This window comes from Zhongshania aliphaticivorans (assembly GCF_902705855.1).
Classification (GTDB): Bacteria; Pseudomonadota; Gammaproteobacteria; order Pseudomonadales; family Spongiibacteraceae; genus Spongiibacter; species Spongiibacter aliphaticivorans_B.
Window position 1 is genome coordinate 345,288 of the sequence record NZ_CACSIJ010000013.1, and the last position, 163,781, is coordinate 509,068.

Sequence of the window (163,781 nt, forward strand, 5' to 3'; positions counted from 1 at the left end):
TGCGGTGGTAGCTGAAGAGGTAAGAAACCTTGCTTTACGGGCGAAGGTAGCAGCTACTAAAACTGAAAAGTTAATCGCAGAGTCAACAGAGATGGCAGAAGAAGGAAGCTCGCTGTCTAAAGATGTGAGTGTAAAGCTTGCCGATATAATCGCTGCGATTGATAAAGTGACAAGTATCGTTGCTGAGATTTCTTTGGCCAGTGATGAGCAGGCCTTGGGGATTCAGCAGGTTAATTCCGCGATGGGTGAAATGGATCGCGTAGTACAAACTTCTGCCGCTAATGCCGAGGAGTCATCTAGCGCAGCAGAACAGCTTTCTGCTCAAGCTAAAGAACTTAATGCAATGGTTGAGGAGTTTAGAATCGAGCAAGGTTTAGAACACGAACCCGTAAGTAGCCAGTATGGTGTTCGAGGTGTTGCTTAAGTTTAGGTGTTATTCATTTTAAAGCGAGTATACGCAGTTCAATATGGCGGCGTCTAAATATGATGTTTAGGCGCCGCCGAGAATCTTTTTATTTGTTTTTATAGTTTGTGATACGAAAAATTGTATGCGTCCACCTTTTTTCTCTTAATTAAGTTAGCTTAGCCTTTAGGATATAGAGTAACTCTTGCGCCTGTCTTGGACTTAAGCTGTCAGGATCAATTTTTTCTAATGCCTCAATGACGGGGTGCTCCTCAGGCGGTGCGGCAAATAAATCGGTTTGTGGTCCTGCGGTAATTATTTGCCCGTGGGCGATAGCTTGATTTTCTAATTGCTGCAATTTGGTCTTTGCAGCACTGACGACATTGGGGGGAATCCCCGCTAATTTTGCTACTTGTAAACCGTAACTGCGATTAGCAGGCCCCTCTTCTACACGATGTAAAAACACGATGTGGTCGTTGTGCTCGGTAACACCAAGATGGACGTTGGCCGCCTTGGGGTAGCTTTCTGGTAGAACGGTGAGTTCGAAGTAGTGGGTCGCGAATAGGGTGAAACCCTGTACGCGATCAGCGAGATCAATGGCGCAGGCCCAGGCTAAGGACAGGCCGTCGAAGGTGCTCGTTCCACGCCCAATTTCATCCATGAGAATGAGGCTTTTGTCGGTGGCGTTATGGAGAATGTTGGCCGTTTCGGTCATTTCTACCATGAAGGTAGAGCGGCCACCGGCAAGATCATCAGATGACCCAATCCGAGTAAATATTTGGTCAACCAAGCTTAGTTTAACCGCTTGAGCCGGTACGAAACTGCCGATATGGGCCAACAGAACAATCAGTGCGGTTTGGCGCATATAGGTCGATTTACCGCCCATATTTGGGCCGGTGATGATCAGTGTTCGACGGTCTTGTGCTAGCTTTAGGTCGTTGGCTATAAAGGGGTCGTCGAGCACGCTTTCGACAACAGGGTGGCGGCCTTGGGTAATATCGAGCATGGGCTGATCACAAAACTCTGGTTGGCACAGCTCTAGCTGTACTGCGCGTTCAGCTAAATTTGTAATCACGTCTAGCTCACAAAGCGCTTGCGATGATATTTGTAGCGTGCTGAGTTCGTCGTTTAAGGCATCTAATAGCGACTCATAGAGATACTTTTCCCGTGCTAATGCGCGGCTTTTACTACTTAGTGCTTTGTCTTCAAAGGTTTTTAATTCTGGCGTAATAAAGCGTTCGGCATTTTTTAAGGTTTGTCTGCGAATATACTCGACGGGGGCTTGTGCCGCTTGCAGCTTACTGATTTCTATATAGTAGCCGTGAACGCGATTGTATCCGACCTTCAAGGTACTTAGGCCTGTTTTTTCTCGCTCGCGGCGCTCCATAGCTAATAGGAATTCGCCGGCATCACTACTGAGGCTGCGTAGCTCGTCTAATTCACTGTCGTAGCCTTGGGCGATAACACCGCCGTCCCTAAGTACCATCGGAGGGTTTTCTGCTACTGCGCGGGCGAGTAAATCATCTAGTGCCGGAAACTCGCTAATTTCGTTTCGTAGGTTCAGCAGATAAGGTATGTCTAAAGGTTTTAGTTGGCTTTGTAATAGCGGCAACGTTGCTAATGAGCGTTGTAGGCGTGATAAATCTCTAGGTCGTGCCGAGCGCAGTGCGACTCGAGAGAGTATTCTCTCTAGATCGCCAATTTGCTTGAGTGTGTCGCGAACCGTTTCAAACTGATAATTTTCGATTAAGCCAATAATGCCGCTTTGACGTGCTTTAAGCGTAGATTGATTGCGCAGGGGGCGATGTAGCCAACGTCGTAGCAAACGGCTTCCCATTGCGGTTTGGCAGCGATCAAATACCGAGGCGAGGGTGTTCTCGGTGCCGCCACCTAGGTTTAAATCCAGCTCTAAATTCCGGCGGGTTGCGGCATCCATCGCAACGGCGTCGTCACGAGACTCATGCTTTAGCTGGCGAATATGGGGCAGGGCAGTTCGCTGGGTATCTTTTACGTACTGCAATAAACAGCCCGCAGCGCCGATGCCTAGGCTTAAGGTGTCGCAGCCAAAGCCGGCTAGATCTTGAACGCCAAAATGCTGGCATAACCCGCGAGTGGCGGCGTCTATGTCAAACTCCCAAGGTGGCACACGGCGCAAGCCGGGAAGCTTTGGCATATCCTCAATCATGAGGTCTTCGGACATCAATAATTCAGCGGGGCGTAAGCGCTGTAATTCGCCGATAAACGCGGCGTGGTTCGGCACTTCTAATACTTGAAAGCGGCCGCTACTCATATCAAGCACCGCGATGCCGATGTGCTGGCCAAGGCCACAGGCAGCAAGTAATAGGGCGTCTTTACGCTCATCTAATAAGGCTTCGTCGCTAATCGTACCTGGGGTAACAATTCTAGCAACGGCGCGCTCTACAGGGCCTTTACTTGTCGCTGGGTCACCGATTTGCTCGCAAATAGCCACCGACCAGCCACCCTTCACGAGTTTGGCTAAATAGCCCTCTACGGCGTGATAGGGTACACCGCACATCGGAATCGGATTGCCGCCAGATTTGCCTCGCGCGGTTAGGGTAATGTCTAGCAGTTCCGATGCGCGTTTGGCGTCGTCAAAGAAAAGCTCGTAAAAATCCCCCATGCGATAAAAGACAATTTCATGCGGATGCTCAGCTTTAATCTTTAAATACTGCTGCATCATTGGTGTATGGCTAGAATGGTCTGAACTGCTGGTGTTTACGTCGATTGCCATAGTGATAGGGAAGGCCTTATTTTGTAGCGTACTTAGCGATAGATAATAGCTTGCCGAGCGGCTTCTTAGCTGGATCTCGGTACTTCTATCGCGATATTGTATTTGTGTATGAGCTTAAAAGCGCAAGAATAACAAACCACGTGCAAAACCACTATTCACCGACTGCGTGAATAGGGGGCTTTAATTATTATTCGCACTACGCCAAGGTCTTTGCGCAATAAAAATAGTATGCCGACTCCCTTTGCCGACGCGGGCGCGAACAGTGTGGATTGAAACTTTAAAGCGCGCTTTTTTAAGGCGGATCGTGAACATGCTGTCGGCGCCTGCCGACCAAATAGCGAGTATGCCTTCGGGCTTAAGCGCATTAAAAATGGTTTCTAAGCCTATCTGGGAATACAGCCAGTTATTATCTGCGTGGGTAAGCCCTTCAGGGCCATTATCTACATCAAGTAAGACCGCGTCGTATTTCTCTTGTTGGGGTTCCAGTAATTCCGCAACATCGCCCAAATACACCTCGGTACGTGGGTCCTGTAAAGGGTTCTTGGCGCACTCACCCAAAGGGCCTTTGTTCCATTCAATAACATCAGGAATGAGCTCGGCTACCGTTACCTTGGCGGTGCTAGACACTGATTGCAAAGAGGCTGCCAAGGTATAGCCCATCCCCATGCCGCCGACCAGCACGTGGGCGTCAGCTTTGTCTTTTAGTGCTGTACAACCGAGCTCAGCCAGTACCTGCTCAGAATTATAGACACGACTATTCATAAGCTCCCCGCGCACGCCGGACAGCCGAATCGAGAACTCCTCGCCACGTTGCGATAATTGCAGTTCGCCGCCGTTGTTGGGTATTTGCGCAGTGCCGAGCTTTTTCCAAGGAATCATAGTGGTTCTGTCTAATCGCTATATAGTGTGGGTAATTTTGGACGCGAACTTTAGCACAGTTCTTTGCTCAGCTATTATCCTAGACTTTGAGCATAACAACTGCGCTTGCCAATTCTGCGATTTACAATAGTGAACTCGGCAGCTGCCAGTGTCGCCCTATTACGCGCCATCCTTGGTGCTACCGGCAATTGCACTGGTTCTTACCTGCCGTCGCTTCGCTAGAGGCGGTATGCTTAGGTCGTCTTAATTTATTGATGCCTTATGCGGCGGTGTTATTGGCTGTGGCGGAAAGGTAGATGACCGCTTATTTATGCTTGAATAGATGGTAGCGAAAGAAATTGCGTTCTAGCATTGACAAGCGCCTAGATAATACTGATCATATATACAGTTGTATGGCTGGGGACGAGTTAAAGCCATCGTCATTAAAATCAACCTCCACAAAGGGTAGAGAGCACATGGATCCTAATAAGCAAAAAGCACTGGAGTCAGCGCTAGGTCAGATTGAGCGTCAGTTCGGTAAGGGTTCGATCATGAAAATGGGCGATAGCTCACGGGAAGTGATGCCCTCAGTATCGACTGGGTCGCTAGGTCTCGATATCGCCCTTGGTATCGGTGGCTTACCCTATGGCCGGATTGTGGAGATCTACGGGCCAGAATCATCAGGTAAAACAACCCTGTGTTTACAGGTAATGGCAGAAGCGCAAAAGGCTGGTAAAACAGTAGCGATTGTAGATGCAGAGCACGCGCTTGATCCTCAATACGCTGAAAAACTTGGCGTCAATCTGGACGACCTACTGGTGTCGCAACCCGACACAGGTGAGCAAGCTTTAGAAATCACCGACATGCTGGTACGTTCAGGCTCGGTAGACGTTATCGTTATCGACTCGGTGGCGGCACTGGTGCCAAAAGCTGAGATTGAAGGCGATATGGGCGACTCTCATGTTGGTTTGCAGGCGCGTTTAATGTCGCAAGCCCTGCGTAAATTAACGGGCAGTATCAAACAAACCAATACACTGGTTATCTTTATTAACCAGATCCGGATGAAAATCGGCGTCATGTTCGGCAACCCAGAAACCACCTCTGGTGGTAATGCGCTTAAATTTTATGCCTCTGTTCGCTTAGATATTCGTCGCATTGGTGCGGTAAAAGAAGGCGAAGAAGTGACCGGCAACGAAACGCGGGTCAAGGTAGTAAAAAACAAAGTGGCGCCACCGTTTAAACAAGCAGAGTTTCAAATTCTGTATGGTCGCGGTATTTATCGTTTAGGTGAAGTTATCGATTTAGGTGTTAAATTGGGCTTGGTTGATAAATCAGGTGCATGGTACGCCTATAAAGGCGATAAGATTGGCCAAGGTAAGGCCAATGCGGCGAAATATTTGGCTGAGCATCCTGAAATCGGTGCAGAAATTGAAGGCAATATTCGCGAGCAGTTACTGCCGAAGCCAACGGTTAAAAAAGCAGACGGCGAAACCGTCGCTGAGACTAACGCTGAGTGAGTTGGTTAAGATTAAGCCACAAATCAGAATTCTGAAAATAGATTTTTTGCTTCGTGGCTTACTTCTTGAATCGACTTACCCTAAACCGATTAACTTATTCTAGTTGTTAGCCGGTTTAGGGTGCTTCTCATAACTATAGAAGAAGTTAATTATTGAGGTTGATTGTCTTCATCATCTTCAATGCTAAGAGAAAATGAATTTTTCTGCTCTTCTTTCTCTATTTCTGCAACATTTCCTTCTGGTATACCACGGCTGCTGTGTAGTTTAATCTGCAGGCGTAAATTGTTTTCAGAGTCAGCGTTCTTTAATGCATCTTCGAAAGATATTTTGCCAGTCTCATAAAGCTTGAATAAGGCTGAGTCAAAGGTTTGCATACCCAAATTTTCAGATTTACTCATGATCTCTTTAATCGTTTCTATTTCACCTTTATGAATTGCTTGCGCAACACTGGGTGTGCCGAGCAGTATCTCTATTGCCGCTGTTCTTTTTCCATCTATGGTGGGCACTAATCGCTGAGAAACAAAACATTTTAAATTGAGCGATAAGTCGAGTAATAATTGATTTCGACGTTCTTCAGGGAAAAAATTGATAATACGATCAAGTGCTTGGTTAGCGTTGTTGGCGTGTAATGTTGAAATACAAAGATGCCCTGTTTCCGCGAAGGCAATCGCATGCTCCATAGTCTCGCGATCTCTAATCTCACCAATAAGAATGACATCTGGTGCCTGCCGGAGCGTATTTTTAAGCGCTTGATGAAAGCTTCGAGTATCCATGCCAATCTCGCGCTGATTAATAATGCTGCGCTTATGACGGTGCAAGAACTCGATAGGGTCTTCAATAGTAATAATGTGACCACTGCTATTGGTATTGCGATGGTCTATCAGTGCGGCTAGTGAGGTAGATTTACCAGACCCCGTCGCACCTACGAATAGGACTAAGCCACGCTTAGTCATGATCACGTCTTTCAATATTGCTGGTAGACCGAGTGCATCCACATTAGGTATTTCAGTAACAATATTGCGCGCTACGATAGAAATTTCATTTCGTTGTTTGAATATATTGACACGAAACCGGCCAACACGAGGAATATGGTAGGCCAAGTTCATTTCTAATTCTTGTTCAAACTCTTCAACTTGATCGCTATCCATAATGGCATAGGCAATAGCCTTAATGTCGCCAGGTAAAAATGGCTCTTTTTGCAAAGGCTTTAGCTTGCCGTGAAATTTGGCGCAGGGTGGGGCGCCGGTACTTAAGAAGAGGTCTGATCCATCATTTTTAGCCAGTAGGGTTAAATAATCATCAAAAGTCATTTGTCCACCACCTGATTGTTATGACGTCATTGTCTTTTATTGTAGATCCATTTTACAGATGATGGCGTTCAAATGTACTTTTAATGGGTTAATCTCACCTTGTCATTCTCGCAAGTAAGCGCTGCGCCTATTTCTGCATTAGCTAAATTAACACCAAGTGTATCCAGTAATGAATTGACTACTGGATCCAGAATTGGTGAAAGCGCCGTTGTAATTATAACATCAAGGCTAGAGACTAGATTGTTGGCTAGGATACCGACTAGATTGAGTACGCCACCTAATATGTTGCCGTTAGTTGGCTCATAAAATTCAAGCTCTATTCCAGTGAGTGTGCTAGCCAAACTGGCTACAGGGTCATCGGCAGAAAATGCTTGGTATGAATTTTCAATATCTTCTTTAACGTCAGGTAAGTAAGTATCGTCGGGATTATTCTCGAATGAAGGTAAGTTTTCGGGGACATCATCTCCGAGGATAGTTGTATCTAGCTTTAGACCAATGCCGCCTCCAGCAAAAGCGTCACGATCCGCTAAGCTTTTATCCGATGTCCATCCTGCTCCCAGTCTGTAGCTGTAATTGCAAAATAGTAAAGCACAAGTTTTTCTAACGTGGATGGTGCCGATATCAATGATTGGGATGGGTTCTACTACAAGTTCATCTGAAGAAAAGACATTGCTCGAAGCATCTTCAGTATCACTACCGAACTGTCCTAATGCTACAGATACCGTGGAGGTAGAAACCTCAGCATCAAGCGTTTTGGTGCCATCAATGTCACAATCTGCGTTTTTAACTCGGGCGATACCTGAACCTGCATTAATTGCAATATCGACTCTAGGTGATTCTAATATTTTAATATCTATTTGATCTTTTGCATCGACGCAACTCACAAGACATACAATATCACCAACCAAGCCAACTAAATTGAGGGATAACAAGCTATTTACAATATTATTAACTTCAGAAATCAGAGGTGCAGACAACAGTGCTTCAAGGCTGTTCAGTACAGAGCCAACAATGGGTAAATCTAGAGATATAAATGTTCTTACCTGCGATGTTTGGGCAAATATACCGTTGCTGCCGTAAGGGTTGATTTTTGCTAAGTTCGGATTGCCAATTCCTGTTTGTGCTGGTTCGGTGATTTTTGCACGTACCGTTGCATCTATGATCCCAAGCGGGATGCCAACGTCAGCAACTATACCGCTTTTACCATTTGCCAGCTGAATGCTACCTTCGATCAACTGCATAACACCTAAATCAACATCGACAGAGGTCTCGGTGGCGTCAGTTTGTATAGCCAATATTTCACCGAGCTGAATATTCGGTATACCAAGTGGGATATCTGATGAGAGTGATTGCAATGCACTAACAGTTGCATTGCTGGCTCCATCAGCCTGTAGAACATCAGCACTTACATCAAGTATCTCAGATAGACTTACATCTGTAGTGAGAAGCGTGTCATAGGCGCCAGCTGTTACACCTATTTCTGAGGCAAGGGCATCAAAATAACTTAGTAGATTTATATTGGTATCTAATAAGCTCTGCCAGTCACCAACAGTTAAATTTAAAGTTGTACCGAGTAAGCCGCCAAGTACCGAATTAAGTATTCCTTCGTCTACCGTCGCAATACTTGAGCGTATGGATATTAGCGCGGTAGGCTCACAAGCCTTAGCTGTAGCGGATGCACTTAATTCGATTTTGTCATCTGCAGGATTTAATATTCTTCCAAAAAGGGATGTATTAATTTTATAATCAAGAATAACGGTGACGGAATAACCTGAGTTGCTTACAGTGGCTGCCAGCTCATCAAGTTTGCCATTGAAATTGCCGCGATCGCTTTTGAGTGTGTCGATAGTATCTACGCTTAGGTCGCCGAGGGCATCTTCATCGATTACTCCACGACAATAAAGCAACGCTGTCTCCAATGCCGCTAAATCAGCATTTTTCTGCAGCGACCTTTTTTCAAAATAGATCCGCCCTGTATCTGTAGTTATCGCGAGGCAGGGCAACAGTACAAGTATTATCATTATTATGGAAAAGATTGTTGCGACGCCTCGTTGCGCATGATGAGGGCGAGCGTATTTTGGTCGCTGTTTTTGCATAGTTGTTTTACTCTACAGTGAAACTATCTTCGCTAAAACGTTCAGGAATCGCGTGCGAGAAGCTTTTAACGTACCGGTTATACACTTCGGTACTTACCTTGCCGCTGAGATGTTGTTCGTGTTCACTCGCATGCTGACCGGATCGTTGTTGATCTAGCAGTTTTTGCGTCGTCGTTTTCGGGGCAGAGTTTGGTGTGTAGATAACTTCAGGTTCTGCAAGGGCCGACATAGATAGTGCGGATGCGCCAAAAACGAAGGCAAGAGTTAATTTTTTCATAGTGCAGTTCCTTTTCTAACGATGTTGTTGCCGGCAATGGTCGGTTGTTTAAAACTATTGGCTTGGCTGAGTAACTCTCTAAACTCTGAAGAGGGGATACCGTTGTTTTTGGCCATGCGAAGTGCTGTTCTGCTGTCGCCGCCTAGTATTAAGCTCATAACCATGTTGCGAATAGCAACGGGGTGGCCTGGCTGCAATTGCAACGCAGTCATAAACTCGCGCTGGGCACCTTTAAACTCTTTGTGAGCTAGCAAAATGAAACCGTAGTCATTACGAATATCTGCGTTACTCGGAGCTAAGCGACGCGCTTTGAGCATTTGTTGGTGAGCCTGCGGAATGTCGCCTCGGGTGGCTAATATTTTGGCCATGCCTGCGTGACCATAGGCTGACATACAGGTCATGCTTAAATTGCGGTAACTTGCATAAGCCTCGTCTAGCATGCCGGTATTACGTTGTGCTTCTGCGCGTAGCCTCAGTACACGGGGAAAGTGATCTGCCGCCTTTTCTAGATACGCCAGTGCTGAGTAATATTGCTTTTCGGCTACTTGTCGCTCAATTAAATCCAGCTTGACGTTATCTTCTTTGCTAATCGGCATATCGCAATTATTAGCCGAGGCTTGTTTAGAGCCAGGCATACTGGCGCAACCACTGAGTATGACTAAGGCAAAAATACATGCCGTAATAGAGACTTTATTCATTTTAATTGCTCCTTCCTTAGTTACCTAAATTACCTAGCGCGCTAGTAACTGACATAAGCGCGGGGCCAGCTACAACGATCAACAAAGCTGGGAATAAAAACACCATCATTACCAGCGACATCTTTCCTGACATTTTGTTGACTTGTTCAGCCAAGTCTAATTTGCGACGGTTTTGTAGAAGTTTGTAAAGTTCGTCTAAGGCTTTGTCGATACTGCCGCCGGTAATGGCTTGTTGGCGAACTACGATTAGATATTCTTTAAACCCTTCGGCGCTGGTGCACCCTATAAGCTCATACAGAGCTTCTTCCTGACTTTGGCCGGATTCTATTTTGTTTACCGCGAACTGTAATTCCTGTGAGCAGGTGGGTGCAAGATTGCGCAACTGGTCGCAAATGATCGCTAATGTTTTTGGAAGTGATAAGCCCACGCGCCATAGCATCCTTGTTGTTTGCACCAATATCAGGGTTTCTTGGTTTAATTTTTCTTGTCTGCTTGCGGCTATTTTCTTTAAGAAAAAATACGATAAATAGACCAGGAAAATAAAACCAAGCGTTATGGTCAGCAGTATGGTGGTAGTGGGTGTGCCATTGAAATATGTATATATACCAAGGCATATAGCAATAGTTACAATTGCAATGAGTGTAATGGTAGTGGCGTTGACTTGTTGTTCTGAGTTGAACAAGCCCGCTCGGCGCAGCAATTGTGATAAAGACGCAATATGAGTGTTTTCCTCGCGTAATTGTCGCCACATATCTTTAGAGTTGAATTCAAACTCCGCTGGCTTGCCAGACGATGCGGTTTCTACGTGGGCAAGGGCTAATAGTAGCACCGGAGCCGTACAGAGAATGACTGCGCCAATGATGTAATAGAGATGATGTGCTTCCATGTTAATTCTCCTTAGGCCCCAATGGATTTGATCATGCGCCACAGTACGACAACACCGAGGACTTGCATTGTCACAGCCAAAATAAGTGCTTGTTGGCCGCCAGCGCTATTCCACATATCTGTAAGAAAATCGGGATTGCTATAGAAGGTGTATGCCGCGATTGCCGGCGGTAAAGCGGCAAGAATAGCTGCAGTAACCCGTGTTTCGCCGGTCATAGCACTCAGCTCGCGTTTGCCAGAGTCTTGCATTCTTAAAATATCGACGATGTCATCAAGAATAGAGCGAATGCTGCCGCCGTATTGTTCGTTAATGCGCAATGCCGTTGCGAGCACATCAAATTCATTAAGCTGGTTAACCCTGGCTTCTCGCTCAAAAGCTTGATGTAGGTCATAGCCGTAGTGAACTCGGCGCACAACTCGTCTCATGACCGTACCCAATGGGCGCTCTAGAGTCTCCACTGAGTCGGCAAAAGCATTCTCGACTGACACACCTGCAGATAAGCGCCGAGTGNCCTGGTTGATGAAAGAGGGCAGTTGGCTGAGCATTTTAGCGCGGCGTTGCGCGCCAATAATTTTTATTAGTGAGTACGCCATGAATACAAGGCCTACAGCGGCTAGCGCGCCAATGTTCAGCGGTAAAAGCAATAAGCTCAACGCAATGCTAGTGACTAGAACTGCAATAGCAGCGTAGACAATAGCGGGGGGGAGTTCAACGCCATTGCTGCCGAGATAATTTTCTAAGGCGGCGGGTAGTTTGGCGCCGGCTTCGGGAATAATTTCATTCTCGGGTGTCGGTTCCTCAGACTCTCCGCTGATGATCATCAACACCACAAAGGCTAAACCGACTAAGAGCAAAGCGAGTGCAATCCATAACATAGTGATGCTTCCTTTAACTTAGACCTGCGCCAGATCTGGAGCGCGGGCGGTATTTTTTGCGCCGTCAACACGAAGAACTTTTCGGTTCGCGTCGTCGTAAGCAAAAATATCTTTGAGTGTTAATTCGTTATTGATGACGTGCAACTCCGAGATTTGTAATACACAGCGGCGGCCATCGGATTTACGGCCAATGTGAACGATTAAGTCGAGTGCGCTACCGATCATTTTTAGAATTAAATCGCCAGTGCCTTTGAAGCCCGAAATTCCGACCATCATTTCAAGGCGGGTTATTGCGTCGCGCGCTGAGTTGGCGTGCACGGTGCTCATAGAGCCGTTGTGTCCGGTGTTCATTGCTTGCAACACGTCAAGGATTTCTCCTCCGCGGCTTTCCCCGACGATGATGCGATCGGGGCGCATACGCAGCGCATTTTTAACCAACTCTCTTGCGCTTATTTCGCCGACACCTTCATTGTTTTCTGGACGGGTTTCTAGGCGAACAACGTGGCCATTGCGGAGCTGAAGTTCGGCTGCGTCTTCTATGGTTACAATGCGTTCGGTGTTGGGGATGAATTGGCTAAGTATATTTAATAAGGTAGTTTTACCTGAACCGGTTGCGCCGCTAATAAGAATATTGGTTCGATTCGCAACAGCATTAGTTAAGTATTCCAGTACGTCTTCACTGATAGAGCCTGTTGCTAATAGCTCCTGGGCGGTAAGCGGATCTTTCCGAAATTTACGAATCGACAGGCAGGGGCCATCTAGCGCCAATGGCGGCACTATCGCGTTGATACGGCTACCGTCTTCAAGGCGTCCGTCAACGATGGGGCTAGACTCATCTATACGACGCCCCAAAGGCGAAATCATACGGCGAATAACACGCAGTACATGACGGTTGTCGAGAAAGCGTATATTGGCTTTTTCAAGTACACCGGCGCGTTCGATGTAAATGCTATGGGGGCCGTTGATTAAAATATCGTTGATGGTCGGGTCGTCTAATAATCCCTGTAGCGGGCCAAACCCCACAATTTCGTTTAACAAATGTTTTTCTAATGAAATGAAGGTTTCACGGTCAATGGTTGCCTCGTAAATGCGGCAATATTGACGGATGTAGGCCGAAATGGCCTCTTCCAGTTTTCTCTGGTTGTCGTCATAAATAATCTTGTCATCTTCAATTCTGTCGATAACAAATTTGTGCATGTCTGACTTTAGTTTTTCGTAATCGTCAGTCGGTGCAACTTGCTTATTTGGTGCTTTACGTTCCATGAGTTTCATGAGCGAATACCTAATAATCAGTTAGAGAAGCCGACGCCGGCTGACGATTTTTTAGATTTAGCAGGTTTGTCGCCCTTCTGTGGATTGCCGAATAACATGCTGGTAAACGAGGGGGTGTAATCCTTATAGATATCTCCTGGTAGTTCACGTAGCTCAGTGTTCTTGGCAATAGGTTTTACCAAATGTGGCGTCACTATCATTACCAGTTCTTTGTCGTCTTGCTCAAAGCGGGTCGAACGGAACAGTGCGCCAAGAATAGGGATGTCACCAAGCCCTGGTATTTTGTCAGCGTTGTTATAGGTGTTGCGAGTAACCAAACCACTGATAATGAAGCTTTCGCCAGGTGCAAGTTGAATCGCGGTGTCGGTGCGCCTTACTCGCAGGGCGGGTACCGATACGCCGCCAGACTGCACGCCGCTGCTAAAATCTAGATCGCTCACTTCAGGTGCCACTTTCAGCATAATGCTGTTTTCGCTTAACACAGTTGGTGTTAGGCGAAGGCGAACCCCAAACTCTTTAAATTCAATTTGAACTTGGCCATCGTTGCTTGCTACTGGGTAGGGGAATTCACCACCGGCCAAAAAGCTGGCAGTCTGGCCTGATAGGCTAACGAGTGATGGCTCGGCCAAGGTATAAGCGTAACCGTTTTGCTGAAGTGCGTTTACCGCAGCATTAAAGTTTGAGCCGGCATGGCCGATCAAAATCGAAGAGCTATTACTTGAGTTCACTAGTCCGCCCATCAGCGAATCTATGCCGCCAATGATGCCAGATATATTTGGGAGTAAACCAGCTGCGCCCATGGCAAAGGCAGTGTCTCCGCCCGTGCGTGCTAGCGCCGTGCCAATTTGTCTTAGTTGCGAACGGCTATATTCAACAATTCGAATATCGGTTTGAACTTGAATGCCGCCTTGTTGAACGGTGTTATCAATCGCTTTTTCACCGGCCTCCGTGATCAGTTGATCATGCTGAGCTAGCGACTGAGTTTTGCCTTGTAGCACAACACTACTACCTGTTGCATCAATTGCCACGCCGGCGGTACTTGAGTTGGCGATATCTGGTACCACGTCAATTTTAAAGGTGGTTGGATCACCACTACCTTGCCAGAGCAATAGCTGTGTAGAACCGACTTGCTTAGCAGTGATTAAGAACTGCTTTGAGTTAAGTACTTTTAAGCTTGCTATGGCGGGGTTACCCATGGCGCTGCGCTTGACGCTATGCTGAGTCGTCAGCGCCTGCTGCTCGCCCGTGGTCATTCGTACAGTCTTATAGGGGCTTGCCTGAGCCACCGCAGCGAACGCAATAAGCAAGCTGAATATGAATCCTTTTTTCATTGTGGATACTCCGTGTTGGCCTGAAAGTTTGCTCGCGTTCATTAGTTACGTACCGTAATGGTTTCTACCGAATCGCCGCTATAAACATAGACAGATTTCGGTGCTGGTGGTGGTTTTAAGCCAGTAACGTCGCGGATAAAAGCAGTACGGTCTGTGTCGCTCATGTGTTTGTTATCGGTCGGGGCTATGCCATTGGCCGTTGTTACAACCAAGGCAGACTCTATATCTGATTCACCTATGGCGACTAAGCGGAGTTCGCCGCTTTCTTCGGCTAGGCTTAGAACAGGGATATCCTCTAGCGCTATCTCTAGAACAGCAGAACGGCTACTCTTTCCAGATTCCTTATCGTCCTTAGAAGGCTTACCTTTTTTGTCGGTCACGACGATGTTTTTGTCCTCGCGCTCAACGTCAGTCCCAAAAGCTATTAAACGGACATTTTTAAGTAGGCGACGAGACATGCTTTTGTTGTAGGTTGCTTTAGATGCTCTAGTGGAGAAAATGATGTCTACACGGTCACCGGCCTTTAAAAACCCACCGGCGCTAGATGTTTCGTTTACCTTGATAGCAAGGGCGCGGTAGCCAGCAGAAATTTGAGGCGCTAAGGTACTTTGTTTTTCAAAGTCGCTCTCTCTTAGGATCGCACCAGCGGCAACCTTGGACTCGAGTTTTTTATTGAGAACGTCGCCTGCCTTTAAAAAGCTGCCGTCAACAAGTAAAGGGTAGGGGATTAATTGCACATCTTCTGTGCGTACTATTTCTCCCTTGTTCATGCCACGGTTAACAATAATTAGTTTTTGGGCATAGGCAAAATCGGTTTGCTCTGCTGTGCTGGCTTGAGCTTGAGAAACTGCGCGACTCTTCGATGAATCTTCTTGACTTATTTTGTAGCCAATTATTCCCATGAACACGGCGCTAATAATTAGCAGTGCCGCGATAATTTTTAATGTCCTTGCTTGCATAGTCGTATCCCTAAAGGTCAATAAACTGCTGGTTTATTTATTACCGCTGTCTTTAAACTGATCTTAAGCACTGTGTCGTAGTGCTGCTATTGTGGGAGTTACGTATAGGGGCTATGAGTTGTGCAGTCACGTGTAGCGGGAGTGGGTGGGAAAGTGTTTTCGATGGGTAAAAGTGCGAGATGCATCACAGATTTTTGTTATTGATAGGTGTGGCCGCTTGCTATTGTAGATTGATTTTTATACCTATAGGCACAAAACCATATGCTTGGAATAGAACCTTGCTGCTACGTCCTGCGCTAAAAGAGCAGGCTTGCTCTGCCAACCAATTTATCATCGCTCAGGTTGAGTAGTTTAAATCCAAAAATTGAAACGGAAGTTAATGGATCTGCACGTATTTCAAGCTCGCAGATGAGATTACTTTCACAAAAACCAATATTTGTTGAGTAGTATGAAGCTGGGGAGATGAGTAGAAGGCCTGAGGCAAATTCTTTATATGTTTCAATTATTTTACATTCGGCAATTTCTTGTGGAGTCTGTCCGGTCTCACTTGGTTCGTCACAAATCTCATATTCTGAGCCAATCGCCTTGCGAAGTAATTCTTCGCTTGTATAGGTCATATTCTGAATTAAAAGAAAAGCAAGTGAATAAGCAATTACTGCGTAGCAAATAGTAAACAATACGGGGAATATGATTACAAACTCAATGGCGACGACGCCTCTTTGCCGCCGTTGAAGTGGGCGATAAAAATTGCGATTTATCATTGCTGTGCTCCATGCCGAGTGTGTAATTTAAACTTCAGAGTGTAAAGTTAAAAGCAGTAACAAATACCGCGCCTAATGCGACAGCGCTTCCTAGGGGTATACCGCGTTTAAATGACGCGCTAGGTAAATTTGTGGTGTTTGCATAGTGCGCTTTTATTAATGACATTCTAGAAGCAAGGTGTGTGAATGACATTAATAACAGCAGACTAAAAATGCCTATCGAAAAAACCGACAGTAGTTGTAGTGGTGGCCATAAAGGGGCTATTGCTAACATTAGCTTTACATCACCGCCGCCAACTATTCCCTTTATATAGCCAGGTATGGTAAGCGCTAGTCCTATGCCGATATTGATCACAATATGTTTAGCATTAACTTCAGAGGAAAAGGCGGCATAACATGCCGCCCATCCTGCGAGTATTAGCAAATATTTATTGGGAATCCTACGGCTATTCCAATCAATTATTCCAATTAGAATTAGTATAATGTAGGTCGTTAGCACTGTCATATAAGTGCTTTCTTAACCGCCACTGGGGGGGTTTATTGCGTCAATTTTGTCAGTAATATTGTTAAATGACCCTTTGAGACCACCGTCACCGGTAGCGCCGTCAGATCCAGTGCCGAGGAAATATACCGCCGCTAATACAACGACAACAAGTACTGCCGCCATTACCGCATACTCAATCGCGCTAGCGCCGCTCTCGTCTTTTTTGAAGTTGTTTAGTTTGCACATAATTTTGTTTAACATGATGTATTCTCCGTGATTAAAGTAGTAGGTCGAACATCGCAGGTTTCCCTCTCGGCCTTGGTGCTTACTTTGTTCTTTACACACTTTGAAAGAAATAAGTAGTTGCCGAAGTTGGATTAAGGGAAAGAGTAGGTTTTGCGCAATATTTGGTTTTTTTTGTGATGCGGAGCACGTTTTGGCTGAAAGCTTGATAAAAAATATTCGATTAAAAGCCATGGATTTTCTTGCTAGGCGAGAATATTCGCGTCAAGAGTTGCATCAAAAGTTAGTGCAACGATTTCCCGATAGCTCTGATATTGACCTTGTATTAGATGATCTTGTGATTGATGGCTTGCAATCTGACGCCCGTTTTGCAGATTCATTTTTCCGTTTGAGGATGAGTGCGGGTTATGGACCTAATTATATTAGGGCTGAACTACGTCAACGAGGTGTTGAGGAGCTATTGGTTGGCGACGTGTTTGCTGAACATGATATTGACTGGTGCGCAGCTGCTAAGCAGGTGTTTGATAAGAAATACGGCGGGCTAGATATGTCAGATGTTAAAATACGTGCTAAATGTATGCGCTATATGCAGTACAAGGGGTTTACCTTCGATCATCTTAAGGGCTTGGTTTGAGGTTTCATCACAAATCATTATTCTGGCTGGGCTGAATATCCACTTTACTTAAGCAAATCGATCTTGATCTGTGTCCGCTTAATTACTTTTGCTTGGACCTTAAGGATTGGTAGGGTAGTTGTACTCCCTTCTTGTTAGGTCGATTGCGGTATTTTTATAGGTATATTCTACGCTGTGCATTGAGCGCTTTTTCCGATTACTATGTCTCTAGAGTTCAGCATAACTACTGTGCTCGCTAATACAGCGTTAAAAATAAGCTTAAAATACTCATGTACTACAGTAAACTGCGTTTTTGCGCTGATTTTGCCTCGTCTTAGCGTCGTTCGTGGCGTTAAGTTGAGCTCTCGTCTCAGTACTACTTGTGTTGTTATGTTTGTGGGGAAGTTATGAAAAAATTTAGTTCTATTGTTTTGTTAAGTGCAGCCTTGGCGGGTTTCGCTAGCACACCTGTTTTTGCTCAGGATGCCGCCTTCGGTGGCGCACGTTTAGAAACACTAACAGAGCAGCTGAAGTTAACGAATGATCAGCAATTACAAATAAAGGCCTTACTCGAAAATTACGCTAAAGAAGCTGCGGTGATTCGTGATGGTCTTGTGGCTGCACAAGAAAGCATCCGTCGTGTGAATTTAGCGAGACTTGGCGATGCGGATGTTAAGCGTTTAAGCCGTGAGGCGGGGCGTTTGTCCGCTGAGCATACCGCGGCGCTGTTGAATACTCAGCGTGGCTTCTATGGCTTGTTGGATAAAGATCAAAAACAGGCTTACAACAAGATGCGTGCCGAAGCCCTAGAAGCTTCGGCTATAATGAACGGCAAATAGCGTATAGCGATTATCAGAAAAGGGTGGCCTATAAACATAGGCCACCCTTTTTTATGGCTATTAACAAAGCTTACAAGCGTTGTATTGATAGGCCTTGCTGCGCAATCCATTCACCGAGTGCCTCGGCTTTTGATTCATTACTAACAATAGCGACGCTCGCATCTGCATTTGTAAAATAGTGCTCACAGACGCGAATTAAATCTTCGGCTGATACGGCAAGTACCCGCTGCCGAAATTGGCGGCGCTCCGCGATTGTGCGACCAAATATATTGCTGTGATAGTCTTGTTTGGCTTCACCGGCAGGGGAGCCTGGTTTATCAATACTGCCTACCACACCTAAAATCGCTTCTTCTAAACCTTGGGCAGATACAGCTGTATTAAGCATCCATGTAATGGATTTGTCGAAATCATCTAGTGTTTCTTGTAAGCGTGGGTCTCGGTAAGAGTAAAAGCGGAATGCCGCAATATTTGAGTCTTGCGAGGCGCCGCCGCCGTAGGCACCGCCTTGTTCACGGATGGCGCGGTGTAAGTAGCCATTGCGTAAATAGACGGCAAATACGGTGAGTATTGGTGCATCGGGGTGGCCAGAGGGCACGGTGGGATAGGCTTTGGCGCAGAAATTAACCTGTGAATTAGCCAGCCAAAATTCCTTTTTTACGCTTCGCAGTGCCGGCAGTTCAAATGCTTTAGAGGGATCGGCGTTAAAATCCTGCCATATTGGTGCGAGCTCAGCACATAATTCTTGGAGCTGATCGTCTTCGGCAATAATAAGTAGCTCTTTGCTACTCGCCAATATTTTTTGGTGTATTCCCGCGAGATCATCGGCAAGGCTCGCCAGTGATTCTGCGTCTTCTATGCGTGTGGCGAGCTGCTTTAATAACCTGATACCACTTAAACCACCGAGTTCTTCGTTAACCTTGGCGATGGGGCTCATGCCGGCACTGGCTGCGCTCATGGCTAGGCCATGGCCATTGCCGGTGATTGCCGATTCGCGCCGCCCTTTAAGTTGGGCAATGAGTTCTTTAAGACGCTCGTGCTCGTCAAAGCGGAGGTGCTCGAGGGTATCTCGCATAAGCTTGGCTTGGTTATTGGCATTTCGTAGCAATGCTTTTGATGACAGCACTAAATAGGCTTGAATGTCTTGTTCATTGTCTATACCGCCGCGCATGGTGGTATAGGTGCTAATGCCGCCACATACCTGCGCTTGACGGGCCTGTACTTGTAAATAGCTCTGTTCACCAAGGCCTAGCTCGGTGGCGACTAGGGTGTAAATTGAAAGCAGTGAAAGCTCGTGCTCGGTGAGTTCGGGTAGGCTGACTAAAAGTTGCTGATATACCAAGCCATTGGTGCCACGACCGTATTTTGTATACGGCAGATTACCAAATTGCGCGGTGTCAAAGTGCAGCGCCGGGGTATCGAGTGGCACGTCCTGTAGGGTGACTTTAGGAAGAATGGAATCATCTTCTTCCATTGTTTGGCGCTCAGCCAAGGCTGCAGCCTGATCTATAATGTGCTGCCTTTGCTCATCGCTAAGTGCGTCTTTTAATGAACTTAGGCGATCTTTTTCTGCTTGCTCGGCACGGCTCTGGATTTGTTGGTCAGGAGCCATGACCAAAGTGACGCGATGTGGATTGTCGAGTAGGTTTTGCGCGAGTCTCTTGATGTAGTCAGGGCTTGCTGTTTTGGCTCTAATAGCTTGTAGCGCGGGATCTAAATTGAGTAATTCAATGGGTTTGCCACGATGGGTCGCACTGTCTAGTGCGGTTAAAATTAGTTGTAAGCCATAGGGGTAGCCATCGCCACCGATTTCACGTTGGCGTAATTCAAGCTGATGTAAAACTGCATCAACATCTTCAGCTGCTACGCCGTTGTCAGCGACGTTTTTCAAGGTGTCGAGTATCAAGTTTTGGACATCGTCAGTACTGCCAACGTTACTGCCTTCTACGCCGCAGGCGAAAACCATTTCACGCATGGAATCTTCAAGTCCGCACATGGGCGAGGGCGCGCTGCCTAGCGATGTTGTTTCTAGCGCGTGCATCAGAGGGCTGGCGCTATTGTCGAGGAGTACACCGGCAAGTAGCTGTGCTTCTAGCTGGGTTTCAAGTTCGGTGCTTTTACCTAATAGCCACGCGACAACAATATGGGTTTTGTTGTTTGTATCTTCTGACGCAGGTAGCGGATAGCTTTCTTGAACACGCAGTGGCGCGTGGTAGCGCTTTTCGTCGCCAACGGCAATATGGTTGTTTAGAGCTTCAAACCGGTTTAGAGCTAGCTCTTCAAAACGCGCTTGATGCTCAGCGGCAGGTATGTTGCCGAAGGTCATGAAAATGGCGTTGCTAGGGTGGTAATGGCTTTTATAGAAAGTTTGAAGCTGCTCGTAGCTTAAATCGGGAATGGCTTCTGGGTCACCGCCGCTATTGTAGTGGTAGGTAGTGCTTGGGAATAAATATTTGCACAGAGTTTGCCAAAGCTGACTGGGGACGGAGCTCATGGCCCCTTTCATTTCATTAAATACAACGCCCTTAAATTCCAATTCTGAATTGGGGTCTTTGGGGTCTTTAAATTCTAAGCGGTGTCCTTCTTGAGCAAAATCTAGTGGATGCAGACGAGAGAAAAACACCGCGTCTAAATAGACTTGTAGCAGGTTTTCAAAGTCTTTGCGGTTGCTACTGGCAAAGGGGTAGGCAGTCCAGTCTGAGCTGGTAAAGGCGTTCATAAAGCTGTTTAACGAACGCCGAATCATCATGAAGAACGGGTCGCGAACCGGGTATTTCTCGCTGCCACATAAGGCTGTGTGTTCTAGTATGTGGGCTACGCCGGTTGAGTCTTTTGGCACGGTGCGCAAGGCTACTAAAAATACGTTTTCTGGATTATCACTGGCAATATGGTAATGGCTTGCGCCGGTTTTACTGTGACGGTATTCCGCGATGCTCACACCAAGTGCGGGTACGACTTCGTTGCTAAGTAATTCAAAGCTGGGAAATGCAGTGGGGTTGACGGTTGTTTGCGCGGTGGTGTCGACTTGAGTCATGCGTAATCCATATGTTTGGCGAAGAAGTAACGTTATGCTGAGATCTCACGGTTGGTATTCTAGGGCCTGCGGGCCGTAATTGCATTATTACTATGGCCGGCTTGGCGAGGATTGAACCGGTAGTGCTGGTAAAGCGAATTTGATGCGGAAGATGCTCGGCCACAACTTGCCGGTTACTAACCAGCTATCGTCGTCGGCGTCGTAGGCGACGCCATTTAATACCGCTTCCGGCGCGAGTGGGCTTGTTTTGTTTGCAGCGGCGGCCAAGGCGCTGAGATCGAGCTTTTTTAATACCTCGCCACTTCGTCCGTCAATAATAAGTAGATTGTTGGTATGCCACTGATTTGCGATTACGTAGTCGCCTAGGCACTCCAATTCGTTCAAATTATCTATGGCTTTTCCGTTTTCCTTTACGGTGACGGTGCTAAGCAGCTTCATGCTGTCAGCAGCTAGGCGCTGCAATTGGTCGCTGCCATTGCTCATCACAAAGTGATCGGCTCGCCCTTCGACAATACTAGCGCACAGACCCCAGCCCTGACCTTGGTAGGGAAAGACGCCCAGTAATTTAAAATGTTGGGGGTCGATAATCAGTCCTCGTCCCGCTCGCCATGTCAGCATATAGAGTTTGCCGCGGTATTGGCTGATGCCTTCAGCAAAAATATTGGCGGGTAAGGCCGTGCCAGTAATGCTGTCTGTTGCTGACGGAGGGAATTTGCGAGCGATAATTTTAGAGTGGCCGTAAAGGCCGCTACTTTCATAAAGTTTGCCTTGATATAGCTCTAGGCCTTGAGTGAACAAAGCGGGTTCGTGCGGGTAGGTGTTTTGTAATTGGTAGGGCGTGTCGTCAGCGGCGGCACCACTCCCCAAGGCGAGTAGCGCGACAGCAAAAAAATGTCTTGTTAGGCTTTTGGCTAGGTGCTGCCGAGCGCGATGTATTGCATGTGTGGCACTAGCTAGCGCGTTTAAACCAGTTTCTGTCATTGCTGTTATCTTAATTAGGTGGTGATGTAAGAGTCTGCCATAAAACCCATTTCGCGCGTAGGGCCCCTGATTTTAATCTAAGGGCTGATTTCTGATGAGCCTTCGGATGAGAAAGCGCGCAGGAGATAGGCTTTCGCAGAGGTGACGGGGAAGTGGCCGAATCTCATCGCAGAGATAGCTCGCTAATAATTCGGCACACAATGGTGTTGAGGTAAGCCCCCGCGACCCATGGCCGACATTGACGTATACATTGCGATAGTTGCTCGCTGGAATGTTGATGTGGTGTCGGGCGTCTTTACCTAGGGCGGCATAGCTAGTCTTGAAATCGTCTACGATGGGGGCTGCACCTACGAGTGGTAGGTAGTCGGCGCTGCTACAGCGCAGAGACGCACGGCCACCGGTAATAGTGACGGGATGATTCAGTAATGCAGGGGATAGGGTCTCTAGTTGTGCTAGATTCCAGTCGTGATCGCGATCCTGCAAGTCGATATTGGAATCGCGCAAATTAAAGCTCGCGCCGATGCATAGGCTACCGTTTATGGCGGGGGCTAAGTAGCCGTCGTGGCAAATTACGCATTTCGGCTCAAAATTTAGCGCAGACGGTTCAATATAGCTGAGCTGACCGCGAATGGGTTTAAGCGGTAGATGCTTTGTCTGAGGGAACTGTTTCGCATCGTTGCTGTTGGCAATGATAATGGCATCGCCACTGGCGATTATGTTTCCGCTGTTATCTTTTATATGCCATGTCTCAGCGTCATCAACAAGCGAGATAGCTTCGCAGTGCGAAACAAGATGAATATCGGGATGATCTAAATCTGCGCTGCAAATACTGGGCGGAGAGAGCCAGCCCGCTTCAGGGTAGTAATAGCCGCGACCGCTAATTGGTATACCGCTTATTTCTTGAAGTTCGCTCCCTTGTTTAAATTGCAGCCAATTCTGTTCCTTGAATGTTTCCTGTAACTGATCAAATTGAGCTGCATCCTTCTCTGAGTTTGCAAGTTGTAAAACCCCGCACAGTTCTCCTTGAATACTGCCTGCGCTTAAGCGTTCGCGGTAATAGGGTAGTGAGAACAAAAAGCTATGCAGGGTAAATACATTTAACTCGCCAGGTGTGGGCGAGAGCTTGGTATATAAGACTCCCTGCGGATTGCCGGAGGCGCCGCTGGCGGGGATGTCTCGATCTATTACAGTGACCTGTAAGCCGCGTTTGACTAGGGCCGCCGCTGTGCTGCATCCCGCTAGCCCCGCGCCGACAATCACTACATGCTTAATGGGTGTTTGCACGCTGGGGCGATGCCACGGGACGGCAACACTAAGCGGCAGGGGTGCATCAAGTGCTACCTCGCCGGTGAATGTGCCTCGTAACATCTCACGTTTACGGCCATACCCCGTAACTTTCTCAACATGGAAGCCCTGTGCGCGGAGGCCACGTTTAACGAAACCTGCCGAGGTAAATGTGGCGAAACTTGCTCCGACTTTGCTTAACGCGCTCATACAGCTGAATAAGGTGTCGTGCCACATTTCAGGATTGCTGGCAGGTGAGAATCCGTCGAGGAACCACGCGTCCACCGTGGCGACGCTGCCTAGCGAGGGGGACTGTGAGCTTGGGTTTGCGCTGTTTGGGGAGTCGAGAAGCGCAGGCAGGCAATCGAGCGCGTCGCCGAATAGTAAATCTAGGCAAACTTGTGCACTATTCAACATTCTACGGTGCTGTCCAGATAACAGCGGCGGATAATTGTACTGTAGTATAGACGCTAATGAGTTTAACTCTGGCCACAAAGCGTGTGCTCTTTGTAAGTCCTGCGGGCGCAGTGGATGTTTCTCGACGGAAACATAGTGCAGCCGCCAGCTGGCTGGTGCTAGTGTTTGCCAAAGTTGCCAAGTAAGTAAAAAATTTAGTCCGGTACCGAATCCGGTTTCGACGATGGTGAATTGTCCTGCGGTGTTAGGGTCTAGCGCTTGCCAGCGTTCAGCTAGTTGATTATGAGATAAAAATACATGGCGGCTTTCGTCAATTCCGCTTTCTTGGCTGAAATAGATGTCTCCGTAAATACCAGCTCTTGGGCTGCCGTCTTCGCCCCAAACGATGTTGGCGACGTCGAGAGAGTAGGGACTGTGGTGAGAACTGTCGGCCATTATAATAGTAATGTCAGAATTAAAGAGGGATGTATTGTAGCAGTGAACATGGCGAAATCCTTGGCTAGTCGATTCGCGCGGGTGCTTTCAGGGCAATCTCGATGGCTAGTGACTTTTTTATTTTGCTTAAGTGCTAGCGTTCCCGTATACGCGCAGGCAGTTGATGCCGAAAACGCCAAGGTCACGCTTGCCTTGGCGACAGAGCCCCCTACCTTAAATAGTGCGGTTGCCACCGATACCATCGCCAGCTTTGTGCTAGCGCATATAATGGAAGGCTTACTGGTATACGGTGCGGACGGCGAATTGGCGCCGGGTGTGGCAGAGCGCTGGGAGTTAGACGCCAACGGTGCTAGTTTTTGGCTGCGAGAGTCAGCTCGCTGGAGCGACGGTAAGCCTGTTACCGCACATGACTTTGTGTTCGCATGGCAGCATGCACTTAAACCGAGTACGGCATCGCAGTATGCGTTTATTTTTTATCCTATTAAAAATGCTGAGGCGGTAAATAGCGGCAAATTGCCGGCGGCTGAACTTGGTGTTGTTGCCGTTTCAGATTATGAATTGCGGGTAGAGTTTGGGCAGCCCTGTCCGTATTTTCTGAGCCTTGCTGCATTTATGACGTTTTTGCCGATGCGTGAAGATGTGGTTGAGCATTGGGGCGGTCGCTACGCTGCAGACGGCGATAAATTAATATTTAACGGCGCGTATGTACTCGATAAATGGGTGCATGGGGCGCATTTGCGCTTACGTAAAAATAGCCATTATTGGCAGGCAGATACCGTTAAAATTAGTGAAATTGATATGCCTTATATCACCGCTGATCCGAGTGCGCAGTTTAATTTATTTCGCGATCAGCAAATTGCCATCGCACCGCTTGATACTGGATTGTTGAATGAGGCGGTCGAGCGCGGCTTTGATATTGAGTATTTTCATACCGGTTCGCTGTTTTTTCTTGAGTTCAATTTTCGAGAGGGGCGTATCACCGGCAATCACTCCTTCCGCAAGGCAGTTCAACGCTTAATCGATCCCGATTTATTGGTGAACAAAATTATCGGCTTACCGGGTATTAAGCCAGCGTACTCGCTTTTTCCTGTCACCGTTAAAGGCAACGATAAGTCTTTCAGGGAAGAGTACCCTGTGATGCGGATTGACCCAGACATTGCCGCGGCGCGTGCTCATCTGCAAGAAGCTAAGATCGAATTGGGTTTAAGCGAATGGCCGCCGTTAGTGTTGTTGGCAGGAGACAGCCCAAGAGCCTTACAAGAGGCAGAGTATTATCAGTATTTATTTAAAAAGGGTTTAGGAATAGAGCTACGTATCGACCAGCAAGTATTTAAGCAGCGACTTGAGAAAATGCGTCGAGGTGACTTCGATATTGTTGCCGCCGCATGGGGGCCAGACTACGACGATATAATGACTTTTGCAGATCTGTTCGCGTCTTGGAATGATAACAACCGTGGTCGATACGACAACCCCTTGTATGACCGCTGGATTCGATTGGCCCAAGGGAGCAATGATGCCCGAACCCGATTTAATGCCATGGCGCAGATACAGCGTTTAGTGGTTGAAGACGTGCCGATACTGCCAACCTATGAAAACGGTGCACTCTACGTGCAAAATCCGCGCTTAAAAGGAGTGCGGCGCTCCATTTTTGGTGGCGATCCGCTGTTTCGTTACGCATGGATTGAAGAATAGCGATGCTGAATTTTATTGCTAAAAGGTTGTTGTCGGGTGTGATTACCATATGGTTCATCGCCACCGCAACGTTTTTTGCGATGCACGCCGTACCGGGTGATCCACTCACCCAAGAAAAGGCAATGACGCCTGCGGTGAGGGCGCAGTTAGAGGCGCGCTATGGTTTAGATAAACCGCTGTTTGATCAATATCGTCTATTCCTAGGTAATATGTTGAAGGGCGACTTTGGTATTTCCTTCACCCAAGAAAATCGCCGTGTGAACGATATTATTCGCGAGCATTTTCCCATCTCCGCTATTTTAGGTGTCGCCGCTGTTTTAATCGCTTTGGTAGGGGGTATCACAGCGGGCTCTGTTGCCGCTTATTGTCGTAATCGCTGGCCAGATAGAATGGTGATGATTGCCGTTATTGCCGCGATTTCAGTCCCAGGTTTTGTTATTGCGGGGCTTGCGCAGCTGGTAATTGTGGCAATGAATAATGCCGCAGGTAAAACCTTATTACCTGTTGCCGGCTGGGGGAGTGTAAGTCAAATTTGGGTGCCGGCACTGGTGTTAGGTTTGGGCACGATGGCCTACCTAAGTCGTATTATGCGTGCATCGATGCTAGAGGTGCTCAGCGCCGATTTCAATATCGCCGCCAAAGCCAAAGGCGTCCACGGTTGGCGTTTGTTTTTTCACCATCAATTGCGAAACGCGGTATTGCCAGTGGTAACCGAGCTGGGGCCAACTATCGCGGCAATTACTACGGGCGGTTTCGTTGTTGAATTAATTTTTGCGATTCCGGGGCTTGGACGATATTTCGTGCAGGCAGTGCAGCAACTTGATTACACCGTCATTATGGGAACAACCGTGTTTTATGGCGCGTTCTTGGTTTTAGTGGTGGTCTTGGTTGATATTAGTTACGGCTTGATTGATCCGCGCATTCGTTTACATCGGGGTAGGTCATGAGGTTGTTTATATAATGGCAATTTCAGTATTCCGTTTTGCGCCAAAAACCTGGGGTGATGCCGACGAAGTGGAGGCGGTTGCGCCACTTCCTTTGCCGAGTATGGCTAGTCCTACGGTTATTTTGTCTGCACTCATGGTGCTGTTTTTACTGCTGTTTGTGACGGTAGGGCCGTTGTTGTGGAAGCAGAGTCCATCGCAACAATGGCTGTCGCAAATTTCAGATGGTGCGAGTAGTGCCTATTCGGTGCGTATTGTTTCTGACAATGGCGCGTGGCGTCCCTCGGCAAAGAACGATTTACCTCGTGGTTTAACGGTTCATGCTGCCAATACCGAGTATGTGCGTTTGCACTGGCCTAAGTTGGCGGGGGTTGAGCGTTATCGAATCTATCGAGGCGATGCAAATAAGCCAGGCCTAGGCTTAGCGATGGCTGATACGGGAGATAACTACTATCAAGATCGCTTACAACTGAGTCGCGAAGTATACCGCTACACTATCGCAGATGCTGAGACGGGTTTGCTTTTGTTTGCGCGGGAAGTTCGCCCTGAGCCAGCTATGTCAGCGTTTGAAGCTCAGTTGCAAGGTTTGATTCCGCTGGGCGGAAATGAAGAATGGGTTGATATTCCTGCGCACCCACTAGGCACCGATGCCTTGGGACGCGATATTTTAGCGCGACTGATGGCGGGCGGTAGAACGTCCCTGTTTGTGGGCGTGGTCGCGCCCTTACTTTATATTAGTTTTGGTTGTATTTTTGGCGCTATCGCAGGCTTGATGGGGGGCTGGGTGGATCAGCTCGCCATGCGTTTTGTCGACTTTGTGGTCGCACTGCCGTTTTTATTATTCATGATTTTATTTCGCGTCGCGTTTGGAATTGGTCCGGGAGAAAACGGCATTATGCCGCTGATCGTCGCGATGTTGATGTTAAGCTGGCCTGGAAGCGCCAGGCTTATTCGGGGGCAAGTGTTGGCATTGCGCAGTCAGCCTTTTGTCGAGGCGTCACGGATTGCGGGGGTGGGGACGAGTAAAATAATTCTGCGCCATATGCTTCCCAATGTGCTGCCAATGATTTTAGTTGCCTTTAGTTTTGCTATTCCACAAGCCATTTTCACCGAGGCATTCTTGTCGTTTATCGGTATGGGGGTTTCGCCGCCAACTACCTCTTGGGGCGCTTTGTGTAACGACGGCATTAAAACGCTGCTGTCGCACCCTCGGCAATTGCTATTGCCGGCCTTGCTGATCAGTATGTCGGTGCTTGCTTTTAATATTCTGGGCGATGCCCTGCGCGATGCCACTGATCGACGCTCGGGGGTGGTGCGCGCATGAGTTTGTTAAATCTTGAATCACTGCAGGTTAGTATTGGTTCTGTTCAAGCGGTCCGGGATGTGTCTTTGAGTTTGCAGCCAGGTGAATGCCGCGCTTTGGTGGGGGAGTCGGGTTGCGGAAAATCCGTCACCGCAATGAGCCTGTTAGGCTTGATGCCAAACGCTGCTGAAACGGCTGCGCAACATTGGCAGTTCGCGGGACGCGATATGGCACACTTAACTGAACGCGATTGGCGTAAGTTACGTGGCAATCAGATCGCCATGATTTTTCAAAATCCGATGACGGCATTAGACCCCACGCAAACTATTGGCGCGCAAATCGCAGAGCCATTGCGAATACATAAGGGCCTGTCACGGCGCGACGCTAAAAAGCGTGCAATTGCGCTGTTGGAGCGCTTGGCCATTGCCAACCCTGCTCAGCGCGCTGAGCAATACCCCTTTGAGTTTTCTGGTGGGATGCTACAGCGGGCGATGATTGCGATGGCGGTGGTGTGTGAACCTGAACTGCTTATTGCGGATGAGCCGACGACGGCCTTGGACGTGACGGTACAGGCGGAAGTGTTGTGTTTACTGCAGGAAATGCGGGAATCAAGCGGCACTGCGATGCTTTTTATTACCCATGACTTAGGTGTAGTCGCTGAAATTGCTGACTCAGTATCAGTCATGTATGCGGGACAAACGGTAGAGTCGGGCTCCTTGACTCAAGTTTTTACCACAGAGGCACATCCTTACACCCAGGCCTTAAAGCGTGCGGTACCGAGTTTAGAAAACCCTCGACCACTAGAGGCGATTGCTGGCACCCCTCCGGATTTACGTAAGCCGCCGACGGGATGTGGGTTTGCAGCCCGCTGTTCGCAGCGCATGGCCGTTTGCGAACAGGCGCCCCCGCCAATGTCAGTTGGTGATAGCCATATAGCACGATGCTGGCTTTGGCATGAGGATCACCCTCGGCGCTGGCGTGACAAAGACGGTTTTACCAATGCCTCTGTTATCGGGAGGAGTCGCCGATGACGACGCCCTTTATAGATGTGAGCCAACTGCGCTGCCATTTCAAAAGTGGTGATGATCTTTTGGCGGCAGTGGACGGCGTTAATTTACAAATTGCTGCGGGCGAAGTGCTGGGCTTGGTTGGCGAAAGTGGCTCCGGCAAATCAACTTTGGGACGGGTGATTGCCGGTTTACAGGCTAGGAGCGCCGGTACGTTGCTTGTCGATGGTAAAGAAATGCCGCATCAGTATAGCCGGCGTCAGTTTCGAGCGATGTCTACAAAAGTACAAATGGTATTTCAGGACAGTTACGCTAGTTTAAATCCGCGCATGACAATACTTGCCAGCTTGCAGGAACCATTGTGGAGCCTTGGAGTTCGAGGTAAACAGGCCCGTGACAAGGCCGCTTATTGGTTGGACAGGGTCGGTTTACCGCAGTCTGCGGGGGAGCGCTATCCCCACGAGTTGTCTGGTGGACAACGTCAGCGTATTGGTATCGCTAGAGCTTTTATCGCAGAACCCAAGCTGGTGATATGCGATGAACCGGTGTCGGCATTAGATGTGTCTGTGCAGGCACAAATTATAAATTTACTGCAGGAATTACAGCGGGAACATAATACTGCGATGCTGTTTATCGCCCATGATCTCGCTGTTGTGCGTTTTTTGGCCAGTCGTACTGCGGTAATGTACTTGGGGGAAATTGTAGAAATTGGCCCGACCGCAGCAGTTTTTGAGTCGCCTCGGCACCCTTATACGGTAAAGTTACTGGCGGCTCACTTAGATGGAAATCCTCGCGAGCGTGTGTTGCGCTCGCTTGCCGACGTGAAAGCGGTAGCCAACAAGGCACCACTTGCAAGCGATAGCGGTTGTCGCTTCGCACCGCGCTGCCAGTTGGCAACAAGGGCATGTAGCGATAGTCCGCCGTGGTTGCAGCTAAGCGTGGTAGATACTGAAGCTGCATGCCATCGTTTGGCGTATATAGACGGGGGCGGCTCGCAGGCGCAGCCATAGCTCAAAAGAATAATTTGCTTCATGTTGATGAAGTGTTTTGTAGATGAATCAGGTAACTAAATCATGAATGTCAATCTAGATGCACCGAGTGTGCTCGCTATCGCGGTTAATTTATTCAAAACCTGCCTTTTGGATGTGGGTAGAACAGAGGCAAAGCGCTATTTTAAAGAGCTCGAGGCGGGCCGCGAACTGTATTTAACAGAAATGGCAATGCCAGATAAGTCGAAGCTGCGGGTACGCTTGCAATTGATGCCCCAAGAGTTTAACGGGCATCTCAATTTCAGCGCGTTTAAGCTACAAGTACAAATGCTGTGTGCAGAAATCGCCAAGGTGATTAAAGCTGAGGCCGAACCGATTGTAATGAGTGACGATAGTGGTCGCCAATTGATGTTTAATATTCCTGCGATCAGTCATATTGATGGTGATTTTAATGCGCTGGTCTTAGGTGCGGATCTGCGACGTGCCGGTGAGTTGGTTTTACAGTTGATGTTTATTGATCCTGAGCAGTATCGTCAGAAGGAGCAAATTAGCGCTGAAGTGTAGCGGTTTAAGATGCTAGTGTTGACAGTGAGTACAAATACCGATAGCTTGCCACTTTTAGTATGCGTGGTTGGACTGCCAGTAGTTTAGGCGCGACATTAATAACAACAAGGCATGAAAAGGGGACTACTTTGTCAGCAATGGAAGAGATCGCAGCAGCAATTAGCGCTGCACGGGAAAAGGCCGGTGTACCGAGCAGTGTTGACCTGAGTCAATATGCTAACTTAGTCGATATGTTTGCCTACTGCGCTACGCAGTTTGCAGATCGCCCAGTGATGTCCTGCATGGGTAAGACCTTGACCTACCGTGAGTTGGATGTCTTGTCTGCTCAATTCGCCTGCTATTTGCAAAATCATACTAGCCTACACGCTGGCGACCGTATTGCCCTGCAAATGCCGAATACTCTTCAATACCCCGTTGCGCTATTTGGCGCAATTCGTGCGGGTATGGTTGTGGTTAACACCAACCCGCTGTATAGCGAACGCGAACTTAAGCATCAGTTAAATGACTCCGGTGCCAAAGTGTTGGTGGTGTTAGCGAATGTTGCCGAAGCGGCAGCCGCGGTGGTTGCAGATACGCCAATTGAGACCGTGATCGTCACTGAAATTGCTGATTTACATACTGGATTCAAACGGCCCTTAATTAATAAGGCTGTTAAATACGTTAAGAAAATGGTGCCTGACGTTAGTTTTAAAAATGCAGTCCCGTATCGCAAGGCCTTGGCTTTGGGTAAGAGCGGCCGCTACACGCCGGCAAACCCAGCAGCTGAAGATGTAGCTTTATTACAATACACCGGTGGTACGACCGGCGTGTCTAAGGGCGCAATGATTAGTCATCGCAATTTGATGGCTAACGTATTGCAGAGCAAGCAACTGTTTGAAAGCTACGGGCTAAAAGAAGGGACCGAAACCTTTTTGTCGCCCTTACCGCTATACCATATTTATTCCTTCATGTTGTCATTCTGCGTGATGATGCAGGGCAACCATGCGGTGCTTATTCCGAATCCGAGGGATTTGGGTAGTGTGATTAAAGAAATGAAACGCTGGCGCTGGAGCGGTATGAGTGGCATTAACACGCTATTTGTTCAGCTCTGTAATCATCCAGAATTTAGAGAATTAGATTTTTCGTCAGTCAAAGCAACATTGTCTGGCGGAATGGCGCTAACCGCCGGCGCGGCAAAAGAATGGATGGAAGTAACCGGTGCACAAGTTTACGAAGGTTACGGACTGACTGAAACCTCGCCAGTGGTTTCTATAAACCCTGGCGGTGCCAATCAGATTGGCACCATTGGTATTGCCTTACCGGGCACTGAGATTCGCATTGTTACTGAGGCTGGTGAAGATGTAGGTATTGGCGAGCGCGGTGAGCTATGCGTGCGCGGCCCGCAGGTGATGATGGGGTATTGGCAGCGGCCGGATGAAACTGAAAAAACCATTAAAAATGGCTGGCTGCACACCGGCGACGTTGCTGTTGTTCAGGACGATGGTTATATGCGGATTGTAGATCGCATGAAAGATATGATCATTGTTTCAGGCTTTAACGTCTATCCCAATGAAATTGAAGATGTACTTAGCGAGCATCCAAATATTGCAGAATGCGCAGCAATTGGGGTGCCTGATGAAAAGTCTGGTGAGGCAGTTAAAATCTTTGTTGCCGCTAAAAAAGGCGATATTGATAAAGACGAATTGAAAGCATTTTTGCGTGAACGCTTAACCGGCTATAAAATGCCGCGTTACATAGAAGTGCGTGATGAGTTACCTAAGACCAATGTCGGTAAAGTATTGCGTCGTTCACTTCGAGACGAGGAGCTTGCCAAGCTCGCCAAAGCTGAGTAAATCATCAGTTCATAGCAAAAAGGCGCCTTAAGGCGCCTTTTTTATTTATACGGTGTTTATGTCTGAAATTACGGCGGCCGCCTTAATGGCCAATATCGACGAGTGCATGTTGGGTGACCGCTTTGGCTTCGCTAGGCAGTGTCGAGCCTTGCAAAAGCAGAATTCCGCAAATACTGATACTAACAAAAAATTACTTGTCCTCGCGCAGCGTATAAACGCCTCTGCTCTCAGAGTTAAAGAACGCCGTGACAATCTACCTAAAGTACTTTATCCAGACGACTTACCGGTTGCACAAAGGCTAGACGATATCCGCAAGGCCATTGCCGATCACCAAGTGGTGGTGTTGGCCGGCGAGACCGGTTCGGGTAAAACAACTCAGATCCCCAAAATATGTTTGGAAATGGGACGTGGTGTAGCAGGTTTAATTGCTCATACTCAGCCACGACGCTTGGCAGCAAGAGCCGTGGCTCAGCGTTTGGCAGAGGAGCTCAATACTACGCTTGGCGACGGGGTTGCTTATCAAATTCGCTTTCAAGAAGTTGCATCACCCAATAGCTATATAAAATTAATGACTGACGGTATTTTATTAGCTGCGATTCAAAGTGATCGATATTTAAGCCAATACGACACCATCATTATTGACGAGGCCCACGAGCGCAGTCTGAATATCGATTTTTTGCTTGGCTATTTAAAGACGCTCTTACCCAAGCGGCCAGATTTAAAGTTAATTATTACCTCTGCCACCATCGATGTTGAACGGTTTTCGGCGCATTTTAATAATGCGCCGGTTATTGAAGTTTCTGGTCGTAGTTTTCCCGTTGAATACCGCTATCGCCCGCAAGAAGAATTAAGCCCAGATAATGATTTGGGCGAAGCGGTAGAGGCGGTGCTGCGGGAGTTGATGGCGGAAGGCGCACATCGTCATGGTGACACCTTGGTATTTTTAAGTGGTGAGCGTGATATTCGTGAATTAACTCGTCACCTAAAAAATGCAGATTTACCCGGTGCAGAAGTACTGCCTTTGTATTCTAGGCTTAGCGGTGCAGAGCAGCAGCGTATTTTTGATTTGCGTGGCCGCCGTGGCTGGCGAGTAGTTCTTGCAACTAACGTAGCAGAAACCTCCTTAACTGTGCCCGGAATTCGATATGTGATTGACGCCGGAACTGCTCGCGTTAGCCGTTACAGTGTGCGTAGTAAGGTTCAGCGCCTACCGATCGAAGCGATTTCGCAGGCCAGTGCAAACCAGCGGGCAGGGCGCTGTGGCCGCGTCGCGGCGGGTATTGCTTATCGGCTTTATAGCGAAGCTGATTACTTAGGTCGGCCGGAATACACCGAGCCAGAAATTCAGCGTACCAATCTTGCGGCTGTTATTTTGCAAATGCTGCAGTTGAAATTGGGCGATATCTCTGACTTTCCGTTTGTTGACGCACCGGATAATAAATTCGTTAACGACGGTTTTGCGCTGTTGTCGGAATTAGGCGCAGTAAGCGAGGGGCGTTTAACAAAGCTTGGTGATCAGCTCGGTCGTTTTCCAGTAGATCCCCGTATCGGCCGTTTGTTGTTGGCGGCAGCAGAAGGCTCTTGTTTACGAGAAATGCTAATTATCGCCAGCGCCTTAAGTATTCAAGACCCTCGAGAGCGGCCAGCAGATAAACGCCAAGCCTCAGATGAAAAACACCGGCGTTTTTGGCAAGAAGACTCAGACTTCGCTGCTTTCGTTGGACTGTGGGATTATGCCGAAGAGCAGCGGCAAGAATTGTCGGCAAGTCAGTGGCGCAAGCTGTGTCAACGCGAATTTTTATCGTGGACGCGGATGCGAGAATGGCGGGAAGTGCATCGGCAACTTACCTTGATGTGCCGTCAATTGAACCTGAAACAAAATAAAGAACCGGCAGATTTTAATAGTCTTCACCGTGCTTTGTTGCCGGGGTTTTTAGGCCAAATTGCAACTAAAGATGAGAATCGCGAATTCATTGGTGCCCGCAATCGTAAGCTGCATATTTTTCCGGGCTCGGCATTGTTTAAAAAACCGCCAGCGTGGATTGTTGCTGCAGAGTTGGCAGAAACGAGCCAACTTTATGCGCGCTGTGTCGCTAAGATTGATCCAGAATGGGTGTTGGGCGTTAACGATAGTCTGTTGAAACGCAATTATTATGAACCCCATTGGCAGGCGCGCAGTGGTCGCGTTATGGCCTTTGAGCAGACATCACTTTATGGCTTGATCATTCGCGATAAGAAGCGCGTTCACTACGGCCCGATAGCACCTGAAGAAAGTCGAGAGATACTCATTCGTCAAGCTTTGGTGGAGGGACGTTATCAGGGGCGTGCAGAATTTTTTCGCCATAATAAGCGTTTGATCGCAGAAATATCTGAGCTCGAAGATAAAGCACGCCGCCGTGATATTTTAGTGTCTGACGACGAGTTGTTCAGGTATTACGATGAACGTCTTCCAGTCGATATCATTACCGCTAAACATCTGGAGCATTGGTTAAAGGCAACGGCGCCACCAAAGACCTTGTTTTTAAGTCGTGGCGAATTGATGCGCCACAACGGCGGCGATGTTACGGAACAGCAATTCCCCGATTCACTGCAGTGTGCGGGTATGAGTTTGGCTCTTAGTTATCATTTTGAGCCTGGGCATCCCGCCGATGGGGTGAGTGTTTCTGTACCGCTCGGTAATTTAGTTCACTTGGCTGAGGGCCGGCTTGAGTGGTTGGTGCCTGGTTTGATCAGAGAAAAGTGTATTGCTTTGGTGAAGACCTTGCCCAAAACCCTGCGTAAGCAGCTTGTGCCGGTGCCAGACTACGTTGATCGCGCACTGCCGATGATTAGCGCTAATGATCAGGCCTTGCTACCTCAATTAGCCGACGCGCTGCGCAGATTAAGTGGCTTACAAATTGATGTTAAGGAGTGGGCCGCTAATCGCATTGATGATTATTATCTAATGAATATTAGAGTCTTAGATAATGCGGGGAAATTACTTGCTCAAGGGCGCGATTTAGCAATCTTAAAAAGCCAGCTTGCCGATCAAGTGCAACAAGGTATTTCGGAAGAGAGTAGCGGCGGATTTGCGACCAAGTTGCTGCAAGATTGGAGCTTTGGCAATTTAGAAAAAAGCTACGAGTTCAAGCGCGGCGGAGCGACGTTAACAGCGTACCCCTGTCTTCGGGATGACGGTGATAATGTAGTGTTAGAACTGGCCGAGTCGGAACAGGATGCGCAGCAAAAAAGTCTTTTTGGTGTTCTGCGGCTGCTGTTACTGCGGATGTCTCAACAGGTAAAAACGCTGAGAGCTAATTTGTTTCGCAATAACGCTGTGCAGCTTCAGTTTGCGGCAGTGGGGGAACAGAAAAAACGTTGGCTTGAAGATTGTTTACTTGCCGCTGCGCGCCATGGTTTTGCGGTTGACGTCGGACAGCTACCAGAAACGGAAGCAGATTTTGAACAGGTGTGGGAGGCAGGGCGGGCAAATTTCAATGCTGATGCAGAGAGTTACGCGGCCTTGTTGGTAGAAATACTTGGCCACTATTCAGATATTCGACGAGTGTTGAAAAAACTTAATTCATTGAGTTGGATTCACAGTATTAATGACGTAAATACCCAGCTTCAAGCCTTGTTTTTTGAAGGCTTTATCACAGAGCTTCATCGAGACGAGCTGATTCAGTATCCTCGCTATTTACGGGCTATTTTGCAACGTCTAGACAAATTAGATGGCCATTATCAGCGTGATCGTCAATGTACACTGGTATTAGAACCCTTGCAGCAGCAGTTAACAGATTTTTTGGCAAAGGCGCCAGCCTCCGTAAGGTCGCACGCTATGCTGCGGGAGTATCGCTGGCAGCTGGAGGAATTCCGTATTTCACTATTTGCACAAAATATCGGCACTCGATCACCCGTATCTGAAAAGCGCTTAAAGCAACTTTGGAAAAGCGTATATCAAGATGTAACATTTTGAGAATAGCTTGGTCTATTGTGCAAGGCCGCATATAAATGCGTGGCAGAGATCGGAAACCACGGTGTTAACGTAAACCTGTCTTCGTGTTGTTAAATTTTGGTATGCGGCTATGCTAAAACAGGGTAGGAATACCGAGTAGTGCCGAAATTATCAGGCCGGTATCTGTAAAGCGTGATTTCACGTGTTTAACTTAAATAATTCGGTGCTAAGCCGATATGGAGATTAACAAATGGCTTCTTTTACAAAAAAACCTTTAGCGGCGGCATTTGGTGCAGCAATGTTGGCGTCTGCGATTAGTCCTGCGATGGCAGATAGCAATCCGTTCGCAGCGAAGCAACTAAGCTCAGGTTATGAGCTGGCGATGGGTAGCTCTGACAAAGCAGCGAAATCTGAAGCTAAGTGCGGCGCTGATAAGGCTGGTGAGGCAAGCTGTGGTGCTGATAAAGCCAAAGCTGAACACGAAGGCAAATGTGGCGAAGCTAAATGTGGTGCTGATAAAGCCAAGGCCGAACACGAAGGCAAATGTGGTGAGGCAAAATGCGGAGCCGATAAAGCAAAAGCAGCCCACGAAGGTAAATGTGGCGAAGCAAAATGCGGAGCCGATAAAGCAACTATGGAAGGCCAGTGCGGCGGTGATAAAGCGGCAAAAGAGGCTTCATGCGGTGCAGCTAAATAATCAGTAATTTTCTGTAGCGTTAAAGATCCTCTGGGCAACGATGGCAATGTTAATGGGTGAAGACAAGGTAGCAAGTGGGCTCACGCTGGCAGGTTTAGGTTTGCGGCGGGGCCTAATGCCCGCGTTTAAAGAGCTCCAACCTGGTGATATTGATTTTGTAGAAGTTGCTCCAGAAAACTGGATAGGTATCGGTGGTCGTTATGGCCGCGCGTTCCGCGAAATCGCGGAACGCTATCCCGTGTATTTGCATGGTTTGTCTTTAAATATTGGCGGATTTTCACCATTAGATACTGATTTGTTGCGCGCTATTAAGCAGTTTATGGACGATTTTGACTGCCCCCTGTATTCAGAGCATTTAACCTACTGTGGCGATGAAGGCCAACTATATGATTTGCTACCAATACCCTTTACCGAGGAGGCTGTGCGTCACGTCGCTGATCGCGTAAAGCGCGTTCAGGATGTGTTGGGGCGACGTATCCTTTTAGAAAATGCGTCTTATTATGCTGCGCCAGCTCAGCAAATGAGCGAGAGTGATTTTATAAATGCGGTGTTGGCCGAGGCGGATTGTGAACTGTTGCTAGACGTCAATAATATTTATGTGAATAGCATTAATCACCACTACGACCCCTACGAATTTTTACACGCGCTGTCTCTTGAGCGTGCGAGCTATATTCATATAGCCGGTCACTACGACGAGGCTGAGGATTTGCGGGTTGATACTCACAGTGCTGATGTTATTGATCCCGTGTGGGCCTTGTTAGATGCAGCGTATGAACGTTGCGGCCCATTGCCAACCCTCTTAGAGCGCGACTTTAACTTCCCGCCGATGGCCGAGTTACTGCTGGAGGTGGAGCGTATTAAAAGAGCCCAACAGCCCAGTCAGCGGGCTGAGGCGTCAGCTCCTCTAAGCGTNGCGATTCGATGAGTTCATTTCAGTATGTTCAGCGCGAACTCACACAGTTTATCCGTGACCCAGAGCGCTGCGCTGGGCCGGAAGGAATTGAAGCGCGTCGTTTAGATATTTACCGCGGCTTATTTTTTAACAATATTAATAGCTTTCTGAGTAATGGCTTTCCGGTTTGTCGTAGCTTGTACAGCGAAGCGGATTGGGATGCAATGGTGAGGGATTTTATGATTCAGCACCAATGTTCAAGCCCTTACTTCTTAAAAATTGCTGAAGAGTTTCTCGATTATTTACAGGTGCAACGGAATGGGCTTGATATCGATCCGCCGTTTCTCGTTGAACTGGCACATTATGAATGGGTGGAGCTAGCCCTTGATGTTGCAGAAGAGGAGTTAAGCCTTAAGTGTGATGCGCCTAAGGATCTCTTGAACAATCATTTATCTCTGTCGCCCTTGGCGTGGTTGTTGGCATATCATTTTCCGGTGCATTTAATTAGCAGCGATAATCAACCCTCGCAGGCCGGTTCAGAGCCGACCTATATAGTGGTGTACCGCAACCGCGCAGACCGCGTTGAGTTCTTAGAAATTAATGCAGTTACTGCACGTTTATTAACTCTGTTTGACGATGAAACCCGTCAAACAGGTATTTCAGCACTTAGTATTATTGCGGATGAGCTGGAGAGCAATTTAGAATCGCTGCTCGGTTTTGGTCGCGAGCTGGTTGAGCAATTGGTTGGTCTCGATATTCTGATTATTGCCGAGTCGTAATTATCGAAATAGTGCCAAGCTTCGACGCATTGCGTATAGTAAGACTGTTATCAAGACTTGATGAGTAATAACTTCAATGGAACGAATCGCCTGCACTTGGGTTTTGCTGCTGTCGGTACTTTACAGCGCGCTAGCGTTTGCGGATGACGGTGGAGATCCTCGCGACCCTTGGGAGGGACTCAATCGAGCTATTTTCGCATTCAATGACACCGCTGATCTTTATGTGCTGCAGCCAGTTGCGCGCGGCTACAAAAAAGTCACCCCCACTTTTGTTGATCAAAGTTTAGCCAACGTCTTTAATAATATCGGTGAAGTTAAAAATATCGGTAATGATCTCTTACAGGGCGAGGGCGGTGATGCCTTTGTTAGTACTGGCCGCCTAGTTATTAACACTACAGTCGGTGTATTGGGCCTTTTTGATGTGGCTGGTGCTATTGGTTTAAAGCGTGATTCGGAAGACTTCGGTCAAACACTCGCGGTATGGGGTGTCGGTAGCGGCCCCTATATTATGCTGCCATTGCTTGGCCCCAGCACCCTGCGTGACGGTGTTGGACGCGGAGTTGACTCTTACACCGCAATTACGCGCGGTATTGACCCAGAGCGGGCACAATACGGTATGACTCTGCTAGACTTGCTACAGGTTAGGGCGTCTTTGCTGGGGTCTGAAGATTTGGTGTCTGGTGATAAATATACCTTCTTCAAAGATGTCTATTTGCAGCGTCGGGACTTTCTTATTAATGACGGCAAGCTTGAAGACGATTTTGGCGATGAAGATTTCGAATCCTTTGATTTCTGAATCCGCTTGTTTCACCCCGAGCGTAAATTCTCCGCATAAATACGGCTTGTGTGTGCTCGTAGATGCGAGTAAAAAGGCCGGATGAACGCTACCTTCCCTCAAAGTATCTTATTGGTTCAGCAGGCTGACGCTGTACATGCGGAGCTTGTGTCCTCCCTGAAAAAGCTCGGCATGTCTGTGATTGCCGTTGCCGACTGCGCGGCTGCAATGTTGGGTTTTAGAGAGGAAGATATCGATATTGTGATGGTCGATATCGATTTCCCCAATGACCGAGGTATTGACCTATTGGGGAAAATGGCCGCTGACCCACGGGAATTACCGCTAATTGGTGTATCTCGGCGTAAGAGTTTGGCGGACGTTGTAGAGGCAGTACGCCACGGTGCGACAGATTACTTAATGCTGCCGCCAGAGAATTTAGACGTTATTCGTCACGTTATAGACCGTGCAGTGGAGCGCGGTACTTTAAAACGCGAAAACTTGGCTTACCGTACTAAACTTGAAAATGCCAACCGTGATCTACTTGAAAGCCTGACCTTATTGCAGCAAGACCAGCAAGCAGGTAAGCACGTTCAGCAACTTTTACTTCCCGATACGCCGAAGCAAATTGGTGGCTATAGTTTCTGTCATTATATTTTGCCGTCCTTGTATTTAAGTGGCGACTTTGTTGATTACTTTTTGGTCGGTGACGATCACGCAGTGTTTTTTGTGGCCGATGTATCTGGGCACGGCGCAAGTTCGGCATTCGTTACGGTGTTTCTCAAAAATTTGTTTGCCCGTAAACGCAGTGATTTTTTGCACCGTGGTTCAACAGCAATTTTGTCACCCGCCAAAATGCTTGCCATTGCTAATCGTGAATTATTGGAAATGGGCATCGGTAAGCATGTCACCATGTGTGTTGGTGCATTTGATTTAAAATGTCATCAGCTATGTTATTCGGTGGCGGGTCACTTGCCTGCGCCAGTAATGGCGCTAGACGGTAAGGCGGAGTTTTTGCCAGAGCATGACATGCCGGTTGGTTTATTCGCAGATGCCGAGTACAGTGACCACATGATTAGCTTTCCGGCGGGGGCTGTGCTGACCTTGTTCTCAGATGGTATATTAGAGGTCTTGGATAGCGACGACACTCTTGAAGAAAAAGAGCAGAGAGTGCTCGATATTCTCAAAGATGGTGAGAGTTCGTCTACGGGGCTGGCGGAAACCTTTGGTCTATCAGACATAGACGAAGCGCCAGACGATATCGCAATTTTAGTCGTGTGTAGGTTATAGGCAAATGCAGCCTGGTAGGATATTGGTAGCAGGACAGGACGGCGCGTTTGTTATCAAATTAGTTGGTGACGTGCGGCTGACGCTTTGTACAACCTTAGACGAGTTTTTCGACGAGATGCTGTCCGTCGAAGGCTTCGCCAGCGTTGTCGTAGATCTTTCTGACGCCTTAAATGTCGATAGTACTACCTTAGGCTTGTTGGCTAAATTGGCCATTAAAGCCAAAGAGCGTTTTAAGTTTGTTCCCCTTATTTTGTCTACCAATCCTGATATCACCCGTGTGCTAGAAAGCATGGGCTTCGATAGGGTGTTTAGAATTCGAGAAGAACCCTTGCTTGATGATGAAGATCTTGGCGAATTGCCGGTCTTGCCCTGCAGTGAGGACGCCGTTAAGAAGCGTGTGCTGGAGGCGCATCGTACGCTAATGGGTTTGAGCGACAGCAATCACGCTAAGTTTCGTGAGTTAGTGTCGCTACTCGAAGGTCAGTGTTTTTAATTTTTCATTAATACGAATACTGTCGTAATCTATTTGGCAGCCGCTTTTTCCGTGGTCGTTAGCTTCGCGCGGATAAACTCGGTGTGGGGTAAATAGATAAGGTCAGAGATTTTTCGAATCAAGTGATCTTCGTATTTATCAATATTTCCGTCTTCAATGGCTACTTCCCATAGCGCGACAATCAATTCGTATTTTTCTAGGTTGTTACAGTTGTCGTTGATGTAGCGCGTAAAGGGGTACAGTGAGGTGCTGTCCTTATTGAGCGCTGAGGCTGTTGCCATAAAATCTTCAATGTCTGCTAGCGAAACTGAAAAGCAGCGTACAAGTAACTCACGGATTTTTTCAATTTCCGCAGGATCTTGTTGATAGTCTGATTTACTGACTTCAATGAGTAGGGCTGCAGCTGCTAATTCTAGCGACATGGTTGTGTCTTTACTGTCTTCGTCCACACCAGTAAAGAGCTGTTTTAATTTTTCAAACATCGCTTAATTCCACTCGCTAAGTAGGGTTTCGAGTTTAACTTGGTCGGCGGCAAAGGCGCGAATGCCTTCGGCAAGCTTCTCTGTGGCCATCGCGTCTTCGTTAAGCGCCCAGCGGAAGCCCGATTCTGTAATGTCCAGTTTGTCGTGGACGGCAAAATCCATATCGGCTGCTAGCCGGCGCGGCAAGGGCTGGCTGTCTTCACTTAGCTCATTGAGTAGCGCTGGGCTGATGGTTAAACGGTCGCAGCCCGCTAGGGCTTCTATTTCTCCGATATTACGGAAGCTCGCACCCATGACGATGGTTTTATAATTGTGTTGTTTGTAATAACTGTAAATCGCGATAACCGATTGCACGCCGGGGTCATCGTTGGCAGTTTCTGGTTTTGCACCGCGAGCAACATGCCAATCTAAAATACGACCAACAAAGGGTGAAATTAAGGTTGCGCCAGCCTCTGCACAGGCCGCAGCCTGAATCAGGCTGAATAGCAGTGTGAGATTGCATTCTATGCCTTCTTTTTCTAATATTGCGGCTGCTTGTATACCTTCCCAAGTCGAGGCAATTTTAATTAATAGGCGGTCCTTGGCTATACCTTTTTCTTGGTAAAGTTCTGCTATATAGCGGCCTTCAGCAATCATTGCCTCAGTATTAAATGAGAGGCGGGCATCGACCTCGGTAGACACTTTGCCGGGCACTAATTTGCAGATTTCTGCGCCAATTTCGACGGCTAGTTGAGTGGCGGTCTTTTGCAGCCACTGGGCATTTCTTGTGCTGTTTCCCTGCTTTTCAATCACTCGTTGAATGAGTGCTTGGTACTGAGGAAGCTGCGTCGCTTTCAATATCAGTGATGGATTGGTTGTCGCGTCTTGAGGGGAAAAACGACCAATCGCCTCAATGTCGCCGGTGTCGGCAACCACGTCGGTAAATTGCTTGAGTTGTTCTAACTTACTGCTCATTACTTACTGTCCTTTTTGTCATCATGGTCTGCAGAGCGTCATCGGTAAGCTGCAGTGCCTGCTCTAATACCTCAATGCCGGCATTGGGGCGATGGGCGTGTTCGCTTATATAGCGCCGGAATAAGCGGCCGCCGGGTTCTCCGTTAAACAGACCTAATATATGTCTAGTCATATGGTTGAGTCGGGTGCCTTGGGCTAGTTCCGCTTCGATATAAGGAAATAAGCCGCGAATGACGTCGCCGCGTACGGGTGTCTGCCGGTCTTGGCCGTAAAATTGTGAATCTACATCGGCAAGAATAAACGGGGTTTGATACGCGCTGCGGCCCATCATGATGCCATCCACATATGACAATTGCGAGGCGGCATCATCGATGGTTTGAATGCCGCCGTTAATGATGATTTCAAGATCGGGAAAGTCCTGCTTTAGCTGGTGCACCAAAGCGTAGTTTAAGGGCGGAATTTCACGATTTTCTTTTGGACTCAAGCCTTGTAGCCAGGCCTTGCGGGCGTGAACGATAATCGCGTCGGTACCGGCTTCTGCAATGGCGGCGACGAATTCTTGCAGCGGTCCATAACCTTCTTGCTCATCAATACCTATGCGGTGTTTTACAGTAATGGGCAGGGCGCAGGCGTCTTTCATGGCCTTAACACAGTCTGCGACCAGCGCGGGGCGCGCCATTAAACAAGCGCCAAAAAAGCCATTTTGAACCCGGTCTGATGGGCAGCCGCAATTTAAATTAACTTCGTCGTAGCCCCATTGTTCTGCAAGGCGGACTGAGTGGGCTAATGCGCTTGGGTCGCTGCCGCCGAGCTGTAGTGCAACGGGATGTTCAATATCACTAAAATTTAGGTGGCGCTCAGCATCGCCGTGAATCAGGGCGCCGGTAGTGATCATTTCGGTGTAAAGCACCGCTTCGGAGGTTAATTGCCGCCAAAATACCCTGCAATGCCTGTCTGACCAGTCGAGCATGGGGGCAACGCAGAAGCGGCGATTAAGTAATTTTTTGTGCATCTGCCGCGAAATACCTATATGGATGGGTGAATCTTGCCACGTCGGGCACGTATAATGATGGCCTGAATGGCCCGCTCACATATATTGATGCGAGGCTAAATGTCTATTGTATTCAAATGGTAATAAACACTCCATGACTGTTCGCACTCGTATCGCTCCGTCGCCCACCGGTGACCCGCATGTTGGCACGGCTTATATTGCCTTATTTAACTATTGTTTTGCGAAAAGCCACGGTGGCGAATTTTTGCTGCGTATCGAAGATACGGATCAGCAGCGTTCAACACCGGAGTCTGAGCAGGCGATTTTAGACTCACTGCGCTGGTTAGGTTTGGAGTGGGCTGAGGGGCCAGATGTTGGTGGTCCGCATGGCCCTTACCGGCAAAGTGAGCGCAGTGAGATTTATAAAACGCACTGTGAGCAGCTCATAGCGGCGGGCCATGCCTTTCGCTGTTACAGAACTGCTGAGGAATTAGACGCCCTGCGTGAAGCTCGTCGCGAGGCGGGTGGTCATACTGCGCTTAAGTATACGGATCTTAAATTGGGTGATGCTGAGCACGCACGCCGCGAAGCCGCTGGCGAGCCTTACGTCATTCGTATGCATGTACCTGAAGATGATGGTCGTTGTGAAATCGACGATATGTTACGTGGCAAAATTGAGCTGGAGTGGGGGCAGATTGATGCTCAAATTCTATTAAAGTCAGACGGTTTACCGACCTACCATTTGGCCAATGTGGTGGATGATCATTTGATGCAGATCACCCATGTGCTGCGTGGTGAGGAGTGGATTAACTCCGCACCTAAGCACAAATTGTTGTATCAGTATTTTGGTTGGGATATGCCAGTGCTCTGTCATCTTCCGCTGCTGCGTAATCCAGACAAAAGTAAGTTGAGTAAACGTAAAAACCCAACCAGCATTTGGTATTACCAGCGCATGGGCTTTATGCCAGAAGCGCTGCTTAATTACCTAGGTCGTATGGGGTGGTCGATGTCGGATGAAAGTGAGAAATTCAGCCTGCAAACGATGATTGATAATTTCGATATTACTCGGGTAAGTCTCGGTGGTCCGATATTCGATGTTGAAAAACTTCGCTGGTTGAATGGTCTGTGGCTGCGCGAAGACTGCAGTTTAGAGCAGCTTGCAGATCGTATGCAGGAGTGGGCTTTTAATCGTGACACGCTTATGAAAATGCTGCCGCATGTCCAGTCGCGCATCGAAGTGTTTAGCGATATGGCGCCACTGGCAGCGTTCTTCTTATCTGGCATGTTGCCGCTTACTCCGGCTAGTTTTGCGACTTCAAGCCTTAGTGAGGAAGAGCTTGTAACGCTGCTTCAATGTACAGCTTGGCGATTAGAGGCCTTGAATGATTGGCAGCGCGACAGTATTTTTGCTGAAGTGAAGTCTCTGGCGGATGGCCTAGGTATTAAGCTTAAAGACTTTATGCCGCCCTTATTTATTGCTATTGCTGGTACCACATCATCAATTTCTGTTGTGGATTCTATGGAGGTCTTGGGGCCAGATATGAGCAGGGCGCGAATCCGGCACGCTATTGAGGTCTTAGGTGGGGTTGGTAAAAAGCGCCTGAAAAAATTGGAGAAACAATACCAAGAGCTTGGGCAAAGCTAAAGCTGGATAGGACGCTGCTCCTTAAATAGAGCAATGATTGCCGAGTGGCGATTGCGAGAAAAATACAGTGATTTCAAGTCGATGTGTTGACAAGTTTAGGGGCTAACCGTAATATGCGCAGCCTCTGCTTTGGGGCTATAGCTCAGCTGGGAGAGCGCTTGCATGGCATGCAAGAGGTCGGCGGTTCGATCCCGCCTAGCTCCACCAAAGTTTTGAAAAACCGCTTAATTGCGGTTTTTTTTTGCCTATACTTTTAGCTATGCCCGCTGACCGCGACGAATATATCGCTAAGTGGTGGCCGTGTGGGCGGCGTGCTCTTTAGCTGCCATACTATTTGTCTGAAAAATACTAATTAATTCCTTTTGGGGAGCGATGCATCAGTGCCGAATATATCTCTTCGTCAGCGCCATAATAAAAGTCCAGAAGAACTTCGTGAGCTTATTAAGCTGATGGCGACCAAGTTAGAGGAGCGCTATCAGCTCAAAGCTCGCTGGTTGAATAACGATGCCGTTGAGGTTGCGCGGCCCGGTATTAATGGACGTATTACCCTCGGTGCGAATGAAGTCCGGGTCGAGATTAAGCTGGGTCTTATGATGAGCGCATTTAAATCGACTATTGAAAGTGAAATCTCGCGCTCTATGGCGGAGAAATTGGCGTAATAAAATCGCATAACAAATCGCGATATGATGGAATTTTTTATATAGCGCGGGGTTCTAACGGTTACAGTTAATGACTATTGGGAGTCTGAGTTAGATATGACTATTCAGTTGCGGTCTTTTCGCGTAGCACAGTATTTACCACTTAAAGCCATAGTTTTTTGTTTTTTTGCACTGCTTGCGCAGGGTAGTTGGGCGCTGTTTCCGCAGCAGGACGGCGAGGGACGGGAGCTTCCCAGTCTGGCGCCGATGCTAAAAAACGTGAATCCAGCGGTCGTGAATATCTCGACTTTTACCACCCGAACTGTCCGTCAAAACCCTCTGCTCAACGATCCCTTTTTTAGGCGCTTTTTTAATGTTCCCGAGCATCAGCTCCAGCAACCGCAGCAGCGCCGCACGCAAAGCGCCGGCTCGGGCGTTATTATTGATGCTAAAAAAGGCATTGTGCTTACCAATCACCATGTCGTAAATGGTGCGGACGAAATCACTGTAGGTATGGAGGATGGGCGCAGCTTTACCGCGACCTTGGTGGGTTCTGATCCTGATGTTGATATTGCGGTGTTAAAGATTGAAGCCAAGGATTTGCATAGCGTTAAGTTGGCTGATTCAGAAAAGTTGGAAGTTGGCGACTACGTCGTAGCAATCGGCAATCCCTTTGGTCTGGGACAAACGGTGACAACAGGTATTGTCAGTGCCTTGGGCCGTACCGGTTTGGGCATAGAAGGCTACGAAAACTTCATTCAAACAGATGCATCAATAAACCCCGGTAATTCTGGCGGTGCACTGGTGAATTTGCGCGGTGAATTGGTTGGCGTCAATACCGCTATCTTGGCGCCCTCTGGCGGCAATGTGGGAATTGGTTTTGCCATTCCAGTCAATATGGCTAAGGTCAGTATCGATCAGATTCTTGAGCATGGTGAGGTGCGCCGCGGTCAGCTTGGGGTTGTTATTCAGGATTTAACCCCAGAGCTAGCCGACGCATTTAATGTGGGTAAGCGCCAGCGCGGCGCAGTAATCGCAGAGGTACAAAAGGATTCCGCAGCGGACACGGCGGGCATAGAAGTTGGTGATGTTGTTGTTGAGCTTGATGATAAGGAAATCCTTAGCTCCGCACAGCTACGTAACTCTGTTGGTCTAAAGCGAGTTGGTGACCGTATTACTGTTACAGTGTTGCGTGATGGAAAGCGCAAGGAGTTTCGTGCGGTATTGGCGGCAGCCTCGGCTGGGACGGTAGTAGCCACCAATAGTCAGTCAGCAGATGGTTTGCTCAAAGGGGTGACACTCCGCGATGCAGACAATGGTCAGGGTGTTTTGGTGACCGAGGTGGCGCGCGACGCAGATGCGGCGGGCAAATTACTGCAGGGCGACTTGATTGTCTCGGTTAATCAGCGTCGGGTTGTTGATGTAAAGCAGTTTAGTGAGGCTCTGTCTGCCAGTAAGGGACGTTTGTTACTTCGCGTAGTGCGTGGTCAAATGGCCTTATGGATTGTATTGCAGCCATAATAAGGGCTGGTGTTTTGGTGCTTAGGAGACGGTAATGAAAAAGTTAGTGGTAGCTGGTTTGCTGGTGTTGTTAACGGCTTGTGCAGGGGTGCCGGTTTCCACCGACTATTCGCAGGATTTCGATTTCAGCAATGTGTCTAGCTATGCGTGGCTGTTACCTGCTAAGCACAGCAATCCTGAGGTTGATAATGATTTGGTGCGGGCGCGTATTGTAGATGCGGTTGATGCACAATTTACAGCGAAGGGCTTGTCGCAGGTATCTGATGCCAGCAAAGCGTCGGTACTGGTTAGCTATCAGCTTGGGCAGGAGGACAAGATTGCCATTGATAATTTTGGATCTTGGTATACCCATTTTGGCTATTATCCCTGCTATCGCTGCGGCTATAGACCGGGCTACGGCTATTTTGGCCATAGCCATTTCTACGACGATGACATTTGGGTGCGCAATTATAAAGAAAGCACATTAATGATTGACGTTATCGATCCAAAATCGAAAAAGCTGCTCTGGCGTGGTATGACCAAGCGGATCATTCCAAGTCTTAAAACACCGGAAGAGCGGCGTTTATATGTATTGGAAACGGTGTCTGCCATTTTGGCTGAGTTTCCACCTGGTTCTGCCGTGGCGCATTGATATTATTCACTATTTTCCGATGATTTCGTCGGCGAGTCGCTTGCATGTGCTAAGCCTTTCGCCGACAATAGCGCCCGCGTTGCAGTGCTGCTGTGATGTGTCTTCTGCGGTGGTCCTTCCGGTCCCCTCGCAACGATAGATAGCAAACCCCGCCAGGCCCGGAAGGGAGCAACGGTAGTTATCAACTCGTGTGCCGGGGTGTGGCTGGTTGGGCCGCCACCAAGTCTTTGTTGATTCCTTATCTGTGTTTATTTTCCGCCCTTATCATTGGTTTATGTCCTTGCTGGGCTGGTGTATCCTTGCGGCTTGCATGTTAGGAATTGTTCAATGAGCTATCAGGTGTTGGCGCGAAAATGGCGCCCAAAAACCTTCCGTGAAATGGCGGGTCAGAATCACGTTTTAAAAGCGTTAGTGAACGCTTTAGATCATGACCGTCTTCATCATGCCTATTTGTTTACTGGTACTCGCGGTGTGGGTAAAACTACTATCGCCCGTATTCTGGCCAAGTGTTTAAACTGCCAAGTTGGGGTTAGTTCTGAGCCCTGTGGGCAGTGTAATGCCTGTGTTGCAATCAATGAAGGACGTTTTGTTGACTTACTTGAGGTCGATGCAGCATCGCGCACCAAGGTAGAAGACACACGGGAAATTCTCGACAACGTTCAATACATGCCTAGCCAAGGGCGCTACAAGGTGTATCTCATTGATGAGGTGCACATGCTTAGTAGTAGCAGTTTTAACGCGCTGTTAAAAACCTTGGAAGAGCCCCCCGCGCACGTAAAATTTTTGTTGGCGACAACGGACCCCCAAAAGCTGCCGGCGACCATTTTATCTCGGTGTTTGCAGTTTAATTTAAAGAATCTAAGCCCTGAGCGCATTGTCGATTATTTGAAGACAGTGCTAGAGCAGGAGATGGTGCAGTATGACGAATCTTCGCTTTGGTTATTGGGGCGTGCAGCCGATGGGAGTATGCGTGATGCGCTTAGTCTCACCGACCAAGCTATCGCGTTTGGTTCTGGCAGATTGGGTGAGGCCGATGTGCGCCAGATGCTGGGTACCATTGATCACAACTCGGTTTATCGTTTAATAGAAGCCTTGGCGGTGAGTGATGGGGCCGCCTTGCTAGGGGTGGTTGCCGATCTCGCTGAAATGGGTGCAGACTTTGCCGGTGTTGTGAGTGAGCTGTTGGTGGTGATGCATCGCTTAGCCGTAGCGCAGACAGTACCAGAAGGTTTGGATAATAGTCTTGGTGATCGCAATAAAATCATAGAGTTGGCGTCTAAACTTGCAGCAGAAGATGTGCAATTTTATTACCAAATAGCTCTAGCTGGGCGGCGCGACATGGGCTTGGCACCAGATCCGCGAGCAGGCTTAGAAATGCTGCTGTTGCGAATGCTGGCGTTTAAACCTCAGGGCATTATCGATGCGCCGCGTCAGAGTTTGGCTCGGCCAGTAGCTGCAGTGGCGGAGGCCACCGCCTCGGTAAAAAAGCCGCAGACGCATAAGCCGGCGGCGGATACGTCGCTGGCGAATGAGCTGATATCCGATGCTAGTACGTCAACGATGGCGGCCCCAAAGCAGGTTTTACCCAAAAGTAACGACGATCAGAAAATATCTGACGACACAGAAGCTCGTACACTAGTAGATACTATTGATACGCAAGCGCTGTTGTCGCAACAAGAACTAGCGCCGCAAGCTCCTCTTGCATCTCAAGAAGAGTCTGTGACGTCGATCGCAGCTGCTCCATTGTCAGAGCCAGATTTGAGCGGCGGTGCGAGCGAGACAATCTCCCCCGCAAATGAGATATTGACCTCGCCTCAGAATGAGCCTGATGTTGAACAGCCTGCACTTGTGGCAGCTACTGCGCTAGTTTTGTCTGGGGAAAAAATTGCGTTTAGTGATTTAAACGATCGCCTTTGGCGCGAGCAATTTGATGCTTTTCAGTTGCCCGGTATGTTAGGGAGCGTGGCGAGCCACTGTCAAATTGCCACGTTGGCGGCGGACAGTTTGAGTTTTAATATTGACGAGGCCAATGCCGCGTTATTGAACGACCGCCATATTGAACGGCTTGGCGAGTTATTGTCAGAATATTTTGAAAAGTCACTGAAGGTCACTGTTAATATCGGCGCTGTAGCCTTCGAAACACCGGCTGCATACAAACAGCGGTGTTTGGACGAGCGGCTTGCTATTGCAAAGCAGGCATTGCGTACAGATTCGTATGTGGCTCGTATAATTCAAGAATTTGATGGCGTGCTGGATGAAGAATCTGTGCGTTTAGTTGATTGAAGAGAGAAAAGCATGAAACCAGATCTAAATGAATTAATGAAAAAAGCCGCTGAAATGCAGGAAAAAATGCAAAAGGCACAGGAAGAAGTCGCCAATATCGAGGTTCAGGGTGAGTCTGGTGCTGGATTGGTTAAAGTAACGATGACGGGGCGTCACGATGTGCGCCGGGTTTTCATTGACGCTAGCCTAATGTCTGAAGACAAAGAAATGTTAGAAGACCTACTGGCCGCCGCGGTAAATGATGCGGTTCGTAAGGTTGAAAAAAGTAACCAAGACAAAATGGGTGGAATGATGTCTGGGCTTGGTATGCCATCTGGCTTCAAGATGCCGTTCTGATATGAGCTACAGCCCACTGATCGACGATTTGATAGACGCCTTGCGCTGTTTGCCGGGCGTCGGTGTTAAGTCCGCACAGCGCATGACGTTTCAGTTATTAGAACGCAACCGTCCGGGAGCGGCACGTTTAGCTGCGGCCTTGAGTAAGGCTGCGGAACATGTTGGTCATTGCGCGAGTTGCCGCACTTTAACTGAAAACGAACAATGTTTTATTTGCGCGGACAAACGCCGCGACCAGAAAACTATCTGCGTAGTCGAGTCGCCGGCTGATGTTGTTGCTTTTGAGCAAAGCGGTGACTACAAAGGCTTGTACTTTGTATTAATGGGGCATTTATCACCTATTGATGGTATTGGTCCGGTAGAAATAGGCATAGACAGATTGTTGCAACGCAGCATTGAGCTGTCGATTAGCGAGCTAATTTTAGCGACCAATCCGACGGTAGAGGGCGAGGCAACGGCCTACTACATTACTGAACAAATGCGCAGCCAAGGTATCGCTGTGAGCCGTATCGCTCACGGGGTGCCTTTGGGTGGCGAACTTGAATACGTGGACAGCGGTACGCTGGCACATGCACTGAAAGGACGTCGTCCCATTGACTGATCCCGTAGAATCCCGCGTTTATATAGATACCGACGCAGCACTTGATGCCGCTTGCGAGCGCTGGGCTGCTGCACCATTTCTTGCTATTGATACCGAATTTATTCGTACCGATACCTTCTATCCCATCGCGGGTTTATTGCAGGTGGGGGCAAGTGGCGAGCTTTTTCTCATCGACCCCTTATCAATAACAGACTGGTCGGCTTTTACTGCATTGTTAAGGCGCAGTGATTTACCAAAAGTAATCCATTCCTGCAGTGAGGACTTAGAAGTCTTTCAAGTGTTGTTTCAGTGTGTGCCGAAGCCCTTGCTGGACACCCAGATTGGCGCGGCCCTAGCAGGCTTGGGAGGCGGTTTGAGCTACCAGCGATTGGTGATGGACTGTTTGGGAGTACATGTTGAAAAGGGCGAAACTCGTTCAGATTGGCTGCGTAGACCGTTAAGTGAGAGTCAATGTGTATACGCGGCCTTAGATGTGCTCTATTTACAGCGTATTTACCCTATTTTGTGTAAGCGTCTTGAAGACAAGGGCGCTTTGAGTTGGTGGCACGACGATTGTGCGGCGATTACAGCGCAGGCGGAAAGACCCACTGCGGTAAATGAATACTATCAGCGCATAAAATCGCTGTGGAAGCTCAGCGCGAGGCAGCAATATGCTTTGCAGTTACTTTGCGGCTGGCGTGAAACCGAGGCAAGGGCGAGGAATATTCCACGCGGGCGAGTGCTAAAAGATGCGGCTTGCTTTGAGATTGCAAGGCAATCACCGTCTGATAATAATCATTTAGGGCGTATTAAAGAGGTATCTCCGGGCAGTGTGCGCCGTTATGGTGACACAATATTAGAGCTTCTTGTGCAGGCCCGTGGCGCCGATGATACCTTATTGCCACCATCTGCGCCTAAGCCGCTTACGCCAAGTCAAACACAGGTTTACAAAAACATGAAAGGCGTCGCAGAGGAGCGTGCAAGCGAGCTCGATATCGCCCCAGAGGTTTTTGTTAAAAAGCGTGAATTTGAAGAAATTATCCGCACTGGGCTGCTGCCATCTACATTAAGTTCGTGGCGTAAGCCTTTGATTGGGGATAAATTAATTATGCTTTCCGAGAAAAAAATATGAAGCGTATTTGTGCTGTTTATCGAAGTTCGCGCACGGAGGGGATGTATTTGTATGTGGATCACAAAGAGGATTTGTCTCGTGTCCCTGACGATTTACTAGCGCGCTTCGGCCAACCTGCACGTTCCATGACCCTAGTGCTGCATGCTGAACGCAAGCTAGCGCGAGCTGACGTGGCTAAGGTCATGGCAGAAATTGCTGATAAGGGGTTCTATTTACAACTGCCGCCACAACCCGAGCGATTGAATCCTCGTGTTGTACCTGAGATAGATGAATAACTCTAATTATGGCTGACATAGTACGACGTCCATTTTGGGAACATAAATCCTTGACCGAGATGTCAGCTGAGGAGTGGGAGGCTGTTTGTGATGGCTGCGGAAAGTGCTGCCTTCATAAGCTAGAAAACCATGATGACGGTGAGGTTTTTTATACGGATGTCGCCTGCCGTTTATTAGATATCGAAGTGTGCCGTTGTAGTGATTACAAGGCGCGTAAGAAGCTAGTACCAGACTGCATTTCTTTACGGCTTAGCGATCCTGAAGACATGCATTGGCTACCTGCTAGCTGCGGATATCGTTTATTGGCAGAGGGGCGCGAGTTAGAGGATTGGCATCCCTTAATTTCAGGCGATGTGAATAGTGTTCACGAGGCAGGTGTATCAATCCGCGGACGCTGTATTAGTGAAAATGACGTTAAAGATATTGATTACGAAGATCGCATAATTTATTGGGTGGAGTAGGGCAGGATGATTGATCTCAGTGATTATAAGCTGGCGTGGCAGGTCTATCTTAGTGTGGGGCTGGTGGCTGGTGTGATTTGGTGCATGTTGTTACGCCGCATACCTGTGCGTGTTCTGAGATATTGGTTAATGACGGCTGGAATTGTGTTTTTGTTTCTACCTGCGCGCCATCCGGATATGTCTGAGTTGTGGGTGCCATCGGCGGGGGCTGCGGTGCTAACAATTTTAACTGACGGATTAGAAACCGCTGTACCAATGCTATTGGCGATGGGGATGGCGCAGATTGGCGCGCTAATAGTGGCGATATTATTGGCGTATATTTTTGCTAATGGCGTCGCTAACCCTAAAAAGACAATGTCTGCCGATGGCACGGCTAGTTCACGTGCCGAGCCAGATATTGGGCTTGATTAGCGTTTGTCCTATCAAGTTTGGCGGTATCTCGTGATTACTTTTAAAATGCCGCGGATTCGCTATACTTTGTGTGCTAATAGCAATAATGTCGAAAAATAAGGATACGCCTAGTCACAATGCGCAGGATTGCTTGCAGAGTAGGCTCGCGGTTTAAAAGCGGTTTTTAAGGATGCCGATGGATCTGGAATTAGTAAGTGTAGATGGTGGTGATTCGTATGTGATCACAGCGTCATCGGTACTCATCGGCCGCGATGGTGCTAATGACATCACTATTGCAAAAGATCTCTTGTCTAGGCGTCATGCTAAATTAAGCTTAATCGACGACGAATGGCTACTGGAAGACCTCAATTCCACTAATGGTACTTCTGTAAATAATCGTCAAATAACACGCCCAACCAAGGTTAAAGCCGGTGATGTTATCAAGTTTGGCGAAACCGCATATTACCTTAAAGATACCGCTGCCGATGGCCGAACTATTGTCGCGTCGCGCCTACCGCAAAAAGAGCTTTCGGCAGGTGGATCTGTCGTTATTGATGAAGAACCCGACGGCGACCTCACCTCCTTTCAACAGGCTTATCAGCTGCCCTCCGGCTGGATAAATGTGTCAAAGCAAAACCCGTCCTATTCCAAAGAGGCGGTAGATCAACTGATAAAACGCACAATTACTTCAAAGCAACTAAATCCTGATGTAGTACTCGTGTTCTATATTAATCAAGCTAGGCCGCTTGTGTATGGTATTTCTGCAAAAAAGGCTGAGGCATTTTGGACAATTGGCCGTGGTCAGGATGTAAAAATTCGTGTTGATGATCCGAGTATCTCGTCACAACATGCCAAGCTTTTGTATAGGGGCGGGGAGTGGAGTTTGGATGATTCTGGCTCTACCAATGGGCTTCGTATAGATGATGAGGCCTGCACAAAAGTTGTGTTGCAAGATCAGGGTGTTGTCACGCTTGGTCGAGTAGATATGGTGTTTCGTAAATTGCAGTAGAATAACAAATATAAAAAACGTAGCGATGTGTTGAAACCTGCAAGGGTTTAAATCAATGTTGGAATCAAATATTACGGAATAGCGTAAGCAAGGGAGGCGGTCGTGGCGAATCAGAAGAGACGTTTTGATAAGTGGTGGGTTGCTAGTTCAGCGGCGTTCACGCTAATAGTTGTATCGGCATGTTCAAACACACCTGATAACGAGGTGAGTGCCGCATCCGCAAGTACCGAGGATATTGTTGCCGGCCTGCAAATAGTGGACTGCTTACTGCCGGGGCAGCTTCGTAAACTCGGTAATATGTCTTATATGACGCCAAGGCGTCCTGTTAAAACGACCGCAGCTGATTGTCGAATTCGTGGCGGTGAATATGTTGCCTATGACCGTGCTGATTATAAAACAGCTTTGAAGGTTTGGCTGCCCTCTGCAGAGGAGGGGGACGCCGAAGCGCAATTGTCGGTGGGTGAGATTTTTGAAAAGGGTTTAGGTACCGAGCCGAACTATGAGGTGGCAATATTTTGGTATCAAAAAGCGGCGGAACAAGGCAATAAAAGCGCGCTGTTCAATCTGGCGACCTTGTATGAGCAGGGCTTGGGTGTCGAAAAAGACAAGCTAAAAGCCATAAACTATTATCGTCAGGCATGGGGTATGCCTGAAGACAGCTTAATTTATCAGGAAACCGCCCAGCGCGAGCAAGAGGTATTACGTGCTGAATTGGCGGCGCAACTCAAAGCCAAAGATCAGCAATTGGCCTTGTTAGATCGGCAGGCGGCGTCGCTTAAAAAACAACTAAGTAATAACACCGCAAAAACGAATAACGCAGCCGCAGCGCCTGCTGCAGAACTAGCGACCCTACATCAGTTGTTAAAAACCGTTCAAGATGATCGCGCAAGCGTAGAGCGCCGTCTTTCAACTATTCCCAAATTGCGTACACCAGCGTTAACACTGCCAAGCGTTGCGCCGGCAGTTGGTGGCGACGGCATTAAAGTTGACGATATGGATTTTGGGCGCTATTACGCTTTGGTCATCGGAAATAGGGATTACGCTGTTCTCGACGATTTGGCAACGCCGCTGAATGATGCAAGAGAAATCGGCGAGATTCTTGAAAATCAGTATGGTTTTCAAGTGCAGTTGCTATTGAACTCAGATCGTTTGACAGTTATGCAGGCAATCAATGAGTTGCATAGCGTGTTAACCGAAAATGATAATCTGCTAATTTATTACGCGGGCCACGGCAGCATGGTAAATGTTGGTGAACGAGACACCGGTTACTGGCTACCAATTAATGCTGATCCGCCACCTAATGATGCGTTTTGGGTGTCGAATGAGTTTGTCAGCAACCATTTAGGTCGCCTTCAAGCTAAACGTGTACTGGTCATTGCAGATTCTTGCTATGGCGGTTTATTGTCGTCTGCGCCAGGGCAGTTGTTTTTAGGGCAGGGGCGCGAATCAGATAATCCCGAATATATTAAATATAAACTTCCTCGGCGATCTCGCTTACTGATGTCATCTGGCGGTGACAAGCCAGTAATAGATGAGGGCGGCGATGGGCACTCGGTGTTCGCAAGGGAGTTGATCAATACCCTGCGCTCCAATACGAGCTTGTTATCGGCACCGGATTTATTTGCGCAAATCCGTGAACCAGTTAAGCGCCAGGCGAGCTTGAACGATTTTATTCAAGAGCCGGTATATAAAATTATTAAAGGCGCAGGTCATGAAGTGGGTGATTTTTTCTTCGTTCCAAAAACCAAGATTAATTAATGACGACATTTTTTAAATAAATTCATTGCGCAGTAAGGTATTTCGCTGGGGCAATATTTAGAGAGAGTAGAAAGCGTGGAAAAAAACATTTTGAATAAAATAGCGGTAATCGCTTTAACACTTGGTGTGTGCTTATTACTTCCGACTGCCGCCATGGCGGCAGAGGAATGCAAGCCCAAAGTGACGAACCCGGATAATGGTGAAAATCCAGGTGATGGCACGCCGCCAACCGGAGCAACTGGTGGAGCAGGCGAGTTTAGTACTGCGTCAGCCTTAAACGGAATAGCTAGGGCGTCGGAGTTTAGTGAGCAAGAAGCGCAAGAAACTCGAGGCGATTGTGGTGCGACGGTGGGAGAGTCTAGCGGGACGCAAGCACAAGAAGTCGCCATGACTATCGGCACAAAGATTATTAATCAGCGCGCCGTCCGAAACCGTAGCGGAAATACAGGCCAGCAAGTCACTGCCTTTGATTTCCGCGCCCTCGGCGGTGCAGCTAGCGCAGACAACGATGGTGATTCCCTGCGCAATGGCAGTCGAGTCTCATTATTTAGCTTTGGGGAATATTCTGAGCGTGATCGAAAAGGAACAGCGCTCAGCAGTGGCTATGAGCAGGAGCTGAGCGCGTTTACCCTAGGTTTTGATTATCGATTAGATGACGCAACTTTCTTAGGTATGACGGTTAGCGGATCTGAGGGTGAGAGCGATTTAGACAGTGGTAATGGCGGTAGCGAAGTATCGTCCACAACACTTGGTATTCATGGTGCCAAGTACTGGGGAAATAATTTTGTGGCGGGTTTTCTTGCTTACGGTTCTCTAGATATCGATGTTTCCCGCAGTACCGCAGCAGATAGTTTTAGTGCGTCGACCGATGGTGATTATTGGTACGGGGATATTGCTGTTGGTTTTGAAGAAAATTATGGCGGCCTACGCATAACACCTCAGGCAAGAGTGCTATTTTTGTCGGGCGACATTGATGCCTACCGCGAACGCTCAGGATCGGGTGCGGGTGTGATTCGCAGTGTCGACAGTCAAGATATCGATACAACCATACTGACCTTATCTGTACAGGCAGATTACCCCGTGTTGTTAAGCTGGGGGGTATTACTTCCTTCAATGCGAGCAGAGTTAATCTCAGATGGCGGCGATGGCTATAGCTCAAATGGTCAGACCCTTAACGACGCTGATAAAAGTGCCATTAGTAGTTTTGCTGATCAGGCGGATGATCCAGATTCCAGTACGGTGTCAGTATCGTGGGGAACCTCAGCGCAGTTTAGGGGAGGCTTTGCTGCTTACGTGGTGTACGAGCGTTTGTTCTTTCATGACTATTTAGATAAATATACAGCGACCGTGGGTCTACGATACGAGTTACCTTGAGAACTAATTTGAGCTACGGCAAGACTGGCGAGGACCTAGAGCCCATTTACTATATTTTGTCGTCTTGAGTGCCATGTACAGTCAATGTTCCGTTAAAAAACAGCCCAAACTCAGCAGAATACGATCTTTCTGCTATTTGGGCTGTTTGGTTTTGATGGCCTGTATTGCGGCTTGCAGTACACCCGCGCAGCGTCTTGATAAACGCGCGGAGGACTATGGTATGCAGCGCCGCGTCATTCTTGGTGATACCTTTAATCATATTGCTTATTTAAAAATATCCCGTTCAGGTAGTCATCGCTTGCATGTTTATATTGAAGGTGATGGTAGGCCTTGGCTTGGCGGTGAGTATATCTCTAAAGACCCAACTACAAAGCGTCCATTGGCATTGGATCTTGCTAGACTCGATCCTGAAAACGTACTTTATCTTGGCCGGCCCTGTTATATGGGCTTAGAGCAAGATGGTATATGCAATGAAAAATATTGGACCTCTGCGCGTTATTCAGCAGCTGTTACGGTAAGTATGTCTGCAGCGGTGAGGCAAGTAGTGGATGAATACAATATTACGGCTACTAGCTTGATTGGATACAGCGGTGGAGGCAGTTTAGCGATGTTGATGGCGTCAGATGCCTACGTTTCGATGATACCGACATTAGAATCGGTGGTAACACTCTCGGCCAATCTTGATGTGGCTGCTTGGGTGAAAATGCACGGTTATTTACCCTTGTCTGAATCACTTGATCCTATTCAGCTTGCGTACTCCAGTGCAGCAAATTTTTTACACTACAGCGGTGCTGAGGATGACAACATTCCTTCTAGTCACCTGCTTAAGTTTGTTGAGAAGCATGGCGGGCAGTATAAGATTTTCGATGATGCTGATCATAGTTGTTGTTGGGTACGGCATTGGCCCCAGTTGCTAGAGCAGGATGTGGCGCCCCTAGAGAGAGACGTGCAATGACGAAGGATGGTAAAACCCAGGTAGTGGGTGGAAGTGACTCTTCTAGTGATGAGTCTACTGAGTTAGATGAGTCTTTGTTCGATATCGATGACAGTCTTGCCTGTGGCGATGACTCTATTATTAATGATGATATTACCGAGTTATCTTCGACAAATGACGTGGAACTCGACGCAGATTTATCTGAACTTATCGTGAGTGAAGATAATGACGCGACGCGGCTTAGCGAGAATGTTGTCGACGGCGAAGAGTCTGGCTTTCATTTCGATGATGCTACAGTTGTTACTACTACGGGCAGCAGTGATGCCACTGCAATTGTTAATCCAGATAATACTGTTGTGGTATCCGCGGGAACTGGTGGCGCCGGATTCAAGGTAGGCGATTTACTAAAGGATCGGTTTAGATTAGAAAAAACACTGGGNGAAGGGGGCATGGGCGCGGTGTTTTTGGCGGTCGATCAGCGCAAAATAGAAGCCCGTCATCACGCCCCCTATGTTGCGATTAAGTTGATTAGCGGTGATTTTTCCAAAGACCCGCTTGCATATATTTCTTTGCAGCGCGAAACAGATAAGTCCCAGAAACTTGCCCATCCAAATGTTATTACAGTTTACGATTTTGACCGCGATGGTGATGTGTTCTTTATGACGATGGAGGCCTTGAAAGGGCAAACATTAGACACTGTTATTAAAGACACTTCGCGTAGTCGAGAGCAAACGGTTCGCTATATCAATGAACTCAGTCTAGGCCTTGCCTACGCTCATCAGCGTAATATTGTTCACTCAGATATAAAACCCCAAAATATTTTTGTGACTGAAGAGGGTGTTTTAAAAATACTAGATTTTGGTATTGCTCGCGCACTGTCGAATGTCGAGGGTGCAGTGCAGGATGAAGTTGATGAAGTCGTCGGCTTAACGCCAGCCTATGCAAGTTACGAAATGTTTGAGGGCGCTGCACCAGCACCAGCAGACGATGTTTATGCCCTTGGGATTATTGCTTATCAACTTTTTACTGGTGAACATCCTTTCGACCGAAAAAAAGCGACCCTAGCCAGTGATGCGGGCATGCAAGCAAAGCGTATAAAGGGCATTCCTCAGTATCAGTGGAAGGCAATATCAAAGGCTCTTAACTTTGAACGTACACGTCGCTGGCAGAATGCCGATGAGTTTTATCGGCAGTTTAGTGGTGCTGGTCGTAGGGCGAAGCATTTGGGTATTGCGTTATTATTGGTAGTACTAGGTTTCTCGGCTTATTTGAGTCTTTATACGCCTGAAGTTGGGCCAGACATTCCCTTTGAAGAATTGTCGCCAAGTGTGCAGAAAAAGCTGCTGAATAATATTAGCGAGGCAGATCAAGCGCTGAACTTCTCTGATATAAATGGCGCACTATTTTATTTGGATAGGGCGTATACCTTGCATCCGCGAAATCAGGAGGTAATGGCTAAGCTCGATACCGTTGTCAACAAGCTGCTTGATGTCGTGAACGCGGCGGATAGTGACATAGCCATTCAGCAGCTAGATGAATTATTGAAATACGAGTCCCTAACTCAGAACGCGAAATTACTTGCGCTTAAAAAATCTATACAGGCTAGAAATGAGTAGCAGGGTGGGCGAAAAAAATCGGCATTTTTCCGCCCTAGGGTCTTAGCCTTCTATTTCTGTAAACGCACCTTCAAACAGCGCTGAGCTTAAATAGCGCTCCGCTGAATCAGGCAATATGGCGACAATAGTTTTGCCGGTGTTTTCTGGTAGTGAGGCCACCCGCTCGGCAACGGCCATAGCTGCGCCACTTGAAATGCCGGCTAAAATTCCTTCCTCTTTCATCAGCCGGTGTGCCCATTGCATTGCCTCTTCGTCACTGACCGCTTCGGCGGTATCAACCATACTTAAATCAAGGTTGTCTGGAAGGAAGCCTGCACCAATACCTTGAATCTTATGAGGTGCATGTCTAGGCTCGCTGCCGTTAAGTGCACTGCGAATTAAGGTCGAAGAATTCGGCTCTACAGCGACCGTAGTGATGGCTTTGCCGCAGGTGCTTTTAATATAGCGAGATATACCAGAAAGGGTGCCGCCCGTACCGACGCCACTAATTAAAATGTCTATGCCGCCATTAGTATCGCGCCAAATTTCCGGGCCTGTGGTGCGCTCATGGATGGCTGGATTCGCCGGGTTACTAAATTGCTGGGGCATAAAGTAGCGCGCGGGATCACTTTCAACCACAGCCTCAGCGGCGGCAATAGCACCTTTCATACCCTTGCTGCCGTCGCTCAGAATTAATTTTGCACCTAGTGCTAACAATACTTTGCGGCGCTCCATGCTCATGGTATTTGGCATGGTTAAGGTAATAGGGTAGCCGCGGGCGGCAGCGACAAAAGCGAGTGCAATGCCGGTATTTCCGCTGGTGGGTTCGACAATCTCCATGCCAGCGTTCAGCTTACCGTCTTGCTCGGCCTGCCAAATCATATTTGCGCCGATTCGGCATTTCACGCTATTTGCGGGGTTGCGGCTTTCCATTTTCACGAAGATGTTGTGCTGGCTAATCCGGTTTATTTTGATTAAAGGTGTGTTGCCAATACTTAAGCTCAGATCGTCGAAGGGGGCGGACATAATGGTCTCCGTAGTGTTGATAGCTATTAATTTAGCCCGATATAGATGTAAAAGGGGCTAAATTCGTCAAATTTGTGTTTGCAGCTCTACTATAACTGGCCTGATTTGTAATTGCCTTATAATGCCAGCTTGGGTAGTCTGCTGCGCAGTCTTTTTAATCATGCTCGGTTTTAGTCAACGGGGCGATTTTGTAGTTAGGAAAAAATGATGAAATTTACCGGTACCGATTCTTACGTTTCTACAGATGATCTGAGCATGGCAGTGAATGCGGCCGTGACCTTACAGCGCCCCCTACTGATTAAAGGTGAGCCAGGTACGGGTAAAACGCTATTAGCTGAGCAGGTTGCAGCATCGTTGGGTAAGCCGCTAATTCAATGGCATATCAAGTCTACCACCAAGGCTCAGCAGGGGCTTTATGAGTACGATGCGGTGTCTCGTCTGCGTGATTCGCAGCTTGGTAATGAAAAAGTTCATGATATTGGCAATTACATCAAGCGCGGTAAGCTCTGGGAAGCCTTTGCGGCGGAAGAGCAAGTGGTATTGTTGATTGATGAGATAGATAAGGCCGACATTGAGTTTCCAAATGATTTGTTGGTTGAGCTAGATCGTATGGAATTTTTTGTATATGAAACGGGTGAAACGGTTAGAGCGATAAAGCGACCGATAATTATTATTACGAGTAATAATGAAAAAGAGCTGCCTGATGCGTTTTTACGTCGCTGCTTTTTCCACTTCATTACTTTTCCAGACCGCGCGACGATGCAAAAAATTGTTGCGGTGCATTATCCCGAGATTTCAAAGCAGCTGGTTGCTGAGGCGATGGAAATGTTTTTTGAAATTCGTCAAATTCCCGGCCTTAAGAAAAAACCCTCTACGTCTGAGCTGATAGATTGGCTTAAGCTATTAATGGCAGATGAAATTCCGGACGAAATTTTGAAAAATCGCGATGCCAGTAAGGCGATTCCGCCGCTTTACGGCGCCTTGTTAAAGAACGAGCAAGATGTGCATTTATTAGAGCGTTTGGCGTTTATGCATCGTCGTGAGAGCCGCGGCTAATATGTTAGTACAATTTTTTCTTGGACTGAGAAACGCGGGTATCCCCGTCACGATTCGCGAGCTGCTGGATTTGATTGCAGGGCTAGAATCGCGGCTAGCCTTTGTTGACGTTGATGAGTTCTATCAGCTCGCTCGGATATGCATGGTCAAAGATGAAAAATACTACGATCGTTTCGACAAAGCCTTCGGTAGTTACTTCTCGGACCTGAGTTCGCTTGACGACATTATTGAGGCGATGATTCCTGATGACTGGCTGCGAAAAGAATTTTTAAAGCAGCTAAGCGATGAGGAAAAAGCCAAGATTGAGTCTTTAGGTGGGCTAGATAAACTCATTGAAGAGTTTAAAAAGCGTCTAGAAGAGCAAAAGGGCCGCCATGCCGGTGGTAATAAGTGGATAGGCACCGGCGGTACTTCGCCCTATGGTCACAGCGGCTATAACCCCGAAGGCATTCGGATTGGTGGCGAAAGCACTAATAAAAAGGCGATAAAAGTGTGGGAGCGNCGTGATTTTAAAAACCTCGACGATAATGTGGAGTTAGGTACCCGAAATATCAAAGTTGCGCTACGTCGCTTGCGTAAGTTTGCGCGTACAGGCGCGGCGGATGAGCTTGATATTAACGATACTATCTCTTCCACCGCTAAAAATGGCGGCATGCTTGATTTGAAAATGGTGCCTGAACGCCATAATGCGGTGAAGGTGCTGTTGTTCTTTGATGTGGGTGGATCTATGGACCCGCATATTCGCGTCTGCGAGGAGTTATTCTCTGCTGCGCGGACCGAGTTCAAGCACATGGAATATTATTATTTCCACAATTATATTTATGAATCCGTGTGGGATAATAATATTCGTCGCCACTCAGAGCGTATTCAACTACTCGATATTCTGCATAAATACAGCTCCGACTATAAGGTGATTTTCGTCGGCGATGCGTCGATGTCACCCTATGAGATTGTTCAGCCCGGCGGTAGTGTCGAGCACTGGAATGAGGAGTCTGGCGAGTTGTGGATGCGACGCCTGCGCGAAACTTATGAAAAGGTAGCGTGGTTAAATCCAGTGCCACCGCAGGATTGGAATTGGACGCAATCGATAAAACTGGTCGAGCAGCAGATGGAGGGGCATATGTACCCCATGACGCTGGGCGGGCTAGAGCAGGCGATGGCCTACTTGGCTAAGTAGCGCGTTTTTAGTCGCTTGAGCTAGAGTCAGGCGACTTTCCTTTCATTGATCAACCATTCCCCAAAAATGCAATCAAGGCCGCCGTTACTGCAACGTTGAGTGATTCGACGCCATTATGCATGGGGATTTTTAGCACGACGTCGCATTGCTTTTCGATTTCCTTACTTACGCCGTCAGTTTCGTTGCCCAAGATGTAAATTTGGCTAACATTGTTTTGGGCATCAAAGACCGATTGTCTTGCATGTGACGATAGGCCGCAGAGCTGAGCGCCGTCTGCCTGCATACGGCTTAATTCTTGCGCCAAGTTGTCGCAATAGAATAGAGGCGCTCGAAATAGCGTGCCGGCACTGGCTTTAATCACTAAGGCGCTCAGTGGTGCGCCGCCACGTCTTGGTAAGATTAAGCCATCGATGCCGCTGGCAGCGACTGAGCGAATAATCATGCCCATATTTTGTGGATTGGTAATACGATCTAAAGCGATGTAGCGCCGCGCAGCACCGTTTAATGTTTCTCTATTTATGACTGAACTTGGCTGATAAGCAGTGAGCTGTAAATCGGCAGCAACCCCTTGATCCTGTTTGCCGTTCTTTGAAATTCGTGAAAGTGCCTTGCGCTCATGCATCTCAATGCTGATATTGCGTTGCTGGGCGATTTTTTTGATGTCGCGAATAATGCCGTCTTCTTTATTGCTGTCGGCAAGGTGCAATTTATAAATTTGCATTGCCGGATCTTGTAGTGCTTCCAATACTGGCTTGCGGCCATAAATGGTTAGTAGTTGATCGAAGAAGGCTTTGCGCTGTTGATAGTCAGGATTGCTCATAAGGTTTGTGTAGCCTGCATAAATAGAAAGGGCTATTTATTACACCCAGCGGTAATTGTACGCATCTGCCGCCTTGTTCGCAGCGCCTGTCTGGGTAATTTATTTCTCCATAACAATATTGAGCCGGGTTTTTGGCTAATATAAATTTGACCATTTTGATGCCTTTGCTGCGAATTGGTGCGCTAGCACTATGTTTGGGCATGAATATTGCTTTCTAAGCGTGCATTTTTGTTTTTGTTAGGTGTTTGTATAGTATCTACTTAAATTTAAATCACATGAAAACGTATGTTATTTATTTTTTTATCATAAAAAACAACTTCTTAAGTTGTTAAAAAATTATAGATTTTGCTGGAAGATAGTTTGCTGCCATCTTTTGTGCATCCTAATGACGCATGCTGCGGGTGTTTTTGCCCACAATTGGTGCGTCATTGATTTTATTGGGAGAGTTTGTAAATGAAAATCAATAGAGCAAGACAGTTTCTGCGCGGTCTTGCAGTTTTAATGATGCTTATTGCCCCGCAATGGGGATTTTCTGCGGAAATTAATGGTGCCAATACCGCTTGGATATTAACGTCTACGGCATTGGTATTATTTATGACTCTCCCAGGGCTTGCTTTGTTTTACGGCGGCCTAGTGCGAAGCAAAAACGTGCTCAGCGTATTGATGCAGTGTTTTAGTATTACCTGTTTGGCTTCACTGTTGTGGGTAGCGGTGGGTTATAGCATGGCGTTTTCGGAGGGAACCGCGTTTGTTGGTGGGCTTAGTAAAGCCTTTTTAGCAGGTGTCGGCGAGTCGAGTGTTAGCGGCGATATTCCTGAAACTGTATTTATTATGTTTCAGATGACTTTTGCCATTATTACACCGGCGCTGGTTGTTGGTGGTTTTGCGGAGCGTATTCGTTTCTCTGCGGTAATGGCGTTTTCGGCGCTGTGGTTGTTGGCAGTTTACGCTCCGGTAACCCATTGGGTTTGGGGTGGCGGCTGGTTGGCTGAAATGGGGCTGTTGGATTTTGCTGGTGGTACTGTTGTTCATATTACTGCCGGTGTCGCGGCGCTAGTTGCAGCGATAATACTTGGCAAGCGTCAGGGCTTTGGGCAAATGGCATTACCGCCGCACAATTTAACGATGACCTTTATAGGTGCCGGTATGCTGTGGGTGGGCTGGTTCGGCTTTAATGCTGGTAGCGCGCTGGCTGCTGATGGCAATGCGGGTATGGCGATGTTGGTGACACATCTTTCTGCGGCGGCGGGTTGCCTTACTTGGTCGTTTATTGAATGGGTACGTTACGGTAAGCCCAGTGCTTTGGGTGCGGTTACCGGTATGGTTGCAGGTCTCGGTACCATTACTCCCGCGTCGGGTTATGTTGGACCAGCAGGTGCTATGGTCATTGGCTTAAGCGCAGGTATTGTGTGCTTCTATTGTACTTTGTGGCTTAAGCAAGTGGTTAAGATCGATGACTCGCTAGATGTGTTTCCTGTGCACGGAGTAGGGGGCATATTAGGTACGTTCATGGCGGGTATTTTTGCGAGTAGTGAGCTGGGCGTATTCAGTGGTCAAGGTTTGGCAGAGGGCATGACAATCCTGTCTCAGCTTAAGGTTCAGTTGATTGGTATTGGCGCTACCTTTGCCTATACCGCTGTGGTGAGTTTGATACTCTTTTATGTGATAGATAAGCTCATTGGCCTGCGGGTGACTGCGGACGAAGAGGCACAGGGACTAGATATTACCTGCCACAACGAGGTCGGCTACGATCTATAAGTAGGTAATTTCTTTTGACGAGGTAGTTGTGGAATGTCGGCTCGATCTTTTGGGCTCGCACTACCTCGTTTCCCCACTCCTCTATGGGTGTTTTTGTGGTGGAAAGCTACACCACCGCGAAAAGATACTCCTCTTTTTCTACTGCTATTCATGTCTCCACTGGAGCGGAAGGCTGCGGTGGGTACATTATTTTTGGGGTTCAGCTTAGCGACATTACGCAATCGTCGTTATTTGCTTATGCCTGCGCGAAAGTAATTATTTATCGATAATAGTGTTGCAATATTTTGCTTAAGTCGACATTTTGACATCTATTTGAAATGGGCTGGAGTCGCTATGGAGCTTGAATTATATGGTACTTCCGCGTGCCATCTTTGTGAGTTGGCTGAGGCGGTGCTTGCCGAAATGCTAGTGCACGAAACCGCATGGCAAATCGAGCTAATCGATATTGCTGATGACGACGACACCTTGGCGCGCTATGCCTTAAAAATCCCCGTGCTGCGTAGTGTGGAAGATGATAGAGAGTTGCAGTGGCCCTTTGATGCCAGCAGCGTTCGTCAATTTGTGGCTGGGGGAAGCTAATGGATATAAGGGTTTCTTCTCTTTGGCGCTACCCAGTTAAGTCAATGGCGGGTGCTTCAATGCCTAGCTTGGCTGTAAATGATTGGGGGCCGAATTTAGATCGACGCTGGATGGTGATCGATAGTCAGAAGCGGTTCATCACGCAGCGGCAGTTGCCGAGTATGTGCAGATTATCTGCTTCGCTGACCGATGCAGGGATACGCATTCAGTCATTGGATGATCAGGGTCTTTTTGTTGAGGTGCCTCAACCTTCACTAGGGTCTCAATACGATGTTGTTGTGTGGTCCGACAACTGTGCTGCGGTGGATGCTGGCGACGAGGTGGCGATATGGCTTAGCGATATATTGGGTAAATCGCTGAGACTGTGTTTTATGGCCGATAATACTCACCGTCAAGTCGATACCCAATTTGCGGAGCTAGGCACTCGCGTTAGTTTTGCTGATGGTTTTCCCTTTTTACTGTGTAGTGAGGCGTCATTGGGGGTGTTAAGTAGTGTTTTGGGGAGGGGCTTGGAGGTTCAGCGTTTTAGGCCGAACATTGTCGTGACGGGGAGTGAACCCTTTGCAGAAGACGGATGGCGACGTATTCGCATTAATAATATTGAATTTGAATTGGTTAAGCCCTGCGCTCGCTGTGCGATCCCAACAGTTAATTTAGACACCGCCGCGCGCGAAGCAGATGTATTTAAAATGCTGCGGGCTGAGCGTTCTAACAATGGCGAAGTGTACTTCGGCCAAAACCTTATCCATGACGGAAGTGGCGAGCTTGCGGTGGGTCAGCGAGTTGAAATTTTAGAGTAGGCGCTGTTTTGGCTTACAAAGTCGGGATGCCTCTGTAAGCCATTAATGCTAGTTTTTCTGTGCCGTTGCAGCATTGGCGGGGCCGATAATACGTTCATGGCTAGCCAGCAAGGGTTTATCTAGTTTGAGCTTGTTGGCATAAATAACGCTAAATGCCAGCACGTTTTTGATGTACTCGCGGGTTTCACCGTAGGGTAGATTTTCAATCCAAATGTCTGCGGGAAGATCCCCTGATTGCCGTAATAGCACCCGCTCAACTCTGCTAGGGCCAGCATTGTACGCAGCTGTTGCCAATATACGGTTACCGCCGAATTGCTCTAATAATTGGCCGAGATAAAAACCACCCATCGCGATATTTTTCTCTGGTGTAACTAAGTCTTCTGCGCGCGGATTAGGCAGCCCCATTTGCCGTGCAACGGTGCGAGCTGTGCCGGGCATTAACTGCATAATACCGCGGGCACCCACGCGAGAATTGGCGCTGGGGGCAAATGCACTCTCTTGCCGCGCGATGGCGTATATCCACTTAAGATCAATTTTTTCGCGTTTGGCAATGGTTTTAAACGTGTCTTTATAGGGGGTTGGAAAGCGCAGAGTGAGATCGTCCCATTCGCCGGCGCGGATCGCTGTCATAATAGATTGGTGTGACCAGCCCCAGTTTAATGCAAGCTGTGCAGCGGCCACTTGCTCTGGCTTGCTTAGACTGCGCATGCCGTAATTCCACTCTAGACTAGCGGTTAGATGTTCTCCCAATAGATAAAGTTCTCTGGCGCGAATCACGGCGCCGTGTTGTTCTATTTCATTGATCAGCGCAGGATCAAGAGTGCGCGCAGATTCTAGTTCGTAGTCTTCGTTAAGAATATCTGCAGCTAAAAAGCTGTAGTAACCACGTTCTGCCGCAATTTTTTGCAGAATGAGCTGGGTGCCAACACTGAGCTCGCCCTTAAGTTCGATATCGGCTCGTGCCCACCAATAGCGCCAATCTGCTTTTTCGCGCATTTCTGCTGGAAGAAATTGAATGGTTTGTTGTACCGCTGTCCAGTCGCGATCTTTTAATGCTAGGCGAACCCGCCATTCGGTGAGGTAGGGGTCTTCATAATTAGGATCGTTGGCCGTTACCCAGTCGCGGGTATAGCTCGCGTCGCTGGCGATAGTTTGCCTAGCCATGCTGTCACGCAGTGTGTAATTCTGCTTAGCGGTAAAGTTAAGCCTGCGATCAAGCTGATGCCATAATGTGTTGGTACGCTCAAAGTCGCCGCGTGCCAAACGCTTTAAAGTATGGACAGCAACTTCTTGGCTGTGGCTATTTGCCGGTAGATTGATGCCAATTTGATGGAGCCTATCAGGGCGGCGCAAGAGCTCAATATATTGTTCGGTATTTTTAATCTTGCCCATTAGATAGCGGGCCATATCGGTCTGGCCTTTTTCCAGCGCTAACTCAGCACGCAGCCAATACTGATCTTCAATTTGTTTTGCATTGAGGCGAGCCATCCACTGGCTTATGGGAATGTCACACTCTTTGGGCAAGGAGTAAGGGGTTTGCCAAAGCTCTGCTATCGCGGCATCTGCCTTGTTTTGGTCACCGACTTGTCGCAAGGCGTAGGCGTAATGACAGCTTGTAGCAGTGGAGGAATTCCTTTGGTAGTAGCGAACAAATCTGGGCCAGTCGCGGCTGCGTAACAATTTGTTAAGCCATGAGATGCGAATGCGCTGCCCAACAATGGTGTCACCATATTGTTGGAGGTAAACGTCTATGGTCTGCTCAGAGACACTATTAATCTGCGCCTTAACCAACTCAAGCTCTAAATAGGGTAGCAGTGCGTAGTTATTTAGCTTTGGAACTAGCTTTTCCGCATTGATAAGTCGACCGCGGCTGATTTCGTTGATGGCTTCGCGGTATAATCGCCGGCTTTCGTCCAGGCTGGAGTCGGCAAACACATTTGTTGCCAGTGTAGTCAGTATGAAAAATTGGATAAAGAGGCGTTTCATTTCCCTGCAGCCTTGTAAAACATCGTGAATTTCCTGAAGTAGCGTACTTATCAACATTCGAGATAACCAGCGTAACGTTGGTTACACACTGGATCAAATATATGCCTTTGTTACGTGCCACACAATTACAGCACAGTATTGGACAACAAATTGTGTTGGATAACGCAGAATTGCAATTAGAAGCTGGCGATCGCGTTTGCTTATTGGGTCGTAATGGCTGTGGTAAGTCAACATTACTGCGAATTGTCGACGGAAATACCACGGTAGATTCTGGCGAAATTTGGCGGCAACCGGGCGTGAAAATTGCTCGTATGGAGCAAACCTTAGATTTCGCTTCGCCAGAAGAAACAATTTACGACGTGGTCGCAGATGGTTTGGCGGGCTTGGGTAAAACTCTGCGCCGTTACAACGAATTGATTCACGGCGAGATGGGAGATAAAGAGCTAAAGGAGCTTGAGAAACTGCAGCGGGAGATAGAAGTTAACGACGGTTGGCTCTTCCAGCAGCGGATAGAAAACATCTTATCTCGACTTGAGTTGGATGCCGATGCAACTGTGTGTAGTTTGTCAGGCGGCTGGCGTCGCCGAGTCGCTTTGGCGCGTGCACTCGTGTGCGAACCAGATATTTTATTGTTAGATGAGCCGACCAACCACTTGGATTTGGACGGTATTCTCTGGTTAGAACAGTGTGTAATGTCATTTCAGGGTAGCGTACTTTTTGTAACCCATGACCGTGCGTTAATAGAAAAACTGGCGACGCGTATTATCGAATTAGATCGCGGAATTCTCACCAATTACGATACAAATTACGTTCGCTATCTGGAGTTGCGGGAGCACGCTTTAGAGGTTGAAGCAGAGCAAAATGCACTTTTCGACAAACGTTTAGCGCAAGAAGAAGTGTGGATTCGCCAAGGTATCAAAGCCCGTAGAACCCGTAATGAAGGTCGCGTTCGCGCCTTAGAAAAGATGCGTAATGAGCGTTCGCAACGTCGTGTTATCAGCGGCTCTGCAAACCTTAATGTTAATCTGGGTGACAAAACCGGCAAAGTCGTTGCTGAGCTAAGCGATGTTCGGTTTGAAGTACCTGGTAAATTACTGGTCGACAATCTTTCATTATTAATTTGCCGTGGCGATAAGTTAGCTCTTATTGGTCCTAACGGTGCGGGTAAAACAACCTTGCTGCGTTTGATTCTTGGCGAGCTTGCTCCCCAGAGCGGTACCGTGAAAGCCGGAACTAAACTGCAAGTCGCGTACTTTGATCAGTTACGTGATCGATTAGACGAAGATAAACGCGTCGTCGACATCGTAGGGCAGGGTCGTGACGCCGTCACAATCAACGGTAAAGACCGTCATATTATGAGTTACCTTGGTGACTTTTTGTTTACACCTGAGCGTGCTCGCAGCCATTTTGGGGTTTTGTCGGGTGGTGAGCGAGCGCGGGTGCAGCTCGCGTGTTTGTTTAGTCAACCTGCCAACGTGCTGGTAATGGACGAGCCAACCAACGATTTGGATATGGAAACTCTCGAATTACTTGAGAGTTTATTGGTTGAATTTACCGGCACGGTATTACTGGTAAGCCATGACCGTTCGTTTGTTGATAGCGTCGCGAGTAGTTGCTTATTATTTGAAGGTAATGGCCAGATAAGTGAGCATGTTGGTGGTTATACCGAGGTGTCTAATTATATGGCGCGCCGAGCTAGTCAACAAAAGGCGTTGATACAAAATAAAGATACGCTGAAGGCAGAAGTCGCGGTTGCGGAGCCAAAACCGGCGCCAAAAACTCGCAAGTTGAGTTATAAAGATCAGCGTGAATTGGACGAACTACCAGCTAAGATTGAGAGCTTAGAAGCACAAATTGCTGGATTGAGTGAAACCACCGGTGATCCTGCATTTTACCAGCAGGATGCAGACAAAGTAACGCAGGTTCTCGAGCAGTTAAGTAGCGTCCAGCTTGAGCTGGACGCATGTATGGAGCGTTGGATGGAGTTGGCGGAGTAAACCGCCTATTTATCTTGCCCAACTCGTACTGCGAGCACGTCGCAGGTCGCGCCGTGCAGCACGCCGTTTGCGGTTGATCCTAATAATAGTGCGAACCCCTTGCGTCCGTGGCTGCCGACTATAATGAGATCGGCTCCTAGGTTTTCGCTGAGTTCGTGTACTTGGGTGTCCGGGCGGCCGCTTAGGAGGTGGCAACGTTCAATTGGAATTTCGGCGCGTTGTGCATATTGATGAAGTGACTCCGTTGCTTGGGTTTGCAACTGCTCTTGTACACTTGAGAAATCCATTGGAATATCGCCGCCATAGGCTAAATTTAATGGCTCGACCACGTGTACTAAATGCAGTTCTGCATTGTCGCTTGATGCCATTGCGACAGCCCGCTCTAGCACGGCGTCGGCTTCGTCAGATAGGTCGATTGCCGCAAGGATGCACTGGTACTTCGGCATAGCTTTCTCCTTTTGTGTTCGCAATTTACCCAAGTATTAAGGTATAAAGCCTGCCATCTGTCCAGTGAACTCAAGGGAGCGACGTATGAGTTGGTTAATTGCAGTAGTCGTAATCGGGTTTATGCTGGCCCCAATAATGTGGATATTACCCTCACGGCGTCAGTCTCAACAGGCTGAAATACGCGCGTTTGCTCGCACCTTAGGCTTGTCGGTAAAAGTGGTTGCCATGCCTAAGACGCGACGCGCAAAAATTCGACGTGAAGATGATGTGTTTGGTGTGTGCTATACGCGCTTTCTACACAACAAAACGCCACTAGCAGCTTGGAAATATTGGTTAATAGCGGTGCCTGACGGCGATGATGATATTACGCCGATAGATCCGGTCATGCTTGAATTGATTGAATCGCAACGGCAAATGCTACCTAAAGATGCCAGCATGCTTGAACTGACACCGCTTGGCCTCAATATTTATTGGCGTGAAAATCATGCGACAACTGATGTGGTAAAAAATATTGCGCAATGCTTCGATATTATTATTGAAGAAGGGCGTCTTGAAAACGGAGTAAATACGTCTGATGACTAAGGCGACGACTCAAAGTTTGGTGCCTGGACGCTATCGTCACTACAAAGGTGGTGAATATTATGTCTATGAGGTGGCCACTCACAGTGAGACCGAAGAATTACTTGTTGTTTATCGACCGCTATATGGCGAGTCTGCGCTTTGGCTTAGGCCCCTCGCAATGTTTTCGGAAGTTATTGAATTTGAAGGTAAAATACAGGCTAGGTTTGAGCTAATTAGCCCTGCAGATGGGTCGAGTTTGTAGTGCTATGGTAGGGGCGGCGATATTACACCGCCCTTGACCCTGACGAAATGAACACTTATATATGTCGCCTCTCGCCGCTAAGGCGTCACATGTTTACGTACTGGTAGAAGGATAATATGGGCAAATCTTTAGTTATTGTGGAATCGCCAGCTAAGGCGAAGACCATTAACAAATATCTGGGTAACGAGTACATCGTTAAATCCAGTATTGGCCATATTCGTGATTTGCCGACGAGCGGCAGCAGTAAGGCAAGCCCCGTTGATGCCAAACAACGTGCTAAAGCGGCGGCGCTAACTCGTAAAATGTCGCCAGAAGAAAAAGAAATTCATAAGAAAACCAAGGCGCGTGAGCAATTGATTGGCCGCATGGGGATAGACCCAGAAAATGACTGGAAGGCGCATTATGAAATTCTTCCGGGCAAGGAAAAAGTTGTTAATGAATTAAAAAAATTGGCGGAAAATGCAGACACCATCTACCTCGCAACGGATTTGGACCGCGAGGGAGAGGCTATCGCATGGCATTTGCGCGAATCAATCGGTGGTGACGACAGCCGCTATAAGCGAGTGGTATTTAACGAAATTACTAAGAAGGCAATTCAAGCCGCGTTTGAAAAACCGACCGAGCTAGATATCGATCGTGTTAATGCACAGCAAGCACGACGTTTTCTTGACCGCGTGGTGGGTTATATGGTCTCGCCATTATTGTGGGCGAAGATTGCACGTGGTTTATCTGCCGGACGCGTTCAGTCTGTGGCAGTGCGGCTAATAGTTGATCGCGAAAAAGAAATACGTGCATTTATACCTGATGAATATTGGCAAATTCATACCGATAATGCGTCGACATCTGGGCAATTACGACTTGAGCTAAAAAAACAGGCTGGTGAAAATTTCCGCCCTGATAATGAAACCGATGCAATGTCGGCAGCAGCGGCATTGAAACAGGCTGAATTTAAAGTCAGTGCGCGTGAAGATAAACCCACCAAAAGTCACCCAGGCGCACCGTACATCACGTCTACGCTTCAGCAGGCTGCTAGTACGCGGCTAGGCTTTGGGGTCAAAAAGACAATGATGATGGCTCAGCGCCTTTATGAGGCCGGCTACATCACCTATATGCGTACCGACTCGACCAACTTGAGCGTAGACGCGGTAGCGGCGTGCCGTGATTATATTTCTTCTAATTTTTCTAAAGCGTATTTACCGGAAGCGCCACGATCATACTCGAGCAAAGAGGGTGCACAGGAGGCGCATGAGGCGATTCGCCCGTCAGATGTCAATGTGGAGCCAACACAATTGGCTGGCATGGAGCGTGATGCGGAGCGATTGTACACCCTAATTTGGCGGCAGTTTGTGGCGTGCCAAATGGCATCAGCGGATTTTACCAGCACGTCGATTACCGTTACGGCGGGTGACTGTGAGCTGCGTACCCGTGGTCGTGTAGTGCGTTTTGATGGTTTTATGAAGGTACAGCCACCGAGCATAAGCAAAAAAGAAGACGATCAAGAGTTGCCCGATGTGAAGGTTGGTGAGTGTTTGGACTTATTAAAAGTCGAGCCGACTCAGCATTTTACCAAGCCATCACCACGTTACTCTGAGGCGGCCTTGGTAAAAGAATTAGAAAAACGTGGTATTGGACGCCCATCTACTTATGCCTCGATTATCTCAACTATTCAGGATCGTGGTTACGTTAAAGTTGAAAATCGACGCTTCTACGCGGAAAAAATGGGCGATATTGTTACGGATCGCTTGGTTGAAAGTTTTAGCAATCTTTTGGATTACAGCTTCACTGCGCGAATGGAAGAGTTGCTCGATGCGGTAGCGTCTGGTGATAAAAATTGGAAACAACTGCTAAATGAGTTTTACGTTGATTTTCGTAAAACATTAGAACTTGCGGGCGCTAGCGACGATGGCATGCGTCAGAATGCACCGACGGGCACTGACATTCCGTGTCCAAATTGCGGTCGAGATATGCAAATTAGAACCGCCAGTACCGGCGTATTTCTCGGTTGTTCAGGCTATGCATTGCCACCTAAAGAGCGTTGTAAGCAAACTATAAACCTAGTTTCTGGTGATGATTTTGTCAGTATCGACAGTGATGACGACGAAGCTGAGTCTAAGCTGTTGCGTAGTAAAAAGCGTTGCGCATTATGTAATACCGCGATGGATAGTTACGTAATAGATGCATCTCGAAAACTCCATATTTGTGGTAATAACCCTGACTGTGCCGGCCAAGAAATCGAAGAAGGCAGTTTTAAAGTTAAGGGTTACGAAGGGCCGCTGATTGAGTGTGATAAGTGCGGCTTGGATATGCAGTTAAAAACGGGTCGCTTTGGTAAGTATTTTGGTTGTACTGGGGAGGAGTGTAAGAACACCCGTAAACTTTTACGCAGTGGGGAGGCCGCGCCACCGAAAATGGATCCCGTGCCGATGCCTGAGTTGAAGTGCGAAAAAGTTGATGATCATTATATTTTACGCGATGGCGCCTCAGGCTTATTCCTTGCCGCAAGTGGTTTTCCGCGTAATCGTGAAACCCGTGCGCCGCTGGTGAAAGAAATTTTACCGCATCGTGACGAGGTTGATGAAAAATACGATTTCCTTTTTGATGCGCCAGTTAAAGACAAAGAAGGTCGCGATAGTGTGATCCGCTATAGCCGTAAGACCAAAGAGCAATATGTTCAAACCGAAGTTGATGGTAAACCGTCGGGTTGGGCGGCGTTCTATGAAAATGGAAAATGGCTAGTGCGCGAAAAAGTAGCGAAAAAGCCTAAAGCGTCAAAATAATCGAAACGATGTAGCAGCAGTAACGTGCTGGAGTGATTATGAAAGAGAGCTTTCGCGGACAGTGCAATTTACATATTTATTTTGCCGAGCAGTATCTCAATCAGCTTGGGTCAGTCGACTCTGCTGAGTGGGGCGGGCATTTTCACAGAGCTGCGTCCGAATCGTTGGCGTGGCAGCTTCTATTAGCTTATCAGTGCCATTTGGCGGACGTGCTGGAGCAGCAACCCAAATTTGGTCTGCGCGTTCCACAGGGGTTATTTAACGCACGCTCATTTGTGGAGCCTGATTTGCCGCCTGAAATAATAGAGCTGGCAGATCGGGAGCTTCATTCCCCCTGGCTCAGTTCGTTGGTTACTTATTCTTTTCTGCAAACTACTGTGGCATCTCCAACCGGCGTAGGCGTTATCGCTAGTGATGCTAATAGCGCTCGCCGTGTTAGTTTAGATTTTGCTGACTGTCTCGCCGAGCTGAAGTCGTTGATTGCCCGTCATCGTGCCACGCTGATGGAATACTGAAGTCGTTGGCATGAGGCTGCGGGGGTTTGCTACAATAGATCGACCAGACGCGCCGTGTTGGCTTTAGTCATATCAAGGATATTTTAGTGTTGTCATATTTAGAACTCGTCGAGCTAGCTAACGGCGATATAGTCTTACAGCGATCAGAAGGTGACGAAAATCCGCTGGTGACGATCAAATTCTCGAAAGAAACCCGTGAGCATATTGCTGGTTCAGCATTGGATGTTGCGCGTGCGATGGTACAGGCCGGTATTGAAGCTGCCGCCATGCCTGTAGAGGAAGACAGCTTTGAAGATGATGATATTGATGACGAAGACGATAATGAGCCCGGCGCCAAGATCGTCCATTAGCGGTATTTAGCTGTTAAGGCTGCATAAAAATCACAAGGCACTCCGCTGAACCGGCAAGTGCTGCGAGCTCTAAAGCTTCTCTCTCATCATCTCTGAGAGGCCTTTCTAGTAATACCGCGACAGTATGACTTTTGCCTCGCTCCAGCGCCCGTATCGCAATTTCACTTAGATCACGTTTGGTATTTGAAACAACCTGCAGTATTTTGCGGTCGTGTTGGTGTGCTTCTGCGTTTAATAAAGGCTTTAGGGGCCTGTCTGCCACCCAGCAAAGCCAACGTTGATCAGAATTACTGCTCAATTCGATCATCATGGCGGCAAGCATAGGGCGTGACAAATGCGCGTCGCTGCGCATGGTAATCTCGGTAACTTTTCCGCCACTTAATGACGGGGCCGGGCTGTAATGTAAGGGCATTTGTTCTAGGCAAGACATAGTATTTAGCTCCCGCGACGTAAAATACCAACACTTAAACCTTCAATCGCAAATTCTTGCTCTCTTAGGTCTACTTCAATTGGTGCGTAATCTGGGTTTTCGGCAAGCAGAGAAATGTGGAATTTACTTTTTTGTTGCTGAAAACGTTTCACTGTTACTTCATCACCAATTCTTGCAACAACAATCTGGCCATTGCGAGCAACGGTGCTGCGATGTACGGCTAATAAGTCGTCGTCAAAAATGCCAGCATTTATCATACTGTCGCCCTTAACTCTTAAAAAGTAATCAGCGCTTGGAGAAAAAATAGTAGCTGGCATGTCGCAGTAATCTTCAATGTGAGCTTCGGCGAGAATGGGGCTGCCGGCGGCTACACGACCAATAATAGGTAGGCCTAGCGATTCCGGTAAGCGAATGCCGCGAGACGCGCCGGCAATAATTTCGATAGCGCCTTTTCTCGCTAGTGCTTTAAGGTGCTCTTCTGCGGCATTGGGTGACTTAAAACCAAGCTCTCTGGCTATGTCTGCCCTTGTAGGTGGATACCCAGTTTCACCGATATGATCTTTGATCAATTGCAGGACTTCACTTTGTCTAGCGGTCAGCTTTTCCATAATTTTGGCGTCTGGTTACTTATACAGTAACTGTTATTATATACAGTATTGTTTGAATGGCAATAGCCTATTTAAATGTCCGAAATTATAGTGGTGCAGGAGCAAAAAACCTGCGTTCGCAGGTTAGGGGGGAGTGTTGCTATTAAACTGGCATGAACTTTTTAATGCGCTGAGTACCAGAAAATTAAAAGGATTAATACTCGTCAGTTATGCCGTTGACGATATCAGATTCTATTTCCGAGAGTGGATTCCAGCTTTCGGGGACCATAGTATCGTCTAGGAATCGATAGTCATCGTCGCTTAACTCAAACGCGTTTCGCCAATCTTCAGGCTCTTCGATCATTTCTAGATTAAGCTGATNCCAGCTGTCCATATCGTATTGACAGAGTTCGCCATCTATTAGCTGTGCTTCTACAGAGTCGCTGTCGTCATCTACCGCAACTACTTCAAATAATTGGCCAGACTCAATGTCTTTGTACCAATAACCAATTTGGGGTCTTATTGCTGCCATGATTTCCGCCTCGGTTGATCTACGCCTCCCAAACTAACACTTAAGAAACCGCTGTCTAGTAGGTATTTTTCGCAGTGCTGACAGATCCGAGCTGGGGTTTTACGTCGCTCTTTTATACAATTAGCTTTATATTCAGCCGCATAGATGATTTTTTTGATCTTTATTGGCAGTTTTTCTTTAGGTTTTTATGGTGCATTTATCTAAGAGCGCGGGGTTTAGAAATGAAATTGTATAGAAATAACTTGAGGAACCTCGATGCTTAAGCAGTGGTGGACAGATTTTCAGCCGGCGGAGTATCCCTGGTTGGGCGACGTATTCGTATTGGTGCTCATTTTATTAGGCTTAAATTTAGTGCTTGGCCGGTTAATTGTTCATCTGGGTAGAAAGTTTGAGAAAACCCATAATTTATGGGATGACGCATTGTTGGAGGCCGCGCGCCGGCCTGCATTGATGATGATTTGGGCGGTGGGCGGTAGTCATGTTTTAGAGGTTATCGGCGAATCCACCGAGGCAGAAGTTTTTTCTGCCTTAGATTCACTGCGCGCAGTGGGTGTGGTGTTGATATTGGGATGGTTTTTGGTGTCATTAGTGAGGCAGGTTGAGCTGCGTCTCTTGTCTGATGAATACAGCGTAAAAGACGAACCAATTGATCAAACCACGGTTATGGCACTGGGTAAGTTGGTGCGCTCAGCCATTATTATTGTGTCTGCTTTGATGGTGTTACAAAACCTTGGTTACAGTATTTCGGGGGTGCTAGCGTTTGGTGGTATTGGCGGTATTGCAGTTGGTTTTGCGGCCAAGGATTTATTAGCGAATTTTTTTGGTGGATTAATGGTGTATTTAGATCGGCCATTTTCGGTCGGTGACTGGGTGCGCTCGCCAGATAAGAATATAGAGGGTACGGTTGAGAATATCGGTTGGCGGCAAACGCGAATTCGTACCTTTGATCAGCGTCCACTCTACGTACCCAATGCGACGTTTTCCCAAATTTCAGTAGAAAACCCTTCGCGCATGTTGAATCGTCGAATTTATGAAACGATTGGTGTGCGTTATGAAGATGCAGCAGTTGTTCCGGATATTATTACCCAAGTGCGTGGGATGTTAGAGGATCACGCGGATATTGATTTAGGAAAGACCTTGATTGTTAACTTTAATCAGTACAATGCCTCGTCTTTGGATTTCTTTGTTTACACGTTTACGAAAACGACAAATTGGGTTGAGTACCACGCCATTAAACAAGATGTGTTGCTGAAAATTCTCGATATTATTCATGGTTTGGGTGCAGATGTCGCATTCCCAACGACGACGGTAAAACTCGATCCTATTTCTATCGAGACAGTGCAAGAGCGCAAAACGGAGCAGTAATTAAATGAGTAAAACCATAGCAGTAATTGGCGGTACCGGTTTATGTGATTGGCCCGGCGCTGAAGTGCTTGATGAGACGGTGGTTGAGACGCCCTATGGCGCCCCTAGCGCACATTTACAGCGCATTCGATATGAGGGTGCAGAGTTTTTGTTTTTGGCCCGGCACGGCAAAGGGCATCAAATTCCACCGCACGCTATTAATTACCGCGCAAACATTGATGCATTGAAAAAAGCGGGGGTTGGTGCGTTAGTGGCGGTGAATGCTGTTGGTGGGATTAGTGAACGATTTGTGACGGGGGTTATAGCAATTCCTAATCAGATCAATGATTACACTTGGGGGCGTGAGCACACGTTTTTTGATGGCAGTAACGGCAAGGTGGAGCACATTGATTTTAGCTACCCATACAGCCAAGACCTGCGTTCACGATTGGCAAATGCCGCAGTAGATGCAGATATCGCATTTGAAGATTATGGCGTATACGCGGTGACGCAGGGCCCGCGGTTAGAAACAGCATCAGAAATTAGTCGATTAGCGCGAGATGGCAACGACATCGTGGGTATGACGGCTATGCCCGAAGCGAGCTTGGCTCGAGAAGCGGGCATTGAATATGCGTCTATCGCGCTGGTGGTAAATCCGGGAGCCGGCCTGAGTGATAATATCATCACAATGGAAGATATTCAGACTGTGATCGACACCGGCATGCTGCAGGTAAAATCAATTTTAGCGCAGTGTATCGCGGCTTATTGAGCCGCGTTCTCTGGGCTTGCCTCGACAGCAGCTGTGCCTTCCTTTATTTTGCTGATTTTGATAATTACGCCAAATCGAGGATGGTCTATAAAGTGTAGTTCGTCACTACGCATCCGCCGCTGCTGCTCCATTACGACTATTTGATCAATTGGGTAGTCGCCGCTGTTTTCTGCTTGCGTTTTTGCTTGAGCAGCTTGTGGCGTATAGCTTGGGTTTTGCTTTAAAAATTCTGCGTATTCTGGGCTGTCGTTAGCTGGGGCGGGTTCTTCTTCGGGTTCGTTAAAGCTTAATGGTTGACGTGGAAGATAGTAATTACCGCCACGGCTACCAAAACTGCTTAACCATAAATTGGTATCTAAATGTAGATATCGTTCTACAGCCACTCGAATATAGCCCTCGAGTTCGTAATGATTGCCGTATTGTTTTCCACCTTGAATTAGAATGGCAGGGGATCTTTTTCGCGACGTTAAATCTTGCTGCCAGCTTGCTTGTAGCAGTGGTTTGTAGCGCGACGACAGGCGTAGAGATTTAAGTGTTTTCTCAAACTCTGGATCCATGTAATCGACTTTTTGCAGGGTGTTACCGCTGTTATAAATACGTGTCCAGTTGCGTGGATAGCGCAGGTGAAGATTGTCTGGCCAGTCTTCTTCGTAACGGCTTGATTGATCGTTGTTGGCGAATACGACAAGATCAATATGGAAACGATTGTCATTTTGGCTCAGTGCAACACTACTAAACGCCAGTAGTAAAACCGCAAGTAAGCCAGTAATTGGGCGACGGTAAGTGTGTCGTCGATTCGCTGTGTTCATATCGCAATGTCTCTTTGTTTCTTGTCACGGTGTGACTGCCTAAATGCTGAGGCAGACTATCTCAGTTCTAGTGAGTAGGCGCCAGTTTTGCTAATAAAGATTCAATAAATTCGAAACGTTTTAAAGGCTCTTCCATTGGCTGCTTAAATTTAAGCGCAGTAGCGCCGTCAAGTTGGTAGGTTGCAGGTGCCGACTGCACTAGCTGTACCAGATTCAGCGGGTTTATCTGGGTGTCTTCGGAAAACTCAATGCGGCCAGAGATGGCTGACGCTTCAATTTTACTTAAGCCTAAGGTAACGGCTTGCAGGCGTAGCTCACCACAGCGGAATAAGTTTTTTACTTGATTGGGGAGTAGCCCAAAGCGATCGATCATTTCAATTTGTAGTTCACGTAATCCGTCACTATTGGCGGCGCCGGCAATGCGTTTGTAGAGCATTAAGCGGCTTTGAACGTCAGGTAGGTAATCATCTGGAATAAGTGCGGGTAGACGCAAATTAACCTCGATGTGGTCGTTGTCGCTGCGTTCTAAATTAATTTTTTTGCCGGCTTTAATGGCTTGCACAGCGCGATCTAGCATGTCCATATACAAGGTGAAGCCGATGGTATGTATTTGTCCGCTTTGGCCTTCGCCTAAAAGTTCGCCTGCACCGCGAATTTCCATGTCTTGGGTTGCTAGGGTGAACCCCGCGCCGAGATCGTCTGCCTCGCTAATTGCGGTTAAGCGTTTTTCTGCGTCGCCGGTTAATTGCTTGGCAGGTGGTGTTAATAAATAGGCATAGGCTTGATGGTGAGAACGGCCGACTCGGCCTCGTAATTGGTGGAGTTGTGCTAAACCAAATTTGTCGGCGCGATCAATAATAATCGTGTTGGCATTGGGTACATCGATCCCAGTTTCAATAATGGTTGAGCACACCAATACATTGTGACGTTTGTGATAAAAGTCGCTCATGACTTGTTCGAGTTCGCGCTCTCGCATTTGGCCATGACCGATGCCTATGCGTAACTCAGGGATCATGTCTTGTAAATCCCGCGCGGTTTTTTCAATGGTTTTGACTTCGTTGTGCAAGTAATAAACCTGACCGCCGCGCAAAATCTCTCGGAGGATAGACTCTTTGATCAAGGCGGGATCTGATTCACGTACAAAGGTTTTTACCGATAATCTGCGTGCAGGTGGCGTTGCGATAATCGATAAGTCGCGAATGCCTGCCATCGACATATTTAGTGTGCGAGGAATGGGGGTGGCGGTGAGGGTAAGTACATCAACTTCAGCGCGAATATTTTTAAGCGCTTCTTTTTGGCGGACGCCAAAGCGGTGTTCTTCGTCGATGATAACCAAGCCAAGATTTTTGTAGACAATGTCGTTGCTAAGCAGCTTGTGGGTGCCGATTAATATGTCGACTTTGCCAGCTTCTAAATCTGCAATAACGGTNTTTTGTTCGGCGGCGCTGCGAAAGCGCGATAGTACTTCTATGTTGACCGGCAGTTCCGCAAAGCGGTCGCGGAATGATTCAAAGTGTTGCTGGGCGAGCAGGGTGGTGGGTACCAGTATGGCAACTTGCGTATTGTTTTGAACTGCGACAAAGGCCGCGCGCACTGCGACTTCAGTTTTACCAAAGCCAACGTCCCCGCACACCAATCTGTCCATGGGCTTGATGGATTTCAAATCAGCAATAACCGCTTCAATGGCGGTTTGTTGGTCGGGGGTTTCTTCAAAGGGAAAGGCGTTGGCAAACTCGTAATAGTCTTCGTCGCTTAGCTCAAAAGAACGGCCTTGGCGGGCTTCTCGTCGCGCATAAATATCGAGCAGTTCAGCGGCTACGTCGCGAATTTTTTCAGCAGCTTTGCGCTTGGCTTTGCTCCATTGGTCGGTACCTAAGCGATGCAGTGGTGCAAGCTCGTCATCGGCGCCGCTATAGCGGCTAATGAGCTGTAAAGAAGTTACCGGAACATATAATTTGGCGCCATCGGCATACTCAAGACTTAAAAACTCATTGGCTTGATTGTCGATGTTTAGGGTTTGCAGACCTAGGTAGCGGCCTACGCCGTGGTCGGCATGAACGACCGGTGCACCAACTCGTAGCTCAGCAAGATTTTTCACCACGTTTTCGGCGGTATTCGTCGCTTTTTTGCGCCGCCTGCTCTGTGAAACGCGCTTGCCGAAAAGTTGAGACTCGGTGATTAAAGCAAAGGGAGTTGGCAAACTGCCCGAAATCCCTTCGTCTAGCGGTGCGACTGTAATATTGATTTGGTCTTTGCCGGTGCTGAACGCGTGCCAGTCGGCGACGGGTTTAGCCTTAAGCTTGTGTCGACTCAATAGGTCGATAAGTGCTTCGCGGCGGCCAGCGGATTCCGCACAAAATAGTACGCGACGGTTGCTGCAATACACTCGCAATGCTGCGATGGGGTCGTCTTGCTTACTATCTACTGTTAGCGCGGGAGAGTTGCCAATAGCGAAGTTATGCCCGGCACCTGTTTCTGGTAGTACTGATTCAGCAATGGTGACGCGGGGGTAGTCTTTTAAGCGCGCAAAAATTTCTGGTACAGGCTGGAATACCGTTGCCGGTGGAAGTACTGGCCGCCGGATATCGCCAAGGCGTTGCTCGTAACGTTGCTGAATGTCTTGCCAGTAATGTTCTGCCGCGCCCTCTATTCCCGAGTTAGTGAGTAGCCAGCTATTACTGGGGAGGTAATCGAATAGGGTACCGGTTTTTTCAAAGAACAACGGTAAATAGTACTCAATACCTGCCGGTGCGATACCGTCGCTGACATCTTGGTAAATTGGGCATTTACGGTGATCGACGTCGAAACTCTCATGCCAATGGCGGCGGAAGAGGGCAATGCCGTCTTCATCGATGGGTAATTCTTTACCCGGTAACAGCCGGATTTGTTTGACAGAATCTATTCCACGCTGTGTTTCTGGATCGAAGCTGCGCAGGCTGTCGATTTCTTCATCGAGCAGATCAATGCGGTAGGGTAGTTCGCTGCCCATGGGGAAAACATCAATAATTGCGCCTCGGCTTGCGTATTCGCCGTGCTGATACACAGTGTCGACATGCCGATAGCCGCTTTTTTCTAATTGCTGGCGAAATGTATCGATGTCGAGGGTTTGGCCTATATCCAGCAAAAGACTGTGCTTGCTGACGTAGTCTGGAGGTGCAATGCGGTGCATTAAGGTGCTGATTGGCGCCACCAGAATGCCGCGACGCATAGTAGTTAGCTCGCTTAAAGTGCGCAGGCGTTCAGAAACTATGTCTTCGTGAGGTGAAAAATTATCGTAGGGCAAGGTTTCCCAGTCGGGGAGCAGTCTGACCGTTAGGCCGTCAGCAAAGAAGCGAATACTTTGCTCTAGTTGGTATGCTGAGGCGGTGTCTGCTGTTAGCAATAAAACCGGCGCGTCTAGCGAATTTGCTAGCTTTGCGGCCAGTAAGCCACGGCTGGCAGCTGGAATGCCACCCCAGTGGAGGGCGCCGCCCTTGGGTGGTTTTACGATGGCGGGTAATTCAATCACAGTTGAAATTCGGCTTCTTGTAAGAGATGTTCGCGCCATTGTAACCTGCAAGTGGTAGTTATTACATTGCCTCAAATGGCTTGGGCAGTTGAACTCGGAGGCAGTAATAAAGATAATACGCGCTCAAATTTCTCCCCGTAAGCAAAGGGTATCTACCGTGACTGAAAGAAGACGTGAGCGTCCTGATGATTATTTCGCCGATTGGAAAGAGCGCGAAGCATTAGCAGAGGGGATGATCCCCCTAGTTGGTAAGTTGTACCGTGCCAACAACGTTAAGACCTACATCTATGGAAAGAATCTCGTAAATCTTTCTGTTCTAGATATCATGCAAGCGCATCGTTTTGTGCGTCAGGTAGAGCAAAACGAGCTGTCAGAGTTTGAAACCTTCCCTGTTATTCAAGCATTAGCAACCCTAGATCTTGGCACCGCACATATCGATGCCGGACGTATCGCTGCTGCGTATGAAGAAATTGGTAAGCCTGCGGGGCAATCGGTAGAAGAGTTTGTTCGTGGTCAGGTAGCGGGTTTGATCGGTGGCGCTAAAGAGCCGGTACGCCCAGCGCGCGATGTTGTGCTTTATGGTTTTGGCCGTATTGGTCGTTTGGTCGCGCGCTTGTTGATCGAAAAAGCCGGCGGTGGCGAAAATCTGCGTCTTAAAGCTGTTGTTGTTCGTCATGGCGGTGCTGAGAATGATTTAGTTAAGCGCGTCAGTCTATTGCGTCGTGATTCAGTTCATGGGCCTTTTAACGGCACCATCCGTGTAGATGAAGATCGCCAGTCTTTTGTTGCTAATGGTGTTGAGGTTAAAGTTATTTATTCTAACTCGCCATCTGAAGTGGACTACACCAAATACGGTATCAACGATGCCATTCTAGTTGATAACACTGGTAAGTGGCGTGATTCAGAAGGCCTGTCAACTCACTTGGCATGCCCCGGTATTTCAAAGGTTATTTTGACTGCGCCAGGTAAAGGCGATATGAAAAATATCGTTCACGGTGTTAATAGTCACGAGATCCTGCCGACCGACACTATTATTTCTGCTGCAAGCTGCACCACTAATGCTATCGCCCCACCACTAAAAGTGCTGGACGATAAATTTGGCGTTGAGGGTGGTCATGTTGAAACGGTTCACTCTTATACTAACGACCAAAACCTGATCGACAACTATCACAAAGGTGACCGTCGTGGCCGCAGTGCGCCATTAAATATGGTTATCTCTGAAACTGGTGCAGCGAAGGCTGTGGGTAAAGTATTGCCACAGCTGCTCGGTAAATTAAGTGGTAATGCCATTCGTGTACCCACCCCAAATGTATCATTGGCAATTTTAAAGCTTAATCTAAAAACAGAAACTACCACTGAAGAGTTGAACGAGTTCATGCGTCGCGTGGCATTGCATTCGCCATTGCGTAAGCAAATCGATTACTCAAACTCCCCTGAAGTAGTGTCTAGCGATTTTGTCGGCTCACGTCATGCCTGTGTATTCGATAGTGAAGCAACTATCGTCAATGGCAAAAGCGCGGTGCTTTACTGTTGGTACGACAATGAGTTCGGCTATAGCTGCCAAGTACATAGAATTCTAGAGCAGATGGCTGGTGTGGAATACGCGGTATATCCTCAAGATTAAGAGGAGAGGTCAGTTTAAGTATGTTTTAAACTGGCCTGACCGTAATTGTTTGCGAACTTGGCCTTAATAGTAGGTCTTGCTGTAGCAAGCAGATCGGCGAGTCTTTATACTTGCCGCAGTTTTTTAATGCGTAGCTGTGAATTCAGTTTACGCATTATTTCCGGAGCGCTTTCGCGGCCGGTTTACGCAGATTTGCAATTTCGCGTTTAACCATAAGAGTGTTAGGCAACCTTATGATCAAAATTACCAAGGGCCTAGATTTGCCCATATCGGGCTTGCCCGATCAGCGTATTGAGTCAGGCTCAAAAATTCGCTCGGTCGCGGTAGTCGGCTTCGATTACAATGGTATGAAGCCAACAATGGCTGTAAAAACCGGTGATCGTGTTAAAACTGGCCAACTACTATTTACCGACAAAAAAAATGAAGGCGTGCGTTATACCTCGCCAGCAACGGGCCTTGTGTCTGCGATTAATCGCGGAGAGAAGCGTGTGTTGCAGTCGGTTGTGATCGATGTTGAAGATGATGAGTACGAGAGTTTTACTCAGTACAACGCATCAGAACTGCCCAAACTAACGGCTGAACAAGTAACTGAAAATCTTGTTGAGTCAGGTTTGTGGACATCGCTTCGCGCTCGGCCATTTAGCCGTGTTCCGGCGATTGGTAGTAGCCCTGCGGCAATATTCGTCACGGCGATTGACACCCACCCACTGGCTGCCGACCCAGCACCGATTATTTCTCGATCGGAAGAAGACTTTACCAATGGTCTTGAACTGCTGTGTCGCTTAACCAGCGGTAAAGTGCATTTATGCGTGGCACCCAATAGCAGTATCCCCAGTTTGGATAATGACCAATTGCACGTGGCGGAATTTGGCGGAGTTCATCCCGCTGGTCTGGCTGGCACCCACATTCATTTCTTGGAAGGCGCAAGCGCGACTAAGATAGTTTGGTCTGTTGGTTATCAAGATGTTATCGCCATCGGAAAGCTATTTACCACTGGCAAGCTCGATACTACGCGAGTTGTGTCGCTGGCTGGCCCGCAGGTAGAAAATCCGCGTTTGATTGAGACTCGTTTGGGCGTCAGTCTCGACGAGCTTTGCGCGGGCCAAATTGCGCCGGGCAATAACCGCGTCATTTCTGGTTCGGTATTGGGTGGGCGAACTGCGCGCGGCGCAACTGCGTTCTTAGGCCGTTACCACAACCAAGTAACAGTCTTGGCGGAAGGCAATCAGCGTGATTTTATGGGCTGGTTATCGCCTGGAGCGAATAAGCATTCATCGTTGCGAATTTATTTGTCGCAGTTTTTCAATAAACGCATTCCCTATACGACCAATACGAACGGTAGTGAACGTGCGATGGTGCCAATAGGCGTTTACGAAAAAGTAATGCCTTTAGATATTTTGCCAACCCAGTTACTGCGTTCATTAATTGTTGGGGATACTCAGGTTGCTCAAACCTTGGGTTGTTTAGAATTGGACGAGGAAGACCTCGCGCTGTGCACCTATGTTTGCCCCGGCAAATATGAGTTCGGGCCGATCCTTCGCGACAATTTAAGCCGCATAGAGAAAGAGGGTTAAATTATGGGGCTGAGAAAATTTCTCGATGATATCGAGCCGAATTTTGAGAAAGGCGGTCGTTTCGAAAAATGGTATGCGCTGTACGAAGCCGCAGATACTATTTTTTATTCGCCATCGTCGGTAACTAAAACAAACGCCCATGTTCGTGACGGCGTTGATCTTAAACGCATCATGATTACGGTATGGTTTTGTGCCTTCCCAGCCATGTTCTACGGTATGTGGAATATTGGTTTTCAGGCCAACCAAATCATGCTCGATACGGGCCTAGCTGCTGGTGAAGGCTGGCGCCATGTGATGATTTCAATGGTGGCAGGTTATGACCCGACCAGCCTTTGGGATAATTTCTGGCACGGTTTCTGGTATTTCATTCCCGTTTACGCCGTGACGTTCATCGTTGGCGGTTTCTGGGAAGTGCTGTTTGCAATGAAGCGCGGCCATGAAGTTAACGAAGGTTTCTTTGTTACTTCTATTTTGTTTGCGCTGATCTGCCCGCCAAGTATTCCATTGTGGCAAGTCGCACTGGGTATTAGCTTTGGTGTAGTTATTGGTAAAGAAGTATTTGGCGGTACTGGCAAAAATTTCTTGAACCCAGCGTTGGCTGGTCGTGCATTCTTATTCTTCGCTTACCCAGCACAAATGTCCGGTGATGCAGTTTGGACGGCGGTTGACGGCTTTACCGGCGCCACGCCTCTGTCTGTTGTCGCAAGTGATGGCTTGGCGGTATTGCAAGAGCAAATGACGTGGATGGATGCCTTTATCGGGAATATGCACGGCTCAATGGGTGAAGTGTCGACATTGGCGATTTTCATTGGTGGCGCCGTTCTGCTTTGGACAGGTATCGCGTCATGGCGCATCGTTGCCGGTGTGTTGATCGGTATGTTCGCGCTTACCACCTTATTTAACTCCCTTGATAGTAGCAGCAACTTGATGATGGCGATGCCTTGGCATTGGCATTTAGTCTTGGGCGGCTTCGCTTTCGGTATGATGTTTATGGCCACCGATCCTGTGTCGGCCTCGATGACGAATACCGGTAAGTGGGTTTATGGTGCGCTTATTGGCTCGATGGTGGTTTTGATTCGAGTTGTGAATCCAGCCTTCCCAGAAGGCATGATGTTGGCAATTTTGTTTGCTAATTTATTCGCGCCACTAATCGATCATTTTGTGGTGCAGGCGAACATTAAGCGGAGGTTGGCACGTGGCTAATAACGACAGTATCCCAAGAACGCTGCTGGTTGCCGTTACCCTGTGTATCGTCTGCGCGCTGGTAGTTGCCAGCGCGGCCGTTATGCTAAAACCGGCTCAGGTAATCAATAAAGCCTTAGACCGTAAAGCCAATATCTTGGCCGCGGCTGGGCTGTTAGTTCCCGGCGAAAGCGTCGAGGAGCAGTTTAAGCAAGTCACTACCAAAATTGTTGACTTAGAAACGGGTAAGTTCACCGATGAAATAGCTATAAAAGGTTTTGAACAAGCTAAAGTCGCCAAAGATTCAGCAACGTCAATCGCGCTGGGTGATGACGATCTCGCCAAAATTCGCCGCCGTGAAAATTTCGCCATGGTGTATTTGATCGAGAAAGATGGCAAATACGATAAGGTGATTTTGCCGGTTCGTGGCTATGGCTTGTGGTCAACGCTTTATGGCTTTCTGGCATTGGAAAATGATTTCAATACTGTTGCTGGTTTAGGTTTTTACGATCACGGTGAAACTCCTGGATTAGGTGGCGAAGTCGACAATCCAAAGTGGAAGGCGATTTGGCCTGGGAAAGAAATCTATAGTGACGGCGATGTCGCTATTGAATTGGTTAAAGGCAGTGTAGATAGCAGTACTCCGCATGCCGATAACAAAGTCGATGCCTTATCAGGTGCCACCTTAACCAGTCGCGGTGTCAGCAACTTGCTGCGCTTCTGGATGGGCGAGCTGGGCTATAAATCATTTTTAAGCAACTTGCGTTCAGGGGAGGCATAAGCCATGTCGACAATGAGAGAAGCCCTAAGCAAGCCAATTTTGCAGAATAACCCCATTGCCCTGCAGATACTCGGTATCTGCTCGGCCTTGGCGGTGACCTCCAGCCTTAAAGTAACGCTGGTAATGTGTATTTCTGTGACCTTGGTGACGGCCTGTTCAAGTTTTGCGGTATCGCTGATCCGCAAGCAGATCCCAAGCAGCATTCGAATTATTGTGCAGATGGTGATTATTGCCTCGCTGGTTATTGTGGTCGACCAGCTGTTAAAGGCCTATGCCTTCGCCATAAGCAAACAGCTCTCGGTATTTGTTGGTTTGATTATCACCAACTGTATCGTTATGGGGCGCGCCGAAGGTTACGCCATGAAGAACCCGCCATTGGCAAGTTTTGTTGATGGCATTGGTAACGGTCTGGGCTACAGCGTGGTGCTAATGAGTATCGCCGTGGTTCGTGAATTACTTGGTTCTGGTAAATTATTTGGTTATGAAATACTGCCCTTGATTACCGATGGCGGCTGGTATGTGCCCAACGGTTTGCTGCTATTGCCACCAAGCGCCTTCTTCCTGATCGGTATTTTTATCTGGGTTTTACGCTCGGCTAAGCCAGATCAGGTGGAAAAGGAAGAATTCAAAATCACCAAAAACACTCGTAGCGTTAAGGAGGCCTTTTAATGGAGCACTATATAAGCCTGTTCGTTCGCTCGGTGTTTATAGAAAATATGGCGCTGGCCTTTTTCCTAGGCATGTGTACTTTTTTGGCGATTTCCAAAAAAATTCAGGCCGCGATTGGCTTGGGTATAGCGGTAATCGTGGTAATGGCACTGACCGTTCCGGTTAACAGCCTAATTTATAACCATTTGCTCCGCGAAGGCGCGCTGGCTTGGGCCGGTTACCCTGATGTTGATCTGAGCTTCCTTGGTTTGCTGAGTTATATCGGTGTTATCGCTGCGATAGTGCAAATCATGGAAATGGTATTGGATAAATATGTACCGGCGCTCTACAACGCACTGGGCGTATTCTTGCCGTTGATCACGGTTAACTGCGCCATTATGGGTGGCTCGCTGTTCATGGTTGAACGTGATTATGGCTTTGCCGACTCTGTAGTATATGGCGCGGGCGCCGGTACTGGCTGGGCGTTAGCGATTGTTGCCTTGGCAGGTATCCGCGAAAAACTAAAGTATAGCGATGTTCCCGAGGGCCTGCGTGGTCTGGGTATTACCTTCATCACTGTTGGCTTAATGTCGTTGGGCTTTATGTCCTTCGGCGGTATTGATCTTTAACCGAGACGAACTGGAGACCTTGTAATGAATACAGTAGTTATTCTCGGTGTGGCCATGTTTACCGCGATTGTCTTATCGCTGGTATGTATCATCTTATTTGCGCGCTCGCGTTTGGTGAGCAGCGGCAATGTCACAATTGAGATCAATGGCGAGAAAACGATCACCGTTCCTGCGGGCGATAAATTACTGAATACCTTGTCTGGGCAGGGCGTATTTTTAGCCTCTGCCTGTGGTGGTGGCGGTAGTTGCGCGCAGTGTAAATGTATTGTTAATGATGGTGGCGGTTCTATGCTCGCCACCGAAGAAGCCCATTTTAGTCCTCGTGAAGCCCGTGAAGGTTGGCGCTTATCCTGCCAGACTCCAGTTAAGCAGGACATGAAAATTGAAGTGCCAGAAGATGTATTCGGCGTTAAACAGTGGGAATGTACCGTTGAGTCTAACCCCAATGTGGCGACGTTTATTAAAGAACTGACACTAAAATTACCAGAGGGTGAGAATGTAAACTTCCGTGCTGGCGGTTATGTTCAGCTAGAGTGCCCACCGCATCACGTGAAGTACTCTGACTTTGATATTCCTGCTGAATATAAAGCTGACTGGGAACGTTTTGGTTTCTTGAATGTTGAGTCTAAGGTAGAAGAGACGGTAATCCGTGCTTATTCTATGGCCAACTATCCTGAAGAGCGTGGCATTGTTAAGTTTAATATTCGCGCAGCCACGCCGCCACCAAATAACTTGGCGTTAACCCCTGGTCAGATGTCCTCTTGGGTCTTTAATCTTAAGCCTGGTGATAAAGTAAAAGTTTACGGTCCTTTCGGTGAGTTCTTCGCCAAGGATACCGATGCAGAAATGGTGTTTGTAGGTGGTGGTGCCGGTATGGCGCCCATGCGTTCACACATATTTGATCAGCTTAAGCGTCTTAGCTCAAAGCGTAAAATCACCTTTTGGTACGGTGCGCGCTCTATGCGCGAAGCCTTCTACGTAGAAGAGTACGATAAGCTAGCCGCTGAAAACGAAAACTTTGAATGGCATTTGGCATTATCAGATCCGCAGCCTGAAGATAACTGGACGGGTAAAACCGGTTTTATCCATCAAGTATTGTACGAAAATTACTTGAAGGATCATGTTGCGCCAGAAGACTGTGAGTACTATATGTGCGGGCCACCAATGATGAACTCAGCAGTTATTAAAATGCTGGAAGACCTTGGTGTTGAAGCTGACAATATCTTACTTGATGATTTCGGTGGGTAAGTTTTTGCAGCACAACATAAAAGCAGCCCTTGTGCTGCTTTTATTGTTTCTGGGTGCCTGCTCCCCCGCACCGCAGGAATTTGTGCGCCTTAGCGGCATGACAATGGGCACAACTTACCATATTACTTTGCGCCCCCCCCCAGGAGATTGGACTGAGCAATCTTTAACGGACGCTTTAGATAAACGTCTTGCAGCGTTTAATCAAATTGCTTCTACCTATATTCCCGACTCGGAACTTAGTCAGTTAAATAGAATGCCGGCCGGTGAGTGGCGTCAGCTGACGCCAATGCTTTTTGATATTGTGGTGATGGCTATCGAAGTTAGCTGGTTGAGTAATGGGGCATTTGATGTCACGGTCGGGCCATTGGTTGATCTATGGGGTTTTGGGCCAGAGAAACATGATGGTAGGCCCGACCAGAGCGCAGTCAAAAAGGCTTTAGAAGAGGTTGGTTTTGACCGTATCGAGCTCGATATGGCCGATCATAAGATTAAGAAAGGTGCGCCGCTAAGTATTGATTTATCAGCTATCGCAAAAGGGTATGGCGTAGACGCGGTTGCGCTGTGGCTGGAATCATTAGGTAGCACCGATTATTTGGTCGAGATTGGCGGTGAGATGCGCGTCGCAGGTTTGAGTCCTCGCGGAGATCAGTGGCGTATTGGCGTTGAGAGCCCTGATTTAGAGGTTGATAAAACCACATCAATCCTACTCGGGAATATCGGCGTGGCAACCTCGGGGGATTACCGTAATTACTTTGAAGAAAATGGCGTGCGTTATTCCCATACCATCGATCCTCGCACTGGTCGGCCGATTACTCATAATCTCGCCTCAGTAACGGTATTAGATCCGTCTTGCGCTTTCGCTGACGCGATGGCGACAGCTTTTTCCGTACTAGGTGGCGATAAAGCCCTCGAGCTAGCGGAACAATTAGATATTCCAGTTTACCTAATAGAGAAGACCGATAGCGGCTTTAGTAGTCGTTATAGCTCATCTTTTGCACCGTATCTGGAACAGGAGAAGTAATATGGCTACCATTTTTGCGGCAATTGTTGTGATGCTCTTTATTGTGGGCGCAATGTCTATCGGCGTACTGATGGGCCGCAAGCCCATTGCCGGTTCCTGCGGCGGTGTTGGTGCTGCTCTCAGTGATCCTGATTATGTCTGTGATTTATGCGGTAATGATCCTAAAAAATGCACTGAGGAAAACGATGCAGCAGCGGCTGCGCGGAATAAATCGAGCACCAAGTTTTACGATGCAAGCTGATTTTGCGTCCGACGNCGGACGTCAGGCGTCCGACGCTCTCTGCCATACCGCTACTCGCGCCAAGTACGCCTTCCTCGCAATCTCCATATCTTTTATAAACAAATCTAACTCATTCAGCGTTAGTGCCTGCGGGCCATCGACGAGTGCTTTCTGTGGCGCTGGATGAAAGTCTACCAAAACCATATTAGCACCGGCTAAAACCCCCTGCGCGGTAGCGTGGCAGAGTTCAAGTACGCCGTCTGGTGCCACATCTCGACTGCCCACTGAGTGGGAGGGATCAATACAAACTGGCATTCTGGTTAGGCGTTTAACCGTGGGCACTTGGGCGAAATCGACCATGTTGCGGTGGGGCGCGCCAAATTCGCTTTTCATGCCACGCAGGCAAAATATCACTTGGCTATTGCCTGCGCTGGCCAGATATTCGGCGGCGTTTAAGGATTCACTGAGGGTAATGCCAAAACCGCGTTTTAGTAGAGCAGGGTATTCGCTTTGTTTGCCGATGGCTTTTAGTAATTCGAAGTTCTGGGTGTTTCTAGTGCCAATCTGCATGATCACTCCGCAGGGGTTGCCGGCGTCGTGCAAGGCTTGATCAATTTCCTCCATGTGGCTCTCATGGGTGACTTCCATGGCGATGACTTTGATGCCGTATTTGCCGGCGAGATCGAACACCCATGGTAGGCATTCTTTGCCGTGGCCTTGGAAGGCGTAGGGATTGGTGCGGGGTTTGTATGCGCCCATACGCGTGCACTCGAGGCCGTTGGCCTTTAGCGCAATCATCATTTCTTCGACGTGCTTGGGGTTGTCGACGGCACAGAGGCCGGCAAAGATGTGCAATGAGTTCTGGTCGAAGTTTAAACCTTTATATTGGAAGCCGGTTTTGCGTTGCAAATCTTTGTGGCGCCCCAAAATGCGGTACTCCTCAGAGATTCGAATGACCTTTTCTACCGCAGGTAGCGCTTCTATTTCGTCTATGCTCAGGGCGTGGGTGCTACCGAGAAGGTAGATTTCTTGAAGAACCTGTTGCTGGCCGCTGACTTGATGGTGCTGAACGGTCACGCCTGATAATTGATGCAGATAAGCTAGGGTTTTCACATAGGCCGGATCGGTGTCTTTAATGTTGGGGTGAAGTATTAAAAGCATCTTTGCGTCCTCTTAATCGGTGTTTTATGTGACTGCATTGCAGTAGCGTAATAATTCTAAGTAACGCAGCGCAATAATTTAGTCCCTAGTGATAGTATAGGCACAGTTTTCACACTTGGATTTTTGTACTCCTCACTATGGCAGTTCCACTTTTTTTACGCATTGGTATTCGCTACTTTCATCGCGCTTCTGGCAATGACCGTTTCTTGTCGCTGGTGTCGTGGTTCTCTTTGCTGGGCATGTTGATTGGCACGATATCACTGATTGTGGTGATGTCTGTCATGAATGGCTTTGAGCGTGAATTACAGCAGCGGGTCTTGTCCGTCGTTCCTCACGGTTATATTGAAGGCCCGCATCAGCGTTTGCTTGGCTGGCAGGACTATGCCGATAAACTCAGTGATACCGATGGTGTTAAAGGCGTTGCGCCATATGTAGGCGGCAAAGCCATGTTGTCAGCTTTTAAGCGTTTGCGCGGTGTCGCGTTATATGGCATCGAGCCTGAGCAAGAGCGGTCCGTGTCAGCGGTTGCTGAGCACATGATAGCGGGGCGCTACCTTGGTGATGACGCCGGAGAATATCAGATAATTTTGGGTGATATTTTGGCTCGTCAGCTTGGCGTGAATGTAGGCGATGATGTGACAGTAATTTTGCCCAAAGTCACGGTGACGCCGTTTGGTTTGTTTCCCCGCGAAAAGCAATTTCGGGTAAGCGGTGTGTTTAGTGCTGGTGCCCAGCTTGATGCGACCAGTGCATTTATCCATATCGCAGATGCACAACGGTTGTATCAATTAGGCGACGATGTGGAGGGCCTACGTATCCAATTGGCCGATATGTTCGACGCACCGGATTTATTGCCCGCCTTAGCGGCTAAGTTGCCAGAGGGTAGTGTGGCGGTAACGTGGAGTGATAGCCAAGGTAGTCTTTTTCATGCGGTGAAAATGGAAAAGCAAATGGTGCGTTTACTCTTATTATTTATCGTACTGATTGCGGCTTTTAATATTGTCTCCATTCTTAGTATGGCGGTATCTGGCAAGCGCGGTTCTATTGCGGTGCTGAGAACAATGGGGGCGACACCTAGCACAATTATGGCCACCTTTATGGTTTACGGTATGGCCACAGGGATTATCGGCTTGGGTTTGGGTTTGCTTATTGGTGTGCCTCTAGCTATTCGGGTGGGGGATGTGGTGGCTTGGTTAGAGCAGCTAAGTGGTATGCAAATTTTTAATCCGGATGTGTATTTTATTACCCATTTGCCCTCGTATTTACAATGGTCTGATGTGGTGGTTGTGAGTGGATTCGCCTTGTTATTAAGCCTTTTGGCCACGCTATATCCCGCGTGGCAGGCATCTCGCGTACAGCCTGCCGAGGCCCTGCGCTATGAATAAAGAGTATTGTTGTTATGTCTAATGCGGTTGTTATGTCAGAAGTTGTTCCTAGCGATTCGGTGCTGGCATGTCGAAATTTGAGAAAATTTTATATTCAAGGCTCAGAGCAACTCACTATCTTGCACGATATCAATTTAGATATTGCCAGCGGTGAGCGCATCTCTATTGTTGGCCCATCAGGCGCAGGTAAAACCACCTTGCTGCATATGTTGGGCGGACTCGACGTGCCATCTCAGGGTAGCGTCTTTGTGCGGGGTAAAAACATAGCCGCGATGAGCGATCGCGATCGCAGTCGCTTGCGCAATCGAGAGTTGGGCTTTGTTTATCAATTTCACCATTTGCTGAATGAGTTTTCTGCACTTGAAAACGCTGCAATGCCAATGTTAATCGCCGGTATGAAACGAACAGAGGCGTTTGCGCGGGCGTCTAGCTTATTAGATCGGGTGGGCTTGGGGCATCGTCTAAAGCATCGTCCCGCACAGCTTTCCGGTGGAGAGCGGCAGCGGGTGGCTATTGCTCGCGCCTTGGTGAATGAACCCGCCTGTGTGTTGCTTGATGAGCCGACTGGTAATCTGGATGGCGATAATGCCGAGGCGGTACAGGCGCTATTGCTAGAGTTAAATAAAGAATTGGCGATCAGCTTGGTTATTGTTACCCACGATTTAACCTTGGCTGGGCGCATGGACCGAGTGCTCAATTTACAAGACGGTAGCTTGCGCGAGGCCATGGCCTAATGCGTTCTTTGGTGACATTTATCGGTTTTCGTTATAGCGCCGACCGTTCCGGAAATCAGCTCGTATCGTTTTTATCGCGCTTGNCGATGATTGGTTTGATTCTCGGGGTGGCCTTGTTGGTGGNGGTGTTATCCGTCATGAACGGTTTCGACCGTGAAATGCGAAATCGCATTTTGGCCTTGGTGCCGCATATCACCTTGCAGCCGTGGTCGACTCAAGAAATCGATTGGCAGCAATTGCAGAAAGATGTTGAAGCGCATTCTCGGGTGGTGGCCACGGCGCCTTTTGTACAGGGCAACGCAATGCTAATTAAAGGTGGGGCGGTAGAGCCAAGTATTTTTTATGGCGTAGATCCGGTTGCGGAAAAGCGGGTGTCACGTATTCAAGAATACGTCGATCTTGATATTTTACAGCCGGGTGCCGCGGGCGTGATTCTCGGCAAGGCCTTGGCGGATAGACTAAAGGTGGATGTCGCTGACCGCGTTACATTAGGGGTTCCCCAAGCCGAGGGTCGCCAAAATGTCCGTTTTGTGCAAATGACGGTGGCGGCTGTGGTGGCAACCGGCACAGAATTAGACCAACAACTTATGCTAATGCATATTGATCAGGCGCGCGCATTATTTACCGAGGCGCCGCCGGTGTCATTGCGGGTTTCGGTTGATGATGTTTTTGCCGCACCGCAAATTGCGTGGGAATTGGCGTCGGTTCACGGTAGAGACTATTTGTTAAAAGACTGGAGTCAGCAATTTGGCAATATGTATCACGCCATTCAAATGTCGCGGAAATTGGTGGTGATCATGTTGTTGGCGGTTGTCGCTGTGGCGGTTTTTAATGTGGTGTCGACCCTTGTCATGGTGGTGAATGATAAGCGCGCAGATATTGGTATTTTGCGCAGCCAAGGTGCTAGCCAAGGTGACATTTTGCGAATATTTTTGACCTATGGCGCCGTTATAGGTGCTGTTGGCGCGTCTGCTGGCGGTGTTATTGGCGTACTGCTAGCGTTGGGGGTGAGTGATTTAGTGGCGGGGGTAGAGAATCTGTTTGGCTTGAAATTATTGCAGAGCGACGTCTATCCAATAAATTATTTGCCCTCAGATGTGCGGATACCTGATGTTGTGATGGTGTGCGCTACCGCCTATGTGATGAGTTTATTGGCAACCATATACCCTGCTTGGCGGGCATCGCGAATGGCGCCGGCCGAGGCCTTGCGTAGTAGTTGAGTTGGAGGGTTGAAAGCGTTGTTATGAAGACAGGGGTTAGTGTTTAGCGAGACGGGATTCTTGGCGTTTTCTCCAGCGACGTACGACATGAACTCGCCAAAGAATATGAATGCTTGCCGCACCAACAAGACCTGATAGCAGGCCTGTCAGGAAACAGCCTAATACGAGAGGGCGCCACAGATAGGTGAACTCTTCGGCAAGCCACGCCCATGACAGCTCAAAATGAAATGAGTTGGGTGGGATTCCCATCGCCATCGCACCTAATTTATAGGTAAAGTAAAAGATGGCTGGCATGGTGACCGGGTTGGTAATCCACACCAGCATGACGGAGATAGGCAGGTTGGCGCGAAAAACAATTGCTGCGAGGGCCGCGAGAAGCATTTGGGTTGGGATTGGCACAAAAGCAATGAACAGCCCAAGAAAAAACGCCACGGTGACCGAGCGTCGGTTTAGGTGCCAAAGATTTGGGTCGTGCAGCAGACTGCCAAAAATACGAACCGAGGGGTGCTCGCGCATTTTTTCGGGCGTTGGAAGCCAACGTTTAAATAGTTTACGAGCCATCCGCTCAATTCTAATTTACGATTGTGACAGATAAAAACTACCGAGCCGCAGACCGGTAATATACGGGCGGCGGCCATTATGCACGGTTCTACTGGGGTACTCCAGCATGTTGTCATGGATGACGGCAGCGATAGTCGGTTTTTTTGCGATTGCCTTCGCGCCAGCGTTACCTAGCTATATTTTACTGGTCTCAATGCTGGGGCTAGCTTTCTCGTTGTATCTATCTTGGCGCTCACCGTACAGCCGTGCAATCTTGGCTTTTGTGCTGGCGTTAATCTATGCCGGATTGTACGGACACTGGCGGGTGGCTTTGTTATTGCCTACGCATTTAAGTGGTAGCGATTTCTTGGCGACCGTTGAAGTTCGTACCGCTCCTGAAGAGCGCTCAGGCTTTAGTCGCTATTATCGTTTTGATGCCAATGTCAGTGCGCTCAGCTGCACTAATGAGGTGTTGAGTAACTACTGCGACCCCTCATTGTCATTTTTAAATCATAGGTTGATCCAGTTGAATTGGTACGCTGATTCGCCGCCAGAGCTGGGTCAAGTCTTTACAGCAACTCTGCGTTTGCGGCAGCCGCACGGTTACCAGTCGCCAGGGGCCTTTGACTATGGCCGATGGATGTTTGCTAGTGGCTATTCTGCGAATGGTCATGTGCTAAATCCAGGGCAGGTGGAGTATCTTGGCCAAGAGAGTAGTTTGTCATTCAACAACTTTCGTCAGCAGCTAATTACTGGGCTTAGTGATCGGCTAGCCACCTACCAACATGGCAGTATTATGCGGGCGCTATTGTTTGCCGATCGCGACGGTATTGATCGTGAGCAGTGGCAGGTATTTTCGCGTACTGGCACCAGTCACCTTATGGCAATATCGGGTATGCATATTGGTATTGTGTTGGCGTGGGGTTTTTTATTAGGTCGCGGTGTTGGATTACTACTTCCTGGGGGCAATAGCCTATTTACCGGTGCAGGTATTGCCTTGGTATTTGCCTTTATTTATGCGGCGTTGGCGGGCTTCTCGGTGCCTACACAGCGGGCTTTAATAATGGCTGCTGTGGCTTTGTTGGCTTTTTGTTTTCGTCGCAACAATTCGATGTGGCAAGCCTATGCCACTGCCATGCTGTTGGTTTTGTCAGTAGACCCATTAGCCCCACATCGGGCGGGGTTCTCCCTGTCATTTGCTGCTGTTGGGGTGCTGTTGTTTGCGTTTCAAGGACGGCGGCACGGCCACGCTGTGTGGGGAGTATTTCAATCACAATGGGTGGTGTTGTTAGGTTTGATCCCGCTGTTGATGATGTGGGGCTACGGATTGAGTCCAGTTAGTTTCCCCGTCAATTTAATTGCGATTCCCTTAGTGACGCTACTGGTGCTTCCGCTGTTATTCTGCGGATTGATATTGATTGGCGTCGCCCCCTCCTTAGCGAATATGAGTTGGCATGCGGCTGACCTGCTAATTGATGTTTTGCTACGCGTTCTTGCATGGTCTGCGCAGCTGTTGCCACAAATTGTTATTCCTAGTTCACTCGCAGTTTTACTGTTGGCTAGTGCAGCTATCTTGTTACTGATGCTGCCTCGGGGTGTGCCAGCTAAGTATTTGGCTGCCATACCTTTATTGACGATAGTTTTTTCTCCAGCTCCTCGACCTACGCTGGGTTCTGCATGGGTCACTGTGCTGGATGTGGGGCAAGGGTTGGCTGTATTTGTGCAAACACATTCTAACGCGCTGTTATACGACGTAGGCCCAGATTTTAGTAGCGGCTTCAATACCGCTGATGCTGTTGTTATACCGGCATTGCGGAGCTTTGGTGTTGATCGGTTGGGGATGTTGATTTTAAGCCACGCAGATAAAGACCATGCAGGCGCCGCACCGGCGTTATTAAAACAAATCGACACGGATGAGTTGGTATTGGGTGAATCAGTAAGCAACATAGTAATACCGTCTTCCCTCTGTGATAGCCCCCGTAATTGGGCTTGGGATGGCGTTCAGTTTGAGTTTCTGGCGTCTGATCGTGGCGAATTTACTGGAAATAATACCTCCTGCGTATTGAAGGTAAGTGTTGGCGGAGCGTCAGTGTTGTTAACTGGCGATATTGAAACTGATATTGAGCGTCAGTTGCTGGCAGGCCGACATGATTTAAGCGCAGCGTTGCTCATTGCGCCTCATCATGGCAGCAACACCTCATCGAGCGCGGAATTTATTAGCGCCGTGTTACCTGAGTACGTGGTCTTTTCAGCGGGGACGGATAATCACTATGGGCATCCTGCGCTAAAGGTAATGCAGCGCTACGATAAAATCGGCGCCCGATGTTGGAATACAGCCTACCATGGCAGTATTCAATTCCAGATCACGGAATCGTCGGTAGTCGCGCAAAAAAACTGGGGCGGTCGGCGTTATTATTGGCAATCAGAGCGTAATTCCTCGAAATCTGGCCATGAAATCTGCAGCAATTTGCATTCCGGGCGCTGATTCGCTTCTTACCCTAGCATTCCCTACGTATAATGCACCCACATAAAAATTGAAGGGACTGAATGTGCTGGAATTGGTGAAAGCCGGCGGCTGGCTAATGCTGCCCATTATCATGTCATCTATTATTGCGCTGGCTATCTGTGTAGAGCGTTTTCTTAAACTCAATCCCGATAAAGTTGCCCCCCGCGGTTTATTGAATCAAGTTTGGGCTTGGTTGCAAAATAAGCAGCTCGATGCCGAAAAATTACGGGAATTACGGCGCGGTTCACCTCTGGCGCGAATTCTGGCGGCGGGCTTGGCCAACGCTAAACACGGCCGTGAAATCATGAAGGAGAGCATTGAAGATACCGCCTCCCACATTATTCATGATTTAGAGCGCTATCTTAATGCCCTCGGCACCATCGCGGCGGTGGCGCCTTTACTCGGCTTACTTGGCACGGTGCTAGGAATGATTCGGGTATTTACCGAAATCATGGTGCAGGGCACCGGCAATGCGGGTGTGCTAGCGGGAGGGATATCAGAGGCATTGATCACAACGGCCTCGGGGTTGTGTGTGGCCATTCCGGCCCTCGTTATGCATCGTTATTTTTTGCGCCGGATTGACGAAATTGTCGTCACAATGGAACAAGACGCTATTAAACTGATCAACGCCATGCATGGTGAAGTGCAGATTAAAGACGCTTCGGCTGGTAAATCGTCGTGAAATTTAAACGCCAACGTGTCGATGATGGCGGTGTAAATTTAACGCCATTGATAGATGTGGTCTTCCTGCTGCTCATATTTTTTATGGTATCGACCACGTTCACAAAGGAAAGTCGGCTAAATCTTGAGTTGCCCAGCGCGCAGGGTGAAGCATCGCTGCAAGAGAGTGCTGCCTTAGAGGTTGTGGTTGATGCGTTGGGGCATTACCGGGTAAATGAGCGGGCTTTGGCTCTACATACCGTTGAGGCTTTAATGAAAGCAATGGCTGACGCCGCACAAGACAATAGTGATATTCCCGTTATTATCACTGCGGATGCAAAAAGTCCGCACCAATCTGTCATCACCGCAATGGATGCAGCCGGTAGACTCGGCTTTGCAAAACTAAGTTTAACCACCCAAGATCCAGAAACTAACTCTGCCGATCAGTAATTAATTTGCATCAGGATACACCTAGCGTTATGAGTAATAATCAGTCGGATCTCGCGATATATGGACGACTACTAAAGTATGTGTTGCCGATGTGGGCAATGTTTTTATTCAGTGTGCTGGGGTTTTCGGTTTTTTCCGGCGTGCAGGTATTACTCGCAGATATGATGCAGCTTATTGTCGACTATATTGGTGGCAATATGGTTAAGGGTGATGGCGGTTTGTCCGCTAAAGTCATGTGGGCCTTGGGCGGTGACGGTTTTGTGATAAGCGATGCGCGGCTGTGGATTGTAATCATGATGGTCATCCTCGGTGTTGTACGTGGCCTTGGCTATTTTGCTGGTAATTATTTCATCGCGATTGTCTCCCACAGTTTGGTACACAATCTGCGCTGCGAGCTTTTTCAAAAAATGCTTCATATGCCAAGCTCGTATTACGACCATAATTCTAGTGGCATGATGATTTCTAAAATCACCTTCAACGTTGAGCAGGTTACTGGCGCGGCGGTAAATGCCACCAAGGTGGTGTTGCGGGAAGGTACGTTTGCTATCGGGCTTATTATCTTTTTGCTGTATGCCAACTGGAAACTCACGATGGTGTTTTTCCTCGCCTTACCTATGATTGCAGTGACCGTGTACTGGGTAGGTAAGCGCTTTCGCAAGATTAGTAAAAGCATTCAAAATGCAATGGGCGAAGTTAATCAGGTTACCAATGAATCTATTAGCGCCTACCGAGAAATTCGCCTCTATGACGGTGTGAGCTATGAGAAAAAGCGCTTCGACGACGCGAGCCGCCGCAACCGCAGCCGGAATATTAAAATGGCGTTTTACAATGCCATTAGTCCCTCGGTTATCCAGTTTCCCGTGGTTCTGGCTACTGGTGTCCTTGTTTGGATCGCCCTCGGCTTGGGTGGGGAAATGTCTCCTGGGGCTTTTGTTGCCTATTTATCAGCGGCCTTGTTTCTTCCCAAGCCGATGCGTCAACTTGCTGACGTAAGTAGCACTATTCAAAAAGGCTTGGCAGCGGCGCAGGATATTTTTGAATTTATTGATGCCGACCAAGAAAAAGATACTGGCACCTACGTCAGCGAAAAGACCAAGGGCGATATTGAAATTAAAGATCTGAGCTTTGCTTATACGGCAGGTAGCGATAAGGTCTTACGCAATGTGAGCTTACGCGTGGGAGCAGGGCAGTCATTGGCCTTGGTGGGCTTGTCGGGTTCTGGTAAGTCGACCTTGGTTAGCCTTCTCTCTCGTTTCTATGATCATAGCGAAGGCGACATCTTGATAGATGGTGTTGATGTGCGGGAATACACCCTCGAAAATCTTCGCGACAAGATGGCTTTAGTAACACAGCAAGTTACGCTATTTAACGACACGGTATTTAATAATATTGCCTACGGAAAAATGGCGGGCTCAAGCCGAGAGCAAGTGCGCGCAGCGGCGGAAGCGGCACATGCTATTGAGTTTATCGATCAGCTACCAAATGGCTTTGACACCATGATTGGCGAAGATGGCGTTATGCTGTCTGGCGGCCAGCGTCAACGTTTAGCTATTGCGCGCGCCTTTTTAAAGGATGCACCGATACTGATCTTAGATGAAGCAACGTCGGCACTCGACAACCGTGCTGAAAACCATATTCAACAGGCCATGGAAGAAGTTATGAAAGGCCGGACAACCATCGTGATAGCTCATCGGCTGTCGACTATTGAACACGCGGACAATATCGTGGTGATGGAGGCGGGGCAGGTGATGGAGCAGGGTAATCATGCCGAGTTGCTGGCGCTGAATAAACGTTATGCCCAGCTCTACAATAAGAACTTTGAGGAGCAGTAAATGCCATTAGAGCAGCGGATTAACGCTGCTTGGTACGGACGCGCGCGCTGGTTGCTGCTGTTATTGCCGCTGACGTATTTGTTCCGATGTATTGCCGCATTGCGCCGCCATTTTATTTCGCCACAGTCCTGTGGTGCGCCAGTTATTGTGGTGGGCAATATCAGTGTGGGTGGCAGTGGAAAAACACCTGCAGTATTGGCCTTGGCAGACTTCTGTCGTGATCGCGGCTACCGCGTTGGCATTGTTAGTCGCGGCTACGGCGGCCAGGCTCCGCATTATCCTTATCTTTTAGATGAAACCACCGATCCGAGTATTGGCGGTGACGAACCCTGTTTAATTGCACGTCGCAGCGGCTTGCCCGTTGCGGTGGCACCAGATCGCCTTGCGGCGGCCAAGCTCTTGGTCGAACAGCAGCAATGCAATCTCATTATTAGTGATGATGGTTTACAGCATTACCGTTTAGCGCGTGATATAGAGGTGTTACTGATTGACGGCGAGCGCGGTTTTGGCAACGGCTTCTGTTTGCCGGTTGGCCCCTTGCGCGAGCCAATTTCTAGGGCGAATAGCGTTGACCTTACGATTATCAACGGTGGCAGCGACACTCTCGCTGGGCACACTATGCTATTAGCTGGCGACACCGCGCGTAATTTGACGAATGGTGAGGCTCGCTTATTAAAAGACTGGCCAGCGGGCGAGCGCCGTATTCATGCAGTGGCAGGTATAGGTAACCCCACACGATTCTTTAATGCTTTGCGCAGCAAAGGCTTTGATGTGATTGAACACGCATTTGCAGATCATCAGGCGTTCAGTGCAGAACTCGTTACATTCGCTGATTTCCATCCGGTGATCATGACCGAGAAAGATGCGGTAAAATGCGCGCAATTCAATTTAGACAATAGCTGGATGTTACCGGTAGATGCCGACATTGATCCGGCATTTTTCGATGCGTTTTCAACATTACTTGAGCGTCTGCGCGCTTCTTGATGTAATTCAATTTTAGTTAATTCTGCTTGCGGTAATTCACAGCGCAAAGCACGACGATTGCTTCGGAGTTTGTATGTCGTATACCGTTATTATTCCCGCCCGGTTTGCCTCTAGCCGTTTGCCGGGCAAACCGCTAATGGATATTGCCGGCAAGCCTATGATTCAGCATGTGTGGGAGCGCGCGAAAGAGTCGAATGCGGCGCGGGTAGTGATTGCCACTGAGGATCAGCGGGTGTTTGACGCTTGCGAGAGTTTTGGTGCCGAAGTGGTTATGACGTTGGCAACTCATGAATCGGGTACCGACAGGCTACAAGAAGTAGTCAGCAAGCTTGGCCTGGCTGACGACGACATTGTGGTGAACGTGCAAGGGGATGAGCCGCTAATACCGCGCGAGGCCATTGCACAGGTTGCGAATAATCTCGCCCTGAACCCGCAAGCGGGAATCGCTACGCTGGGTGAGGCGATCACTGATAAAGCCACCGTCTTTAATCCCAATGCAGTAAAAGCCGTAAGTGACCTAGCGGGATTCGCCTTGTATTTTAGCCGTGCGCCGATGCCCTGGTGTAGAGACGAATGGGCTCGAGATGAATGGGCTGGCACGGAAAATAACACTGCAGATGCCTTGCCAGAACATGCAGGTTTTATGCGCCACATTGGCATATACGCGTATCGTGTTGGTTTTTTACATCAGTTTGTTACATGGCCAATGGGCTTGCTGGAGCGCGTTGAAAAGCTTGAGCAGCTACGCGCCATGGAAAACGGCGTTCGTATTCATATTGAGTCGGCCTGTGTAGATATCCCCGGCGGCGTCGATACCGAAGCAGATTTAAACGCGGTGCGCGCATTGTTGGCAGGTAAAGCCTAATGAGCACCAAAGTTCTATTCGTCTGCCTTGGCAATATTTGCCGATCACCCACGGCGCATGGCGTCTTCGAAAAACTGGTCGCAGACGCAGGACTCCAAGACAGCATACAAATTGACTCTGCAGGCACAGGTGATTGGCATATTGGCCGCGCCCCAGATGAACGTACTCTGCAGGCCGCAAGTAAGCGCGGCTATGACTTGTCGAATTTACGTGCGCGACAGGTGACAAGCGCCGATTTCCAGAATTTTGACTATGTTTTGGCCATGGATAAAAGCAATTTAAAAGACTTACGCGCCATGACGGGAGACAAGACCAATTGCCATGTATCCCTGTTTTTAGACTTCGCTGAATCGTCGTGGAAGCGCGAAGTGCCTGATCCCTATTATGGCGGTGAAGATGGTTTTGAAACCGTACTAGAACTCGCCGAAGACGGTGCCCGTGGTTTGCTGGCGACCATTCGGAGCTCTGGCCGGTGAATATGCTGCAGAATATCGACCTGCGAGCCTTTAATACCCTAGGTGTAGCGACTAAAGCCGCTTACTTTGCTGATGTGACGAGCATTGAAGAATTGCAGCGGGCACTGGAATTTTGCCGCGAGCGCAATCACCTGCCCATTGTATTGGGCGGCGGTAGTAATGTGGTTTTTACCGACGATATTGATGGTGTGCTTATTCGCATGGTACTGCGCGGCATCGATTGCACCCTAAGTGGAAATGACCGCCTTGTTCAGGTTGCCGCCGGCGAAAATTGGCATGAACTGGTTTGCTATTGTCTGGCCCAGGGTTGGTATGGCCTAGAAAATCTCATCTCGATTCCCGGTTCGGTGGGCGCAGCGCCCATTCAAAATATTGGTGCCTACGGCGTAGAGTTATCGCGAGTACTTGAGTCGGTCACTGGCTGGGATTGTGATCAACAAGTCCTGCACAGCCTAAGCGCAGCAGAATGCCAGCTACGCTATCGCGACAGTGTTTTTAAAAACGAGCTTAAAGATCGCTTTATTATCACCTCGGTGACCTTGCGACTAAGTAGTGAAGCGTGTCCGGATGTGACTTATCCCGCGCTGCGTGCTGAGCTCGCAGACCCAGATACCGCAACGCCAGAGCAAGTAGCTGAAAAAGTCGCTGCAATTCGCGCAGAGAAGTTGCCGGATTACCGCAGCGAGCCAAATTCAGGAAGCTTCTTTAAAAACCCGCTGATTTCCGCAGAAAAGGCCAATGAGTTGCTGCTTCAATATCCGGCGTTGGCGCATTGGCCAATGCCCGATGGACAGGTAAAGCTGGCCGCTGCATGGTTGGTCGATCAGGCTGGCTGGAAAGGCCGACGTGAGGGCGGGGTGGGTATTCATCCTCGTCAGGCTATCGTGTTGGTAAATTACGATGGCGTAAGCGGTAATGACATTATTCAGTTTGCTGCTCAGATTCAGGCCGATGTTATGGCAAATTATGGTGTGAGTCTGGAAATTGAACCGCGGGTTTACTGATGTTTTCCGGCATACAGCACATTCCTTTGGTCGGCGGCGGTTTAGATTATTACGCAGATTACCTCGCTGATCCGCAGTCACTTTTCGCAGAACTGCGCGATGGTATAGCGTGGCAGCAAGCCCTTGTTACGGTTTATGGCCGCGAACACATCACGCCCCGATTAGTTAATTTTGTCGGCGATGTTGGCCTAAGTTATCAATACAGCGGTGTAAGTCACGCCACGGCGCCGTGGCCAAACGCAGTTAGGGCTTTAAGAGATCAATTGCTTGTCGATACCGGTTTTGACTTTAACTGCGCGTTGCTCAATTACTACCGCGACGGCAATGACTGCATGGGCTATCACAGCGATGATGAGCCAGAATTGGGGCGGGCGCCCTGTATCGCCTCAATTAGCTTGGGTGCAGAACGGGATTTTTGCTTTAAGCCCAAAAGCGGCGCGACAAAAATGCAAAAGCTGAATCTGGCCTCGGGCTCACTTTTGGTGATGTTGCCGCCAACCCAGCAGCATTGGCAGCATGCTTTGCCGGTGCGCAAAGGTGTCGCACAGGGACGTATTAATTTGACCTTTAGAAAGCTGGTGTAAACCACTGAATATTAGGCACGATAGGCTGGTTAGGCCCACTACAGAGTGGTATTGTTTGGGCATTCGATGTGGGGTTGTACATGATCACAGTGTTAGTGGCCGATGATCACGCTATGGTGCGTGCTGGAATAGTTCGGATGTTGGAAGATGCCGATGGCATTATGGTGATAGCCCAAGCTGCCAGCGGTGAAGAGGCGATCAGTAGCTGCCGTGTACTTCAGCCTAATATTGTATTAATGGACGTTCGCATGCCCGGTATCGGTGGCTTGGAAGCTACCCGTAAATTAAAACAAATCTCTCCTGAAACCCGTGTAATAGCCCTGAGTGCATACGACCAAGAGCCTATGCCTAGTTTACTTTTGAAAGCTGGCGCCTCAGCCTACGTGACTAAGGGCGCGTCTGAGCAAGAAATGGTGCTAGCGGTGCGACAGGTGGCGAAGGGGCAGCGCTATCTCAGCCCCTGCGTTGCTCAAACTATGGCCTTGAAACAGTTGAGTGGTGAAGAGGGCTCGCCCTTCGAGTCCTTGTCTGAGCGTGAAATGCAGATTAGCTTGATGATCGCCAACTGCCATAAAGTCCAAGATATTGCTGAAAACCTGCATATCTCCGCAAAAACCGTGAATAGCTACCGCTATCGCGTATTTGAAAAGCTGGATATAAACGGTGATGTTGAGTTGACCTTGTTGGCAATGCGGCATGGTTTAATTGACGCACCAGAAGCCTAATCGGCAGTTTGTAGATGTTATGAGTAGTAAAGACAAAGAAAGTAGTTCTGTCGTGGTAGAGCCTGCGCCCGCCGAGTTCGATTCCAAAGCCTTTCTGAAGAATGTCACCGTTAAAGCCGGCGTTTACGTCATGCTTAATGCGGCGGCAGAAGTGCTTTACGTTGGTAAGGCCAAAAATTTACGCAATCGGCTGAGTAGCTATTTTCGAGCCAGTGGCCTTACCACGAAAACCGTGGCTTTGGTGTCGCGTATTCAGCAAATAGAAGTGACGGTCACGGCGAGTGAGCGCGAAGCGCTGTTGCTAGAGCAAAACCTGATCAAGCAGTACAAGCCGCCTTATAATATTCTGCTGCGCGACGATAAATCTTATCCTTATATCTATTTGAGCACCGACCATAAACACCCGCGCCTAACCATTCATCGGGGTAGTAAAAAGGGCAAGGGTATGTATTTTGGCCCTTACCCAAGCGCTGGCGCAGTGCGTGAAAGCTTGAGCTGGTTGCAGAAAATATTTCGGGTTAGGCAGTGCGAAGACAGCTACTATCGCGGCCGCAGTCGGCCGTGTCTGCAATACCAAATTGGCCGCTGTTCAGGCCCCTGCGTGGATGCTATTAGCGATGAAGAATATGCATTAGATGTTAATCATACCAAGCTGTTTTTGCAGGGAAAGAGTGCTGATGTTAGCCGAGAGTTAGCCGACGAAATGGAGCGCTGTGCGGGCGCTTTAGAATTTGAAAAAGCGGCGGAGCTTAGGGATCGCATTGGCTATTTACAGCAGGTGCAGGCGAGCCAGTGTATAGAAGGTGAAACCGGTGATATTGATATCGTCGCCGGCGTGATGGACGGTGGCTTGGCTTGTGTCCAATTACTCTGCGTGCGCGGCGGACGGGTGCTGGGTAGTCGCAGTTATTTCCCCAAAAGTCAGCTTGAAGAGCCGCTGGTATCCCAGCTAGAAGCCTTTGTTGCCCAGCACTATTTGATAGGCACCGGCGGGGTAGATATGCCGAGGGAGATCATCACCAATATTGCTCTTGATGACGCTGCCTTGCTGGCGGGCGGTTTAAGCGAGCAGGCTGGTCGGCAGGTAAGTATTAGCCATAGTGTGCGCAGTCATCGCGCGAAATGGCTGAGTTTGGCAATGACTGCAGCAGAGCAAAATTTAGCAAACCGACTCGCGTCGTCGGCAAGTACCTTAAAGCGGTTTAAGGCGTTGCAGGAGGTTTTAGAGCTAGAGAGCAAGCCTGAGCGCATGGAGTGCTTTGATATCAGTCACAGCAGCGGTGAGGCGACCGTCGCGTCGTGCGTGGTGTTCGATGGCAACGGCCCGCTGAAATCAGATTACCGCAAAATGAATATCGAAGATGTTGCCGCAGGCGATGACTATGCGGCAATGCATCAGGCACTGAGTCGTCGTTATAAACGGATCAAGGCCGGTGAGATTGTGATGCCAGATATCTTATTTATTGACGGTGGCAAAGGACAGCTAAGTCAGGCCAAGCAAGTCATGGCAGAACTGGGCATCGAAGGTTTATTTATGGTGGGTGTGGCTAAGGGGTCGGACCGTCGCGCTGGCTTGGAGGTGTTGATTCGCGGCGATAATGGCCGCGAAATTAGCCTGCCAGACAACAGCCCCGCGCTTCATCTTATTCAACATATTCGGGATGAATCCCACCGTTTCGCTATCACCGGTCATAAAGCGCGTAGAGACAAGGCGAGAAGGCAGTCCACCTTAGAATCTATTCCCGGTGTGGGGGCAAAGCGGCGTCGTGACCTGTTACGGCATTTTGGCGGCCTGCAAGGTATACGGCAGGCCAGCGTGGAAGATTTGCGACGGGTGTCGGGAATTAGCGAGAAAATCGCCCTGCAAATCCATGAAGGCCTGCGTAGTGCGTAGAAAACGAATAGAATAGGCACGACTATCGCTAATGAGACCAATATGAATATACCTAACTCCCTCACCTTGTTCCGGATTGTGCTCATACCGGTGCTTGTGGCGTTATTCTATTGGCCCGCTGCGCATACCTACTTTTTAACCGCGGCAGTATTTGCGGTAGCGGCGGGGACGGATTGGCTTGATGGCTACTTGGCCCGCAAATTGGGGCAGAGCACGCCACTTGGCGCATTTCTCGATCCTGTCGCAGACAAACTGATGGTCGCGGTTGCACTGGCTTTGCTCATTGAACGTTACGATGCGGCGTGGTTTACCATCCCGGCCGTTATTATTATTGGTCGTGAAATTGTGATCTCGGCATTGCGAGAATGGATGGCCGAGCTAGGTAAGCGCACCAGTGTGGCGGTATCGTATTTAGGCAAGGTGAAAACAACAGCGCAAATGGTCGCGATTTTTGGTTGGTTGCTGGTGTCGCCAGAAAGTGATGGCTATTTGTATAACGCCAATATTATTTGTTTGTATACCGCTGCGGTGCTTACTTTATGGTCAATGGTGATTTATCTGCATGCCGCGTGGCCAGATTTACGTGATACAGCCAGTAATTAGAAAAAAATCACGTTAAATCAGCGACTTTCCTTGACAGAAAATTATCTCTGACTAGAATAGGCGCCTTCCTGAAGCACAGCTCAACGTTGTTAATCGGGCTTGAGGGATCAAGCAAAACATCTAGATGTAATGCGACGCGGGAATAGCTCAGTTGGTAGAGCGCAACCTTGCCAAGGTTGAGGTCGGGAGTTCGAGCCTCCTTTCCCGCTCCAATATATCGTCGCAAAGCAGGCCTTCTGCATTGCATGTGCTAGCAAAGTGATTTAGGCGCGGTGGCAGAGTGGTCATGCAGTGGACTGCAACTCCAGTGCCTACGGCGAAATAGAAAGGGCCGGTTATCAACCGGCGTACACAGTGAATGTGTAGAACAAAGTGATTTAGGCGCGGTGGCAGAGTGGTCATGCAGCGGACTGCAACTCCGTGTACGCCGGTTCGATTCCGACCCGCGCCTCCATTTATTCAAGTAGTTTCTTCGTTGTATTTACCTTGTTTTATAAGCGCTATTTTCCGAAATAGTAGTGTCTCTGCGCGTCCTCTATAGTTTGCATTTTTGTGCTAGCTACGTAATTCCACTAGGTAAACCCCTTACATTGCCAATGACTGATAGCCGATATGCTTGATATGAGTATGTCTGGGCCGGTGAGTTGTTATGAATAAATTCAGAGGATATTTAATTGCAGTAGTCGATTTGGTGCTAATTGCCGTGGCATTTGGCGGCTTATTACTTTCCTGCAGTAATCACGAGTCAGAGCGTCAGGCTGCTGAACATGAGTCTGAGCTTGTTCAACGAGTAGTATACCAATCCCCGCTAGATACATTTTTGCGGCTGGACGATACGTTGTGGCAGCAGGTTTTACAAACACCGGGTTATTTTAATGACGGTAATAAAGGCTTACTGTTAGATGTTCGGTACTGGGAGGAAAAAACCGATGTCATTGTCGAAAAGATCCGTCAGGCTGGCTATACCGTAGATTATATAAACCCTGCGAATCAGCGAATATATCTATGGGCAAAAAGTGCTGAGCAATTGGTGGCACTATCTCGAATTTATGGTGTGAGTGTTATCTCGATAAGTCGTTCGGCACCGAAGATGGCCGTGGCTATAAAGGTTTTTGATGAGCTTCAAAAATAAATTATCTGTCGTTTCTTGTTCGCTGTTCGTATGTTTTTATGCGTGCTCCACAGTGGCTAGCTCAAATATTAAGCACGCCGAAAGAAAGTTAGGTGGGCTTGCCGCTAAAGTCGATAGCCATTTACAGGCAATTGCAGTTAGTTATGAAAATAGTGAGATAGATTCTCTTATTGTTAATTCCCCCGTAAACAACACCGTGCCGATGGTTACTCGGATTAGTAAGCGTTTGACTAATACTGGGATAGACGTTGAATTATTCCTAAATAACGCCGATGGCTTGCCGCAATTTTTAGCTGAGCAGGGCATTGGTTTGTCTTTTCTCTCGCAGGATGGCAAGCGAGCAACCGTTCAAATACACAGCGCCGCAGATATAACACTGCTATCAGAGAATGAGAGCATTCGAGAAATCCGCTATTTGCCGCCAACCGTGCTAAGGGTTGGAGCGGTAACCAGCCGAGCACCAAAAGCAATGCGCTCTGATCTTGCCGCTAGTGCGCTTGGCGTTGATGGCAGCGGGCAAACCATTGGAATTATTTCAGACAGTTTTGCGCAAACCTCAATTGTCCGTGACGGAAACACGGTGCCCGCACAGTTTGGTGCGGGAATATTGCAAGGGAGCCGGCAACAAGACAGTGGTGACCTTCCTGCTTTGATATCGATATTGCGCGACGATGTGCCTGATGGCACCGACGAAGGTGCGGCTATGGGGGAGTTAATTCACGATGCGGCACCGGGGGCGGCGATGATTTTTCATGCGGCTGGCCGGAGTAGGGCAGAAATGGCCGATGCAATAGACCAACTTTGCATGAATGGTCGAGCCGATATTGTGGTTGATGATATTTTGTTTCTCAATGAAAGCGCTTACCAAGATGATGTACCCGCTCTTGCGGCGAGTAATTGTGTAAGCAAAGGCATTCCTTATTTAACGGCGGCAGGTAACGATCGGGATCAGGCGTATCGCTATGTGTATAAAGATTTGATGGCGAATGTTGATGAGCCTGGTCTAAGCCGATTTCCTAGTGGTAACGATTTACACAATTGGAGTAGCGCCGGAGATGATCCATTTTTAGAACTACGTATTCCCGCCAATTCTACCGTGTACGCTGTGCTTATTTGGAATCAACCAAATAGCTCGATTAACTCGGCTAATGGTGCGCAAATTGATTTGGATTTGTATGCGACTACAGCGGAGTCCGTCGCGGCATTAAATCCATCTTCCCGTCATTTTTATGCTCGCAGCACTGATGAGCAGGGAACAACGGGAAATCCAAGGGGAGATGCCTCAGAGGTCGTCATACTGACCTCAGGGGCCTCACCAGAGACATTTTATCTTGCGGTAGAACACTTTGATGGCAATCAAGATGAGATTCCCCAACACAGCGGCGTGCCCTTGGAGTTTCGTTTGTTGCTTACCGGCGACGAGTTGGTGAGTGTGGAGTACGAGTATAACGGGCCGTCAATATGGGGGCACTCATCTGCACCAGGCATTGCGAGTGTCGCAGCGGTTCCTTGGTGGGAATCTCCCGAATATAGACCCGAAGCGTATGACACTATTGAGATAGACCCCGAACCCTTCAGCTCACGCGGTGGTGATATCACCATTCAGTTTGATAGTAATGGCCAATATGCACCGCAAATACGAACAACTCCGCACTTTGCGGCTATCGATGGCAATAACAACACCGTGTTAGGGTCCTCCATCGTGCCCTCAGAAGATGGTGAGCCAGACAACTTCCTAAATTTTTACGGCACATCAGCGGCGGCGCCAAACGCGGCGGCAGTCTTCGCATTGTTGAAAGAAGCGTATATAGGGGTTAGTCCCGCGCAGCTAATTGAATCAGTGACTAACACTGCAATCGATGTAAAAGGGGTTCGTGCTAATCAAGGTAATGACGAGGTCACCGGGAGCGGTTTAATTAATGCAGAAGCCGCAGCCAGTTATTTGGCTTTGCAGTTTGGTGAGGAGCCGATACTGACATCAGTGCCAGCATCAGCGCAAACAACCCAGTCGTCGCGTAATGGCGGTGGTGGCGCGTGTTTCATCGCGACCGCAGCTTACGGTAGTTATTTAGCCCCTGATGTTAAAATCCTGCGAGAATTCCGAGATAAGGTATTACTACCCAATGAGTGGGGGCGGGCTTTTGTTGCTGCCTATTACCGATACTCACCTCCAATCGCAGACCGTATCGCGAGCTCTCAGTCTTTGCGTGTCGTAACCCGAATTGGTCTAAGCCCATTGGTTTACGGATTGAAATATCCCTTTGTGGCAGTGCTCTTATTAGCCTCGGGCTTACTTGTTTTGGTACGTCGACGCCATTTATACAAAGCCCAACAGTATAGAGTGGCAAGTTAAACGGTAATTATCTGCTCTAAGCCGTTGATTTTTTTGAGTAGTATAAGTAGACTGCGAACGCTTTTTCAGCACTACCGCATAAACAGATCCGGTGTTTTTTGCCGCATCCTGCATATCACATTGGCCTATGCCAAACCCCTTAGCCCGGGTGGTGAAATCGGTAGACACAGGAGACTTAAAATCTCCCGACAGCAATGTCGTGCCGGTTCAAGTCCGGCCCCGGGCACCACCTTATAGTATTATTTCATAGCACTGAATTTCCAAATTCTTTCTAGGCCTTGCCGTACTTGGATTTTGATGGTCTTACTATCTTTGTTTGTACCATGCGACTTCAACTAAGCTCAGCCATTGCCTGGGTATTTCTGGGGGTATAAATTCAAGATATTCTCTTTCCGGTAACGATCCCCAAAAATACAAGTCAGCTGGTGAAAACCATCTTTGCCGGGGGGGACTATGATTTGATCACGCTCAGCCAACCTCTCTATTCGTGAATTCTTGTAAGTACTCGGCAATTGCAGCGCATTTTATGCTGTTGATGTTGAGTTATTTCGTTTTATTTGTTTTCGGTTTTAATGTCATGCTGAGGTAGGTATATAGGGCGGAACTGGCCTGTCGTAGTTTTCGTTAGAGGGCTAGCGATGAGGTCAAGGAATTTAGCCAGCTCAGTAAACCACCCAATATGTTGAGCGTAGGTCATTAAAATCCGAGCTAGTGATTAGCAGGCGATTCAGGGAGGAGGCTGAATACCATATCGGTATTCATCCCAATCCCTTCAAAGCTAAGCCGCTTGTTTTTGCGCAGTGCTAATAGCGGTGCTGCTTTTGGGTTTAAAGGGCGATTGCTTGCGGCCTTTTAGCGCGTAGCAATTTAAACCTGCCATATGAATTTTGCGCAGATAGGTTTCCCAGTTGATGGCACTGGAATCTACAGGGAATAGTTGCTGATCTGTTTTGCCCATGCGCTTGGCAAGGTCTAATAATTTGTTGTTGTGAAAGATGTAATTAGGTTCGGTATAAAACGAAAAAATGGTTGAGAGTGCCATGGCCGCATCAAGGTTGCGTTGCGCTTTGAGCCCCCGTTTAAATCCTAGCTTCATCATGGTTTGGCTTATTACGGTAAGCGCAAGACTTAGGCATAGGGTTACCGCCGAGAATAAGCGTTTATTCACGGCAATAAAGGGTTTACGTGGTCTGCGTAAAAACAGTTTGTCGTAGCTGGCGTGGTTCTCTTTTGCTTCGGCCATTAGGTGGTCGATAAACGTACCCAAGGTCAGTGGGTTTGCAGAGCCGCTACAGCACTGATAAATGTGATGATGGCCGGGGTTTTTAAATTGTTCCGCTAATGACAACAGGATGCTATTAGATACTAAGTCGGCGGGAATCACGTCGATGACGCCGCTGCGTTTACCGGGAAAGAAGGTCACTTTTTCTTTGGCGTAAGCCAGTAATATAGCGTCGGCAACTTTAACGCCTTCAATCCAACCAGGGGATGGTTCACGCAGGGTGCTTTCTACAATGGATGGCCTTAGTAAGGTTAGGGAGTAACCACGCAGAGACTTTAGTAATAGCTGTTCACCCAGCCATTTTGTAAAAGTGTAGGTGTCGTTCCAGCCACAGGCATTGGCTTCACGAATACCTAAATCAATAAGCTGCCGTTTTAATTCCTTGCCCTCAAACTTTTGCTGAACTTGGGCAATCTTGAGTTCCAGTTCTTCTATTAAGCTGCCAACTTCGAAGTAGCCCTCTTTATGACGGGGAATGTTAGCGTTAGTCGGGGCGACGATAGATTCATGTATATGACCTTGTTTAAAGCCGTTTACATAGCAGGTAGATACCTGAATTACAGGGATGTTGCCGGCTAGGTCAGACAACTCGACGATGTTACGTAAGCTATGGGTGTTGATGGCTAGGGCGCGATCTAGTTCTTCGCGAAAGTTAACGCTGGCAGCACAGTTTACAACGGCGTCGATTTTTTCGGCGAGGTCGCGAAATTCAATTCGAGGTAGGCCAAACTGCTGTTCCGTTATTTCTCCGCTGATGCAGTGAATTTTGTTGTGGCAGAAATCGTTGAAGTAGTCTGGCGCGTTTAATTTTAGAAATTCGAAAACGGAAGACGAGGCAATTTCGTTGGCAAAGCGACTTCCGGCATTGGCGTGTTTTCTGGTGCCGCGTATAAGTAGATACACACCGCCGATGTCTGGGACAGTACGCATAATTTTTTCCAGCATGACTTTGCCGACAAAACCGGTGGTGCCGGTAATAAGTATATGTTTGCCTTTGAGGAATTTTAGAGTTTGGGAAACATCTTGGCTTGTGTCCATGAACGCTGACCTCGTTAATGCGATACGGTTATTCCTAATAATCCTAACGTGATTCTTTGACCCTAGTGTGACAGTAGGCAGAGCTAATTCGTTTCATCTTTTTTAATGCATCAAGCACGCCAAGTCGGATTTGCGTCGAGGGGGCGTATAAAACGCGTATTGGGTGGCTTAGTGCGGACGGAGGTTGATAATTTAACTTGCACCAATCTCATGCGAGGTGAGTTTATTTGCATGATTACTGCGCGCAACGATGAGTGGCCTTTATACCTCGGGTTGTCTTTGCAGTTCGTTCAGTCTTGATTCAGTTTGCCGCACACATAATGCGACCATACTTTAAAAGGAGTTACGCCATGAAGATGCTTCCTGTACTTACCCTTGCTTCACTTGCTGTGTTTCCTGCGTTGGCTGAGGCCGATCATTTACGTCGTGGCAGTCATAGCTACGGTAGCGGTCCTTCGCTGTATTTGTTTGGCGGTGTAAGTAGTTCAAGTTTCGATTTTAATCGCTCTGATTATCGCTATAGCTTTGGTGATGGGTCTTTGTCGGATATTAAGTTAGACACAGAATCCAGTGGAGGTAGGCTGGGGTTCGGTTTTGATTTCAGCCGTGAGCTTAGCCTTGAGTTTGGCTATGCCTCGCTAGGATCGTTAAGCGGCAGCGCAATATCCAATGGTTCGCAGGTTTTGAGTAATGGCTTTAGTGCTGGACGAGTGGATATGGATGCTGATGTCGACGGTGTTTTTCTTGGCGTCAATGCCCATACGCCGCTAAGTGAGCCCGTGGGCTTGTTCGCGCGATTTGGGGTTTATAGCTGGGAGATGGACGGTACGCTGAAAGACAGCAGTCGCGCAGGGGAGTTTACCGTTGAAGGCACCGACCCTTATGCCGGAATTGGCTTGCGGATGGCGATTGCAGACAATGCCAGTGTTACCCTAGCCTATGACCATTATCTACTCGATGATGACGAGTCGGTAGAAATGTCTGCCAATACGCTTTCGGTAGATTTGGTGTTTCGTTTTTAACAGCTAGATCCACTAGGATGTTTTTGAGCCCCACACTCTTGTGAGCGGTGGGGCTTTTTTATGTGTGTATTTTTCTTAACGTTTATGGACAAGATTTAATCAGATTCAGGCCAATCTTTGCTCATAATCGGTACCCCTTGGCGCAGTCTGGCAGGACATTGTTTTTCGGTGTCGGTATAGTGTGCGCATTGCGAGTGTTATCGGAGTCAACATGGCAGAGTTAAGTTTCACATTGAATGGTCGTCCGCAGGCGTTGACCGTCGATTCAGGTACGCCCCTATTGTGGGTATTGCGTGAGCAGTTGGCCATGACCGGCACGAAATTCGGTTGTGGCATGGGTTTGTGCGGCGCATGTACGGTGCATTTAGAGGGTAGTCCCATTCGTAGCTGCAGTTATCCAGCCGAATTTGTGAATGGCAAAAACATAACCACCATAGAGGGTTTGGCTCCTTCAGAAGATACCCTGCATCCGGTGCAACAGGCGTGGCTAGAGATGAATGTGCCGCAATGCGGTTACTGTCAGTCAGGTCAAATTATGTCGGCGGTCGCGCTGTTAGAATCTAATCAACGTCCTAGCGACGATGATATCGATAAGGCCATGTCTGGCAATATATGCCGCTGTGGTACTTACCCGCGTATTCGTAAGGCAATACATCGAGCGGCAGAATTAAGCGTGCAATATTATCAGCCTAATAATGCAGAGGCGGGGGCAGAATCATGAGTTTGTCCCGTCGTAATTTTATTAAAAGCACGGCTTTGTTAGGTGGCGGTATAGCCATTGGCTTTAACCTTAGCGCCTGCTCTAAATCTGCGCCGTATCCGAACATGAGCGCCACAGCGCTGCAGCCGAATGCCTATTTGCAAGTGACTGCGTCGGGCGAAGTTATTTTACAGCTGCATAAAGCTGAAATGGGGCAGGGTGTCTTTACCGGTATTACCACCTTGGCGGCGGAAGAGTTAAAAATGAATCCCGCGCTGATTACCGTGCAACACGCAGAGTTTCATCCTGATTTTCGTGATCCAGAATTTTACGTGATGATTACCGGCGGTAGCTCTTCTGCACGCTTGAGCTATGAGCCTGTAAGAGAGGCCGCCGCTACTGTTGCCGCTATTCTTAAATCAGCGGCCGCAGAGCATTTGAATCTGCCTGAATCATCGCTGAGCTTACTCGACGGCAAGGTTGTGCACGCCAATGGCGAGACGGCCTTTGCCGATCTTATTAGCATTGCGCGGGGTATGCCTGCGCCGACGTCCGTTAGCTTAACGGCGCCCCAAGACTTTAAATACATTGGTCACTACAACCAGCGCCTAGACGCGAGGGATAAAGTTACTGGCAGCTCGCAGTTTGGGCTAGATGTACAGTACCCAGACGCCTTAACTGCCGTTTTGCTGCGCTCGCCAAGCTTTGGTGGCAAAGCCAAAAGCTTTGACGCGATTGCGGCCCTCGCTAAATCTGGGGTGCGGGCGGTATTAAATGTAGACGGTGCTATTGCGGTAGTGGCGGATACCTATTGGCAGGCAAAGCAGGCGGCGTCAGTTGTAAAGGTTGAGTGGGAGGCTGGGCCGCTAGCCGGCGTGAGCAGCGACGCGTTGCGTGCAGAGCGTCATAGCCTGCTTGATACCGAGTCAGGCAAGAATGTTGAAGAGAAGGGTGAGCAGAGCGACGCGCGGGGTGAAACCCTGAATGCGCTTTACGATGTACCATACCTTGCCCACGCGACGATGGAGCCAATGAACGCGGTGGCAGTGGTCGATGCTGATTCAATTCAAATTTGGACGGGTAATCAGGCACCGGATATCGCTTTATCGGCAATTGCCGATGCTACCGGCTTTAGTCGAGAGCAGATTCGTATCCATAATCAAATGCTGGGTGGCGGCTTTGGTCGTCGTATTTTGCCAGATTATTTGGTTGAGGCGGCGCGAGTAGCACAGCTTAGTGGTCACCCTATAAAGCTGGTGTGGAGTCGTGAAGACGATATGCGCGGTGATTTTTATCGACCTAATTCGTCGGTGAAAATGTCCGCGACGGTAGATGGCAACGTAGTCACTAGTTTACAGGCAAAGGTCGCGGCGCCGAGTATTATGGGCCAGTTTGTTGGCGCGGTAAGTAATACATTGCTGCCGCAGTGGCTTCCAAATGGCCTACACAATACGCTTGCTGGTTTAGCTGCAAGTTCTGATCCGGCGGCAACGGAAGGCCTTGTCGAAACGGGCTACCAGTTTCCGTATATGCGCACCGACTATGTGATGCAAGAAACGAGTATTCCGATTGGCTACTGGCGCTCAGTGGGTCACTCCCAGAATGCGTTTTTCATGGAAAGTTTTATTGATGAGCTTGCGGTGCGAACAGAGCAAGATCCGCTGCAATTTCGCTTGAATCATCTAACGGCAGATTCGCGACGTCGGGCAGTGTTAGAGGAAGTTGCTACTAGGGCCGATTGGGGTAATCCCTTACCGGGCCAGTTTCAGGGTTTAGCGGTTCATGAATCTTTCAAAACCATGGTTGCGCAGGTAGTCTCGATATCGATCGAGGATAAGAAAATCAAGGTTCACAAGGTCGTCTGCGTGGTTGAGTGCGGTTTGGCGATCAATCCTGATATTGTGCATGCACAAATGGAAGGCGGTATTGTGTTTGCTCTTACTGCGGCACTTAAGGGTGAGATTACCGTGATTGATGGTGCAGTCCAGCAGAGCAATTTCCATAATTACGAAATGCTGCGTATGAACGAAACACCCGATATTGAGGTTCATATTATGGCGAGCGCTGCTGCGCCGACGGGGGTGGGTGAGCCGGGTGTTCCTCCATTGGCACCGGCCTTGGCCAACGCGGTGTTCGCCGCGACTGGGCAGCGTTTACGTCAGCTGCCGTTAAAATTAGTATAATGTGTCGCCGCCAATGTGATGTTGGCGGCTCGCTCCATTCTTAAGTTGTTCCTATTATTTTCTATATAATTCATTTTTATATGTGAAAAAATCTAAAAGTTGGTTTGTTATGAGCAGTAAGTCAGAGTCTGGTATTCGGTATCCTTTTCCTGAGATACCGCAGAAAGGAGAGTGGCTGGAGGTCGCTAAAGGCGTTTTTTGGTTGCAGATGACACTGCCAATGGCCTTGGATCATATCAACCTTTATGTGTTGGAAGATGACGCCGGTTGGTGGATTGTCGACACTGGGATGAAAATTGGCGATACCCGTGAGCGTTGGGAATTACTGCTGGCGAATCAGATGTCTGCTAAGCCAGTGCTGGGCGTCATTTGTACCCATATGCATCCTGATCATTGTGGGCAGGCGGGCTGGTTATGTGACAGCTTACGAGTGCCTTTGTATATGAGCGCGCTTGAATACTTATCTGCGCGGACGTTTACCACTATTCCCAAAGGCGAGATGAGTTGGACCGCCGAACAACACTATCGTCGTGCGGGGGTGGGTGACGATTATTTACAGAGTGATAGTGCAAAAATGCGTGGTTTTGGTTCGGTTGTAGCGCCTTTGCCGACAGCGTTTAATCGTTTGGTAGATGGGCAAATACTGCAAATCGGTGGCCGTGCGTGGGAAGTAATGACTGGTGCTGGGCATTCGCCAGAGCACGTTTCACTATATTGTCGCACCGATAAATTAATGCTGTCTGGTGATCAAATTATTCCTCGTATTACATCCAATGTTAGCGTGATGGCGTCTGAGCCAGACGCAAATCCATTACAGGAATGGTTCGACGCATTGCGGCGTTTTAGGCGTGACCTCGACCCTGAAACGTTGGTGATGCCTGCACATAATGCGCCGTTTTATGGTGTTCACGAGCGCTTAGATTACCTCATTGCTCATCACGAAGGACATCTTGCCGCTATTGAAAAAGCCTGTGTTAAACCGCAAATTGCTATTGATTTATTTAGCGTGTTATTTGCTCGAAAAATAGAAATGTCGCAGCTCGGTTTAGCACTGGGCGAGTCAATCGCGCATCTACATTATTTATGTGCAGAAGGGCGTATGACACGTGAATTGGATGATAATGGGGTTTACCGTTACAGCACGGTTGATGTAGATAGTTGTCCTTATCAGGGTGTCCATGAGCCGGATGCTGGTCCAATGGAGGTGTAAGCGTGCAAGGCGGATTATTTGGTGATGAAACAGCGACGGAAAATTGTATTTTCTGCAAAATTATTGCCGGTAAAGCGCCGGGGCATATTCTTTATCGAAACGATGAGGTGATGTGCTTTTTAGATATTGCGCCGGTGTCTGCCGGTCATACTCTTATTATCCCCCTTAAACATCACGACAATATTTTCACTTTAAATGATGCCGAGGCCACCGCCTTGGCGATCCAAGCCAGACGTCTTGCTCCCATTGTTAAGCGCGTTACCGGCGCCGATGGTTTGGGCGTTCATCAGCTGAATGGCCGCGCTGCCGGTCAAACAGTATTTCACTACCATACCCACCTGATTCCTTGCTTTCATGGCAAGCCGATGCAAATCCATGGGCGCAAACCTGCAAGTCAGGATTCCCTAGCCGACATGGCTGAGCGCTTGCGTACCGCACTGAAATAGCTATTTTTACTTCGGTCGGCTGACCGAATTTGCTTATTGTGGTGACGTCTAATGTTATTGTGACCGGGCTTCATATCGTCAAAAATGAAGGCTAGTTGATGCTGCGTGCGGCATCGCCATTGAATAATAAATTTCAGGAGCCGACGTATGGCAATGCCAACTGATATCAAGGTCATCGATCTGATGCTCAGCGTGCCAGGTGAAGACAATAGCCAGTGGTACGAGTTTATGAAACCGCTGTTGATGGACGAAGAAAGTCGCAATATGTTCAAAATGCCGGCGCAGTATATGTTTAAAGACATACCTGACAGCGGCAAAAAAGAAGATTACATTGCCTACACCATCGAGCAAATGGACAAGCACAATATTGAGCGCGCCATGCTCGGTATTGACGACCATAACGAGATCGCCAAGGAGGCATTGAAGCGCCATCCCAATCGCTTTTTTGCCAGCCTAGAAGTGAACCCCAATAATGGCATGGACGAAGTCCGTAAAATGGTGCGTTTACACAAAGATTACGGTATTAAAGCGATTACCGGTTTTGCCTCTGGTCTATGTCCGCAAGTACCTTATGACGACAAAAAATGGTATCCCATATACGCCAAGTGTGTTGAGTTAGATATTCCGTTTTGTCCCTGCGTTGGTGTGCCCGGCCCACGTTTACCAATGGCGCCTCAGAAGGTCGAGTTGTTAGACGAGGTGTGTTGGTTCTTCCCTGAGTTAAAAGTAGTCATGCGCCATGGCGCAGAGCCTTGGGAAAAGTTGGCGTGGAAGCTAATGCTGAAATACCCAAACCTGTATTACATGACCAGCGCCTTTGCGCCTAAGTTTTACCCTGAAGAAATCGTTAACTTCGCAAACAGTCGTGGCGCCGACAAAGTGATGTACGCGGGTTATTTCCCCATGGGCTTGTCGCTAGATCGCATTTTTAAAGACATGCCCAATGTGCCATTTAAAGACGAAGTCTGGCCAAAATTCCTACGTGAAAATGCGCGTAAGGTATTTAAGCTAGATTAATCAATATTGGGCGTTATCTGCGTGGGCAAATGACGCCTTAGATTCACGATGAATTAAAATAATAATGGAGACAGGCAATGGCTTTAAGTGTGCAGGAAATGTCTGATCGTTTTGAAATTCAAGATATGTTGTATCGCTACGCCGATATTATTGATCGTAAAGCGGTGGATGAGCTAAACGATATTTTTACCCCCGATGCCCATATCGATTACAGCGCTTTTGGTGGCTCGGTGGGTGATCGGTCATCGACGCTGGAATTTTTAAAACAGGCTTTACCCGCGTTTAGCGCGTCGCAACACTTAAATGCCAATGTGCAGATTACGGTAGACGGTGATGAAGGTAGTGGCCGCGTGATGTGTTTTAACCCTATGGAAATGCCGCTTGGTGAAGAAAAGCAGGTGTTTATGTTAGGGCTTTGGTATGTGGATACCTATCGCCGTACACCAGCGGGCTGGTGCATTAGCAGCCGTAAAGAAGAAAAGAGCTGGGTGTTTAATGTGCCTGATTTTATGAGTTTGTAGTATATAACGCTGTGCGGAGTAGTTTCCGCACAGCGTCAACTAGACTAGTTCGTGGCTGTATCCGCAATAAATTTTAATATCACTTCGACTAATCTTTCACTTTGATCTTCTTGTAAAAAATGCCCACCTTCAATAATAGTGGTGTGGGCTTGCCCCTTGGTGCCCGGAATCATTTTTCGGAATACCGCTTCGCCAGCGGCGGTGATCGGGTCTTTGTCGCTAAAGGCCGTTAAGAAGGGCTTTTCCATTCTACTTAATATCTCCCACGCTGCGCGGTTGGCATTGGCGGCAGGATCGTCGGCGGTGACGGGAACTAACATGGGGAATTGACGAGCACCGGCTTTAAAGCTTTCGTCAGGGAAGGGCGCGTCATAAGCGTGTATTGTTTCAGCAGTGACCGGTTTCACGCAGGCACCGGCGATAATTTTACCCACCGTAAATACCGGAATGTTTTGTGATAATTGCTGCCATTGCACAAAGGCTTCGCCGGGGTGATGGTCGCCGGTAGGTAACATGGTGTTAGCGGCGACGGTGCGACTAAAGCGATGTTGTTCTTCTGCCAATAGCCGCAGGCCGATTAAACCGCCCCAGTCTTGGCAGAACAGCGTGATGTTGTGTAGATCTAATTGCAGGAGCAAAGCGCGAACCCAGTCCACATGTCGTTGGTAGGTGTAGTCGCTGCGCTCACTGGGTTTGTCGGAGCGACCAAAGCCGATTAGGTCGGGTGCAATTACCCGAAAGCCCGCAGCCGCTAAGGGCGAAATCATATGTCGGTAGAGGTAGCTCCACGTTGGCTCGCCGTGCATAAGTAATATGACGGGGGCGTCTTTTTGCCCTTCGTCGACAAAATGCATGCGCAACTCTCCACCCTCGTTGTCGTCTATCTGCAGGTAGTTAGGCGAGAAGGGGTAGTTCTGCAAATTATCGAAGCAGGCATCTGGTGTGCGAAGTGGGGTCATCGTATTCTCCGTATCTTATTATTACGCTGGCAGCTTTGGGCTGATCTCAATTTCGGGTTCTTGCTCTGGCTCGCTGGCTTCTGGCGGTACAAAACTAATAACGGTGTCACCGGTTTGGAGCTTGCGAGTCTTTTGGCTCAGCCATTCTAATTTGCCATTGTCGGGAATAATCGCCAGCCGCACTGCATCGTCGGGTAGTTTGGCTAGAAAATCTTTCTCGCTATAGGTGTCGGTAATCACGGTTTTCCGAATCGCCCAGCCCTTTATCATTCGCGTCCACAGTTCTGCAAAGGAGATGTTGGCAGAAAAAGCAGTGATGCCGCGTCGCGTTTCAGAGACCACTCGTTTATTGCTTTCGTAGCCACTGTCGTAGGGCTGGAAGACCCGGTGACGCCCTAAGTGAGGAGCAAAGTGGTTGCACACCATAGAGTTGTAATGGTTGTTGCCGGTGGCGGCTAATACGGTATAAATATTGTCTAGTGCCATAGCCTCTTCTGCCATATCAGACAACACTTCGCCGAACCAAGTATCTACCCCCTGTTGCCGAGCCGATTGCAGTCGTCCCCACTCGGTGTCGGCAATAACAACCTCCTGATTTATCTTTTTGAGAGCGGTTGCCAACTCAACTGTCCATGGCGAGGCGCCTACAATTAAAATTCGACCTGTGCCGGGCGAGCCGAGTTTGAGCAACTTTGTGAGTGGCCCTAATGAAAATCCGTGGGCCAGTATGGTCGCAAAAATGAGCATAAACACCGCGGGGACTAAGTATTGGGCGTCTTCAAAACCCGCATCAATTAAGGCGGGCGCAAATGCACCGGCAGAGGCGGCGGCGACAACGCCGCGCGGGGCGATCCATGCAATTAATACGCGATCTTGCCAGCTACAGTCGGTGCGAATAGTTGCCAAAAATACCGCCAAGGGTCGAACAAAAAATACAAAACCGAAAACCATCGCGACGAGCTGCCAGTGAATGGACTGCAGCGCTGTTTTAGTCAGGGACGCGGTGAGCACAACAAATAAGAAGGAAACCAAGATGAGGGTGACGTATTCTTTAAAACGGCGCATTTCATCTAGGCTGCGCAAGCCCATATTGCCCATTACTATGCCCATCAGTGTGGTGGCGAGCAAACCGGACTCATGTTGTACAAGGTCAGACAGAGCGTAAACCGCTAACACACATGCAATAATGGAAGGTGCTTTGAGGTATTCAGGAATCCAGCCTTTACGGAAGCAATGACCAAGGCCGTAGGCAATACCGCCACCTAATATCACTGACGTTGCTAGTGCGAGCCCGAGGCTCGCAAAAATAGATTGTAGCGCTGGGCCTTCGCCAGAGTAGAGCAGGTATTGATAAACCAATACTGCGAGCAGCACACCAATGGGATCATTGATGATGCCTTCCCATTTTAAATACGACGCGGTTCGGCGGTTGAGCTTGGCGTGTTTGAGCAGCGGCATAATCACCGTTGGACCGGTAACAACCAAAATTGCGCCGAGCAAAGATGCAACCCCCCAGCTTAGGCCACCAACATAATGGGCGACGCAGATACCTATTCCCCAGGCGAATAGAACTCCAATTGAGGTTAGACGGCGTGTTACTTGAGCAGTTTCTCTTAGTTCATGGAACTGGAGATTAAGTCCGCCCTCGAACAGAATTATTGCAACAAAAAGCGACGTCACAGCGATGAGGCCATTACCAAAGTCGACACTGGGCTCGATCCAACCAGTGATTGGTCCTAATAAAAGACCGCAGGCAGCGAGCAATACAATGGCAGGTAAGCGGAAGCGCCAAGCCAGCCACTGACAAAAGATACCGGCGACTAAAATACTTACTAAGGCGTGTGTCATTACAAAGGCTCTTTATGGTTTTATGTTTCTGGCGAACGATGTCATGCCTTGGGTATTTAAGTCAAAGCTGGGAACCAGATCAATTCATAATAGCGCAGCTGCGGTATGATTACGGGCTATAAAAAACCATATAAGGAGATAGGTGCTAATGGCTAGGCAACAAAGCTACATGATGTGGTGTTTATGTGTAGTACTGCTGAGCGCTTGCGCTGGTCATGTAGAAAATAAACGCTTTGATCTCGACGGACAGGCAGCGCCAGTATTCAGCGGCGAGTATAAGCGAGATATTTTCTTACAAGGCGAGGTTACATATGGCGATACCGCGAATACGCAGTTTAAGGGCAAGTTTGACAGTCTGGGTTTCCCCCTGCAGGGCGAATTAAACCAGTCGTATCACGACATCAATAATGAGCTACTGATACTAAGCTTGAGAGGTGATTTTAGTCTCAACGCCGATGAAAGTAGCTTAGGCTTTAGCGGTTCCTTTACCATAGTCGATGGAGAAAATAAGGTATTAGCTCAGGGCGAACAAAACCATTGGCAGGCACAGTATTCAGATTTACATCGTTTTCGCGCTCCACAATTAATGGCGATGGAGGGCGATAATCAATATCTGCAATATCGCCGTAATATTAGTCTAAAGGGGCGGGCGGAGGCCTACCCCGTTATCCACAGAGGCGTAGCGGGGCCGTTTCAAGTGGTGCTAAGTTTTCGGGAGGGCTTGCCGCGTGGCATCGTCAAGATTAGCGCCCAAAATGCTAATGAAGAATTTTTCGTAATTGAGCGGCAATACTTCAACTATCAAATCGAGCAACAACCAGTACATTATTTTTATTACGAGCCCGGTAGTTTTTCTAAGGTGGAATTATTGGGTGACTGTGAGCGCGCGCCAAATTTAACGGTGCCGCAACATTTGTTACAGGCGTTCGCTTATAACTGCGACAAAAGTCAATTTTACGCCCTAAGTAGCGATTATCCCGCGTCGATGCTGGAAATTTCAGCGCGAGATATCGACAACGGAGGGCTATTTCACCGTGTGCGAATTTATCGCCATGGGGTTATTACACATGCGGCGGTTAATGTTGATGCGATTGACGACGGTAAGTGGCTATATCACGGGCCGGTCACTGTAATGCATTACGGCAAGTTAAAAAGTTATCGCCGTTATGAGTTGGGTAAGCCAATCGGCGTTGGTATTTATGTTGATGAGCAGGGCGCAAAGTATGAGAGCTTTGGGCATTCCGACAATGCCCCTGGCCTGCCTGATGATAATTTCCGCGACAAACTAGATAGTCGATACGAATGGTATAAGCAGCGTTTAAATACTCGGTTTTCTGATGTACTTAGTGACTCTATATTGTCGCCCAGCGAGCTTAGTAAGCTTAAGTCTGATTTGTTAGAAGACATAAAAGAAAATCAACCAATAGTTAACGACGGGCAGGTAGCTGGCTTATCAGGTTTATGGGCAAGCTGGCAGCGACAAAGTATTGCGCAGCTGAGCACCTGGGGAAATGACAGCAATGAGTCTGTTGCGGTAATAAAGTCGCGACTGCTCGATGATATTGAAAAGTGGTATGAGCAGAGCGGGGCGCTTTTGTTAGAGGAATCTGCTCAGCGTTGTGCTCGTGGTGGTAAAAGCTTCAATGAGGTTGATTGGCGCTGTGAACATAGGCCAAACCAAGCTCTAGTCAAGATTTGCGAACAGTATTTCACTGAGTCTCAATGCGCGGCTATGAGCAAGGCATTTGCGGATAGGGATGGGCAGGCAATATAACAATTAGGAATTTTTCCAAACACGAGTAGCCATTAGGTAATACAATGGATGGAATCATCCCTTGTTTCATTTACAGCAGTACAGGCGCAATTTACATGTGGTTTAAAAATCTTCTGATCTATCGTTTTACCAAACCCTTCACATTGACCGCCGAAGAGGTCAATGAAAAGCTCGCAGAAAAATCGTTTACACCATGCAATAGTCAGGATGTGTCTAGCTATGGCTGGACGCTGCCACTGGGTTCGCAAGGCAGTGAATACGTCCACGCTACCAATGGTTGCATTATGGTGTGTGCGCAAAAGCAGGACAAAATTTTACCAGCGTCGGTAGTGAACGAAGTGCTCGCCGATAAATTAGAAGAGATAAAATTAGCAGAAGACCGTGTACCTGGTCGCAAAGAGCGCACAGAGTTAAAAGAAGAGATTACTTTTTCGCTAATTCCACGTGCATTCACTCGCTCTAACCGTTTGTTTGCATATATTGCCCCCGAGCAAGGCCTGTTGATTGTTAATGCTGCTTCGCACAACAAGGCAGAGGAACTGCTTAACTTTCTGAGGGAGTCTTTGGGTAGTCTGCCGGTCATTCCGTTAAAGGCTAAAAATGTGGCACAGCATCAAATGACAGAATGGTTGGTGCAAGGCACTGCGCCGGCAGGGTTTGAGCTGGGTGGCGAGTGTGAGCTTAGAGATAAAGCAGACGAAAGTTCAGTGATCCGCTGCAAGAATCAAAACCTCTGTGCTGCAGAAATTAGCAGTCATATTCAGGCGGGTATGTTCGTCAATAAAGTCGCCTTACGCTGGACCGGTGATATTGAATTCGTTGTTGATGACCAACTCGCTATCAAACGGTTAAATTTCGGTGATTTGATTCAAGATAAAATCGGTGACGTACACACCGATAGTGCGGCCGATCAATTCGATGTTGACTTCGCAATTATGAGTGCAGAGTTCACTAAGTTTATTCCGGCGGTGCTTGAGGCTTTTGGTGGCGAGGACCTAAGCGAGCAGGATGAGGTAATCTCTAGCGCGGCTTAAGTGTGTAATATGCTGCGGTTTTGGCCGTAGCATATTTTACGCAGATCGATTGCAATTATTTTAGTCTCATACTAACTACATTCCCCCTGAGTTCCACACTGTTCGTACTATTCCTTTGCACACATAATTTACCTCTATCGTTATCGGTAGAAATACCTCCGTTTTAGGTTGGTTTGAGGTTGATACCTGCGAATCAAAAAGTACGTTGTTCTAGTGCACATAGGTACGCTAGCAAATAATAATAATGCTTAATTGGAATTTTTTTCTACCTAATTTCGATAAGCAATTGATATTAAAATAGAAATTAGCTTGTCATTACTGTTCTCTAAGTCAATATAAGTTGCTCTATTACGGGTATTTACGTATGTTTCTGCTTTTATGAACCGCGCAGAATGTGCCAACTGCAATATTGATTTAAATATCAATAAAGTCGGTATTGGCTATGCCCGCTGGCCACAATATTTAAGGCCTGCGTGACATAAATAATGATAAAACTAGAGCAAGCATATTACTGGATACATTAATCGAGGCTTTTCTATCCTAATTAAGTGTTTCACCAGTGCTATGTATAGAGGTTCGTAAATGAAAAAGATTCTTGGCGTTGAAGTTGTCGCTATGTTGTTCCCCGCAGTGGTATATGCAGGTCAAATCGAAGAGGTCGTCGTCACCGCTCAAAAACGTGCTCAATCTATCAACGATGTAGGATTATCCGTATCAGCTGCAACAGGCGAGCAGATGGCTGATGCAGGAATTAATGATACCGGTGACTTGGTTAAGGTCTCACCTGGTTTAGTGTTCACCGCGAGTCAAAATGGTACGCCCTTGTTCTCTTTGCGAGGGGTTGGTTTTAATGACTACACACTGGGTGCCAGCCCCGCAGTGAGTGTGTATGTAGATGAAGTACCGTTGGCCTATGGCGCATTTACTAAAGGTGCGACCCTTGATTTAGAACGTGTGGAAGTATTAAAAGGGCCGCAGGGCTTGTTGTTCGGTCAGAACTCTACCGGTGGCGCAATTAACTATATTGCTGCTAAACCGACCACTGAATTAGAGGCCGGTGGCCGCTTGAGCTATAGTCGTTTTAATAAGCTGGAAACCGAGGCCCATGTCAGTGGCCCACTTAGTGACACCGTTGCAGGCCGAATCGCATTAGCTACTACCCAAGCAGATGAATGGCAAAAAAGCGTGGCGTCTAATCGCGAGTTAGGTGCAGAGGATCTGTTTAAAGGTCATGCACAATTACAGTTTGATCTTAGTGATCGGACCACTGTGTTGGCCGGTGTAAATGGCTGGGCAGATAAGTCCGACACCCAAGCCGCGCAGCTCCAAGATATTCAGTTGCAATATTCATCACCTAGCGAGCCATTGGTTTCTGATGTGGCTGCAACGCAAAGCCGCATAGATGCGTTTTCTGTTCAGCCAAACGCCGCTAATAATGCGCGCAGTGCCGAGTGGGATGAAGGGCGCGATTTGTCTCGTAATGATGATTTCACGCAATTCACGCTGCGTGTAGACCATGAGCTTAACGATTCCCTGACGTTTACGTCCATCACGGCCTATTCTGAGTACAGAGAAGATTACTCAATGGACCGAGATGGCACCACCTTGCAGAATATGGGCATAGATTCTGAGGGCAGCGTTGACAGTTTCACTCAAGAACTTCGCTTGTCTGGCAATACCGATAGCAGCCAATGGTTAGTTGGTTTGAACTACGCGACTAACGATGTCATCAGCGATGAGACGGTGCTAGTCGGTGATTCAACCAATGTAGCGCTAAACCCTGGTGGCCCGTTTATCCAGAAATCTACCACCAGTATTACTCAAGATATTGAGGATGTCGGCATATTCGCTAATTTAGAATACGACCTGAGCGAACAGCTTACCGTGCTTGCGGGTGTTCGTTTTACACAAAGTAAAAATGATTTTACCTCTTGTAGTCATAATACTGATCCTGGTTTAAACGCCACCTTTGCGTTCTTTTCTGATGCCTTGAAAGGGCAGGCGCCGGGAACAACTGTTATCGTGCCAGGCCAATGCGTGAGCTTAGATGCAGCGACTGCCGATGTTAGTCGCACTCCCTACCAAGACACCTTAGATGAAGACAATGTGTCTTGGCGGTTCGGCCTAAATTACCGTGTTGACGATGACCTGTTGTTATACACACTCGCATCTAAGGGTTACAAAACGGGCAGCTATCCGATATTGCCAGCATCGACCACATCACAATTTGAGCCAGTTACGCAAGAATCAGTGCAAGCCTTAGAGGCGGGTTTTAAATGGACGCTGGCCGATCGGAAAGCGCAGCTAAACTCAGCCGTCTTCTACTATGAATATGACGATAAGCAGGTGCGCGGGAGTGTTAAAGATCCGGTGTATAACCAGCTAGATCGTTTAGTGAATATACCGGAATCTACCATTCAAGGTTTTGAGATGGAGCTAACGTATACGCCTATCGACGGCCTTATGTTGCGCGCCTCTGGCACGTATGTCGATACCGAAGTTAATGAATGGTACACATTCGTTAATCCCACCACAGGACAAGATGAAGACGGCTTAAATGGTGTGCGAGAGCAGGGTGACTTCGCTGGGTCTGAGCTGCCGTTCACTCCTGATTTTCATTTTGTTGCAGACGCGGATTACCGTCTGCCAATCAGCAGCACGCTAGGTGCTTTTGTGGGGGCCAATCTGATGTATAACAGCGAAGCAAACTCAACCTTTGGCGACCCAGATAAAACCCGCATTAATAGCTTCACAACTGTGGACTTACGTGCCGGTGTTGAATCTTTAGATGGTGTATGGAGCGCAACGGTATGGGGCCGCAACGTCACCGATGAATACTACTGGAGCAACCAGTTTGTAACTCAAGATGTCGTCGTTCGCTATGCTGCAAAACCTGTTACTTACGGTATTAGCTTTGCTTACAACTTTATGTAAGCGATGTGCTTAAGATCACCCACTTTGCCCACCCTAATGGTGGGCTTTTTTGTGCTTATATTTTAATACACGGAATCGTTCGAGAGTGTCGTGATGGGGCTCAGCTATAAACTAGTGTTGTCATTAAAGGTTGGCTTATACCTCCAATACTATTTGTGAACGACTTGGCCACGATACATTTGCCTTGTTTTCTGGCGATCGGCTGACACCGGCGAATGTGCGGGTAGCTCTTTGTCTCGGTAGATTTTAGTTCCCCTGTAGGTAATCTCGGTAATGTGGTGCGGATTTTCACTATTCGCCACTGCCTTGGTCGGTTCTAACTGGAAGGGGATGCCAGCTAAGGACATAATTTCAATTATCGTTTTACGGGTAAAGGGATCGCGGCTACGTTTACCTAAATCGGCTAAAGCTGTAAGTAGCTCAGGATCGGCTAAGCGTATTCGAGTGCCAAACTCGGCGTAAATGCGATTACGCAATTGCTGCAACAGCGTTACCATTTCTGGGGAGTACACCATTGGATTCCTTCACAGATGGATAAATGTCGATAAAGGACTAATATCGAAACGGGCTTAAAGCTAAGTACTGTGATACAGAGCAATAACCGTTCCAGCTCGTATTTTTCGATGTATTTACGGTGGTTGTGCTAAATAGGCACAAGTCTATGCCCCAATAGGGCGCACAGAAGAAATACGGCACTAAAAATAGGCGCTGCCAAGAAAATCAAATTATTTGGCAATTGCCATTACGGCAGATATTCGTTAGAGTAGCCGCCCTTAAAAAGCGGCCTACAGCGCGCTTGAGCTAAGTTTTGGTGAGGTGTCCGAGTGGCTGATTCGGAGGCTTTGTCGGAGAAAGCGCCCCTAGGGCGATAACGAGTATGCAGGCGTGCGACCTGACGCTCGTAAAACTATCTAAAATTTCGCAGATATCAGTTTTGGTGAGGTGTCCGAGTGGCTGAAGGAGCACGCCTGGAAAGTGTGTAACGGGTCAAACTGTTCGAGGGTTCGAATCCCTCCCTCACCGCCATTACATAAAAAACCCAGCCTTTGCGCTGGGTTTTTTATGTAATGGCGGAAATACTGTGAAAATGAAAAGTATCCCCCTTGGCTATATCTTCTCAACATAGCAGTTTTCTTGCTGTCCTAGATGTTTCTTTTATTATCTTGTCTGAATCAGCTAATTTACGGCGGCGCTGTTAACTTAGCGCCTGACTCCTTATCATTAGTCTTTTAAGCAAAGAATACAGCGAATTATGACGATTAAATGCACAATCGTGCCGGTGACGGCTTACCAGCAAAATTGCTCTGTAATGGTGTGTGAAGAAACAGGCAAGGCAGCCATATTTGATCCGGGTGGCGATATTGAAAATATTGAAGCCGCTATTGCCGAATTGGGTGGTACTTTAGAGGTGATTTATTTAACCCATGGGCATATGGATCACTGCGCCGCAGCAGATGTTATGCGCAAAAAGTATGGGGTTAAAATTATCGGGCCGCAGAAAGAAGACGCGTTCTGGATAGATAAGCTGCCTGATTGGTGCAAAATGACCGGCTTCCCCCACGCAGATCCATTTACACCAGATCAGTGGCTAGAGGATGAAGATACGGTTAGCTTTGGTGAGCAAACCTTGGCGGTTAAGTTTTGCCCCGGTCACACACCGGGCCATGTGGTGTTTTTCCATGAATCTGCCCGCCTGGCAATAGTAGGAGATGTGTTGTTTCAGGGCTCTATTGGTCGCACCGATTTCCCCAAGGGTGATTTTGATACGCTGGTGAATTCCATCCAAACCAAGTTGTGGCCGCTGGGTGATGATGTCACGTTTATACCGGGTCATGGGCCAACCTCAACCTTCGGTCAAGAGCGGGAAACCAATCCCTTTGTTGCCGATCACCGGTTTGGATGAGCTATTGTTATGAGTAATGAATTAACGCATTTTGATACCAAGGGTAATGCCCAGATGGTGGATGTGACCGAAAAAGCGGTGACTCAGCGCGAGGCACAGGCAAGTGGCAAAGTCACCATGCAGCCAGAAACCTTGGCATTGATCGCTGAAGGTGGTCATAAAAAAGGCGATGTGCTCGCTGTGGCAAGAATCGCCGGTATTCAGGCCGCAAAAAAGTGTTCCGATTTGATTCCCCTGTGTCACCCCCTCATGTTGTCCTCTGTTAAGGTCGAGTTTGCCCTTGATCACGACGCTAATGCGGTGCGGATACTGGCGCGCTGCAAATTGGCTGGCCAAACGGGTGTCGAAATGGAGGCGCTTACCGCCGTCTCTGTTGCTGCATTAACGATATACGATATGTGTAAGGCCGTAGATAAAGGCATGGTGGTGTCTGATATTAAGCTCTTAGCTAAGTCAGGCGGTCGCTCAGGCGATTGGTTTGCAGAAGAGTCGACGGCATGATCACCATATTGTTTTTTGCAAAATACCGCGAGCAACTTGGCTTAGGGCGGATGGATTTCACCCTTGATACCGCGTTATGCGTGGGCGACTTAAAAAAGCGTCTGGTTAGTGATGGCGGCGAAAAATGGGCCGAGGTTTTATTAGCAGACAATACCCTGTGCGCGGTTAATCAAACCATTGCAAATGACAGTGTTGAGATTAACGACGGGGATGAGGTCGCTTTTTATCCCCCGGTTACCGGAGGCTAGTATGCATAGCCGAGTTATTGTCCAAACCGACGATTTTGATGTTGCCGAGGAATGCCGAGCTTTGGCAAACAGTGGCCGCTGCGGGGCAGTGACTCAGTTTGTAGGCGTGATGCGAGATCGCAATGAAGGTGACGATATAGCTGTAATGGAGTTAGAGCATTACCCAGGGATGACCGAACGCAGTATTGAAACCATTATCGAACGGGCCAGCGAGCGTTGGCCGATATTAGCGGCGACGGTGATTCATCGGGTGGGTAGTTTGTTACCAGGGGCGCAAATTGTGTTTGTGGGCGTTGCGGCCATGCATAGGCAGGCTGCGTTTTCGGCCTGCGAATTTATAATGGATTACCTCAAATCCGAGGCACCGTTTTGGAAAAAAGAATGCAAAGCTGACGGCACTGAACGCTGGGTAGATGCACGGGATTCTGATGGACAAGCACTCAGTAAATGGCGTGTTTAGTCGTAATAGTCCGATCGGAGTAGCTTGCAGCGCTAAATTTGTGAGCTGGCTAGGTGTATAATCCAGCCTCGTTATTAAGTAATAAAGCGGCAGCCTCCACGCCTTGCCATAATAAAAGTACAAATAGGAAATTCTATGAGCCTTGATCCCCGCCAGTTCCGCAACGCCCTAGGTCAATTTACCACTGGCGTATGTGTTATTACCGCAAACCCAGTAGGCTACAAACCCTTTGGTATGACGGTAAACTCATTTGCCTCAGTGTCACTTGATCCTGCGCTTGTGCTATGGAGCTTGCGCAATGACTCTGAGTGTCTTGATGCGTTTAATAAATCCAAGACGTTCACAGTGAATGTGTTAGCGAGTGATCAATTAGATTTGTCTAATTTGTACTCTAAAAAGAGTGAACACGACCTTCGTGACGAGCACTTTCGAATTGGCAAAAGTGGTGCTCCAGTATTGCGTGGAGCCTTAACCAGTTTTGAATGTGAAACTTGGGCGCATTATGATGGTGGCGATCATATTATTGTGGTCGGCAAAGTGATTGAAATGGATAACAAACTCGGTGCCAAACCGTTGGTGTTTCAAGCCGGCCAGTACCGAGAGTTACGCTAAGTAAAATGGAGTAGGGAGGGCGATGAAATACTGTAGTAATTGCGGTGCGGAAGTTGTTAAGCAGATCCCCGCCGATGATGATCGCCTTCGTTTTGTGTGCCCACAATGCGAAATCATCCATTACCAAAACCCCAAAGTTGTGGTCGGTTGTCTGCCTGTGGCTGGCCAGCAGGTGCTGCTGTGTCGACGGGCGATTGAGCCGCGCTTAGGTTACTGGACTATTCCTGCTGGTTTTATGGAAAACGGTGAAACCATGTTAGAAGGCGCGCTTCGTGAAACCCGTGAAGAGGCGGCCGCCAAAGTCTGTGACGAAACTCTGTACCGTTTATTTGATATTCCCCATATCAATCAGGTTTACGTATTTTACCGAGGCAATCTGGACGGTGGTTATGGTGTCGGGCCAGAGAGTTTGGAGTCTCGACTCTTCTCAGAAGACGAAATCCCGTGGTCTGAGCTTGCATTTCCTATTGTTACAGATGTGCTTACCGAATATTTTGAAGACCGTAAAACCGGCGAGTTTCCCATTCGGGTCAGCACCCCGAGCAAATTGTGGGCAAAGCACGTAGGCTGGAAGCCGACGCCGGATAGCAAAATTTAGTAAAAAGTCCCATAAGCTACCGCACTCCCTCATTTTTCATTATGCGCTTTTCACAAAGCGCGCTATGGTTATACCTAGGCTGAAGATTGCTTTTGTGTACCTCCATTATTCTTTTGCCTGCGACCAGTAAAATAAGGAGATTAAATGGAATACGTTTATCACACCGTTGATGTTTTTACGCAGGCTGCTTACAGCGGCGCGCAAATTTCGGTTTTTCCGCAGGCTGATGGCCTAGATGACTCGCAAATGCAGCTCATAGCCAAAGAAATGAATCATCCAGAGACGGTATTTGTCTTCCCTGGTAACAGTGATGTTGCCGCTGAGCTGAGGGTTTTTTCTCCAGCGGGCGAGCGTGCTGTTGGTAGCCATAGCGTTGTGGCAGCGGCGCGAACCCTCGTTCATAGCAAGGCCTTGCCGGTCACAGATCGCGATTGTGTTGTGCATTTTTCGCAGGGCAAAAAGATAATTGACGCCGTACTGTCCTACGTAGATGGTCGTTTACTTACGCAATTGTCGATGGCGGTTAGCCCGCAAATAGATCGCTATGTTCCCGACAATAATGAATTGCAGCAGGTGCTTGGTTTGGGGCCGGATGACATCGAAACCCTTAAAGCTAAAACACTGTTTGTAAGTTGTGATACACCGTATTTGATTGTGCCGCTGCGCTCAATGGACGCGGTATACCGCGCGCGCTTTAGTCTTGAAGCATGGTCACGCAGTAGTGCCTCTTCTGTCGCAGTGAATGAGATTTTGGTTTACTGCAGCGAAACCGAATCCTTGCAGACAGATTTCCATTTGCGTATTTTGGGTGAGCATATTGCCCATGACGACAGTCCCCCGGTTGGTGCAGCAATTCCGGCTTTCGTAGCAAGTCTATGCGATACCCGTGGACTGGCAGACGGAACCCACACTTTCTGGTTAGAGCGCGGCCACAAAGCTAAGCGGCAAAGCATTTTGCAGGTCGAATTTGTGAAAAAAGCCACCGCCGCCCTAAAAGTAAGAATTGGTGGCGATGCGGTTCTTGTTGCTCAAGGTTCAATTCTTGCCCCAGCTGTAAGATCGTCAAAAGCGGCGTAGTTTTGTGCTTTAAATACACTTAGGTGCTCAGTCGGTCTCGACTGAATGCCTTTGGGTATTCCCTCATTTTTATGGCTGCTTTCTGTATACTAGTGCCCATTCTCAGCCAAGACACTTGTCCTTGGCTGTTCTTCGTTATTTATTAAAAGGCTTGTTACTTTCGCATGGATACACAGCTTTTGGTATTGGTTGCTGGCGTCGCTTTTGTCGGTCTGTGTCTGGGCGCTATTTTTGCCGTCGTTATTCTGCGGCGCAGTCACAATTTGCAACTGCGGATGTTAGATGAACAGCAAAAGACCTTGCAGGCAGAATTGGAATTGCAAAAAGCGGCGGGGCGGGAGTGCGCGGCGAAGCTAGAAGACACAGGGGCTGCTCTTGTTATTCAGGAGCGAGAAGCTGCGGTTGTGAACGAGCGCTTGGTCATGCAGATTGAAAGCTTGGCGAATACCCAGCGCGCATTGGCGGCCGCAGAACAAAAGAATAGTGAGCTGAACGATACGCTGGCAAGAAAAGAAAGTGCTTACGAGCATCTTAAAACCTCTACCGCAGAACAAATTGCCTTACTTAGCGACGCCAAAAAGCAATTAACGGATCAGTTTGAGCAGTTAGCTAATCGCATATTTGATGAAAAAAGTCAGCGCTTTCAAGTTCACAGTCGCGATGCTCTAGAAGTACAACTAAAGCCCTTTAGAGAGCAACTTAAAGAGTTTCGTGGCCGAGTTGATCATATTTACGACAGCGAAAACCGGGAGCGCGGCGAGCTAAAAGAGCAGCTCAAAAATTTACAGGAAATGAACCGCAGCATTAGCAAAGAAGCGCAAAATTTAACCCGCGCGTTAAAGGGCGACAACAAGGCGCAGGGTAACTGGGGCGAGGTGATATTAGAGCGGGTACTGGAAGAGTCGGGGTTGCGAAAAGGCCACGAATACGAAACACAGCTTAGCTTTACCGACGATAGTGGGCGTCGAAAGCAACCAGATGTGATTGTTCGTTTGCCAGATGAGAAAGACATTATCATTGATGCCAAGGTGTCATTGATTGCCTATGAACGGTATTGCAGCAGCGATGATGACGTTGAGCGGCAGGCGCTTTTGCGCGATCATGCCCAGTCAGTAAAAGCTCATATAAATGGTCTAAGTACGAAAGGTTATGAGCATATAGAAGGTCTACGGACGCTGGATTTTGTGTTTATATTTATCCCAGTTGAAGCGGCCTTTATGGCTGCCTTTGAGCATGATCCAGAACTGTTTCGTGATGCGTATGAGAAAAATATAATCGTCGTCGGGCCGACAACGTTGCTGGCGACTCTACGCACGGTGCAAAGTATTTGGCGCTATGAACGACAGAACCAAAATGCTGAGGAAATCGCCCGTCAGGCGGGTGCGCTTCACGACCAGTTTGCCCTTGTTGTGCAGTCATTAGAAGACGTCGGTAAGCATCTTGATCGAGGTCGCGATGCCTATGAAAAAACCCTGAACAGAATGACGCTGGGTAAGGGTAATTTGGTGTCGCGGGTGAGTCGTTTAGAGGCTTTGGGCGCCAAGGTGAAAAAGACCCTGCCGGCATCGCTGATTGACAGGTCTGAGATTGAAGGCATCGATTTTGACGATGCCGGTAAAGATAACTAATTAAAGGAGCTTACGGTGGCATCAGTAAAAATTGGGAATTTAGCACCTGCGTTTTCGCTAAAAAATCAAAATGGCGAATCGGTTAACCTAAAAGACTTTAAAGGCAGCAAAAATGTTGTGCTGTATTTTTATCCCCGCGCTAAAACACCTGGCTGCACTGTACAAGCCTGCGGTATTCGCGATACTAAAAAGGCCTTTGATAAATTAGATACGGTAGTACTTGGTGTGAGTCCTGACTCTGTCGCTAAATTGAAAAAATTTGAAGAGAATCCGAAGAAGGAAGAAAGCCCGCTAAACTTTACTCTGCTGTCTGATGAAGATCATAGTATTGCCGATAAATATGGCGCCTGGGGGCCAAAGAAATTTATGGGCAAAGAGTATGACGGTATTCTGCGGAGCACCTTTATTATCGGTAAAGATGGTCGCTTAAAGCACATTATGGCGAAGGTAAATACCAAGACTCATCATGATGATGTGCTGGCCTTGATTGAAGAGTTGGGTTTGGCTGAGTAAATTTAGAGTTCGGCGTCCATTTCGTTATTTGTGGACGCCACTTTATTCAGCTTATAGTTTTCTAAATCCTTAGACACCATATCTAAACACAGCTTAAGTACAATGGCGTCGTCTAAAAAGCCTGCTATGGGGATGATATCCGGCACGGCGTCTAGTGGCAGCAGTATATAGAGCAGGGCAGTCACGACAGATCCTAATGACCACCAAGGTATTTCTCGATAATCACCCTTTACATAGTCCTGCAGCAAGCTAAATAAGGTTTTTACTTGGCTGATATAAGGCGCGAGTGAGGCGTTTTTAAGAACCTTGTTGATAATGCGTTCGCGATTGCTCAGCGCATAATTGATCTCAGAATCACTCAGCTCAGCTGCGCCTTCATCTAAGACTTTTTGGGCGCGGTTTTTGGAAAAAATTTGCATCACATGTTTACCCAAGGTAACGGTGTAAATTTGATTCTACGTGCTCTATTGCAAAGGGTAAATGTCGTCCGATGTGAAGCCGCACATGCTTCTAGCTCGGGCAGCTAAATTTTGGGTATTGCGTCAATCAATATACTGCCGTACCAGCTCAGATTTCAAAATTTTACCAGAGGCATTGCGCGGCAAGTCTTGGCTGCTAATCCAAATCTCTTGCGGAATTTTATACGCCGCCAGTTTGTCGCTGAGATAGCTTTTGATGTCATCGCTACTGATTTCTGCGTTGTCGCGGGGTTTAATGACGGCAGCAGGGATTTCACCCAAGCGTTCGTCGGGTACTGCGATAATAGCCGCTTCAGCGATACGGGGATGCAGGCTTAGACAAGCTTCGATCTCAGCTGGGTATATGTTTTCTCCGCCGCGTATTATTAAGTCTTTAGCACGGCCTACTAGGTATACGAAATTCTCTTCGTCTAGGTAGCCAATATCACCAGTTGCCATCCATTCGCCATCAAAGCTAATTTTATTTGCGTCGGGCTTGTTCCAATATTTCTTTATATTACAGACTGATTTTAGCCAAATTTCGCCAGTTGAGCCGGCGGAGAGTAGCTGACCGTATTCGTCACGGGTTTGCCATTCGACCAGCGGTGATAGGGTGCCAGCGCTATTGGGTTTGTACATAAAGGCATCGCCGGTGCAACTCGCGCATATTGCATTACTTTCGGTCATACCATAGCCGGTTCCGACGTAGCTAGTGCTTAAGGTATTGGTAATGGTTTCTTTAAATGCGGGTGGGCAGGCGGCGCCGCCACCGCCCAGTGAAAATAGACTGCTGGTATCACTGCTCTCAAAATCAGGGTGACGGAGTAAATCCATAACCATAGAGGGTACGGCGCTAAAAATGGTTACTCGCTCCTGGCTGATAAGTTTAAGTGCCTCTTTCGGTGACCATTTATACATCATCACGGTTTTTCTTCCGCCGCGAAGATTAAGTAAAAATGCGGCGTAGCAACCCGAGACGTGGAAGAGCGGTACGCTTAATAATGTGCAGGGCGCAAAACCACCGGCAAACATATTTTCGATGGCCTTAGGGTTGGCCATAGCGGAGCAAATGCCATGAAACTCAAAGCTGTATATTGCTTGGCAAATATTTTTATGGGTAGAGACTGCACCCTTTGGGCGTCCAGTCGTCCCCGAGGTATACATGATTTGTGCAATATCGTTTGGTGCGCAGGCAATGATTGGTAATTCTCCGCCACGATTTTTGGAAATTATGGCATCAAAATAGTCAAGGCTATCGTCAGTATCTGAATTGGCTCCGGTGACAAGGGCTTGGCAGCCAAGGTTTGCGAGTAATGGTTTGGTGAGCTGTAAGCGAGGAAGGTCACAGATTAACAGCTTTGCTCCGGCATCCTCCAAACAATAAGAAAGTTCGTCTGCGCTGCCCCATGAGTTCAAGGGAACAACCACTGCGCCGACTGAAACGATTGCAGCATAGGCGATCATCCATTCGGGGCAATTACGCATGGCGATAGCCACGCGCTCACCAGTGGCGATTGCTCTGCTGTTGATGAGGTAGTGACCTAAGGCATCTACTTTCTCAAAAAACTGCGAGAAGCTAAGGCGTTCTTGCTGGTAAACCAAAAACTCTTGCTCACCGTGGGCTCTGCCTGCATCCACAAGTTCGCGCATTGTTGCCGGTGCATTTTTGTATTCTCGAAGAGTGCCGTCACTGCTTGAACAAATTTCAAAGGGTGCGCCAACTTGGCAAAGTTGCTCGGTGCAGGTTGTTAGTCGGTTTGAAATATCGTTCATCGTAAATCGGTAACCCTTATTTATGTTCGAACATATTGTGGGTGAAGCTAAGGCTCGTCGGAATGGGCGCGTTGATGGTTTCCATTATTCGCTCATACTCAGTGTGACAAATTCGCCACTCGCCGTCGCTAAACCGATAATGGTCGCTGTATATCGCAGTACCGAACAGCATCCAATTTTGTTCTTGGTTAAAGACTAAATCCTGCAAATACCATTTTCCGATGGCGGTTGTTGCGCCGCATAGCTCTATTTCTGGGTGATGACAGTTGTGCATGGTAAGCACTTTGGCTGAGTCCATATGCCCCTTTAGACCACTGATCAATTGTGCGCGGTCATCAAAGCTGTATTTACCACCGTCGTAGCGAGCGCTGCAATCTGGCGTCAGGGTTGTTTCGAGCAGCTCCCAGTCGTGGGTGTCCACGGCACGCAGATAGGTGTACTTCAGCTTTTTTATGGCCTCTAGCGCGAGCAGGGTGTCTAGTGCTTGTTGGCTCATTGGCGGCGATCCTTTTTGGTTTATTATTTTGTTGAGTACTGGGCTCTAGCTAGCACCAGTACTTTTGTATGATCTAGTTTAAGGCCAGCCAAATATCCACAACATGGTCTGAACGGATGAAGCTTGGGGAAGGAATACGTTGGTGCCTATATTTGGAGGTGTCGTAGAATTTGCTAAATGGGTTGCCGCAATCAAGACCAATATTCGGCAAGTGTTCCAGCTAGCGATTTGGTTTTTTGTTAAGCTGTGCAGCGATTTTAATTTTCGGAGTAATTTGGATGCGCATTATTACGGCGAATACCAACGGTATTCGGTCTGCAGGGCGTAAAGGTTTTTTTGAATGGTTGGCTAAGCAGGATGCGGACGTTGTTTGTATTCAAGAAACCAAGGCCCAACGTGACCAGCTAGAAGACCCACTGTATCACCCAGAGGGCTATACAACGGTATACAGCGATGCCATAAAAAAAGGTTATAGCGGGACGGCAATGTACTGCAAAAAGCCACCGAACAGCGTGACGACATCCTTGGGTTGGGATCCGGCTGACAGTGAAGGGCGCTATATACGTGCTGACTACGACAAAGTCAGTGTTATTTCTATGTATTTACCCTCTGGTTCTAGCGGTGATGAAGCTCAGGCTAAAAAAGATGCGTTTTTAGATAAAATTTACCCGCATTTTCTTGAGCTAAAGGAAGCCGGTCGAGAGTTGGTGATTTGTGCGGATTGGAATATCTGCCATAAAGAAATCGATCTCAAAAACTGGAAGGGCAATGTTAAAAACTCCGGTTTTCTTCCCCATGAAAGAGCATGGTTAGACAAGCTTTATGATGAGGCAGGCTTCGTTGACGCCTTTAGAGAGATCAATCAAGACGCGGTGTACACATGGTGGTCTAACCGGGGACAAGCGTACGCGAATAATGTGGGATGGCGTTTAGACTACCAAGTTATCACTCCAAATTTGGTGGCGGGAATACGCAGCGCTAGCGTGTATACCGAGGAACGATTTTCAGATCATGCTCCGTTCATCATGGACTATGATTGCTCGCTTTGATTTAGCCGCTTGTGTACTATTGCAGGCGTATTTTAGTGCTGTGGCAAACGCCTACGGCGTTGGTTTTTGAATTTGAGTAAGGACGTGTAATGAGTTTTTTCATTTCTGAGGCGCATGCCCAAACTGCTGGTGCGGGTGCCCCTCCGGGCGGTGAATTGTTCCAGATTGGTTTTCTGGTACTGATGTTTGCTTTGTTTTACTTTATTGCTATTCGTCCACAGCGCAAGCGTCAGAAAGAGCATGCTGCAATGGTCTCTGCCTTAAGCAAAGGCGATGAGGTCGTTACGACCAGTGGTATTCTAGGTAAGGTTACTAAGCTTGATGACGATTATGTGGTCGTTAGTGTGACTGACAACGTTGAGTTGAAGTTTCAGCGTTCGTCTATTCATGCAGTATTGCCTAAGGGAACATTAAAGGCGATATAACGATAGCGCGCTTTGCAATATTGCGGAGCGCGATTCTTTAACAGGTGGCAAGATGCCTGATACGCTTAATAACGCAATACTCTCTGTTTCTTGTGCCTCGGGCATCACAGTTCCTCGGTTGAAACTAGCCCAACTTCCCACGCCATTACAGCCCCTCGATCGTCTAAGTGAACAGCTTGGCGGGCCTAGAATCTGGGTGAAACGCGACGATCTGACGGGCAGTGTACTGTCTGGCAATAAAGTCAGAAAACTCGAATTTAATTTGGCGCAAGCCTTGGCAGCGGGCTGTGACACCATTATTAGCTGTGGCGGCGTTCAGTCTAACCATTGCCGAGCTACGGCGCTGCTCTGTGCGCAGCTGGGTCTGAAATGCCATCTCGTACTGCGCGGATCAGAACCTGATATTGCCGATGGCAACCTCCTATTAGATCGTCTTGCCGGTGCAGAGATTAGTTTTTATCCGGCTGCTCAGTATCAGCGCGAATTAGACAACATCCTCCAATCACTCCAAACCCAATACCATCAACAAACTCGTAAGGCGTTTATTATTCCAACCGGCGCCTCGGACGCAATTGGGGTCTGGGGCTATGTCGAAGCCTGTGCCGAGCTTAAACATGACTTTGCTCAACACGATATTTCTCCGCGACATATTATTTGCGCGACAGGGTCAGGCGGTACTCAGGCGGGTTTGAGCGTCGGCGTACAGCGCTACGGTATCGACGCGCAGGTATGGGGCGTGAATGTATGTGATGACGAGGCGTGGTTTTTGAATAAAGTTAACCGTGATCTAAATGATTGGGAGCAGCGCTACCAAACTGGCATAAACCTTGATTCCGTATCGGTGAAGGTGATTGATGGCTATGTTGGTGCCGGCTACGCGCAGGCGGGCCCAGAGATATTTAATTGCATGGCCGACGTGGCCCGTTTAGAGGGTTTGGTTTTAGATCCTGTTTATACTGGCAAAGCGTTTTACGGCATGCTCGATCAGCATAAAAAAGGGCTATTTGGCGACGCTGGCAATATTGTATTTGTGCATACCGGCGGCGTGTTTGGGGTATTTCCCCAGCGAGAACAATTCAATTTTTGAATATTAATGTTGGTAACTTCAACGAATAGAGACCTAAGCATAAGGTAGCAAGCGAGCCAAGTTGATTTTTAACGCTGCATTGGCAAGCGCAGTAGTTATGCTGAGGTTTCGAATAAAAGGACGTCAAATGGAGCAAATATCAGCCATAGTTAGCGCGGTGAACGGCGTGGTATGGGGGCCGTTAATGCTGGTGCTTATACTCGGTACTGGCGCGTATTTGATGATTGGTCTTAGGTTAATGCCTTTGTTCAATATTGGTGCAGCTTTTCGTTTGCTGTTGCAAGGGCGAAAGGGCAGCGGTGACCACGGTGAGATAAGCCCGTTTCAGGCTTTAATGACGTCATTAAGCGCGACTATTGGCACTGGCAACATCGCCGGCGTCGCGACGGCCATCGCCTTAGGTGGTCCTGGTGCCTTATTCTGGATGTGGTGTACTGCCCTAGTTGGTATGGCTACAAAATATGCAGAAGCGGTCTGTGCCGTGCACTATCGTGAAAAAGATTCGCAGGGAAATTTCAGTGGCGGCCCGATGTATTACATCAAAAATGGCTTAGGCCCACGTTGGCGTTGGTTAGGTGCGTGCTTTGCCTTATTTGGTGCAATGGCTGGCTTTGGGATTGGTAATACGGTGCAAGCAAACTCGGTAGCCGATGCTATGCAGGGCGCGTTTGGCGTACCAATTTGGATTAGCGCGGTGGTGATGTTTGTTGGGGTGGCCTCGGTTATTCTCGGCGGCGTAAAACGTGTTGCCAGCGTTGCCGGATTTTTAGTCCCCATTATGGCCGTGAGCTACCTAGCTGTTGGCCTAGTTATTTTACTAATGAACCTCAGCGCACTGCCTGCAATTTTGAGTTTGGTGATAGACTCGGCTTTTAACGGAACAGCGGCTGTTGGTGGCTTTGCCGGTGCAGGAATTGCGGCAGCTATCCGCTTTGGTGTTGCTCGCGGTGTATTTTCTAATGAAGCGGGTTTGGGAAGTGCGCCGATAGCCCATGCCGCTGCAAAAACGAACAATCCGGTTCGGCAGGGCATGATTGCGATGCTGGGCACCTTTATCGATACTATTTTGGTCTGTTCGGTAACGGGCTTTGTCATATTGCTGTCTGGTGCATGGCAGACCGGCGAAAGCGGGGCGGCCTTGTCTACCATGGCGTTTGAATCACAAATCCCCGGTGGTCATTATATTGTCGCGCTTGGTTTGGCGACCTTTGCCTTCACTACGATGTTGGGTTGGTCTTATTACAGTGAGCGTTGCGTGGTCTACTTTTTTGGCGCCCGTGGTGTTATGCCGTTTCGTATTGCTTGGGTATTAGCTATTCCTTTGGGGGCGATGGCGAATCTCGGTTTTATTTGGTTGTTGGCAGATACCTTAAATGCCTTAATGGCGATACCGAATTTAATTGCCTTAATCCTACTGAGTCCGGTGGTATTTCAGTTAACGAAAAGCCAGCTGGCGTCTGCCAAAGCAAATTCTTGAGTGATTATCTTTTTGGTTCTAGCGCGGCCCCGTGATTGCGGGGCTTTTTTGTATTAGTTTGGTAGATAAAATCGTTCGACCCGCTGCGTAATGCGGGTAAATAATTCGTAGCTGATAGTATTGCAGTGCTGGCCAACTTCCGCAGCGCTGAGCTTGTCACCCCAAAGCGTGGCGGTGTCGCCGGCTTTAACGTGTGGTAAATGGCTAACGTCGACGGTGAGCAAATCCATCGACACTCTACCAGCTAATACTGCCCGCTGATCATTGATGAGCACCGGTGTACCGTCGAGTGCTTGGCGGGGGTAACCATCGGCATAGCCTGCGGCAATAGTGGCGATGCGCGCTTTGCGTGTTGCCCTCCAGCGGCGGTTGTAGCCCACGCCTTCGCCAAGCTCTATATCTCGCACCGCGAGCACCTTAGCCTTAAAGCTCATAACCGCCTGTAAAGATTGATTCGATGGAAGTGTACACGTGGGGTCATCACCGTAAAGCATGATGCCTGGCCTAACCCAGTTAAGATGGGTTGAGGGGTGGGCAATGATTGCTGCGGAGTTGGCCATGCTAAGCGGTACATCGCCGAGTGAGCTGCTTAGTGCAGTCAGTGTTTGATATTGTGCTTGGGTGATGGATGCATCGGCGGTTTCTGCATCGCTAAAATGACTCATGTGATGTATCGCAGCGATATGCCCTTGAGTGCTAAGTAAATGATGGGCTTCCGTAAAGTCTGCGGGGCTCATTCCTAAGCGATTCATCCCCGTGTTCATTTTCAGCCACACCGTAACTGACTTGGATAGTGTGGTGTTTGCCAGCAATCTTGCGGTGTCGATGTCGTGGATAACGAGATCCAAACGGTGGGCAGCGCAGTCGCGCAGTAGTGCCTCGTTAATCTCGGTGCCCAATAGTAAAATCCGGTCTTGAGGTCGTACACTGCGTAGGCTGAAGGCCTCGCTAGGGCGGGCGACCGCAAAGCCATCGACAATATCGTGTAATTGCTCGGCGACCCATTCTGCACCGTGGCCATAGCCATTGGCTTTTACCATCGCTAATATAGCTGCGTGTGGCGCTAGGCGGCGTACCGTGTTGGCATTGTGGCGCAGTGCCTTACTATTTAACTCAACCCATGTTGTTTTATGCATAATTTCCAACTCAATTCATTGCTGAATTCTAGCGGGCTTGCAGCGGTGAGAACAGCGCGCAATGTTGTTGTATGTTGGTTTTTACTGTTTAGTAGCTTGGTCAGTGCTGATTGTGGGGGGGGGTTATTTCCCGCGCCATCTTCAGAATTACTTTTTCCGCGCTCCAAATTTCCAGTACCTAGCCTCCAAGAGCCCCCGAGTCCAGAGTGTAAATACGGGAATATTGATTTAGCACAGTGGCACTTTTGGGGTGTTGCACCGGTCGTTGCTGACATTGAAAAAGCATATTACTACGCATTAAAAACGGTACTAAATGATCGTTGGCCCTATGATTTGGCGCTGCTGCATGCCGCTTTTGTGATTAAAGGCCTTGATCGAAGTTTTAGTGTAAGTGAAGCGGTCAGACGTTTTAATAGAGAGATCACGAGTGCTAGTCCGCTGCGGCGTGATAAAGCATTAGCAGTACTCAATCAGCTCAGTGAATTTTCGCCTCGCCTCACGACAGTCGAGGGTGAGGTGTTTGCTGACGTGGGGCTAAGCCAAGCGGTGGTGATAAAACCTAGTCCTGCTTTACAAATGTCTACCAAAGGAGATAAGCGTCAAATTTTGGTCACGGATCACGACGGTGTGCCAAATATATATTGGACAAAGACGCGCTCGGCAGAAGCTCCTAAACAAAATTCGATGATATTTCAGCGCTACCCAATTAGCGGCGCAAACGGCGTTAAGGATACCCGTCAGCAAATATGGCGAGCACCGAGCGATATGCCGGTGAGCGGTGTATTACTAAGCCGATTGATACGCGCTGACGGTAGTCCCTACGAATCGAATTGCACTGCGACCTTAATTGCTCCGCAGTGGCTGATATCGGCATCGCACTGTTTGTTTACGCCAGAGGGGAGCGATCGTGTGGCGTCGGTGAATTTTATTCCTTACTCAGAAGCTCAAGTTGGTGCTGATCCGCAAAAGATCGCTGTCGCCGGCGTGTGGCGGCATAAAGATCATAGTGCCACCGATCAATATAACGGCGAAGTCGGGCGCTATAGTGGTTCAGATATCGCCATTTTCAAATTGAAAAAGCCGCTTAACTTAGCAGTTGTCCCGGTCTTGGCGACACCGCATTCAGCTAATTCCTGGGTTGATAGCCTAGCCTATCCAAATGACAAGCCGGCGAATACGCTGTGGGCATCCCGTTGTCGCGGTAATTTATGGCTTAAAGGCGGAGGGCAGCTTAGCGACTTATATACACTGGACTGCTTTAGCTACGCCGGTCAAAGTGGTGCGGCTATCACTCAAAACAATGCCGGGAAACAGCAAATTATCGGCGTGTTATCGTCGCGGGTTTATAATGAGTCGATCAATCAACCCATATTCGCAGCTTTAAATTCTCGTCTTATTTCTAATATTCAAACTTTGTTAGCAGGGCGTAGCACGGGATTGTTTGTCGCCATGCCGATATTACCGTCAGCAAGCCTTGCTGAGGCAAGCCCTTAATTTGTAAAGGGCTGTTGTCTTGTTCCGGCCATATTGTATAGTGAGCTTGTCCCGTCATGAAGTGAGCTTATGCCCAAAGGATTTGAAAATAAATTAGTTGTCGCCATTTCATCCAGAGCTTTATTTAATTTGGATGAAAGCCATCGGGTTTACGAGTCAGAAGGCCTTAACGCCTATCAAAAATACCAAATTGACCACGAGAACGAGATCCTAGAGCCGGGGGAGGCCTTCGGCATTGTTGAGCGCCTGCTGCAGCTTAATGATTATCTTGATGATGCGCGGGTTGAGGTGATTCTATTATCACGTAATTCCGCCGATACTGGGCTGCGGGTGTTTAACTCTATTGAGCATTACGGTTTGAGCATTAGTCGTGCAGCATTTAGCGGCGGTGAAAGCCCTTATCGCTATGTGTCAGCATTTGGCTGCCATTTATTCCTGTCAACCAACGCGGAAGATGTACGCCGTGCACTTGATAACGGTGTGGCGGCGGCGACCTTATTGCCCCGCTCTAAAAAATCCCAATCCTTAAGTAAGCGGGAATTGCGTTTTGCCTTTGATGGCGATGCGGTGATTTTCTCCGACGAAGCAGAGCAGGTCTTTAAGCGAGATGGTTTGGAGGCTTTTACTGCAAGCGAAGTTGCGGCGGCAAATACGCCGCTGAGCGGCGGGCCATTTAAAAATTTCCTCTCAGCCTTAAACGCTTTGCAGAGTGAGTTGTCTGACGATGATCCGCCAATTCGAATCGCCTTGGTAACGGCGCGCTCGGCTCCAACGCATAAGCGGGTAATTCAAACGCTGCGGAATTGGAATATCCGTATTGATGAATCGCTGTTTTTGGGCGGGTTGGAAAAAGGGGAGTTTTTGGCGGCCTACGGTGCAGATGTGTTTTTTGATGATCAGCCAGGTCATTGTGCATCGGCGAGTGAACATGTTTCTACTGGGCATGTCCCACATGGTATCGCCAATAGAGTTGACGACTGATCTTAAGGGTATGCCAGTACTTGGTGTGGTCAATAAAGATAAGAAAAATCTGACGCGAGACTTTCGCGGGCACGTTTGATTTCAGGAGTTACATCAGGATGAAACTGCAGCAGTTGCGCTATATTTGGGAAGTTGCGCACCATGAAATGAACGTGTCCGCGACCGCTCAAAGCTTGTTTACGTCGCAGCCTGGTATTAGCAAGCAAATTCGAATGTTGGAAGACGAGCTGGGAGTGGAGATTTTTGCCCGTAACGGCAAGCATCTAACACGGATTACCCCCGCTGGCGAAGCAATTTTAAAAACGGCCGGCGAAATTCTCTACAAAACCGAAAGCATTAAGCACATTGCACAAGAGTTCAAAAATCCCAAAAAAGGCAGCTTGTCGATTGCAACGACACACACTCAAGCGCGCTATGCCTTACCCAGCGTTATTAAAACCTTTATTGACCGCTACCCTGAAGTGTCGCTGCACATGCATCAAGGTACGCCTATGCAAATTTCTGAGCTGGCGGCAAATTTTGAAGTGGATTTTGCGATAGCCACCGAAGCACTAGAGCTGTTCAGTGACCTGATTATGATGCCTTGCTATCGTTGGAACCGAACAATTCTGGTGCCTAAGGGCCACCCTTTAACAGAAATAAATAATCTGCGAATTGAAGATGTTGCCCCGTTTCCGATAGTGACCTATGTGTTTGGGTTTACGGGGCGCTCAAAACTGGATGAAGCCTTTCTTAATAAGGGGCTTGAACCAAAAGTGGTGTTTACCGCCACCGATGCTGACGTAATTAAAACCTATGTTCGTCTGGGCTTGGGCATCGGGATTGTGGCCGAAATGGCCTACGACCCGGTGGCTGATGCCGATTTGGTGGCGCTCAATGCCAGCCATTTATTTGAACCTAGCGTGACCAAAGTTGGCTTTCGGCGCGGTACCTATATGCGCAAATTCATGTACGATTTTGTTGAGCTGTTTGCACCTCATTTAACGGCAGATCTCGTCGATAAGGCCTACCAGTGCCAGAGTAAAAACGATCTTGAGGCCCTGTTTGCTGATATTGAATTGCCGATGTATTGAGGGTGCGTCGGAAGTCTGGTGTTGGACGTCTGACGCTAGACCTCCGACCTCCGACTTGCCCCTCGGCATTGCTTTATTCACCCCAAGCCGTTAGATTGACGCGGTTTTTTAAGTGCTTTGCGTAAATTAATTTATTTTAGGAGTAATGTTGTGGAAATCGCCTGTCTTGATTTGGAAGGGGTATTGATCCCAGAAATTTGGATCGATTTTGCCGAGCGCACCGGTATTGAGGCCCTTAAGGCGACCACCCGTGATATTCCCGACTACGACGTTCTTATGCAGCAACGCCTGCGCTTATTGCACGAAAATGGTTTGGGTCTGCCAGATATTCAAGAAGTGATTGCCGATATGTCACCAATGGAAGGCGCGCGTGAGTTTTTAGATTGGTTGCGCGAGCGTTTTCAAGTCATTATTTTGTCAGACACATTCTATGAATTTGCCGCACCGTTGATGAAGCAATTGGGCTGGCCAACACTGTTATGCCATAAGTTGGAAACGGATAGCCTTGGTAAAGTGGTCGATTACCGAATTCGCCAGGTCAACCCAAAGCGTCAATCAGTATTAGCGCTGAAAACCCTGTACTACCGTATTATCGCCGCTGGTGATTCATACAACGACACCACCATGCTGGCGGAAGCGGATGCAGGTATTCTGTTTAAAGCGCCGGATAATGTGATTCGTGAATTTCCGCAATTCCCTGCGGTACATGATTACGAAGCGCTGAAATTAGAATTTATTAAGGCGTCAAATCGTAATTTAAGCCTGTAAAAGTCGATTATAAATCGGCAAGCGCCTGTAGGAGCTTGCCGATTTTTGTTTCAGTTTCGGTAAACTCCTCGTCGACATCTGAGTCGGCAACAATGCCTCCCCCAGCCCAGCCGCTAATCTGATTGTCTGCACAGACAAAGCTACGAATAGTGATATTGCTGTCCATTTTTCCGCTGCCGCCCAGATAGAAAATACTGCCGCAATACACACCGCGCTGATGCGGTTCTATCTCGCGAATGATCTCCATCGCCCGCTGCTTAGGGGCGCCGGTAATGGAGCCGCCGGGAAAACAGTTCAGCAATGCCTTAAACGGCGAGCAATCTGCGCGTAATTGTCCTGATACTGTGCTAACCAAATGATGTACTGTGCGAAAACTCTGTAATTCACAGAGCTGTTCCGTGCGCACGGTTGAGGCCTGACAACTTTTGCTAAAGTCATTACGTAGTAAATCCACAATCATCACGTTCTCGGCGCGATTCTTTGCACTACTTTGAAGGGCGGTGGCCAAGGCGGCGTCTTTTTGCGGGTCTGAATCGCGGGCAGCGGTCCCTTTAATCGGTTGGGTTTGCAGTTGGCCCTTGTCTGCAGACAGTAAACGCTCGGGTGAAAAACTCAGTATTTGGCTGTCGCCCAAGTCGATATAGGCAGAGAAGGGCGCGGCGGCGGTTTCCCGCAGTTGTTGATATGCCTGCCAGGTGTCGCCTTGGTAGTGCGCAGTAAATGCGCGCGTGAGGTTGATTTGGTAGCAGTCGCCGGCGCGAATATAGTCTTGCACTCGCGCGAAGGCGTCTTGGTATTGGCTGCGATTTAGCGAGGTGCTGAACTCACTGCCAAGGGTAAAACGAACGTCGATGTTTTCTGCCGGTGCAGCGCGAAGGAATTCTTGTATGCGTATTAGGGTGGGTTCGCTAACGCTGGCTTGGGCGACTAATTCGCAGCGCTCACGTTGGTGGTCCACCACAATGGCCCAGGGGTAAATGCCAGCGTAAAAGTCGGGTGTCGCTGAACTGTCACTGCTGTCTTGGTGCTTGCTTCCGACAAGAGCGGTTTCGCCAAGTGCGTAGCTTAAAAAACCAATGGCGCCACCACAAAAGGGCAGCTCGTCGCTATGAATATACTCATCACTTAGTGCTTGCAGGCGTTGCGCTGTATTAATTAAGAATGTATCAATGTCTTTGTAGTTATTTGTTTTTAAAGAAATAATCTCATCTGGTTCGGCGCAGATAATGTCGAAGCGACCATGCTCACTGAAGGGTGCGGCGCTGTCTAAAAAAACTGGAAAGGGTAGGTGTTTCAGATTTGCAAAGAGGGCGCAACTGTCGCGAAGATACNGTAAAGATATGCGACGAAGGCTGGCCATGGGATGTTGCTCGGTGGTCGATCAAACGCTACTAGTAGATGGCGATTTTACGTGCTATGAGGCTGAAAAATCTAGTGTTTTATCTGATTAGGCTATGCTTCTGAGGGGGCGTTTGGATTGACAGAGAGGCCCATTCCCAGTAATGTTAGCCGCCGCTTTGAGAAACACCAAGCCGTCATCGCACCACACAGAACGGTTATTCTCATTCATCCGCAGTTCAATATGTCAGCTGGCGTAATGCCCCTTTGATTAATAAGCAGTGACAGAGATCGAAGAATCTCACTCTGGCTAACACATCAAGGTGTCAACGCTTGCGGTATGAGCGCGGGTTACCCATAAATGAAATGCAGCTGGAACTGACAGGCATGACAAAAATAGCTACGACGATACCCTCACTGGAAAACCCCTTCGAGACGAAAGCAGAACTCGAATTCACCGTCCCTGGACAAATCGATTACGATCCCGGCTTATATGAAGCCGCTCTTCAAGCTGGTTATGACCTGCAACAACGGCCCCGTAAAATGGCCGGTGTAAAAGGTATTCAAAAGCAGCACGAAAAGAAGCGAATGACCATTTGGGAAAGGATAGACGTACTGGCAGACGCTGGCACCGAAGCTAAAATCCTTTACCAAAACTGGGGTAAAAATTTAGATGGCGCGTCTTTAGTAACCGCCATTGTTAAAGTAAATGGCCGCGATGTGGCCATGTACGGCCACGACTTTACCGTGCGCGCCGGCTCTATGGACGCGACCAACGGTAGCAAACTGGCTAATTTGTTTAAACTTGCGGGCAAGCTTGGTATTCCGCTAGTCGGCATGAATGACTCGGCGGGTGCGTACATTCCTGCTGGCGTGGGCGGGCTAGATGGCTACGCTGAAGCGTTTACCGCGCTACGTCATATCAACGGTGTTGTGCCGTCGATTATGTGCATGTTCGGCTACAACGCAGGCGGTGGTTCTTATTTGCCGCGTCAGGGCTCGTTTGTTATTCAGCCTAATGACACCTTCTTTGGTTTGACCGGCCCAGGTGTTGTTAAAACGGTACTCGGCGAAGACGTGACCGCCGATGAACTTGGCGGCCCCAGCGTTCACTCTAAATCTGGTGTAACCGATTTTGTGGTGCCAGACGAAGTGGCTGCACTGCGCAAAGTAAAAGAGCTATTGAATTACCTGCCAAATAACAGTGCTGAAGCGCCAGCGTTTCAGCCAACTTCTGATCCAATCAAACGTAAAACGTGGGATATCGACCTGTTATTGAAGAAGGCCTTCAATAGCCCGACTGGTTTTAACACCCCGTTTGATATCAGCATTATTATTCAGCAGATGTGTGACCACGGCGATTTCTTTGAAATTCAGCCTGAGCGCGCGCGTAACACGGTCTGTGCACTTGGTCGTATGGGCGGCAATGTGGTTGGTTTTGTTGCCAATAACTCAGCGGTTGCCTCTGGGCAGATCGACATTGACGCCGCTTATAAAAACGCACGTTTTATTCGTTTTTGTAATGTGTACAACATTCCCGTTATCTTTATGGAAGACACCACGGGTTTCTTACCAGGTAAAGAGCAAGAAGCGGGCGGTATCGTTCAAGCTGGCCGTGCCATGCTAGATGCGATTATTGATCTTCGCACCCCGCGCTTCCTGATGATTGTTCGCAACGCCTTTGGTGGCGCTTATGCGGCATTCAATAACTACCCTACGGGTGCAGATTTTGTCTGCGCATTACCCACCACGCGTTTAGCGGTAATGGGCCCAGCAGGGGTTGAGTACGTTTACAAAGATGAAGTTCGTAAAATTCGCACCTCGGTGAAACCAAAAATTGCTGAATTGACGGCGCAAAACCTGAAAGCCGGTATGCCTGAGTCTGAGTCTGTCACTGCGGCAAAAGAAGCCGTAGCGGCATGGCAGAAGCAGGAAGAGCTATTGCTCACTCAGCGCTATGAACGCGAACTGATGAATCCGAATGAAGCACTAAGCCTGGGATCAATATCCCAGATCGTCATGCCCTCTGACCTGCGCAAGGTATTGGGTGAACAACTGGAACTGCACCTCAAGGCTTATAAGCCTGAGCCTATGGGCGGTATGCAACGGGAATTCCATTAATTTCCGAGGTAACTGCCGATGTTCCGTAATTCATTGAGTCAAGACGATTCGCTAACGAGGTTATTCGACGTGCAAGCAAGCAATAATTACTACTTAAACAATCCGATGGTGCATAAGGACCGTCAGCTCGCCAAATCTAACACAGCATGGACTAGAAGTTTCGCCTGTAATGATTTGAAACCATTGATAATTTGCCGTGGCCCAATCCGTAAGGAAGCCATGGATGTTTTCGACGAAATGGGTATTACTCACTACGGTATTTTGCTGTCTGAAAAAGACTCAATTACCTATACCAATGCTTTGGCGCCAGAGCTGCGCACCTTGACTGATCCTGACCGCGTTCATCGCGTACCGGATTACAGCGGTGCCACCAAAGAAGAGCGTATTCGCCGCATTCAGCAAATTATTAGTATTGCTTATGACAATGGTTACAACGCGATTTTTGCGGGTTACGGCTTTATGTCGGAAGACGCCGAAATGGTGGAGTCCATGGAGAAAGCCGGACTGAATTTCATTGGACCGTGCTCTTTCACCCAAAAATCTGCTGGTATGAAAGACCAGGCAAAACGTACCGCATTGGAAACTGGGGTATCCGTTACGCCCGGTGTCAACAACGCAACTAGCTTGGCCTTGTTCGCTAAATACGGCGTAGATGGCCTTGAGAAATGCGCTAAGGACAATAAGCTGAGCGTTGACTTCTCTGCGTGCAAAGATGCAGAAGAAAAAGCCTTGGTATTGTTAGCTGCTTCTTACGCAGCGGGCATTGATATTATTAATGCTGCTGATATTGGCCTTGCTCTGCAAGTTGAAGCCAAGCGTATGTTGGCTGAAAAGCCGAACAACCGTTTCCGCCTCAAAGCAATTGCCGGTGGCGGTGGTAAAGGTCAGCGTATTTTGCAATCTGCGAACTCTTATGAGGGCGCAACGGTTGAAGAGAAAGTAGAAAAAGCCGCAGCCAAAGTGCCGTCATTGGTACAAGAGTGTCTGATCGAGCTGAAAACCAACGGCGTGGGCGATAACAAAAACGTTCTCATCGAAATGAATATCGACACCACTCGCCACCAAGAAATTCAGGTGGTGGGTAACGGTGAATGGTGCATGACGATGGGCGGCCGTGACTGCTCATTACAAATGCACGAGCAAAAATTGCTAGAAGTGTCTGTTACCGAAGAAGAGTTGGAAGCGGCCATTGCTACGGCGGAAGCCGCCGGCAGTAAAGATGAGGCCGAGCAGCTTAAGAAAGACTTGGTGATTTTACAGCGCATGGAGCAAGAAGGCGCGGTATTCGGCGAAGCGGTAAAGCTGGATTCTTTGGGCACCTTTGAATGTATTGTCGACGGTGACTCGCATTACTTCATGGAAATGAATACCCGTATTCAGGTTGAACACCGTGTTACTGAACTGTGCTACAAGCTCAAGTTCACCAATCCCGATGATTCAGGCGATTACTTTATCGCGGAAAGCTTAGTTGAAGTGATGGTGTTACTGGCGCGGCACGGCAAAAACTTGCCTAAGCCAACCCGTATTCTGCGTGAGAAAACCTCGGTAGAAGCGCGTATGAACGCCACTAACCAAGCTCTGCAGCCACATGCAGGCGGTGTTATTGAAAACTGGTCTAATGCGATTCCCGGTGAGATCCGCGACGACCAAGGTATTTCTACCCACAACCCTGACACCGACGTGTTCATGAAATACCACCTTGCCGGTGCGTATGACTCGAACATTGCGCTATTGCTGACTACTGGCGAAACCCGTCTGAGCAGTTACCAACGTCTGGCAGAAATACTGCGTCGCACTGAATTGCGCGGTAAAGATCTGGCAACCAACCTAGAATTCCACTATGGCTTGGTGCATTGGTTTATTGGTAATGGTATTAACGCACGTCCTTCAACACGCTTTATCGTTCCTTATTTGACGGCTGTTGGCTTACTGAAAGAACAGTCGAATCAAATTGATTTGGACGTCGCCTACGCAGAAATTCGTCAGCGCTATGTAAGCGAAGCGGGCGATAACGTCGCAGCGTGGACTGCAGCACTAGATGCCAAAAAATTGCTGATGATTCGCCCGCTGGAACGTTTGTTCGCAGAACCGCACTATATGGCGGGCTGGCTGAGCATGAACAAAAATAGCCTGAGTATTATCGACGGTAAGATCAAGTGGGCCGTTAACCCGATTGAGCTGCTGGACAAGCTATACCACTACCTGAATATGGATTTTGAAACAGGCAAACCCGCCCGTTACATGATCTGGGATCACGATAACGAGACCCTGAGCGCCGCAGTTAGCTTCTACAAAACTTTAAACGAGAAAGTAGACGCGGCAGACTTCCCAGCACTTGAAACATTACTTGCTTCTGACAAAGCACCAAAAGGCTTCAGTGCTGATGAGTGGTCTGCTGTGCGCAGCGCCCACGCTGGCTATTTCGCAGGTAGTGAAGTGTTGTCAGTCTTGGCTTATATAGCGGATAAAACTGGTTTCTGTGAGCTGAGTGTGAATGCAGATTTAAGCATCACTATTCCAGATCGCTTAACGGATGAAGCTTTGCAGAAGCGTATGGCTAAAGTGCTGGTGCCACCACCAGCGGCGAAGTCAGATGAAGTATTGGCAGCCAGCGGCGGTATGTTCTATCCCCGTGAAGCGCCAGGTATGGATGTATTCGTTAATGTCGGCGACCATTTTGAAGCGGGCGATACGCTGTATATTGTTGAAGTCATGAAGATGTTCAACAAAGTGGTGGCCCCGTTTGCTGGTACTATCGATAAAGTCTTGGTTGAAGGCGATGGCGTGATCATTAAGAAAGGTCAGCCTCTGTTTAAAATCATCCCTGACGAGAAAATTGTCGTGGAATCCCCTGAGGAAATTGCTGAAGCCCGTCGTGCTAAAACCATCGAGTTTTTAGCGACACTGAAGTAATGGCATAGGCCGGCAGTACTCGTGCTGTCGGTCTTTTAGATATTTAGGAGTATTCAGATGATTACCGGACTTGATCACATTGCAGTTGCCGTTCCTGACCTAGAGAAAGCCATCAAGCGCTTTTTAGAGGATTTTGGCCTGACTTACGAAGGCACCGAAGAAGTCGAAACCGCAAAAACGTCAACGGCGTTTTTCCCGCTTAAATCGACTAGCATTGAGCTAGTAAGCCCATTGCGCGGCGAAGGCCCAATTGCGAAATACCTTGAGAAAAAGCCTGGCGGTTTACATCATCTTTGTTTTAGCACCGATGATATTGTTGCCGACGTTGCTCGCCTAAAAGCATTGGGCTACCAATTCCTTAGCGATGCTCCATCGTTGGGTGCACATAATTGCCAAGTTATCTTTATTCATCCTAAATCTTGCGACGGCGTACTTATAGAGTTAAGCCAACCAGGAGATGATCACCACTAGTATAGATAGATGCCGCGCATCGGTGGTGATGCATCTAAGCGGCACATTCACGTATTACAAGGGAACGTCCCAATCGGTCACTCCCTAAACACTGACCCTCATGAAAACAGACAGGTACAAGTATGGCTGATTACAAAGCTCCCGAGACTTCCGTAGACGAGTGGAAAGCAATGGCGAATAAAACCCTCGCCAAAGGCAACCAGACGCTTGATGATTTAGTTTGGCATACCCCCGAAGGCATAGACGTTAAGCCTTTGTACACTAAGGAAGACGTTCAGGATCTGCCGTATACCAATACTTTACCCGGTGTTGAGCCCTTTATTCGTGGCCCACAGCCGACTATGTATGCTGGCCGTCCTTGGACAATTCGCCAGTACGCTGGATTTTCTACGGCAGAAGAGTCTAATGCCTTCTACCGCAAAGCATTGGCTGCCGGTGGACAAGGTGTATCGGTTGCCTTCGACTTAGCGACTCACCGTGGTTATGACTCCGATCATCCTCGTGTTACTGGCGACGTGGGTAAAGCCGGTGTAGCGATTGATTCTGTTGAAGACATGAAGGTGCTGTTCAACGAAATTCCGCTGGATAAAGTCTCTGTTTCCATGACCATGAACGGTGCTGTATTGCCGGTTTTGGCTGGTTATATTGTCGCTGCTGAAGAGCAGGGCGTGGGCCAAGATCAGTTGTCTGGCACCATTCAGAACGACATTCTTAAAGAATTCATGGTGCGTAATACCTATATTTACCCACCACTGCCTTCAATGAAAATTATCGGCGACATCATCGCATACGCGTCTGACAATATGCCGAAATTCAATACCATTTCTATTTCTGGCTACCATATTCAGGAAGCGGGCGCCGACGCCGCGCTTGAGCTGGCTTACACCCTAGCAGACGGTAAAGAATATATTCGCACGGCAATTGCCGCCGGTTTAGACATCGACAAATTTGCTGGTCGCCTGTCTTTCTTCTGGGGCATTGGCATGAATTTCTATATGGAAATCGCCAAAATGCGCGCCGCTCGTTTGCTGTGGTCGAAAATTGTTAGCGAGTTCGAACCGAAAAGCTCGCGCTCTAAAATGCTACGTACCCACAGCCAAACCTCTGGCTGGTCGCTGACTGAGCAAGACCCATATAACAATATTGTGCGTACCACCATCGAAGCGATGGCGGCGGTTTTCGGTGGCACCCAGTCACTGCACACCAATGCACTAGACGAAGCGATCGCACTGCCAACGCAGTTCTCGTCACGTATCGCTCGTAATACCCAGCTTATTATCCAAGAAGAAACCGGCATCACCAAGGTGGTTGATCCTTGGGGCGGTTCTTACATGATGGAATCGTTAACTAAAGATATCGCCGACCGCGCTTGGGAATTAATCCAAGAAGTGGAAGAAAAAGGCGGCATGGCTAAAGCGATCGAAACCGGTCTGCCTAAGCTGCGTATCGAAGAATCTGCGGCGCGTAAACAAGCTCGTATCGACCGTGGCGAAGACGTGATCGTCGGCGTTAACAAATACACCTTGGCCGAAGAAGACGATGTTGAAGTATTAGATATCGATAACAACGCCGTGCGTGAATCTCAGGTTGCTGCGCTGGCTAAAATACGCGCCTCGCGCGACGAAGCCGCTGTTGAAGATGCGCTAGAAGCTATTTACCAGTGCGCCTGTGGCGGTGAAGGCAACTTGCTAGATCTAGCCGTGAAAGCTACTCGTTTGCGCGCCACTGTTGGGGAGATTTCTTTCGCTATGGAACGTGAATTCGGTCGCTTTAATGCACAGTCGCAAACTGTGTCTGGTGTTTACGGCAGCGCCTACCAAGACGATGAAAACTGGCAGGGCATCACTAAAGATATCGAAGACTTCGCTGAAAAGCATGGTCGTCGTCCACGGATGCTAGTGTGCAAAATGGGGCAAGACGGCCATGATCGCGGCGCCAAAGTTATTGCTACGGCTTTCGCTGACGTAGGTTTTGATATCGATTTGTCGCCGATGTTCTCAACCCCCGAAGAAGTCGCCAAGCAAGCCGTTGAAAACGACGTGCATGTAGTGGGTGTATCTTCACAGGCGGCGGGTCATAAAACACTGATTCCTGAGCTTATTGCCGAGCTGAAGAAAGTCGGTGCAGACGACATTATCGTTATCGCTGGCGGCGTTATTCCTCGCCAAGACTACGACTTCCTGTACGCTGCGGGCGTAAAGGGTATCTTTGGTCCCGGCACTAAAATCCCACTTGCCGCGCGCGGTGTGTTGGATGCGGTGAACGAGGCGTATAAGGGCTAGGTAGCGGGTCTGATGTCAGGGGTCGGAAGTCGGACGTGCGGCTCTTACCTCCGACGTCAGACACCCGACCTCTAGCGTTTTAATTATGGCTATTGATACTGAAGCATTAAAAAACGGCAACTCCCGCGCACTGGCCAAGGCCATCACCTTGGTCGAGAGCAAGCGCGTTGAGCACCGTACTGAAGCTCAATTATTACTGGAGCAACTTCTTCCCCATACCGGTAATAGCATCCGTATTGGTATTACCGGTATTCCCGGCGTCGGTAAATCTACTTTTATTGAAGCCTTTGGTCTGTATTTACTGACCCAAGGTAAACGCGTTGCGGTATTGGCGGTTGATCCTAGCTCACCTATTGCAGGCGGTTCTATTTTGGGTGACAAAACCCGTATGGAACTACTGTCACGCAGTAAAGATGCCTTTATCCGTCCTTCACCATCCGAAGGCTCACTGGGTGGTGTCGCGCAAAAAACCCGCGAAACGATGTTGCTCTGTGAAGCCGCGGGCTACGATGTCATTCTGGTGGAAACCGTCGGTGTAGGGCAGTCGGAATACGAAGTCGCCAGCATGGTCGATTTCTTTATGGTGCTGATGCTGCCCAATGCCGGTGATGAATTACAGGGCATTAAAAAGGGCATTATCGAACTTGCCGATGCCTTGGTGATTAACAAGGCCGATGGCGAAAGCATCAATCTTGCTCAACAAACCCGTCGCCATTACGAGAATGCCTTGCACCTTTTACGTCAGAATACCTTCTGGACGCCTCAGGTGATGAGCTGTTCGGCTTTGAAGAACGAAAATATCGAAGCGATCTGGGGCATGATCAGCGGCTTTAAAATTGACGCCACTAAGAATGGCGCCTTGCAGGAAAAGCGTTCGCGCCAAGCCCGCGAGTGGATGAAAAAGCTGCTCCATGAAATGCTCGATATGAAGTTAAAGTTAAACCCCGAAGTAAAAGTATTGCTACCAGAACTGAATCAAAAGGTTACTGATGGCGAAACCACGCCGTACCTCGCGGCATCGCGGTTGATTAATATTTTATTTAAACCGGAAGCCTAAATCGTATGAATGGTGAGGCGCTAGATAACTTCATTGCCAAGTACCTGCCGACGGCGCAACACATGCAAATCAGTGTTGAGAGCTACGACGGCAGTAGCTTGCGTTTGCATGCGCCTCTGGCTCCGAGCATTAACGACAAGCTAACCGCCTTTGGTGGCAGTATTTATGTTGTCGCGGTGATGGCCTGCTGGGGCATGGTGTATATGCGCTGTGTGGATTACGGTCTAGACCCCGATATTGTGGTTGCCGAGGCGTCCATCGAATACCTCAAACCTGTTACTGGCNATATTGTTGCTAGCTCGTTGGTGAGTAATGTAAAAAACTGGGACAACTTTTTTCATCGTTTTGAGGAGCGAGGCAAAGCCAAGATTGATCTCAGTTCTGAGATCATCGTTAACGGCGAGGTCGCCGTTCGCTTTAAAGGGCTATATGCCATTATTGGTGTTAAGTAGTTTAGCTTCGAAAACATTACTCATTATTTCTCGAAAATTGCCGGACTCACACGTAAAACCTATTAGGCCTTACGTGTGCTGCTTATTTCGTCAATCCGTACGCTATTGCTAAAATGTCCATTTAGCGCGTAGACCATATTTACGTGGTGCGGCGAGTGTACGTCCGGGGCCAAAGTCTAAATTTACGGCGCTAGAGTAATAACGTTCATCGCTCAGGTTTTCGCCGTAGAGTGTAATTTGTAAGCCGTAAGGCTCGTAAAAATAACCAATACGCGCGCCAATTAAATAGTATTTTGGCTGCTCGACCAGCGACGTATTCTGCGCGCTGAAATAATAACCAGTGTTGTAGTAGGCATCCGCCGCGAGCTCAAGGTTACCCCAGTCGTTAGGTAGCGGAAGATACTGCAAAACTGTCGCTGAGGCTGTCCAGTCTGGCGCGTTAACGATATCGTTTCCAGAGAAATCCCGCGCCGGTAAGCCGACGGCATCGGGACCAAAGGGAAGCCCCGTACCTTCATCAAAACCACGACCTTCAGCGTAGTTGCTGTACTTGGCATCTAGGTAGGTTGCGCCGGCGATTACCGCGAGGCCTGGATTAAGATTCGGCATTGGCTGCGCTTGCACGCTTAGCTCGGCTCCTTTGATGGTGCCGTCTCCGCCGTTATAAAAATTGACGGCGCCGCCAGATGCTAATGAGGTGATGGCGGTGATAATGTCTTCGCGTTCGGTATAGAACACGGCGCCTTCCAGAGATAGTGTGTTATCGAGCCAGCTACCTTTGAAACCTATCTCGTATGC

147 protein-coding genes, 5 tRNA genes and 1 other RNA gene (1 of these 153 only partly in view) are annotated in these 163,781 nt (G+C 48.3%); 112 read left to right on the plus strand and 41 right to left on the minus strand.

Annotated elements, in window-relative coordinates; all coding sequences use genetic code 11:
• Nucleotides 1–424, plus strand: the end of a protein-coding gene (locus GVJ32_RS11220; protein ID WP_159240143.1) for a methyl-accepting chemotaxis protein. It extends 2,210 nt beyond the left edge of the window; 424 of the gene's 2,634 nt are visible here — the last part of the coding sequence; its start codon lies off the left edge, out of view; the stop codon is at nt 422–424.
• 148 nt (nt 425–572) lie between these two features.
• On the opposite strand, the gene mutS is transcribed toward GVJ32_RS11220, so the two are convergent.
• Both mutS and GVJ32_RS11230 read right to left on the minus strand, forming a co-directional pair.
• Entirely contained in the window at nt 573–3,155 is a 2,583-nt protein-coding gene (gene mutS, locus GVJ32_RS11225) for a DNA mismatch repair protein MutS (protein ID WP_159240144.1), read from the minus strand.
• A 180-nt stretch (nt 3,156–3,335) separates the two neighbouring features.
• Nucleotides 3,336–4,034, minus strand: coding sequence for a hypothetical protein (locus GVJ32_RS11230; protein ID WP_159240145.1), 699 nt, complete (start codon nt 4,032–4,034; stop codon nt 3,336–3,338).
• A 455-nt stretch (nt 4,035–4,489) separates the two neighbouring features.
• Here GVJ32_RS11230 and recA point away from each other — a divergent pair, with 455 nt between their 5' ends.
• A complete protein-coding gene (gene recA, locus GVJ32_RS11235; RefSeq protein ID WP_159240146.1) occupies nt 4,490–5,530 on the plus strand; it encodes a recombinase RecA in 1,041 nt (346 codons plus the stop codon).
• A 149-nt stretch (nt 5,531–5,679) separates the two neighbouring features.
• Here recA and GVJ32_RS11240 read toward each other — a convergent pair whose 3' ends face one another.
• From GVJ32_RS11240 to GVJ32_RS11295, 12 genes are all read right to left on the minus strand, one after another.
• Nucleotides 5,680–6,840, minus strand: a complete 1,161-nt coding sequence (locus GVJ32_RS11240) for a PilT/PilU family type 4a pilus ATPase (RefSeq protein ID WP_159240147.1) — start codon at nt 6,838–6,840, stop codon at nt 5,680–5,682.
• An 80-nt stretch (nt 6,841–6,920) separates the two neighbouring features.
• Entirely contained in the window at nt 6,921–8,936 is a 2,016-nt protein-coding gene (locus GVJ32_RS11245) for a pilus assembly protein TadG-related protein (protein ID WP_159240148.1), read from the minus strand.
• A gap of 7 nt (nt 8,937–8,943) precedes the next feature.
• Nucleotides 8,944–9,213 (minus strand): DUF3613 domain-containing protein, encoded by a 270-nt coding sequence (locus GVJ32_RS11250; RefSeq protein WP_159240149.1) that lies wholly within the window; start codon nt 9,211–9,213, stop codon nt 8,944–8,946.
• Nucleotides 9,210–9,911 (minus strand): hypothetical protein, encoded by a 702-nt coding sequence (locus GVJ32_RS11255; RefSeq protein WP_159240150.1) that lies wholly within the window; start codon nt 9,909–9,911, stop codon nt 9,210–9,212. The genes GVJ32_RS11250 and GVJ32_RS11255 overlap by 4 nt, the downstream gene beginning before the upstream one ends.
• A 16-nt stretch (nt 9,912–9,927) precedes the next feature.
• The gene (locus GVJ32_RS11260) at nt 9,928–10,797 is read right to left on the minus strand and encodes a type II secretion system F family protein (protein ID WP_159240151.1); all 870 of its coding nucleotides are present in this window, start codon (nt 10,795–10,797) and stop codon (nt 9,928–9,930) included.
• 11 nt (nt 10,798–10,808) lie between these two features.
• A complete protein-coding gene (locus GVJ32_RS11265; protein WP_159240152.1) occupies nt 10,809–11,672 on the minus strand; it encodes a type II secretion system F family protein in 864 nt (287 codons plus the stop codon).
• A gap of 18 nt (nt 11,673–11,690) precedes the next feature.
• Nucleotides 11,691–12,944, minus strand: coding sequence for a CpaF family protein (locus GVJ32_RS11270; protein WP_159240153.1), 1,254 nt, complete (start codon nt 12,942–12,944; stop codon nt 11,691–11,693).
• Between the two features lie 17 nt (nt 12,945–12,961).
• A complete protein-coding gene (locus tag GVJ32_RS11275; protein WP_159240154.1) occupies nt 12,962–14,275 on the minus strand; it encodes a type II and III secretion system protein family protein in 1,314 nt (437 codons plus the stop codon).
• A gap of 41 nt (nt 14,276–14,316) precedes the next feature.
• Nucleotides 14,317–15,234, minus strand: a complete 918-nt coding sequence (gene cpaB, locus GVJ32_RS11280) for a Flp pilus assembly protein CpaB (protein ID WP_159240155.1) — start codon at nt 15,232–15,234, stop codon at nt 14,317–14,319.
• 296 nt (nt 15,235–15,530) lie between these two features.
• Nucleotides 15,531–15,995, minus strand: a complete 465-nt coding sequence (locus GVJ32_RS11285; RefSeq protein WP_159240156.1) for a TadE/TadG family type IV pilus assembly protein — start codon at nt 15,993–15,995, stop codon at nt 15,531–15,533.
• Between the two features lie 34 nt (nt 15,996–16,029).
• Nucleotides 16,030–16,500 (minus strand): prepilin peptidase, encoded by a 471-nt coding sequence (locus tag GVJ32_RS18480; RefSeq protein ID WP_159240157.1) that lies wholly within the window; start codon nt 16,498–16,500, stop codon nt 16,030–16,032.
• A 12-nt stretch (nt 16,501–16,512) separates the two neighbouring features.
• Entirely contained in the window at nt 16,513–16,740 is a 228-nt protein-coding gene (locus GVJ32_RS11295; protein ID WP_159240158.1) for a Flp family type IVb pilin, read from the minus strand.
• Nucleotides 16,741–16,915: 175 nt separating this feature from the next.
• Between GVJ32_RS11295 and GVJ32_RS11300 the strand changes: the two genes are divergently transcribed.
• Complete coding sequence (locus tag GVJ32_RS11300) at nt 16,916–17,356, plus strand: regulatory protein RecX (RefSeq protein WP_159240159.1); 441 nt, start codon at nt 16,916–16,918, stop codon at nt 17,354–17,356.
• A gap of 386 nt (nt 17,357–17,742) precedes the next feature.
• The gene (locus GVJ32_RS11305; protein WP_159240160.1) at nt 17,743–18,174 is read left to right on the plus strand and encodes a Spy/CpxP family protein refolding chaperone; all 432 of its coding nucleotides are present in this window, start codon (nt 17,743–17,745) and stop codon (nt 18,172–18,174) included.
• Between the two features lie 70 nt (nt 18,175–18,244).
• On the opposite strand, the gene GVJ32_RS11310 is transcribed toward GVJ32_RS11305, so the two are convergent.
• From GVJ32_RS11310 to mnmC, 3 genes are all read right to left on the minus strand, one after another.
• Complete coding sequence (locus GVJ32_RS11310; protein WP_159240161.1) at nt 18,245–21,205, minus strand: insulinase family protein; 2,961 nt, start codon at nt 21,203–21,205, stop codon at nt 18,245–18,247.
• 90 nt (nt 21,206–21,295) lie between these two features.
• Nucleotides 21,296–22,186, minus strand: a complete 891-nt coding sequence (locus tag GVJ32_RS11315; protein ID WP_159240162.1) for a glutaminyl-peptide cyclotransferase — start codon at nt 22,184–22,186, stop codon at nt 21,296–21,298.
• A gap of 72 nt (nt 22,187–22,258) precedes the next feature.
• Nucleotides 22,259–24,322, minus strand: coding sequence for a bifunctional tRNA (5-methylaminomethyl-2-thiouridine)(34)-methyltransferase MnmD/FAD-dependent 5-carboxymethylaminomethyl-2-thiouridine(34) oxidoreductase MnmC (gene mnmC / locus GVJ32_RS11320; protein WP_159240163.1), 2,064 nt, complete (start codon nt 24,320–24,322; stop codon nt 22,259–22,261).
• Between the two features lie 48 nt (nt 24,323–24,370).
• Between mnmC and GVJ32_RS11325 the strand changes: the two genes are divergently transcribed.
• From GVJ32_RS11325 to GVJ32_RS11390, 14 genes are all read left to right on the plus strand, one after another.
• Nucleotides 24,371–26,014 (plus strand): peptide ABC transporter substrate-binding protein, encoded by a 1,644-nt coding sequence (locus GVJ32_RS11325; RefSeq protein ID WP_159240164.1) that lies wholly within the window; start codon nt 24,371–24,373, stop codon nt 26,012–26,014.
• A 2-nt stretch (nt 26,015–26,016) separates the two neighbouring features.
• Complete coding sequence (locus GVJ32_RS11330; protein ID WP_159240165.1) at nt 26,017–26,961, plus strand: ABC transporter permease; 945 nt, start codon at nt 26,017–26,019, stop codon at nt 26,959–26,961.
• A gap of 13 nt (nt 26,962–26,974) precedes the next feature.
• Nucleotides 26,975–28,282, plus strand: a complete 1,308-nt coding sequence (locus tag GVJ32_RS11335) for an ABC transporter permease (RefSeq protein WP_159240166.1) — start codon at nt 26,975–26,977, stop codon at nt 28,280–28,282.
• Nucleotides 28,279–29,292, plus strand: coding sequence for an ABC transporter ATP-binding protein (locus GVJ32_RS11340; protein ID WP_159240167.1), 1,014 nt, complete (start codon nt 28,279–28,281; stop codon nt 29,290–29,292). The genes GVJ32_RS11335 and GVJ32_RS11340 overlap by 4 nt, the downstream gene beginning before the upstream one ends.
• The gene (locus tag GVJ32_RS11345) at nt 29,289–30,278 is read left to right on the plus strand and encodes an oligopeptide/dipeptide ABC transporter ATP-binding protein (RefSeq protein WP_159240168.1); all 990 of its coding nucleotides are present in this window, start codon (nt 29,289–29,291) and stop codon (nt 30,276–30,278) included. The genes GVJ32_RS11340 and GVJ32_RS11345 overlap by 4 nt, the downstream gene beginning before the upstream one ends.
• 63 nt (nt 30,279–30,341) lie before the next feature.
• Complete coding sequence (locus GVJ32_RS11350) at nt 30,342–30,821, plus strand: hypothetical protein (protein WP_159240169.1); 480 nt, start codon at nt 30,342–30,344, stop codon at nt 30,819–30,821.
• Nucleotides 30,822–30,958: 137 nt separating this feature from the next.
• On the plus strand, nt 30,959–32,653 hold the full coding sequence (locus GVJ32_RS11355) for an AMP-binding protein (RefSeq protein WP_159240342.1): 1,695 nt from the start codon (nt 30,959–30,961) through the stop codon (nt 32,651–32,653).
• Nucleotides 32,654–32,711: 58 nt separating this feature from the next.
• Entirely contained in the window at nt 32,712–36,608 is a 3,897-nt protein-coding gene (hrpA, locus tag GVJ32_RS11360; RefSeq protein WP_235035115.1) for an ATP-dependent RNA helicase HrpA, read from the plus strand.
• A gap of 229 nt (nt 36,609–36,837) precedes the next feature.
• On the plus strand, nt 36,838–37,284 hold the full coding sequence (locus GVJ32_RS11365; RefSeq protein WP_159240170.1) for an HvfA family oxazolone/thioamide-modified RiPP metallophore: 447 nt from the start codon (nt 36,838–36,840) through the stop codon (nt 37,282–37,284).
• A gap of 52 nt (nt 37,285–37,336) precedes the next feature.
• Entirely contained in the window at nt 37,337–38,209 is an 873-nt protein-coding gene (locus GVJ32_RS11370) for an HvfB family MNIO-type RiPP peptide maturase (RefSeq protein ID WP_435808082.1), read from the plus strand.
• Entirely contained in the window at nt 38,206–38,955 is a 750-nt protein-coding gene (locus tag GVJ32_RS11375) for an HvfC family RiPP maturation protein (protein ID WP_159240172.1), read from the plus strand. Before GVJ32_RS11370 ends, GVJ32_RS11375 begins: the two co-directional genes overlap by 4 nt.
• 76 nt (nt 38,956–39,031) lie before the next feature.
• On the plus strand, nt 39,032–39,751 hold the full coding sequence (locus GVJ32_RS11380) for an MlaA family lipoprotein (RefSeq protein ID WP_159240173.1): 720 nt from the start codon (nt 39,032–39,034) through the stop codon (nt 39,749–39,751).
• Nucleotides 39,752–39,832: 81 nt separating this feature from the next.
• Nucleotides 39,833–41,017, plus strand: a complete 1,185-nt coding sequence (locus GVJ32_RS11385) for a PP2C family protein-serine/threonine phosphatase (RefSeq protein WP_159240174.1) — start codon at nt 39,833–39,835, stop codon at nt 41,015–41,017.
• 4 nt (nt 41,018–41,021) lie between these two features.
• The gene (locus GVJ32_RS11390; protein WP_103684048.1) at nt 41,022–41,510 is read left to right on the plus strand and encodes an STAS domain-containing protein; all 489 of its coding nucleotides are present in this window, start codon (nt 41,022–41,024) and stop codon (nt 41,508–41,510) included.
• 29 nt (nt 41,511–41,539) lie between these two features.
• Here the strand turns inward: GVJ32_RS11390 and GVJ32_RS11395 are convergent, their stop codons facing one another.
• From GVJ32_RS11395 to dusA, 3 genes are read right to left on the minus strand one after another with little or no spacing between them, the layout of a single operon-like run.
• Nucleotides 41,540–41,992, minus strand: a complete 453-nt coding sequence (locus tag GVJ32_RS11395) for a TerB family tellurite resistance protein (protein ID WP_159240176.1) — start codon at nt 41,990–41,992, stop codon at nt 41,540–41,542.
• A 3-nt stretch (nt 41,993–41,995) separates the two neighbouring features.
• Nucleotides 41,996–42,946, minus strand: a complete 951-nt coding sequence (gene tal, locus GVJ32_RS11400; protein WP_159240178.1) for a transaldolase — start codon at nt 42,944–42,946, stop codon at nt 41,996–41,998.
• Nucleotides 42,936–43,958, minus strand: a complete 1,023-nt coding sequence (gene dusA, locus GVJ32_RS11405; protein WP_159240180.1) for a tRNA dihydrouridine(20/20a) synthase DusA — start codon at nt 43,956–43,958, stop codon at nt 42,936–42,938. Before dusA ends, tal begins: the two co-directional genes overlap by 11 nt.
• A gap of 133 nt (nt 43,959–44,091) precedes the next feature.
• Here dusA and gltX point away from each other — a divergent pair, with 133 nt between their 5' ends.
• From gltX to GVJ32_RS11495, 18 genes are all read left to right on the plus strand, one after another.
• Nucleotides 44,092–45,582 (plus strand): glutamate--tRNA ligase, encoded by a 1,491-nt coding sequence (gene gltX / locus GVJ32_RS11410; RefSeq protein ID WP_159240182.1) that lies wholly within the window; start codon nt 44,092–44,094, stop codon nt 45,580–45,582.
• 131 nt (nt 45,583–45,713) lie between these two features.
• Nucleotides 45,714–45,789 (plus strand) — tRNA-Ala (locus tag GVJ32_RS11415).
• 173 nt (nt 45,790–45,962) lie between these two features.
• A complete protein-coding gene (locus GVJ32_RS11420) occupies nt 45,963–46,241 on the plus strand; it encodes a polyhydroxyalkanoic acid system family protein (RefSeq protein ID WP_159240184.1) in 279 nt (92 codons plus the stop codon).
• Between the two features lie 96 nt (nt 46,242–46,337).
• Nucleotides 46,338–47,741, plus strand: a complete 1,404-nt coding sequence (locus GVJ32_RS11425; protein ID WP_159240186.1) for a DegQ family serine endoprotease — start codon at nt 46,338–46,340, stop codon at nt 47,739–47,741.
• 34 nt (nt 47,742–47,775) lie between these two features.
• Nucleotides 47,776–48,372, plus strand: a complete 597-nt coding sequence (locus GVJ32_RS11430) for a DUF4136 domain-containing protein (protein WP_159240188.1) — start codon at nt 47,776–47,778, stop codon at nt 48,370–48,372.
• 116 nt (nt 48,373–48,488) lie between these two features.
• Nucleotides 48,489–48,585: signal recognition particle sRNA small type (gene ffs, locus GVJ32_RS11435), an RNA gene on the plus strand.
• Between the two features lie 114 nt (nt 48,586–48,699).
• On the plus strand, nt 48,700–50,655 hold the full coding sequence (gene dnaX, locus GVJ32_RS11440; protein ID WP_159240190.1) for a DNA polymerase III subunit gamma/tau: 1,956 nt from the start codon (nt 48,700–48,702) through the stop codon (nt 50,653–50,655).
• A 12-nt stretch (nt 50,656–50,667) separates the two neighbouring features.
• Nucleotides 50,668–50,991: a YbaB/EbfC family nucleoid-associated protein gene (locus GVJ32_RS11445; RefSeq protein WP_159240192.1), complete on the plus strand. Its 324-nt coding sequence runs from the start codon at nt 50,668–50,670 to the stop codon at nt 50,989–50,991.
• Nucleotide 50,992: 1 nt separating this feature from the next.
• Nucleotides 50,993–51,592: a recombination mediator RecR gene (gene recR, locus GVJ32_RS11450; protein WP_159240194.1), complete on the plus strand. Its 600-nt coding sequence runs from the start codon at nt 50,993–50,995 to the stop codon at nt 51,590–51,592.
• Nucleotides 51,585–52,703, plus strand: a complete 1,119-nt coding sequence (gene rnd, locus GVJ32_RS11455; RefSeq protein WP_159240195.1) for a ribonuclease D — start codon at nt 51,585–51,587, stop codon at nt 52,701–52,703. The genes recR and rnd overlap by 8 nt, the downstream gene beginning before the upstream one ends.
• Nucleotides 52,700–52,978 (plus strand): YcgL domain-containing protein, encoded by a 279-nt coding sequence (locus GVJ32_RS11460; RefSeq protein WP_159240197.1) that lies wholly within the window; start codon nt 52,700–52,702, stop codon nt 52,976–52,978. The genes rnd and GVJ32_RS11460 overlap by 4 nt, the downstream gene beginning before the upstream one ends.
• A gap of 8 nt (nt 52,979–52,986) precedes the next feature.
• Nucleotides 52,987–53,439 carry a YcgN family cysteine cluster protein gene (locus GVJ32_RS11465; protein WP_159240199.1) on the plus strand — a complete coding sequence of 151 codons (453 nt, stop codon included), beginning with the start codon at nt 52,987–52,989 and terminating at the stop codon, nt 53,437–53,439.
• A gap of 6 nt (nt 53,440–53,445) precedes the next feature.
• Entirely contained in the window at nt 53,446–53,850 is a 405-nt protein-coding gene (locus tag GVJ32_RS11470) for a hypothetical protein (protein WP_159240201.1), read from the plus strand.
• Between the two features lie 175 nt (nt 53,851–54,025).
• Nucleotides 54,026–54,838: an FHA domain-containing protein gene (locus GVJ32_RS11475; protein ID WP_159240203.1), complete on the plus strand. Its 813-nt coding sequence runs from the start codon at nt 54,026–54,028 to the stop codon at nt 54,836–54,838.
• Between the two features lie 102 nt (nt 54,839–54,940).
• Nucleotides 54,941–56,596, plus strand: coding sequence for a caspase family protein (locus GVJ32_RS11480; RefSeq protein WP_159240205.1), 1,656 nt, complete (start codon nt 54,941–54,943; stop codon nt 56,594–56,596).
• A 75-nt stretch (nt 56,597–56,671) separates the two neighbouring features.
• Nucleotides 56,672–57,970: an autotransporter outer membrane beta-barrel domain-containing protein gene (locus GVJ32_RS11485; protein WP_159240207.1), complete on the plus strand. Its 1,299-nt coding sequence runs from the start codon at nt 56,672–56,674 to the stop codon at nt 57,968–57,970.
• A 220-nt stretch (nt 57,971–58,190) separates the two neighbouring features.
• Complete coding sequence (locus GVJ32_RS11490) at nt 58,191–58,925, plus strand: alpha/beta fold hydrolase (RefSeq protein WP_159240209.1); 735 nt, start codon at nt 58,191–58,193, stop codon at nt 58,923–58,925.
• Entirely contained in the window at nt 58,922–60,520 is a 1,599-nt protein-coding gene (locus GVJ32_RS11495) for a serine/threonine protein kinase (protein WP_159240210.1), read from the plus strand. Before GVJ32_RS11490 ends, GVJ32_RS11495 begins: the two co-directional genes overlap by 4 nt.
• Before the next feature lie 42 nt (nt 60,521–60,562).
• Here the strand turns inward: GVJ32_RS11495 and cysK are convergent, their stop codons facing one another.
• On the minus strand, nt 60,563–61,525 hold the full coding sequence (gene cysK, locus GVJ32_RS11500; RefSeq protein ID WP_159240211.1) for a cysteine synthase A: 963 nt from the start codon (nt 61,523–61,525) through the stop codon (nt 60,563–60,565).
• Between the two features lie 207 nt (nt 61,526–61,732).
• Here cysK and GVJ32_RS11505 point away from each other — a divergent pair, with 207 nt between their 5' ends.
• Nucleotides 61,733–62,581 carry an AAA family ATPase gene (locus GVJ32_RS11505; RefSeq protein ID WP_159240213.1) on the plus strand — a complete coding sequence of 283 codons (849 nt, stop codon included), beginning with the start codon at nt 61,733–61,735 and terminating at the stop codon, nt 62,579–62,581.
• A gap of 1 nt (nt 62,582) precedes the next feature.
• Nucleotides 62,583–63,758 carry a vWA domain-containing protein gene (locus GVJ32_RS11510; RefSeq protein ID WP_159240215.1) on the plus strand — a complete coding sequence of 392 codons (1,176 nt, stop codon included), beginning with the start codon at nt 62,583–62,585 and terminating at the stop codon, nt 63,756–63,758.
• Between the two features lie 49 nt (nt 63,759–63,807).
• Here the strand turns inward: GVJ32_RS11510 and GVJ32_RS11515 are convergent, their stop codons facing one another.
• Nucleotides 63,808–64,578 (minus strand): TrmH family RNA methyltransferase, encoded by a 771-nt coding sequence (locus tag GVJ32_RS11515; protein WP_159240217.1) that lies wholly within the window; start codon nt 64,576–64,578, stop codon nt 63,808–63,810.
• A gap of 453 nt (nt 64,579–65,031) precedes the next feature.
• Here GVJ32_RS11515 and GVJ32_RS11520 point away from each other — a divergent pair, with 453 nt between their 5' ends.
• The 3 genes from GVJ32_RS11520 to GVJ32_RS11530 all read left to right on the plus strand — a co-directional run bounded on the left by GVJ32_RS11520 (nt 65,032) and on the right by GVJ32_RS11530 (nt 67,715).
• The gene (locus GVJ32_RS11520) at nt 65,032–66,336 is read left to right on the plus strand and encodes an ammonium transporter (protein WP_159240219.1); all 1,305 of its coding nucleotides are present in this window, start codon (nt 65,032–65,034) and stop codon (nt 66,334–66,336) included.
• Between the two features lie 333 nt (nt 66,337–66,669).
• Complete coding sequence (locus GVJ32_RS11525) at nt 66,670–66,915, plus strand: glutaredoxin family protein (protein ID WP_159240221.1); 246 nt, start codon at nt 66,670–66,672, stop codon at nt 66,913–66,915.
• Nucleotides 66,915–67,715: an MOSC domain-containing protein gene (locus GVJ32_RS11530; protein WP_159240223.1), complete on the plus strand. Its 801-nt coding sequence runs from the start codon at nt 66,915–66,917 to the stop codon at nt 67,713–67,715. The genes GVJ32_RS11525 and GVJ32_RS11530 overlap by 1 nt, the downstream gene beginning before the upstream one ends.
• Before the next feature lie 48 nt (nt 67,716–67,763).
• Here the strand turns inward: GVJ32_RS11530 and GVJ32_RS11535 are convergent, their stop codons facing one another.
• Complete coding sequence (locus GVJ32_RS11535; RefSeq protein WP_159240225.1) at nt 67,764–69,701, minus strand: transglycosylase SLT domain-containing protein; 1,938 nt, start codon at nt 69,699–69,701, stop codon at nt 67,764–67,766.
• 101 nt (nt 69,702–69,802) lie between these two features.
• Here GVJ32_RS11535 and GVJ32_RS11540 point away from each other — a divergent pair, with 101 nt between their 5' ends.
• Nucleotides 69,803–71,698 (plus strand): ATP-binding cassette domain-containing protein, encoded by a 1,896-nt coding sequence (locus GVJ32_RS11540; protein WP_159240228.1) that lies wholly within the window; start codon nt 69,803–69,805, stop codon nt 71,696–71,698.
• Between the two features lie 5 nt (nt 71,699–71,703).
• Here GVJ32_RS11540 and GVJ32_RS11545 read toward each other — a convergent pair whose 3' ends face one another.
• Nucleotides 71,704–72,144 (minus strand): universal stress protein, encoded by a 441-nt coding sequence (locus GVJ32_RS11545; RefSeq protein WP_159240230.1) that lies wholly within the window; start codon nt 72,142–72,144, stop codon nt 71,704–71,706.
• 85 nt (nt 72,145–72,229) lie between these two features.
• Here GVJ32_RS11545 and GVJ32_RS11550 point away from each other — a divergent pair, with 85 nt between their 5' ends.
• The 5 genes from GVJ32_RS11550 (at nt 72,230) to GVJ32_RS11570 (ending at nt 76,610) form a co-directional block, all read left to right on the plus strand.
• The gene (locus tag GVJ32_RS11550; RefSeq protein WP_159240232.1) at nt 72,230–72,727 is read left to right on the plus strand and encodes a hypothetical protein; all 498 of its coding nucleotides are present in this window, start codon (nt 72,230–72,232) and stop codon (nt 72,725–72,727) included.
• Entirely contained in the window at nt 72,720–72,968 is a 249-nt protein-coding gene (locus GVJ32_RS11555; RefSeq protein WP_159240234.1) for a DUF1653 domain-containing protein, read from the plus strand. Before GVJ32_RS11550 ends, GVJ32_RS11555 begins: the two co-directional genes overlap by 8 nt.
• Nucleotides 72,969–73,084: 116 nt before the next feature.
• Nucleotides 73,085–75,745, plus strand: a complete 2,661-nt coding sequence (topA, locus tag GVJ32_RS11560; RefSeq protein ID WP_159240236.1) for a type I DNA topoisomerase — start codon at nt 73,085–73,087, stop codon at nt 75,743–75,745.
• A gap of 38 nt (nt 75,746–75,783) precedes the next feature.
• Nucleotides 75,784–76,260 (plus strand): hypothetical protein, encoded by a 477-nt coding sequence (locus GVJ32_RS11565; protein ID WP_159240238.1) that lies wholly within the window; start codon nt 75,784–75,786, stop codon nt 76,258–76,260.
• 86 nt (nt 76,261–76,346) lie between these two features.
• Nucleotides 76,347–76,610 (plus strand): hypothetical protein, encoded by a 264-nt coding sequence (locus tag GVJ32_RS11570; RefSeq protein ID WP_159240239.1) that lies wholly within the window; start codon nt 76,347–76,349, stop codon nt 76,608–76,610.
• A gap of 13 nt (nt 76,611–76,623) precedes the next feature.
• Here GVJ32_RS11570 and GVJ32_RS11575 read toward each other — a convergent pair whose 3' ends face one another.
• The 3 genes from GVJ32_RS11575 to GVJ32_RS11585 all read right to left on the minus strand — a co-directional run bounded on the left by GVJ32_RS11575 (nt 76,624) and on the right by GVJ32_RS11585 (nt 78,159).
• Nucleotides 76,624–77,040 carry a hypothetical protein gene (locus GVJ32_RS11575; protein ID WP_159240240.1) on the minus strand — a complete coding sequence of 139 codons (417 nt, stop codon included), beginning with the start codon at nt 77,038–77,040 and terminating at the stop codon, nt 76,624–76,626.
• A gap of 5 nt (nt 77,041–77,045) precedes the next feature.
• The gene (lexA, locus tag GVJ32_RS11580; protein ID WP_159240241.1) at nt 77,046–77,648 is read right to left on the minus strand and encodes a transcriptional repressor LexA; all 603 of its coding nucleotides are present in this window, start codon (nt 77,646–77,648) and stop codon (nt 77,046–77,048) included.
• A gap of 193 nt (nt 77,649–77,841) precedes the next feature.
• The gene (locus GVJ32_RS11585) at nt 77,842–78,159 is read right to left on the minus strand and encodes a DUF6763 family protein (protein WP_235035116.1); all 318 of its coding nucleotides are present in this window, start codon (nt 78,157–78,159) and stop codon (nt 77,842–77,844) included.
• Nucleotides 78,160–78,414: 255 nt separating this feature from the next.
• On the opposite strand from GVJ32_RS11585, the gene GVJ32_RS11590 reads away from it, so the two are divergent.
• Together GVJ32_RS11590 and GVJ32_RS11595 are read left to right on the plus strand one after the other, a co-directional pair.
• Entirely contained in the window at nt 78,415–79,524 is a 1,110-nt protein-coding gene (locus GVJ32_RS11590; RefSeq protein WP_159240243.1) for a mechanosensitive ion channel family protein, read from the plus strand.
• Between the two features lie 4 nt (nt 79,525–79,528).
• Nucleotides 79,529–80,272 carry an S-methyl-5'-thioinosine phosphorylase gene (locus GVJ32_RS11595; RefSeq protein WP_159240245.1) on the plus strand — a complete coding sequence of 248 codons (744 nt, stop codon included), beginning with the start codon at nt 79,529–79,531 and terminating at the stop codon, nt 80,270–80,272.
• On the opposite strand, the gene GVJ32_RS11600 is transcribed toward GVJ32_RS11595, so the two are convergent.
• A complete protein-coding gene (locus GVJ32_RS11600; protein ID WP_159240247.1) occupies nt 80,266–81,081 on the minus strand; it encodes a CsiV family protein in 816 nt (271 codons plus the stop codon). The two genes, GVJ32_RS11595 and GVJ32_RS11600, sit on opposite strands and share 7 nt — an antisense overlap.
• A gap of 67 nt (nt 81,082–81,148) precedes the next feature.
• Nucleotides 81,149–84,628, minus strand: coding sequence for a transcription-repair coupling factor (gene mfd / locus GVJ32_RS11605; protein WP_159240249.1), 3,480 nt, complete (start codon nt 84,626–84,628; stop codon nt 81,149–81,151).
• A 118-nt stretch (nt 84,629–84,746) separates the two neighbouring features.
• Here mfd and GVJ32_RS11610 point away from each other — a divergent pair, with 118 nt between their 5' ends.
• The 9 genes from GVJ32_RS11610 to nqrM all read left to right on the plus strand — a co-directional run bounded on the left by GVJ32_RS11610 (nt 84,747) and on the right by nqrM (nt 93,537).
• Nucleotides 84,747–86,213: a glyceraldehyde-3-phosphate dehydrogenase gene (locus GVJ32_RS11610; RefSeq protein ID WP_159240251.1), complete on the plus strand. Its 1,467-nt coding sequence runs from the start codon at nt 84,747–84,749 to the stop codon at nt 86,211–86,213.
• 233 nt (nt 86,214–86,446) lie between these two features.
• Nucleotides 86,447–87,787 carry a Na(+)-translocating NADH-quinone reductase subunit A gene (locus GVJ32_RS11615; RefSeq protein ID WP_159240253.1) on the plus strand — a complete coding sequence of 447 codons (1,341 nt, stop codon included), beginning with the start codon at nt 86,447–86,449 and terminating at the stop codon, nt 87,785–87,787.
• A 3-nt stretch (nt 87,788–87,790) separates the two neighbouring features.
• Complete coding sequence (locus GVJ32_RS11620) at nt 87,791–88,990, plus strand: NADH:ubiquinone reductase (Na(+)-transporting) subunit B (protein WP_159240255.1); 1,200 nt, start codon at nt 87,791–87,793, stop codon at nt 88,988–88,990.
• Entirely contained in the window at nt 88,983–89,750 is a 768-nt protein-coding gene (locus GVJ32_RS11625; RefSeq protein WP_159240257.1) for a Na(+)-translocating NADH-quinone reductase subunit C, read from the plus strand. The genes GVJ32_RS11620 and GVJ32_RS11625 overlap by 8 nt, the downstream gene beginning before the upstream one ends.
• Before the next feature lie 3 nt (nt 89,751–89,753).
• Nucleotides 89,754–90,419, plus strand: a complete 666-nt coding sequence (locus tag GVJ32_RS11630; protein WP_159240259.1) for an NADH:ubiquinone reductase (Na(+)-transporting) subunit D — start codon at nt 89,754–89,756, stop codon at nt 90,417–90,419.
• Entirely contained in the window at nt 90,419–91,027 is a 609-nt protein-coding gene (gene nqrE, locus GVJ32_RS11635) for an NADH:ubiquinone reductase (Na(+)-transporting) subunit E (RefSeq protein ID WP_159240261.1), read from the plus strand. The genes GVJ32_RS11630 and nqrE overlap by 1 nt, the downstream gene beginning before the upstream one ends.
• Before the next feature lie 24 nt (nt 91,028–91,051).
• Nucleotides 91,052–92,275 carry an NADH:ubiquinone reductase (Na(+)-transporting) subunit F gene (gene nqrF / locus GVJ32_RS11640; protein WP_159240262.1) on the plus strand — a complete coding sequence of 408 codons (1,224 nt, stop codon included), beginning with the start codon at nt 91,052–91,054 and terminating at the stop codon, nt 92,273–92,275.
• A 31-nt stretch (nt 92,276–92,306) separates the two neighbouring features.
• Complete coding sequence (locus GVJ32_RS11645) at nt 92,307–93,296, plus strand: FAD:protein FMN transferase (RefSeq protein WP_235035118.1); 990 nt, start codon at nt 92,307–92,309, stop codon at nt 93,294–93,296.
• A gap of 1 nt (nt 93,297) precedes the next feature.
• Entirely contained in the window at nt 93,298–93,537 is a 240-nt protein-coding gene (gene nqrM / locus GVJ32_RS11650; RefSeq protein ID WP_159240264.1) for a (Na+)-NQR maturation NqrM, read from the plus strand.
• 21 nt (nt 93,538–93,558) lie between these two features.
• On the opposite strand, the gene GVJ32_RS11655 is transcribed toward nqrM, so the two are convergent.
• Nucleotides 93,559–94,677, minus strand: a complete 1,119-nt coding sequence (locus tag GVJ32_RS11655; protein ID WP_159240265.1) for a 3-deoxy-7-phosphoheptulonate synthase — start codon at nt 94,675–94,677, stop codon at nt 93,559–93,561.
• 137 nt (nt 94,678–94,814) lie between these two features.
• Here GVJ32_RS11655 and GVJ32_RS11660 point away from each other — a divergent pair, with 137 nt between their 5' ends.
• From GVJ32_RS11660 to GVJ32_RS11670, 3 genes are read left to right on the plus strand one after another with little or no spacing between them, the layout of a single operon-like run.
• Nucleotides 94,815–96,062, plus strand: coding sequence for a lipoprotein-releasing ABC transporter permease subunit (locus GVJ32_RS11660; protein WP_159240266.1), 1,248 nt, complete (start codon nt 94,815–94,817; stop codon nt 96,060–96,062).
• A gap of 14 nt (nt 96,063–96,076) precedes the next feature.
• Nucleotides 96,077–96,796 (plus strand): lipoprotein-releasing ABC transporter ATP-binding protein LolD, encoded by a 720-nt coding sequence (gene lolD / locus GVJ32_RS11665; RefSeq protein ID WP_235035119.1) that lies wholly within the window; start codon nt 96,077–96,079, stop codon nt 96,794–96,796.
• Nucleotides 96,796–98,016: a lipoprotein-releasing ABC transporter permease subunit gene (locus tag GVJ32_RS11670; protein ID WP_159240267.1), complete on the plus strand. Its 1,221-nt coding sequence runs from the start codon at nt 96,796–96,798 to the stop codon at nt 98,014–98,016. The genes lolD and GVJ32_RS11670 overlap by 1 nt, the downstream gene beginning before the upstream one ends.
• A 36-nt stretch (nt 98,017–98,052) precedes the next feature.
• Here the strand turns inward: GVJ32_RS11670 and GVJ32_RS11675 are convergent, their stop codons facing one another.
• Nucleotides 98,053–98,577 (minus strand): DUF2062 domain-containing protein, encoded by a 525-nt coding sequence (locus GVJ32_RS11675; RefSeq protein ID WP_159240268.1) that lies wholly within the window; start codon nt 98,575–98,577, stop codon nt 98,053–98,055.
• 106 nt (nt 98,578–98,683) lie between these two features.
• On the opposite strand from GVJ32_RS11675, the gene GVJ32_RS11680 reads away from it, so the two are divergent.
• The 17 genes from GVJ32_RS11680 (at nt 98,684) to GVJ32_RS11760 (ending at nt 114,853) form a co-directional block, all read left to right on the plus strand.
• Nucleotides 98,684–101,041: a DNA internalization-related competence protein ComEC/Rec2 gene (locus GVJ32_RS11680; protein WP_159240269.1), complete on the plus strand. Its 2,358-nt coding sequence runs from the start codon at nt 98,684–98,686 to the stop codon at nt 101,039–101,041.
• A gap of 64 nt (nt 101,042–101,105) precedes the next feature.
• A complete protein-coding gene (locus GVJ32_RS11685) occupies nt 101,106–101,744 on the plus strand; it encodes a MotA/TolQ/ExbB proton channel family protein (RefSeq protein ID WP_159240270.1) in 639 nt (212 codons plus the stop codon).
• Complete coding sequence (locus tag GVJ32_RS11690) at nt 101,741–102,172, plus strand: ExbD/TolR family protein (protein ID WP_159240271.1); 432 nt, start codon at nt 101,741–101,743, stop codon at nt 102,170–102,172. The genes GVJ32_RS11685 and GVJ32_RS11690 overlap by 4 nt, the downstream gene beginning before the upstream one ends.
• A gap of 29 nt (nt 102,173–102,201) precedes the next feature.
• On the plus strand, nt 102,202–104,004 hold the full coding sequence (gene msbA, locus GVJ32_RS11695) for a lipid A export permease/ATP-binding protein MsbA (RefSeq protein WP_159240272.1): 1,803 nt from the start codon (nt 102,202–102,204) through the stop codon (nt 104,002–104,004).
• Nucleotides 104,005–104,988 carry a tetraacyldisaccharide 4'-kinase gene (gene lpxK, locus GVJ32_RS11700; RefSeq protein WP_159240273.1) on the plus strand — a complete coding sequence of 328 codons (984 nt, stop codon included), beginning with the start codon at nt 104,005–104,007 and terminating at the stop codon, nt 104,986–104,988.
• 73 nt (nt 104,989–105,061) lie between these two features.
• Nucleotides 105,062–105,853, plus strand: a complete 792-nt coding sequence (kdsB, locus tag GVJ32_RS11705) for a 3-deoxy-manno-octulosonate cytidylyltransferase (RefSeq protein WP_159240274.1) — start codon at nt 105,062–105,064, stop codon at nt 105,851–105,853.
• Nucleotides 105,853–106,329: a low molecular weight protein-tyrosine-phosphatase gene (locus tag GVJ32_RS11710; protein ID WP_159240275.1), complete on the plus strand. Its 477-nt coding sequence runs from the start codon at nt 105,853–105,855 to the stop codon at nt 106,327–106,329. Before kdsB ends, GVJ32_RS11710 begins: the two co-directional genes overlap by 1 nt.
• Before the next feature lie 2 nt (nt 106,330–106,331).
• Entirely contained in the window at nt 106,332–107,333 is a 1,002-nt protein-coding gene (gene murB, locus GVJ32_RS11715; RefSeq protein ID WP_235035123.1) for a UDP-N-acetylmuramate dehydrogenase, read from the plus strand.
• Nucleotides 107,333–107,917: an alpha-ketoglutarate-dependent dioxygenase AlkB family protein gene (locus GVJ32_RS11720; RefSeq protein ID WP_159240277.1), complete on the plus strand. Its 585-nt coding sequence runs from the start codon at nt 107,333–107,335 to the stop codon at nt 107,915–107,917. Before murB ends, GVJ32_RS11720 begins: the two co-directional genes overlap by 1 nt.
• 80 nt (nt 107,918–107,997) lie before the next feature.
• Entirely contained in the window at nt 107,998–108,642 is a 645-nt protein-coding gene (gene uvrY / locus GVJ32_RS11725) for a UvrY/SirA/GacA family response regulator transcription factor (protein WP_159240278.1), read from the plus strand.
• 19 nt (nt 108,643–108,661) lie between these two features.
• A complete protein-coding gene (gene uvrC / locus GVJ32_RS11730) occupies nt 108,662–110,536 on the plus strand; it encodes an excinuclease ABC subunit UvrC (RefSeq protein WP_159240279.1) in 1,875 nt (624 codons plus the stop codon).
• A gap of 42 nt (nt 110,537–110,578) precedes the next feature.
• Nucleotides 110,579–111,139, plus strand: a complete 561-nt coding sequence (pgsA, locus tag GVJ32_RS11735) for a CDP-diacylglycerol--glycerol-3-phosphate 3-phosphatidyltransferase (protein ID WP_159240280.1) — start codon at nt 110,579–110,581, stop codon at nt 111,137–111,139.
• 136 nt (nt 111,140–111,275) lie between these two features.
• Nucleotides 111,276–111,351: transfer RNA gene (locus GVJ32_RS11740), tRNA-Gly, on the plus strand.
• Between the two features lie 168 nt (nt 111,352–111,519).
• Nucleotides 111,520–111,593: transfer RNA gene (locus tag GVJ32_RS11745), tRNA-Cys, on the plus strand.
• Nucleotides 111,594–111,788: 195 nt separating this feature from the next.
• Nucleotides 111,789–112,271: a hypothetical protein gene (locus GVJ32_RS11750; RefSeq protein WP_159240281.1), complete on the plus strand. Its 483-nt coding sequence runs from the start codon at nt 111,789–111,791 to the stop codon at nt 112,269–112,271.
• Nucleotides 112,272–112,323: 52 nt separating this feature from the next.
• A complete protein-coding gene (locus GVJ32_RS11755; protein ID WP_159240282.1) occupies nt 112,324–114,624 on the plus strand; it encodes a CFI-box-CTERM domain-containing protein in 2,301 nt (766 codons plus the stop codon).
• A gap of 142 nt (nt 114,625–114,766) precedes the next feature.
• Nucleotides 114,767–114,853: transfer RNA gene (locus GVJ32_RS11760), tRNA-Leu, on the plus strand.
• Nucleotides 114,854–115,402: 549 nt separating this feature from the next.
• Here GVJ32_RS11760 and GVJ32_RS11765 read toward each other — a convergent pair.
• Nucleotides 115,403–116,944, minus strand: a complete 1,542-nt coding sequence (locus tag GVJ32_RS11765; RefSeq protein ID WP_159240283.1) for a fatty acyl-CoA reductase — start codon at nt 116,942–116,944, stop codon at nt 115,403–115,405.
• Nucleotides 116,945–117,294: 350 nt separating this feature from the next.
• Here GVJ32_RS11765 and GVJ32_RS11770 point away from each other — a divergent pair, with 350 nt between their 5' ends.
• The 7 genes from GVJ32_RS11770 to GVJ32_RS11800 all read left to right on the plus strand — a co-directional run bounded on the left by GVJ32_RS11770 (nt 117,295) and on the right by GVJ32_RS11800 (nt 124,043).
• Entirely contained in the window at nt 117,295–117,966 is a 672-nt protein-coding gene (locus GVJ32_RS11770; RefSeq protein ID WP_159240284.1) for an outer membrane beta-barrel protein, read from the plus strand.
• Nucleotides 117,967–118,177: 211 nt separating this feature from the next.
• On the plus strand, nt 118,178–118,687 hold the full coding sequence (locus GVJ32_RS11775; RefSeq protein WP_159240285.1) for a (2Fe-2S)-binding protein: 510 nt from the start codon (nt 118,178–118,180) through the stop codon (nt 118,685–118,687).
• Nucleotides 118,684–120,849, plus strand: coding sequence for a xanthine dehydrogenase family protein molybdopterin-binding subunit (locus GVJ32_RS11780; RefSeq protein ID WP_159240286.1), 2,166 nt, complete (start codon nt 118,684–118,686; stop codon nt 120,847–120,849). The genes GVJ32_RS11775 and GVJ32_RS11780 overlap by 4 nt, the downstream gene beginning before the upstream one ends.
• 109 nt (nt 120,850–120,958) lie before the next feature.
• Nucleotides 120,959–122,059 carry an MBL fold metallo-hydrolase gene (locus tag GVJ32_RS11785; RefSeq protein WP_159240287.1) on the plus strand — a complete coding sequence of 367 codons (1,101 nt, stop codon included), beginning with the start codon at nt 120,959–120,961 and terminating at the stop codon, nt 122,057–122,059.
• 2 nt (nt 122,060–122,061) lie between these two features.
• Nucleotides 122,062–122,505 (plus strand): HIT family protein, encoded by a 444-nt coding sequence (locus GVJ32_RS11790; RefSeq protein ID WP_159240288.1) that lies wholly within the window; start codon nt 122,062–122,064, stop codon nt 122,503–122,505.
• 147 nt (nt 122,506–122,652) lie between these two features.
• Entirely contained in the window at nt 122,653–123,522 is an 870-nt protein-coding gene (locus GVJ32_RS11795; RefSeq protein WP_159240289.1) for an amidohydrolase family protein, read from the plus strand.
• A 77-nt stretch (nt 123,523–123,599) separates the two neighbouring features.
• On the plus strand, nt 123,600–124,043 hold the full coding sequence (locus GVJ32_RS11800) for a nuclear transport factor 2 family protein (RefSeq protein ID WP_159240290.1): 444 nt from the start codon (nt 123,600–123,602) through the stop codon (nt 124,041–124,043).
• Between the two features lie 44 nt (nt 124,044–124,087).
• Here the strand turns inward: GVJ32_RS11800 and GVJ32_RS11805 are convergent, their stop codons facing one another.
• Both GVJ32_RS11805 and GVJ32_RS11810 read right to left on the minus strand, forming a co-directional pair.
• Complete coding sequence (locus tag GVJ32_RS11805; RefSeq protein WP_159240291.1) at nt 124,088–125,002, minus strand: haloalkane dehalogenase; 915 nt, start codon at nt 125,000–125,002, stop codon at nt 124,088–124,090.
• Between the two features lie 21 nt (nt 125,003–125,023).
• Nucleotides 125,024–126,850 (minus strand): cation:proton antiporter, encoded by a 1,827-nt coding sequence (locus tag GVJ32_RS11810; protein WP_159240292.1) that lies wholly within the window; start codon nt 126,848–126,850, stop codon nt 125,024–125,026.
• A gap of 148 nt (nt 126,851–126,998) precedes the next feature.
• Here GVJ32_RS11810 and GVJ32_RS11815 point away from each other — a divergent pair, with 148 nt between their 5' ends.
• The 3 genes from GVJ32_RS11815 (at nt 126,999) to GVJ32_RS11825 (ending at nt 132,592) form a co-directional block, all read left to right on the plus strand.
• The gene (locus GVJ32_RS11815; RefSeq protein WP_159240293.1) at nt 126,999–128,624 is read left to right on the plus strand and encodes a hypothetical protein; all 1,626 of its coding nucleotides are present in this window, start codon (nt 126,999–127,001) and stop codon (nt 128,622–128,624) included.
• A gap of 95 nt (nt 128,625–128,719) precedes the next feature.
• Nucleotides 128,720–129,658, plus strand: a complete 939-nt coding sequence (rdgC, locus tag GVJ32_RS11820; protein WP_159240294.1) for a recombination-associated protein RdgC — start codon at nt 128,720–128,722, stop codon at nt 129,656–129,658.
• Nucleotides 129,659–130,240: 582 nt separating this feature from the next.
• Nucleotides 130,241–132,592 (plus strand): TonB-dependent receptor, encoded by a 2,352-nt coding sequence (locus tag GVJ32_RS11825; RefSeq protein WP_159240295.1) that lies wholly within the window; start codon nt 130,241–130,243, stop codon nt 132,590–132,592.
• A gap of 149 nt (nt 132,593–132,741) precedes the next feature.
• On the opposite strand, the gene GVJ32_RS11830 is transcribed toward GVJ32_RS11825, so the two are convergent.
• Nucleotides 132,742–133,104 carry a hypothetical protein gene (locus GVJ32_RS11830; protein WP_159240296.1) on the minus strand — a complete coding sequence of 121 codons (363 nt, stop codon included), beginning with the start codon at nt 133,102–133,104 and terminating at the stop codon, nt 132,742–132,744.
• A gap of 424 nt (nt 133,105–133,528) precedes the next feature.
• Between GVJ32_RS11830 and GVJ32_RS11835 the strand changes: the two genes are divergently transcribed.
• The 10 genes from GVJ32_RS11835 to bcp all read left to right on the plus strand — a co-directional run bounded on the left by GVJ32_RS11835 (nt 133,529) and on the right by bcp (nt 140,132).
• Nucleotides 133,529–133,618, plus strand: a tRNA-Ser gene (locus GVJ32_RS11835).
• A 226-nt stretch (nt 133,619–133,844) separates the two neighbouring features.
• Nucleotides 133,845–134,495: an MBL fold metallo-hydrolase gene (locus GVJ32_RS11840; RefSeq protein ID WP_200841406.1), complete on the plus strand. Its 651-nt coding sequence runs from the start codon at nt 133,845–133,847 to the stop codon at nt 134,493–134,495.
• 9 nt (nt 134,496–134,504) lie between these two features.
• Nucleotides 134,505–134,996, plus strand: coding sequence for a cyclic pyranopterin monophosphate synthase MoaC (moaC, locus tag GVJ32_RS11845; protein WP_159240297.1), 492 nt, complete (start codon nt 134,505–134,507; stop codon nt 134,994–134,996).
• Nucleotides 134,993–135,244, plus strand: coding sequence for a MoaD/ThiS family protein (locus GVJ32_RS11850; protein WP_159240298.1), 252 nt, complete (start codon nt 134,993–134,995; stop codon nt 135,242–135,244). Before moaC ends, GVJ32_RS11850 begins: the two co-directional genes overlap by 4 nt.
• A 1-nt stretch (nt 135,245) precedes the next feature.
• Nucleotides 135,246–135,704: a molybdopterin synthase catalytic subunit MoaE gene (moaE, locus tag GVJ32_RS11855; RefSeq protein WP_159240299.1), complete on the plus strand. Its 459-nt coding sequence runs from the start codon at nt 135,246–135,248 to the stop codon at nt 135,702–135,704.
• Nucleotides 135,705–135,839: 135 nt separating this feature from the next.
• Nucleotides 135,840–136,316, plus strand: coding sequence for a flavin reductase family protein (locus GVJ32_RS11860; protein WP_159240300.1), 477 nt, complete (start codon nt 135,840–135,842; stop codon nt 136,314–136,316).
• A gap of 22 nt (nt 136,317–136,338) precedes the next feature.
• Nucleotides 136,339–136,914 (plus strand): NUDIX hydrolase, encoded by a 576-nt coding sequence (locus GVJ32_RS11865; protein ID WP_159240301.1) that lies wholly within the window; start codon nt 136,339–136,341, stop codon nt 136,912–136,914.
• 144 nt (nt 136,915–137,058) lie between these two features.
• Nucleotides 137,059–137,991 (plus strand): PhzF family phenazine biosynthesis protein, encoded by a 933-nt coding sequence (locus GVJ32_RS11870; RefSeq protein WP_159240302.1) that lies wholly within the window; start codon nt 137,059–137,061, stop codon nt 137,989–137,991.
• 164 nt (nt 137,992–138,155) lie between these two features.
• Nucleotides 138,156–139,619 carry a DNA recombination protein RmuC gene (rmuC, locus tag GVJ32_RS11875; RefSeq protein WP_159240303.1) on the plus strand — a complete coding sequence of 488 codons (1,464 nt, stop codon included), beginning with the start codon at nt 138,156–138,158 and terminating at the stop codon, nt 139,617–139,619.
• Between the two features lie 15 nt (nt 139,620–139,634).
• Nucleotides 139,635–140,132 (plus strand): thioredoxin-dependent thiol peroxidase, encoded by a 498-nt coding sequence (bcp, locus tag GVJ32_RS11880; protein WP_159240304.1) that lies wholly within the window; start codon nt 139,635–139,637, stop codon nt 140,130–140,132.
• Nucleotides 140,133–140,134: 2 nt separating this feature from the next.
• Here the strand turns inward: bcp and GVJ32_RS11885 are convergent, their stop codons facing one another.
• The 3 genes from GVJ32_RS11885 to GVJ32_RS11895 all read right to left on the minus strand — a co-directional run bounded on the left by GVJ32_RS11885 (nt 140,135) and on the right by GVJ32_RS11895 (nt 142,859).
• Complete coding sequence (locus tag GVJ32_RS11885; RefSeq protein WP_159240305.1) at nt 140,135–140,551, minus strand: YkvA family protein; 417 nt, start codon at nt 140,549–140,551, stop codon at nt 140,135–140,137.
• Nucleotides 140,552–140,674: 123 nt separating this feature from the next.
• Complete coding sequence (locus GVJ32_RS11890; protein ID WP_159240306.1) at nt 140,675–142,363, minus strand: class I adenylate-forming enzyme family protein; 1,689 nt, start codon at nt 142,361–142,363, stop codon at nt 140,675–140,677.
• Nucleotides 142,364–142,379: 16 nt separating this feature from the next.
• Entirely contained in the window at nt 142,380–142,859 is a 480-nt protein-coding gene (locus tag GVJ32_RS11895; protein ID WP_159240307.1) for a nuclear transport factor 2 family protein, read from the minus strand.
• A gap of 278 nt (nt 142,860–143,137) precedes the next feature.
• On the opposite strand from GVJ32_RS11895, the gene GVJ32_RS11900 reads away from it, so the two are divergent.
• The 4 genes from GVJ32_RS11900 (at nt 143,138) to GVJ32_RS11915 (ending at nt 146,897) form a co-directional block, all read left to right on the plus strand.
• Nucleotides 143,138–143,908 carry an exodeoxyribonuclease III gene (locus tag GVJ32_RS11900; protein WP_159240308.1) on the plus strand — a complete coding sequence of 257 codons (771 nt, stop codon included), beginning with the start codon at nt 143,138–143,140 and terminating at the stop codon, nt 143,906–143,908.
• A gap of 89 nt (nt 143,909–143,997) precedes the next feature.
• Entirely contained in the window at nt 143,998–144,333 is a 336-nt protein-coding gene (gene yajC / locus GVJ32_RS11905; protein WP_159240309.1) for a preprotein translocase subunit YajC, read from the plus strand.
• 52 nt (nt 144,334–144,385) lie between these two features.
• Entirely contained in the window at nt 144,386–145,420 is a 1,035-nt protein-coding gene (locus GVJ32_RS11910; protein WP_159240310.1) for a 1-aminocyclopropane-1-carboxylate deaminase/D-cysteine desulfhydrase, read from the plus strand.
• Nucleotides 145,421–145,547: 127 nt separating this feature from the next.
• On the plus strand, nt 145,548–146,897 hold the full coding sequence (locus tag GVJ32_RS11915; protein WP_159240311.1) for an alanine/glycine:cation symporter family protein: 1,350 nt from the start codon (nt 145,548–145,550) through the stop codon (nt 146,895–146,897).
• A gap of 53 nt (nt 146,898–146,950) precedes the next feature.
• Here the strand turns inward: GVJ32_RS11915 and alr are convergent, their stop codons facing one another.
• A complete protein-coding gene (gene alr / locus GVJ32_RS11920) occupies nt 146,951–148,033 on the minus strand; it encodes an alanine racemase (RefSeq protein WP_159240312.1) in 1,083 nt (360 codons plus the stop codon).
• Between alr and GVJ32_RS11925 the strand changes: the two genes are divergently transcribed.
• From GVJ32_RS11925 to thrH, 4 genes are all read left to right on the plus strand, one after another.
• Nucleotides 148,028–149,527, plus strand: a complete 1,500-nt coding sequence (locus GVJ32_RS11925; protein ID WP_159240313.1) for a trypsin-like serine peptidase — start codon at nt 148,028–148,030, stop codon at nt 149,525–149,527. The genes alr and GVJ32_RS11925 overlap by 6 nt on opposite strands.
• 69 nt (nt 149,528–149,596) lie before the next feature.
• Complete coding sequence (locus GVJ32_RS11930) at nt 149,597–150,508, plus strand: 5'-nucleotidase (RefSeq protein ID WP_159240314.1); 912 nt, start codon at nt 149,597–149,599, stop codon at nt 150,506–150,508.
• A 98-nt stretch (nt 150,509–150,606) separates the two neighbouring features.
• The gene (cysB, locus tag GVJ32_RS11935) at nt 150,607–151,581 is read left to right on the plus strand and encodes an HTH-type transcriptional regulator CysB (RefSeq protein WP_159240315.1); all 975 of its coding nucleotides are present in this window, start codon (nt 150,607–150,609) and stop codon (nt 151,579–151,581) included.
• A 150-nt stretch (nt 151,582–151,731) separates the two neighbouring features.
• Nucleotides 151,732–152,349: a bifunctional phosphoserine phosphatase/homoserine phosphotransferase ThrH gene (gene thrH / locus GVJ32_RS11940; RefSeq protein WP_103683438.1), complete on the plus strand. Its 618-nt coding sequence runs from the start codon at nt 151,732–151,734 to the stop codon at nt 152,347–152,349.
• A gap of 7 nt (nt 152,350–152,356) precedes the next feature.
• Here thrH and pabB read toward each other — a convergent pair whose 3' ends face one another.
• Nucleotides 152,357–153,709: an aminodeoxychorismate synthase component I gene (gene pabB, locus GVJ32_RS11945; protein WP_159240316.1), complete on the minus strand. Its 1,353-nt coding sequence runs from the start codon at nt 153,707–153,709 to the stop codon at nt 152,357–152,359.
• A gap of 365 nt (nt 153,710–154,074) precedes the next feature.
• Between pabB and GVJ32_RS11950 the strand changes: the two genes are divergently transcribed.
• The 6 genes from GVJ32_RS11950 (at nt 154,075) to GVJ32_RS11975 (ending at nt 162,983) form a co-directional block, all read left to right on the plus strand.
• Nucleotides 154,075–155,808, plus strand: coding sequence for an acyl-CoA carboxylase subunit beta (locus GVJ32_RS11950; RefSeq protein WP_159240317.1), 1,734 nt, complete (start codon nt 154,075–154,077; stop codon nt 155,806–155,808).
• Between the two features lie 18 nt (nt 155,809–155,826).
• Nucleotides 155,827–158,721: a biotin/lipoyl-containing protein gene (locus GVJ32_RS11955; RefSeq protein WP_235035120.1), complete on the plus strand. Its 2,895-nt coding sequence runs from the start codon at nt 155,827–155,829 to the stop codon at nt 158,719–158,721.
• Nucleotides 158,722–158,778: 57 nt separating this feature from the next.
• Complete coding sequence (gene mce, locus GVJ32_RS11960) at nt 158,779–159,192, plus strand: methylmalonyl-CoA epimerase (protein ID WP_159240318.1); 414 nt, start codon at nt 158,779–158,781, stop codon at nt 159,190–159,192.
• A 122-nt stretch (nt 159,193–159,314) separates the two neighbouring features.
• Entirely contained in the window at nt 159,315–161,474 is a 2,160-nt protein-coding gene (gene scpA / locus GVJ32_RS11965; RefSeq protein ID WP_159240319.1) for a methylmalonyl-CoA mutase, read from the plus strand.
• Between the two features lie 85 nt (nt 161,475–161,559).
• Nucleotides 161,560–162,531, plus strand: a complete 972-nt coding sequence (gene meaB, locus GVJ32_RS11970; RefSeq protein ID WP_159240320.1) for a methylmalonyl Co-A mutase-associated GTPase MeaB — start codon at nt 161,560–161,562, stop codon at nt 162,529–162,531.
• A gap of 5 nt (nt 162,532–162,536) precedes the next feature.
• Nucleotides 162,537–162,983, plus strand: coding sequence for a YiiD C-terminal domain-containing protein (locus tag GVJ32_RS11975; protein ID WP_159240321.1), 447 nt, complete (start codon nt 162,537–162,539; stop codon nt 162,981–162,983).
• Nucleotides 162,984–163,091: 108 nt separating this feature from the next.
• On the opposite strand, the gene GVJ32_RS11980 is transcribed toward GVJ32_RS11975, so the two are convergent.
• Nucleotides 163,092–163,781, minus strand: a 690-nt coding sequence (locus tag GVJ32_RS11980) for a TonB-dependent receptor domain-containing protein (protein WP_159240322.1), incomplete at its 5' end; no start/stop codon positions are given.

Excerpts from the sequence above, each read along its gene's own strand:
- mutS (WP_159240144.1), bottom strand. The coding sequence starts at position 3,155 with ATGGCAATCGACGTAAACACCAGCAGTTCAGACCATTCTAGCCATACA.
- GVJ32_RS11230 (WP_159240145.1), bottom strand. The coding sequence starts at position 4,034 with ATGATTCCTTGGAAAAAGCTCGGCACTGCGCAAATACCCAACAACGGC.
- recA (WP_159240146.1), top strand. The coding sequence starts at position 4,490 with ATGGATCCTAATAAGCAAAAAGCACTGGAGTCAGCGCTAGGTCAGATT.
- GVJ32_RS11240 (WP_159240147.1), bottom strand. The coding sequence starts at position 6,840 with ATGACTTTTGATGATTATTTAACCCTACTGGCTAAAAATGATGGATCA.
- GVJ32_RS11245 (WP_159240148.1), bottom strand. The coding sequence starts at position 8,936 with ATGCAAAAACAGCGACCAAAATACGCTCGCCCTCATCATGCGCAACGA.
- GVJ32_RS11250 (WP_159240149.1), bottom strand. The coding sequence starts at position 9,213 with ATGAAAAAATTAACTCTTGCCTTCGTTTTTGGCGCATCCGCACTATCT.
- GVJ32_RS11255 (WP_159240150.1), bottom strand. The coding sequence starts at position 9,911 with ATGAATAAAGTCTCTATTACGGCATGTATTTTTGCCTTAGTCATACTC.
- GVJ32_RS11260 (WP_159240151.1), bottom strand. The coding sequence starts at position 10,797 with ATGGAAGCACATCATCTCTATTACATCATTGGCGCAGTCATTCTCTGT.
- GVJ32_RS11270 (WP_159240153.1), bottom strand. The coding sequence starts at position 12,944 with ATGAAACTCATGGAACGTAAAGCACCAAATAAGCAAGTTGCACCGACT.
- GVJ32_RS11275 (WP_159240154.1), bottom strand. The coding sequence starts at position 14,275 with ATGAAAAAAGGATTCATATTCAGCTTGCTTATTGCGTTCGCTGCGGTG.
- cpaB (WP_159240155.1), bottom strand. The coding sequence starts at position 15,234 with ATGCAAGCAAGGACATTAAAAATTATCGCGGCACTGCTAATTATTAGC.
- GVJ32_RS11285 (WP_159240156.1), bottom strand. The coding sequence starts at position 15,995 with ATGATAAATCGCAATTTTTATCGCCCACTTCAACGGCGGCAAAGAGGC.
- GVJ32_RS18480 (WP_159240157.1), bottom strand. The coding sequence starts at position 16,500 with ATGACAGTGCTAACGACCTACATTATACTAATTCTAATTGGAATAATT.
- GVJ32_RS11295 (WP_159240158.1), bottom strand. The coding sequence starts at position 16,740 with ATGTTAAACAAAATTATGTGCAAACTAAACAACTTCAAAAAAGACGAG.
- GVJ32_RS11305 (WP_159240160.1), top strand. The coding sequence starts at position 17,743 with ATGAAAAAATTTAGTTCTATTGTTTTGTTAAGTGCAGCCTTGGCGGGT.
- GVJ32_RS11310 (WP_159240161.1), bottom strand. The coding sequence starts at position 21,205 with ATGACTCAAGTCGACACCACCGCGCAAACAACCGTCAACCCCACTGCA.
- GVJ32_RS11315 (WP_159240162.1), bottom strand. The coding sequence starts at position 22,186 with ATGACAGAAACTGGTTTAAACGCGCTAGCTAGTGCCACACATGCAATA.
- mnmC (WP_159240163.1), bottom strand. The coding sequence starts at position 24,322 with ATGGCCGACAGTTCTCACCACAGTCCCTACTCTCTCGACGTCGCCAAC.
- GVJ32_RS11325 (WP_159240164.1), top strand. The coding sequence starts at position 24,371 with ATGGCGAAATCCTTGGCTAGTCGATTCGCGCGGGTGCTTTCAGGGCAA.
- GVJ32_RS11330 (WP_159240165.1), top strand. The coding sequence starts at position 26,017 with ATGCTGAATTTTATTGCTAAAAGGTTGTTGTCGGGTGTGATTACCATA.
- GVJ32_RS11335 (WP_159240166.1), top strand. The coding sequence starts at position 26,975 with ATGGCAATTTCAGTATTCCGTTTTGCGCCAAAAACCTGGGGTGATGCC.
- GVJ32_RS11340 (WP_159240167.1), top strand. The coding sequence starts at position 28,279 with ATGAGTTTGTTAAATCTTGAATCACTGCAGGTTAGTATTGGTTCTGTT.
- GVJ32_RS11345 (WP_159240168.1), top strand. The coding sequence starts at position 29,289 with ATGACGACGCCCTTTATAGATGTGAGCCAACTGCGCTGCCATTTCAAA.
- GVJ32_RS11350 (WP_159240169.1), top strand. The coding sequence starts at position 30,342 with ATGAATGTCAATCTAGATGCACCGAGTGTGCTCGCTATCGCGGTTAAT.
- GVJ32_RS11355 (WP_159240342.1), top strand. The coding sequence starts at position 30,959 with ATGGAAGAGATCGCAGCAGCAATTAGCGCTGCACGGGAAAAGGCCGGT.
- hrpA (WP_235035115.1), top strand. The coding sequence starts at position 32,712 with ATGTCTGAAATTACGGCGGCCGCCTTAATGGCCAATATCGACGAGTGC.
- GVJ32_RS11365 (WP_159240170.1), top strand. The coding sequence starts at position 36,838 with ATGGCTTCTTTTACAAAAAAACCTTTAGCGGCGGCATTTGGTGCAGCA.
- GVJ32_RS11375 (WP_159240172.1), top strand. The coding sequence starts at position 38,206 with ATGAGTTCATTTCAGTATGTTCAGCGCGAACTCACACAGTTTATCCGT.
- GVJ32_RS11380 (WP_159240173.1), top strand. The coding sequence starts at position 39,032 with ATGGAACGAATCGCCTGCACTTGGGTTTTGCTGCTGTCGGTACTTTAC.
- GVJ32_RS11385 (WP_159240174.1), top strand. The coding sequence starts at position 39,833 with ATGAACGCTACCTTCCCTCAAAGTATCTTATTGGTTCAGCAGGCTGAC.
- GVJ32_RS11390 (WP_103684048.1), top strand. The coding sequence starts at position 41,022 with ATGCAGCCTGGTAGGATATTGGTAGCAGGACAGGACGGCGCGTTTGTT.
- GVJ32_RS11395 (WP_159240176.1), bottom strand. The coding sequence starts at position 41,992 with ATGTTTGAAAAATTAAAACAGCTCTTTACTGGTGTGGACGAAGACAGT.
- tal (WP_159240178.1), bottom strand. The coding sequence starts at position 42,946 with ATGAGCAGTAAGTTAGAACAACTCAAGCAATTTACCGACGTGGTTGCC.
- dusA (WP_159240180.1), bottom strand. The coding sequence starts at position 43,958 with ATGCACAAAAAATTACTTAATCGCCGCTTCTGCGTTGCCCCCATGCTC.
- gltX (WP_159240182.1), top strand. The coding sequence starts at position 44,092 with ATGACTGTTCGCACTCGTATCGCTCCGTCGCCCACCGGTGACCCGCAT.
- GVJ32_RS11425 (WP_159240186.1), top strand. The coding sequence starts at position 46,338 with ATGACTATTCAGTTGCGGTCTTTTCGCGTAGCACAGTATTTACCACTT.
- GVJ32_RS11430 (WP_159240188.1), top strand. The coding sequence starts at position 47,776 with ATGAAAAAGTTAGTGGTAGCTGGTTTGCTGGTGTTGTTAACGGCTTGT.
- dnaX (WP_159240190.1), top strand. The coding sequence starts at position 48,700 with ATGAGCTATCAGGTGTTGGCGCGAAAATGGCGCCCAAAAACCTTCCGT.
- GVJ32_RS11445 (WP_159240192.1), top strand. The coding sequence starts at position 50,668 with ATGAAACCAGATCTAAATGAATTAATGAAAAAAGCCGCTGAAATGCAG.
- recR (WP_159240194.1), top strand. The coding sequence starts at position 50,993 with ATGAGCTACAGCCCACTGATCGACGATTTGATAGACGCCTTGCGCTGT.
- GVJ32_RS11460 (WP_159240197.1), top strand. The coding sequence starts at position 52,700 with ATGAAGCGTATTTGTGCTGTTTATCGAAGTTCGCGCACGGAGGGGATG.
- GVJ32_RS11465 (WP_159240199.1), top strand. The coding sequence starts at position 52,987 with ATGGCTGACATAGTACGACGTCCATTTTGGGAACATAAATCCTTGACC.
- GVJ32_RS11470 (WP_159240201.1), top strand. The coding sequence starts at position 53,446 with ATGATTGATCTCAGTGATTATAAGCTGGCGTGGCAGGTCTATCTTAGT.
- GVJ32_RS11475 (WP_159240203.1), top strand. The coding sequence starts at position 54,026 with ATGGATCTGGAATTAGTAAGTGTAGATGGTGGTGATTCGTATGTGATC.
- GVJ32_RS11490 (WP_159240209.1), top strand. The coding sequence starts at position 58,191 with ATGCAGCGCCGCGTCATTCTTGGTGATACCTTTAATCATATTGCTTAT.
- cysK (WP_159240211.1), bottom strand. The coding sequence starts at position 61,525 with ATGTCCGCCCCCTTCGACGATCTGAGCTTAAGTATTGGCAACACACCT.
- GVJ32_RS11505 (WP_159240213.1), top strand. The coding sequence starts at position 61,733 with ATGAAATTTACCGGTACCGATTCTTACGTTTCTACAGATGATCTGAGC.
- GVJ32_RS11515 (WP_159240217.1), bottom strand. The coding sequence starts at position 64,578 with ATGAGCAATCCTGACTATCAACAGCGCAAAGCCTTCTTCGATCAACTA.
- GVJ32_RS11520 (WP_159240219.1), top strand. The coding sequence starts at position 65,032 with ATGAAAATCAATAGAGCAAGACAGTTTCTGCGCGGTCTTGCAGTTTTA.
- GVJ32_RS11525 (WP_159240221.1), top strand. The coding sequence starts at position 66,670 with ATGGAGCTTGAATTATATGGTACTTCCGCGTGCCATCTTTGTGAGTTG.
- GVJ32_RS11530 (WP_159240223.1), top strand. The coding sequence starts at position 66,915 with ATGGATATAAGGGTTTCTTCTCTTTGGCGCTACCCAGTTAAGTCAATG.
- GVJ32_RS11535 (WP_159240225.1), bottom strand. The coding sequence starts at position 69,701 with ATGAAACGCCTCTTTATCCAATTTTTCATACTGACTACACTGGCAACA.
- GVJ32_RS11540 (WP_159240228.1), top strand. The coding sequence starts at position 69,803 with ATGCCTTTGTTACGTGCCACACAATTACAGCACAGTATTGGACAACAA.
- GVJ32_RS11545 (WP_159240230.1), bottom strand. The coding sequence starts at position 72,144 with ATGCCGAAGTACCAGTGCATCCTTGCGGCAATCGACCTATCTGACGAA.
- GVJ32_RS11550 (WP_159240232.1), top strand. The coding sequence starts at position 72,230 with ATGAGTTGGTTAATTGCAGTAGTCGTAATCGGGTTTATGCTGGCCCCA.
- GVJ32_RS11555 (WP_159240234.1), top strand. The coding sequence starts at position 72,720 with ATGACTAAGGCGACGACTCAAAGTTTGGTGCCTGGACGCTATCGTCAC.
- topA (WP_159240236.1), top strand. The coding sequence starts at position 73,085 with ATGGGCAAATCTTTAGTTATTGTGGAATCGCCAGCTAAGGCGAAGACC.
- GVJ32_RS11565 (WP_159240238.1), top strand. The coding sequence starts at position 75,784 with ATGAAAGAGAGCTTTCGCGGACAGTGCAATTTACATATTTATTTTGCC.
- GVJ32_RS11575 (WP_159240240.1), bottom strand. The coding sequence starts at position 77,040 with ATGTCTTGCCTAGAACAAATGCCCTTACATTACAGCCCGGCCCCGTCA.
- lexA (WP_159240241.1), bottom strand. The coding sequence starts at position 77,648 with ATGGAAAAGCTGACCGCTAGACAAAGTGAAGTCCTGCAATTGATCAAA.
- GVJ32_RS11590 (WP_159240243.1), top strand. The coding sequence starts at position 78,415 with ATGCTTAAGCAGTGGTGGACAGATTTTCAGCCGGCGGAGTATCCCTGG.
- GVJ32_RS11595 (WP_159240245.1), top strand. The coding sequence starts at position 79,529 with ATGAGTAAAACCATAGCAGTAATTGGCGGTACCGGTTTATGTGATTGG.
- GVJ32_RS11600 (WP_159240247.1), bottom strand. The coding sequence starts at position 81,081 with ATGAACACAGCGAATCGACGACACACTTACCGTCGCCCAATTACTGGC.
- GVJ32_RS11615 (WP_159240253.1), top strand. The coding sequence starts at position 86,447 with ATGATCAAAATTACCAAGGGCCTAGATTTGCCCATATCGGGCTTGCCC.
- GVJ32_RS11620 (WP_159240255.1), top strand. The coding sequence starts at position 87,791 with ATGGGGCTGAGAAAATTTCTCGATGATATCGAGCCGAATTTTGAGAAA.
- GVJ32_RS11630 (WP_159240259.1), top strand. The coding sequence starts at position 89,754 with ATGTCGACAATGAGAGAAGCCCTAAGCAAGCCAATTTTGCAGAATAAC.
- nqrE (WP_159240261.1), top strand. The coding sequence starts at position 90,419 with ATGGAGCACTATATAAGCCTGTTCGTTCGCTCGGTGTTTATAGAAAAT.
- nqrF (WP_159240262.1), top strand. The coding sequence starts at position 91,052 with ATGAATACAGTAGTTATTCTCGGTGTGGCCATGTTTACCGCGATTGTC.
- nqrM (WP_159240264.1), top strand. The coding sequence starts at position 93,298 with ATGGCTACCATTTTTGCGGCAATTGTTGTGATGCTCTTTATTGTGGGC.
- GVJ32_RS11655 (WP_159240265.1), bottom strand. The coding sequence starts at position 94,677 with ATGCTTTTAATACTTCACCCCAACATTAAAGACACCGATCCGGCCTAT.
- GVJ32_RS11660 (WP_159240266.1), top strand. The coding sequence starts at position 94,815 with ATGGCAGTTCCACTTTTTTTACGCATTGGTATTCGCTACTTTCATCGC.
- lolD (WP_235035119.1), top strand. The coding sequence starts at position 96,077 with ATGTCTAATGCGGTTGTTATGTCAGAAGTTGTTCCTAGCGATTCGGTG.
- GVJ32_RS11675 (WP_159240268.1), bottom strand. The coding sequence starts at position 98,577 with ATGGCTCGTAAACTATTTAAACGTTGGCTTCCAACGCCCGAAAAAATG.
- GVJ32_RS11680 (WP_159240269.1), top strand. The coding sequence starts at position 98,684 with ATGTTGTCATGGATGACGGCAGCGATAGTCGGTTTTTTTGCGATTGCC.
- msbA (WP_159240272.1), top strand. The coding sequence starts at position 102,202 with ATGAGTAATAATCAGTCGGATCTCGCGATATATGGACGACTACTAAAG.
- lpxK (WP_159240273.1), top strand. The coding sequence starts at position 104,005 with ATGCCATTAGAGCAGCGGATTAACGCTGCTTGGTACGGACGCGCGCGC.
- kdsB (WP_159240274.1), top strand. The coding sequence starts at position 105,062 with ATGTCGTATACCGTTATTATTCCCGCCCGGTTTGCCTCTAGCCGTTTG.
- GVJ32_RS11710 (WP_159240275.1), top strand. The coding sequence starts at position 105,853 with ATGAGCACCAAAGTTCTATTCGTCTGCCTTGGCAATATTTGCCGATCA.
- murB (WP_235035123.1), top strand. The coding sequence starts at position 106,332 with ATGCTGCAGAATATCGACCTGCGAGCCTTTAATACCCTAGGTGTAGCG.
- GVJ32_RS11720 (WP_159240277.1), top strand. The coding sequence starts at position 107,333 with ATGTTTTCCGGCATACAGCACATTCCTTTGGTCGGCGGCGGTTTAGAT.
- uvrY (WP_159240278.1), top strand. The coding sequence starts at position 107,998 with ATGATCACAGTGTTAGTGGCCGATGATCACGCTATGGTGCGTGCTGGA.
- uvrC (WP_159240279.1), top strand. The coding sequence starts at position 108,662 with ATGAGTAGTAAAGACAAAGAAAGTAGTTCTGTCGTGGTAGAGCCTGCG.
- pgsA (WP_159240280.1), top strand. The coding sequence starts at position 110,579 with ATGAATATACCTAACTCCCTCACCTTGTTCCGGATTGTGCTCATACCG.
- GVJ32_RS11750 (WP_159240281.1), top strand. The coding sequence starts at position 111,789 with ATGAATAAATTCAGAGGATATTTAATTGCAGTAGTCGATTTGGTGCTA.
- GVJ32_RS11765 (WP_159240283.1), bottom strand. The coding sequence starts at position 116,944 with ATGGACACAAGCCAAGATGTTTCCCAAACTCTAAAATTCCTCAAAGGC.
- GVJ32_RS11770 (WP_159240284.1), top strand. The coding sequence starts at position 117,295 with ATGAAGATGCTTCCTGTACTTACCCTTGCTTCACTTGCTGTGTTTCCT.
- GVJ32_RS11775 (WP_159240285.1), top strand. The coding sequence starts at position 118,178 with ATGGCAGAGTTAAGTTTCACATTGAATGGTCGTCCGCAGGCGTTGACC.
- GVJ32_RS11780 (WP_159240286.1), top strand. The coding sequence starts at position 118,684 with ATGAGTTTGTCCCGTCGTAATTTTATTAAAAGCACGGCTTTGTTAGGT.
- GVJ32_RS11785 (WP_159240287.1), top strand. The coding sequence starts at position 120,959 with ATGAGCAGTAAGTCAGAGTCTGGTATTCGGTATCCTTTTCCTGAGATA.
- GVJ32_RS11795 (WP_159240289.1), top strand. The coding sequence starts at position 122,653 with ATGGCAATGCCAACTGATATCAAGGTCATCGATCTGATGCTCAGCGTG.
- GVJ32_RS11800 (WP_159240290.1), top strand. The coding sequence starts at position 123,600 with ATGGCTTTAAGTGTGCAGGAAATGTCTGATCGTTTTGAAATTCAAGAT.
- GVJ32_RS11805 (WP_159240291.1), bottom strand. The coding sequence starts at position 125,002 with ATGACCCCACTTCGCACACCAGATGCCTGCTTCGATAATTTGCAGAAC.
- GVJ32_RS11810 (WP_159240292.1), bottom strand. The coding sequence starts at position 126,850 with ATGACACACGCCTTAGTAAGTATTTTAGTCGCCGGTATCTTTTGTCAG.
- GVJ32_RS11815 (WP_159240293.1), top strand. The coding sequence starts at position 126,999 with ATGGCTAGGCAACAAAGCTACATGATGTGGTGTTTATGTGTAGTACTG.
- rdgC (WP_159240294.1), top strand. The coding sequence starts at position 128,720 with ATGTGGTTTAAAAATCTTCTGATCTATCGTTTTACCAAACCCTTCACA.
- GVJ32_RS11825 (WP_159240295.1), top strand. The coding sequence starts at position 130,241 with ATGAAAAAGATTCTTGGCGTTGAAGTTGTCGCTATGTTGTTCCCCGCA.
- GVJ32_RS11840 (WP_200841406.1), top strand. The coding sequence starts at position 133,845 with ATGACGATTAAATGCACAATCGTGCCGGTGACGGCTTACCAGCAAAAT.
- moaC (WP_159240297.1), top strand. The coding sequence starts at position 134,505 with ATGAGTAATGAATTAACGCATTTTGATACCAAGGGTAATGCCCAGATG.
- GVJ32_RS11850 (WP_159240298.1), top strand. The coding sequence starts at position 134,993 with ATGATCACCATATTGTTTTTTGCAAAATACCGCGAGCAACTTGGCTTA.
- moaE (WP_159240299.1), top strand. The coding sequence starts at position 135,246 with ATGCATAGCCGAGTTATTGTCCAAACCGACGATTTTGATGTTGCCGAG.
- GVJ32_RS11860 (WP_159240300.1), top strand. The coding sequence starts at position 135,840 with ATGAGCCTTGATCCCCGCCAGTTCCGCAACGCCCTAGGTCAATTTACC.
- GVJ32_RS11865 (WP_159240301.1), top strand. The coding sequence starts at position 136,339 with ATGAAATACTGTAGTAATTGCGGTGCGGAAGTTGTTAAGCAGATCCCC.
- GVJ32_RS11870 (WP_159240302.1), top strand. The coding sequence starts at position 137,059 with ATGGAATACGTTTATCACACCGTTGATGTTTTTACGCAGGCTGCTTAC.
- rmuC (WP_159240303.1), top strand. The coding sequence starts at position 138,156 with ATGGATACACAGCTTTTGGTATTGGTTGCTGGCGTCGCTTTTGTCGGT.
- GVJ32_RS11885 (WP_159240305.1), bottom strand. The coding sequence starts at position 140,551 with ATGCAAATTTTTTCCAAAAACCGCGCCCAAAAAGTCTTAGATGAAGGC.
- GVJ32_RS11890 (WP_159240306.1), bottom strand. The coding sequence starts at position 142,363 with ATGAACGATATTTCAAACCGACTAACAACCTGCACCGAGCAACTTTGC.
- GVJ32_RS11895 (WP_159240307.1), bottom strand. The coding sequence starts at position 142,859 with ATGAGCCAACAAGCACTAGACACCCTGCTCGCGCTAGAGGCCATAAAA.
- GVJ32_RS11900 (WP_159240308.1), top strand. The coding sequence starts at position 143,138 with ATGCGCATTATTACGGCGAATACCAACGGTATTCGGTCTGCAGGGCGT.
- yajC (WP_159240309.1), top strand. The coding sequence starts at position 143,998 with ATGAGTTTTTTCATTTCTGAGGCGCATGCCCAAACTGCTGGTGCGGGT.
- GVJ32_RS11910 (WP_159240310.1), top strand. The coding sequence starts at position 144,386 with ATGCCTGATACGCTTAATAACGCAATACTCTCTGTTTCTTGTGCCTCG.
- GVJ32_RS11915 (WP_159240311.1), top strand. The coding sequence starts at position 145,548 with ATGGAGCAAATATCAGCCATAGTTAGCGCGGTGAACGGCGTGGTATGG.
- GVJ32_RS11925 (WP_159240313.1), top strand. The coding sequence starts at position 148,028 with ATGCATAATTTCCAACTCAATTCATTGCTGAATTCTAGCGGGCTTGCA.
- alr (WP_159240312.1), bottom strand. The coding sequence starts at position 148,033 with ATGCATAAAACAACATGGGTTGAGTTAAATAGTAAGGCACTGCGCCAC.
- GVJ32_RS11930 (WP_159240314.1), top strand. The coding sequence starts at position 149,597 with ATGCCCAAAGGATTTGAAAATAAATTAGTTGTCGCCATTTCATCCAGA.
- cysB (WP_159240315.1), top strand. The coding sequence starts at position 150,607 with ATGAAACTGCAGCAGTTGCGCTATATTTGGGAAGTTGCGCACCATGAA.
- GVJ32_RS11950 (WP_159240317.1), top strand. The coding sequence starts at position 154,075 with ATGACAAAAATAGCTACGACGATACCCTCACTGGAAAACCCCTTCGAG.
- GVJ32_RS11955 (WP_235035120.1), top strand. The coding sequence starts at position 155,827 with ATGTTCCGTAATTCATTGAGTCAAGACGATTCGCTAACGAGGTTATTC.
- mce (WP_159240318.1), top strand. The coding sequence starts at position 158,779 with ATGATTACCGGACTTGATCACATTGCAGTTGCCGTTCCTGACCTAGAG.
- scpA (WP_159240319.1), top strand. The coding sequence starts at position 159,315 with ATGGCTGATTACAAAGCTCCCGAGACTTCCGTAGACGAGTGGAAAGCA.
- meaB (WP_159240320.1), top strand. The coding sequence starts at position 161,560 with ATGGCTATTGATACTGAAGCATTAAAAAACGGCAACTCCCGCGCACTG.